This is a genomic window from Streptomyces sp. NBC_01498 (assembly GCF_036327775.1).
GTDB lineage: Bacteria > Actinomycetota > Actinomycetes > Streptomycetales > Streptomycetaceae > Streptomyces.
In genome coordinates this window covers 807,400-1,038,085 of the sequence record NZ_CP109598.1, presented here as the reverse complement: position 1 = coordinate 1,038,085, position 230,686 = coordinate 807,400, and the positions used below count along the sequence as shown (strand labels likewise).

Below are 230,686 nucleotides of genomic sequence, written 5' to 3'. Positions count from 1 at the left end.
AGATCAAGGAAGTGCTGATCCAGACGGCCGTCCACTGCGGCTTCCCGGCCGTGACCGCCGCCTTCCGGGTCGTCGCGGCCGTCGTCCAGGAGGAGACCACCCCCGATCCCTGACCGACCCGGGCCTTCCGGCGCTCCCGCCCTGCCCCCGTTTGCCGTCCTCACCGAGGATGTCGACCATGGGGGTGGGGTGCCGGAGCCGTACCCCCACGTCTCCGTAAGGAGGCGGAGGCGCGTACGCACGGCCCACGCACGACGCCCTCCTACGGAACCGAACGCAGAACTCCGTACTCCGAACTCCGCACTCCGACCAGGAACCCGTCACACGAGGTGGTCACGGTGAAGCTCACCAAGAAGTCCCACGCCTGCGTCCGGCTGGAGAAGGACGGGCGGACACTCGTCGTCGACCCCGGCGTCTTCAGTGAGGAGGACGCGGCGCTCGGCGCCGAGGCCGTACTCGTCACGCACGAGCACCCCGACCACTTCGAGGAGGGCCGGCTGCGCGCCGCACTCGAATCGGACCCGGCCACCGAGATCTGGACCCTGCGCAGCGTCGCGGACCAGCTCTCGGCGGCTTTTCCGGGCCGGGTGCGCACGGTGGGCCACGGCGACACCTTCACCGCGGCCGGCTTCGACATCCAGGTGCACGGCGAACTCCACGCGGTGATCCATCCCGACCTGCCGAGGGTCACCAACGTCGGCTATCTGGTGGACGGTTCGCTCTTCCACCCCGGCGACGCCCTGACCGTCCCCGGCACTCCCGTCGACACCCTGCTGCTCCCGGTGCACGCCCCGTGGAACAAGATTTCCGAAGTGGTCGACTACGTACGCGAGGTGGCGCCGCGCCGCAGCTTCGACATCCACGACGCGCTGCTCACCGACCTGGCGCTGCCCATGTACGACGGCCATGTCGGCCGGCTCGGCGGCTCCGACCACGCCAGGCTGGCACCCGGCGAGTCCACCCGGCTGTGACCGTCGCGACGGCCACTGTCGGACCGCGCGGATAGGCTGTCGCCCATGCGCATCGCCACCTGGAACGTCAATTCGATCACCGCCCGGCTGCCCCGGCTGCTGGCCTGGCTGGAGAGCACGGGCACGGACGTGCTGTGCGTCCAGGAGACCAAGAGCACCCTGGAGCAGTTCCCGTCCGACGCCCTGCGCGAGGCGGGTTACGAGGCGGCGGTCAACGCCACCGGCAGGTGGAACGGCGTGGCGCTGATCTCCCGCGCCGGTCTGGACGACGTGGTCCTGGGCCTGCCCGGCGGCCCGGAGTACGAGGGCGTCGAGGAGCCCCGCGCCGTCTCCGCGACCTGCGGCGGCGTCCGGGTCTGGTCGGTGTACGTGCCCAACGGCCGGGAGGTCGCGCACGACCACTACGCGTACAAGCTGCGCTGGCTGGAGGCGCTGCGCGCCGCCGTGGCCGAGGACAGCGCGGGACAGCGGCCGTTCGCCGTCCTCGGTGACTTCAACGTGGCGCCGACGGACGACGACGTCTGGGACCCGGCGCTCTTCGAGGGCGCCACCCATGTCACCCCCGCCGAGCGCGAGGCCCTGGCCGCGCTCCGTGAGGGCGGTCTGTCCGACGTGGTCCCACGACCGCTCAAGTACGACCGGCCGTACACTTTCTGGGACTACCGCGAGCTCCGGTTCCCGAAGAACCGGGGCATGCGGATCGACCTGGTCTACGGGAACGGGCCCTTCACGGCGGCCGTCAAGGACAGTTACGTCGACCGTGAGGAGCGCAAGGGCAAGGGCGCCTCCGACCATGCCCCGGTCGTTGTCGATCTCGACCTCTGACGTGCCGGGGCCGGTGGCGTCGGCGGGTCCGGCCACGGGCGTTCCGCCTCTGACACCGCCCGCGTGCCCTCGGGCACGCGACTACGGGGAAATGGCAGGCTGAGTGGTATGAACATCCCTTTCTTGGACAACTGGCGCAAACGAAACAGGCCCGACGAGGGTGCTTCGTCGGCGTCCGTCGTGGGGGATGACGCGGAGGGCGTGGCCGAACTGCTCTCCGAGTGCGAGCTGCTGCGTGTCCGGGCCGCGCAGTTCGGTCTGGAACTGGACGATTCCCCGGACTCGTTGGAGGCCCTGGACCAACTGCCCCCGAACTGGCGCGACGACCCGGAGGAGCTGCCCTGGCTGGGCAACGACGCGGGCCTGTATCTCGGTACGGTCATCGTCCGCACGGTCCAGGGCGCCGTCTGGCACGTCTGGCCCGGCGGGCATCCCGTCGTGCGTCTCACCTCCGGCCGGGAGATCCAGGTGGTGGAGGCCGGGCTCGACTGGGCCGTCAGCGGCGCGCCCGAGCTGTCCCAGGTGTACGCGGAGGCGGCCGAGACTTAGGCCCTGTCCGGCGGGAGGTGTGGGCTCTCTCCGCCGCGATCCTGGGCTTTAATACGGCTTATGCCCCTTTTATGCGTGTCGGGTGCGAAGTCCCTTGATGCGCTGGATAGTTTGCGCTGACCTCGACAGCCGAGAACGGGGAGGGCAGCGCATGGCCGTCGACCACGGTCCGACGGGCGTTCCGCGGCGGGAGCCGCGGCCGGTCGCCCGACGGGGCCGCACACCTCCGGCCGGAATGCCCGGTCCGGGAGTCCGGGTACGCGGACGCGTCGGCCGCGCCGAATCTGGACTACGCTTTGCCGTTCATCCCCATGGTGACGGTGGTCCTGCCGGCAGAGGCCACGGATGCCGCGCCGGCCTCGGGCACCACCCGGGCGTCCGTCCGCGACCGCCGTGCTCCGCGCACGCGGGGATGGTCCCGCCGCCGCCCGAGGCGCGGTAGCTCAAAGGGACATGGCCCGCCTCCCGCTTCCCGCGGGAGGACCCTCTGGCAGCAGCCGGAGATCACTTCTCGCGCCGCGGGACCCGACAGACAGCTCGGGTCGGGCGTGGCCGGGGAGAAGGTCAGCTGCGCGCCGGGAGGGCCGTGTCCGCCACGGAGCGGGCCCGCGTCGTCGCGAGTACGACGAGGGTGCCGCTCTTCATTCTTTCCCCGGTCCTCTCTCCCCGGTCGTTCTCCGGGGCCGGCCCGCGTCACCGCGGGCCCCGCCGGGTGCCGGTCAGCTCTTCGCCCGGTGGGAGGTGGGCGCGGCCGGTACGGGCTCGTGTGCCGCCTTCGTGACATCGGCGACCAGTTCGACCACATCGGGGCCGTACGCCTGCGAGTTGACCACCTTCAGCAGCAGACAGAACGAGTCGCGGCCGTGTTTGCGCGCCAGTCTCTCGTGGTGCCGGGCCAGATAGCGGGAGGCCGCCTGGTTGGTGATGGCCCGCTGCCCGCAGAACAGGAAGACCGGCCGGGCCTCCTGGCCGGCCGTCAGCCGCGCCAGGACGACGTACTCCGCCACGCCCGGCTCCACGCGGTAGCGCTCGGACCCGATCTGGAAGGCGCCCCGGTCCGGGCCGGGGTCCGGGTCCGTGTTGATTTTGACGCCGGGCAGCAGCGAGGACAGGTGGGCCGCCATCCGGCGATTGGACGCGGGACCGCCGAGGCAGAACTCCGTACGCTCACCGAATCCCTGCTGCGCCGAGTCGTGCTGGACTATCTGCGCGTGCGCGCCGCAGTCCTTGACCAGCGCGGACATCTCCAGCAGCGCGAAGACGTCGTGCCGGTGCACGGCACCGTCGCCTCCCGCCTCGCGGTTGACGACCAGCAGGCACTCGGAGTTGCCGGGCAGGCCGAAGAACGCCTGCTTCCTGCGCAGTTTGCGGCGCCACAGATAGGTCCGGGCGATCCACCCGAGGACGGCACCGACACCGGCGGCGAGCACCCCGAGAACGATGTTGCGTACGTCGTCAGTCATGGGCGCGCACTTTATCGGGACCGCGCCCTCCGGGACATCCCGTGCCCCGCCCGGCATCCCGCGCGCGGTTCGGGGCATGTGCGTCCCGACCGTGTCCGGCACCTGCCGCCGTCCGCCCGAAGGCACCGGCCGTCCGCCCGAAGGGCACCATGCGGGACGTCTCGGACACGGCCTGGCGGGGCGCCGGTGGTGAAGTTACGCTCCGCGAACCGACGTCCACCGGAGGTACGACATGCGCCGCCCCGCCCCACGCACGCTCTCGATCGTGGCCCTCGCCGCCACCATGCTCTCGGTCGGTGCCGCGGCCCCACCGTCCGTCGCCTCCCCGCCCGCGAAGACCCCCGCGAAGGGCCACCCGCACACTCCGGCCAAGTCGCCGGTCGCCGTCGGCCACGGCGGCGCGGTCGCCAGCGTCGACCGGGACGCCTCGGCCGCCGGGATCGAGGTGCTGCGGCGCGGCGGCAACGCCGTGGACGCGGCCGTGGCGACCGCCGCCGCGCTCGGCGTCACCGAGCCCTACTCGGCCGGTATCGGCGGGGGCGGCTACTTCGTCTACTACGACGCCAGGTCCCGTACCGTCCACACCGTCGACGGCCGGGAGACCGCCCCCAAGTCGGCCGACGCGACCCTCTTCCAGGAGGACGGCAAGCCGATCCCCTTCGCCGAGGGGCAGACGAGCGGCCTCGGCGTCGGGACGCCCGGCACTCCGGCGACCTGGGACCGGGCTCTCGACTCCTGGGGAAGCATGCCGCTGAAGCGGCTGCTGGAGCCCGCGCAGCGGCTGGCGAAGGACGGTTTCACCGTCGACGAGACCTTCCGTACCCAGACCGCCTCGAACGAGGCCCGGTTCGCCGACTTCCCCGCCACCGCCGATCTCTTCCTGCCCGGCGGTGAACTCCCGGTCGTCGGTTCGGTGTTCAAGAACCCCGACCTGGCGCGTACGTACGCGGAACTGGGCCGGCACGGCACCGAGGCGCTCTACCGGGGCGACCTGGCCCGCGACATCGTGCGCACCGTCCGCAAGCCGCCCGTCGGCCCGGACGCCACCCGGAAGGTCCGGCCGGGCGATCTGACGACCGGCGATCTGGCCGCGTACCGGACGAAGCGCCAGGAGCCCACGAAGGTCTCCTACCGGGGGCTCGACGTGTACGGCATGGCGCCCTCGTCCTCCGGCGGTACGAGCGTCGGCGAGGCGCTCAACATCCTGGAACGCACCGATCTCTCCCGTGCCTCGCAGGAGAAGTATCTGCACCGCTTCATCGAGGCGAGCCGGATCGCCTTCGCCGACCGGGGACGGTGGGTCGGCGACCCCGCCTTCGAGGACGTTCCCACCAAGGGCCTGCTGTCGCAGCGCTTCGCCGACTCGCGCGAGTGCCTCATCAAGGACGACGTGGCGCTGAAGAGTCCGCTGGCGCCCGGTGACCCGTCGGACCCGACGGCGTGCGCGGCGGGCGGTACGGCGGCGCCGACGACGTACGAGGGGGAGAACACCACCCATCTGACGGCCGCCGACAAGTGGGGCAACGTCGTCGCGTACACGCTGACGATCGAGTCGACGGGCGGCAGCGGCATCACCGTTCCCGGCCGGGGCTTCCTGCTCAACAACGAACTGACGGACTTCTCGTTCGCCGCGGCCAACCCGGCCGTCCACGACCCGAACCTGCCCGGCCCCGGCAAGCGACCCCGGTCGTCCATCTCCCCGACGATCGTCCTCGACGACCGTGACCGGCCGGTCCTGGCGCTCGGCTCGCCCGGTGGCGCGACCATCATCACGACCGTCCTCCAGACGCTCACCGGTCATCTGGACCGGGGGCTGCCGCTGGTCGACGCGATCGCCGCGCCGCGCGCGAGCCAGCGCAACTCCGCGACGACGGAACTGGAACCGGGGCTCTACGACAGCCCGGTGCGCGCCGAACTCGAAGCACTGGGGCACGCGTTCACCCGGAACCCGGAGATCGGCGCCGCGACGGGCGTGCAGCGGCTGCCCGACGGCCGCTGGGTGGCGGCGGCGGAGAAGGTCCGCAGGGGCGGCGGCTCGGCGATGGTGGTGCACCCGGCGGGACGGCCGTAGCCGTGTAGTCCGTACCCCCGTGGTCCGGGATCCGTGACGGTGTTTCCGTGATGTCGGGCGCCGCTCCCGCGCGGGAGCGGCGCCCGACGCGCGTCCGCACGGTCCGGCCCGCCCGGCGCCCGAGCGGGGCGCCGGCCGGAGCCGAGCCGTGGCGGGCGTCAGAGCGCGGTCAGGATGCGCGGGCCCTCGTGCGTGATCGCCACCGTGTGCTCGGCGTGGGCCGCGCGGCTCCCGTCGGACGTACGGATCGACCAGCCGTCGCTCGCCGTGTAGTGGTCGTCGGTGCCGCCCGCGATCAGCATCGGCTCGATCGCGATCACCATGCCGTGCCGCAGCGGTACGCCCCGCCCCGGCCTGCCCTCGTTCGGCACACCCGGGTCCTCGTGCATGGCGCGGCCGACACCGTGGCCGCCGAAGCCGTCCGGGATGCCGTACCCGGCCGCCCGGCAGACGCGGCCGATCGCGTGCGCGATGTCCCCGACGCGGTTGCCGACGAGGGCCGCCGCGATGCCCGCGTCCAGCGCCTCGAAGGCCGTACCGACGAGCCGGGCGTCGGCGGGGCTGCCCCGGCCGACGGTGAAGCTGACCGCCGAGTCGCCGGCCCAGCCGCCCGCCGTCGCGCCGCAGTCGATGCTCACGAGATCGCCGTCGCGGAGCGCGTAGTCGTCGGGGATGCCGTGCACGATCGTGTCGTTGACCGACGCGCAGATGACGGCGGGGAAGGGCACCGGCGCCCAGGCGGGGTGATAGTCCAGGAACGGCGAGCCCGCGCCCGCCTCGGCCAGCACCGCGCGGGCCACGGCGTCCAGTTCGCGCAGCGTCACGCCGACGGAGGCGGCCTCCCGCACCGCGGTGAGCGCGCGGGCGACGATCCGCCCCGTGACGCGCATGGCGGCCAGGGACTCGTCCGTCTTGATCTCTACCATGTCAGCTCCACCATGCCCGTCATTGTAATACCGGTTGATGGCGGTATTACAATGACGGGCATGGTACGGAATCCCTTGACCCCGGAGGAGCGCGAGCGCGGCGAGCGGCTCGGTCTGCTGCTCCGCGAGGCGCGCGGCGCACGCAGCATGGTCGAGATCGCGGCCGTCGCCGGCATCTCGCCCGAGACCCTGCGCAAGATCGAGACCGGCCGCGCCCCGACACCCGCCTTCTTCACGGTCGCCGCGCTGGCCGGAGCGCTGGGCCTGTCCATGGACACGATCGCGGTGACCTGCTCGCCACTGCCCGCCTAGCCGCTCCCCGCACAACCGCCTCCCTCGGCTTCTCCCTTCTCGTCTTCCCTCGGCTCCCTCTCCGACGGGCTCCCGGGAGACGGGCCCGGCGCCCCGTCCGTCCGGTGACGGGGCGCTCCCGGCCGAACAGGTCGATTTCAGCCACCCGGCACCGCGTACGCTCGGGGGCGTGACCCTCGACGCGCTCGGCCGCAGCCGCTATGTCAGCCTCACCACCTACCGCAAGGACGGCACCGGGGTGGACACCCCGGTGTGGCACGCCGTGGACGACGGCGCGCTGTACATCTGGACCCGCAGCGACTCGTGGAAGGTCAAACGCCTCCGCGCCGACAACCGGGTCGTCGTGACCGCCTGCGACGTACGCGGCCGGATCGCGCCCGGCGCGGCGACCGCCGAGGGGACGGCCCGCCTCCTGGAGGGCGACGAGGTCCGCCGGATCAACAAGCTGCTGGCCCGCAAGTACACCTGGCAGTTCTGGCTGGTCGAGAAGCCCGCCGCCCTCGTACGGCGCGGAAAAGCCGTGCACACCGGGATCGTGGTGACGTTCTGACGCCCCGTCATTGTGCGGACTTGTGGAGCGACGCCAACCTTTAGCCATATTTTTTTCGGGGAAACGTGACGTCGGCCACTCCCTGAAGCCATACTTGGGCGATCGCACCGCACCGTGCGCGACAATCCCGCGTAGCCGTCACGTAACACGGCTGCGGTTTCATGCCGGCGGGCCGGACGGTTCCCTCACGGCAGTGCGCGGCAGGGCAGGGGCGGGGAAAGACAGCGATGAGCAGGCATGAACTTCCGGCGGAGATCGGGGCCTTCGCGGGGTACTTCCGCGGTATTACGGCACTTCTCGACCCCGACAGCGGGTGGTACGCGGTGTTCCGGCAGCGCGACCCCGAGGGGCTGAAAGCCTGTCTCGACGGCACCGAGGTACCCCCGTGGGACGTGGTCGAGTCGCTGCTCCACGACCTCGCCGCCGGTCACGAGAACCGGCCGGTCGACCGCGAGACACCACGAGCGAGCAGACTGCACGCCGCGTCCGCCGCCGCCCACGACCGGCTCCCGGGCGGCGTCGACGCGCTCCGCGAACGGCTGCGCCTGATGCGTCAGGAACAAGCCACGGCGGCCGGCCGCGCCGACGAGGTGGTGGGCCGGCTGCGCCGGGTCCCCGGGGGTTCGCCCGAGGCGGACCAGCTCGAATACGACCTCGCCTGGGTCCGCGACGACTACGCGCGCGCCACCGCCCGCTTCGCGGAGCTGGGCGACCGCCTCGCCGCCGCCGAGTCCGCGAGCACGCGCGCCGCGCAGCCCGCCCCCACGCACGCCCCGCGCGCCCCCTCACCGGCGCACGCCGCGCCGGCCGGCCCGGAGTACGGCTCGCCGGAGGCGAGACCCACGGCCGCCGACGGGTGGTACCGGGCCGAGGAGACAACGGCGGACGAGCCGTCGGTCTTCGGCCGGCCCGACGGCGGCCGTCCCACCCCGCCCGACGACTGGTTCCGCCCCGAGCCCGACCGCGCCGGCGACCCCGGGGCCGACCCCGGGATCGGGCCCGACGACTCGCAGGAGATCGCGCAGGTGCCCGGCCCGCGCCGCAAGCCGCGCAAACAGCGCGGCGCGCGCTTCGCCTTCAGCGACGGCAACGGCCCGGCCGCCGGGCCGATCGTGCCGCCCGCCGCCACCGCCCCGCCCCGGGGAGCCCGCTTCGGCGGCGGCTCCGGTTCCGGCCCCGACCGGGCCCGCGACGAGACCTCCAGCACCGGAATGACCCGCCGGCAGTCCGAGGCACGCCGGGCCGCCCTCGACACGGTGGCCGTCCTCGTACGACTGCGCGCGGCCGGCCGCAGCGGGGAGGCACACGTGGTCCTCTACGAGGCGGCGGCCGGCCCCGCCGAGCAACTCCCCTTCCTCGCCGCCGAACTGCACCGCGCCGAACTCGGCGCCGACTGGGCGTCGGTGCTCTGGGAGGTGTCCTCGCAGCCGCCCGACAAGTTCGCGGCGGCGGCCGGGGCGCTCGCCACGGCCGGCCGTGACGCGGACTGCGGCACCCTGCTGCGGCAGGGCGTCTCCCGGTCCGCCGACGACATCGCGCAGGTCGTCCTCGCCCTCGGCGACGCGGGCCGCGTCCCGGAGGTCCAGGCGCTGCTCGGGGCCTTCGTCCGGGCCCGTACGCCCGAGGAGACGGCGCGGATCGCCGCCACCGACCCGGGGCGGCTGGTCCCGTGGCTGCTCGAAGCGGCACGCGGGGTCTCCTCCACCCATGAGCGCGACCTGGCCCGCGCGCTGCGCAGCGCCGGGACGACCGGCTCCTGACCGGCCGCGCGCCCCGCGCGGTGAGGGCCGCCCGACCGGTGCCCGACCGGTGCCCGACCGGTACGCGGGCGGCCCCCGTACGCCCGGTGGACCGGCCGGGTGCGAAACATGATCGACTCGGCGGCTTGACAGCGATGGTCTTGCCCCCGTGGGACGGCGGGCTTAGGTTCTCCTCCTACGCCCCGTGTCTACGGGCGTAGAAAAGCCCTCGCGCCCTACGTGCGAAGTACGCGCGACACGCGTGCGACGTACGCGGGTGAGGCACTCGCGACGTGCGCGCGACGCGCTCCCCGGAGCACGCGGCACGCGCGCGCGGGAACGCTGTGCACCACGCTCGGAGCACGCTCGACCTTCCGCCGAAGGAGCATCTCGTGGCCAGAGTCGTACGCGCCGCACTCGTCCAGGCGACCTGGACCGGCGACACCGAATCCATGATCGCCAAGCATGAGGAGCACGCCCGCGAGGCGGCCCGGCAGGGCGCCCAGGTGATCGGCTTCCAGGAGGTGTTCAACGCCCCCTACTTCTGCCAGGTGCAGGAGCCCGAGCACTACCGGTGGGCCGAGGCGGTCCCCGACGGCCCGACCGTGAGCCGGATGCGGGACCTCGCGCGCGAGACCGGCATGGTCGTCGTCGTCCCGGTCTTCGAGGTCGAGCAGTCCGGGTTCTACTACAACACCGCCGCCGTGATCGACGCCGACGGCTCGTACCTCGGCAAGTACCGCAAGCACCACATCCCGCAGGTCAAGGGCTTCTGGGAGAAGTACTACTTCAAACCGGGCAACGCGGGCTGGCCCGTCTTCGACACCGCCGTCGGCAAGATCGGCGTCTACATCTGCTACGACCGGCACTTCCCGGAGGGCTGGCGCCAACTCGGCCTGAACGGCGCCGAACTGGTCTACAACCCGTCGGCCACCTCCCGCGGACTCTCCAGCTATCTGTGGCAGCTGGAACAGCCCGCCGCCGCCGTCGCCAACGAGTACTTCATCGCCGCGATCAACCGGGTCGGCCAGGAGGAGTACGGCGACAACGACTTCTACGGCACGTCGTACTTCGTCGACCCGCGCGGTCAGCTCGTCGGCGAGGCCGCGAGCGACAAGGCGGAGGAACTGGTCGTCAGGGACCTGGACTTCGGGGTCATCGAAGAGGTGCGCCAGCAGTGGGCGTTCTACCGGGACCGCCGCCCCGACGCGTACGAGGGGCTGACGCAGCCGTGACCGAGGCCCCCGCGAACCCCTCCACCGCCCGGCCCGCGGCCTCTTCCGCCGGCGCGTCCGGCCGGACCCCCGCCGGACCGCCGTACCCCGCCCCGCCCGGTCTGCCCGCCACCGACCTGCACGACCGGCACCGCGCCGTCCTGCCCGACTGGCTGGCCCTCTACTACCGCCGCCCCATCGAACTCACCCACGGCGAGGGCCGCCACGTCTGGGACGCCGACGGCAACCGCTACCTCGACTTCTTCGGCGGCATCCTCACCACCATGACCGCCCACGCCCTCCCCGAGGTCACCAAGGCGGTCGCCGAACAGGCCGGGCGGATCATCCACTCGTCCACGCTCTATCTCAACCGCCCCATGGTGGAGTTCGCCGAACGCGTCGCGCATCTCTCCGGCATCCCGGACGCGCGGGTCTTCGTCACCACCTCCGGCACCGAGGCCAACGACACGGCCCTGCTGCTCGCCACCGCGTACCGCCGCTCCAACCAGATCCTGGCGATGCGCAACAGCTACCACGGCCGGTCCTTCTCCGCCGTCTCCATCACCGGCAACAGCGGCTGGTCACCGACCAGTCTCTCGCCGCTCCAGACCCTGTACGTGCACGGCGGCGTGCGCAGCCGGGGCCCGTACGCGCACCTGTCCGACGGCGAGTTCGTCGCGGCCTGCGTCGCCGATCTGGAGGACCTGCTCGGGCACACGCGTACGCCCGCCGCGCTGATCGCCGAACCGGTGCAGGGCGTCGGCGGTTTCACCTCACCGCCGGACGGGCTGTACGCCGCGTTCCGCGAAGTCCTCGACCGGCACGGCATCCTGTGGATCAGCGACGAGGTGCAGACCGGCTGGGGCCGTACCGGCGACCACTTCTGGGGCTGGCAGGCGCACGCCGAGAACGGCCCGCCGGACATCCTCACCTTCGCCAAGGGCATCGGCAACGGCATGTCCATCGGCGGTGTCGTCGCCCGCGCCGAGATCATGAACTGCCTCGACACCAACTCCATCTCGACCTTCGGCGGCAGCCCGGTCACGATGGCGGCGGGTGTCGCCAACCTCGCGTACCTCCTGGAGCACGACCTCCAGGGCAACGCGCGCCGTGTCGGCGGCCTGCTCATCGAGCGGCTGCGTGCCGTGGGGGCCGCCGTACCCGCCGTACGGGAGGTGCGCGGGCGCGGGCTGATGATCGGCGTCGAACTGGTCAGGCCCGGCACCGACGAGGCGAGTCCGGAAGCCGCGGCGGCGGTGACGGAGGCGGCCCGCGAGGGCGGCCTGCTCATCGGCAAGGGCGGCGGGCACGACAGCAGTGTGCTGCGTATCGCCCCGCCGCTCTCCCTCACGGTCGCCGAGGCCGAGGAGGGCGCGGCCATCCTCGAACGCGCCCTGCGCACCCTCTAGTTCACGACCGCCGGGACAGGACCTGTTTCACGCTCGCCGGGACAGGCACCGAGGTTCCCGTCCCGCCGGGACAGGCACCGAGGTTCCCGTCCCGCCGGGACAGGCACCGAGGTTCCCGTCCCGGCGGGTGTCACCGCCACCACTCCACGCACACTCCGTCACGGAGGCCAAGTCATGAGTACACGCACGCTCGTCCGGGGCGGTCTGGTCATCACCGCCGCCGACGAGGTCCACGCCGACGTGCTGACGGAGGACGGCCGGATCGTCGCACTGGCCGCCAACGGCAGCGACGTCGCCGCGGGTTGGACCGCCGACCGGGTCATCGACGCCACCGGGAAGTACGTCGTGCCGGGCGGGGTCGACGGTCATACGCACATGGAGATGCCCTTCGGCGGGACATACGCCGCCGACACTTTCGAGACCGGCACCCGCGCCGCCGCCTGGGGCGGCACCACCACCATCGTCGACTTCGCCATCCAGTCGCCCGGCCAGTCGCTGCGCGAAGGGCTCGACGCCTGGTTCGCGAAGGCCGACGGCAAGTGCGCGGTGGACTACGGCTTCCACATGATCCTCGCCGACGTCAACGAGGACTCCCTGAAGGAGATGGACCTCCTCGTCCAGGAAGGCGTCACGTCCTTCAAGCTGTTCATGGCCTACCCCGGTGTGTTCTACAGCGACGACGGCAAGATCCTGCGGGCCATGCAACGGGCCTCCCACAACGGGGGGTTGATCATGATGCACGCCGAGAACGGCATCGCCATCGACGTCCTGGTGGAACAGGCCCTGGCCGCCGGGCGCACCGATCCCCGCTACCACGGGGAGGTCCGCAAGGCCCTGCTGGAGGCCGAGGCGACGCACCGCGCGATCCAGCTGGCCCGCGTCGCGGACGCGCCCCTGTACGTGGTGCACGTCTCCGCCGAGGAGGCCGTCGCCGAACTCGCCCAGGCCCGCGACCTGGGGCTGCCGGTCTTCGGCGAGACCTGCCCGCAGTACCTCTTCCTGTCCGCCGACAACCTCGCCGAGCCGGACTTCGAGGGCGCCAAGTACGTCTGCTCCACACCGCTGCGGCCCCGCGAGCACCAGGCCGCCCTCTGGCGCGGACTGCGCACCAACGACCTCCAGGTGGTCTCCACCGACCACTGCCCGTTCTGCTTCACCGGGCAGAAGGAGATGGGCCGGGGCGACTTCTCCAAGATCCCCAACGGGCTGCCGGGCGTCGAGCACCGTATGGACCTGCTCCACCAGGCCGTCGTGGAGGGCCGCATCAGCCGGCGCCGCTGGATCGAGATCGCCTGCGCCACCCCGGCCCGGATGTTCGGCCTCTACCCCAAGAAGGGCACCATCGCGCCGGGCGCCGACGCCGACATCGTCATCTACGACCCGCACGCGGAGCAGACCCTGTCCGCCGAGACGCACCACATGGACGTCGACTACTCGGTGTACGAGGGGAAGCGGATCACCGGACAGGTGGAGACCGTGCTCTCGCGCGGCGAGGTGATCATCGACGGCCGGAAGTACACCGGGCGCCCGGGACACGGCAGTTACACCCCGCGCGCCACCTGTCAGTACCTCACCTGAAAGTTGGGAGTGGCCCGGCCATGGATTTCGGACTTGTCCTCCAGACCGACCCGCCCGCGTCGGCGGTCGTCGGCCTGATGCGGCGCGCCGAGCGCAACGGCTTCCGTTACGGGTGGACCTTCGACTCCGCCGTGCTCTGGCAGGAGCCGTTTGTCATCTACAGCCGCATCCTCGAACACACCACCGAGCTGATCGTCGGCCCGATGGTCACCAACCCCGGCACCCGCACCTGGGAGGTGACCGCGTCCACCTTCGCCACGCTCAACGAGATGTACGGCAACCGCACCGTCTGCGGCATCGGCCGGGGCGACTCCGCGATGCGCGTCGCCGGCCGGGCGCCCAACACCCTCGCCCGGCTCGGTGAGGCGATCGACGTCATCCGTGAACTCGCCGAAGGGCGCGAGGCGTTGGTGGACGGCAAGCCGATCCGGCTGCCGTGGGTGCGGGACGGGAAACTGCCGGTGTGGATGGCGGCGTACGGGCCGAAGGCCCTGGCCATGGCCGGTGCGAAGGCGGACGGTTTCATCCTCCAGCTCGCCGACCCGTATCTCACCGAGACGATGGTGAAGGCGGTCCGCACGGCCGCGTCGGACGCCGGGCGCGACCCGGACTCCGTCACGATCTGCGTCGCGGCCCCCGCGTACGTCGGCGACGACCTCGCGCACGCCCGCGACCAGTGCCGGTGGTTCGGCGGGATGGTCGGCAACCACGTCGCCGACCTGGTCAGCCGCTACGGCGAACACTCCGGCCTGGTGCCCGAGGCCCTCACCTCGTACATCAAACAGCGCGAGGGCTACGACTACAGCCACCACGGCCGCGCCGGGAACCCGTCCACGGACTTCGTGCCGGACGAGATCGTGGACCGCTTCTGCCTCCTGGGCCCGGCGGAGGCGCACATCGAGAAGCTGCGGACGCTGAAGGAACTGGGCGTCGACCAGTTCGCGGTCTACAACATGCACGACGCGAAGGAGTCGACGATCGACACGTACGGCTCCGAGATCATCCCGGCGCTCAACTCGTAGGCCGGGGGCGGGTGATCGGGCCGTGCCCCTGGCCTTCGGGGGTACGGCTCAGGCGACGGGAAGCCGGGCGCAGCGGCGGCAGGCTCGGGCGGAGGAGGCCACCGCGCCGTGCGCGGCGGCGGTGACCAGGGCCGCGAGGGTGAGCAGCGGCCAGTTCACGGCCGGTGGTGACACCACGGCGAGGGCGAGTGTGGCCACGACCATGGCCACGCCCGCCGTCGTGCCCGCCCAGGCGACGGCGAGGGGCAGCCGTTCCGGCGTGGGCAGCCTCCGGGCGAGCACGCCGGTGGCGGCGAGGGCCGCCGCGGCGAACAGGGCCGCGACGGCTGCGACGGCCGCCAGTTGGACGGCGAACAGCTGCCCCGTCCGCTGGAGTTGCCAGCCCGGACCCGATGCCCCGATCAGCTGCCAGCAGACGATCAGGAACGGGACGGTGAGGGTGACGGACAGGGCCGTCCGGCGGGTCTGCGCGAGGGTCAACTCCCGCTGACAGCTGGGGACCAGCTCGTCCGGACTGCCGAACTCCCTTACGGCGAGGCGTACGGCCCGTTCGTACGGCACACCCTCGCGGGTGTGCGCCTCGACGGTGTCGGTGAGGCCGTCCCGTATCTCCCGCACCATCCGGGACTTGGCGCGGGCCGGGCCGTGGAGGGCGGCGGCCAGGGTCGCGGCGTACGCGACGACGGGGTCGGAGCCGGCCCGCGCGTCCGTGTGTGTGCCGGTCATGTGGCGGGCCGGGGCGCCGGGGCGGCGGCGGGGTTCAGGACCGAGCCGATCGCCGTCGTGAACTCGTGCCACGCGGTCCGCTCGCTCGCCAGGCTGCCGCGTCCCGCGTCGGTCAGCCGGTAGCAGCGCCGCCGGCGCTCGCCGACCGACTCCCAGCTGCTGCCGAGCAGTCCGAGCCGCTCAAGCCGGTTCAGGGCCGGATAGATCGTGCCCGTGCGGAGCTGGAGCACGCCCTCGCTCCGCTGCTGGACCGCCGCGATGATCGCGTAGCCGTGCAGCGGGCCGGGTTCGAGCACGGCCAGCAACAGTCCGTCCAGGTGCCCGCGCACCGCGTCTGCCTTCATGGGTAGGCAGCCTACCTAAGGAATATCTTGGCGTGGTACCTATTGGCAGCCAACATATTCGTCCGCGTCTCTCCGAAGGGCCCCGCGGTGACCAAGCTGCTGCTGTCCATCCACGTCCTCGCCTCGATCCTGCTGATCGGCCCGATCGCCGTGGCGGCGTCGCTGTTCCCCCGCTACGCGCGCCGCGCCGACGCGGGTTCCGCCGGTGCCGTGGCCCTGCTGCACCGGATATGCGTCGGCTACGCGGTCGTCGGGGTCACCGTCCCGGTCTTCGGGATCGCGACCGGCGCGCGGTTGGGCGTCCTCACCGACGCCTGGCTGATCACGTCGATCGTGCTGACGGCGGTCGCGGCGGCGATCCTGGCGCTGGCGATCCTGCCCGGCCAGGCCCGCATGATGGAGCCGGCCGGGGGCGACGCCGAGGCCGGCACCGGGGCCGAAACCACCACCACGGCGCGCGCCGCCGCCCGTCTGGCGGGCCTCACCGGTGTCTTCAACCTGCTCTGGGCGGCGGTGGTGGTCCTGATGATCGTCCGCCCGGGGTCCACGACGGGGGCGTGACGGCTTCGGGCACCGTCGTCGTGGTGACGGCACTCGCTGACGACCCGTCATGAACTCCTTCATGAAGCGCAGTTGAAGGCGCGCCCCGTCGACCCGGTGGCAGTGACGCAGAGCACGCGCGCTCCGTGTCCCGTTGAGCGTCCGCTCCGTAGGCATCCGGCCGGGTGAGCACGGCTGCGTGGGCACCGCTACGGTTCGATTTGGCCCATCCGCACACAACGAGGTGAGAGACCCGCATGTTCACCACCCGGCCCACCCTTCAGGGCACCTTCGGCATGGTGTCGTCCACGCACTGGCTCGCCTCGCAGTCCGCGATGGCCGTGCTGGAGGACGACGGGAACGCCTACGACGCCGCCGTGGCCGCCGGGTTCGTGCTGCATGTCGTGGAGCCGCACCTCAACGGGCCCGCCGGGGACCTGCCCGCCGTCGTCGCGCCGGCCGGCGGGGAGGTGAAGGTGCTGTGCGGTCAGGGCCCCGCGCCCGCCGGGGCCACCGTCGCGCACTACCGGTCCCTCGGTCTCGACCTCGTCCCCGGCACCGGGCCGCTCGCCGCCCCGGTGCCCGGCGCCTTCGACGCCTGGATGCTGTTGCTCCGCGACCACGGCACCAAGTCCCTCGCGCAGGTGCTGCGTTACGCCATCGGCTACGCGGAGGACGGTCACCCGCCCGTCGAGCGGGTCGGCCAGACCGTGGAGAGCGTGCGCGAGCTGTTCGAGACCGAGTGGACCTCGTCCGCCGACGTCTACCTCCCCGGCGGGCGGGCCCCCGCGCCCGGCGAGTTGTTCCGCAACCCCGCCCTGGCCGCCACCTGGCGGCGTCTGGTCGCCGAGGCCGAGGCGGCCGGCGGGGACGACCGTGTCGCGCAGATCGAGGCCGCCCGTGACCTCTGGCGCACCGGGTTCATCGCCGAGGCCCTGATACGCCAGTCCGGCCGCCCCACCCTCGACACCAGCGGCTCCCGCCACACCGGCACCCTCGCCGCCGCCGACCTGGCCGGCTGGTCCGCGACGTACGAGCGGCCCGCCACGTACGACTGGAACGGCTGGACCCTCTGCAAGGCCGCCGCCTGGAGCCAGGGACCCGCCTTCCTCCAGCAGCTGGCCCTGCTGCCGCCCGTGCCCGAACTCCCCGCGTACGGCTCCGCCGCGTACGTCCACCTCCTTACGGAGGGCTGCAAGCTGGCCATGGCCGACCGGGAAGCCTGGTACGGCGACGCCGCCGACGTACCGCTCGCCGGGCTCCTCTCGGAGCCGTACAACACCGCCCGCCGCGCCCTGATCGGCGACACGGCCTCCTTCGAACTGCGCCCCGGCAGCCCCGACGGCCAGGTCCCCGTCCTCAGCGCGCACGCGACCGCCGTCGCCGCCGGCGAACCCGGCTTCGACGCGCTCGCCGTCCCGGCGGCGGGCGCGGGCGAACCCACCGTCGCCCGCGACGGCGCGACGGCCGGCGACACCTGCCACCTCGATGTCGTGGACCGCTGGGGCAACATGATCTCCGCGACGCCGAGCGGCGGCTGGCTCCAGTCCAACCCGGTCGTCCCCGAACTCGGCTTCCCGCTCGGCACCCGCCTCCAGATGACCTGGCTGGACCACGGCCTGCCCAACTCGCTCACCCCCGGCCGCAGGCCCCGCACCACGCTCACGCCGTCCGTCGCCCTGCGCGACGGCGTGCCCGTCCTGGCGTTCGGCACGCCCGGGGGCGACCAGCAGGACCAGTGGCAGCTGCACTTCTTCCTGGCCGTCGCGCTGCGCCCGCGCGTACGCGGCGGGCTCGACCTCCAGGGCGCGATCGACGCGCCCAACTGGCACACCGACTCCTTCCCCAGCTCCTTCTATCCGCGCGGGATGCGGCCCGGCGGCCTCACCGTGGAACCGTCCATGGACGCGGCCGTGGTGGACGGACTGCGCCGCCGGGGCCACGACGTCACCGTCGGCGAGCCCTGGTCGGAGGGGCGGCTGTGCGCGGTGGCCAGGGATCCGCGCACGGGTGTCCTGTCCGCCGGGGCCAACCCGCGCGGCATGCAGGGGTACGCGGTCGGACGCTGACACCGGGCCCCGCCGGTGGCGGGTACGGGGATCGTCACCCGGCCGCCATCGAGCCGTCATCTCCGCCCCCACCTGCGTTGTCACACCCCTGTGGTTCTCTTGACACATGATCGATGACTTTCTGAACGGTGACCTTTCCGCTGTCGAGGCGGCGCTGCGCGACGCCGCCGCCGCGGAGATCATGCCGCGCTTCCGGCAGCTCGCCGCCCACGAGATCGTCGAGAAGTCCGGCCCGCACGACCTGGTGACCAGCGCCGACCGGGGCGCCGAGGAGTACCTGACGCCCGTGCTCACCACGCTGCTGCCCGGCTCGGTCGTGGTGGGCGAGGAGGCGGTCCACGCCGACCCGGCGGTCTACGAGGCGCTGCGCGGCGACGCGCCCGTGTGGATCGTCGACCCCGTCGACGGGACCCGCCAGTTCGTGCGGGGCGAGCCCGGTTTCTGCATGCTCGTGGCGCTCGCCCTGCGCGGCGAGGTGCTGGCCTCGTGGACGTACGCGCCCGCGCGTGACGAACTGGCCACGGCGATACGCGGGCGGGGCGCCCTGCTGGACGGTGTCCCACTGCGCAGCGGCACACCGGAGCCGGACTCCGTGCTGACGGTCGCCATGTCGCACCCGGACTTCACCACGCCCGAGGAGAAGCGGGCCCTGCTGGGGGTCAAGGACGCGGCGGACATCGACGCGCGGCCGTGCGGTTCGGCGGGGCTGGAGTATCTGGACATCGCGCGCGGCGCGCTCGACGCGGTGGCTTTCAGCTGGGAACTGGCGTGGGACCACGCGGCCGGACTGCTGCTGGTGACGGAGGCGGGCGGCGACGTCCGCACCCTCTCGGGAGAGCCCTTCCGCATCACGGGCGGCAACGCCCTGCCCTTCACGGCGGGCCGGGACGCCGCCACCGTAAGCCGTGTGCGCGAGCGCCTGATGCCGGTCGCGGGGCTCGCGGAGGTCGCGCCGGGAAACGACGCGGCGGCGGGGGCCGGGGCGGGCACCGGAGTCTGAGTGCCCCGCCGAGGGTCCCGGGCAGCCCGGCAGGTGGAGGGAACATCCGTCGTATCGGCCGACCCGCCGACAGAGTGTCAGGCGCCGGGAATATCCTTGTCGCTCTGCCCGTCGGCTGACGAAGGAGTCCGAAGGTGCCGTCGATGCTCGATGCCGTCGTCGTGGGGGCGGGGCCCAACGGCCTGACCGCCGCTGTCGAGCTGGCCCGCCGTGGATTCTCCGTCGCCGTGTTCGAGGCCCGGGACACCGTGGGCGGGGGAGCGCGCACCGAGGAGCTGACGCTGCCCGGCTTCCGGCACGACCCCTGCTCGGCCGTCCACCCGTTGGGCGTCGGATCGCCGGCGTTCAACGACATGCCGCTGGACCGATTCGGTCTGGAGTGGCTGCACCCCGAGCTGCCGATGGCGCACCCCTGGGACGACGGCACGGCCGCCGTGCTCTCCCGGTCGGTCGCCGAGACCGCCGCGTCCTTCGGGCCGCGCGACGCCGGGGCGTACCGCAGGCTCGTCGCCCCCTTCCTGGGCAAGTGGGACGCCTTCGCGCGGGACTTCATGACGCTGCCCCCCAGGGGTCTGCCGCACGACGCCCTCACCCTCGCCCGCTTCGGGCTCGCCGGCCTCCCGTCGGCGAACGTGCTGATGAGACGCTTCCACGACGAGAAGGCCAAGGGCCTGTTCGCCGGTCTCGTCGCCCATGTCATCGCGCCCCTCAGCGGTGTCGCGACCGCCGGGGTGGGCCTGATGTTCGCGATCGCCGCGCACGAGAACGGCTGGCCGCTGCCGCGCGGCGGCTCCCAGTCCATCTCGGACGCGCTCGCCGCGTATCTGCGTGATCTCGGCGGCACCGTCCACACCGGTTACGAGGTCAAGAGGCTCGACGATCTGCCGCCGGCCCGCGCGTACGTCTTCGACACCTCGCCGACCGCCCTCGCCCGGATCGCCGGGCTGGGCCGCGCGTACGACGGGTACCGCTACGGCCCCGGCGTCTTCAAGATCGACTACGCGCTGGACGGCCCCGTCCCGTGGACGGCCGACGCCGCCCGCCGGGCCGGGACCGTGCAGGTGGGCCCCACCCGGGGCGAGATCAGTACGGCGCTGGACCAGGCGTACGGCGGCAGCGCCCCCGCCGTCCCGTTCCTGATCACCGCCCAGCCGAGCCTGGTCGACCCGTCGCGCGCCCCGGAGGGCAAGCACGTCTTCTGGGCCTACGGCCATGTGCCCAACGGCTGGGACGGCGATCTGACCGACGCGGTCGAGCGGCAGATCGAGCGCTTCGCGCCCGGCTTCCGGGACCGCGTCCTGGCCCGCGCCACCGCGGGCCCGCCGGAGCTGGCGGCCCGTAACGCCAACTACGTGGGCGGCGACATCGCCACCGGCTCCGTCGCCGGACTGCGGCTGCTGGTACGGCCCAAGCTGTCGCTGTCGCCGTACAGCACCCCGCACCCGGCGGTCTTCCTCTGCTCGTCCGCCACCCCGCCGGGGCCCGGTGTGCACGGCATGTCGGGGCAGAACGCGGCCAAGGCGGTCTGGCGCAAGCTCCGCGCGGCGGGCTGAGGCTCCTCCTGAGCCCACCGGACCGGGCCGGAGAGGGCCACGACCGGGACCGGCCGGGTACGCAGGCAGCGGAAGCTTGATGTCGGATTTCCGCCAGCCCCGCCACCCCCAGTGACGGATGCTGGACACATGCACACCGACACCGAGCGCTGCGTGCGTGCCGTCCGGTCCAAGGACGCGCGCTTCGACGGATGGTTCTTCACCGCCGTCCTGACCACCGGCATCTACTGCCGTCCGAGCTGCCCGGTGGTGCCCCCCAAGGCCGAGAACATGGTCTTCCATCCCAGTGCGGCCTCCTGCCAGCAGGCCGGATTCCGCGCCTGCAAACGCTGCCGCCCCGACACCAGCCCCGGCTCACCCGAATGGAACGCCCGCGCCGACTCCGTCGCCCGCGCCATGCGGCTCATCCAGGACGGCGTCGTCGACCGCGACGGCGTCACCGGACTCGCCCGGCGGCTCGGCTACTCCGCCCGGCAGATCGAACGGCAGCTCCTCGCCGAGCTCGGCGCCGGACCCCTCGCGCTGGCCCGCGCCCAGCGCGCCCAGACGGCGCGGCTGCTCATCGAGACGACCGCGCTCCCGATGGCGGAGGTGGCCTTCGCGGCCGGTTTCTCCTCCGTACGCGCCTTCAACGACACCGTCCGCGAGGTCTTCGCGCTCGCGCCCACCGAACTGCGGGCACGCGCCACCCGCCGCCCGGACACCGCGGCCGGGCCGCCGACTCCCGGCGTGATCTGCCTGCGGCTGCCGTTCCGGGCCCCGCTCACCCCGGACAACCTCTTCGGGCACCTGGCGGCGACCGCCGTACCGGGCGTCGAGGAGTGGCGCGACGGCGCGTACCGGCGCACGCTCCGTCTTCCGTACGGGCACGGCATCGTGGCCCTCGCGCCCCGCCCCGACCACATCCGCTGCCGGCTCGCGCTGACCGACCCGCGCGATCTCACCGTCGCCATCAGCCGCTGCCGCCGCATGCTCGACCTGGACGCCGACCCGGTCGCCGTGGACGAACAGCTCCGCACCGACCCGCTGCTGGCGCCGCTGGTCGACAAGGCGCCCGGCCGCCGGGTGCCGGGGACCGTCGACGCGGCCGAGTTCGCCGTACGCGCGGTCCTGGGCCAGCAGGTCTCGACGGCCGCCGCCCGCACCCATGCCGCCCGGCTCGTCACCGCGTACGGCACCCCCGTGGACGACCCGGAGGGCGGCCTGACCCATCTCTTCCCCACCCCCGGCGCGCTGGCCGCGCTCGACCCCGAATCCCTCGCGCTGCCGCGCAGCCGCCGCACCACCCTCACGACCCTGGTCGCCGCGCTCGCCGACGGCACGCTGCCGCTCGGCACCGACAGCGACTGGGACGAGGCACGGGCCCGGCTGCACGCGCTGCCCGGATTCGGCCCGTGGACCGTCGAGGCGATCGCGATGCGCGCGCTCGGCGACCCGGACGCCTTCCTGCCCACCGACCTCGGTGTACGCCGTGCCGCGCAGGGACTCGGCCTGCCGTCGACCCCCGCCGCGCTGACGGCGCGCGCCGCGGGCTGGCGGCCGTGGCGCGCGTACGCCGTGCAGTACCTCTGGGCCACCGAGGACCACGCCATCAACGTCCTCCCCGCATAACATCCTTTCCGCCTCGGGTTGTTCACGCACCAAGGAGTTCACCGCATGACCGGCAAGACGCACACCGTGATCGACAGCCCCTTCGGGCCGCTGACACTCGTCGCCACCGACGGGGTCCTGAGCGCCCTCTACATGACCGAGCACCGTCACCGACCGCCGCAGGACACCTTCGGCGTGGTGGACGCCCGCGCGTTCGGCGCCGTGACCGAACAGCTCGGCGAGTACTTCGCGGGCGAGCGCACCGAGTTCGACCTGCCGCTGCGGATGGCGGGCACCCCGTTCCAGCTGTCCGTCTGGGAACAGCTGATGGCGATCCCGTACGGCGAGACCCGCTCGTACGGTCAACTGGCCGACGCCCTCGGCAAGTCGGGCGCCTCGCGCGCCGTCGGGCTGGCCAACGGCAAGAACCCGGTGAGCATCATCGTGCCGTGCCACCGGGTCATCGGATCGACCGGCGGGCTCACCGGATACGGCGGCGGGCTGGACCGCAAGCGGCGGCTGCTGGCGTTGGAGGGCGCGGCGACGACGGGGGAGCGGCGGGCGGACAGCGGGGCGCCGGTGGCCACGCTGTTCTGAAGGCTGACGGCTGACGGCTGACGACTGACGACTGAAAGCTGAAAGCTGAAAGGTGTCGGACCGTCAGCCCTCGTGGAAGCGTTCCAGCAGCGTGGGCAGCGCGGTGCCGATCGGTTCCCGGACGATCTCGTCGGCCTGTTCGTCGTACGGTGTCGGCTCGGCGTTCACGATGATCAGCCGCGCTCCGTGCTCCGCCGCGATCCCGGCCAGCGAGGCGGCGGGCCGCACCTGCAACGTCGTACCGACCGCGATGAAGACCTCGCACGCCTTGGCGATCGACAGGGCCTGACCGAGGACCTGCGGGTCGAGCCGTTCGCCGAACATCACCGTCGCCGACTTGAGCACCGCGCCGCACCCGGTGCACGGCGGGTCGGCCTCACCCGCCTCGACCCGGGCCATCGCCTCCGCCATGGAGGAGCGCGCCCCGCACCCGGTGCAGACCACCTCCCGCGCGGTGCCGTGCAGTTCGAGGACCTTGCGGGCGGGCATGCCGCCGAGCTGGTGGAGCCCGTCCACGTTCTGCGTGATCACCCGGACCGCGCCGCCGCCCGCCCGGTCGAGCGCGGCGACGGCGCGGTGCGCGACGTTCGGCTCGGCGCGGAAGGCGGGGCTGGACCGGCGCATCTGCCAGGACCGGCGGCGGATCTCCGGGTCGTTCATGTACAGGTCGTACGTGACGAGCTTCTCGGCCTCGGGGTCACGCCGCCATACGCCGTTGGGGCCTCGGTAGTCGGGAATGCCGGAGTCCGTGGAGATCCCGGCGCCGCTGAGGATCGCGACGAGAGTCATGCCGCGAGGGTACGCAGCGGGGCCGGGGCCGGGCGAGCCGATAAACGGCGCGGGCGGTTAACGGGAACGGAGGTCACCGGCGTGACGTATGGGGTCCGGGTGAGTCGGGCGAGTGGGGTGGTCCGGGCCGTCCAGGTGTCCGGCACGCTCGGCGGGGTCGGCACGCTCGGCGGGACTGGTGTGACCGGTGTGACCGGTGTGCGCCGTCTGACCGTTGTGGCCGTTGCGGACGGGGTGGGGCGGGTGGCCGGGGTAGTCGGACGGCTCGGTGCCGATCTCGGCCGGGACGGCGGGCACCGGGGTGAACGGGGTCGGCACCTCGCCCGTCCACCGGTTCAGCACCGCCCGGCCGGTCCGCAGGGTGACGCCGTCCTCCACGACCGTGCCCGCCTCGGCCAGGTAGTAGCGGCCGTCGTCGAGCGACACCAGCCCGTACTGGCCGGTCGACTCCCACCCGTACGTCCCGGACGCGGAGTCGTGCAGGCCCCGCGCCAGGAGCGGCAGCAGCCGTCCGCGCTCGGGCGACGGCTGGCCGGTGACCGGCCCGGAGACCGGGTGCTTGGAGCCGTCGAGCACGAAGAGCGAGTAGTTCGGGAACTGCGGCTTGGTGCCCTTGTACACGGCCAGCAGCCAGTTGCCGGTGTGTCCGTCGTACTCCAGGTTCTGCACACCGTAGGTGGTGTTGCCGGTGCGGCTGAAGTACTTGCCGTCGGGCGAACCGGGCCCGCTGGTGTGCGGGTCGGCCTCGGTCAGCGGGCGCTCGTACTTCTTCCAGCGGCGGATGTCGTACTGGAGCAGTACCTGGTGGTCGTTGTCCTGCCGGGTGGTGTTGGCGTAGACGCCGTACGCGACGGTGAGCAGCCGCGTACGGGCTTCCGCCGGCCGCCCGGTGCCGCGCTTGTCGTCGAAGGCGGGGCCGAACGCGACACCGTCGATGCCGCTGCATCCGTAGCGGTGGTCGGCGGTCCGCGCGGTGTCGCCGTCGAAGACGCCGTCACCGTCCATGTCGGCGGTGTAGTCGTCCGCGACCTCCTGGAGATGGACGGTGGAGACGACACCGGTCGTCTCCGGGTCCATGTTCATCCGGGTGATGCGGTCACCGTCGAAGATCGCGACATAGAAGGCCCTGGCCGCCTTGTACTCCAGGGAGCCGTAGACCCTGCCGTCGTCGGTGTTGAGGTCCAGATCGCCGAGGTGTCCGGTGAAGCCGGTGACGGAGCCGACGGGCCTGCCGGTGAGGTCGGTCTTGACGAGGAGGTTGGTGAACGAGAAGTACATGAAGCCCTTGCGGCGGTCGACGGCCATGCCCTGGACATGGCCCGACCGCCAGGCGCCGGCGTCGACGGTGGCGGGGAGCGCGGGGCTCCGGCCGGTGTCCGTGGCTCCACCCGTCCCGGCTGTCCCGCCCGTCTCCGCTGTCCCGCCGGTGCCGGCTCGCCCGCCGGTGTCCGCCGAGGCCGTGGCCACGTTTGTGCCGGCGCTCACCGCGACGACGACCACCGTCGTGAGCAGGGCGGTCAGCAGGCCGCGATGCCGACGCCGCCGCTTCCCTCCGGGGGTGTTCCCTCGGGGCGTGCTCCTACTGGGCATGTTCCCTCCGGGCGTCGTTCCTGCGGGCGTCGTTCCTCCGGTCGTCCGGGCCGTCGTCGTCACCGCGCGCGCACGGCTCACCCGGCTCACCCGACCCTGATGCCGTTCTCCAACTCCACGGGTCCGGAGCCGGTTTCGAGCGCGTCGAGCCCCGCCAGTACACGGCCGCCGAGCGACCCGATCACCAGGTCGCGGATCTTCTCCCGGCCCACCAGCCGCCAGGAGAGCAACTCCTCCTGCTGGAGGCGGATCTCGCCCAGCCGGTCGTCGTCCAGGACGCCGCCGTCGTACAGATACGCCACGACGGCCGGCCGGTCCGGCGCCTGCGACCAGTCGACCGCGAGGAGCGGTCCGACCTCGACGTCCAGCCCGATCTCTTCGAGCGTCTCGCGCCGGGCCGCCTGACGGGGCGTCTCACCCTGGTCGGACTCGACCGTTCCGCCGGGCAGCGTCCAGCCCGGCCGGTAGTTCGGTTCCACGATCAGGACCCGGCCCCCCTGGTCCCGGACGAGCAGGGCGGCGCCGGACAGGACGCGTGGCAGCCCGGCGATGTAGGTCACGTAGTCGGCGTCGCGAATGGTCACGGCGAAAGCCTAGATCAGGGGCCCTGTCGGAGCACTGGGATACGCTCGGAGCGGCGCGACTGCCTGTTCGAAAACAAAAGGATGACAAGGTGACGAACGGAGCAGTATCCAAGGCCGCGCACGTACTTGTCGCGGCGGACAAGTTCAAGGGCTCACTCACGGCCGTACAGGTTGCGGAGCGCGTCACGGCGGGGCTGCGGCTGGCCGCCCCGGGGGTCACGGTCGAGGCCCTGCCCGTCGCCGACGGCGGGGACGGCACGGTCGCGGCGGCGGTGGCGGCGGGCTTCGAACGGCGGGAGGTCCGGGTCTCCGGGCCGCTCGGGGACCCGCTGACGGCGGCGTACGCGCTCCGCGACGGCACGGCCGTCGTGGAGATGGCCGAGGCGTCCGGTCTCCAGCACCTGCCCGCCGGGGCCTTCGCACCCCTCACGGCCGGCACCCACGGCTCCGGTGAACTGCTGCGCGCCGCACTCGACGCGGGCGCGCGCACCATCGTCTTCGGGGTCGGCGGCAGCGCCACGACCGACGGCGGCGCGGGCATGCTGGCCGCGCTGGGCGGACGTTTCCTGGACGCGGCGGGGGAACCGGTGGGGCCCGGCGGCGGCGGGCTGCGGCAGCTCGCGACCGTCGACCTGTCCGGGCTCGACCCGCGTATCGCCGGGACGGAGATCGTCCTGGCCAGCGACGTCGACAACCCACTGACCGGCCCGAAGGGCGCGGCGGCGGTCTACGGGCCGCAGAAGGGGGCCTCGCCGGAGGACGTCAGCACGCTCGACGAGGCGCTCACGCACTACGCGCGCGTCCTGGAGAGGGCCCTCGGCGCCTCGGCGGCCGAGGCCGCGCTCTCACCGGGCGCCGGCGCGGCGGGCGGGATCGGCTACGGCGCGCTCGTCGGGCTCGCCGCGACGTTCCGGCCCGGCATCGAGGTCATGCTGGACGTCCTCGGCTTCGCCCCGGCGCTGGGCCGGGCCACGCTCGTCATCACCGGTGAGGGCTCCCTGGACGAACAGACACTGCACGGCAAGGCCCCGGCGGGCGTCGCGGCGGCGGCCCGCGCCCGCGACATCGACGTGGTCGCGGTCTGTGGCCGCCTGACGCTGGCCCCGGCGGCCCTGGGCCGGGCGGGCATCCGCCGCGCGTACGCCCTGACGGACCTGCAACCGGACCCGGCCCGCTGCATGGCGGACGCGGGCCCCTTGCTGGAACGCCTGTCGGCGACGATCGCGCGGGACTTTCTGACCTGACCTGACCTGACCTGACCTGACCTGACGTCACGGCGGCCCGGCCCGTGCGGCGGACCCTTGGCGGGTGCCCTCCGGGTAGGGCCGGGCTCGCCGTCCGGGCCGGGCCGGGGCTCCCGTATATGGGGCCCCGCGCCGGACGACCCGGTCCCGGCGCTCCGGGCCGTCACCGTTGCCGTCACCACCGACGCCGGGTACCGGGCACCGGCTGCCGTACGCGCGCCGCCCTGCGCTTGGGGGTGGTACGGGCCGCGCCCGCTGCATGGCGGACGCGGGCCCCTTGCTGGAACGCCTGTCGGCGACGATCGCGCGGGACTTCCTGACCTGACCTGACGTCACGGCGGCCCGGCCCGTGCGGCGGACCCTTGGCGGGTGCCCTCCGGGTACGGGCCGCGCTCGCCGTCCGGGCCGGGGCGGGGCTCCCGTATATGGGGTCCCGCGCCGGACGACCCGGTCCCGGCGCTCCGGGCCGTCACCGTTGCCGTCACCACCGACGCCGGGTACCGGGCACCGGCTGCCGTACGCGCGCCGCCCTGCGCTTGGGGGTGGTACGGGCCGCGCCCGCTGCCTGGTGGGCAGGTGCGCCGGTCCGGTGCGCCCACGGGGGGCTCCTCCCCGGTCCGGGCGCGGCACCGGAGTCGGCGGAGGGGGGCACCTCCGGGAGACGGCCGAGCCACCGCCGGGCCGCGACCGATCGTCGACAACCGACCGCAGCCGTCCGGTGGTTGAACCCGAGGCCCGTCCGCCGGGGCCTCGGCCTGCCCCGGTTGCGTCCTCCGCATCCGCAGCCGCACCCACCCCCGGTCGGCCCGTCCCCTCCCCCTGCGGTGCCGCCGGGGCCCAGGCGTTCGCCGTCGGCGTGCGCCCCGTGCGGACTCCGCCCCTACAGGGCGCGCTCCGGTCGGCCGGAATCCTCCCCTGACCGGTGTTGCGCCGGGTCCCCCGGGAGACGTGCGCCCCGGCCCGGAGGCCCCGCCCCCGACCCCCCGCAGCAGCGGTCTTGTGCGCGTGCACAGTCACCCCGCCGCCGCGCTGGTCGGGGGCAGCGATTCGGGGGTGGGGCGTGGACGGTGTCGCGGGCCGGTGCTGAGGTGTGGCACCACGGCATGTCAGGACAACCGGAATGACGCAGAGGAGAATGCATGGCCGCGCTCGAAGTGCGTGCCCTGTCCGTCGGTTACGGGCCGGTGCGCGCTCTGCACGAGGTGTCGCTCGACGTACCGTCAGGCGGGATCACCGCGGTCCTCGGCGGCAACGGCGCCGGCAAGTCCACACTCCTCAGGGCCATTTCGCGCACCCTCGGCTTTCACCGGGGCACGGTGGGCGGTGGCGGTGTGCACTTCGACGGCCGCCCCCTCGACGGGCTGGACGCCGCCGGGGTCGTGGCCGCCGGGGTGGTCCAAGTACCCGAGGGGCGGCAGGTGTTCGCCCGGATGACGGTCGCCGACAATCTCCGGGCGGGCGGCCTCGGCGCGCGCGGCGGGCGCAAGCGGTACGCGGCGGCCCTCGCCGAGGTCTACGACCTGTTCCCGGTGCTCGCCGACCGCGCGGGCCAGCGCGCCGGACTGCTCTCCGGCGGCGAGCAGCAGATGCTCGCGCTCGGCCGGGGCATGATGGCCCGTCCCCGGCTCCTCCTCCTCGACGAACCGTCCCTCGGGCTCGCCCCCCTGATGGCCGCCCGGATCGGCGAGACGATCCGGCGGATCAACGCCGCCGGTACCTCGGTCCTGCTGGTCGAGCAGAACGCGGCCATGGCGCTGCGGCTCGCCTCGCGCGCGTACGTCCTGGAGGTCGGCGAGGTCACGCTCGAAGGGGACGCCGCCGAACTGGCCGCCTCCGACGAGGTCCGGCGCCGCTATCTCGGGGTCGTGGACGAGACCGCCGCCGAGGACGCGGGCCGGGCGCAGGAGTCCGCGCCGGTGCTCCGGAGGTGGAGCGCGTGACGGACGACGAGCAGCGCCCGGCCGGCGGCGAGATTCACCCGCCGCCCGGACCTCCCGGACCTCCCGGACACCTGCGGCACCCCAGTCACCCGGAGCATCCCGGGCATCCCGAACGGACGGTCGGCCGACCCGGGATCGGCGATGCCCCGCATCCCCTCACCGTCACCGACGTCACCGTCCGCTTCGCCGGGCTCACCGCCCTCGACTCCGTCTCCTTCACCGTCGAACCCGGCAGCGTCCACGCCGTCATCGGCCCCAACGGCGCGGGCAAGTCCACCTGCTTCAACGTCCTGTCCGGCGTCTACCGGGCCACCTCCGGCAGTGTCCGCCTCGGCGCGGCCGAACTCACCGGCCTCGCCCCGCACCGCATCGCCGCGCTCGGCGTCGCCCGCACTTTCCAGAACCTCGCGCTCCCGCCGCACGCCACCGTCGCCGACAGCATGCTCCTCGGCCGCCATCGCCTCACCCGCGCCGGTTTCCTCGCCACCGGGCTCCGTCTCCCCTCCGCCGCCCGCGAGGAACGCCGGCATCGCGACAGGGTCCGCGAGATAGCCGAGTTCGTGGGGCTGGCCGACGACCTCGACCATCCGGCGGGAGCCCTCCCGTACGGCAAGCAGAAGCTCGTCGAGCTGGGCCGCGCCCTGTGCATGGAGCCCACCGTGCTCCTCCTGGACGAACCCGTCGCCGGGATGACGGCCGACGAGCGACGCCGTACGGCGGCCGTCGTGGCGGGCGTACGCGACAGCCTCGGCATCTCGATCGTGCTGGTCGAACACGACATGGGGGTGGTGATGCGGCTCGCCGACGCCGTGACCGTACTCGATTTCGGACGCCGCATCGCCGCCGGTACACCCGCCCAGGTGCAGAACGATCCGGCTGTCGTCCGCGCCTACCTCGGCGAGAGCACCGACAGCACCAGCAGTACCGACGGCGCCGAGAACACCAGCAGAGCCGAGAGCACCAACAGCACCGAGAACATCAGCAGCACCGAAAGCACCAGCACCCCCCACGAGGAGGCCGCACCGTGACCACCTTCGTCGAACTCCTCCTCGGCGGACTCTCGATGGGCTCCGTCTACGCGCTCATCGCCCTCGGCTTCGTCGTCATCTTCAAGGCCACCGAGGTCGTCAACTTCGCCCACGCCTCGCTGCTTCTCGCCGGCGGCTACGTCACCGCCGTCCTCCACGACGACATCGGCTTCTGGCCCGCGCTCGCCGTCGGCATCGCGGGCGCCGCCGTCGTCGGGTCGGCCGTCGAGTACACCGTCATGCGGCGCTACCGGGGGTCCGACCACAGCGTCCTCGCCATCGTCACCATCGGCGTGGACATCCTCCTCACCACCGAACTCACCCGCCGCATCGGCACCGACGTCCTCGCGCTCGGCGACCCGTGGGGCGACAAGCTCCTCACCGTCGGGGACATCACCCTCGCCCAGACCCGGGTCGCGGCCTTCGTCGCGGCGGCGCTCCTGATCACCGCGTTCCTGCTCGCCTTCCGCTACACCACCTGGGGTGTCGCGATGCGCGCGGCGGCGGAGAACCCGCAGACCGCCGCGCTCATGGGCGTACGCCTCGGCCGGGTCTCGCTCTCCGCCTGGGCGGTCGCGGGCTCGCTGGCCGCCGTCGCCGCGCTCTTCCTCACCGTCTTCCCGACCCCCGGCCTGGAACGCGCCACCTCCCTCGCCGCCCTCAAGGCCTTCCCCGCCGCGATCCTCGGCGGTCTCGACTCCACCACCGGCGCGCTCGCCGGAGGGCTCATCGTCGGGGTCACGGAGTCCCTCGCCACCGGCTACCAGAGCGATCTGACCTTCCTCGGGCGCGGCTTCGGCGATCTCGCGCCGTACCTCGTGATGGTCGTGGTCCTGCTGATCAGGCCCGCCGGGCTGTTCGGTACGAAGGAGCTGGCCCGTGTCTGAGACGACCGCCCCCGCACCGGCCGCACGCACGGCCCCGCCCCGTCCGCCCACCCGCCGCCCCCGCCCCACCCCCCGGGCGTACGCCTGGCTCGCCGGTTCCCTCCTGCTCCTCGCCCTCCCCTTCTACCTCGACCGTTTCTGGCTCCAGGCCGGGCTCTTCGCCATGGCCGCCGCCATCGGCGCCATCGGCCTCAACCTCCTCACCGGCGCCACCGGCCAGCTCTCCATGGGCCACTCCTTCTTCCTCGCCGTCGGTGCCTACGGCTACTGCGTCCTGGCGGGCGACAGCGGTGAGGAGAACGGCCACCGGCTCACCGGACTCGGCCTGCCCACCTGGCTCGCCGTCGTCCTCGCCGTCCTCCTCGCGGGCGCGGCGGGCGGCCTCTTCAGCCCCATCGCCGGACGGCTGCACGGCGCGTATCTGGGCATCGCGACCCTGGCGCTGATCTTCATCGGCCAGCACGTCCTGTTCAACGCCGGGGGACTGACCGGCGGCTTCAACGGCCGTGACGTGCCCGTCCTTTCCCTCTTCGGCATCGACTTCGACGACACCGAGGTGGTGATCGCCGCCGTCCCGTTCGGGGCGTCGGAGAAGCTCTGGTACGCGGGCCTCGCCGCCCTCCTCGTCGGCGCTCTCTTCGCCCGCGGCGTACTGCGCGGCAGGCCCGGCCGGGCCATGAACGCGATCCGCGACCACCGCATCGCCGCCGGGGTCATGGGCGTGCCGGTCGCCCGCTACCGGGCCGCCGTGTTCGTGCTGTCCTCCATGTACGCGGGGCTGGCCGGCGTACTGATCGCGCTGATCTTCCAGCGCACCGTCCCCGACTACTTCGGCATGATCCTGGCCCTCGAATACCTCGCCATGATCGTCATCGGCGGTCTGGGCACGGTGGGCGGAGCCGTCGTCGGCGCGGCCTTCGTCGCCCTGCTGCCCCAGCTCCTCACCCACTACAGCGACACGCTGCCCCTGGTCGCCGACCCCGGCGCGGGCGGCGTCACGCCCGGCGAGGCGTCCCGCTATCTGTACGGCGCCGCGATCGTCGCGGTGGTGCTCTTCCTGCCCGGCGGACTCACCCGCCTGTCAGTTCCCACGGTTCGACGGTTCTCACGGGAGAAGTCATGAAGCGACGCGCACGTCCCACCCACGCACCGAGAAGCGGCGCGGCGCTGCTGGTCGTCCTGGCCCTCGCGCTCGCCGGGTGCAGCGGCAAGGCCACCGAGGGCGACGACAAGGGAGAGGACGCCGGGGGAGTGAAGACCGGGCAGGGCGTCACCGACAAGACGATCTCGCTCGGCGTGCTCACGGACATGACCGGCGTCTACGCCTCGCTCGGCAAGAGCGTCACCCAGTCCCAGCAGCTGTGGGCGGAGCAGACGAACAAGGCGGGCGGCATCTGCGGGCGGCAGATCGAGCTGACCGTACGCGACCACGGCTACGACCCGCAGAAGGCCGTCGCCGCCTACACGGAGCTGGAGCCGGACGTCCTCGGCTTCGCCCAGTTCATCGGCTCCCCGTTCGTCGCCGCCGTCGAGAAGCGCATCGACGGCCAGGACAAGGGGCTGGTCCTGCCCCAGGCGTGGTCGGCCAATCTGCTCGGCAGCCCGTCCATCCGGGTCGTCGGCGCCACGTACGACATCGAGACCGTCAACGCGATCGACTACCTGCTCTCCCACGACCGCATCGCCAAGGGCGACAAGATCGGTCACGTCTACTTCGAGGGCGACTACGGCGAGAACGCCCTCGTCGGCTCGAAGTACGCGGCCGGAAAGGCCGGTCTCACGGTCGTGGAGCAGAAGATCAAGCCCACCGACAACGACATGTCGGCGCAGGTCGCCGCGCTGAAGAAGGCGCAGGTCAAGGCGATCGTCCTCAGCGCCGGACCGCGCCAGGCCGCCTCGCTGGTCGGGGTCGCCGCGGCAGGCGGGTTCAACGTGCCGATCGTCGGCAACAACTCCGCGTTCGCCCCGCAGCTCCTCGCCACGGCGGCGGGCCCGGCGCTGATGAAGGACTACTACATCGCCTCCTCCACGCTGCCCATCGGCTCGGACGAGCCGGCGCCGAAGAAGCTCGCCACCGAGTACGCGGCGGCCTACCCGGACGACGGACTCGACAACGGCGTCGTCTCGGGCTTCACGGCCGCCTCCCTGTACGGCGAACTGCTGAAGACGGCGTGCGAGAAGAAGGACCTCACCAGGGAGGGCATCGGCAAGGCGCTGCTGGGCCTGAACGAGTTCTCCACCGGCTTCGGCATCACCCACGACTTCTCCGACCCGGCGGCCCCCTCCACCCGCGAATCGGTGATCATGAAGCCGGACTCGACGGTGCCGGGCGGTCTGAAGGTCGTCCAGGAGGCGACGGTGGCCGCCCCCGCCGAGTCGTTCACCTTCGGCGGCTGACCCGGTCGCCCCACCACGTGCGAGGGCCCGGACGCCTGAGAAGCGTCCGGGCCCTCGCACGTGGTGCGCGTACGGCTACGAGTGCTGCGCCGCCCGTGCCTCACGGCGGTTGTCACGGAAGGTGTTCACGCGCCGTGCCGTGGCGAAGAGCGGAATCACCGCGCCCGTCACCACCTGGAGCGCGCAGCCCGTCTGGAGCAGCAGCTGTCCGCCCGGCGCGTCGAACGCCCAGGCCGCCAGCAGCCCCATCGCGGCCACGATCCAGCTGAGCATCGCCACCGCGAGGACTCCCCGCGGCTTCGGATACTCGACCCGGCTCACCATCAGCCACGCCACACCCACGATGGCGAGCAGCGTCGGTACGAAGGGCAGCTCCAGCAGCACGATCGAGACGACCGTGAGCGCGCCGAACGGGCTCGGCATGCCCTGGAACATGCCGTCCTTCAGCGTCACACAGGAGAATCTGGCGAGCCGCAGCACGACCGCCAGCAGCACCACGACCGCCGCCAGCGCGGAGACCCGCTGATGCGCGTCGTCGGCGACCATGCCGTAGACGAGGACGAAGTAGGCGGGCGCCAGTCCGAAGCTGATCAGGTCGGAGAGGTTGTCCAGCTCGGCGCCCATCGGCGAGCTGCGCAGCTTGCGCGCCACGAGCCCGTCGAAGAGGTCGAAGACGGCCGCGCAGAGCATGAGGATCACGGCGGTGGCGGCGGAGTGCCGTGCCATACCGGTCTCCTCGCTCCCCGTGAGATGCGGGATCAGGATGCCGGTGGTGGTGAAGTAGACGGCCATGAAGCCGCACGTGGCATTGCCGAGGGTGAGGGTGTCCGCTATCGACAGCCGCATGGAAAGCGGCATGTCTTCGGCGTCGTCCTCCTCCTCGTCGGCCTCGGCGGCCCAGCCGGACTGTGTGTCGGGATCAATCACGGTCAATTCGAGTCACCCCTGCGGTCGTGGTCTGACCGACCTCGACAGCGACGTCCACACCTTCCGGAAGGTAGATGTCGACGCGCGAGCCGAAACGGATCAGGCCGATGCGCTCGCCTTGCTCCAGCTTGGTCCCCTGCGGTACGTACGGCACGATCCGCCGGGCCACGGCACCGGCGATCTGCACCATCTCGATATCGCCGAGTTCGGTGTCGAAGTGCCAGACAACGCGCTCGTTGTTCTCGCTCTCCTTGTTGAACGCGGGAACGAAACCGCCGGGGATGTGCTCCACGGACGTCACCGTGCCCGCGAGGGGGGCGCGGTTGACGTGGACGTTCAGCGGGCTCATGAAGATCGCGACGCGGGTGCGCCCGTCCTTCCACGGCATGATGCTCTGCACCACTCCGTCAGCCGGTGAGATGACCCGGCCCTGCGTGATCTCTCGCTCGGGGTCGCGGAAGAACCACAGCATGCCCGCGGCGAGAGCGGTGGCGGGCACAGCGAGGGTGGCGGCACGCTTCGAGCGGCGCGCGCGCACCAGGCTGAGTGCTGCGGTGGCGACGGTCGGCAGAAGCCACGGCGATGCTCCGCGCGCGAGGCGGACACTGCCGCGAGGTACGGAGGTTTGGCTGTGGGGCATGAATGACCTTCGTAGCGGATGATGCCGCTCGGGCAACGGGGACGGCGGCTTTCCGTCGATGGTATCGGTTGCCGGACGCAACTGGGCAATGGAGAAGCCGAGTCGGCGGCCGGAAGCCGATGACGCGGTGTGATGTGCGGGACGGTCAAAGCGGACCATAGGCCGCGATCAACCCTGCATTCGGTACTCCTCGAGCAGTCGGCGGCCAATGATCATTTTCTGGATCTCGGCGGTCCCCTCGCCGATCAGCAGCATGGGGGCCTCCCGGTAGAGACGCTCGATCTCGTACTCCTTGGAGAAGCCGTAACCACCGTGGATACGGAAGGCGTCCTCGACGACTTCCTTGCAGTATTCGGCGGCGAGGTACTTCGCCATCCCCGCCTCCAGGTCGTTTCGCTCCCCTGAATCCTTTTTGCGTGCCGCGTTCACCATCATCGCATGAGCGGCTTCCACCTTGGTCGCCATTTCGGCCAGCTTGAACTGGATTGCCTGGTGTTGTGCGATCGGTTTACCGAACGTGTGGCGCTGCTGTGCGTACGCGACTCCGAGTTCGAATGCCCGCTGTGCGACGCCGCAACCACGTGCCGCGACATTGACCCGGCCGACCTCGACACCGTCCATCATTTGGTAAAACCCTCGGCCGGTGGCGCCGCCGAGGACCCGATTGGCCGGAATGCGCAGTCCGTCCATGATCAACTCGGTGGTGTCGACGCCCTTGTAGCCCATCTTGTCGATCTTGCCGGGAATGGTGAGACCGGGTCGCACCTCACCGAACCCGGGCTCCTTCTCGACCAGGAACGTGGTCATCGACCGGTGCGCGGCCGTCCCTTCCGGGTGGCCTTCGTCACTGCGGCACAACACCGCGACGAGCGAGGACGTCCCGCCGTTCGTCAGCCACATCTTCTGGCCGTCCAGCACGTACGCGTCGCCGTCCCGCACCCCCTTCGAGGTGATGGCCGACACGTCCGAGCCGAGCCCCGGCTCCGACATGGAGAACGCGCCGGTCACCTCACCGGTCGCCATGCGCGGCAGGAAGGTGTCCCGCTGCTCCTGGGTGCCGTGCTGCTTGAGCAGGTACGCCACGATGAAATGCGTGTTGACGATGCCCGACACGGACATCCAGCCGCGCGCGATCTCCTCCACGCAGAGCGCGTACGTGAGCAGGGACTCACCCAGACCGCCGTACTCCTCGGGGATCATCAGCCCGAACAGGCCGAGTTCCCGCAGCCCTTCGACGATCCGGGCCGGGTACTCGTCGCGGTGCTCCAACCCGGTGGCGACCGGCAGGATCTCCTTGTCGACGAAGTCCCGGACGGTGGCGAGGATCTCCCGCTGGACGTCGGTCAGGTCCGCGGTCTGGGCGAGACGGCTCATGGGTCAGCTCTCCTGGATCGTCGGCTCGGGGCGGCCGGGCTGTTCGCCGCCGCGCCGCTCGATGTACGTCGCGGTCGGCACCAGCACCTTGCGGCGGAAGACGCACACGACCGTGCCGTTCTGCGTGTAGCCCCTGGTCTCGACGTGCACGACCCCGCGGTCGCTCTTGGACCGGGACGGCGTCTTGCCGAGGACGGTCGTCTCCCCGTACAGCGTGTCGCCGTGGAACGTCGGCGCGACGTGCCGCAGCGACTCGACCTCCAGATTGGCGAGCGCCTTGCCGGAGACGTCGGGGACGGACATCCCGAGCAGCAGCGAGTAGACGTAGTTGCCGACGACGACGTTCCTGCCGAAGTCGGTGGTCTTCTCCGCGTAGTTGCTGTCGAGATGGAGCGGATGGTGATTCATGGTGAGCAGACAGAACAGATGGTCGTCGTACTCGGTGACGGTCTTGCCCGGCCAGTGCTTGTACACGGCGCCGGCCTCGAACTCCTCAAAGGTGCGTCCGAATCGCATCTCTCACGCCTCCGGGGCTTCGAACACCGAGGTCCGCCGCAGCCCGGCGGCCCGTCCCTTGCCGGAGATCACCAGCGCCATCTTGCGGCTCGCCTCGTCGATCATCTCGTCGCCGAGCATCGCCGACCCCTTCTTGCCGCCCGCCTCGGACGTCGCGTGGTCGTACGCGTCCAGGATCAGCTCCGCGTGGTCGTAGTCCTCCTGCGACGGCGAGAAGATCTCGTTCGCGGCGTCGATCTGGCCCGGGTGCAGCACCCACTTGCCGTCGAAGCCCAGCGCGGCGGACCTGCCGGCGACCTCCCGGAACGCGTCCACGTCCCGGATCTGGAGGAACGGCCCGTCGATCGCCTGGAGATCGTGCGTACGGGCCGCCATCAGGATCCGCATCAGGATGTAGTGGTAGGCGTCCGCGCCGTAGCCGGGCGGCTGCTGACCGACCACCAGGGTCTTCATGCTGATCGACGCCATGAAGTCGGCGGGGCCGAACACGATCGTCTCCAGCCGGGGCGACGCCGCGGCGATGCCGTCCACGTTCACCAGGCCCCGGGCGTTCTCGATCTGCGCCTCGATACCGATCCGGCCGACCTCGAAGCCCATCGTCTTCTCGATCTGGGTGAGCAGCAGATCGAGCGCCACCACCTGCTCGGCGTCCTGGACCTTGGGCAGCATGACGCAGTCGAGGTTGTGCCCCGCGCCCTCCACGACGGTGATCACGTCGCGGTAGGTCCAGTGCGTGGTCCAGTCGTTGACCCGGACGACCCTCGTCCTGCCCGTCCAGTCGCCCTTGTTGAGCGCGTCGACGACGGTGTGCCGGGCGCCCTCCTTGGCGAGCGGCGCGCAGGCGTCCTCCAGGTCGAGGAAGACCTGGTCGGCGGGGAGGCCCTGGGCCTTCTCCAGGAAACGCGGGTTGGAGCCGGGGACGGCCAGGCACGAGCGGCGCGGCCGGAGCCGGTCCGCGGGCCTGTCCGACGCGGTCGGCGCGGGGGACACGGGCGGCGTGGGCGACGTGGTCATGTGCGGGCCTCCAGGGGGTCGAGCTTGTTCGCGTGACGGATCTCGTCGACGATACGGCCGATGATCTCGGTGATTCCGAAGTCCTTCGGGGTGAAGACGGCGGCCACTCCGGCGGCCCGCAGCGCGGTGGCGTCGGCGCCCGGGATGATCCCGCCGACGATCACCGGGACGTCCCCGGCCCCCGCCTCCCGCAGCCGCTCCAGCACGTCCGGCACCAGCGCGGCGTGCGACCCGGAGAGGATCGACAGCCCCACGCAGTGCACGTCCTCGGCGACGGCCGCGTCCACGATCTGCGCGGGCGTCAGCCGGATGCCCTGGTAGACCACCTCGAACCCGGCGTCCCGCGCCCGTACGGCGATCTGCTCGGCCCCGTTGGAGTGCCCGTCCAGACCCGGCTTGCCCACCAGCAGCCGCAGCCGCCCCGAGCCCAGTTCGGCGGCGGTACGCGCCACCCGGTCCCGTACGGCGGCGAGCGGCGAGCCCGCCTCGGCGGTGACCGCGACCGGCGCCCCGCCCACCCCGGTCGGCGCCCGGAACTCGCCGAAGACCTCCCGCAGCGCCCCGGCCCACTCGCCGGTCGTCACCCCGGCCCGCGCGCACTCCACGGTCGCCGCCATCAGATCGCCGTCGCCCGCCGCGTCCTTCCTCAGCGCGGCCAGCGACGCCTCGGCGCGCGCCCGGTCCCGGCCGCTCCGCCACTCGTGCAGGGCGGCGACCACCCGTGCCTCGTTCGCCGGGTCGATCGTCATCACGGCGGTGTCCAGATCGGCGGTGAGCGGGCTCGGCTCGGTCGTCTCGTAGCAGTTGACGCCGACGATCTTCTCCTCGCCCGACTCGATGCGGGCCCGCCGCTCGGCGTGCGACGAGACGAGGCGCGACTTGAGATAGCCGGACTCGACGGCCGCCATCACCCCGCCCATCTCCTCGATCCGCTCCATCTCGGCGAGCGAGTCCGCCACCAGCCCGGCCACCTTCGCCTCGACGACGTGCGACCCGGCGAAGATGTCCTCGTACTCCAACAGGTCGCTCTCCAGGGCGAGTACCTGCTGGATCCGCAGCGACCACTGCTGGTCCCACGGCCGGGGCAGCCCCAACGCCTCGTTCCAGGCGGGGAGTTGTACGGCGCGGGCGCGGGCGTCCCGGGAGAGGGTCACGCCCAGGGTCTCCAGCACGATCCGCTGCACGTTGTTCTCCGGCTGGGCCTCCGTCAGGCCGAGGGAGTTGACCTGCACGCCGTACCGGAATCGCCGCCGCTTCTCGTCCGTCACGCCGTACCGCTCGCGGGTGACCCCGTCCCAGATCCGGCCGAAGGCGCGCATCTTGCACATCTCCTCGACGAAGCGCACCCCGGAGTTGACGAAGAACGAGATCCGTCCGACGACGTCGCCGAACCGCTCGGCCGGCACCTGCCCGCCGTCCCGCACCGCGTCCAGCACGGCGATCGCCGTGGACATCGCGTAGGCGATCTCCTGGACGGGGGTCGCCCCCGCCTCCTGGAGGTGATAGCTACAGATGTTGATCGGGTTCCACCGGGGGATGTGCGCCACCGTGTACGTGATCATGTCGGTGGTCAGCCGCAGCGAGGGCACCGGCGGGAAGACATGCGTCCCGCGCGACAGGTACTCCTTGACGATGTCGTTCTGCGTCGTCCCCTGGAGCCGCGCGGGGTCGGCGCCCTGCTCCTCGGCGACCACCTGGTAGAGCGCCAGCAGCCACATGGCGGTGGCGTTGATGGTCATCGAGGTGTTCGTCCGGTCGAGCGGGATGTCCCGGAACAGCCGCCGCATGTCGCCGAGATGGGAGACGGGCACACCGACCCGGCCGACCTCGCCGCGCGCCAGCACATGGTCGGGGTCGTAACCCGTCTGCGTCGGCAGGTCGAAGGCGACCGAGAGTCCGGTCTGGCCCTTGGCGAGGTTGCTCCGGTACAGCGCGTTGGACGCCTCGGCGGTCGAATGGCCCGCGTACGTACGCATCAGCCACGGCCGGTCCCCGGGGCGCGGCGGGTCCTTCGGGCGCGTGCCGCCGGACGGTTCCGGTTCCGGGCCCGGTCCGGGCTCCGACGCCATGTCACACGTCCCGGAAGCGGTTGATGGCGTCGAGGTGGAGCGCGCGGGTCTCCGGGTCGGTGACGCCGAGGCCCTCGCGGGGGGCCAGCGCGAGTACGCCGACCTTGCCCTGGTGCCGGTTGCGGTGCACGTCGTACGCCGCCTGCCCGGTCTCCTCCAGCGGGTACACCTTCGACAGCGTCGGGTGGATCCGCCCCTTGCCGACGAGCCGGTTGGCCTCCCACGCCTCCCGGTAGTTGGCGAAGTGCGAGCCCACGATCCGCTTCAGCGACATCCACAGATAGCGGTTGTCGTACTCGTGGGTGTAGCCGGACGTCGAGGCGCAGGTGACGATCGTGCCGCCCTTGCGGGTGACGTACACACTGGCGCCGAAGGTCTCCCGGCCCGGGTGCTCGAAGACGATGTCGACGTCCTCGCCCCCGGTCAGCTCCCGGATGCGCTTGCCGAACCGCTTCCACTCGCGCGGGTCCTGGTGGTGCTCGTCCCGCCAGAACCGGTAGTCCTCGGACGTGCGGTCGATGATCGCCTCGGCGCCCATGCGCCGGCAGAGGTCCGCCTTGTGGTCGCTGGAGACCACACAGACCGGGTTGGCGCCGCCGGCGAGCGCGAACTGGGTGGCGTACGAGCCGAGTCCGCCGCTCGCCCCCCAGATCAGCACGTTGTCGCCCTGCTTCATCCCGGCGCCGTTGCGGGACACCAGCTGCCGGTACGCGGTGGAGTTGACCAGGCCGGGCGCCGCCGCCTCCTCCCAGCTCAGGTGCGGGGCCTTGGGCATCAGCTGGTTGGACTTGACGAGCGCGATCTCGGCGAGACCGCCGAAGTTGGTCTCGAAGCCCCAGATGCGCTGTTCGGGGTCGAGCATCGTGTCGTTGTGCCCGTCGGAACTCTCCAGTTCGACGGAGAGGCAGTGCGCGACGACCTCGTCGCCCGGCTGCCAGGAGTTGACGCCGGGTCCGGTGCGCAGCACCACCCCCGCCAGGTCGGAGCCGATGACGTGGTACGGCAGGTCGTGCCGTTTGGACAGGTCGCTGAGCCTGCCGTAGCGCTCCAGGAAGCCGAAGGTCGACATCGGCTCGAAGATCGAGGTCCAGACGGAGTTGTAGTTGACGGAGCTGGCCATGACGGCCACCAGGGCCTCGCCGGGGCCGAGTTCGGGCACCGGCACGTCGTCGACGTGGAGCGACTTGCGCGGGTCCTTGTCGCGGGATTCGAGACCGGTGAACATCTCGGTCTCGTCCTTGTGCACGGTCACCGCCCGGTACGTCTCGGGCAGCGGGAGTGCGGCGAAGTCGGCGGGCGTGCTGTCCGGCGACTGGATGGCGTCCAGGATGTCCTTCACGGTGTGGCCTCCGGCGAAGCGTGGTGCGGGAACGCTGAACAGTTCCCCGGGGACGGGGACGGGGACGGGGACAGGTACGGGGGTGCGGGGCGGCGCTGGGCGCGTGGTGCGGTGGAGGTGTGCCGTCGGTTCGGCGGGTGCGGCGCGGGGTGGTGCGTGGCGACGCCGGGTGGGCGTGCGGATTGCCTGTGACGCAGGCGTCCGGGCACGCGGGCCGGGTGGTGGTCCGCGGGGACAGCCGGCGAGGGGGAGAACCCGGTACGCCGACCGCCCGGACACCTCCAACGTATGGCACGCCGTGTCAGGTGACAAGGCACTGCGTGCCAAGAATTCGTCTCAGTTGTCAGCCGTGAGGCACGCATGAGCACGAGCAGTCCACTCTGTGAGGTGAAATGTCACCTTAGGTGGCTGTTTGACGGCGTGGCGTCCCGGTGAAGGCGTGTCTCACGCGAGGCGTGTCCCGGCGGCGGAGTGTCCCGGCGGGAGTCGGCGGGCGTGGCGTCGAGGGCACGGCACCGAGGCATGACACCGAGGCATGGCATCGGGGCGTGGCATCGGGGGCACGGCACGGCGGGCGTGACACCCACGGGCCGGCCGGTGCGGGGCGATGGGTGCGGGGTGGCGCGTTGCCGGTCGGTGCGGGGGCCGGTCGGTGTGCGGGCCGGTCGTCCGGACGGGCGCGCTCAGGCGTTCTTGAGCGCCTGCTTGATCGTGCGCATGACCTCGTCCAGCGGCGCGTCGGTACGGGCCACCGCGACCAGCACCTCACCGGCGCCGCTCACCGTCGCCGCCGGCGCCGTACCGCGCCCCATGGTCCGGCCCGCGCCGATGCCCGAACCGAACGTGTCGCGGACGATCGCGAAGGCGTGGTCGAGCTGGGTCTCCACGTCGCCCTGCCCGTCGGCCCGCAGCCAGCGGCGCAGCACGTGATTGTGCGCGGTGACGACGGCGGACGCGGCCACCTCGGCGAGCAGCGGGTCGTCGTTGCCGTCCGGGTGGTCGGCCTCGTCGAAGTGGCCGAGCAGATAACGGGTGAACAGCCGTTCGTAGCGCGCCACCGAGGCGATCTCGGCCTCGCGCAGGGTGGGTACCTCGCGGGTCAGCTGATAGCGCGCCACGGACAGGGTCGGCGACGCCGCGTACATCCGCATGACTTCCTTGATGCCCCGGCACACGGTGTCGAGCGGGTGCTCGTGCGCGGGCGCCGCGTTCAGCACCGCCTCGGCGCGGACGAGGGTGTCGTCGTGGTCCGGGAAGATCGCCTCTTCCTTCGAACGGAAGTGCCGGAAGAACGTCCGCCGGGCCACCCCGGCCGCCGCGGCGATCTCGTCGACGGTCGTCGCCTCGTACCCCTTGGTCGAGAACAGCTCCATGGCCGCCGCCGACAACTCCCGGCGCATCTTGAGCCGTTGGGCCGCCGCGCGGCTGCCCGCCGCACTCTCCGGCGCGTCGGCCGTCGGGTTGGTACGGGAGGGTCGGCGGGCGGAGTCAGCGGGCGGAGCCATGACCCGAACGTACTGCATCGACGCAGGAGAGCGCGCCTGTGGGGGGCGTCCGGGGGGCGTTCGCGGGCCCGCGCGGCGGCCGGGGGGACCGGGCCGCGCACGGGTCGCGAAGGGGCCCGCGCGCGACCCGCGCGGCGGGCGGTCCGGCCCCGTCCGCCGGGCGGACCGCACGCGCGGGCCGCCCGGCGCACGGGGCGTCGGCGGGACACCGCCGGGGGCCGGGCGCCGGTACGCGGGTGTCAGCGGCCGGTGGCGTACTCGCGGAAGCCGCGCCCCGTCTTGCGGCCCAGACAGCCCGCCGCCACCAGATGTTCCAGCAGCGGCGCCGGGGCCAGCCCCGGATCGCGGAACTCGCGGTGCAGGCCCCGTTCGATGGCCAGTGAGACGTCCAGTCCGACCACGTCCAGCAGTTCGAACGGCCCCATCGGATACCCGCCGCCGAGCTTCATCGCGGCGTCGATGTCGTCGGGGGAGGCGTAGTGCTCCTGGACCATCTTCACCGCGTTGTTCAGATACGGGAACAGCAGCGCGTTCACGATGAATCCGGCCCGGTCGCCGCAGTCCACCGGGTGTTTGCCGATCGCCTCGCACACCTCGCGGACCGTCGCGCGGGTCTCGTCCGACGTGAGGACGGTACGGACCACCTCGACCAGCTTCATGGCGGGAGCCGGGTTGAAGAAGTGCATCCCCACGACGGCCGACGGGCGCGTGGTGGCGCGGGCACAGGCGATCACCGGCAGAGACGAGGTCGTGGTGGCCAGCACGGCGCCCGGCCGGCAGACCTTGTCGAGCGCCGCGAACACCTGGCGCTTGACCTCCAGGTCCTCGGCCACCGCCTCCACGGCGAGATCCACGTCCTCGAACGCGTCGAGCGAACCGGCGGGCGTGATCCGCGCCAGCGCGTCGTCGCGCGCCCGCCCGCTCAGCCGCCCCTTCTCCACGGACCGGCCCAGGGACCGGGCGACACGCGCCTTGGCCGCGTCCGCCTTCTCCTGGCTGCGGGCCGCCAGCACCACGACGTAACCGGCCTTGGCGAAGACCTCCGCGATCCCGCTCGCCATCGTCCCCGAACCGGCGACACCCACCGTGCGCACGGCCCGCCGCGCGTCCTCGCCGCCCCCGCCCGCGTCGGCGCGCGGGCCGTCCAGCGGGGTCAGCGCGTCGCGCACCACCGTGCCGCTGCCCGCCGCCTCGTACGTGTAGAAACCCCGCCCCGCCTTCCGGCCGGTCAGCCCGGCCTCGCTGAGCTGGCGCAGGACCGGCGCCGGGGCGTGCAGCCGGTCGCGCGACGCGGCGTACATGGCCTCCAGGACCGTACGGGCGGTGTCGACGCCGATCAGGTCGAGCAGCGCCAGCGGCCCCATCGGCAGACCGCAGCCGAGCCGCATCGCCGCGTCGATGTCCTCGCGGGAGGCGTACTTGGCCTCGTACATCGCGGCGGCCTGGTTGAGATAGCCGAAGAGCAGTCCGTCGGCGACGAAGCCGGGCCGGTCGCCCACCGCGACCGGCTCCTTGCCCAGCTCGCGTGCCAGGGCGGTGACGGCGGTGACGGCCGCCGGGGCGGTCAGCACCGACGAGACGACCTCGACCAGTCTCATGGCGGGGGCCGGGTTGAAGAAGTGCAGGCCGAGGACCCGTTCGGGGCGGGCGGAATCGGCGGCGAGCCGGGTCACCGACAGCGCGTTCGTGCCGGTCGCCAGAACGGTGTCCGGCCGGACGATCCCGTCCAGCGCGCGGAAGACCTGCTGCTTGAGCTCGTACGACTCCGGGACGACCTCGATGACGAGATCGGCGTCCGCGGCGGCCCGGAGGTCGGTGAAGGGGCGGAACCGGGCGAGCATGCCGCGCCGCTCGCCCTCGGTGATCCGCCCGCGCTCCACGGCGCGGGCGGTGGACGCTTCGAGCGCGGCGACCGCCTGGGCGGTGGCGCTCTCGTCGATGTCGATGCCGACCACCTCGCGGCCGGCGCGGGTGAGGACCTCGGCGATACCGGTCCCCATCGTGCCGAGACCGACGACGGCGATGGTGGAGAGAGGGATGTCCATCACGGGACTCCAGGGGTGAGTGACGACTGAAGAGGAAGGCGGGGACGGGCGCATGGCCGCCGCGTACCTGTGCGGGGCGTGCGTCGACGGCAGTGGGCGGACACGAACCGGCGGACCCTGTCCCGGAGTCACGCCGTGCGGCCGGTGCTGCGGAGGCCGCGATGATGCCGAACCGACGGGCACTCACGGTGGCTGCGTCACCAGGCCACCGGGAGTCGCGGGGGTTTCCCGCTCACTTGAGAGTAACCGGTGGGTAATGAGCGCGCCAGCCCTGGCGAGTTGTGCGGTGCGTCACCGGCGGAATCAAGCCGTCCCACGGGCGGTCGTCACGGAGAGCGTTCTGCCGGACACGGAACGCGGATTACCCTGCCGGGCATGAGCGAGCTGGAACAGCGGACCGGACCGGCCGCGTCGGCGGAGACCAGCGGGCGGCGGGCACCCCTCCCCGCCGCCCGGCCCGCCGCCGCCCAACAGGCGGTCACCGACGAGGACTTGCGCGCACTCGCCGACCGGGTACGGGACGAGTCGGGCGACTCCGACGCGTACCGGCGGCTGATCGCCACCGACGACCACGAGGAACTCGCCCGCGTCCTCGTCGCCCCCGGGCATCCCCTCTGGGCACGCGAGATCGCCGCCTTCCGGCTCGGCGGAGCGGGCGACCGGCGGGCCTTCGAGACGCTGGTGCTGCTGCTCAACCACCGCGACCCCGAACGCTGCGCGTCCGCCGCCCGCGCGCTGGCCCGGCTGCGCGACCCCCGGACGCCGCGCGCCGCCGCCGCGCTGGCCACCAACGTGTTACGGACCGCGTACGCGCTCCACCCCGTGCGGCTGCTCGCGGAACTGCGCGCGCCCGAGTCCGTACCGGCGCTGATCGCCACCCTGGAACGGCTCCTCGCGCCCGGCGAGACCCACTGGCGGGTGGCGCTCGCGTGTGTGGAGGGCCTGGGGCGGCTCGGCGACCGGCGCGCGCTTCCGCTGCTGCGGGAGGCGCGGGCGCACCCGCGACTGGCGGGCGCGGCGGCGGAGGCGCTCAGCCGCCTCGGCTGACCGGGCGCGCGTAGCGCACCTCGGGCACGGACACGCCGCCGACCTCGAACGGCTCCTCGGCGCCGTCGGGTGTGAAACCGGCCTTTTCGTAGAAGCGGCGGGCGCGGGTGTTCTCCTTCAGCACCCAGAGCACCAGCGGGGAGAGACCGTCCGACCCGGCGCGCTCCAGCAGGGCGGTCAGCAGGGCGCGCCCGACGCCGGTCGAGACGTGCTCGGGCCGGACGTACAGCGCGTACACCTCCCCGGCGCCGGCGCCCACGTCGCTGTCCCGGCACGGGCCGACGCATCCCCAGCCGACCACGGCACCGTCGCGCTCCGCGACGAGGTTCCGTACGGCCCCGGGCCCGGCCCCGCCGCTGTCGCTGTCACCGTCACCGTTGCCGCCGGTCAGCAGGGCACGCCGTCGCGCCGCGTCCTTCTCCACGCTCATCGCGTCGAGATACGCGCCCGGCATGAGCCCGTCGTACGCCCACCGCCAGCCGGCGACCCGCACGGCGGCGACGGCCTCGCAGTCGTCGGCCGTCATGGGGCGCAGGAGCGGGTCCACGCTCAGACGTCCCCGGGAACGATCGCGAACGCCTCGATCTCGACGAGCAGTTCGGGCCGGAACAGGGCGGCCACCTGGACGGCCGAGCTGGCCGGGGGCCGCGCGGTGTCGATCACCTCGTCGCGGGCGACGCGTACGGCGGGCAGGTGCGCGACATCCGTCACGAAGTACGTGAGCTTCACGACGTCCGCGAACGTGGCACCGGCCTCGGCGAGACAGCGCCGCAGATTCTCGAACACCTGCCGGGCCTGCGCCCCGGCGTCGCCCTCGCCGACGACCAGCCCGTCGGCATCGAAGGCACACTGCCCGGACACGGCGACGAACCGCCCGGTGCCCCAGACGACATGGCTGTACCCGCTGCCTGGGGCGACACCGGCGGGGGCCTGAACATGGGTGAGTCGTGTCATGCGCCCATCCTCACGGACGGCCCCGGCCTCCGACGAGGGCTTTTCGGGCGGCGAGCCGCCGGTCGGCGGTCGCGGGTCCGGGTCGTACGCGGCGGGGCGGACCGCGACCGGATCGGCGGTGGGGTCGGCGGCTGTGTCGGCGGCCTCTACGCCTCCGCCTCCGCCAGCGCACCCGTCAGCAGGCGCTCCGACGTGGAGTCGAACGCCATCAGGCGGATCAGCGTCACCGCCGTCGGGGTCGCCCGCAGTGCGGTGACCGCGATCCGGGCCGCGAGGTCCGGCGGGAAGCCGAAGATGCCCGTCGAGATCGCCGGGAACGCCACGCTCCGGGCGCCCAGTTCGTCCGCTACCTCCAGGCAGCGGCGGTAGCAGGAGGCCAGGGTGTCGGGCTCGCCCCGGTCGCCGCCCTTCCAGACCGGGCCCACCGTGTGGATCACATGCAGGACCGGCGGGGAGAGGTCGAAACCCGGTGTCGCCTTCGCGTCGCCCCGCCGGCACGGCGCGATCGCGGCGCCCGCCTCGGCCAGCCGGGGCCCGGCGGCCCAGTGGATCGCCCCGTCCACGCCGCCCCCGCCGCGCAGCGACTCGTTGGCCGCGTTGACGACGGCGTCCGTGTCCTGGCGGGTGATGTCGCCCCGTACGACCTCGATCACTGTCATGCCCGCATGATCCCACCGGGGGAGCCGCCGCGCGTAGCGGATCACAGCAGCGTCAGCTGCGTAGGACCCGGCCCGGGTTCCGGCTCCGGATCCGGCGCGCGGATGCCCCGGCGCGCCGCCCGTCCCGCCGGGCCGATGCCGAACTCGTCCGCCAGTTCGTGGACCTGGCGCGTGATACGGCGCTGGTACCACTTCGGCGCGTACGCCCCCTCCGCGTACAGCCGCTCGTACCGGGGCACCAGATACGCGTGGTGCTCCCGCAGCCACCGCATGAACCACTCCCGGGCGCCCGGCCGCAGATGCAGGACCAGCGGTGTCACCGAGGTCGCCCCGGACGCGGCGATCGCCCGCACCGTGGCCCGGAGTTGGTCCGCGCCGTCGCCCAGGAAGGGGATGACGGGCGCCATCAGGACCCCGCAGCCGATGCCGCTGTCCGTCAGCGTCCGTACGGCGTCCAGCCGGCGCTCGGGCGACGGCGTGCCCGGCTCCACGGTGCGCCACAGTTCCCTGTCGGTGAAGCCGACGGAGACCGACACCCCGACGTCGGTGACCTCGGCCGCCTGCTGGAGCAGTTCGAGGTCGCGCAGGATCAGCGTGCCCTTGGTGAGGATGGAGAACGGGTTCGCGTGGTCGCGCAGCGCCGAGATGATGCCCGGCATCAGCCGGTAGCGGCCCTCGGCCCGCTGGTAGCAGTCGACGTTCGTACCCATGGCGATGTGCGCGCCCTGCCAGCGGCGCGAGGCGAGCTGGCGGCGCAGCAGTTCGGGCGCGTTGACCTTGACGACGATCTGCGAGTCGAAGCCGAGACCCGTGTCGAGGTCGAGATAGCTGTGGGTCTTGCGCGCGAAGCAGTACACGCAGGCGTGACTGCATCCCCGGTACGGGTTGACCGTCCACTCGAACGGCATCCGCGACGCGCCCGGCACCCGGTTCACGATCGACCGCGCGCGGATCTCGTGGAAGGTGATGCCCCGGAATTCCGGGGTGTCGAAGGTCCGGGTGACGACCGCGTCCGTACCGAAGAGCGCGGCGTCGCGGGGCGACGCGGGGTTCTCGGCCAGATTGTCCCAGCGCATGTGCGCCTCCTCAGGTGTACGGACCACTTAATAGAACACGTGTTCCCATGATCGAAGCAACCCCGGATTTGGGCGGGCCCCGCCGAGGTGGTTGGCTGGCCGCCCGGAGAACCGAATGCTGGAGGAAGCCATGGCGCAGGTCGAAGCCACGACGGAGCGGATCATCGCGGCGGACCCGGAGACGGTGTTCGACGCGCTGGCGGACTACCAGGAGGTCCGCCCGAAGGTGCTGACCGCTCACTTCAGCGAGTACGAGGTCCGCGAGGGCGGCGACGGCGAGGGCAGCCTCGTCCACTGGAAGCTCCAGGCGACCAGCAAGCGCGTCCGTGACTGTCTGCTGGAGGTCACCGAGCCCACCGACGGCCAGCTCGTGGAGAAGGACCGCAACTCCTCGATGGTGACCACCTGGGTCGTCACCCCGTCCGGCGAGGGCCGTTCGAAGGTCGTCGTCACCACCGTCTGGAACGGCGCGGGCGGCATCGGCGGCTTCTTCGAGCGGACCTTCGCGCCCAAGGGCCTCGCCCGGATCTACGACGAACTGCTGGTGAAGCTCGCGGCCGAGACGGAGAAGCCGGCCGACGCCGCCTGAGGGCTTGGCCGGACTCCGGCGGGCCACCGAACCGTCCCGGCGCCCCCGGCGCCCCCGGTGCCGCACCCCGGCAAAGCCCCGACGCCGGGAACCCGCCCCCGAGCCGGTGCCCCGGCAAAGCCCCGACGGCCCGCCTCCATCCGCCCGACGACCCGCCCGGTCGGAGCGCCCCGGCAGCCCGCCCGGCCGACCCGACGACCCGCCCCACCCGTCAAGTCCCCCTGAAAACGGGCGTCTTCATCACCCGGGAGCCCGCCCTCCCGGGTCACCGGTTCGAGTGGTCTTCCCCGCGACACGTGACGCGCGCCCGCGCATCACGTGTCGCGGGAAACCGCAGATGGGCGCCGTTCGTCCGCCCCTCACCACCCCGTGCCTCCGTGCGCCTCGGCCACTTCGGTGAAGCGCGCGCGTCGCTCCCGCCCTGCGTGCACTGTCGAGAATGGCGCCGCGCAGACGCGACGAAGGGGAGCAACTCGTGGGTGGGATCACACTGGTGAAGGACGACGAGCGGGCCACCGTGCCCTCTCCGGCCGCGATCGGGCCGCCCCCGCCCGTTCCCGGCGCCGCCCTTCCGGGGGGTGAACTCTCCCCGCGCCGCGTGCGCCTGGTCTTCTTCGGGCTGATGCTCGCCCTGCTGCTGGCCGCGCTGGAGCAGATGATCGTCGCCACGGCCCTGCCGAAGATCGTCGGCGAGCTCCAGGGCCTGGACCGGATGCCCTGGGCGATCACCGCGTACCTGCTGACCTCCACCATCGGCCTGCCGATCTACGGCAAGCTCGGCGACCTCTTCGGCCGCAAGGGCGTCTTCCAGTTCGCGATCGTCGTGTTCGTCGTCGGCTCGGCGCTGGCCGGCTGGTCCCGCACCATGAACGAACTCATCGCCTTCCGCGCCCTCCAGGGCGTCGGCGCCGGCGGACTCATGATCGGCGTGCAGGCGATCATCGCCGACATCGTGCCGCCCCGCCAACGCGCCCGCTACATGGGCCTGATCGGCGGCGCCTTCGGCCTCGCGTCGGTCGCCGGACCGCTGCTCGGCGGCTTCTTCACCGACCATGTCTCCTGGCGCTGGTGCTTCTACTTCAACGTCCCGTTCGGCCTCGTCACGCTCGCCGTCGTCAGCTCCGTACTGAAGCTCCCCAAGCCCCGGGGCAGGGCCCGGCTCGACATCATGGGCGCCGTCCTGCTCGCCGCCGCCTCGACCTGCCTGGTGCTGCTGACCAGTTGGGGCGGTACGCAGTACGCGTGGGGCTCCCGCGTCATCCTCGGCCTCGCCGCCGGGGCCGCGGTGACCGCCGCGCTGTTCGTGGTGGTCGAGCGCTTCGCGCCCGAACCGATCATCCCGCTGCGGCTGTTCCGCGACCCGGTCTTCACCCTCACCGGTCTCGTCGGCGCGGTCGTCGGCGTCGCCCTCTTCGGCGCGGCCAGCTATCTGCCGACGTATCTCCAGATGGTCGACGGCGCCACGGCCACCGAGTCCGGTCTGCTGATGCTCCCGATGATGGGCGGCGTCGTCGGCGCCTCGGTCGTCTGCGGCCAGCTCATCAGCCGTACCGGCCGCTACCGCGTCTATCCCGTCCTCGGCTGCGCGCTCTCCGTCGTCGGCATGTGGCTGCTCTCCCGGCTGGAGACCGGCGCCTCCCGGCTCGAATACGGCCTGGGCCAGGCCGTGCTCGGCATCGGCATCGGCCTCGTCATGCCCGTGCTGATCCTCGCCGTGCAGAACTCGGTCCCGCCCGCCGACCTCGGCACCGCCACCAGCGCCAACAACTACTTCCGGCAGATCGGCGGCAGCGTCGGCGCCGCCGTCTTCGGCACCCTCTTCGCGGACCGGCTCACCGACTCGCTCGCCGACCGCGTCCCGTCCGGCGCCGGGCTGCCCGACCCCGAGTCCCTCACCCCGCAGATGGTGCACGCGATGCCGCCCGCCCTGCGGGACGGCTACATCCAGGCGTACGCGGACGCGATGCCGCGCATCTTCCTCTATCTCGTGCCGGTGCTCCTGCTCGGCCTCCTCATCGCCTGCTTCCTCAAGGAGAAACCGCTGGTGTCCCAGAACACCCCCCTCGCCTCCGCCGCCGTGGCCCCCGCCGTGTCCGCCGTCCCCGGTGCCGTACCCGCCGCCGTTCCGGCCGCCCGCGCCGCCGCCCCCGCCCCGGCGCCGTACCCGCCGGGCGTGCCCGTCCGCGGTGTCGTCCAGCACCACGACGGCAGCACCGTGCCCCGCGCCGCCCTCACCCTCATCGACGGGCGCGGCACCCAGATCGGGCGCGGGGCCAGCGACGAGGACGGGCGGTACGCGCTGAGCGTGCCGGGCGCCGGGTCGTACGTGATGATCGCCGCGGCGGGCGGACACCAGCCCCGGGCCGTGACCGTCACCGTCGGCGAGCGCCCCGTCGAACTCGACGTGGTCCTCGGGGGCGCCGGCCGGCTCGCCGGGGCCGTACTGACCGCGGACGGCACCCCCGTGCGCGACGCCGCCGTCACCCTCACCGACGTACGCGGCGACGTGGTCGCCTCCACCCGCAGCGGTCACGAGGGCGGCTACGTCATCTCCGAACTGGTGGCGGGGGAGTACACCCTGGCGGCGGGCGCCCCCGCCTTCCGGCCCGCCGCGCTCCCGGTCAGCGTCCAGGCGTCGCGCGAGACCCGCCAGGACATCGAACTGGCAGGCGGCGCCGTGCTGCGCGGCACCGTACGGGGCGGGGCCGGGCGGCCGGTCGAGGACGCCCGGGTCAGTCTGCTCGACGCGACCGGCACCGTGGTCGACACCCTCACGACAGGTGCCGACGGCACATTCCGCTTCGTGGACCTGTCGTCCGGCGAGTACACCGTGATCGCCGCGGGCTACCCGCCCGTCGCGACGGTCCTGCGGATGGCGGGCGGTGGACGCACCGAGCGCGACCTGCGGCTCGGCCACGCCGACTGACCGGGCCCTGTTGACTGAATTTCAGTCAACTTATGGGGCGTACGCGGGCGCACAACTGAAAAGTTCAATGCCCCGCGCATTGCGTGTTCGGACCCGTACCGTGGGTGCACAGCCGCAGATCCCGGCGGCGGGGAAGGAGCCTCCCACCCATGGACAGTGGCACTCCGCCGCTCCGCGCACGGCCGCGCGGCGCCGTGGCCGGCCGGATTCCGCTTGCCGTGGTCGTCGTGGACGCCGACGGCCTCGTGTCCCACTGGTCGAGCGGCGCACGGCGTCTTTTCGGCCATTCCAGGGAGGACGCGGTCGGTCGCCCCGCGGACGATCTGATGCCGGTCTCCGGGGCGCTCGACGAGGGCCGCGGCGGCCGGGCCGACGCCGACGACATGTACGACGGCGACGACGACCTGGGACCGGAGCTGCACGGCCGCAGTTCCTACCCCACCTCCGGGCGGGCCCGGCTCACCGACGCGGGCCGCCCCCGGCTCGACGTGCTGTGGTGGGCGTATCCGCTGGCCGGACCGGGACCCGGCCGGCATCTCGTCCTCGCCGCGGACATCGACCGGTTCCGGGTGGACGCCGGGGTCGACCGGGAACGGATCGCGCCCAGCTTCTCGCTGTACACCGAGTTCCCCGACGCCGAGTCGCTGGCCGGCCAGCTGCCGCACATCCTGCCGAACATGAGCGTCGCGGATTCCGGGCGCATCGTCGCCCAGGTTCTCGAACTGGGCTACCCCGTGCTGGAGTTCAGCCATCTCGACCGGGTCCCGGTCACCCCCGACTGGGGTGTGCCGCGCCGCCAGTCGCGGCGCCCGGCGTCCGTCCACGGCTCGGCGGAGCCCGCCGGAACGGCCCCGTACGCCACCGGCCACACCCCGTACACCACCGATCGTGACGCCCCGGATCGGGCGGCGCGCCACGCCGAGCACGCCCCGGTGCCCGTGCCCCGGCCCGAACTCGACCTCGAATACGCGGCGGTGCGCGAGCGCCTGGAGTTCCTGAACGAGGTGAGCGGTCTCATCGGCTCCTCCCTCGATCTCTCCCGCACCATCCGCGAGGTCACCAGCGCCGCCGTCCCCCGCTTCGCCGACTTCGCGGGCACCCATCTGCGCGCCGCCGTGCTGGCCGGCGAGGGCTTCCCCACCGGGCGGCCCGACGTGAGCACCGTCTGGCACCGGGTCTGGGTCGAGCACAACGACGAGCCGGGCCGCTGGGACGACACGGTGCCGGTCGGCGAGGCCATCGCCTTCCCCGAACACACCCCGTTCTTCCAGTGCATGGTCACCGGTGAGCCCGTTCTCATCCCGAGGCTCAGCGAGGAGGACGGCGACCGGATCTCCGGCCAGTTCGAGAAGCGCGATCTGCGACCGCTGATCAACAACCGTTCCATGCTGCTCGTCCCGCTCAAGGCGCGCGACGTGGTGCTGGGCTTCATGGTGCTGATGCGCCGTCAGGACCGGGCGCCCTTCGACGACATGGACCGCACCACCGGCGCCGAACTGGCGGCCAGGGCCGGTCTCGTCCTCGACAACGCCCGGATGTACACGTATCAGGAGAATGTCGCCGAGACGCTCCAGGACAGCATGCTGCCGCAGGTCTCCGCACGGATGGCGGGCTGCGACATCGCCACCCGCTATCTGCCCGGCGCCCGGCTCGGCAGGATCGGCGGCGACTGGTTCGACTCCGTCAAACTGCCCGGCTCCCGCACCGCGCTGGTGGTGGGCGACGTCATGGGCCACGGCCTCAACTCGGCCGCCATGATGGGCCAGTTGCGCACCGCCGTGCAGACGATGGCGACCATGGAGATGCCGCCCGCCCAACTCCTGCGCAATCTGGACGACTTGGCGCAGCGGCTCGGTGAGAACTATCTGGCGACGTGTCTGTACGCGGTGTACGACCCGATCCGCTCCGAGGTGCAGATCGCCAACGCCGGTCACATCCCGCCGGTCCTGGTCCGGGCCGCCGACGGCAGCAGCGAACTGCTCGACCTGCCGACCGGCGCCCCCATCGGCGTCGGCGGGGTGCCGTTCGAGACCGCGACCGTCCGGGTCGGCCCCGGCGACCGGCTGATCCTGTGCACGGACGGCCTGGTCGAGGTGCGCGGGCAGGACATCGGCGCGGGCCTCGCGGCGCTCTGCGAGTCGGCCGCCCACCCCGCCGCCTCCATGGACCGGGCCTGCGACACCATCATCCGCGCCCTCAACACGAAGGGCGGCCGCAAGGACGACGTGGCCCTGCTGATGGCCCGGCTGAACGGCATCCCGGGCGGTGACGTCGCCGAGTGGCAGCTGGCCCTCGACCCGCGCGAGGTGGCGCGGGCCCGGCGGCTGGTGCGCGGCAAGCTGTACGACTGGAATCTGCCGGGCGCCGTGGAGCACGCGGAGCTGATGGTGAGCGAACTGGTCACCAACGCCGTACGCCACGCCAGGATCCGCCATGTCGGGCTGCGGCTGGTCCGTACCGACGCGCTGCTCTGCGAGGTCACCGACGACGAACCGGCCCCGGCGAGCCTGCTCGGCGCGACGTCAGGCGACGAGTTCGGCCGGGGTCTGCGGGTCGTGAGCCGGCTGGCCCGGGGCTGGGGGAGCAACAGCACGGCACAGGGCAAGACCGTGTGGTTCGAACAGGCTCTCGGGGGAAGGGTTTCGCGCGTGGCGTGAAACTGACGCGCCATCAGATCGCCCCCCGGGGCCTTCATCGAGGAGTGCGCGGATGACCCTGTCACAGCGTTACCGGGATTCGTGGGAGAGCTACTGGCGCGACACCTCGGACGCACCGGGCGAGGCGATCTGGGACTCCGACCCGTCCCTGACGGCCGTACCGCACTGCGCGATCCTGCTGCCGCACGCCGACCCGGCGCTGCCCGTGGTCGACCTCGGCTGCGGCAACGGCACCCAGACCCGCCATCTGGCCACCCGGTTCGCCCGCGCGGTGGGCGTCGACCTCTCGCACGCGGCGATCGAGCACGCCCGGCACGCCGACACGGCGAAGGCTGCCGAGTTCGAACAGCTCGATCTGGTGGACCACGAGGCCGTACGGGCCCTGTCGGCGCGGATCGGCGACGCCAATGTCTATATGCGCGCCGTCATCCACCAGAGCGAGCCGCAGGACCGGCCGGCCGTCGCCGGGGCGGTGGCGGCGCTGCTCGGCGAGCGCGGCCGGGCGTTCGTCGTGGAGCTGACCTCGGCGTCGAAGGGCGTGTTCCAGCAGGCCGCCGAGGCGCCCGGCGGCCCGCCCGCGAAGCTGCGGCGGGTCTTCGAGCACGGACTGAAACCGGCCGGGGCCGCCGACGACGAGGTCCCCCGGCTGCTGGGCGGGGCGGGCCTGCGGATCGTGGACAGCGGGGAGACCACGCTGGCGCAGACGGAGTATCTGCCCGACGGCAGCCGGATCGAACTGCCCGCCCGCTGGTTCGTGCTGGCACCCGCCTGACGATTCCCGCCCGGCCCCGGTACCCCTGGCCGGCGGGGCCCCGGCGCCCGCCCGGTCCGCCGCCCGTACGGGCGTTCCCCCGGAACCGGGGAGCGCCGGTACGGGCGGCCCGGGGTGGTCGCCGCGTCCGGCGGGGCGTACGGTTTCGCACCATGAAGATCCTCATCAGCGCCGACATGGAGGGCGCCACGGGTGTCACCTGGCCGGCCGACGTGCTGCCGGGGACACCGCAGTGGGAGCGCTGCCGGACGATGTTCACCTCGGACGTCAACGCCGCCGTCCTCGGCTTCCTGGACGGCGGCGCCGACGAGGTGCTGATCAACGAGGCGCACTGGACCATGCGCAACCTGCTCCTGGAGCGGCTGGACGAGCGGGCGGCGATGATCACCGGCCGCCACAAGTCGCTGAGCATGGTCGAGGGCGTCCAGCACGGTGACGTCGACGGCATCGCCTTCGTCGGCTACCACACGGGCGCCGGCGCGGAGGGCGTCCTCGCCCACACGTATCTCGCCAACTCGGTCACCGGCGTCTGGCTCAACGGGACGCGCGCGAGTGAGGGTCTGCTCAACGCCCATGTCGTCGCCGAGTACGGCGTCCCCGTGGTGCTCGTCACCGGCGACGACCTGACCTGCCGGGACGCCGAGGGGTACGCCCCCGGTGCCCGCACGGTCGCGGTGAAGGATCATGTCTCGCGGTACGCGGCGCTCTGCCGCACCCCCGCGCGCACCGCCGCCGACATCCGGGCGGCGGCGAAGCAGGCGGCGGCCCTGGCCGTACGGTACGAACCGGTCGTGGGCGGCCCGTTCACCGTCGAGCTGGAGTTCGACGCCGAGCATCTCTGCGGGGCGGCCACGGTCGTCCCCGGTGTGGTGCGCAGCGGGGAGCGGCGGGTCGCCTACACCAGCGAGACGATGTACGAGGGCATTCGCACGTTCAAAGCGGTCACCACGATGGTTTCGGCCGCGGTGGAGGAACAGTATGGCTGACAGCACGCCCGACCAGGGGCGCGAGGCAGTGGACGCGGTGGCGCTGGACGAGGTGGTGGCGTTCACCTCCGACCTCATCCGCATCGACACCACCAACCGGGGCGGCGGCGACTGCCGGGAGCGCCCCGCCGCCGAGTACGTCGCCGAGCGGCTGGCCGCCGCCGGTCTCGAACCCGCCCTTCTCGAACGCACACCCGGCCGGACCAACGTGGTCGCCCGGATTCCCGGCACCGACCCCGGCGCGGACGCGCTGCTGGTCCACGGCCATCTGGACGTGGTGCCCGCCGAGCCCGCCGACTGGTCCACGCACCCCTTCTCCGGGGAGGTCCGGGACGGAGTCGTCTGGGGCCGCGGGGCCGTCGACATGAAGAACATGGACGCGATGGTGCTCTCCGTCGTCCGTGCCTGGGCCCGCGCCGGGATCAGGCCGCGCCGGGACATCGTCATCGCGTACACGGCCGACGAGGAGGCCAGCGCGATCGACGGCGCCGGATTCCTCACCGACAGCCACCCGGAACTGTTCGAGGGCTGTACGGAGGGCATCAGCGAATCCGGTGCCTTCAGCTTCCACGCCGGCCCCGGCATGACCCTCTACCCCCTCGGGGCGGGCGAGCGCGGCACCGCCTGGCTCAAGCTCACCGCGCACGGCAGGGCCGGCCACGGCTCCAAGGTCAACCGCGCCAACGCGGTCAGCCGGCTCGCCGCCGCCGTCGCCCGCATCGGCGACCACGAGTGGCCACTGCGGCTGACCCCGACCGTGCGCGCCGCGCTCCGCGAACTCGCCGCGCTGCACGGCATCGACGTGGACACGGACGACCCCGGCTTCGACCCCGACGTGCTGCTCACCAAGCTCGGCCCGGCCGCCGCGCTGGTCGAGGCGACCGTGCGCAACAGCGCCAACCCGACGGTCCTGGAAGCCGGTTACAAGGTCAACGTGATCCCCGGTCAGGCCGTCGCCATGGTCGACGGGCGGATGCTGCCGGGCACCGAGGACGAATTTTGCGCCACCCTCGACGAGTTGACCGGACCCGACGTGGACTGGGAGTTCCACCACCGCGAAGTGGCCCTCCAGGCACCGGTGGACTCCCCGACGTACGCCAAACTCCGCGCCGCCATCGAGCGGTTCGACCCGGCCGGTCATGTCGTGCCCTACTGCATGTCGGGCGGCACGGACGCCAAGCAGTTCTCCCGGCTCGGTGTCACCGGCTACGGCTTCTCCCCGCTGAAGCTGCCGCCGGGCTTCGACTACCAGGCCATGTTCCACGGGGTGGACGAACGCGTCCCGGTGGACGCCCTGCACTTCGGGGTCCGCGTACTCGACCACTATCTGCAACACGCGTAGGGGAGTTGGGCATGGAGCAGCCGACGCCGTACGGCTCCTGGCCGTCACCGATCGACGCCGCGCTGGCCGCCTCGCACGACGGGCGCCCGGAGTACGTGGGCACCGTCGGCGACGAGGTGTGGTGGACGGAGCCGCGCCCCGCCGAGGGCGGCCGGCGCGCCCTGGTGCGCGGGCGTCCCGACGGCGGGGAGGAATCGGTTCTGCCCGCCCCGTGGAACGTCCGCACCCGGGTCATCGAGTACGGCGGCAGGCCCTGGGACGGCGCGGCCGGGCCCGACGGCTCCACCGTCGTCGTCTTCGCGCACCTCCCCGACCAGCGGCTGTACGCGTACGACCCGGACGCCGGCACGCCCCCGCGCCCCCTGACCCCCGCGCCCGCCCCCGGCGGCCGGCAGACCGGCACCCTGCGCTGGGCCGACCCCACGCTGCGCCTCGACACCGGCGAAGTCTGGTGCGTACTGGAGGAGTTCACCGGCGAGTTGCCCACCGACGTACGCCGCCTCGTCGCCGCCGTACCGCTGGACGGCTCGGCCGCCGACGACCGTACGGCCGTCCGGGAACTCTCCGGCGACCGGCACCGCTTCGTCACCGGACCCCGCCTCTCGCCGGACGGCCGGCAGGTCGCGTGGATCGGCTGGGACCATCCCCGGATGCCCTGGGACGGCACGGAACTGCTGCTCGCCGACGTGCCCGCGACCGGCGCCCCCGGGGGCCCCTTCGAGCGGGTGCGGACCGTCGCCGGAGGCCCGTCCGAAGCCGTCGTCCAGACCGACTGGGCGCCCGACGGCTCACTCCTGTACGTCTCCGACCCCGGCGGCTGGTGGCAGCTGAACCGGCTGCGGCCCGACGCCTCGGCACCGTCCGGCGTGGCCGGGCCCGAGCGGCTGAGCCCGGACGTCGAGGAGGAGTTCGGCGGGCCGCTGTGGAAGATCGGCCAGCGGTGGTTCCGGCCGATGGACGACGGCACGATCGCCGTCGTCCACGGCAAGGGCGCCACCACACTCGGCGTACTCGACCCCGCGACCGGCCGGATCGCCGACGTCGCCGGGCCCTGGACCGAATGGGCCCCCACCCTCGCGACCCGGGGCACCCGCGTCATCGGCGTCGCCGCGAGCCCCCGCAGCGCCTACGAGATCGTGGAACTCGACACGGCGACCGGCCGGGCCCGCGTCGTCGGCGCCGCGCACACCGACCCCGTCGACCCCGCCTACTACCCCGAGCCACGCGCCCGGGTGTTCACCGGGCCCGGCGACCGCGAGATCCACGCCCACATCCACCCGCCCCACCACCCCGCCCACCACGCCCCCGACGGCGAACTCCCGCCGTACGTCGTGTGGGCCCACGGCGGTCCGACCAGCCACGCCCCGCTCGTACTCGACCTGGAGATCGCCTACTTCACCTCGCGCGGCATCGGCGTCGCCGAGGTCAACTACGGCGGCTCCACCGGCTACGGCCGCGCCTACCGCGAACGGCTGCGCGAACAATGGGGAGTTGTCGACGTCGAGGACTGCGCGGCCGTCGCCCGCGCCCTCGCCGACGAGGGCACCGCCGACCCCGCGCGCCTCGCGATCCGGGGCGGCAGCGCCGGCGGCTGGACCAGCGCCGCCTCGCTCACCAGCACCGACGTCTACGCGTGCGGCACCGTCATCTACCCCATCCTCGACCTGTCGACCTGGGTCGAGGACGGCACGCACGACTTCGAGTCGCGCTATCTGGAGTCGCTGGTCGGCCCCGTCGCCGACGTACCGGAGCGCTACCGCGACCGCTCCCCGATCAACCACGTCGACCGGATCACCACCCCCTTCCTGCTCCTCCAGGGCCTCGACGACGTGATCTGCCCGCCCGTCCAGTGCGAACGCTTCCTCGCCCGGCTCGCCGGACGGGGCGTCCCGCACGCGTACATCACCTTCGAGGGCGAGGGCCACGGCTTCCGCAAGGCCGACACCATGGTCCGCGCGCTGGAGGCCGAACTGTCGCTGTACGCCCAGACGTTCGGGATCAGCCGCCCCGACGTCCCGCCGCTGGAGCTCACCACATGACGGTCAGGGCCCTGGTGCGCCCGCCCCGGCTGCGGCCCGGCGCCAGGGTCGCCGTCGTCGCGCCCAGCGGCCCGCTGCCCGCCGAGCGCCTCGACGCGGGCCTGGACATCCTGCGCGGCTGGGGCCTCGACCCCGTCGTGGCACCCCATGTCCTCGGCCGGCACCCGGAGTTCGGCTACCTCGCGGCGACCGACCGGGACCGCGCCCGGGACCTCCAGGACGCCTGGTGCGACCCCACCGTCTCCGCCGTCCTGTGCGCACGCGGCGGCTACGGCGTCCAGCGCATGGTCGACCTGCTCGACTGGGACGCCATCCGCGCGGCCGGCCCCAAGGTCTTCGTCGGCTACAGCGACATCACCGCGCTCCACGAGGCGTTCGCCGTCCGCGCGGGCGTCGCCACCCTGCACGGGCCCATGGTCGCCGCCCTCACCTTCCTCAAGGACCCCGCCACCCAGGAATCGCTGCGCGCCACCCTCCTCGACCCCGGCACGGTCCGGAGCGTCGGCTCGGCCACCGCGCGCACCCTGGTCCCCGGGCGGGCCCGGGGGGTCACGCTCGGCGGCTGCGTCAGCCTGCTCGCCGCCGACCTCGGCACCCCGCACGCCCGCCCGTCCGCCGCCGGGGGCCTGCTGCTGATCGAGGACGTCGGGGAGGAGCCGTACCGGCTGGACCGCGTCCTCACCCAACTCCTGCGCTCCGGCTGGCTGGACGGGGTCGCCGGGATCGCCCTCGGCTCCTGGGAGGACTGCGGCCCGTACGACGACGTCCGGCGGCTGATGCGGGACCGGCTCGGCGGACTGGGCGTCCCCGTCGTCGAAGAACTGGGCTTCGGCCACGGCCCGGTCAATCTGACCGTCCCGCTGGGCGTCCCGGCGGTCCTGGAGGCGTCCGACCAGGCGGCGACCCTCACCGTGGACGTACCACCGCCGACCTGAGACCCACCGACCGGCACGGTTAGGCTGGCGCGATGCGCGACATCACCACCCCCACGGGCGAGGGGCCCCGTACCCGCGTCCGCCCCTACCGGTACGAGGACGCCGACGAGTTCGCCTCGCACGCCCGCGCCAGCACCCACCTGCACCACCCCTGGCTCTTCCCGCCCCGCACCCCCGAGGCGTACACCGACTACGCGCGCGGCATCATCGGGGACCCCACCAAGGCCGGATTCCTCGTCTGCGACCTCGCCGACGACCGGATCGCCGGATTCATCAACATCAACAACATCGTCCGGGGCGGCTTCCTCAGCGGGACCCTCGGATACGGCGCCTTCGCCCACGCCGCCGGCCGGGGACTGATGGGCGAAGGGCTCGGCCATGTCCTCGGGCACGCGTTCGGACCGCTCGGCCTGCACCGGCTGGAGGCCAACATCCAGCCCGGCAACGCCGCCTCGATCGCCCTCGTCCGCCGCGCCGGCTTCCGCAACGAGGGCTTCTCGCCGGACTTCCTGCACATCGACGGCGCCTGGCGCGACCACGAACGCTGGGCGCTCACCTCGGACATGGCCGCCCGCACCTGACCGGGACCACTCCGGAGGCGGCCGACCGCACGGGACCGGCCGCGTGGGGAGCGGAGGGCTCAGCGGCGGCCCTTGCGGTTGATCTTCATGGTGTCCATGTCCGTCACCGTCGACCGCAGCTCCCCGAAGCCGATCTCCGTCCCCGCACCGCCGAGTTCCCCCAGCGCTCTCTCCGCCCGGTCCTCGGCCAGCGCCGCCGCCATCTCCTCGCCGTCCGCCGCGTCCGACACGACCACGAACCGGTACGAGAAGTGCTTCAGCACCCGGTCGTAGGTCAGCGACCCCTCCGGCGTGAACCGCATCTGCGTCAGCCCGTGCGCGTCGACCTCACCCAGCAGCCGGGCCCGCGCCTCGTCCGACAGCCCCTGGAAGGTCCCGCGCACGATCACCCGGTACGTGTGCTGCGTGGTCATGACGGCGCCGCCCTCTTCGCGAAGTCCCGGATCAGGATCCTGATTGAAGAACGAGCGTACGACGCCGAGGATGGATCGCATGCGGAATATCGTGGTGATCGACGCCCCCTCCAACCTGGGCCTGCGCCCCCCGGCCCCGGGCACGGTGCCCGGCTGCCACAAACTCGCCGGAGCGATGCGCGAACAGCGCCTCCTCCAGCGGCTCGGGGCGTTCGAGGGCGGCGTCGTCGTCCCGCCCCGCTACGACCGGGGGGACTGGAAGCCGGGCGACGGCGTCTTCAACGCCGCCGCCATCGCCGCGTACACCCCCCGGCTCGCCGACCGGATCGAACACCACGTACGGGCCGGTGACTTCCCCCTCGTCCTCGGCGGCGACTGCTCCATCCAGCTCGGCGCCTCCCTCGCGCTCCGCCGGATCGGGCGTTACGGCATCGCCGCGATCGACGGCTCCGCCGACTTCCGGCACCTCGGCAACTCCCCCTCCGTCGGCGCGGCCGGCGGCGAGGAACTGGCCATCGCCACCGGGCGCGGCCAGAGCGACCTCAGCGACATCGAAGGGCTGCGCCCGTACCTCCGTGACGAGGACGTACGGATCTTCGGCATCCGCGACGACGACGAGGACCGCGAGGAACTGGCCCGGCTGCGGATCCCCACCGTGACCGTCGGCGAGTTCCGCGACCGGGGCACCACCGACCTCGCGAAAGCCGCGCTCCAGACCCTGGAGGCGCCCGTCACCGAAGGCTTCTGGGTGCATCTGGACGCGGACGTGCTCGACCCCGAGGTCATGCCCGCCGTCGACGCCCCGGACCCCGGGGGACTGCTCCCCGGCGAACTGGAGGCACTGCTGCGGATCCTGGTCCGCTCGGACCGCTGCGTGGGACTCAACCTGACCATCTACGACCCCGATCTGGACCCCGACGGCACCGCCGGGGCGCTCCTCGCGGACATCGCGGTCGCGGCGTTCACCGAAGACTGACGCCAGGTCCTCTGTTCGGCGCGCACTCCACCGTGTTCCATGGTCATCGGGTGCGCGCCGGCCAACCGAGCCGCCGGCCCCCGCGAGCGAAGCGAGGTTTGCCTGTGGCCACGAGCGTGCGACGTGCCGTACTGACCCTGCCTGCCGCCCCCCTGGGGCCGGAGAACCCCCTGCCCGCGCTCCGGCCGCTCGGCGAGACCCACTCCGTGAGCGACAGCGTCAAGCGGGAGCTGCCCCGCGACATGGCGCGGCAGATCGGGTACGAGCCGCTGCGCACCGTCCTGCCCGTCCGGGTGCGCGACGGCTACGGACGCGACCGCGAGCCCACCGGCCTCGACACGATCGTCATCGAGAACGACCGGCTGCGGGCCACCGTCCTGCCCGGCCTCGGCGGACGCCTCCACTCCCTGCACCACAAGCCCACCGACCGCGAACTGCTCTACCGCAACCCGGTGTTCCAGCCCGCCGACTTCGCGCTCAACGGCGCCTGGTTCTCCGGCGGAGTCGAGTGGAACATCGGCGCCACCGGACACACCACCCTCTCCTGCGCACCGCTCAACGCCGCGCTGGTCCCCGCGCCCGACGGCGGCGAGATGCTCCGGCTGTGGGAGTGGGAGCCACTGCGCGGCCTGCCGTTCCAGGTCGACCTCTGGCTGCCCGACGCGTCCGACTTCCTGCACGTCGGCGTACGGATACGCAACCCGCACCAGGGCCCGGCCCCCGTCTACTGGTGGTCCAACACCGCCGTCCCCGAGGACGAGCACACCCGGGTCCTCGCCCCCGCCGAGGAGGCGTGGCACTTCGGCTACGAGCGGAGCCTGCGCCGGATCCCGGTGCCCGAGCACGAGGGCGTGGACCGCACCTACCCGCTGCGCGGCGAGTTCCCGGCCGACTACTTCTACGAGGTCCCCCGCGACTTCCGCAAGTGGATCACCTCGCTCGACGGCGACGGCCGGGGGCTCGTCCAGACCTCCACGGACACCCTGGGCGGCCGCAAGCTCTTCGTCTGGGGAGCCGGGCGCGGCGGACGGCGCTGGCAGCGGTGGCTCACCGAACCGGGCACCCCCGGCTACGCCGAGATCCAGGCCGGGCTCGCCCGGACCCAGCTCGAACACGTGAAGCTCGACGGGCACGACGAGGTCAGCTGGCTGGAGTCGTACGGTCCGCTGTCCGCCGACGCCGGTACCGTGCACGGCGCCGACTGGGACGCCGCCCGCGCCGAGGTCGACACCCGGCTGGAGGAGGCCCTGCCGCGCGCGGACGTCGACGCCGCGTACGAGGCGTGGCTGCCGCACGCGGACACCGAGCCCGGCGAACGCCTGGCGACCGGCTCGGGCTGGGGCGCGCTCGAAGTGCTGCGCGGCGCGATGCGCGGCGGGTACCGGCTGCCGGGCACACCCTTCGACGAGACGATGCTCGGCGAGCAACAGGCGCCGTGGGTCGAGCTGTTCACCCAGGGCACCCTGCCGAAGCCGCGCGAGACGGCGCCGCCGGGACCGTCGCTGGTCGCCCCGCACTGGCGCGACATGCTGGAGACCGCGCCCGCAGAGCCGCTGACGGAGTATCACCTGGGCGTGGCCCAGTGGCACGCGGGCGATCGGGCCCAGGCGGTGCGCAGTTGGGAACGCGGCCTGCAACTGGCCACCTCCCGCTGGCCGTTGCTGCGCTGCCTGGCCGTCGCCGACCAGGAGGGCGGCAACCCCGGACGGGCCGCCGACCTGTACGCGGAGTCCTTCGACGACCTCTGCCGGGAGCGCGGCGACCAGGAGGACGGGTCCGAGTCCTGGGACGCGGCCACGGCGGCGCTGGCCCGCGAGGCGATCGCCGCGCTGCTCGCGGGTGACCGCGCGGGCGACGCGCGGGGCGTGTGGGACCGCCTGCCGGACCCGATCCGGAAGCGGGGCGCGTTCCGGCTGATCGAGGCCCGGCTGCTGCTCGCCGAGGGGGACAAGGCGGCGGCCCGCGCCGTGTTCGACGCGGGTTTCGAGGTGGCGGACCTGCGGGAGGGCGCGGAGACCCTGAACGAGGTGTGGGCGTCCCTGACGGACGATCCGCTGCCGGAGGAGTACGACTACCGGATGCGGCCGGGGGACTGAACGGGGCCGGCCGGGGGCGGGCCTCGACGGGTCCGCCCCCGGCCGGGACGGGCGCGGCCCCGACGGGCCGGGCTCGGGTGGTCGGGCTCCGCCGGTGGGGCTCGGGCGGTCTCGTTCCCCGGCCGGGCCCGGCCGCCCCGGTCTGAGCCGGTGGGGCTTACGCCGCCGGGCATAGGCGGCCCGGCTCGGGACAGGGCGGGTCGGACCTGACCGCTCGGGCCCGACCGGCCGGTCTCGTTCGGGCCCGGCCGATCAGGTTCACGCGGCCGGGCTCAGGGACCGGTTCGGGCCTGACCGCTGGGAGCCGGGCTCAGCCGGTCGGGCTGAGACCGGTTGCTCCCGGCCGGTCTCGCTCGTGAGGCCGGCGTCAGGGGCCGGTTCGGGCCTGACCGCTCGGAGCTGGGCTCAGCCGGTCGGGGCCGGGTTGCGGTCCACGTACTCGAAGACGGAGCCGTCCGGGTGGACGGCGATCAGGTTGCGGCCCGCCGGGGTGGGCACCGGGCCCGCGAGGACCTGGGCGCCGACGCCCGTGAGCGCGGCGTACGCCTCGTCCACGTCCTTCACGGCGATCGTCGCGGTGACCTTGCGCAGCACCTCGATCTCCTCCGCCGGACCGCTCATCAACAGGAAGCAACTGACGGCGGCGGCGGAGACCCCGCCGCGCTCGAAACGGAGCGCGGGAGTGCCGGTCAGCCGTTCGTAGAAGGCGACCGAGGTCTCCAGGTCGTCGACGCAGATGCGCAGCGTGGTTCCCAGGATTTCCATACCGGTGAGGGTAGCGAAGCAGTCCCGGTCGCGACCATGAACCTCCGGGAACCAACCCTCATACGCGGCACAGGAGTTCGCCGTGCGGGACCATGAACCACCCGTCGGGGTCGGCGCCCCACGCGCGCCAGGCCGCCGCGATCCCGGACAGCGCCTCCTGGTCCGCGTGGCCGCCCGCCACCGCCAGCTCCGCGTACACCGAGTCGGTGGTCCGCTCCGCCCACAGACCGCTCCACCAGGCGCGCTCCTCCGGGGTGGCGAAACACCAGGTCGCCGCCGTGGACGTGAGGTCGGTGTCCGCGAAGCCCGCGCGGCGGGCCCAGGCGCGCAGGGCGCGGCCCGCGTCGGGCTCCCCGCCGTTGGCGCGGGCCACCCGGCGGTACAGGTCCCGCCAGCCGTCCAGGCCCGGCGACGCCGGGAACCAGGTGAACGCGCCGTAGTCGCTGTCCCGCACCGCGACGGTGCCGCCGGGCCGGCACACCCGGCGCATCTCGCGCAGCGCCCGTACCGGATCCCCGACGTGCTGGAGTACCTGGTGGGCGTGGACGACGTCGAACGAGTCGTCGGGGAAGTCCAGCGCGTGGACGTCGGCGACCGCGAAGCGGACGTTGTCGGCGCCGCGCGCCCCGGCCTCCTCGCGCGCCCCCTCCAGCACGTCCGCCGTCGTGTCGACGGCGGTCACCGTGCCGGGCGCCACCAGCGCGGCCAGATCGGCGGTGACGGTGCCGGGGCCGCAGCCCACGTCCAGTACGTCGAGACCCGAACGGAGCGCGGGGAGCAGATACGCCGCGGAGTTGGCGGCCGTGCGCCAGCGGTGCGAGCGCAGGACCGACTCGTGGTGGCCGTGGGTGTAGACGGCGGTCCCGCTCGTCTCGTCCTTCGTCTCTTCTCTCGTCCCGCGCGCCTCTCGCGGCATGACCGTGGTTCCTTCCGTGACGCCTTCCGGTCCCGGTCACGGTACGCCGCCCACCCGGTATATGAGACCGGCGTCTCAGGATGCGGCTAGGACGCCGGTGTGCACATCCACTCCTCACGGGTGAGCGCGTACTCCACGTCGCCGTGCTCCGACCCCTCGATGACCTCGGGCCACTCCTCGACATACGTACGGATGTGACGCAGCCCGGCCTTCTCCATGACCCGCCGGGACGCCCCGTTGACCGTCATGGTGGTGGCCGTGACCTGCCGGGTGCCGAGTTCGGTGAACGCTTTGCGCACCAGCGCGCGGGCGCCCTCCGTGGCGTAACCCCGTCCCCAGACCGCCCGGTGCAGCCGGTAGCCCAGCTCCACCGCCTCCCAGCCGGTGTCGTTCAGCGGTCGCAGTTCGAACCAGCCGAGGAACGCGCCGGTGGCCCGCTCCTCCGCCGCCCAGAAGCCGCGCCCGAGCAGCCGGGGCAGTGCCTCGGCCCGGAAGGTGTCGGGCGCCGCGGGCATCCCGCCGTCGATGAAGCGCTTCACCCCGGGGTCGTTGTCCAGTGCCAGCAGCCGGTCCAGATCGGCCTCGGCGCAGTCGCGGAGCCGCAGACGCGCGGTGAGCAGGAAGGGATCGGTCGCGGGAGGGGGTGCGGGTGCGGGATCGGGCCCGCGGCCGGGGGTCACTGGAACGTGCGCGGACGGTAGACCGTCAGCGCCTCCTCGCCCTTGTCGATGATCAACTCGCGCGGCGATTCGGCGACTTCGCCGTCGAAGGCCAGCGGCGTACCGGGCGCGATCCCGGTGATCCGTACCCGCCGCATCCGCTCCGCCGCGTGCACCGGCGACCGGCTCAGCGGACCGGCCGCCGCCGCTGCCAGCAGCCGCAGACTCGGGTAGCTGCCGCCGTGCACGATCCGTACGTCCAGCAGCCCGTCCGCCAGGTCGAGCCGGTGGCCGGGGGTGAACCCGAAGCGCTGGTAGATGCCGTTCCCGGCGAACAGCATCCACAGCGACCGCCGCCGGCCGTCGAACCCCGCCTCCAGCTGGTGCTCGCCGCGCAGCACCTTCGCGGCGGCCACCACCCCGGCGGGCCAGCCGCCGATCCGGGGCGCCCAGTGCTCGCGCACCCGCACCAGCTCCGGATAGACGCCCAGGCTGAAGGTGTTGAGGAAGTGACCGCTCACCCCGTCGGGCCCGGTGAACCGCCCCAGGTCGACGCGGACCGCGTCGCCCGCCGCCAGCGCGCGGCAGGTGTCCTGGCCGTTCTCGATGCCGAGGTCGTACGCGAAGTGGTTCAGCGTGCCGCCGGGGAACACCGCCAGCGGCAGCCGGTGCCGGGCCGCCACCACCGCGGCCCGGTTGACGGTCCCGTCGCCGCCGACGATGCCGAGCGCCTCGCACCGCCCCGCCGCCTTCTCCAGCTCCGTGTTCACCTCGTCGGGTTCGCACTCCACGAACTCCGCGAGCGGCAGCGTGGCGCGCAGCCCGTTCGCCATGTCCGACGATCCCGAGGCCCGGTTGACGATCACCACCAGGCCCTCGCCGTCCGGCGTCTCCGGTGCCTGCGCGTGCGGCCGGCCCGGCGAGGGCAGCTGGGAGCGGGTCGGCACGATGCCCCGGACCGCGTACGCCGCGCCCACCCCCAGCGCGGCGCCCACCAGCACATCACTCGGATAGTGCACACCCGTGTAGACGCGGGACGCCGCCACGGAGAACGCGATCGGCGCCACCACCGCGCCCCAGCCCTTCGACTCCAGCGCGACACCCGTGGCGAACGCGGCGGCCGACGCGGCGTGCCCGGACGGGAATGACGTGGTGAAGGGCTGCCGCTTCAGCTGCCGTATGACCGGCACGGCGTCCAGGACGGGCCTGCGGCGCTGCACCGACCGCTTGCCGACGGTGTTGATGGCGGCCGAGGCCACGGCCAGCGAGGCGACCCCGCGCAGGGCGGCCCGCCGGGAGCGCTGGCCGCGCCCGAGGAGGGCGATGCCGGCGGCGGCGCCGAACCAGAGGAGGCCGTGGTTGGCGGAGCGGCTGAGCCGGGGCAGTACGGGTTCGGCGCCCGGCCAGTGACGGTTCGCCGCCGACCGGAAGACGCTCTGGTCCCAGCCGGTGAGCAGCGCGGCGACCCGGGCCCGGGTGCCGGGATCGACCGGGGTACGGCGGCCCGCGTGGATGTCAGACATGGAACGCGAGTACCCCGTACGGCGCGGCCCCAAGCAGTCTCCGCAGGAGGCCGGGCCCGGGGCGGAAACAGGCCCTGACCGGCCCCGCTCGCGTCCTCCCCGGCGTCCGGGGAGAGTGGGGACATGGACGACTCACTGCTCGACCGGCACGCCGAGGCGCTCGACCTCTTCACCGACCGGGTGCACGCGGTCGGCGCGGACCGGTGGGCCGCGCGGACGCCCTGCGAGGGGTGGTCCGTACGCGACCTGGTGAACCATCTGACCGTCGAACAGCTGTGGGTGCCCCCGCTGGTGAGCGAGGGCCGGACCATGGCCGAGGTGGGCGACGCCTTCGACGGCGACGTCCTCGGCGACGACCCGGTCGGTGTCTGGGACCGCGCCGCGGCGGCGGCCCGCGCGGCGTTCGGCGAACGGGGCGCGATGGACCGGGCGGTGCCGCTCTCGTACGGGGAGACCGGCGCCGGCGCCTACTGCTCGCAGATGGTGCTCGACGCGGTGGTGCACGCCTGGGACCTGTCGCGCGGGATCGGCGCCGACGACCGGCTGCCCCGGGACCTGGTGGACTTCGCGCTCGGCGAGGTCGAGCCGTACGCGGACAGCCTCTCCGGGAGCGGCCTGTTCGACCCGCCCCTGGACCCGCCGCGGGGCGCCGACGACCAGACGCGCCTGCTGGCGATGGTGGGGCGCCGGGCGTAGGCCGGGGCCGACCAGCGGCGCCGCGGCGCCGTCCGCGAACGCCGGGGGCCGGGAGGTGGCGGGCATGGGGACGACGGGTTCGGCGGGCGGCGGCCACGAGGGTCACGGCCCCGTACGGTACGGGCCGTTCGCCCCGGACACGGGCCTGCCCGCGCTGCCGGAACTGGTCGAGGTGCTCGCCGGGGCCGCCGCCCGTACGCTGCCCGAACCGCCCGGCGGCGGACCGGTGCTGCGCGAGGCGGCCTGCGGCTACTGGTCGCGGCGCGGACTGCTCACCCACCCTCCGGAGGTCGCTGTCGCGGCCGGTGCCCGGCCGCTGCTCCTCTCGGTGCTCGCCGCGCACGGCGGCGACATCCTCATGCCGCGCCCGCACCCGGCGTCCTGGGGGCCGCTGGCCCGGCTGCTGGGCCGCCCGGTCTTCCCGGTGCCCGTCCCGGCGGAGTGCGGCGGCATACCCGATCCGTACGCCCTCCTGGAGACGGTGCGCCGGGTACGGGCCGAGGGCGGCACACCCCGGCTGCTGCTGCTCTCCCTCGCCGACGACCCCACCGGCACCGTCGCCCCGCCCGAACTGCTCCGGGAGGCGTGCGAGGCGGCCGTCGGCGAGGGCCTGCACATCGTCAGCGACGAGACGTGGCGCGACACCCTGCACCCACCCCGGGAGACGGTGCCGCTCAGCCCCGCCGAGATGTGGCCCGACGACGTCACGGTCCTCTTCGACCTGGCGGGCGCGCTCACCCCCGCGTCCTGGCCCGCCGCCGTCGCGCGCTTCCCCGCCACACCCGCCGGGGCCGCCCACCGGGCCCGGACGGTGGACCGTCTCACGGCGCTGGGCGCGCTCGTCGCCGGGCCGGTCGCCGCCGCCGCGAGCCGCGCGCTGGACGAACCGGAGGCCGTGACCGCGCGGACCGCCGCCACCGCCGCGCTGCACGCGCGCGTGGCGGACGCCGCCCACCGGGCCGTCCTCGCCGCCGGGGCGCTCGCCCGGCCGCCCCGCGCGGGGCGCCATCTGTACGCGGACCTCGGACCGCTGCGGCGCGGCCTGGGTGCCCGGGGGGTGGGCGACTCGACAGAACTGGAGGAGTACCTGGGCGAACGGCTCGGCACACCCGTGCCCGGTGGGCACCGGTTCGGGGACGAACCGGGCGCCCTGCGGGTGCGGCTCGCCACCGCCCCGCTGCTCGGGCCGAACCCGGAGGGGCGGATGGAGGCACTCACCGCAGTGGATCCCCTGGAATTGCCCCAGGTCGCCGAAGCGCTGAGCATTTTGACGGCGGCCCTGGGGGAACCGCGCTGAGCCCCGCCCGCCACCCCGTACCACCGTCCGGGGCGGACAGCCCGTACCACCGCCCCCACGTGTCGTACCGCGCCGAACGGAGCCCCGATGACGGATCAGACCGATCGGACGGACGACACCGGCCCCGGCACGACCCCCGCCCCCGCCGGGCCCGCTCCCGCCGGGGCGCCACAGGCCGACGACCCTGGTCCTGCCGGGGCCCCGCGCGCCGGCAACCCGGCTCCCGCTGGGGCCGCCCCCGCCGGGCCCGCCCCGGCCGACAACCCTGGTCCTGCCGGGGCGGCGCAGGCCGACCAACCCACTCCTGCCGGGGCGGCGCGCGCCGAGAATCCTGGTCCTGCCGGGGCCGTGCGCGCCGGCAACCCCGCCCCCGCCGGGCCCGCGCACACCGCCCGCCCCGGCGGCGTACTCCGCCCGGTCGGTGAGATCCGCGGGCCCTGGCCCCGTTCCTTCGCCGACCGGCTGACCGCCCCGCTTCCCGGTGTCCGGGCCATGGCGCGGCTCGCCCGCGAGGGTGCCGCACGGCCCGGCCGGGGCGCCCTCGACGCCGTACCGCTGCTGCCGTTCGCGCCGGCGCCGCTGCCCGCCGCGGACACCCGGACCGTGGCCGTCACCTGGGCGGGGCACGCGAGTTGGGTGATCCGTATCGGCGGGCTGACCGTCCTGACCGACCCGGTGTGGTCGCGGCGCATCCTGGGCACGCCCGCGCGGATCACCCCCGTCGGGGTCCGCTGGGAGGACCTGCCGCCCGTCGACGCGGTCGTCATCAGCCACAACCACTACGACCATCTCGACGCGCCCACCCTGCGGAGGCTGCCGGGGAACACCCCGCTGTTCGTGCCCGCCGGGCTCGCCCGCTGGTGCCGGCGGCGCGGCTTCACCCGGGTCACCGAACTCGACTGGTGGGAGGCGGCCGAACTGCCGGCGGGCGAGGGCGCCGCCGTACGGTTCGACTTCGTCCCCGCCCACCACTGGTCGAAACGGACCCTCACCGACACCTGCCGCTCCCTGTGGGGCGGCTGGGTCCTCACGGACGGCGCGACCGGCGGGCGCGTCTACTTCGCCGGGGACTCCGGCTACGGGCACTGGTTCCGGGAGATCGGCCGCCGGTACCCCGGCGTCGACCTCGCGCTGCTGCCCGTCGGGGCGTACGACCCGCGCTGGTGGCTGCGCGACGTCCACACCGACCCGGAGGAGGCCGTACGGGCCTGCCAGGACGTGGGCGCGCGGCACATGGCCCCCATGCACTGGGCGACGTTCGTGCTGTCGGCCGAGCCGGTCCTGGAGCCGCTGACGCGGGTCAGGGCCGCGTGGGAGCGCACCGGGCGACCGCGCGAGCAGCTCTGGGACCTGCCCGTCGGCGGCTCACGCGTCCTGACGGTCCCGCACACCCGCTGACCGCTGACCGCCGACCGCCGGGCCGCGCCGATGCCCTCACACCCCCGCCGACCGGCGGGCCGCGCCGATGCCCTCAGGCCCGCTGACCGTCCGGCTCCGCCGGCCCCTCCGGGCCGCCGTTGCCCCCGCCCTCCGCCGCGTCCGCCGCCCGGCCGGTCCGCAGTCTGCGCCATGCCGCCGGGGCGCCGCTGATCAGTACCGTCAGCGCCACCGCCGCCAGCACGCCCTCCCACGGCTCGTCGAACAGCGACCCGCCGAGGATGCCGATCAGCTGGTACGTCGCCGCCCACGCCAGACACGCGGGCAGCGCGCCCTTGACGAACCTCGGCGTCGGCCACCGGGCGAGCAGACAAGCCAGCATCACCGGTATCCGCCCGGCGGGCACCAGCCGCGACAGCACCAGCACCGTCACGCCGTGCTCCCGCAGCTTGCGCTGCGTCTGTTCGAGCGTCTCGTCGGAGACCCGCCGCTCCAGGGCCGCCAGCCACCGTGAGCCGTTCTTCGAGTTGACCCCCCGCCGCCCCAGCCAGTACAGCGCGATGTCCCCCAGGAACGCCGCGAACGACGCCACGACGAAGATGAGCAGCAGCGCGAGCGGCGACGTCTGATGGAACGCGACGACCGCCGCCGAACTCACCAGGGCCCCCGTCGGCACCACCGGCACCAGGGCGCCCAGCGCCACGAGCAGGAACAGCGACGGATACGTGACGGCCTGCTGCGCGGACTCCGACGGGAACTGGCTCATGAGCTGGTCGATCACCGGCCGGCCCCCGGCCGGACGCTCTCGCCGTGCGCCAGCCGGTGCACCGCGACCCCGGGCGCGCACCGGGCCGCCAGGCGGACGAACTCGTCGCCCGGCGAATGGAATTCGTGCGGTCTCACCCCGTCCAGACCGATCGGCCAGTACGTGCCGTAGTGCACCGGCACGGCGGCGTCCGGCGCGAGCCGGGCCAGCGCCTCCGCCGCGCGGCCGGCGTTCAGATGACCGTGGCCCAGATGCGGCCCCCAGCCGCCCACCGGCAGCAGCGCCACGTCGACCGGGCCCACCACGTCCGCCATCTCGTCGAACAGCCCGGTGTCGCCCGCGAAGTAGGTGCGGCGCTCACCGGTGATGACGTAGCCGAGCGCGGGTGCGCGCTGCGGTCCGACCGGCAGCCGCCGCCCGTCGTGGGAGGCGGGCACCGCCCGCACCCACAGCGGACCGATCTCCACCTCGTCACCCGCGTCGACCTCGGTGATCCGCAGCCCGCCCCGGCGGCACGCGGCGTCGAGCCGCCGCAGGCCGTGCACCGCCCGCCGCGCGCCGCGCGGCACGATCAGCCGCGTGCCGGGGGCGAGCCTGGCCAGCGACGGCAGATGCAGATGGTCGGAGTGCAGATGCGAGACCAGCACGGCGTCCGCGACGGCGGCCTCCGGCGGTGGCACCTCACCGCGCCGGCGCCGCAGATGGGCGAGCCGCCGGGCGAACAGCGGGTCGGTCAGTACCCGGACACCGGAGTCCTCGACCGTGCAGGTGGCATGCCCCCACCAGGTGATGACGTTTCCCACAGCGGGACCTCAACTCCGTCCGTATCGACTCTCAGCGTACGGCGGGCGCCCGGCGGCCGGGACTCCACCGGCCCGTCCCGTCCGCGCCCCGCGCTCCGGAGGGCGTACGCCCACGGCATCTCCGTGCGCCCGCATCTGCCCGGTACGCGCCTCCTTAAGACGGCCCGACCGGAGTAGGGTCGTCGAACACCGGGGAACAGGGGGCGACTTCGGGGCAGCGGTCGGGTGCGGCGGAACGGGGGGCCTTCCGGATGGGCGACTTACGCGTGGCGGCCATAGCCAGCCTCACCCCGCTCGAAGAACTCGACCGCGAGCCGTTCCTGGTGGACGTCCGGGGCCAGCAGGCCATGTGCGCGCGGTGGGCCGCCGACAAGGGCCATGTCGTCACCCGCCAGTTGCTCCTCTACCGGACCCGCTCCGACCACTGCGGCCTCTGGGTCGACGTGGAGGCCGGCGCGATCGACGCCTTCGTCGTCCCCAACGACCGCGTGCTCGGCCGGGCGATGGCCTCGGTGCCCGCCTTCCTCGCCGAATGCGAGCGCCGGGGCGTCCCCGTGGAGACCGCGGACCTGGACGAACCGTCGTACGACGCGACGTCCAAGGCCCGGGTCCACCGCAGGTACTCCATGCCGACCGCGGGCTACGACGGCTGCTGAATGCCGACCGCGGGCTACGACGGCTGCTGAACGGCCCGCCCCGGGGCCCGCCCGGGGATCCGCCGGAACGGCCCGTCCCCCGGACGGCGACCGGGCCCGCCGCGCGCTGTGTCAGGCTGTCACCGAGCCCGTGGAGGTGTGCGGGCCCTGGACGTGAGGTGACAACGCGGTGTTCGAGGGGCGAGGGCGGACGGCGGGCAGAGCCCTGGTACGGGTGGCCGTCGTGTGGGCGGTCTCCGCCCTGACCATGCTGGCGCTCGCCGGGATCCTCCCCGACTTCCAGCTCCAGGGCGACGACGACAGCCTCACCAGGACCGCCATCACCGCCGCCTGGGGCGCGGGCGCCTTCGGCCTCCTCAGCGCCCTGGTCTGGCCCTTCCTGGTCCGCGCGCTGCTGCTCGTGCCCGCCGTGCTGCTCGGTCTGCTGGTCTTCTTCCTCAACGGCTCGCTGCTGCTCGTCGCGCTCAAGGTCACCCCCGACGGCGGTGGCGCCGCCGACCCCGAGAACGCGATCGTCGTCGCCGCCGTCATGTCCGCCGTCGCCTCCGCGACCTCCACCGCGCTCGCCGTGCGCGACGACGACGCCTACCGGCGCAGGCTCTCGCGCCTGGCCGGCCGCCGCAGACGCCGGGGCGGCGAGGACGGCCCCGGCCCGGCGGTCTCGCCCGGCATGCTCTTCCTCCAGCTCGACGGCGTCGGACACCAGGTGCTCCTCGACGCCGTCGCCGACGGCCACATGCCCACCGTCGCCGGCTGGCTCGGCGAACGCCCCACCCACCGGCTCACCCCCTGGCGCACCGACTGGTCCAGCCAGACCGGCGCCAGCCAGCTCGGCATCCTTCACGGCACCAACCACGACGTCCCCGCCTTCCGCTGGTACGAGAAGGACAGCGGACGGCTCATGGTCAGCAACCGGCCCGCCAGCGCGGCCGAACTCCAGCGCCGCGCCGTCGAGCGCACCCGCGACGCCGGGCTGCTCACCCTCGACGGCGCCAGCCGGGGCAACCTCTTCAGCGGCGGCGCCGACCAGCTCGCCCTCGTCCTGTCGATGGCCGCCCGGCGCGGCCGGGCCACCCGCTCCCGGGCCGGGTACCGGGCGTACTTCACCGACCCGGCCAACGCCGTCCGTACGGCCGTCTCCTTCGTCGCCGAGGTCGGCCGCGAGATCGGCCAGTCGACGCGCGCCCGGGTCCGGGGCGACCGGCCCCGGGTGCGCCGGGGCGGGCTCTACCCGCTGATCCGGGCCTTCGCGACCGTCGTGGAACGGGACGTCGTCGTCGCCGCGGTGATCGGCGACATGCTGGCCGGACGCGCCGCCGTCTACGCCGACCTCGTCGCCTACGACGAGGTCGCCCACCACTCCGGACCCCACAGCCGCGACGCCACCCGCGTCCTGGAGCGGCTGGACCGGTCGATCGCCCTGCTGGCCAAGGTCGCGGAACACGCGCCCCGCTCGTACCGGCTGGTCCTCCTCTCCGACCACGGCCAGAGCCCCGGCGAGACCTTCCGGGGCGCCTACGGGCTCACCCTCCGGGACCTGGTGCGGGCGGGCTGCGGACTGCCCGTACCGCGCCGCGCGGGCCACACCCGCAGTGGCGCCGAGGCACGCTACGCGGCCTGGGACGCCGTACGGACGGCCCTGCACCGCCCCGTCGAGGACGAGCTGACCGAGGGCGGCGGCGACCGGCGTCCGGCCCGGGACTCCGACCCGATCGTGCTGGCCTCCGGGAATCTGGGGCTGATCTCCTTCCCCGACGTCCCCGAGCGGATGAGCCGCGAGCAGATCGACCGGCGCCACCCCTCGCTGCTGCGCACCCTCGCCAACCATCCGGGCATCGGCTTCCTGCTCGTACGCGGCGAGGCGGGCGGTTCCGTGGTGCTCGGCCCCGGCGGGGCCGAGGTCCCCGTCGCCGAACTGGACGACGACTCCGGCCCGCTCGCCACCATGGGGCCGGGCGCCGCCGACGCGGTCCGGCGCACCGACACCTTCCCGCATGTCGCGGATATCATGGTCAACTCGGTCCACGACCCGGCGACGGGCGGGGTGCACGCCTTCGAGGAGCAGATCGGCTCCCACGGAGGGCTCGGCGGCGAGCAGTCGAACGCCTTCCTGCTGTCGCCCCTGACGCTGCCCGCGCCGGTCCCCGGCGGTGGCCCGCTGGCGGGCGCGGAGCAGGTCCACGCGGTGCTCAAGCGCTGGCTGTACGACGGCCTGGGGCCGCAGATCCCGCTCGGGACGACCCCGGTGACGGGCACCGAGACCCGGCGGGAGCCGGCGCCGGACGCCGGCTGAGCCCCCGGCCCGGTCGCCGCTCCGTCCGCCCGACCTCCGCTCCCCTGCGCCCGACCTCCGCTCCCCTGCGCGGGCCTCCGCTCCGTCCGCCCCGTCACCGTTCTGCGCGGTTCCCTCAGGTGGGGCAGTCTTGGACAAAAGGGGCGGGACGGGTATGTCCGTGGTGTGCCGCCGTCACCCTCGGGCACCCGGAGAGCCGGTCCACCGCCCGTCCGGCCGCCGCACCGGCCGCACCACGTGAGGACGAGGAGTGACATGCGTAAGGAACTACTGACCGAACTGGCGCAGCAGCTCAGGGTCGACTCGGTCCGCGTCGCCGACATCGCGGGCTCGGGCCATCCGACGTCCTCGATGTCCGCCGCCGACCTCGGCGCCGTGCTGCTGGCCAACCACCTCACGTACGACTTCGACCGGCCCGAACATCCGGGGAACGACCGGCTGATCTTCTCCAAGGGCCACGCCTCGCCGCTGCTGTACTCCATGTACCTGGCGGCCGGCGCCATCGACGAGTCGGAGTTCCGCACCTACCGCCGCGAGGGCAGCCGTCTGGAGGGCCACCCCACGCCCCGGCTCCCCTGGGTGGACGTCGCCACCGGATCGCTCGGCCAGGGCCTGCCCGTGGGCGTCGGGATGGCGCTCGCCGGGCAGCGGCTCGGCCGGGTCCCCAACCGGGTGTGGGTGCTGTGCGGCGACAGCGAGATGGCCGAGGGGTCGATCTGGGAGGCCGCCGAGCACGCCGGGTACCAGCACCTCGACTCACTGACGCTGATCGTCGACGTCAACCGGCTCGGCCAGCGCGGCCCCACCCGCCACGGCCGGGACATCGGCGCGTACGCCCGCAGGCTGCACGCCTTCGGCTGGCACACCATCGAGGTCGACGGCCACGACATCGAGGCTGTCGAGGCGGCCTACGACGAGGCGGCGTCCACGGTCGGCGAGCCGACCGCGATCATCGCCGCCACGAAGAAGGGCCGGGGCGTCGCCGCCGTCGAGGACAAGGAGGGCATGCACGGCAAGCCCCTCCCCGACGCCGCGCGCGCCATCGAGGAACTGGGCGGGCGGCGGTCCATGCGGGTCGACGTGCGCAAGCCCTCGTCGGGCGGCACCGAACCCCGCCCCGAGATCGGCCATCTGAACCTGCCGCGCTTCGACGTGGGCGACGAGATCGCCACCCGTGACGCGTACGGGCAGGCCCTCACCGCCCTCGGCTCCGCGCGCGGAGACATCGTGGCGCTCGACGGCGAGGTCGGCGACTCGACCCGTACCCAGTACTTCTCCAAGGAGCACCCCGAGCGCTACTTCGAGCTCTACATCGCCGAGCAGCAGCTGGTGGCGGCGGCCGTCGGCATGGGGGCCTGCGGGCAGATCCCGTACGCCTCCACCTTCGCGGCCTTCCTGACCCGGGCGCACGACTTCCTGCGGATGGCCACCGTCAGCCGGGCGTCGATCAGCGTCGTCGGCTCGCACGCCGGTGTCTCCATCGGCCAGGACGGGCCCTCCCAGATGGGGCTCGAAGACCTCGCCATGTTCCGCGCGCTGCACGGCAGTACGGTCCTCCAGCCGTGCGACGCCAACCAGACGACCCGGCTCGTCGCCGCCATGGCCGAGCTGGAGGGCGTCAGCTATCTGCGGACCCTGCGGGGCAAGTCGCCGGTGATCTACGGCGCCGACGAGCAGTTCCCGGTCGGCGGCAGCAAGATCCTCCGGCACACCGTGGACGACCGGATGACCCTCGTCGGCACCGGGGTCACCGTCCACGAGTGCCTCAAGGCAGCCGATCTGCTGGCCGCCGACGGCATCACCGTGCGGGTGATCGACATGTACTCGATCAAGCCCGCCGACGAGGTGACCCTCCAGGCCGCCGCCGCCGACACCGGGTGCCTGATCAGCGTCGAGGACCACCACCCGCAGGGCGGGCTGGGCGACGCCGTCGCCGAGGTCTTCTCGGACGGCCGCCCCGCGCCCCGGCTGGTACGGCTCGGCGTCCGGAACATGCCGGGCTCGGCGACCCCCGACGAGCAGCTGCGCGCGGCGGGCATCGACGCCGAGTCGATCGCCGCCGCCGTGAAGCTGCTCACCGGGACGGCGATGGTGCGCTGAGAGCGGCGCGGACGGAGGCGTGCGAACGCCGTCGGGCGAGCACACGCAAGGACGGAAGGAAACAAGGACGGAAGGACACAAGGACGGAAGACCGGCAGGACGTACGGACAGACGGAACCAGACGCGGACAGAAGGGCGTGAGTGGCATGCGCGTGGCATTTCTCGTGGCACCCGAAGGCATCGAGCAGGTCGAACTGACCGAGCCCTGGCAGGCGGTCGTCGACGCGGGCGGCGAGCCCGTCCTCGTCTCCACCGAGGCCGGCGAGGTGCAGGCGCTCAACCATCTCGACAAGGGCGACACCTTCCCGGTGGACGCCACGGTCGCCGACAGCACCGTCGACGGCTTCGACGGGCTCGTCCTGCCCGGCGGGGTGGCCAACCCGGACGCCCTGCGGCTGGACAAGGACGCCGTCGCCTTCACGAAGGGCTTCTTCGACGCGGGCAAGCCGGTGGCGGCGATCTGCCACGCCCCCTGGACCCTGGTCGAGGCGGACGTCGTACGGGGCAGGACGCTGACCTCCTGGCCGAGCCTGCGGACCGACATCGGCAACGCGGGAGGTACCTGGGTGGACGAACAGGTCCAGATCTGTACGGACGGGCCGAACACCCTGGTCACCAGCCGCAGGCCCGACGATCTCAAGGCGTTCAACTCCGCTTTCCTCGACGTCTTCGGCGGCTGACAGGACCGGTCGCGGAAGGTGTCCGCTTGCGGACACCCCGTGACCGGCGCAGTGTGGACGAGCCGGACGACTTCGTTTCCGTCGCCCGGTCCGCCGGGCCGACCTGGGGAATCGGGAGAAGAGCATGCTTCTGCCGGACAAGGCCGGGCTCGCCCAGCTGCTGCGCCGCTACCGGACCTGGGAGCGGCTGGTGCTGCGGGAACCGCACGATCCCGTACGACGGCGACGGCTCGACGACGTCGCGTACACCCTGTGCGTGCTGATGGGGCACCGCACCGTCGCCGAGGCGGTGCGGGCGGCCGAGTCGTATCTCGGCGCGGTCGCGCGCGGCGACCGGAGGGCTCCGGCCGGGCGGCGGGCGCGGGGCCGGGCGGTGTCGCGGATCCGTCGCCACGGCAGCGACAGCAAGGAAAGGGCGTAGCCCACGGCCGAACGACCCGGCCGTCCCGGAGCGCCTCCCGGCCATGACGGCGTCACCCGGCGCGCCGTCGCCGCCGTCACCGCCCTCCCGTGGGAACGACACCGCCGCCGGGCGGCGAGCACTCGTGTGCCCGTCGCCCGGCGGCGGTCCTGCGTCCGTCGGCGGTCGTGCCGGCCGTCCGTCGGCAGGGGTCGGCGATGGTCGCGTGGTGGGTCAGTTCTCCACGGTGCGGCGCTTGCGCGCGGCCCAGGTGATGCCAGCGCCGGCCACGAGTATGACGGCGGCGGCGCCCGCGATCAGCGGTGTGGTGCTGGACGAACCCGTCTCGGCGAGGTCGTCACCGGCCGGGCTCGGCTGGGACGAGGGAACCTCGGCCGCCTCGGTCGTCTTGCTGGGCTCCGGCTCGGGAGTGGGCTCCTCCGCCGGCGGGGTGGCGGGCGGCGTCGTGGACGGCTCGGTCCCGGGCTCGGTGCCCTCGCAGACCGGAGCGGTCTTCTCCTGGTCCAGCGAACCGTCGTTGCCCGAACCGTCCTTCACCACGAGGTGAAGCGTCAGATCCTTGTCGTGCTTGGGCAGTTCGATCTTCTTGTGGAACTCGCCACCGAACTTCTCGGTGGGCAGCAGGTCCTTGCCGTCGACGCTCAGGGTCACCGTGTTCTCGGCGCCGGCGGTGTAGTTGACGAGATCGACGCTCACCTCCGAGCAGGTCACGGTCCACGCCGGGGTGTGCGCCACCGCCGGGGCGGCGAAGAGGCCGGCGCCGAGCGCACCCGCCGCCGCGACCGTCACGAGCGCCCCGGGGCGCCGCCACGATCTGTTGAATACAGTCACGTAATCCTCCGCGTATGAAACCGCGCCGCCCAGGATGACGGCGCGCGCGCACAGTACCGCCATCCGGGGCCCGTTCCGGACGCGCCCCTACCGATTTGACCGTCCCATGGGGTCGTTGGACTTCAAACCTGTTCCCGGTCCCCCTGTCCGCCACCGACCCCTTGCCGCCCTCCCGGCGCGTTTGTAACGTGGCGCGAATGCCCCGCCGGAAGCGCGTTCCGTGTGGTCGGGGCCGTGTCCGAGCCGCACCGTCCGAGCCGATGAGGTGAGCGGGATGCCCAAGCCCGGAACAACGGGACGAACCGTGCGCGCACAACTGGCCGTCGCGGCGGCGACGTTGCTGTTGGCGCTTTTCGTACCACCGGCCGCCGCGCGCGAGGACGGTCCGGTCGCCGATCCGCTGCCCGATCCGACGCTCTCCGAAATTGGCCTGGTACTTGACGAATTCTCGACGCTTCCGAGGTCGGAGCCGGTGCCGCCGCCGACCGACGACCGGCTGAACCGCTGGGCCCGGATCAACTACGCCGGTGAAGTCCCCGACGGCTCGGGCCGGTTGTACGTCCCCGACCTCAACGGGCCGCTGTATCTGCTGGACGGCTCCGGCACCCCCACCGAGTACCTGGACGTCGGCGCGGCCGTCGGACCCGACTTCTGGTCCCACCAGGGGCTCGGCAGCGGCTTCGGATTCGTCGCGTTCCACCCGGAGTTCGCCGGCAACGGCCGGTTCTACACCGTCCACACCGAGGCCCGCTCCGCCCTCACCACCAAGCGCCCCGACCTGCCGTCCGGCGGGGTCACCGCCGTCCACAGCGTGATCACGGAGTGGACGGCCGACGACCCGGCCGCCGGGGAGTTCACCGGAGCGCGCCGCGAGGTGATGCGCCTCGGCTTCCAGGGCACGGTCCACGACATCCAGGAGATCAACTTCAACCCCCGCTCCCGTCCGGGCGACGAGGACTACGGGCTGCTGTACATCGCGGCGGGCGACGGCGGCGCGGGCTGGCGCAGCTCCGTCCCGCAGGACCTGTACGTCCCCCAGGGCAAGATCCTGCGCATCGACCCGGACGGCGACGACGGCCCCGGCGGCCGGTACGGCATCCCGGCGACCAACCCGTTCGTCCACCGGCAGTACGTGCTCGGCGAGATCTACGCGTACGGGCTCCGCGACCCGCACCGCTTCAGCTGGGACGCGGGCACCGGCCGAATGTTCGTCGGGAACATCGGGGAGCACCGGGTGGAGTCCGTGTACGAGGTCCGGGCCGGGGACAATCTCGGCTGGAGCGACCGGGAGGGGCCCTTCGAGTACCGCAAGGAGGGCAACCCGACCTGCGGCGTCTACCCACTCCCCGACAACGACGGGCAGTACGGCTACACGTATCCGGTCGCCGCCTTCGACCACGTCCCGCCGCCGGACGCGCCCTGCGCCGACAGCGGCAACGCGCTGATCGGCGGCTTCGTCTACCGGGGCACGGAGATCCCCGGACTGCGGGGCAAGTACGTGTACGGCGAGGGCGTCGGCGGCCGGATCTTCTACTCCGAGGTCGCGGAGATGCGGCGCGGCGGGCCGCTCGCCGAGGTCCACCAGTTCCGGATCCTCGACGCGGCCGGCACCCCGACCTCGATGGCGGAGCTGGCCGGGGACGACCGGGTCGACCTGCGGTTCGGCACGGACGCCGCGGGCGAGCTGTACGTCCTCGCGAAGGCCGACGGCACGATCTGGAAGGTGACCGACGCACGCTGAGCGGGGCCCGCCCACCGCTCCCGGGACCGCGCGGAGATCGTCTCGCGGTCCCGGCCGGGCGCGAGGACAATGGGCGAGGGGGACAGTGGGCCGACGGGTGGCACGAGGACGCGAGAAGCAGAGTGATCGTCGTTGTCCCGGTCACGGTCGGGCACGCGCACTGCCGTCCGTACGACCCGAAACGCCACAGTCCGGAGTCGAACGTGAGCCGTTCCCGCATTGTCGTCGTCGGAGCCGGGTTCGCCGGCTTCGAGGCCGCCCGTACGCTGTCGCGGCGCGTACGGGACGAGGCCGAAGTCGTCCTGCTCAACCCGACCGACTACTTCCTGTATCTGCCCCTGCTGCCCCAGGTGGCCGCCGGAATCCTCGAACCGCGCCGGGTGGCCGTCCCGCTGCCCGGCTCGCTGCCGCGCGTCCGCCTCGTCCTCGGCGAGGCCCGGCACATCGACCTGGACAACCGGCTGGTGCGCTACAGCGGCCCCGAGGGCGAACGCGGCGAGCTGACGTACGACCGGCTGGTCCTCGCCGTCGGCAGCGTCAACAAGCTGCTGCCCATCCCCGGCGTCGCCGAGTTCGCCCACGGCTTCCGGGGCCTGCCCGAAGCCCTGTACCTGCGCGACCACGTCACCCGCCAGATCGAGCTGGCCGCCGCCGGCGACCCCGCCGAGAGCGCCGCGCGCACCACCTTCGTGGTCGTCGGGGCGGGCTACACCGGCACCGAGGTCGCCGCCCAGGGCAAGCTTTTCACCGACGCCCTGATCCGCAGGCAGCCCGGCTGGGGGCGGAAGCCGGCCCCGCGCTGGCTGCTGGCCGACATCGCGCCCCGGGTCCTGCCCGAGCTGGACCACCGGCTGTCCGGCACCGCCGACCGGGTGCTGCGCGGGCGCGGCGTCGACGTGCGCACCGGCACCTCCGTCAGGGAGGCCACCCGCCGGGGCGTCCAGCTGGACAACGGGGAGTTCGTGGAGACCCGGACCCTCGTCTGGTGCGTCGGCGTACGACCGGACCCGCTGGTCGCCGATGTCGGCCTGCCCGTCGAGCACGGGCGGCTGCTGGTCGACCCGCGGCTCGGTGTCCCCGGCCACCCGGAGGTGTTCGCCTGCGGCGACGCCGCCGCCGTCCCCGACCTGACCCGGCCGGGCTCGTACACGCCCATGACCGCGCAGCACGCCTCCCGCCAGGGCAAGGTGGCCGGCCGCAACGTGGCCGCGTCCCTCGGGTACGGGGAGCGCCAGACGTACCTCCACCACGACCTCGGGTTCCTGGTGGACCTCGGCGGGGTCAAGGCCGCGGCCAACCCGCTGGGGGTTCCCCTCTCCGGGCCGCTCGCCGGGGCCGTCACCCGCGGCTACCACCTGGCGGCCATGCGCGGGAACCGGGTGCGGGTCGCCGCGGACTGGATGCTCGACGCGGTGCTGCCCCGGCAGTCCGTCCAGCTCGGGCTCGTACGCTCCTACACGGTGCCGCTCGACACCGCGTCCCCCGAACTGGCGAGGGTCCCCGGCGGGCCCGGGAAGGATGAGCCATGACGAAGGAATCGCTGACGGCGCGCGAGGTCGAGGACCGGCTGCCCGCGCTGCCCGAGTGGACCGTGGAGTACGGGAAGCTCACCCGCACCTACCGGCTCGCCGACCACTTCGCCGCGGCGGCCATGGTCCTCCATGTGGCGCGTATCCAGGAGGAGTTGAACCACCACTCCGACCTGACGCTCGGCTACAACACCGTCGACGTGGCGGTGAACTCGCACGACGTCGGCGGGATCACCGACCGGGACTTCGACCTGGCCGCCCGCGTCGAGGAGATCGCCCCCGCCCACGGCGCCGAGTGAGGCCGCCCCCGCGCGGCCGGCCTGGCAACCTGGTCCCATGGACGCACTCGCCGGACTTCTCGACGGGCCCCGCGCCCGTGGCGCCTTCCTGCTGCGGATGGTCATGGAACCGCCGTGGTCCGTACGGATCGAGGACCGCGCGCCGCTCTGCCTGATGTCAGTCACCCACGGCGAGGCGTGGATCGTCCACGACACGGCGCCCGGGCCGGTCCCGGTGCGCCCCGGCGACATCGTGGTCGTTCGGGGCCCGGAGGGGTACACCGTCAGCGACACCCCCGGCCGCGCCCCGCACGCCGTCATCGGCCCCGGCGGCATCTGCCGCACCCTGCGCGGCGAACCGCTCGAAGAGACCATGCGGCTCGGCGTACGGACCTGGGGCAACGCCCTCGACGGCGCGTCGGAGACGCTCGTCGGCACCTACCTGATGGACGGCGAGGTCAGCCGGCGGCTGCTGGACGCGCTGCCCGACGTCCTGCGGCTGCCCGCCGGCGACTGGGACTCCCCGCTGCCGGCGATCCTGGACGACGAGATCTCCCGCGACGACCCGGGCCAGAGCGTCGTCCTCGACCGGCTGCTGGACCTGCTGCTCATCGCCGTGCTGCGGGCCTGGTTCTCCCGCCCCGGCGCGGCGGCGCCCGGCTGGTACCTGGCCCTGGGCGACCCGGTGGTGGGCCCGGCCCTGCGGCTGCTCCAGGACGGACCGGCCCACCCCTGGACCGTCGCGTCGCTCGCCGCCCGCTGCGGGGTCTCCCGCGCCTCGCTCGCCCGCCGCTTCACCGCCCTGGTGGGGCGGTCGCCGATGGCCCACCTCGCCGACCTGCGGCTCTCCCTCGCCGCCGACCTGCTGCTGCGCACCGACGCCACCGTCGACGCGATCGCCCGGAAGGTCGGCTACGCCAACTCGTTCGCGCTGAGCACGGCGTTCAAGCGGGTACGGGGCGTCAGCCCGCAGGAACACCGGTCGGGCGGCCAGGAGCCGGGGCCCGCCGCCACGCCCCCGGACCCGGCACCCCCGGTCCCGCCCGTCCCCGCCGCCCCGGCCCCGGTCAGCGGTAGAGCGCGTCCACCTCGACCGCGTACGCCGTCTCGATCGCCTTCCGCCTGAGCTTCATGGACGGCGTCAGCAGCCCGCGTTCCTCGGTGAAGGGCTGCGCCAGGATGCGGAACGTACGGATCGACCCGGCCCGCGACACGGCGGTGTTGGCCGCCACCACCGCGCGCCGCAGCTCCCGTTCCAGATCGGGGTCCCGCACCAGGTCCGCCGGCCGCAGCGGACCCCTGCCGCGCATCGCGAGCCAGTGGTCCACCGCCTCCTGGTCCAGGGTGACCAGCGCGGCGATGTACGGCCGGTCGTCCCCGACCACCAGGCACTGGGCGACCAGCGGATGGGCCCGTACGCGCTCCTCCAGCGCGGTCGGCGACACGCGCTGGCCGCCCGACGTCACCAGGATCTCCTTCTTCCGCCCGGTGAGGGTCAGATAACCGTCCGCGTCGAGCGAGCCGAGGTCGCCGGTGGCGAGCCAGCCGTCGCGCAGGACCGCGTCGGTCGCCTTCGGGTCGTTCAGATAGCCGCCGAAGACATGCGGGCCGTTCAGCCACACCTCGCCGTCCCGCGCGATGCGCACACCGGTGCCGGGCAGGGGCTGCCCCACCGTCCCGTGGCGGGTGCGCTCCGGCGGGTTGGCCGTCGCCGCCGCGCTCGACTCCGTCAGGCCGTACCCCTCGCAGACGGTGACCCCGGCGCCCGCGAAGAACAGGCCGAGCCGCCGGTCCATGCCCGAGCCGCCGGACATCGCGTGCCGCACCCGGCCGCCCATGGTCTCGCGCACCTTCGCGTACACGGTCCTGTCGAAGAACTGGTGCTGGAGCCGCAGCCCCGCCGGCGGTCCCGGACCGAGCCCGAACGCCTTGTGCTCCATCGCCTCCGCGTGGGTGACCGCCACGTCCACCGCCTTGTCGAAGGCCGCCGCCCGGCCTTCGCGCTCCGCCTTGCGGCGCGCGGCGTGGAAGATCCGCTCGAAGATGTACGGCACGGCCAGCACGAAGCTCGGCCGGAACGCGGCGAGGTCCGGCAGCAGTTCGGCGGCCCGCGTCACCGGCTGGTGGCCGAGCTTGACCCGGCCCCGGACGGCCGCGACCTCCAACGTCCGGCCGAAGATGTGCGCGAGCGGCAGGAACAGCAGCGTCGACGGCTCGTCACCGCGCCGCGAGCGGAAGACCGGCTCCCAGCGGGCGATCAGCGTGTCCGTCTCGAACATCAGGTTGGCGTGGCTGATCAGGCACCCCTTGGGGCGGCCGGTGGTGCCCGGGGTGTACACGACCGTGGCGGTGGAGTCGGGTGTCACGGCCCGGCAGTGCCGGTGCACCACCTCGTCCTCGATCCCGGCGCCCGCGCCGGTCAGCTCCGCGACGGCCCCGGCGTCCAGCTGCCACAGCCGTTTCAGACCGGGGAGCCGGTCGATCACCGAGCCGACGGTCATCGCGTGGTCCTCGTGCTCCACCACGCACGCCGACACGTCGGCGTCGTACAGGATCCAGAGGACCTGCTCGGCGGACGACGTGGGGTAGACCGGCACCGGCTGGGCGCCGATCGACCAGAGCGCGAAGTCGAAGAGCGTCCACTCGTACCGGGTACGGCTCATCAGCGCGACCCGGTCGCCGAACCGGATGCCCTGCGCCAGCAGCCCCTTCGCCAGGGCCAGTACCTCGTCCCGGAACCCGGCCGCGCTCACGTCCCGCCAGACGCCGTCCGCGCCCTTGCGGCCGAGGGCGACCCGGTCGGGATCGTCCATCGCATGATCGAACACCGCGTCCGCCAGCCCGCCAGCCCGGGGCGCGGACGCGATGGGTCGGACAGTGAACTCGCGCAATGACCTGCTCCTCGTGGCGCTCCGTACGGCGCCGTGACGCTACCCCACGGGGCAGCCCGGCGGCAGGGGGCGGAGATAAGTGGAGCAGTTCCGTATCGTTCCAGGTCAGAGGGGGCTCACCGGACCCGCGTCGGGGGCGGGCGCGGACGCCCGGCGGGGGAGCGCTCTCAGGCGGCGGGAATCTCCACCGAATCTGTACGACGGCCTTACGGTGCCTGCCTCTGGCCAGGCCGGAAGGGCGCACGCGGAGCCCCGAGGGCGAGCGAGCCGATGGTGTGCGCGGGGCCCGCTCGGCGAGTGAGCCGACGGTGTGCGCGGGGCCCGCTCGGCGAGTGAGCCGAAAGGGCGCGTCGGTGTCGAAGGGGAGAGCGCGCGGAGCCCGCGAGGAACGAGTGGGTGAGCACGGTCGACCGTCGACACCGCTTGGGCGTCCCGGAGGGGGACCGAGCTTCCGGAAAGGCGAGTGGGTGCGCACGGTCGACCGTCGACGCCGGCTCAGGCGCCCCGGAGGGGGACCGAGCCTCCGGAGAAAGGGGGCCGGGACCCGGCCGGCGCAGGGGGCGCTCCCCGCCGGCCGGGCCCGTATCCCGTGCAGCCGTGCAGCGGTCGCGTGTCACACCTCGCTGTGGAGGGCGATGCGGTCGTCGCCGGCGTACACGTTCATGGAGGGGCCGCGCAGGAAGCCGACCAGGGTGAGTCCGGTTTCGGCGGCGAGGTCGACGGCGAGTGACGACGGCGCGGAGACCGCCGCGAGGACGGGGATGCCGGCCATGACGGCTTTCTGGGCGAGTTCGAAGGAGGCCCGGCCGGACACCAGCAGGATGACCCGGGAGAGGGGCAGCAGTCCTTGCTGGAGTGCCCGGCCCACGAGTTTGTCGACGGTGTTGTGGCGGCCGACGTCTTCGCGTACGTCGAGGAGGTCGCCTTCTTCGGAGAAGAGCGCCGCGGCGTGGAGACCCCCGGTCCGGTCGAATACCCGCTGTGCTGCCCGCAACCGGTCGGGGAGGGCGGAGAGCAGGGCGGGTTCGACGCGGACCGGGGGAGTGTCGGTGAGGGGGAAGCGGGTCGTGGTGCGTACGGCGTCGAGGCTGGCTTTGCCGCACAGTCCGCAGGAGGAGGTGGTGTAGACGTTGCGTTCCAGGGTGATGTCGGGGAGTTCGACGCCTGGTGCGAGCTGGACGTCCACGACGTTGTAGGAGTTGCGGCCGTCGTCGGTGGTTCCGCCGCAGTACACGATGGAGCGGATGTCGTCGGCGGAGCCGAGGACGCCTTCGCTGACGAGGAATCCGGCGGCGAGGGCGAAGTCGTCGCCGGGGGTGCGCATGGTGATGGCGAGGGGTTTGCCGTTCAGCCGGATTTCCATGGGTTCTTCGGCGACGAGGGTGTCGGGGCGGCTGGTGACCGCTCCGTCTCTGATGCGGAGGGTGCGGCGGCGCTCGGTGACCCGTCCCATGGTGTTCTTCCCCTCGGTGCTGCTGTGTGTGCTGCTTCCGGTAATGGCTCTGCGTGTGCGGGGTGGCGTGGGTTCCCGGGGTGCTGGTGCGGCCGGGTGACCTCGGCGGTTTCATTGTCCTGCACGTGCGGGGCGACGTGCGTCGTCGCTGTGCGTTCCCGCCCGCGTGTGCCGCGTTCCACGTTTCGCTCCCCGGTGGTCATGGATGGTGACCGAGCCATTGCATACAGTATCCCGTCGAGTCGCGGGGAGGGGAAGTCTCCCGTACGGATTTTGTGCGGAGCGTGTGGAGCCGGGGAGGCGCACGGGGCGCTGGGGACCACGTCGTAGGCCGCAGGTCGTAAGCCTTCGACCCGGAACTTCGAGTCCCGGCCACCGACCCCCGCCCCCCGGCCACCGCCCCCCGGCCGCCGACCCCCGCCCCCCGGCCCCGAGCCCTGCCCCCGCGCCGGGCGCCGGACGGCCCGTTCCGTCCGGCGCCCGGCGGCCGTCCCTACGCGGCGGCGCCCCGCGCCAGCAGGTCCGAGATGGCGTCGACCGTACGGAGCGTCGGCACCTCGACGCCGCACATGGCGGCGAGTTCGACGACGGCGGCGAGCAGCACGTCCAGCTCCATCGGCTTCCCCTTCTCCAGGTCCTGGAGTGTGGAGGTCCGGTGGTCCCCGACCCGTTCCGCGCCGGCCAGCCGGCGTTCGACGGAGATGTCGGGGTGGGAGCCGAGTGCCTCGGCGACCCGGAGCGTCTCGTTCATCATCTGTTCGATGACCGCGCGGGTGCCGCCGTGCACGCACATCTCCCGCATCGTCGCGCGGGTCAGCGCGCTGATCGGGTTGAAGGAGATGTTGCCGAGGAGCTTGATCCAGATCTCGTCGCGCAGTTCGGCCTCGACCGGGCACTTGAGGCCGCCCGCCCGCATGGCCTCGCCGAACTCCTTGGTGCGCGGCGAGAGCGACCGGTCCGGCTCGCCGATGGAGAACCGGGTGCCTTCCAGGTGCCGGACGACTCCCGGCCCCTCCAGCTCCGTCGCCGCGTAGACGACGCAGCCGATCGCCCGGTCCGGCGGGAGTACGGCGCTGACCGAGCCGCCGGGGTCGACGCTCTCGATCCGGCGGCCGTCGTGCGCGCCGCCGTGCCGGTGGAAGTACCACCAGGGGATGCCGTTCTGGGCGGCGATGACCGCCGTGTGGTCCTGGAGCAGGGGCGTCACGAGCGGCCCGCACGCCGCGTACGAGTTCGCCTTGAGGCCCAGGAACACGTAGTCGACCGGACCGATGTCGGCCGGCTTGTCGGTGGCGTGCACCCGCGCGGTCCAGTCCCCGCGTGGGCTGTGCACCCGGACTCCGTGCTCGCGCATGGCCGCCAGGTGCGGTCCACGGGCGATGAGATGGACTTCGGCGCCTGCGCGATCGAGCGCGGCTCCGACATAGGCGCCGATCGCTCCGGCGCCGACGACTGCGACTTTCACCGTGGGGCTCTCCGTTCGCTCTGAGGGTGGTGGGAGAAGCGCGGAATCAGCGAAAGAGACATACTTTGCCGACGATATATTGTCTACAGTATGGAATAACTGCCGACAAGACGTCCGGCAACGGCAACGGCACCCCGCCGACCGGGACCGGTCCGTGGCGAGCCGGGGATCTTCCCGAAGATGCCGGGGATCTTCCCAACGCAACGAAGCGTTCCTAGAGTTCGCGACCATGACCCCACCACTCGCCCCGGTCGGCTGGAGCCGCTGGCTGGTACCCCCCGCGGCGCTCTCGGTGCACCTGTCGATCGGTCAGGCGTACGCCTGGAGCGTGTTCAAGCCCCCACTGGAGTCCGCCCTCGGCCTCTCCGGCACCCAGAGCGCCCTCCCCTTCCAGCTGGGCATCGTCATGCTCGGCCTGTCCGCCGCCTTCGGCGGCACCCTCGTCGAACGCAACGGACCGCGCTGGGCGATGACCGTCGCCCTCGTCTGCTTCTCGTCCGGCTTCCTGCTCTCCGCGCTCGGCGCCGCCACGGAACAGTTCTGGCTGATCGTCCTCGGCTACGGCTTCGTCGGCGGCATCGGACTGGGCATCGGCTACATATCGCCCGTCTCGACGCTGATCAAGTGGTTCCCCGACCGGCCCGGCATGGCCACCGGCATCGCGATCATGGGCTTCGGCGGCGGCGCGCTCATCGCCTCGCCGTGGTCCGCGCAGATGCTGGAGTCGTTCGGCGCCACCAACGAGGGCATCGCCAAGGCGTTCCTCGTGCACGGACTGGTCTACGCGGTCTTCATGCTGCTCGGTGTCCTGCTGATCCGCGTACCGCGCCCGGACGCGGCGCCGAAGGCGGCGCCCCCGCCCGCGTCGGCCCTGATCACCACCGCGCAGGTGTCCGCCAGGTCGGCAGTCCGGACGCCGCAGTTCTGGCTGCTGTGGGTCGTCCTCTGTATGAACGTCACCGCGGGCATCGGCATCCTGGAGAAGGCCGCGCCGATGATCACCGACTTCTTCGCGGGCACCGGCACCCCCGTCTCCGTGTCGGCGGCGGCCGGTTTCGTCGCCCTGCTGTCGGCGGCCAACATGGCGGGCCGTATCGGCTGGTCGTCCACCTCCGACGTGATCGGCCGGAAGAACACCTACCGCCTCTACCTGGGCGCCGGCGCCCTGATGTATCTGCTGATCGCGCGGTTCGGCGACGAGTCCAAGCCCCTGTTCATCATCTGCGCGCTGGTGATCCTCTCCTTCTACGGAGGCGGCTTCGCCACCGTCCCCGCCTATCTCAAGGACCTGTTCGGCACCCACCAGGTGGGCGCCATCCACGGACGGCTGCTCACCGCCTGGTCGGTGGCGGGCGTCCTCGGCCCGCTCATCGTGAACCGGGTCGCCGACAGCCAGGAGGCGGCGGGCCGCAGCGGCCCCGGACTGTACGGGCTCTCGCTGACCGTCATGATCGGGCTGCTCCTCGTCGGCTTCGCCGCCAACGAACTGATCCGCCCCGTGCACCCCCGCCACCATCTGCCCGAGACCACCCCCGGCGGCACGTCCGCACGACCGAAGGAGACCACCGATGGCCACAGCACCGGAGAGCGGGAGCGCGCCGCCTGAGTCCCGGCGGACGGCGCTGACCGTCTTCGCCTGGTTCTGGGTGGGCCTTCCCCTCGCGTACGGTCTGTACGAACTGGTCCGCAAGGCCACCCAGCTGTTCACCGGCTGACCCGGGCCCCGGGCGCGGGCGGATGATCCGGAGTCTCCAAGTGGAGGCGGAGAATCCTGTCGGGTCGGCTGCACCGTTACCGGCCGGTCGCTGACAAGACTGGGGACCTCCTGACGTCGAACGAAGAGGAGGTCCCGGGCATGACCGGCACTCGTATCGCCGCGCTCGGGCACTACCAGCCCGCCAAGGTGCTCACCAACGACGACCTGGCGGCGATGGTCGACACCAGTGACGAATGGATCAGGAGCCGGGTCGGCATCAGGACCCGGCATGTGGCCGGGCCCGACGAGCCGGTGGACGAACTGGCCGCGCACGCGGCGGCGAAGGCCCTCGCCGCCGCGGGCCTGACCCCCGCCGACATCGATCTCGTGCTGGTCGCCACCTCCACGGCGATCGACCGGTCGCCCAACATGGCCGCGCGCGTCGCCGCCCGGCTCTCCATGGGCTCACCGGCCGTGATGGACCTCAACGTGGTGTGCGCCGGCTTCACCCACGCCCTCGCCACCGCCGACCACGCCGTACGGGCGGGCGCGGCCACCCGCGCGCTGGTCATCGGCGCCGACAAGATGGCCGACATCGCCGACTGGACCGACCGCTCGACCTGTGTCCTGGTCGGCGACGGCGCGGGCGCGGCGGTCGTCGAGGCGGTCCGGCCCGGCGAGGAGCCCGGTATCGGCCCGGTGCTGTGGGGCTCGGTGCCCGAGATGGGCAACGCCGTACGGATCGAGGGAACCCCGCCCCGCTTCGCCCAGGAGGGCCAGTCCGTCTACCGCTGGGCCACCACCCGGCTGCCCCCGATCGCCCGCCAGGTCTGCGAGCGCGCGGGCATCACCCCCGAGGACCTGGCCGCCGTCGTGCTGCACCAGGCCAATCTGCGGATCATCGAGCCCGTCGCCCAGAAGATCGGCGCCGTCAACGCGGTGATCGCGCGCGATGTCGTGGACTCCGGCAACACCTCGGCCGCCTCGATCCCGATGGCGCTCTCCAAGCTCGTGGAGCGCGGGGAGGTCGCCTCGGGCGCCCCGGCGCTGCTCTTCGGCTTCGGCGGAAACCTGTCGTACGCCGGTCAGGTCGTTCGCTGCCCCTGAGGGGGGCGGTTTTCGGTAGACTGTAGACGATAGCCAATTGACCGGTGGTCAATCACCCGGCCGTCACGCACGTGTCACTGTCGTCGTCAGCGCCGCAGCCGTCGCCATGCCAGGAGGGGTACCGCATGTTGTCCGCAGGACTGCCACAGGGCTCCGTGCCCAAACTCGAACGTCCCGGCCCGCTGCGCGAGCGCGTCTACGAGGCCCTGCTCGAACTGATCACGGTCCGTTCGCTGCGTCCCGGACAGCATCTCGTGGAAAGCGAACTCGCGGGCCATCTCGGGGTCTCCCGGCAGCCCGTGCGCGAGGCGCTCCAGCGGCTGAACAACGAGGGGTGGGTCGATCTGCGGCCCGCCCAGGGCGCGTTCGTGCACGAGCCGACCGAGGCGGAGGCGGACCAGCTGCTCTCCGTCCGTACGCTCCTGGAGGCGGAGGCCGCGAGGCTTGCGGCAGCGAATTCCGGCTCGGCCGGGATCGCCGCGCTGGAGGCGCTCTGCGCCAAGGGCGAGCAGTCGGTGGCCGACGACGACGTGGAGCTGACGGTCGCGACGAACGCCGCCTTCCACGCGAAGGTGATGGAACTGGCGGGCAACGTCGTCCTGGCGGAACTGGCGGCCCGGGTGGACCGCCGGGTGCGCTGGTACTACGCGCCGGTGGCCCGGCAGCGGGGCACCCGGTCCTGGATCGAGCACCGGGCGCTGATCGCGGCGATCTCCGCGCGCGACGAGGCGGCGGCGACGGAGGTCATGCGCTCCCACACGGAGCAGACCCGCACCGCGTACCACCACCGCGGGGAGACCCAGGTATGACCGATTCGCACATGTGCGAGTGAAGCGCGAGTGAACAACGAGGCGCCTCCGGCGAGTTGCGGGGGGCGCCTCTCGCGTACGCCGTGATCCCCCCGCGCCGGAGGCGCCGCGCGGCACCCGTCCGCACGCCCCGGCCCGCCCGCCGCCCCGTCGGCGTCGGTCCGCCGACTCCCGCGCGGGCCGGGCGCGCTGGCCCGCTCGGGCGCCGGTCCCGCCGAACGCCTCTCCTCGCCTTTGTCCTCAGTGTGGAGAAAGTTGAGGAGGATTCCCGCTCAACTTCTTCCCACTCGGGGAAAGCGCTGCTACGTTCCCCTCGAAAGCCCGTCGAAACGACAACCGACGCAGGCACACATCACACAGCCGAGAGGCGGGGAGGGGCGCGTGAGACGTATGACCGCACGACCCGCGAACGCTCATCAGGCGCGACTGCTCCGGCTCCTGCGTGATGGCGGCCCCAACTCCCGCGCCCAGCTCGGCGATCAGGTCGACCTCTCGCGCTCCAAGCTCGCCGTCGAGGTCGACCGGCTGCTGGAGACCGGACTGGTCGTCGCGGACGGACTCGCCGCCTCGCGCGGCGGCCGGCGCTCCCACAACATCCGCCTCGCCCCCGCCCTGCGCTTCCTCGGTGTGGACATCGGCGCCACCTCCATCGATGTCGCCGTCACCAACGCCGAACTCGAAGTGCTCGGCCATGTCAACCACCCCATGGACGTCCGCGAGGGCCCCGTCGCCGTCTTCGAGCAGGTGCTCGCGATGGCCGCCAAGCTCAAGGCGTCCGGACTCGCCGACGGTTACGACGGCGCCGGCATCGGCGTCCCCGGCCCGGTCCGCTTCCCCGAGGGTGTCCCCGTCGCCCCGCCGATCATGCCCGGCTGGGACGGCTTCCCCGTACGGGAGGCGCTCAGCCAGGACCTCGGCTGCCCGGTCATGGTCGACAACGACGTGAACCTGATGGCGATGGGCGAGCAGCACGCGGGCGTCGCCCGCTCCGTGGGCGACTTCCTCTGCGTCAAGATCGGCACCGGCATCGGCTGCGGCATCGTGGTCGGCGGCGAGGTCTACCGGGGAACGACCGGCAGCGCGGGCGACATCGGCCACATCCGGGTCGAACCCGACGGCCGCGCCTGTGTCTGCGGCAACAGGGGCTGTCTGGAAGCCCACTTCAGCGGCGCGGCACTGGCCAGGGACGCCGAGGACGCCGCCCGTACGGGCCGTTCCGCCGAACTCGCCGCCCGTCTCGAAGCGTCCGGCCGGCTCACCGCCGCCGATGTCGCCGTGGCCGCCGCCGCGGGCGACCCCACCTCCCTCCACCTCATCCGTGAGGGCGGCAACCGCGTCGGCCAGGTCATCGCCGGGCTCGTCAGCTTCTTCAACCCCGGCCTCGTCGTGATCGGCGGCGGCGTCACCGGACTCGGCCACACCCTGCTGGCCAGCGTCCGCACCCAGGTCTACCGCCAGTCGCTCCCCCTGGCGACCGGCAACCTCCCCATCGTGCTGGGGGAGTTGGGTCCCACCGCCGGAGTCACCGGCGCGGCCCGCCTCATCAGCGACCACCTCTTCTCCCCGGCCTGACACCGGCACCCCCGACGTCGGGCCGACGGCACCCGCTTCACCTCGTTCCACCGAAATAACAGCAAAATACGCAACAAAAGCACCAGTCGCACGAGCCGCACCACCACGGGCAAGAACCGCACCGCCCGCGACACGGCACCACCCACCGCACACGGCACCACCGCCCGTTCGAGCCGCACCGCCCCGCCTGTTCCGCACGCCCGTACGCCCGTACGCACACCCGCTCACCGGCCGCATCCGCCGAGGGGATACGCCATGGCACCAGCACCACCCGAAGGCCACCTGCTCACCATGACCGGCATCACCAAGCTGTTCCCGGGCGTCCGCGCCCTGGACGGCGTGGACCTGGCGGTCCAGGCGGGCGAAGTCCACTGCCTGCTCGGCCAGAACGGGGCCGGCAAGTCCACACTCATCAAGGTGCTCGCCGGCGCGCACCAGCCCGACGACGGTGTCATCACCTGGCGCGGCGAAGAGGTCCGGCTGAACTCGCCCATCGCGGCGATGAAGCTCGGCATCGCGACCATCTACCAGGAACTCGACCTGGTCGAGGGCCTGTCGGTCGCCGAGAACATCTTCCTCGGCCACGAACCGACCTCCGCCGGCTTCATCGTCAAGGGCGGCGAGGCCAGGGCCGCGGCCACCGCGCTGCTCGCCCGGCTCGGCCACCCCGAGATCCCGGCCGGCCGGGCCGTCGGCGAACTCTCCGCCGCCCACCAGCAGATCGTCTCGATGGCCCGCGCGCTCTCCCACGACGTACGGCTCATCGTGATGGACGAGCCGTCGGCGGCGCTCGACCCGGACGAGGTCGACAACCTCTTCCGTATCGTCGAGACGCTCACCGCCGACGGGGTCGCGGTCATCTACATCTCCCACCGGCTGGAGGAGATCCGCCGCATCGGCGACCGCGTCACCGTCATCAAGGACGGCCGCACCGTCGCCGTGGGCCTGCCCGCCAAGGAGACCCCCACCAGCGAGGTCGTCTCCCTGATGACCGGCCGCAAGGTGGAGTACGTCTTCCCGGACCGCCCCGCGGTCGCCGACGCCCCGCGCGGCGAGCCCGTGCTGCGGACCGAAGGACTCACCAGGGACGGGGAGTTCGCACCGGTCGACCTCGAACTGCGGCCCGGCGAGATCGTCGGCCTCGCGGGGCTCGTCGGCTCCGGGCGCTCCGAGATCCTGGAGACCATCTTCGGCGCCCGCAAGGCCACCGCCGGCCGGGTCCTGGTCGACGGCCGGGAGCTGAAGCCCGGCAGCGTCCGCGCCGCCGTCCGCGCCGGACTCGGCCTCGCCCCCGAGGAGCGCAAGGCCCAGGGCCTGCTGCTCATCCAGTCGGTCACCCGCAACGTGTCGATCTCCTCGCTGGCCCGGTTCTCCCGGGGCGGCTGGATCGACAGGGGCGCCGAGCGCAAGGCCGCCCAGGGCGCCACCCGGGAACTCTCGCTGCGCCCCGACAACCCGGACGCGATCATCCGCACCCTGTCCGGCGGCAACCAGCAGAAGGCCGTCCTGGCCCGCTGGCTGCTGCGCGGCTGCCGGGTGCTGCTGCTCGACGAACCCACCCGGGGCGTGGACGTCGGCGCCCGCGCCGAGCTGTACTCCGTGATCCGCCGGCTGGCCGACGAGGGCCTCGCCGTACTGCTCGTCTCCAGCGAGGTCCCCGAGGTCCTGGGCCTCGCCGACCGGGTGCTGGTGCTCCGGGAGGGCCGTGTCGTCCACACGTCACCGGCCCAGGAGCTGGACGAACACCGTGTACTCGATCTTGTGATGGAAGGGAGTCCGACGCCATGACACAGCCTGCCTCTGAGGCGCGGCAGGGCGGGCCCGACGCCGCACCCGCCGCGGCACCGGCCGACGCCGTGCCGCTGACCAAGCCCGCCGGGAAGACACCGGGAGGCTCCGGGGGCCGGCCGCCGCTCGGGCTGCGTCTCGATTTCCGGACGCTCTCGCTGCTCGGGGTGCTCGCGGCCCTGATGGTCGTCGGCGGCATCACCAAGCCCGACAGCTTCCTGGACACCAACAACCTCCAACTGGTCCTGACGCAGGCGTCGATCATCGGTGTCGTCACCGTCGGCATGACGTTCGTCATCACCAGCGGCGGCATCGACCTGTCGGTCGGCGCGATCGTGGCCCTGGCCTCGGTGTGGGCGACGACGCTGGCCACCCAGGAGTACGGCTTCGCGGGCATCCTGTTCACCGCGATCGTCGTGGGTCTGGCCTGCGGTCTGGTCAACGGTGTGCTGATCGCGTACGGCCGGATGGCACCGTTCATCGCGACCCTCGCGATCATGGCGTCCGCCCGCGGCCTGGCGCTGCTGATCACCGACGGCAACACGCAGATCGTCACCCTGCGGTCGGTGCTCGACCTCCATGCCCGGGACTCGTACATCTTCGGCATCCCGCCGCTGGTCATCATCTTCGCGGTCGTGACGGTCATCGGCTGGCTGCTGCTGAACCGTACGACCTTCGGCCGCCGCACCATCGCCGTCGGCGGCAACGCGGAGGCGACCCGACTCGCCGGTATCGACGTCCGCCGCCACCGGCTCTATCTGTACCTGTTCTCCGGTCTGTGCTGCGGCATCGCGGCCTTCATGCTGATCGTGCTCTCCGGCTCCGGACAGAACACCAACGGAAACCTCTACGAACTCGACGCCATCGCCGCGGCGATCATCGGCGGCACCCTGCTCAGCGGCGGTCGCGGCACGATCGTCGGCTCCGTGCTCGGTGTCCTCATCTTCACCACCATCACCAACATCTTCGCGCTCAACAACCTGCAGAGCGACGTCCAGCAGATCGCCAAGGGCGCGATCATCATCGCCGCCGTGCTGATCCAGAACCGCACGGTGCGCAACGGCGACACCTGATCCCGGGCACCACCCGAGCCCACCGCGCACCGCCAACCCGCCGCACCGCTTCGTACACACGCTCACACAGCTCCACTGAAGGGGACGAACCGCCATGCCAGAGACGAGCCGCAGAAACCTGTTGTTCGGCACCGCCGCGATCTCCGCGGGTGCCTTCCTCACCGGCTGCACCAGCAACGAGAAGGACGAGCCCAAGGCGGCCGACACCCAGCCCGTCGCCGACGACAAGCCCGGCAAGCCCGTCACCATCGGCTTCGCCGGCCCCCAGGCCGACCACGGCTGGCTGAACGCCATCAACGACAACGCCCGTGCCCAGGCGAAGAAGTACTCGGACGTCACGCTCGACATCACCGAGGGCTCGAACGACACCGCCGCCCAGATCGGCCAGATCGACGCGCTGATCAACAAGAAGGTCGACGTCCTGGTGATCCTGCCGGCCGACGGCAAGGCCCTCACCCAGGCCGGTCTCAAGGCGATGCGCGCGGGCATCCCCGTCATCAACCTGGACCGCATCTTCGCCGACCCGCAGGCCTTCCGCTGCTACGTCGGCGGCGACAACTACGGCATGGGCGTCAACGCGGGCAACTACATCGGCGAGAAGCTGAAGGACAAGCCCAACGCCACGGTCATCGAACTGTCGGGCCCCGACAGCCTGGAGCTGACCAAGCAGCGCACCCAGGGCTTCGACGACGCGCTGAAGAACTACCCGAACATCAAGAAGGTCGCCCGCCAGGCGGCCGACTTCACCGTCGAGTCCGGCCAGGCCAAGATGGCGCAGCTGCTCCAGGCCCAGTCGAAGTTCGACGCCCTGTGGAACCACGACGACGACCAGGGTGTCGGCGCGCTCCGCGCGATCGACCAGGCGGGCCGTGACGACTTCCTGATGGTCGGCGGCGCGGGCGCCAAGTCGGCGATGGACGCCATCAAGGCCGACAACAGCGTCCTGAAGGCGACCGTGCTGTACCCGCCGATCATGGCCTCGTCGGCGATCGACCTCGCCCGCGCGCTGGGCCAGGGCAAGGGCGTCAGCGGGATGGCCGGACTGGAGATCCCGGCCCAGGTGACCCTGTTCTCCGCGGTTGTCGACAAGAACAACATCGACGAGTACCTGCCGCAGGGATTCAGCTGACCGGCTCCGCCCTGTCGACCCCCACACACGTGCGAGAGACGAGGAGTACTCCCTTATGACCAGCAGGGAAGCGTCGGAGAAGGAAGCCGGCGCACCGCCGCCACTCGGTATCGGCATGATCGGATACTCGTTCATGGGTGCCGCCCACTCACAGGGCTGGCGCACGGCGGGACATGTCTTCGATCTGCCGATGCGGCCGCGTCTCGCCGCGATCTGCGGGCGGGACGAGACCGCCGTCGCCGCGGCGGCCGGGAAACTCGGCTGGGCCGCCGCCGAGACCGACTGGCGGGCCCTCATCGCACGTGACGACGTGCAGCTGGTCGACATCTGCACGCCGGGGGACAGCCACGCGGAGATAGCGATCGCCGCGCTGGAAGCGGGCAAGCACGTGCTGTGCGAGAAGCCGCTGGCCAACTCGGTCGCCGAGGCCGAGGCCATGGTCCGGGCCGCCGAGGCGGCCCGGACCCGGGGCCAACTGGCCATGGTGGGCTTCAACTACCGGCGGGTGCCCGCGATCGCGTACGCCCGCAGGCTGGTCGAGGAGGGGAGGCTCGGCGCGCTGCGGCACGTCCGGGTCACCTACCTCCAGGACTGGCTGGTCGACCCCGGGTTCCCCCTCACCTGGCGGCTCAAGCGGGAGCACGCCGGGTCGGGGGCGCTCGGCGACCTGGGCGCGCACATCGTGGACCTCGCGCAGTTCCTGACGGGGGAGCCACTGGTCGGGGTCTCGGCGATGACCGAGACCTTCGTCCGGGAACGGCCGCTGCTGTCCGGCGCTTCGGCGGGCCTCTCGGCGACCGGCGGGGCCGAGACCGGCCCCGTCACGGTGGACGACGCCGCGCTGTTCACCGGACGGTTCGCCTCGGGGGCGCTGGCGTCCTTCGAGGCCACCCGGATGGCATCCGGCCGCAAGAACGCGCTGCGGCTGGAGATCAACGGCGAGCGCGGTTCGCTCGCCTTCGACCTGGAGCGGCTCAACGAGCTGTCGTTCCACGACCAGTCGGAGCCCGCGGTGACCGCCGGCTTCCGGCGGATCCTGGTCACCGAGTCGGAACACCCGTACCTGGACGCGTGGTGGCCGCCGGGCCACGGGCTCGGCTACGAGCACACGTTCGTGCACCAGGCCAAGGATCTGGTCGAGGCGATCGCCGCCGGGACCGACCCGAGGCCGTCCTTCGCCGACGGTCTCCAGGTGCAGCGGGTCCTCGCCGCCGTGGAGGACAGCGCGGAGAAGAACGCCATCTACACACCCGTGCCGGCCCCGTCCGGAACCGAGTCCTAGGAAGGTCCGTATGCCACGCCCGTTCACGCTGTTCACCGGTCAGTGGGCCGATCTGCCCCTGGAAGAGGTCTGCCGGCTCGCCCGTGACTTCGGTTACGACGGTCTGGAACTGGCCTGCTGGGGCGACCACTTCGAGGTCGACAAGGCACTCGCCGACCCGGGCTATCTGGAGAGCCGCCACCAGCTGCTCGACAAGTACGGCCTCAAGTGCTGGGCGATCTCGAACCACTTGGTCAGCCAGGCCGTCTGCGACAGCATCATCGACGAGCGCCACCAGGGCATCCTGCCCGGCCGCATCTGGGGCGACGGCGAGCCCGAGGGCGTACGGCAGCGGGCCGCCGCCGAGATCAAGGACACCGCCCGCGCCGCCGCCGCCTTCGGCGTCAACACCGTCATCGGCTTCACCGGTTCGTCCATCTGGCATCTGCTGGCGATGTTCCCGCCGGTGCCGCCCGCCATGATCGAGCGCGGCTACGAGGACTTCGCGGAGCGGTTCAACCCGATCCTCGACGTCTTCGACACCGAAGGGGTGCGCTACGCCCACGAGGTGCACCCGGGCGAGATCGCGTACGACTACTGGACGACGAAGCGCGCGCTCGAAGCGGTCGACCACCGGCCCGCGTTCGGGCTGAACTTCGACCCGAGCCACTTCGTCTGGCAGGACCTGGACCCGACCGGCTTCCTGTACGACTTCAAGGACCGGATCTACCACGTCGACTGCAAGGAGGCGCGCAAGCGTCTCGACGGCCGCAACGGCCGGCTGGGTTCGCACCTGCCCTGGGGCGACCCGCGGCGCGGCTGGGACTTCGTCTCCGCCGGGCACGGTGACGTGCCGTGGGAGGACGTCTTCCGCATGCTGGGGGCCATCAACTACGAGGGCCCGATCTCGGTCGAGTGGGAGGACGCCGGGATGGACCGGCTGGCCGGCGCGCCCGAGGCCCTGGCGGACCTGAAGCGGTTCGACTTCGACCGTCCCACCGCGTCCTTCGACGCGGCGTTCGGCGGCGGGGAGTAGCCGCGCAGCCGTAGCAGCCCGGCGGTGGAACCCTCATCGCCGGGCCGTCCGGCATGTCCACGTCCCCCTTTGTCCTGAACCGGGGAAAAGATGAACTTCATTGCCGCGCAAGGGCTTTTCGTCCCGGACGAACAGGACTACGGTCGCTGAGGTGTACAGGACACATTGACTTCCGGTACGACGGTGCCCTCCGGCGGGAGGACCCTCCGGGCCGGCGTCGACCGGGGAGGTCCCGCTGAGACGACGTCAACTCGCCTGCGGGCAGGGTCCCGTGTGCACCGCGCCGTGGCGAAGGAGCGAGCCCGTCGAAGGCCGAAAGCCGACGACGGGCCCTTCGGCCTGCCCTTTTTCTCTTTGTCCTCAGGGTGGAAAAAGTTGAACCCAATTGCTGCGCAAGGTCTTTCCGGCTCGGACCAACCCGGCTAACGTCCACCGACATGTAGGGGGCACGTTGCTCGTACAGAACGTCCCCCGACCCGTCGGGGCAGGGCGCTCCACGTCCGCCCGACACCCGCACGTACGAACAGCCCCACCCTGGAGGACTTTCGTGCCCAGAAGACGTCATAGATCCAAATCCCTCCTCGCACTCGTGGCCGGCGCTCTGATCGCCGGCACCATCTCCGCCATCCCGGCCAGCGCCCACCCGGACGACCCGCACCCGGCGGACGGCGCCTTCCAGCAGGTCGCCCTCGCCAAGGGCGCCGACGAGGTGGGCGAGCCCATGTCGCTCGCCGTGCTGCCGGACCGTCAGGTCCTGCACACCTCGCGCGACGGCACGCTCCGCATCACCAACGCCGCCGGCGACACCAAGGTCGCGGGCAAGCTCGACGTGTACACGCACGACGAGGAAGGTCTCCAAGGCGTCGGTATCGACCCCGGCTTCGCCGAGAACCGCGCGATCTACCTCTACTACTCCCCGGTGCTCGACACCCCCGCCGGTGACGCACCCGAGACGGGCACGGCTGCCGACTTCGCCGCCTTCGACGGGTACAACCGGCTCTCCCGCTTCACGCTGAACGAGGACGGCACCCTCGACAAGGCCAGCGAGAAGAAGGTCCTCGACATCGAGACCAACCGCGGTCTGTGCTGTCACGTCGGCGGCGACATCGCCTTCGACGCGGACGGCAACCTCTACCTGTCGACGGGTGACGACTCCAACCCCTTCGCTTCCGACGGCTACACGCCGATCGACGAACGCTCGAACCGCAACCCGGCCTTCGACGCCCGTCGTTCCTCCGGCAACACCAACGACCTGCGCGGCAAGGTCCTGCGGATCAAGGTCGCCGAGGACGGTTCGTACACCGTCCCCGAGGGCAACCTCTTCGCCCCCGGCACCGCCAAGACCCGCCCCGAGATCTACGGCATGGGTTTCCGCAACCCCTTCCGTATCAACGTGGACCAGAAGACCGGCATCGTCTACGTCGGTGAGTACGGCCCCGACGCCGGCTCGGCGTCCGACGCCCGCGGCCCCGCCGGCCAGGTCGAGTTCGCCCGCATGACGGAAGCCGGCAACTTCGGCTGGCCCTTCTGCACCGGGAACAACGACGCCTACCGCGACTACGACTTCGCGACCGGCGTCTCCGGCCCGGCCTTCGACTGCGCGGCGCCCAAGAACGACTCGCCGCACAACACCGGTCTCACCGACCTCCCGCCGGCCCAGGCCGCCTGGATCCCCTACAACGGCAGCAACGTCCCGGAGTTCGGCGACGGCTCCGAGTCCCCGATGGGCGGCCCGGTCTACAACTTCGACCCGGAGCTGGACTCCGCGGCGAAGTTCCCCGCGGAGTACGACGGCGACTTCTTCGCCGGCGAGTTCGGCCGTGAGTGGATCAAGCGCATCGAGAAGGAGGACGACGGCACCGTCACCGCCATCCACGACTTCCCGTGGACCGGCACCCAGGTCATGGACATGGAGTTCGGCCCCGACGGCGCCCTCTACGTCCTGGACTACGGCCGCGCCTGGTTCGGCGGCGACGAGAACTCGGCCGTCTACCGGATCGAGAACATAGCCGACGGCCGGGCCCCGGTCGCCGTGGCCGCCGCCAACAAGACCTCCGGCAAGGCGCCGCTGCGGGTCACCTTCTCCTCCGCGGGCACCGTGGACGGGGACGGCGACGAGATCACCTACGCCTGGGACTTCGGTGACGGCGGCACGTCCACCGAGCCCAACCCCTCCTACGCGTACAAGAAGAACGGCACCTACACCGCGACGCTGACCGCCACCGACCCCAAGGGGCACACCGGCAGCGCCTCCGTCCGGGTCGTGGTCGGCAACACCGCGCCCAAGGTGACGCTCACCGTGCCCGCCGACGGCGCCCTCTTCAAGTTCGGCGACACGCTGCCCTTCAAGGTCACCGTCACCGACCCCGAAGACGGTCCGATCGACTGCGCCAAGGTCACCGTCAACTACATTCTCGGCCATGACAGCCACGGCCACCCGATCACCTCGGCCAAGGGCTGCGAAGGCACCATCACCGCCCCGGCGGACGGCGAGCACGACCCCAACGCCGACATCTTCGGAGTCCTCGACGCCGAGTACACCGACGGCGGAGGCGGCGGCCAGGCCGCGCTCACCACGCACGACCAGGTCCAGCTCCAGCCCCGCCACCGGCAGGCCGAGCACTTCACCGGCCAGTCGGGCATCAAGACGTACGACAAGGCTCCCGCCAACGGCGGCAAGACCGTCGGCGACATCAGCAACGACGACTGGATCTCCTTCAAGCCGTACAACCTGACCGGGTCCAAGACCCTGACCGCCCGGATCTCCTCCGGCGGCTCGGGCGGATTCCTCGAAGTACGTACGGGCTCCGCGACCGGCACCCTCCTCGGCTCCGCGCCGATCCCGGTGACCGGTGGCTGGGAGACCTTCCAGGACATCGACGTACCGCTGCGCTCGGTGCCCAAGACCACCACGGAGCTGTTCCTCGTCTTCAAGGGCGGCCAGGGCGACCTGTACGACCTCGACGACTTCGAGATCAGCGACAAGGCCGTCGGCAAGACCGAGAAGCGGGTCCTCGTCTTCTCCAAGACCGCCGGCTTCCGCCACGACGCCATCCCGGCGGGCATCGCGGCCCTGAAGGAACTGGGCGCGAGCAGCAACATCACCGTCGACGCCACCGAGACCGCGGCGCAGTTCACCACCAACAACCTCGCCCGGTACGACGCGGTGGTCTTCCTCTCCACCACCGGTGACGTCCTCAACCCCGAGCAGCAGAAGGCGTTCGAGTACTACATCTCCACCGGCGGCGCCTACATGGGCGTCCACGCCGCCTCGGACACCGAGTACGACTGGGCCTACTACGGCAAGCTGGTCGGCGCGTACTTCTCCGGCCACCCGCAGATCCAGCAGGCCACCGTGCGGGTCGAGGACCACGACCACCCGTCGACCGGCCACCTGGCCGACGAGTGGCAGCGCACCGACGAGTGGTACAACTACCGCGACAACCCCCGCTCCGACGTGCGGGTCCTCGCCACCCTGGACGAGACCACCTACCAGGGCGGCACCATGAAGGGCGATCACCCGATCGCCTGGTGCCAGAGCTACGAGGGCGGCCGGTCCTTCTACACCGGAGGCGGCCACACCAAGGAGTCGTACACCGAGGCGGCCTTCCGCGAGCACCTGCTCGGCGGGCTGCGCTACGCCGCCGGCCAGGTCAAGTCCGACTGCAAGCCCAACACCGGCTACCGGGACCTGTTCAACGGCAAGACGCTGAACGGCTGGAAGCAGGCGGGCCCCGGCAAGTTCAACGTGGGCGGCGGCGAGCTGCACACCGAGGGCGGCATGGGCATGCTCTGGTACCAGGCCAAGCAGCTGGGCTCGTACTCCCTGAAGATGGACTGGAAGATGGACGGGGACGACAACTCCGGTGTCTTCATCGGCTTCCCGGCCTCCGACGACCCCTGGTCGGCCGTCAACAACGGCTATGAGATCCAGATCGACGCCACCGACGCGGCCGACCGCACCACCGGCTCCGTCTACACCTTCAAATCGGCCAACATCAAGGCCAGGGACCAGGTCCTGCGGCCCCCCGGCCAGTGGAACAGCTACGAGATCAAGGTCCAGGGTGAGCGGGTCCAGGTCATCCTGAACGGAGTCAAGATCAACGACTTCACCAACACCGACCCGGCACGCAGCCTGAAGGACGGCTACATCGGCATCCAGAACCACGGTGCCGACGACCAGGTCGCGTTCCGCAACATCCAACTGAAGGAACTGGCCTCCTAGCTCCGGCCGGGAGAGCCACCGGCCTCCTGGTTCCGACCAGGAGGCCGGCCGCCAGCCGGCGGCGGGCGGGGAGGCGCCGTACCCCCCGCCCGCCGCCGCCCACCACCACACCCACCCGGCAGGGAGGCAGCCCGTGACCACCAACGATTCGACTGCAGGACGTACCGGAGTCTGGTTCGTCGGAGCACGCGGCTCCGTCGCCACCACCGCCGTCGCGGGATGCGCGGCCGTCAACGCCGGGCTCCACCCCGCGACCGGCATGCTCGCCGAGACCCCGCCCTTCGCGGAGTCCGGACTCCCGGCCCTGTCCGCACTGGTCTTCGGCGGCCACGACACCGCGAGCTGCCCCCTGCCCAAGCGGGCCGAGGCACTCACCGCGGCCGGCGTCCTGCCGCACGGCCTGCCCAACGCCGTCGCCGCCGACCTCGAAGCCGCCGACGCCGAGATCCGCCTCGGCGGACCGATGCCCGGCGACAACCGCGACGACGACGAACTGATCGCCGCCTTCGCCGACGACATCACCGCCTTCGTCCGCCGCACCGGCGTCGACCGCGCGGTCGTCGTCAACGTCTCCTCCACCGAGCCCGAGCCCGCCGCGGACGACCCCCGGCTGCCGGCCAGCTCCCTCTACGCGGCAGCCGCCCTCAAGGCCGGCTGCTCCTACGTGAACTTCACCCCGTCGACCGGGCTGCGCAGCGCGGCCCTCGCGGACGCCGTCGAGGCGAGCGGACTTCCCCACGCGGGCCGTGACGGCAAGACAGGCCAGACGCTGCTCCGTTCCGTGCTCGCCCCGATGTTCGTCCAGCGCGCCCTGCACGTACGCGCCTGGTCGGGCACCAACCTGCTGGGCGGCGGGGACGGAGCGGCGCTGGCCGACCCGGCGGCGGCCGCCGCCAAGAACGCCGGCAAGGAACGCGTCCTCGCCGACACCCTCGGGATCGCCCCGGAGGGCGAGGTGCACATCGACGACGTGCCCGCCCTCGGCGAGTGGAAGACCGCCTGGGACCACATCGCCTTCGACGGGTTCCTCGGCTCCCGCATGATCCTCCAGACCATCTGGCAGGGCTGCGACTCGGCGCTCGCCGCGCCCCTCGTCCTGGACCTGGCCCGCCTCGTCTCCCGTGCCCACGAGGCCGGACTGAGTGGCCCGCTCCCCGAGCTGGGCTTCTACTTCAAGGACCCGGACGGCGGCCCCGCCGCCCTGGCGGAGCAGTTCGACGCGCTCCTCGCCTTCGCCGACCGCCTGAAGGAGAGCAAGTGACCTTGCGCGCCTGGGCCGAACTCCTGCGGGTCTCCGCGCTGTTCACCGTGCCGGGCGACGCCCTGGCCGGCGCGGCGTCCGCCGGGGTCCGGCCCAATCGCGGCACCGCGCTCGCCGTCGGCGCCTCCCTGTGCCTGTACGAGGCGGGGATGGCGCTCAACGACTGGGCCGACCGCGAGGAGGACGCCCGGGAGCGCCCGCACCGCCCGATCCCCTCGGGCCGTATCAGCCCGAACGCGGCGCTCACGGCGGCGGGCGGCCTCACGGCCGCCGGCCTCTTCCTCGCGTCCCGCGCCGGGCGCCCCGCCCTGGCCCTGACCGGCGCCCTGACGGTCGCGGTCTGGGCGTACGACCTCAAGCTCAAGCACACGGCGGCGGGCCCGGTGGCGATGGGCGCCGCCCGCGCGCTGGACGTACTCCTGGGCGCCGCCGCGACGACGACGGCGGCCTCCCGCGCCGCGTCCGCCGGGACCCGGGAGACCGGTCCGGCGCGGAACCCGGCGTCCCGCCCGCTGCCCCGGACCGGCGGTGCGCCGGACCGTACGGCGGCGGGTCCGGCACCGGGGAGCACCCGGCCGGAATCTTCGGCGACCCGGTGGGCCGCCCCCGTGCTCAAGCTGCTCGGCCGCTCCCCGCAGCCGCCGGCCCCGACGGGGGCCCCCACCGGTCTGTCCGGCCGGCTGCCGGCCTGGGCGGGCGGATCGTCCGCCCAGGCACGCACGGCGGTCTGCGGACCGACCGAGCCGCTGGCCTCACGGCCCGCCGGCCCCGCGCACGGGACCGGCTCCACCCCGTGCCCGCCCCCGTTCCGCACGGACGCCGCGCCGTCCCCCGCCGGGCTGTCGGCCTGGACCGAGGCGTGCGCGCAGGTCGGCCGGGCGGTCGCGGCCACCGGCCTCCCGGCGCCCGGCGCCCCGGAACTCCTCGACTGTGCCGGTCCGGCCGGTGCCCCCGCCCGTCCGGCCGACCGGTCGTCCGGGCTGCTCGCCCTGCTGTCGGCCTGGGCCGACGCCTCGTCCCCCAACGGCCGTTCCGCGCCGCTCGGTCCGGCGGAGCCGCTGGCCTCCCACCGCGCCGGTCCGGGACGCCACGGCCGTACGGTGCACGCCGCCGCGCGGCCGGGCGACCCGGCCGTCACCGGGGCCGGACTGCCGGCCCTGCTGTCCGCCTGGGCCGCCGGTCTGTCGGCCGACCGCCGTGCGGGGCCCCCGCCCGGCCGCCTCCCGTCGGCGCTCCCCGCGTGGTTCCCCGGTTCCTCGCACCGGACCCCGGCCGCGGCGGCGGGACCGCTCGCCCGACTGCTCGCCGGGCTCCACCGGACGCACACCGCGGGCCGCGCGGTCCCGCCCGCCCCGGGAACCGGCCCGTGGGAGGCACTGACCGCCCTCGCCGCCGGTTCGGCCGCCCACGCGGCCCACGCGGCCCGCCGGTCCGCCGCACGGCCCGGCGGCACGCTCCCGGCGGCCGGGGGCACCCGCCGCGCCCTCGTCCCCGCAGCCCTCCTCGGCGCGCACACCGTCGCCGTCACCGCCGTCTCCCGGCGCGAGGTGTACGGCGGGTCCACCGCCGCCCCGCTCGCCGCGCTCGCCCTCACCGGGGTCCTCGGCGGGCTCGTCGGGCGCCCCCGTACGGCGGACGCCGCCGCGCTGGTGACCGCCGGCCTCGCCGCCGTGTACGTCACCACCGCCGGACGGCCCTACCTGCACGCCGCCCTCAACCCGTCCCCGCAGCTCACCCAGCGCTCCGTCGGCGGCGGAATCCGGGCCATGATCCCGTTCCAGGCCGCCCTCGCCGCGCGCGGCGGCGCCCCCGGGCTCGGCCTCGCCGTCATCGGACTCGTCCCGCTGGCCAGGAAGTTCGCGAAAAAGGTGAGTGTGACATGACCCTCCGCTACGGATACGGCACCAACGGGCTCACCGACCTGCGGCTGGACGACGCCCTCGGGCTGCTCGCCGACCTCGGGTACGACGGCGTCGGACTGACCCTCGACCACATGCACCTCGACCCGACGGCCCCCGAACTCGCCGCCCGCACCGCGAAGGTGGGCGCGCGGCTCGCCGGACTCGGCCTGTCCGTCACCGTCGAGACCGGCGCCCGCTACGTCCTCGACCCCCGCCGCAAGCACGGACCCACCCTGCTCGACGCCGACCCCGAGGCCCGCGCCGCCCGCACCGGACTGCTCGTCACCGCCGTCCGGGTCGCCGCCGACCTCGGCGCGCACGCCGTGCACTGCTTCAGCGGCATCACCCCCGACGGCACCGACCCCGACACCGCCTGGAAACGGCTGGAGGAATCGATCACCCCGGTGATCGAGGCCGCACAGGCAGCCGGTGTCCCCGTCGCCATCGAGCCCGAACCCGGCCATCTCCTCGCCGACATCGCCGGCTTCCACCACCTCCGCACCCTCCTCGGCGACCCCGAACCCCTCGGCCTCACCCTGGACATCGGCCACTGCCAGTGCCTGGAGCCCGCCCCGCCCGAGGACTGCGTACGCGACGCCGGGCCCTGGCTGCGGCACGTACAGATCGAGGACATGCGGCGCGGCGTCCACGAGCATCTGCCGTTCGGGGACGGCGAGATCGACTTCCCGCCCGTGCTGGCCGCGCTCGACGCCACCGGCTACCAGGGCCTCACCGTCGTGGAGCTGCCCCGGCACTCGCACGCCGGCCCCGAGATGGCCCGCACCTCCCTGGAATTCCTGCGCTCGAAGGGAGCATCGGCATGAACCGCGAGGAGATCGACAGCCGGCTCGACGCCAAGGCCGTCGCCTGGCTCGACCAGGCGCTCGCCGAGGCGGCGGAAGCGGCCGGGGCACCCGACAACGTTGCCGCACCGACGTGGGAGCTGCGCTTCGCCGCCGCCGGCCGGCACGTCGGCCAACAGAACGCCGACGCCGTCCGGGCCCTGCTGCTCCGGCACGCCGCCGCCGACGTCGCCACCCTCACCCGCCTCTACCAGCGGGGCGCCGCCGCCGAACGCCGCGCCGTCCTCCTCGCCCTGCCGGACCGCGTCCCCGGCCCCGGGGCCCTGCCCCTGATCGAGGACGCGCTGCGCACCAACGACACCACCCTGGTCGAGGCGGCCGTCGGCCCGTACGCCGCCGGCCATCTCGACCCGCACGCCTGGCGGCACGCCGTACTCAAGTGCCTCTTCACCGGCGTGCCCGTCGCCGCCGTCGCGGACGCCGAACGGCGCGCCCGCGGCGACCTGGAACTCGCCCGGATGCTCGCCGACTACGCGTCCGAGCGCACCGCGGCGGGCCGGTCGGTCCCCGACGACCTGCACCGCGTAATGAACATGACCGGCGAGGAGTCCTGATGCGTATCTTCGACCCCCACATCCACATGACCTCCCGCACCACGGACGACTACCAGGCCATGTACGCCTCCGGAGTCCGTGCGCTCGTCGAGCCGTCCTTCTGGCTCGGCCAGCCCCGCACCTCGCCCGAGAGCTTCTACGACTACTTCGACGCGCTGCTCGGCTGGGAGCCGTTCCGCGCCGCGCAGTACGGCATCGCGCACCACTGCACGCTCGCCCTCAACCCCAAGGAGGCGAACGACCCGAGGTGCACCCCCGTCCTGGACGAACTGCCGCGCTATCTCGTCAAGGACGGCGTCGTCGCCGTCGGCGAGATCGGCTACGACTCCATGACCCCCGCCGAGGACGTCGCGCTCGCCGCCCAGCTCCAGCTCGCCGCCGAGTACGCGCTGCCCGCCATGGTCCACACCCCGCACCGCGACAAACTGACCGGACTGCGCCGGACCATCGACGTCGTCCGCGAGTCGAACCTCGACCCCGAGCACGTGCTGCTCGACCACCTCAACGAGACGACCGTCAAGGACGCCGCGGACAGCGGCAGCTGGCTCGGCTTCTCCATCTACCCCGACACCAAGATGGACGAGGACCGGATGGTCGCCGTCCTGCGCTCCCACGGCACCGACCGCGTCCTCGTCAACTCCGCCGCCGACTGGGGCAAGAGCGACCCGCTGAAGACCCGCAAGGTCGCCGACGCGATGCTCGCCGCCGGCTTCTCCGACGACGACGTCGACAAGGTCCTGTGGCGCAACCCCGTCGCGTTCTACGGCCTCAGCGGCAGACTCCAGCTCGACGTCCCCGCACCGGAAGCCCTGCACGAGGGGAACTCCATCCTCCGCGGCGGTGAGTGACCCGTGCGCTTCCGCCACCCCGACGGCTCCACCGTCCACCTCTCCTACTGCACCAACGTCCACCCCGCCGAGACCCTCGAAGGCGTCCTGGCCCAACTGCGCGACCACTGCGAGCCGGTACGCAAACGCCTGAGCCGCGACCGGCTCGGCATCGGCCTCTGGCTGGCCCGCGACGCCGCCCGCTCCCTGATCAACGACCCCGCCCAACTGCGCGGTCTGAAAAGCGAGTTGGACCGACGCGGGCTGGAGGTCGTCACCCTCAACGGCTTCCCCTACGAGGGCTTCGGCGCCGAGGAGGTCAAGTACCGCGTCTACAAACCGGACTGGGCCGACCCCGAACGCCTGGAACACACCACCGACCTCGCCCGCCTGCTCGCCGCGCTGCTCCCCGACGACGTCACCGAGGGCTCCGTCTCCACCCTCCCGCTCGCCTGGCGCACCGCCTTCGACGACGCCGCGGCCCGCACCGCGCACGCCGCCCTCACCACCCTCGCCGAACGGCTCGACGCGCTGGAGGAACTGACCGGCAAATCCATCCGGATCGCACTGGAACCCGAGCCCGGCTGCACCGTCGAGACCACCGCCGACGCGATCGGCCCGCTCACCGACGTCGCCAGCGCCCGCGTCGGCATCTGCGTCGACACCTGCCACCTCGCCACCTCCTTCGAGGACCCGGCCACCGCCCTCAAGGCCCTCACCGAGGCCGGCGTCACCATCCCCAAGGCCCAGCTGTCCGCCGCCCTGCACGCCGAACACCCGCATCTGCCCGAGGTGCGCGAGGCGCTCGCCGCGTTCGCCGAGCCGCGCTTCCTGCACCAGACCCGCACCCGCACGGCGGCGGGCCTGCGCGGCACCGACGACCTCGAAGAGGCCCTGGCCGGCGAGACACTGCCCGACGGCGCCCCCTGGCGCTCGCACTTCCACGTACCGCTGCACGCCCCGCCCGCCCCGCCCCTGACCTCCACCCTCCCGGTACTCCAGGACACCCTGGCCCGGCTCGTCGGCGGCCCCGTGCCGCTGACCCGCCACCTGGAGGTCGAGACGTACACCTGGCAGGCGCTCCCGCCCGAGCTGCGGCCCCGCTCACGCGGCCGGCTCGCCGAGGGCATCGCCGCCGAACTGACGCTGGCCCGCGACCTCCTGGTCGACCTGGGCCTCAAGGAGCTGCCATGACCGCCGACCCCACCCCCGAGCAGTCCGCCGCGCCGGACACCACCCGCCCCACACCCCTGCTGGTCCTGGACGTCGTCGGCCTCACCCCCCAGCTCCTGGCCCACATGCCGAATCTCAAGAAGCTGGCGGCGGACGGCTCGCACGCCCCGCTGACCACCGTGCTGCCCGCCGTCACGTGCAGCGCGCAGTCCACCTTCCTCACCGGCACCCTGCCCTCCGAGCACGGCATCGTCGGCAACGGCTGGTACTTCCGGGAACTCGGCGACGTCCTGCTGTGGCGCCAGCACAACGGACTGGTCTCCGGCGACAAACTCTGGGACGCCGCCCGGCGCCTCCACCCCGGCTACACCGTCGCCAACATCTGCTGGTGGTACGCCATGGGCGCGGACACCGACTGGACCGTCACCCCCCGCCCCGTGTACTACGCCGACGGCCGCAAGGAACCCGACTGCTACACCCGGCCGCCCGCCCTGCACGACGAACTGCACGACAAACTCGGCACGTTCCCCCTCTTCCACTTCTGGGGCCCCGGCGCCGACCTCGTCTCCTCGCAGTGGATCATCGACGCCACCCGCCACATCATCGACACCCGCCGCCCCGACCTCGCCCTGTGCTACCTCCCGCACCTGGACTACGACCTCCAGCGCTTCGGCCCCGACGACCCCCGCTCGCACCGGGCGGCCCGCGAACTCGACGCGGCCATGGGCCCGTTGCTGGACGACGCGCGCGCCGAGGGCCGCACCGTCGTCGCCCTCTCCGAGTACGGCATCACCAACGTCTCCCGGCCCGTCGACATCAACCGGGCCCTGCGCCGCGCCGGACTGCTGGAGGTCCACACCCAGGACGGCATGGAGTACCTGGACCCGATGGCCTCCCGCGCCTTCGCCGTCTCCGACCACCAGATCGCCCACATCTACGTGCGCCGCCCGGAGGACCTGGACGCGACCCGCGAGGCGCTGAAGGACCTCGCGGGCATCGAGGAGATCCTGGACGACGAGGGCAAGAAGAACCACGGCCTGGACCACCCGCGCTCCGGCGAACTGGTCGCCGTCGCCGAACCCGACGCCTGGTTCACGTACTACTACTGGCTCGACGACGCCAGGGCGCCCGACTTCGCCCAGCTGGTCGAGATCCACCGCAAGCCGGGCTACGACCCCGTCGAGCTGTTCATGGACCCCCAGGATCCGTACGTGAAGGTCAAGGCGGCCAAGGCCATCGCCCGCAAGAAGCTCGGCATGCGCTACCGCCTCGCCGTGGTCCCCCTGGACCCCTCACCCATCCGCGGCAGCCACGGCCGCCTCCCCACGAGCGACGACGAAGGTCCGCTCATCGTCTGCTCCACCCCCGAAGCCGTCGCGGGCCGGACCCGGGCCACCGACGTGAAGTCCCTGCTCCTCACTCTCGCCGGACTGCACTGAACTAAGGAGTTCCACGCATGAGCCGCAAGAAGTCAGTCGACCCCGAGCTCGCCGCCACACTCAGCCGGCGCAACATGCTGGGCGTGGCCGCGGGCACCGGAGCCGCGGCCGTCCTCGGCCTCGCGGCGGCCACCCCCGCCGCCGCGGGCGACCACGGCCGGGGTCACGGCCACGGACACGGCCACGGACACGGGCGCACCGAGCCGGTCCTCACCCCGGGCCACCTCGGCATCCAGCTCTACTCCCTCCGGGACAAGGTCAACACGCTCGGCTTCGCCAAGGTCTTCGAGGAACTGGAGCGCTTCGGCTACGACGAGATCGAGTACGCGGGCTACACCCAGGGCAGCGCCGGCGCCCTCACCCTCCCGCAGCTGCGCAAGCTCGCCCGCGACCACGGCCTGCGCCCCATCGGCAGCCACGTCAACTACTACGACGACAACAACCCCGCCGCGTACAGCTTCGCCCAGAACCTGGACAAGGTGCTGGACGACGCCCAGGCGCTGGGCCTCGACCACATCGGCACCGCCTCCGGCCCCTGGCGCTACGGCGACACCGTCGACGGATGGAAGCGCGCCGCCGAGGACTTCAACACCTACGGCGCCGCCGCCCGCAGGCGCGGCATGAAGTTCTACCAGCACAACCACGCCGAGGAGTTCTCCTTCGCCAGCGACCAGCCGGGCGTCCGCCTCTACGACGTGCTGCTCGCGGAGACCGACCCCAAGCTGGTCTACCTGGAGATGGACATCTACTGGGCCTTCGCCGCCAAGCACCGCTTCAGCCAGACCGGTGACGGCCGGCCCGCGCCCCTCGACCCGCTGCGCTACGTCCTCAAGCAGCCCGACCGCTACCCGCTCTTCCACGTCAAGGACGGCGTGAAGAACGAGGAGGCGCGCGACGGTTACGACATGGTCGACGTCGGCGACGGCGACATCGACTACAAGACGTTCATCTCCGCCGTGAACAAGACCCACAACGGCCGCCGGGACCACCACTGGCAGGCGGAGCACGACAACCCGGTCGACTCCTTCCTGTTCGCGCAGAAGTCCGCCGACCACCTGCACTCGCTGCGCCAGAAGCGCCGCTGACGACCCGGGTCGCCCGTCCCGGCGCGTCACGCCGGGACGTACGGCCGAGGCCCCCTGTACGACTCCTTTCCGGAGCCGTACAGGGGGCGTCGTATGTGGCGCTTCACGATCCCGTCAGCGGGGACCGCTCAGGCGTCCTCCCGGCCGATCGGGTTCGGATTGGCCTGGATCTTCCTGATGTCGGGCCTGCCGGGGGCCTTCAGGAAGATGGCGAGGCAGGCCGAGAACAGTCCGACACCGCCCGCGATGACGAACGCGGTCTCGTAGCCCCAGTTGGCCACCACGACACCACCCACACCGGCACCGACGAGACCGGAGATGAGCTTGGAGCTGTAGACCATGCCGTAGTTGGACGCGTTGTTGTTCTCCCCGAAGTAGTCCGCCGTCATGGCCGCGAACAGCGGGAAGATAGCGCCGCCGCCGAAGCCGGAGATCATCGAGCAGACCAGGAACAGCGGCATGCTGCCCGCGGATCCGGAGAGCAGCACACCGAACTGCGACATGCCCAGGACCACACAGACGAAGATCAGCGTCTGACGCCGTCCGTACTTGTCGGAGATCCAGCCGATGACACCGCGTCCCGTGCCGTTCACGATGGCCTTCAGCGACATCGCCGTGGCCACGATCCCGCCCGCGAAGCCCATCTCCTTGCCGAACGGCACCTGCATCGCGATACCGAAGATGTTGATGCCCGCCGTGCAGAGCAGACAGAACCACATCATCCACAGGACCGGGACGCGCGCCGCTTCCTTCGGGGTGTACTGCCGGACGGCCGGCGGGTTCTTCTCCAGCGCGCGACGGATCCTCGGGTCGTCCGAGACCTTCAGCGGGTCCGCGCCCTCGGGCCACCAGAACTTCGGCGGGTCCTTGAAGAACCAGCCCGAGATCGCCACCATCGCGCAGCAGATGACGCCCACCATGACCAGGACGCCCTGGTAGTTGCTCAGATCCATGTACGAGGTGAAGAGGAAGACGAAGGGCACCGAGCCGTAGGCGAAACCGCCGTTGACGAGGCCGGTCTTGCCTCCCTTGCGCTCCGGATACCACTTGCCGACCATGTTGACGCAGGTCGCGTAGACCAGACCCGCGCCGATACCGCTGAACATTCCGAAGCCGATGTACGCCACGATCACGTGCGGCGCGTAGGCCAGGGACAGATAGCCCAGCAGCGTGCCGAGCGCGCCGAGCATCATCGCGTAGCGGGCGGGCAGCTTGCCGCTCTCACGGAGCTGCCCCGCGGGGAAGGCCACGGCCGCCTGGAAGAAGATCCAGACACCCATCAGCCAGAAGATGTGCCCGCTGCTCCACGCGTGCGCCGTGTGGAGCGTGTCCTCCGCCGCGGTGAACGCGTACTCCGATGAGCTGATGCCCATCATCCCGATCCACGGGAAGAGCACCATCGTCCAGCGCGGCCGGCCCATGATCTGCCGGTCGGACTGCCCGATCCGGTAGATACGGCCGTTCCGGTCCGCCACCTCCTGGTAGGGGACAGAAGCGGAGATGTCAGTTGTCGCCATTGTCGATCGAACCCCTTGCGTCGAAGAAGTCAGGCCAGCGCCCCCTGTCCGTTCTCTTCGTGCGGGGGGCCTGCGATGAGCGGTATCCACAGGCCCCCTGGGTCGAGCCGTCAGCTCATCGGCCGCCTCCCCATAACTCCGTACCGGTCGTGGCGGGGCCGGTACTCGCCCGCGAGCAGATGCTCGCGGCGGCCCCGCCGCCCGCGCCCGGCGGACGGTGTCGCTCCGGGGGACAACCCCCGGACGCCCGGCCGGTGTTCGGCCGCGGACCGCTCCTCACAGCAGCCCCGCCGCCCGCGCCCAGCGATATTTCGCGCCGAGCACTTCGACGGGCCTCTCCGTGGTGTACGGGTACGCCACGACGCCCCGCTCGTAGAGGTACTGGCACGCTTCCTCCACCTCCACGTCGCCCGCCAGGGACGCCACCACCGGCTTCTCGATGCCGCGCTCCCGGAACTCGGCCACCACTCGCGCCGTCAGCTCCGCGAAGACCATCGGCGGGGTGACGATCGTGTGCCAGTAGCCGAGGACCAGCGAGTGGATCCGGGGGTCCTCAAGACCGAGCCGGATCGTGGCCTCGTACGTCGACGGCGGTTCGCCGCCGGTGATGTCCACCGGGTTGCCCGCCGCCCCGAAGGGCGGGATGAAGGCGCGGAACGCCTCGTCCAGGTCCGGCGGGATCTCCATCAGCGACAGGCCGTTGTCGACGATCGCGTCGGACAGCAGCACCCCCGACCCGCCGGCGCCCGTGATGATCACCACGTTGTCGCCCTTGGGGGTCGGCAGCACGGGCAGCCCCCGCGCGTACTCCAGCATCTCGCTCAGCCCCGGCGCCCTGATGACACCGGACTGCCGCAGGATGTCCTCGTACACCGCGTCGTCGCCCGCCAGGGCCCCGGTGTGCGAGCCCGCCGCCTTCGCGCCGGCCGCCGTACGCCCGGCCTTGAGGACCACCACCGGCTTCTTCGGTACGGTCGCCCGCGCCGCCTCCACGAAGGCCCGGCCGTCCTTGAGGTCCTCCAGGTGCATCGCGATGCAGTCGGTGTTGTCGTCCTCACCGAACCAGGTCAGCAGGTCGTCCTCGTCGAGGTCCGACTTGTTGCCGAGCCCGACGATGGCCGACACACCCGTCCTGGTGGTCCGCGCGAAGCCGAGGATCGCCATCCCGATGCCGCCGGACTGCGAGGTCAGCGCCACGCCGCCCTTGACGTCGTACGGGGTGCAGAACGTCGCGCAGAGGTCCTGCCAGGTGGAGTAGTAGCCGTAGATGTTCGGGCCGAGCAGCCGGATCCCGTTCTCCTCGGCGATCGTCACGATCTTCTGCTGGAGCTCGTGCTCACCGGTCTCCGCGAAACCGGACGGGATCAGCACGGCGTTGGGGATGTTCTTGCGTCCGACCTCTTCGAGGGCGCCGGCGACGAACTTCGCGGGGATCGCGAAAATCGCCACGTCCGGCTCACCGGGAACATCCACCACGCTCTTGTACGCCTTGCGGCCGAGAATGTCATCGGCCTTGGGGTTGACCGGGAAGATCTCGCCCGCGAAACCTCCGTCGATCAGGTTCCGCATGACCGAATTGCCGATCTTGCCCTCCTCGTTGGAGGCACCGATGACCGCCACCGAGCGGGGCTCCATCAGCCGCCGCATCGAGGTCAGGATCTCCTCGCGCCCGTACGTGGTCCGGGCCGGCGGTATCTCGTCGGTGAGCAGGATGCGGACGTCCGCCGCCATGACCCCGTTCTCGGAGGCGAAGACCGGATTGAGGTCCACCTCCGCGATGTTGGGGAAGTCGGCGGCCAACTGCGAGACCCGCACCACGAGATCGGCGAGCGCGTCCCGGTCGACCGCCGCCCCGCCCCGTACGCCCCGCAGGATCTCGGCGGCCCGGATGCCGTCCAGCATCGACAGCGCGTCGTCCTTGGTGGCCGGCGCGAGCCGGAAGGTGACGTCCTTCAGCACCTCCACCAGGACACCGCCGAGCCCGAAGGCCACGACCTTGCCGAAGGTGGGGTCGGTGACGGTGCCGATCAGGATCTCGGTGCCCGCGGGCACCATCTGCTGCACCTGTACGCCGAGGATCGTGGCGTTCGCGTCGTACTTCCGCGCGTTGGAGACGATCGTCGTGAACGCGGAGCGCACCTCGGCCACCGAGTTGACGCCGATGCGCACACCGCCCGCGTCCGTCTTGTGCAGGATCTCCGGCGACACGATCTTCATCGCCACCGGGAAGCCGAGCCGTGCCGCCACGGCCACGGCGTCGTCGGCCGACTCCGCGAGCGACTCACCGGGCGTCGGGATGCCGTACGCGTCGGTGACCGCCTTGCCCTCGGGCGCCGTCAGCGAGGTGCGCCCCTGGGCCAGCGCGTCCTCGACGATCGCCGCGACGGCGTCCTTGTCGGGCGTGAACTGATGGCTGTCCGCCACTAGATGACTCCGTTCGTCTTCAGCAGGCGCAGCTCCTCGGGGCCGAGCCCCAGCTCGCCGACGTACACGTCGGCGTTGTGCTCGCCGAGCAGCGGTGAGGAGGTGATGCGCACGGGGGAGTCGGAGAGCTTCAGCGGGCTTCCGACCGTGGTGAACGAACCGCGCTGCGGGTGCGCGACCTTGACGACCATGTCGTTCGCCGCGAGGGACGGGTCCTCGATGATCTCCTTGGTGGAGAGGATCGGCCCGCACGGGATGTTGTGCGCGTTGAGCTTCTCCAGCACCTCCCACTTGGGGAGGGTCGCGGTCCACTCCTCGATCAGCTGGAACATCTTGCCCAGCTTGGTGAGGCGGGCCTCGGGGGTCGCCCAGTCGGGGTCGTCGGTCAGTTCGGGCCGCCCGATCAGCGCGCTGATGGGTTTCCAGCCGACGGGCTGCACGATCACGTAGACGTAGTCGTTGGGCCCGCCCGGCGCGCACTTGACCGCCCAGCCGGGCTGCCCGCCGCCGCTCGCGTTGCCGGAGCGGGGCACCTCGTCGCCGAAGTCCTCGTTCGGGTACTCGGCCAACGGCCCGTTCGCCAGGCGCTGTTGGTCGCGGAGCTTGACCCGGCAGAGGTTGAGCACGGCGTGCTGCATCGCGACGTTCACGCGCTGCCCGCGCCCGGTGGCGGTCCGCTGGAAGAGCGCGGCCAGGATGGCGGCCACCGCGTGCATACCGGTGCCGGAGTCGCCGATCTGCGAGCCGGTCGCCATCGGCGGGCCGTCCTCGAAGCCGGTGGTCGACATCGAGCCGCCCATCGCCTGGGCGACGACCTCGTACGCCTTGAAGTTGGTGTACGGGCCCTCGCCGAAGCCCTTGATGGAGGCGTAGACGATCTCCGGGTTGATCTCCTGGATCTTCTCCCAGGTGAACCCCATCCGGTCGACGGCGCCGGGGCCGAAGTTCTCCACCATGACGTCGGAGCGGCGGATCAGTTCGGTCAGCAGTTCCTTGCCGCGCTCGGTCTTGGTGTTGAGCGTGACGCTGCGCTTGTTGCAGTTGAGCATCGTGAAGTACAGCGAGTCGACATCGGGGATGTCGCGCAGCTGCTTGCGGGTGATGTCGCCCGTCGGCGCCTCCACCTTCACCACGTCGGCACCGAGCCAGGCGAGGATCTGGGTGGCCGAGGGGCCGGACTGCACATGCGTCATGTCGAGGACACGGACGCCGGACAGTGCCTGGTTGCCGAGGGTGTCGGGGGAGTTCTCCGGGGCTTCGAGAGCCTGGGTCATCATGGCCTCCCTTACTTGTACATGGTCTGGTTCATGGTTCCGGGGGCGTACGCGTCGGGGTCGACCCAGACGTTGATCAGCGAGGGCAGCCCGGACTCGCGGGCCCGCTGGAGCGCGGGCGCGATGTCGGCCGGGTCCCGGACCTCTTCGCCGTAACCGCCCAGCATCTGGGCGAACTTGTCGTAGTGGACGTCGCCGAGGGTGTTGCCGATCCGCTCCCGCTCGTCGCCGTACTTGGCCTTCTGGCCGTAACGGATCTGGTTCATCGACGAGTTGTTGCCGACGATCCCGACGAACGGCAGGTTGTAGCGGACGAGCGTCTCGAAGTCCCAGCCGGTCAGCGAGAAGGCGCCGTCGCCGAACAGCGCCACGACCTCCTTGTCGGGCCGGGCCTGCTTCGCCGCGAGGACGAAGGGGACACCGACACCGAGCGTGCCGAGCGGGCCCGGGTCCATCCAGTGACCCGGCGACTTGGGCTGGACGACCTGCCCGGAGAAGGTGACGATGTCGCCGCCGTCGCCGATGTAGATCGAGTCCTCGGTCAGGAAGTCGTTGATCTCGCTCACCAGGCGGTACGGGTGGATCGGCGAGCTGTCCTTACGCAGGCTCGGCAGCCGCTTCTCGATCGCCGTCTGCTCGGCGGCGCGCAACTCGTCCAGCCATGCCTTGCGCTTGGCGGAGCCGCCGTTGATCCGGCCACTGGCCGCCTCGGTGACCGACTTCAGGATCAGGCCGGCGTCGCCGACGATGCCGAGGTCGATGTCCCGGTTCTTGCCGACGGTCCGGTAGTCGAGGTCGATCTGCACGACCGTCGCGTCGGGCGAGAGCCGCTTGCCGTACCCCATCCGGAAGTCGAAGGGGGTGCCGACGATGATGATGAGGTCGGCGTTGGTGAAGGCGTAGCGGCGCGAGAGCTGGAAGTGGTGCGGGTCGCCGGGCGGCAGCGTGCCACGGCCCGCGCCGTTCATGTAGGCGGGGACGTTCAGCGTCCGCACCAGCTCGATGGCGTCGTCCGTGGCCCGTGTCGTCCACACCTGGCTGCCGAGCAGGATCGCCGGCTTCTCGGCGTGCACGATGAGATCGGCGAGCTTCTCGATGGCCGCGGGGTCGCCGGCCGAACGGGTCGAGGCGCGGTACTGGCCCTGGTTGGGCACGCGCGCCTTGTCGGCCGGCACCTTGGCGTCGAGGACGTCACGCGGAATCTCCAGGAACGACGGTCCGGGAGCGCCGTGGTAGCACTCGCGGAACGCCATGGAGACCATGTCGGCGGCGCGCGCCGTGTCCGGGACGGTCGCCGCGAACTTGGTGATCGGCGTCATCATGTCCACGTGCGGCAGGTCCTGGAGCGACCCCATCTTGTGCTGGGTGAGCGCGCCCTGACCGCCGATCAGCAGCATGGGTGACTCGGCGCGGAACGCGTTGGCGACACCGGTGACGGCGTCGGTCGTGCCCGGTCCGGCGGTGACGACGGCGCACCCGGGCTTGCCGGTGATGCGCGCGTAGCCGTCGGCGGCGTGCGCGGCGACCTGCTCGTGACGTACGTCGACGACTTCGATGCCCTCGTCGACGCAGCCGTCGTAGATGTCGATGATGTGGCCGCCACAGAGGGTGTAGATGACCTCGACACCTTCTGCCTTGAGGGCCTTGGCGACCAGATGACCACCGGAGATGAGTTCCTGGCTGTCGTCGGGCATGAGGTTGTCCTGTCCCTTCGTAGAGGAGCCGGGAGGGCTCTTGGGGGTGCTTCCCGGTGCTCCCGCGATGGATTGCATACAGTCGACGAATACTGTATGAAACTTGTTATCCCCCATCCAGTGGGGTGGTGTCCAGGGGGCGCGGCACTTTCATTCGTTTTCTTGAAGCGGGAGCCGGCATGGATCTGTACGAGCACCAAGCCCGAGACCTGTTCGCGGAGTACGGCATCGCCGTGCCGGAGGCCGAGACCGTCGAGTTCGCCCGGGAGGCCGCGTTCGCGGCCGACCGGCTCGGCGGCCGGGTCGTCGTCAAGGCACAGGTGAAGACCGGAGGCCGGGGCAAGGCCGGCGGGGTGAAGTTCGCGGCCGACCCGGCCGCGGCGGAACTGACCGCTCGTCAGATACTCGGGATGGACATCAAGGGCCACACCGTCCGCACGGTGATGCTGGCCCAACCGGTCGACATCGAGAGCGAGTTCTACGTCAGTTACGTGCTCGACCGGGCCGCGGGCACGTTCCTCGCGATCGCGTCGGCCGAGGGCGGCATGGAGATCGAGGAAGTGGCCGAGACCCGCCCCGAGGCCGTCGCCCGGATTCCCGTCGACCCGGCCGAGGGCGTCACGGCGGCGAAGGCGATGGAGATCGCCGTGGCGGCCTCGCTGCCGCCCGAGGCCGCCCCCGTACTCGAAGCGCTCTGGCAGGTACTGATCCGCGAGGACGCCCTGCTGGTCGAGGTCAACCCGCTCGTCAGGACCACGGACGGGCGCATCCTGGCACTCGACGGCAAGGTCACCCTGGACGACAACGCCCGCTTCCGCCAGAGCCGTTGGGGCGACGACCAGGAGGACCCGGGCGCCGACCCGCTGGAGGCCGCCGCCGCAGCCAAGGGCCTCAACTACGTGAAACTGGACGGCGAGGTCGGCATCATCGGCAACGGCGCCGGGCTCGTCATGTCGACCCTCGACGTCGTCGCCGGCTGCGGCGCCCGCCCCGCCAACTTCCTGGACATCGGCGGCGGCGCCTCCGCCCAGGTCATGGCGGACGGGCTGTCCGTCATCCTCTCCGACCCCGACGTGAAGTCCGTGTTCGTCAACGTCTTCGGCGGGATCACCGCCTGCGACGCCGTCGCCGACGGCATCGTGCAGGCCCTGGAATCCGTCCGGCTGACCAAACCGCTGGTGGTACGTCTCGACGGCAACAACGCCGCCCGGGGCCGCGCCATCCTCGACACCCGCGCACATCCCCTCGTGGAACAGGTCACGACGATGGACGGCGCCGCGCGCCAGGCCGCCGTCCTCGCCAACGCCGGATAAGGCCGGTCAACGCAGGACCACCGGAAGATCCACCGAAGATCCACCGGAAGAGGAGACACAGACCATGGCGATTTTCCTGACCAAGGAGAGCAAGGTCCTCGTCCAGGGCATGACCGGCGCCGAGGGCATGAAGCACACCCGCCGGATGCTGGAGGCCGGCACGAACGTCGTCGGCGGGGTCAACCCGCGCAAGGCCGGCAAGAGCGTCGACTTCGACGGCCGGGCCGTCCCCGTCTTCGGCTCCGTCGCCGACGGCATCGCGGCGACCGGCGCGGACGTCACCGTCGTCTTCGTGCCGCCGCCGTTCGCGAAGGCGGCGGTCACCGAGGCCGTCGACGCGGGCATCGGCCTCGCCGTCGTCATCACCGAGGGCATCCCCGTGCACGACGCGGTCGCCTTCCAGGCGCACGCGCGCGGCAGCTCCACCCGCATCATCGGACCCAACTGTCCCGGGCTGATCAGCCCCGGCCAGTCCAACGCCGGCATCATCCCGGCGGACATCGCGACCAAGCCCGGCCGGATCGGGCTGGTCTCCAAGTCGGGGACGCTGACCTACCAGCTCATGTACGAGCTGCGCGAGATCGGCTTCTCGTCGGCGGTCGGCATCGGCGGCGATCCCGTCGTCGGCACCACGCACATCGACGCCCTGGCCGCCTTCGAGGCCGACCCGGACACCGAACTCATCGTGCTCATCGGCGAGATCGGCGGCGACGCGGAGGAGCGGGCGGCGGCGTACATCGCCTCGCACGTGACCAAGCCGGTGATCGGCTACATCGCCGGCTTCACCGCGCCCGAGGGCAAGACGATGGGCCACGCGGGGGCCATCGTCTCCGGCTCGTCGGGCACGGCCGAGGCGAAGAAGCAGGCGCTCGAAGCGGCGGGGGTACGGGTCGGCTCGACGCCCTCGGAGACGGCACGCCTGGTCCTCGACCGGATCGCCGTCGGCGCCTGACCCCGCCCGCCCCGCGGTGACCGGACCGGGGAACGCCCCGGCGCCCGGTCGCCGACGGGGCGCCACGCGTGTCGATGACCGCACCCGGCCGGGGCCGGGCGAAGAATTTCCGTACCCGGCCCCCGAACGGGGCCCGGGTTCGAACCCCCCCCGGAACACCCGGCCCACGCGGCACCGGACGGCACCCCGTCCTGTACGGCCTGGCGGTGCGGAGCAGGGCTCGACCGTTCGACTGTCCGGTACGCGGTCCGGACCGGACTCAGGGACGGCACCCTGTCCTGTACGGCCTGGTGGTGCCGGGTAGGGCTCGACCGTTCGACTGTCCGGTACGCGGTCCGGACCGGACTCAGGGACGGCACCCTGTCCTGTACGGCCTGGTGGTGCCGGGTAGGGCTCGACCGTTCGACTGTCCGGTACGCGGTCCGGACCGGACTCAGGGACGGCACCCTGTCCTGTACGGCCTGGTGGTGCCGGGTAGGGCTCGACCGTTCGACTGTCCGGTACGCGGTCCGGACCGGACTCAGGGACGGCACCCTGTCCTGTACGGCCTGGTGGTGCCGGGTAGGGCTCGACCGTTCGACTGTCCGGTACGCGGTCCGGACCGGACTCAGGGACGGCACCCTGTCCTGTACGGCCCGGTGGTGCCGGGTAGGGCTCGACCGTTCGACTGTCCGGTACGCGGTCCGGACCGGACTCAGGGACGGCACCCCGTCCTGCACGGCCCGGTGGTGCCGGTTAGGGCTCGACCGCTCGACCGTCCGGTACGCGACCCGCACCGGACGGCAAAGCCACACCGCACACCCGGCAGGCGATCCCGTCGCCGGACGCCCCGACGACAGCCGGGCACCGCGCTCGACCGGGCACGGCACCACCCGGTCGACCTGACCGACTCGACCGGACCCGGTATCACCCGTACCACCTGTACGGCACGACCGATCCGCCCTGTCCGACCTCCACGCCCCGCACCATCCGCCCCGGCGTCAACCATCCGATCGAACACCCCGACGTCACCAACCCCGACCCGAGCACCCCGGCGTCACCCATCCCGACGTCACACGCCCCGATCCGGGACGTCCGATCCGAGCACCCGATCCCAACCCCGACCGGACGCCCGACCGAACATCCCGATCCGGACGACCCGTGCATCCCGTCCGGCGACCACGCGACCACGCGACCACGCGCTCACGCGCTCACGCGTTTCGCGCGCCACGCACCTCCCGCCCCCTTTCGAGCGGAGATCACCATGGCACCCACCCTCATCCTCAAGCCGGGCACCGCCTGGTCCGACGCCTGGCGGCAGTGCCTCGCCGTCGCGCCCGAAGCCTTCCGGGACGACCACGTCCTCAACCTGTGGTCGGGGTCCTGGCAGACCGGTGGCCGTACCCTCCCCGCCACCAGCCCGGTCGACGGAAGCCCCGTCGCCGGACCGCCCCGGCTCGACGCCGAGGCCGCGCAGCAGGCCGTACGCGCCTCGCTCGACCAGCACCGCGCCTGGCGGCACGTCCCGCTCGCCGAGCGCCGCGCCCGTGTCGGCGCCACCCTCGACGCCCTCACCGAACACCGCGAACTGCTCGCCCTCCTCCTCGTCTGGGAGATCGGCAAGCCCTGGCGGCTCGCCCAGGCCGACGTCGACCGCGCGATCGACGGCGTGCGCTGGTACGTGGACGGCATCGAGCCCATGCTGGCGGGCCGCCACCCGCTGCCCGGCCCGGTTTCCAACATCGCCAGCTGGAACTACCCGATGTCCGTCCTGGTCCACGCCATGCTCGTGCAGGCGCTGGCCGGCAACGCGGTGATCGCCAAAGCGCCCACCGACGGCGGCGTCGCCTGCCTCACCCTGGCCTCCGCCCTCGCCGCCCGCGAGGGACTGCCGCTCACCCTGGTCAGCGGCAGCGGCGGAGAGCTGTCCGAGGCGCTCGTCCGCTCCCCGGAGATCGGCTGCGTCTCCTTCGTCGGAGGCCGCGACACCGGCGCGCGGATCGCCACCACCGTGGCCGACCTCGGCAAGCGCCACATCCTCGAACAGGAGGGACTCAACACCTGGGGCGTCTGGAACCACAGCGACTGGGACGCGCTCACCGCCGTCATCCCCAAGCTGTTCGACTACGGCAAGCAGCGCTGCACCGCCTATCCCCGCTTTGTTGTCCAGCGCTCGCTGTTCTCCGACTTCCTCGGGGCCTATCTGCCCGCCGTACGGTCCATCCGGATCGGCCACCCGCTGACCGTCGAGCACCCCGACGACCCGCTGCCCGAGCTGGATTTCGGACCGCTCATCAACGCGGCCAAGGCCAAGGAACTGGACGACCAGGTGACCGAGGCCATCGACCGGGGCGCGGTCCCGCTGCACCACGGATCACTCGCGGACGGGCGCTTCCTGCCCGGCCAGGACACCTCCGCCTATCTGGCGCCCGTCACCCTGCTCAACCCGCCCCCGTCCTCGCCGCTGCACCACGCGGAGCCCTTCGGCCCGGTCGACACGATCGTCCTGGTCGACACCGAGGCGGAACTCCTCGCCGCGATGAACGCCTCCAACGGGGCGCTGGTCGCCACCCTCGCGACCGACGACCCCCGGACGTACGCCCGGCTGGCCCCGCAGATCCGCGCGTTCAAGGTCGGCCACGGCCGGCCGCGCTCACGCGGTGACCGCGACGAACTGTTCGGCGGCTTCGGCTCGTCCTGGCGGGGCGCGTTCGTCGGCGGCGACCTGCTGGTCAAGGCGGTCACCGACGGCCCGGACGGCGAACGGCCGCCGGGGAACTTCCCCGACTACCACCTGATGCCGTGACCACCTGATGCCGTGACGCCTGATGCCGTGACCGCCCGGCGGGCCCGGTCCTGAACCGGAATCGGCTGAGGCCGTACGAACCCCTCCTCAGCCGATTCCCCGCAGGTCAGGTGGGTTGTCAGCGGCCAGGTGTAGCCTCGGCGGCATGGACGCGAACGAGCTCGCCAACCTCGCGCACCTGCGCCGGGCGCGCGATCTCATCGATCGTGAGTACGCGCGCCCGCTGGACGTGCCCACGATGGCGCGGCACGCGCTGATGTCACCGGCGCACTTCTCCCGGCGGTTCCGGGCGGCGTACGGCGAGACGCCGTACAGCTACCTCATGACCCGCCGCATCGAGCGGGCGATGGCCCTGCTGCGCGCGGGCACGAGCGTCACCGACGCGTGCATGTCGGTGGGCTGTACGTCGCTCGGGTCGTTCAGCTCCCGCTTCACCGAGATCGTGGGGCAGACCCCGAGCGCGTACGCCGCCCGCGAGCACGGCGCCGTCACCGCGATGCCTCCCTGCATCTCGAAGATCCTCACCCGCCCGGCCCGCGGCGCCCCGGCCCCGCCCCGGCAAGCGAGCAGGATCCGAGAAGCGGGCCCCGGGGCCGCCGCCTAGCGTGGACGGCATGACCATCGCACTCCAGTACTCGCACATCACCGTCAACGACCCCGACGAGGCGCTCACCTTCTACCGGGACGCGCTCGGCCTCGAAGTCCGCAACGACGTCGCCTCGGGCGAATTCCGCTGGATCACCCTCGGCAGCCCGACCCAGCCCGGCCTGGAACTCGTCCTCTCCCAGCCGCACGCCGGCCGCTCCCAGGCCGACGGGGACGCCATCCAGGAACTGCTCACCAAGGGCGTCCTCACCCAGGTCGTCTTCCGCACCGACGACGTCGACGCGACCTTCGAGAAGGTCCGCACGGCGGGCGCCGAGGTCCTCCAGGAACCGATCGACCAGCCCTGGGGCCCGCGCGACTGCGCGTTCCGCGACCCCTCGGGCAACACGGTCCGCATCTCCCAGGAGCCCGAGGCGTAACTCCGAGACCGCCCGCCCATGCCCCGGACCACGGGATATACGGGTGAGGAGCACCCTCGGGCCCTGGTATCGTTCACTCTGTCGCCCGGCGGAAACGCCGAGGTTCGACCACTCGTCCGGGTGGCGGAATGGCAGACGCGCTAGCTTGAGGTGCTAGTGCCCTTTATCGGGCGTGGGGGTTCAAGTCCCCCCTCGGACACCACGGGTAATTCACACGGAATTACCTGGGTTGGCTTCACAGAACTCCCAGCACGGATTCGTCCGGGCTGGGAGTTCTTCGTGTGTCTGGGATCTTGTTCGGCGGGGGCCCGTCGACGGGGACCGCCGGCGATGTCTGACCGGTTCAGCCCATTGGCGTGTGCAGTTGTCGCCACCACCAGGCGACGGAGGGGCAGGCCAGGGGTTCGGTGCTGGGGTCGCCGGGGTGGTCGGTGAGTGCCAGGGAGGTGGGGGAGGGGTTCGTCGGTGGGAGTTGGGTGCGGGGGGTCACCGCGGTGTAGCGGGCGGAGTTCGAGCCCGGTCGAGGTTGGAGCGGATCGCGTGGGCGAGGTCTGCGACGTAGGCCCTTCCGGGTGCGCTCAACTTGGGCAGTTCCCGCTCGCGCAGTCTGAGGAAGCGCGTCGTCAGGCGGTCGCGCAGGGCCACCGCCTGGTGGAGGGCCTGCTCCGGCGGGCAGTCGTTCAGCCTGGCGAGGTGGTGACGCGCGTCGGTGCGCACGGTCCGTTCCAGGTGTGAGGGAAAGGGTGTGCGGCACGGGAGCCCGGCGCGCCACCGGGGCGCCGGATCAGTCGAGGTGGAAGATCTCCTCGGCGCCCGCCCAGAGTTGGCCGTCGGTCGCGGTGTCCAGCGGCTGCTGGCAGGGGTCGGTGAGTGCCCACCACCGCTGTGTGGTCGGGTCGTTGGCGATCGCCGCGGTGTCGGTGGCGTAGTCGTCTCCGGTGTATTCGAGGTAGCTGAACAGCAGTCCGTCGCGCAGGAAGATCGAGTAGTTGCCGATGTTGGCGCGCTTGAGGGCTGCCAGGACGCCGGGCCAGGCGGCGGCGTGCAGAGCGCGGTACTCGGCTTCTTTCTCCGGGCGCAGCCTGACCACGGCGGCGTAACGTTCCATCTCTCACTCCTCGTTTCGCGGCCGCGGTCCGTCCACGATCCGGTTCGCCTGTGCGAGTCGCCATCCCACGGGTCTACTCGCCCTGCGGAACTCGGACGAAGCCCTCGGTCCAACTGTCCTCGTCCAGCTCGCAGGTGTCGAAATAGAAGCACTCCGGTTCGTCACGGAAGCCCGGGAGCAGTCGAGCCTGACGCACACGCTCCTCTGCCCGTTCACGCGTCGAGTAGATACCGAGCAGCTTCACGTCGTCGCCGTCCGACTCGTCGCAGAACACCCCGCTCTCGTCGACGTGCACGGTCGCACCGTCGTCACCGGCTTCGTTCTGGTGGCCGACGTGCCACAGCGGATACACGATCACGGGCGCGAAGCTATCAGCACCGGAGGCGTGGGACGTGCCGGTGGGTGAGGAGCGGGCCCGGTTCCCGCCGCGCCGACGCCGGGCCGGCCGGCGTGAGGTCGCCCGTCATGGTGGTCCGTCATGGTGGTCCGGAGGGGATCATGTGCCCATGGCTCCCACTTCCCGGCGCGGTCTGCTGGCCACGCTCGCCGCTTCCGCCGCCTCCGTCCCCCTCGGCGGTCTGGTCGCCACGCCCGCGCGGGCCGCCGGCCCGGCAGTGTCCGTGCGGCCGTTCGCCGGTTCGACCGGTCTCGCCCCGACGCCCTTCTCCGTGACGCTGCCCCCGCTGGACGCGTCCTACTTCACGCCGGTAACCCTCAACACCCCGCTCACCGCGACCGTCCTGCCGGGGACCCCCGCCCGTACCGAGGTCACCTCCGGCGGCGCGCGCGTCGCGCTGCTGACCCACGGCGCGCGGACCGTCGTACTGCCGGGCCCGCGGCGTACGTTCGCCGAGAACAAGCGGCCCTTCGCGGACGACTTCGCGCGCACGCTGCCCGACCTGTCCCTGCCGGTCTCGCAGCGGCAGTACTGGGGCGCCTCCCCGGGCGGCGGCACCTGGTCCACCCTCGGACCGGTCGACGCCGACTTCTCGGTGCTGCCGGGGACCGGCGTCATCACCCTCAGCACCGACAACGCCAGCCGTCACGCGAGTCTGCGGGACGACGAGATCGCCGACGTCGACGTGCGTTCCGTGGCGAGATTCGACAAGGTGCCCACCGGTCAGGCGTGTTCGTACGCGCTGGCCTTCGGCTACCAGGACACCCGCAACAGTTACCGGGCCCGGCTGTCCTTCCTCACCACGGGCGCGGTCGAACTGCGCGTCGAGAAGGAAGTCGCCGACACGGTGACCCAGTTGGCCACGCCCCAGACCCTCGCCACGGGCGTGCCCGCGGGCACCGACTGGACGGTCCGGGTGCGGCGAGAGGGCTCCCGTATCCGGGCCAAGGCGTGGCGTTCGGCGTCGGCGGAGCCGTCCGCGTGGGCCGTCGACATCGCCGACTCCACCTTCACGAAGGGCCGGGTGGGCCTGCGCGCCCTGGCCAACAGCGGGTGCGCCAATCTGCCGATCAGGCTCACCGTCGGCCGCTTCCAGGTCGACGCCGCGACCTGGGACGTCCCGCCGAGTGTCACCCACGCCGACTGGGTACGGGTGCTGCCCCAACCGTTCGACGGCACATGGACCGACGAGGTGGACGGGACCGTACGCGGCTGGGCCGGGTCCACGGCCCCGGACGTGCTCGCGTACGCCGCGATGTTCCTCGCCGGAGCGCCGACGGTGACGGCCGGGGCGGGGCCGGCGCAGGGCAGGCGGGTGCTGGGCGAGGCCGGGTACGGCTATCCGGATCCCCGGGGATTCCGGGTGGAAGGAGCCGACTTCCACGAGTACATGGGAATCGGCTGGACCTTCGACGACGGCGCCCACACCGGCCCGTCGAGCGGGCAGCTCGGCAATCTCGACTGCTCGGGCTACACGCGCATGGTGTACGGCCACCACATGGGCGTGCCGCTGGCCGCCGGCCAGGACACCTCCGGGCTGCGCATTCCGCGCCAGTCCCGGCACATGGCCGACCACACGCCGGGCGTGCGCGTCGACCGGACCGACGGCGCCGGTCCGCCCGTCGCCGCACTGCTCCAGCCCGGCGACCTGGTGCTGTTCAACGCCGATTCGGGGGACGACACTTCGACGGTCACCGTCGATCACGTCGGCATCCACCTGGGCGAGGACGCGGCCGGCAGGCGCCGTTTTCTCTCCAGCCGCAAGACCGTCAACGGGCCCACCATGGCCGACCTCGGCGGCGCCTCCCTCCTGGACGGCACGGGCACCTACGCCCGGACGCTGCACACGGTGCACCGCGTCTGAGCCGCGCCGCGCCACGGCGGAGTCGCGCGCAAGGGCAGCACCCTGGTGTCGTTCCACCCGATGTCCCTGAGCGGCGCTGCGGAACAGCCGAAGGAAACGGTCGACGCGCGGCTCGCCAAGCTCGGCTGACACGCGGCGCGTTCGGCGGCGCGTCCGTACGTGGCGGACGTGGGCGGGTCCCGGTGCGAGAGCGGAACTCCCGCACCGGGACCCGCTCTTCTCGGGAACGGGTGCGGACCGGAAACGTCGTTCCCGGTCCGCGCCTTCGTGCCTACGGTGTCGTCAGCGTCGGCCACCGCCCGTCAGCTTGCCCGGCAGGCGGGCCGCCGGGGCGCCCGTGATCACGAACTGGGAGCCCGGCTGGGTCACGACGTGACCGTCCGCCGAGTTCGTGATCGTCACGCCGGACAGGGTCGCGCTGCCCCGGGCACCGCTCATGGCCAGGATGCCGGCGCCGTTGTTGGACTTGTCGATCTTGACGTTGCTGATCACGACGCCCGGCATCGTGCCGCCGCCGGTCTTGAACTGGATGCCGTCGTAGGTCGAGTCGTAGATGTCGGTGTCCCTGATCGTCACGCCCGTGATGTCCCGGCTGGCCGCGAACAGGGTGATGGCACCGAACTCCTGGTCCTCGTTCCAGAAGGCACCGCCCGTGCGGTGCAGGGCGTTGTTGGCGATCAGGGTCTGACCCGAGAAGGGCAGCGGGTCGTGGTCGGTCGCCAGCATGATGCCCGGGTAGTTCGCCGTGTCGGAGACGATGTTGTTCTCGATCTTGTTGCCGTAGCCGCCGTAGACCGCGATGCCTGTCGCGCGCCAGGGCAGTTGGATGGTGTTGTTGGTGAACGAGTTGTCGTGCGCGACGTCCACCGACTGGTCCTTGACGTACCGGTTGGCCCAGACCGCCAGTGAGTCGTCCCCGGTGGTGCGGAACGAGGAGTTGAACACCTTCGAATTGCGGGTGCCGTTGGTGAAGTTGATGCCGTCGGCGTACGTGTTGCGAACCCGCATGCCGGTGAATTCGAGGCCCTCGCCGGGACCCCAGAGGGACGGGATGTTGTCGTAGTCGCGGCCGACCCAGGCACCCACGTTGGCGTGCTCGATCCACACGTTGGTGATCTTGGTGTTCTTGCCGAAGCGGCCGTTGAGGCCCACCCCGCCCTCGGCGTTGCCGTCGCCGCCCCGGATCCTGCCCGAGCCGAAGATGGCGATGTCCGAGATCTTGGTGTTGTCGTCGATGTCGAAGCCGAAGTTGCCCTCGTGCGGGTGGTTGATGCCGCCCGCGTTCTGCGGCTCGGTCAGCGTGTAGAGCTGGGAGTGCCACATGCCCGCGCCGCGGATGGTGACGTTCTTGATGCCGATCTGGTTGAACTGCCCCTGGTTCAGCGGGTCGTCGGTCAGGATCTTCTTCTCCTGACGCCACTGGCCCGCCGGGATCCAGACGCACTCGATGGTGCCGTTCTGGTCGGCGGTGACCGCCGCCTGGATGGCGGTCGTGTCGTCGATCCCGTCGCCCGGCACCGCGCCGTAGTCCGTGATCGAGGTGCACTCGGCGGGCTTGGACGCCGGGGGCGCGACCTGCTCCAGGTCGACCAGGTCGATGTAGTAGAACGACGCGTTGTCACCGGCGTCGCGCTGGAGCTTGAACGTGGTGCCCGCCGGATACGTCGTGGACAGCAGCGAGTTGGCCTCGTCGAACAGCCTGCGGGCGTCCGCCTGGGGCGTGTTCGTCAGGGCCTCGGGGCCGTCCGTGTTGCCGTACAGCCAGCTGTGCTTCGAGGAGAGGGTGAGCTTCTTCACGAAGGTGTTGTTGGCGTACAGGCTGATCGTGGCCTCGGTGCCGCCGCCGCCCGGGGCGTCGGGGATCGAGTTGCGCACCACGATCGAGTTGGCCGGGTTGGTGGAGGTGAACTCCACGAACTGGCCCTGTCCGGTGAGCCGTACGGACTTGCGGCCCGAGGACTCGGAGCCGAAGTTGGTGTGCCCGAAGGTGCGTACGGCGTCGGCCTCCACCAGCGTGCCGGTGTACCGGCCCGCCTCCGCCTCGTACTCGACGTACGGGACCGCCGCGCCGCGCCCGACCACGATCGAGCGGGAGAACGCGTTGTTGGTCTCGTTGGTCTCCGTCACGACGTTGGTCGCGTCGGCGGTGGCCACGATGGTGGCGCCACCGCTGGTGGCGGTCCAACTGCCGCTGACGCTCACGTTCGCCGTCGCCCCGGCCGCGATCGACGGGGTGTTGGTGTTGAGCGTCGTACCGCCCACCGCGACACGGGTGACCGTGGTGGCACCGCTCGCCGTGGTTCCGCGGTTCTGCACCGCCACGCTGAACTGGACCTGTGCGCCGACGGCCGGGTTCTGCGGTGTCGAACTCACGCTCAGCACCTGGAGGTCGGGTCCGGGAGCCTGACCCACGACCAGTGAACCGGTCGCGGTGAAGCTGTTGTTGTCGTTGTCCTGCTCGACGACGGTGTCGGTCGGGTCCACCACCCCGGTCACCCGGTACGTGCCCTCGGCACGCTTTCCGGCGGCGACCTGGACGGTCGCGGAGGCACCCGCCGCGAGCGCGCCCACGGCGGCGCTTCCGGCGACCGTGCTGCCGATGCTGACGTTGACCGTCGTCGCCGGGGACGCGGCCGTGCCGATGTTGCGCACCGTCGCGCTCACGGTCGTCGCGTCGGTCTCCACCGGGGAGGCGGGCGACCACGAGAGCGCGGTGACGGTGAGGTCCGGGTTGGGCGCGGGCTTCCCGATGACCTGGAGTTCGGCGACCTGGCCGCCCTGCGCCCCGGTGTTGGAGAAGATCTGGAGCCGCAGGTCGGCGACGCGTCCGGTGACGGGGATACGTACCGCGTTCTGGTTCGTCGCCGGGTTGAAGGAGTAGTCCGCGCGCGCCTTGAGGGAGGTGAAGGCCGTCGTGCCCTGGGCGCGGCCGAGCACCTGGATGTTCTGCGTGCGCGGGCCCCACGCGCTGTCGGGGTTGAGCTTGACCACCACGGAGGTCAGGTCGGCCTCGGCCCCGAGCTTGACCGTCAGGGTCGACGGGTGACCGGTGGACTCCCAGTAGGAGTTCAGGCTGCCGTCGTTGGCGTTGGCGGCGACGAAGGTGTGGATCGTCGAGGACGCCTCGATGGCCTTGCCACGCGCCAGGTCGGTGCCGTCGTCACCGGGGTCGGGGTCCCCGCCGCCCGGTTCGCCCGCGGGGCCGTAGATCCCGAACTCGGAGATCTGCGCCGCCGGCCAGCCCGTGTTGCCGGTGATGTTCAGCCGTACGTGACGGACGCTGCTGGAGGGGAAGTCGATGGTGACCGTGTTCCCCGAGGACGGGTTGAACTGCCGTCCCTGCGAGGCGGACAGGGTGTTCCAGGTGCTGCCGTCGGTGCTGCCCTGGACGCTCAGGGCCTGGGTGCGGGCCTCCCAGGTGGTCGGGAGCTTGAGCACCACCTGGTCGACGGCGACGTTCTGGCCGAGGTCGATCCGGAGGGTCTGGGGGAACGCGTTGTTCGGCCCTTCCCAGTACGACGCCTGATCGCCGTCGTTGACGTGGGACGCGGGGTGGGCCCCCTCGGACCCGCTGGCCGACACGCTCTTGCCGAGCGACTGGTTGGGGCGCTCGGCCGCGCCGGCCGAGAGGGGGGTGAGCCCGACGGCTATCAGGCCGGCCATGAGCATGCCGGTGATCAGCCGCCAGCTGAGCTGTGTGGGTCTGAGCTGCTTCCGTCTCATATGGTCCTCTGTTCGGTTGGAACGAGGGGGCAGGCGGGGCGCTGCCATGAAGTTGCGAAAAGAGCCTCAAGAAATTGAGTCACTTGTTTACTTTTTTGCGATTCTCAGGTTGCAATCGTGTCACGTACTTGTCAACGGTTTTCGCAGAGGTAACACGGGAGGGGCCCGGGGCTGTCGACCGTCCCCGCCGCGCACGACCAGTACCCCCACCGGTCACGGCGGGGGTACTGGTCGTGCGCGGCGGGTGGCCGGGGGCCTGACAGGCGCGGCGGGTCGGCCCGTACGCCCCGGCGGTGGTTCCTGACGTACCGGCGGGTCAGCCGGAGTGGCCGGTGCGCTTTCCGGACGCGGACGCGGACGCGGCGGTCGGCGATGGGCTCGCCCCGGACGCGGGGCCCGGTCCGAGCGCCATGCGCTCCTGCTCCTCCGCGACGATCTGCCGGGCCAGCGACTGCTCCGAGATGTCGACCGCGTCCGGCGTGGACTCCGCGACGTCGCTGTGCCGGGCGTACGCGTCGAACAACCGCTGCTTCGCCCCCAGCAGGTCCAGCAGGCGCTGGTCGACACTGTCGGCGGTCAGCAGCCGGTGGACCCGCACATGACGTATCTGCCCCATGCGGTGGGCGCGCGCCACGGCCTGCGCCTCCAGCGTGGGCTTGACCTGCGGCTCGCACAGGATGACCACGGACGCCGCCTGGAGATTGAGCCCCGTGCCGCCCGACTGGATCTGGCTGAGCAGGACCGCGTGCCCGGACGCGCCCGCGAATCCGTCCACCCATTCCTGCCGCCGGGCGGCGGGCACCCGGCCGGTGAGCGGGCCGAACACGGTGGTCGCCCCGGACACGGCGGGCGGGCCGAGTGCGACGGGCGCGCCGGAGACCCCGGACGCCGGAGCCACGGGGGACGGACGCGCGGAGCCCGGCCCCGCGCCCAGGGCCTCCTCCGCGGCCGTCAGCACATCGCGGAAGAAGGAGAAGACGACGACCTTCAGCCCGTTCGACGCGGCCTCGGCCACCAGTTCGCGCAGCCTCCGGAGCTTGGCCGACGTGGCGGGATCGGCGTACGCGGCCCGGCGCATGGCCATGAAGTTCCCCGCGGCGACCGCCTGCCGGTACGCGGCGCGCCCCGCCGGGCTGAACTCCTCCCACTCGTCGGTCTGTTGCAGCTCGGGCAGCTCCGTCAGGACATCCTGCTGGTTACGGCGCAGATACGCGGGCGCCACCGCCCGGCGGAACGCCTCGGACCCGAGGGACGCGGCCCCGTCCCGTATCCCGGGCAGCAGGCCCGGCTGGAGATGGCCGACCAGACTGCGGAACTCCTCCACCCGGTTCTCCATGGGCGTCCCCGTCAGGTACAGCACATGGTCCGTACGCCCGGCCCAGGCCCGGACGGTCCGCGAGCGCCGCGTCTCGGGATTCTTCACATAGTGCGCCTCGTCCACCACCAGCATGCCGACCGTCACCCCGGCGGGAACGTTGAGCGAGCCGAGGATGTCGTACGTGGTCACCGCGACGTCCCCGTGCCGCGTCCACTGCCCCAGGGCCACCGACCGGTCCTGGCCGTGCACCCGGTACGCGCGCAGGGTGCTGCGGGACTCGATCTCCCGGATCCAGTTGATGACGACACTGGCCGGGCAGACCACCAGGAAGTGCGTACGGCCCTCGGCCCTGAGGTGCGCGAGGGCGGCGATGGCCTGGATGGTCTTGCCCAGCCCCATCTCGTCACCCAGGATCACCCGGCGCTGGGCCAGCGCGAACCGGGCACCGAACGCCTGATAGCCGCGCAGCGACACCCTGCGGTGGGTGTCGTCCAGCCGCTGCCCGCGCACCCGTTCGGAGACGTCGCCCGGCAGGAAACCCTCGGCGGCGTCGGCGTCCGGCGAGAGGTCGGAGAACTCGGCGAGGAGCACCAGATAGTCGGCGGCCCGGACATGGAAGTCCAGCCACGCCTCGTCCGCCGGGACGGCCGGCCGCAGCAGATCCGTGGCCGCCTGGGTCAGGAGCAGCGGGACCTCACGTCCGGCGGCGTCGGCCAGGAAGGCGTCCACCGATCGGAGCGCCCGCTGGGCCTGTTGTCTGCGCCGCTTTCCGGAGAGCAGCATGCGCAGCCGGTCGCCGGCCGGGCGCGCCGGGGGCAGCAGCGGGGCGAGCGCGGTCTCGATCCGCTTCGCCGCGACGACGGCGCGCGGGATGTCCGGCCCGGCGTTCACCACCCGGTGCAGCGCGACGACCAGGGCCGTGGCCCGCGGGTCGTCGGTGTCGTCGGCGTCCAGCCGGACCGCGACGTGTTCCTCCATCGCCTCCGCGAGCTGGCGGGCGGCGGCGATGGCGTGACCGGCGCTCTGCGCCCCGATTCCGGGGATACGGCGCAGGTCGTACGCCGTCGCGTCCAGCACCTTCGCGACGTCGCCGTACCCGGCCGTCTCCAGCGTGCCCAGCCGCAGCCTGCCCTCGGTGACATCGGCGAGGCGCGACACGGGGATGTCCGCCAGCTCACGGCGGACCAGCGCGTCGCGCAGCGGGGTGACGGCGTCCAGGACGGCGCGCCGCACATCCGCGTGGTCGGCGGTCACGCGACGCGCGGCGGCGAGCAGCCGGTCGGCCCGGCCGAGCACGGCCCGCGCACCGGCCCCCACCGGCACCGGCCTGCTCCCGGGCCCCGCTCCGTCGCTCATGACACCCCTCGTGGTCCACCGCATCGGTCGGTCGACATGATTCCACGGGGGTATGACAACGCCGGGCGGCCGAATCCGGCGCGCCCGGCGACATCATGATCGTTCGTGTGTGCGGTGCCGATCGTCAGGAAGCGGTCGCCAGTTCGGCGGGGGCGGAGGAGCGCTCGTCGTCGGGCGTGTCCTGGGCGGGGGCCGCGAGCGGCACGAGGCTGGCGGGCACCGAGCGCAGGGCGTTGTACCAGACGCCCGCCATCTTGGCGTAGCCGCCGGCGTTGGGGTGGACGCCGTCGGCCAGGTCGGCGACCGTCAGCGCGCTGTACATGTCGACCAGATGAACCTGCGGACCCTTGCTGTTGACGATGCCGGGCAGCGCCGCGTTGAACGTCCTGACGCGGGCTTCGAGGTCGGGGCTGGACTCCGGGGTGATGGTCGCGACGAACAGCTGGACCTGCGGCTTCTGTTGGAGGATACGGTCGATGAGGCCGGACAGCCGGGCCGGGGCGTTCGCCACGTCGTAGTTCTGGTTGACGTCGTTCGTACCGATCTGGAGCATGATCGTGCGCGGGTCACTGGCGGCCAGCCAGCCGTCGATGTTCGAACGGAGCTGGTCGATGCGCCAGCCGGAGTGACCCTGGTGGTCGTGGTCGCCCAGCTCGGGCGGGCCGTTGAACTGCGAGCCGACGAAGTCGACCGCGTAGCCGCCCGAGGCGAGGTGCTGCCAGAGGTTGACGCGGTAGCCGCCGGGCACGTTGAACCCGTCGGTGATCGAGTCGCCGAGCGGCATGATCCGGACCCCGCCGTTGGACTCGGCGGGCGCGGCGGCGGCGGGGGACTGGAAGAGGGCCATGAGTGCCGCCGTGAGGGCGAACAGCACGAAACCGAGGAGGGCTTGCGCGCGGCGTGGGGCGTTGTTTCGCACAACGGATCCTTCCGACGGGCCGCCGGGGATGGGGGTGCGCGAGGTGCGTCCGTGGGGGTCTGCGCGTGGGGGGAGGGGCGGGGGGAGTGTGGCGGCCACGTTGTAGATACCACCGGTCGGCCCCCTCGGCGAGGGATCGCGCAACGGTGGCGGTGAATTGACCTGTTCCGGCCACGGATTCGACGGCTTCCCGGCGGCCGGCGTCGGTGGCGGCACGGCGTCAGTCCTCGTACAGCAGCCGGTGCAGAAAGGCGTTGGTGAACGTGCCCGCCGGGTCCAGGGACGCGCGCAGCGCCAGGAAGTCCGCCATCCGCGGATAGCGGGCGCGCAGCACGGCCGGGGCCGTCGTGAACACCTTGCCCCAGTGCGGTCGCGCGTCGAACCCCTCCAGTGCCGCCTCCAGACGCGCGATCACCGGCAGCACCGACGCGGTGTCCCTGACCCAGGTGAAGTGCAGCGCGACGGTCTCCCGGCCTTCGGCGGGGCTCAGCCACAGCCCGTCGCCAGCCACCGTGCGCACCTCGCAGACCTGGAGCACCGGCGCCATCACCGGTCCGAGCGCGGCCACCGCCCGCAGCGCGGCGACGGCGTGCCGACGCGGGACGAGGTACTCGGACTGCAACTCCTCCCCGTTGCTGGGGGTGAACTCGGCGCGGAAGTGTGGCAGTCGGGCATGCCAGGGACCCGGCACCCCGAACTGCCCGGTGCAGTGGGCGGCCGGCATGCCGGGCACGGGGTGCAGGGCCTCGGTGGCCGGCGCCGCCCACGGGAAGTCCGGCCCGTCGTCGCCGCCGACCGCGTCGGCGTCGGCGAGGCACTTCAGCCAGACCTGCCCGAAGCCCGGCGTGCTCCAGTCGGTGAACAGGCTCACGCTGTACGCGGCCGAGGTGATCGCGTCGAAGTGCTCCTCCAGCACGGCCAACGGCAGCCCGGTGAAGACGAACTGCCGTACGTCGAAGGCCGGGACGAGGTCCAGCGTCAGCGCGGTGACCACACCGAGCGCGCCGAGCGACACGACGGCGCCGGGGAAACGCTCCGCGTCCCGCTCCCGGTCCAGGGTCAGCCGTCCGCCGTCCGCCGTGATCAGCTCCACCGCGCGTACGGCGGTCGCGAGCGAACCGGTCGTATCACCGGATCCGTGCGTGCCGGTGGCGACCGATCCGGCGACCGAGATGTGCGGCAGGGACGCCATGGTGCGCAGGGCGAGCCCCTGGTCGTGCACCGTACGGGCCAGTTCCGCGTACCGCACGCCGGCCGCGACCCGTACCGTACGGGCCGCCGTGTCGACGTCCATGGTCCGGGGCAGCTCCGCGAGCGACACCAGGGCGCCGTCGGTGTCGGCGAGGCGGTTGAACGAGTGTCCGCTGCCCAGCGCGCGCACGCGGGAGTGGCCCGCGACGAGCGCGCGCAGCTCGTCGAGTGTCGTGGGGCGGTGCACCCGGCCGGCGGAGAAGACGATGTTCCCCGCCCAGTTGGTCCCCGCGCGCCCGGCCGCCTCCGTCACGTGTCCGTCTTCCTTCCTCCGGTCGACCGCACCCACCCCGAGCCTGGAGTATGGGCCCGCGCACGGTGATCCTCAACAGCCCGCCCCGCCCGGGGCCGGCTCACTGCCGGCTGACGGCGCGCGTCACACCGGCGGCGACGGTCGTGGCCAGGATCCAGCCGGTGATGATCAGGACGTACGCGAGCCACTGGAGCCCGCCGCCCTCCGGGGTGAACGCCCGCTCCTGGCCGAAGTCGATGATCGGCAGCAGCAGATCGAGGCTGTAGAAGACCGGATTGAAATCGGGGGCCTCGTCCGCCTTCAGCGGGCGCGGCGGGCGCAGGCCGTACGCGACCGAGGCCACCGTCAGCAGCGACAGCATCCAGGTCACGGCGCGCATGGGCCGGAAGCCGTATCCGACGGTGAGGTCCTGGACGTGCCCCCAGAGCCGCGCGTACCGGGCGAGTCCCCGGCGCTGCCGCCGCTGCTTGGCGAGCTGTACGGTCCGGGCCGCCGCGTCGTCGCCGATCCTCCGGTACGAGGCGGCCAACTGCTCGTACGAGTACGGCACATAGCCGTCGCCGTCCCGTTCGAGAACGGCCAGCCGCCGTTCGGCGGGCTCGTGCGGGGCGAGCGTCCCGTAGGTCAGCCCGTCGAGCCGGACGTTGTCCGGCCAGATGTCCGGTGCCACATGGAGCAGTTCGACCTGGGAGCGGCGCAGATTGACCGCTCCCTCGACGGGCGCCGCCCGGCGCAGCCAGAGTTCGCCGATCACACAGCTGCTGGCGCGCAGCGCCACGCCGCCGGGCTCCGACAACCGGGCGTGGGCGAGGTTCAGTTGACCGGGTATCCGGGCGCCGCGCAGATTGAACCGCCCCCGCACCCGCAGCCGCATCCCGCGCAGGTCGGCCCCGACGGTGAGCGTCTCCGCGTCCAGGGCGGTGCCGCCGGGGGCGGTCAGGACGGCGTCGTCCAGATTGACGCTCCCCCGGACGGAGCCCCCGTCGAGCCGCAGCCCTCCGTCGACCCGCAGTCCGGGCGCCCAGAGGTCGTCGCCGACGGAGGCGTGGTTGAGCGCGAGGAGCGCCTCCGGCGCCGGGGCGCCGCCGTCGGCGGGCCCGGAAGCCGCCCCGGTGAACCGCGCCCGGTCCAGGAACACCGCCCCGGCGATCTGAACACCCCCGAGCCGGACCGGCCCCCGGACGAGGCAGTCGGTCATCCGCAGGACACCGTCGACCCGCAGTGTGGCCGCGTTCAGTCCGGGCAGCACGGACCCGCTGAGATTGAGCTGCCGGACCTGCGCCCCGTACAGATTGGGCACCTCGTCGAAGAAGCAGCCGATGAGACTGACCGGGCAATCGGCGTTCCCGTACCGCAGGTTGAGCGCACCGGTGATCCGCGCCCCGATCATCCGCAGCGCGGCCACCTCCCCGTCCGGCCGCTCCCCACCGAGCAGCACGGCCCGCACGACCTCGGCCCGCACACTCCGCCGCGGCCCCCACCGCGCACCCTCGTCGGGACCGGCGTCCGCGTCACCGGCGTCACCGAAGTTCACGGGCTCGCCCGTCGGAAAGGCATCCCACAGACGCCGCTCGGCCGCGGTCAGCGTGTTGATCTCCATCGCGGCGACTCTGACGCGGGGGCCGCGGGGGTGTCAACACCGTTACGGGCGGCGGGCGTTCATGGTGTGATCCTGCGATGAGCGCCTCCGACCTCCCCCTCGAAGCCGTCACCGGCGCACGCCAGACCCTCACCGTCGTCCTCCCGGTCCGGCTGCGCCGCACACCCGACGCCCGCTCCGGCTGGGCCGCGGGCCCGTACCCGTTCGCACTCGGCACCCGCCGCACAGACACCGCCACCCGGTCCGGATACTTCGCCCCGGCCTGTGCCCGGGTCCTCTACGGGACGCCGGAGCGGCCCTGCCGCTGGCACCGGCCGTTCGCCGTTACCCACGAGGGGCTGCGCCTCGTCGCCATGGAGATCCTGCGCACCGCCACCGCCCGCACCGCCACCACCCCGGGGAACGCCCAACACGCGCTCCTCGTCATGCACTTCACCCCCGTCGGGCCCCTCCTTCCGCTCCTGCGGGCCATCGGCCACCGCCCCACCGCCGGACCCGACCCCCTCACCGGCCCGCTCGACCCCGCGGCGCTCCTCGACGGCCTCGCCGACGTACGGGACCACGCGGGCACCTTCGCCCTCGCCCGCCCCTACACCGTCGCCTTCCTGACCCCCGGTGCCGAGCACACGCCCGCGCTGCGGGCCGGACCCGGGGCGGTGCTGCCGGACGGGGCCGATCGCTGGCTGTGGCAGCTCGCCTCCCGGTCCGCGCCCGTGGACTTTCCGGTCGCCCCCGAGAGCGCGCCCCACCACGACTCCTCCGTCGTGCGCGTCTCGGCCGACTGGAGCGCGCTCGTGCTGCGGCACGGGGCCGCGTTCCTCGGGCACCGGGTGGACGGCGGGGACGGGGACTTCTACGAGTTCGGGGCGCTGCACGCGCGCACCGTGTACCTCGACGCGCTGCTGCTCGGGTCGCTCCAGCGCGACCACATCGACGAGTTGACCGAGGAACTGTCCGAGGTCTTCGACTCCGAACGGCTGACCCGCCGGGTGACCGCGCTGGAGAAGAACATCGCCCGCTTCCGCAGCACCTACTGGCGTCAGCACCTCACCGCCCACGGCCCCGCCAACGGACTGCTGCGCGCCTTCCAGCACCAGCACCGGCTGCCCGAGAGGTTCGCCGAGATCCTCGCCGAGGCCGCCGACTACAGCCGGCTCACCCAGACCCTGGAGAGCCAGCAGATCAGCGGCGCGCTGGGAGTTCTCACCATCCTCGGGCTGCCGCTCGGTACGGCGCTCGGGGTCCTTCAGGTGCTGGGCGACGAGTCGGTCTCCCATCTGCTCGTCGCCCTCGCCCTGTCGGTCGCCGCGACGGCCGGCGCGCTCACCACCCGCTACGGCCGTCTCGTCCTCTCCTCGCTGCGAGGCGGCGCGCCGGACGACGGCGGCGGGCGGCGCTAGGCCGTGTGTGACACACGGTGTCGTCCGCCCTCAGGGCGACGCACGCCAGGCAGTATGCGTCGGACACGGCCTAGGAACGCGCCCCGTACCGCTCCGCCACCGCGCGGAACGACTCCTTCGGCTCCCAGCCGCCGTCGACCGACTTCAGCAGACCGAAGCTCGCCATGTCCAAGTCGCGTGCCGGGACGGGGGAGTACGGCTTCGCGGCGGCGAACTCGTAGACGTACGCGCCGTGGACGCCGTGCGTCTCGTACAGGTCGAGCAACTCCGTGAGGCAGTCGGCCTGTTCACGCTCCGAGCGGACGTAGTCGCCGTTCAGGACCGGCGGGTCCGCCGACCGGTCGACGATGTCGTAGCCCGTCGGGCCGGCCGCCGCCGCGCCCTCGAAGGTGCAGCAGCCGAACTCGGTGATCAGAAGAGGCTTTCCGTGGTCCAGATGGGCGCGCAGACCGTCCACATAGTGCTCGGAGTTGTACGCCATCCGGTAGTAGTTCTGGCCGACGAAGTCGAAGCCCGACCAGTCCACCCGCTCCCACAGCGCCCCGCCGTACGTCAGCCGGCCGCCGAACCGCGCGCGTGCCACCTCCACCGCGCGCGCCAGGAGCACGTCCAGCCGCTCGCTGAACTCCGGCAGCCGGGGCCACCACTCCGGGAGCGCCAGCTTCGCCGAGCGTTCGACGAAGGTGTCGCCGGGCACCATGCCCGACCCGAAGATCGTCAGCTCGCACCCCACGTTCAGATCGACCTCCCCGTGACGCTGCCTCAGCCGCTCCGCCGCCTCGGCCGCCGCCCCCAGCTGCGCCACCGTCGCCTCCGGGTCGCCCTCGATGAGGCGGGGCTGCAACCAGACATGCAGCCCCGCCTCCGCGGCGAAGCCCGCGTACGCCGCCAGCCGGTCGATGTCGGTGCCCAGCACCGTGACCGAGTTCGCGTGCAACTCGTCGCGGATCAGGGCCATATGACTTCGCACCACGTCGTCGGGGTACGGCGGTGGGGGCGCGGCGCCGCCCGAGTAGTTGGTTCCCGTGTCGTAGTCGACGCCCTTCCAGACCAGCGGCGTCGCGCCCTCCGTGGATTCTTCTCGCATGCTGTGACCATAGAGACACCCGGCGCGTATCCGCGATCGATCAGCACCGGCCGAATTCGTCCAGATCCGTGCGGATCCCTGCCCCGTCCCGGTACCGGAGGACTAGGGTCGTGGTCCGACCTGCACACCCGTTCAGCCAAGGAGGGTCATGGCGCCCCCGTCGGAGGACCCGGCCGGCCTCCGCCTCCTCGAACGCGAGCCGGAGATCGCCGCCGCCGCGCACGCCGTCGAAGGACTCTTCGGGGACACGCCCTGCGGCAGCCTCCTCGTCTACCGGGGCGCGGCCGGCCTCGGCAAGACCGCGCTGCTCTCCGAGGTCCGGCGCATGGCGGCCGGGCGCTGCACGGTCTGGTCGGCGCGCGGCGGCGAGACCGTGACATCCGTGCCGTTCCACGTCGTACGGCAGCTGCTGCGGCCCGCGCTGGCCGAGCGCGGCCCCGGCGTACGGGCCCTGCTCGGTGACGGGTACGACATCGTCGGCCCCGCCCTCGGCGTGGCGCCGCCCCGGGACCACCCCGCCGACCCGCAGGGCGTACGGGACGGCCTGGAGGCCCTCTTCCGCAGGCTCGCCGAGGACCGGCCCCCGCTCGTCGTGCTCGTGGACGACGCGCACTGGTCGGACCTGGAGTCCCTCGCCTGGCTGGCGTCCTTCGCCCGGCGCCGGGGCGGCCCGCCGATCCTCGTCGTCGTCGCGTACCGCAGCGAGGAGGCCATCGGCGAGTGCGCGCACCTCCTGCGGGCCGTCGGCGACAGCGCCCGGCTGGTCGTCACCCTGAAGGCCCTCACCTCCGAGGCCACCGCCCGGCTCGCCCGCGCCGCCCTCGGCGACCACGCCGACGACCCGTTCTGCCGCGAGGTGTGGGAAGTCACCGGCGGCAACGCCTACGAGACCGTCGAACTCCTCGCCAAGGCACGGGACGAGGCCCTCGACCCCGTCGCCACGTCGGCCGACACCCTCAGCGCGCTCGGCGCCACGACACGCGGCACCGGACTGATCACCCGACTGGAGGAACTGGGCACCACCACGACCCGCTTCGCCTGGGCGGCCGCGATACTCGGCACCGACATCTCCCTCGAACTCGTCGTCGCCCTCGCCGGGATGGGCCCCGACGAGGCCGCACACTGCGCCGAACGGCTCAGGGCGGCCCGCATCCTCGTCGGCACCGACCCGCTGGAATTCGTCCACCCCCTCATCGCGACCGCCGTCTACCGCGCCATCCCCGGCGCCACCCGGACCGCCTTCCACGGCCGCGCCGCCTGGCTCGTCACCCGCAGCGGCCGGGGCGCCGCCCTCGCCGCCCGGCACCTGCTCCAGGTCCACCCCGACAACGACTCCGAACTCGTCGCGCAGTTGCGCGAGGCCGCCGCCGAACACCTCGCCGTCGGCGCCCCCGACGCCGCCCGCCGCTGCCTCGAACGCGCCCTGACCGAACCGCCGTTGCCCCCGGTACGCGCCCAGGTGCTGTACGAACTGGGCTGCGCCACGCTGCTGTCGTCCCCCGCGACCACCGTCCGCCATCTGCGCGACGCCATCGACACACGGCTCCTCGACGACACCACACGCGTCGACGCCGTCTTCCGTCTCTCCCAGGCACTGACACACAACGACCAGACCTCCGAGGCGGCCGACGTCGTCGCCGCCGAGGCCGCCCGCACCCCGCCGGGACCCGCGCAGATGCGCCTGAAGACCGCGCACTTCCTGTGGGAGGGCGTGCAGGACAACGAGGACGACGGCCGGCAGCGTTCCCACCGGCTCGCCGTGACCGCCGCCGGACTCACCGGCCGCGACAACACCGAACGCGTCCTGCTCATGCTGCGCGCCTTCGACGCCACGGCACGCGGCGAGAGCGCCGAGGAGATCGTCCGGATCGCCCACAGCGCCCTGATCGACGGGGCGCTCGCCCCCGGCACCGGCTGGACCGGCACGTCCTGGGGTTTCGAACCACCCGCCCTGCTCGCGCTCTCCCTCGCGTTCGCCGACCAACTCGACCACGCCGAGCGGCTGTTCGACGAAGGCATGCGCGCCTTCGAGATCTCCGGCTGGTCCGGCGGCCATCTCGCCTTCGCCCACACGCTCGTCGGCTATGCCCACCGCCGGCGCGGGCGCCTCGCCGAGGCGGAGACATACCTGCGGGAGAGCCTGCGCCTGGCCGACCGGGTCGGCGACCGCCTGCCGATTCACTGGAACGGCATCTGCATGCTGGTCGACACCCTGCTCGCGCGCGGCCGGGTCGACGAGGCACGGGAGGCGGCCGGACGCTACGCCTTCGCCCCGCCGTACGCCTCGTCCATCGCCATCCCGGACGCCCGCTCCGTCCGGGGCCGGCTGCTGCTGGCCCTCGGCCGTACGGAGGAGGCGGTCGCCGAACTGGAGGCAACGGGGCGGGCGTTGACCGTACGGGGCCGGCACAACGGCATCATGGCGGGCTGGGCCCTCGACCTGGCGCGGGCGCTGCGCGACGTGGATCCCGTACGCGCCGCCGAACTCGCCGCGTACGCCCGCGACCGCGCCGAGCGCTTCGGCACCCGCACCGCGATCGGGGTCGCGCTCTGCTGCTCGGCGTCCCTGACCGACGGACCGGCCGCCGCGAACCTGCTCGCGGAGGCCGTCACCCACCTCGAAGAGTCCCCCTGCATGTACGAACTGGCCGTCGCCCGCGTCGAGTACGGCATCGCCGCCCGGTCGGCCGCCGACCTCGTACGGGGCCGCGCGCTCGCCCTCGAATGCGGCGCGGACGGCCTCGCGGAACGGGCCCGCCTCGCCCGGGAAGGCGTCTCCGCGGCGGGGGACGCCGGGGACTGGCGCTAGACCCGGTCCGGCGGATCCTCGCGGGCCCGGAACGCCTGGCACGGCACCGCCCGTCGTTGCCCGGGTCGTGCGGGTACACCCGGTACGCGCATGATCCCGCGCGTGGCGACGCACCGCGCCGGTCGCCCCCGGGCCGATGCGCGAAGACCCGCCGGACAGGACCCGGGCCCTGTCCGGCGATTCCGTCGGTCCCCCTCCGGCGGATCCTCACCGGGTCCGGGAGGCCATGTCCGTGCCGGGCCGGCCGCCGGGCGGGGCCCTAGGAGTAGCCCTTCGTCCCGTCGAGCAGTTCCCGCACGATGTCCGCGTGGCCCGCGTGACGGCCGGTCTCCTCGACCAGATGGATGAGCATCCAGCGGAGGTTGGCGCCGCCGGAGCGGTAGTCGGGGTGGCGGCCGACGTCGTCCAGGGACGCGTCGGCCACGATCTCGTCGCTGCGGGCGCACTGGGCCTCGTACTCCGCGAGCAACCGCGTCAGCGGGACGCCCTCGGCCCGCCAGTCGGCGTCCTCGTCCGTCTCGTCGAAGGACGGGTTCGAGGTCTGGTCGCCGCCGAGGAACAGCACCTCCAGCCAGCAGTGCTCCACCCACCGCATATGGCTGAGCAGCCCGGCCATCGTCATCGCCGGCGAGGTGGGGACGACGGCGCGGTGCGCGTCCTCCTCGCTCAGGCCGTCACATTTCCAGCGCAGGATCTCCCGCTGAAGGTTCAGCCAGCCGAGGAGCGCGGTGCGTTCGTCGGCCCGCAAGGGGGGACGTTCGAGTGAAGGTGCCATGTCTGCGGACCCTAGGTGCCCGGCCCCCGCCTGTCGTGCGGTTTTCGAGCGGGTCGGCGGCCGGATGTCCGCCGGTTCTCCGCCGGACCCCAGGCGCCGCCGCTGCTCACGGCAGCGGGTGCAGCCGCCACGGGTCCGCCGACGCGTCCCGGCGGCGGCGGGCCGCGCGGCGTACGAGGAGGACCGCCGACGCCACGAGACAGGCGGTCCCGGCGAGTACGGCGGGCAGCAAGGACGCCGAGGGCCCGGGGGCGGGCTCGGCGCGCACCGTGACCGAGGCCGCTTCCGTCGCCCGCGCGGGTTCCGCCCCCGGACCGGGCCGCCCCGGGGCCGCCCCCGGAGTCGCCGCCCGCCCGGCACGTGCGACCGGGCCCGGTTCCTCCGCCTCGGTCGCGCGGCGCGGCGGAGCCGGGGGGCGGGGCGGTTCCAGCGACCCCACCGGAGTCACGGCGGGCGCGGCCTCGAAGCCCCAGTCCAGCAGGGTGCGTGCCTCCTCGTAGACCGCCTGCGGGATTCCGGACGTCGGGTTCATCACCGTCGCCAGCAGCGTGCGGTCCCCGCGCCGGGCCGCGACGACAAGCGTGTTGCCCGCCTGGGTGGTGTAGCCGTTCTTGACGCCGATCAGCCCCGGATAGCGCCGTACGCCGTCGGCCCCCGTCAGCAGCTTGTTGGTGTTCCGGATGCCGAACGTCGAGCCGTCCCGGCCCGGGAACCGGGCGTCGACGGTCGCGCAGTACTCCGCGAAGGCGGGCATCCGCAGCCCGGCGCGGCCGAACACCGCCAGGTCGTACGCCGACGACACCTGGCCCGGCGCGTCATAACCGTCCGGGGACACCACATGGGTGTCGTACGCGCCCAACATCCGCGCGGTGGAGCGCATCTGACGGATCGTCGACTCCCAGCCCCCGTTCATCCCGGCCAGCACCCGCACCGCGTCGTTGCCCGAGTTGAGGAACACACCGCGCCACAGATCGGGCACGTCGTACGTCTCACCGGGCGCGACACCGACCATGCTGCTGCCGGAACCGATCCCCGCCAGGTCCGTCTCGGTGACGCTGTGCCGCGCGTCGGCGGGGACCCGGGGCAGGACGGTGACCGCGAAGAGGGTCTTGAGCGTGCTGGCGGGCGGCAGCGCCCGGTGGGCGTTGTGGGCCGCCAGGACCGCGCCCGTGTCCGCGTCGGCGACCACCCAGGAGAGGGCGGAGACGTCCCGGGGCGGCGCGGGCGCCCCGGACGCCGCGCGCACCTGGGTGCCGGGCCGGTACAGCAGGGAAGGGTCCGGCGGGCGTGTGAGCTCTCTGCCGGGGCCGGTCCGTGAGCCCGCCGCCACGTCCGAGGCCGTGGCGGGCGACACGAGGGTGGCGGCCGTGGCCGTGGGGGTGGTCGGCGCCGCCACCGGGAGGAGGGCCAGGAGCCCGGTCAGTCCGGTGGTCAGGGCCACCGAACCGGCGAACGGAGGACGCGGGAGCAATCTGATGACCATTCAGTCACCGTAGGAACGGACCCGGCCCCCCGCACGGCTGCCTGAGCCGACCGGAGGTATCCCCGTCCCGAGGCCCGGAGACATCCCCGTCCCGCCGCACCGGACCATTCCTCCGGCCGCCGGGACGGGGGTCCGGCGTTCAGCGCTCCCGTACGACGAGCGGCATGCCGTGGGCGCCCAGGATCGTCAGGGCCCGGACCGTGGCGTACCCGCGCCACTCCACGGCCGCCGCGGCGGAGTACGCCGTCCAGTCGACGGTCCAGCCGCCGTCCTCGCGCTGGCCGGCCGCGAGCCGGTCGAGTTCGGCGTCGATCGCCGCGCCGTCGAGGAGTGCCCGCAGCGGCCGGCCGGGCCGGGGCGAGAAGTCCAGCAGCCGCAGTGCCTCACCCTCGGCGCCTCCCTCGACGGTCATCGGGGCGCCGTTACGGGGCAGGAACGCGGCGTACCGCGCCAGCTCGGCGGGGGCCCACGGGTGGCTGTCGTGGACGGTGTCGAGGAAGTCAAGGAGGAACCGCAGCACCATCACCTCCGGCGGGTCCACGAGAGCGGTGACCCGGTCCCGGCAGAAGCCGACGGCCCGCGCGAGCCACGGGTGGTCGCGGACGTCCGGGTCGTGACGGCCCACCCGGTGCGCCGCCGCCGCGAGCTGCGAGGTCATCTGGAGCGAGGAGACGTCCGGGTCGGCCCCGGTCCAGAAGGGCGCCGACCCGGCCGCGTCGGGGCCGGTCGTCGGCAGCGCGAACGGCAGGCCCCCGTCCGGGCGGGTGACCGACTCCAGCCAGTCGCACAACTGGGCCGCCCGCGCGAACACGGCGGGGCCGCACTCCTCGAACACCTCGAACGCGGGCAGCGCGCCGACCGGCTGGCTCACGGCGGACCGCAGGTCCGGCTCCAGGGCCCACCCGTAGCCGCCGTCGCTGTTCCGGTAGCCGTCCAGCGCCGTGACGACGGCGGCGGGGGTGCCGCTCCCGCGCAGCAGGTCGAAGCGCCGCCGGTCCAGCAGCCGCCCGTGGGTGGTCAGGAAAGCGGCGGCGGCGTCGAGGTCAGGGGTGTGGGTGAGATGCATGGGACGAGTCTGCGCGGTCCGGCCCCCGCCCGTCTTGAACGAAACGGCGCCCGGAAGGGGCACCGGGCCGACGCCCCTTCATGGAATCCGGCTGTCGGCGACCGACGGGGTGGCTGTCCGTCGCTGTGGCACGGCGACGGCGCGGCGGGACAGAACCCGAACATTCACGCGATCGTTTCAGGACGACGCGACTCTAACTTTGGCGAGGTCAGCAGGTCAGAGCAGGACCCCAAGTCGATGGAGAGCCCGATGAGTTCGCGCCTTGCCACCCGTTCAGCACGCTCCGGCCGCCTCGCCCTCACCGCCGTCGCCCTGGTCGCCGTCACAGCCGCGCTCACCGCGTGCGGCCCGGAGGAGAACGGTGCCGACGCCGGTTCGTCGTCGGCGGGCAAGGAGGCGGGCAGCGGGTCGGACGCCAAGGAGCGGGGCACCGGCACCGGCGGCAAGGACAACGACGTCGACGGGGCGAAGGACGAGTACTACGGGGACGACAGCGGCTCGGCCGGCAAGGACAAGGGCAACGGCAAGAACAAGGGCAACGGCAAGAACAACGACGTCGACGGCGCCAAGCAGGACCACTACGCCAAGAAGTGCGACAACGGCGACCTGAACTTCACGGTCGAGACGTTCTCCGAGGGCCACGGCTACTACCTCGTCACCGCCAAGGCCAAGTCCGGTGTCACCTGCTTCCTCCAAGGTCCGCCCCAGCAGGTCATGTTCGGCTCCGACCCCGACACCGTGGCGAGCAACGCCGATCAGGGGGTCGGCGAGCAGATCACGCTCAAGGGGGCCACCGCCGCCTACCTCGCGGTCAAGCCCGACAGCGCCGACACCAACGACGGCAAGATGTTCGAGTCGCTCATCGTCTCGGTCTCCGACGACGGCGGCGAGGCGGGGCTGCTCACGCTCTCCGAGCCCGAGGGCCTTCCGGTGAACAAGCCGCTCGTCACCCACTGGCAGGTCAGCGCCGACGACGCCGCCCACCCGTTTGCGTAGACCCACCCGTTCACGTGAGCCCACCCGTTCGGGTGAGTCCGCTCCGGAAGCCCGGTCTCCGTCCGGCCCGTACCGGGCTCCGGCGGCCTCAGCGCGCGGTGCCGTGGGGGAGAGGCTCCCGGCGGCGCGGGCGTGGGGCGGTGACGGGCACCGCCGTGGACGCGGCGGGGCCGCGCGTCCGGCGGGTGGTGTCCAACTGCTCCCACCACCAGGAGATCGTCGGGATCGGCAGCGGTTCCGTACCGGCGTCGGAGGGGTGCCGCTTCCACCAGCCGCCCGGCCGCGCCGCCGGTCCCGCGCCCGCCGAGTAGCGGGGGCAGGCCGAGGCCCAGTCCAGATGGCCCCGGACGAACTGCCCCAACCCCTCGACGTACGCGCGCAGTTCGTCCCCGGCGTCGGCGAGTACCTGCGCGCGGAGCCGACTGTGCAGCACCATCACGCGGTCCCGCATCGCCACCGCGCGGACCTGCGCCTCGCGCGGCTCGCAGCCCAGCTCCTGGCAGAGCACGTCGATCAGGTTGAGGTCGTCGCCCGCCCGCAGCAGCTCCTTGTTGCGGGAGTACAGGTCGTTGTCCCAACCGACCAGTGTCCAGGCGGTCTCGGTGAGCGCCTGGACGCGCGGGTCGGACAACTCCTCGTCCCGTACGGTGAATCCGCCGACGATCTCGATCATCGCCGTGGACGGTGCCATCCCTATCGCCCGCATCCACAGGGTGACGTAGTCGTCGAGCGAGGGCAGCCCGGCGCTCCGGCGCCAGGACGCCTCCCACACCAGACCGGACGTGTAGACCCGCAGCGACTCCGTCCAGCGGCGGATCTGCTGGGGAGAGGCGTACCGCTCCAGTTCGGTCCGCAGGGCGCGCAGCGAGGCGGTGTGCGGGGAGTCGGCTCCGGAGTGGGCGGCCGGGGCCTCGACGGCGCGGAGGATACGGGAGGTCTCCTGGGCCATCAGGTCCGCCGAGGCGCCGGTCTCGTCGCACAGGCCGTCGTCGAGCGAGAAGAGCACGGCGTGGAACTTGGCCATGAGGGTGAGGGGTTCGAGCGTCCCGTACGGCATGGTCGCGGCGGTCAGTCCGCCGAAGTCGCAGAGGGTCAGCCGGCTGCGCTGCCGCTCGTCGGTGTCGAGGTTCTGGCGCAGCATCCAGGCGACGGTGCGGTCGTTGAGGACGCCGGCGCCGGGATGTGCGGCCGGTGCCAGCGGACAGTAGAAGGGCACGGCCGGTAACTGCCGGGCGGCCAGGGCCTGTTCCTCGGCGCACATCATGACCGGCCTCCCGGGCGCTGGTTCGGCGGATGTCCGGTACGGAGGGTACGGGGCGGTGCGGGGTCAGACCGTCGCCCCCCTCGCCCCCTCGTACCGGTGCCGTCAGCTTCGCGCGCCGAACGCCTGGGTCCACCACGGTCCGCCGGAGGCGTCGTGGATGCCCACACCGAGCTCCTTGAACGCGCAGTTGAGGATGTTGGCGCGGTGCCCGGGGCTGTTCATCCAGCCCTCCATCACCTGCGCGGGGGTCTGCTGGCCCCGCGCGATGTTCTCGCCGTAGGTGGTCCACCGGTAGCCCGCCGCCGTGATGCGGTCGCCGGGGTCGGTGCCGTCCGGGCTGGTGTGGTCGAAGTAGTCCCTGGCCGCCATGTCCTGGGAGTGCCGCGACGCGGCCGTCTGGAGCTGCGCGTTGGCGCTCACCGGGTCGCAACCCGCCTCGGCGCGCTCGGAGTTGACCAGGGCGGTGACCTGTTCCGCGAAGCCGCCGCCCCCGCCGCCGGGCTGGGGGTCGTCCGCGGGCGGGGTGGGATCGGGCTTCGGGTCGGGGTCGGCGGTGGAGGGGCGCGGGGCGGACGCGGCCTTGGTGGGCTTGGCCGACGCCTTCTTGGACGGCGAGGGGCTCTTCGAGGGTGACGGGCTCGCGCCGCTCGGCGAGGGGGAGGGGCTCGTGGACTTCGACGGCCGGTCCGCCGCCGACTTGGGCTCCAGTGTCTCCGGTTCGACAGAGGCGGAGGAGGAGGCACGGGACTCGTCCTCGTCGCGGTCGCCGGCCACGTACTGGGTGGCGCCGGCGGCGGCGAGCAGCGCGGCGACCGCGGCTGTCACGGTGATGGCGCGCCGCCGTCCCGCCCGCCGTTCCCGGCGCCGTCCGTCCCGGGCCCGCGTGCGGTCCCCGCCGCCGGCGTCCGCGGACGCGTAGGCCGCCGGGGCCGGGGCCCGCCGGTCGCCGACCGGCACCAGCGGCAGACCGGCGACGAGAACGTCCGCGTGTTCGAGCCCTGTCGCGCGCCCGGGGCAGACCGTGCAGTCGTAGATGTGCCCGGCTATTCGCTCCCGCCAGAGCGGGGAAGGACCGCCGTCCCAGCCGCCCACCAACTGCTCCAGGAGGACACAGGGCGGATCGGCCACCAGGGCGCGGACCACCAGGCGGGCGGTGTCCAGTTCGAACTCCAGCCGCTCGACACGCGCCGCCACCTGCGCGGAGTTGGCGGCCAGGGCGGTGGCGACCTCGGGCCGGGTGAGTTCCCCGGCGGCCTCCAGCCACCACAGCGGCACCAGGATCTGGTGTTCCCGGTCGACCCAGCGGGTGGCCTCGGCGACCTCCCGGTGCTGGCCGGTGAGCCCCAGACGGCTGATCATCACATCGACGAAGTCGACGTCGGGGCGGGCGAGGAGGGGGTCGTACACGTAGTCGGCGTGCTCACGGATCCGGGCGACCGCGGTGGTCACCAGATACGTACGGAAGTCGGCCGGGCGGCGCAGCGTGCCGAGCCCGTCGAGGGCGTCGCGCACCGCCTGCCGCGCCAGGGCGGGCGCCTGGGGGTGGCCGTACAGCGCGTGGCCGACGAGCTGCTGGACCAGCGGCAGGCATTCGCGGCCGAGTTGGTCCCTGGCCCGCTCGTCCCCGGTCTGCGCCGCCTTGACCACTGCGGCCTTGAACGGACTGCTCACGCTGATTCACTCCCACTCGTGCGCCGGCGGTGGCCACCGCATCGTAAGGGGAAGAACGCTGCCCCACCCCCCGGACGGCCCACCTGGCACCGTACACGTGGGCTAATTCATATCCGGCCGTGTGTCTGATTCTGTGCGGCGTGAAGCTCCGCTGTCGACCCGCTTAAGAAAACCTCGATGGACCGCGCGGTCGCGTCGGCGGCAGATTGGTGCCGCTGTCGCTCAGCATCATCTGAACCGCCCCGCACCACCCGCACCACCTGGAGCCGCCCCGATGAAGGCACTTGTGAAACTGACGGCAGAGCCGGGGCTCCGGCTCACCGACGTGCCCGAGCCGGAGACCGGCCCCGGAGACGTCCTCATCAAGGTGCTTCGTACCGGTATCTGCGGTACCGACCTGCACATCCGCGCCTGGGACGGCTGGGCCCAACAGGCGGTCCAGGCCCCGCGCGTGCTGGGCCACGAGTTCGTCGGCGAGGTCGCGTCCGTCGGCGCCGATGTCCAGGACATCGCCGTCGGCGACCTCGTCAGCGGCGAAGGCCATCTGGTCTGCGGCAAATGTCGCAACTGTCTTGCCGGGCGCAGGCACCTGTGCCGCAGCACCGTCGGCCTCGGTGTCGGCCGGGACGGTGCCTTCGCCGAGTACGTCGCGCTGCCCGCGTCCAACGTCTGGGTCCACCGCTCGCCCGTGGACCTCGACATCGCGGCCATCTTCGACCCGTTCGGCAACGCCGTGCACACCGCGCTCACCTTCCCCCTCGTCGGCGAGGACGTACTGATCACCGGCGCGGGCCCGATCGGCATCATGGCGGCGGCCGTCGCCCGGCACGCCGGCGCCCGCAGCGTCGCCATCACGGACGTCAGCCCCGAACGCCTCGCGATCGCCCGCAAGGTCGGCGCCACACTCGCGCTCGACGTCTCGGCCCCCGGCACCGGCATCGCCGAGGCACAGCGGCGGCTCGGCCTCAAGGAGGGCTTCGACATCGGGCTGGAGATGTCCGGCCGCCCGGAGGCGATGCGCGACATGGTCGACAACATGACGCACGGCGGCCGGATCGCCATGCTGGGACTGCCCGCCGCCGAGTTCGCCGTCGACTGGGCGAAGATCGTGACCTCGATGATCACGGTGAAGGGCATCTACGGCCGGGAGATGTACGAGACCTGGTACGCGATGACCGTGCTGCTCGAAGGCGGTCTCGACCTCTCGCCCGTCATCACCGGCAGCTACGGCTACGAGGACTTCGACGCCGCCTTCGACGAGGCGGCCACGGCCACCGGCGGCAAGGTCATCCTCAACTGGGCCTGACCCCGGCGACCGGGCCCGGCCCCGGACCCGCCGGGGACCCCGGCCCGCTCGCGCATCCCCTCGCCCGCACCGCCCACTTCCGATCGGGAGCCCCGCATGTACGCGTCCGTCCGCGACGACCTCCGCGCCACCCTCGACGAGATCCGTGACGCCGGCCTCTTCAAGCCGGAGCGCGTCATCTCCACCCCGCAGAACGCCTCCGTCTCCGTACCCGCCGGTGACGTCCTCAACTTCTGCGCGAACAACTACCTCGGCCTCGCCGACCACCCCGACGTCGTCGCCTCCGCCAAGGACGCCCTCGACCGCTGGGGCTACGGCATGGCCTCCGTGCGCTTCATCTGCGGCACCCAGGAGATCCACAAGGAGCTGGAGCGGCGTCTCTCCTCGTTCCTCGGCCAGGAGGACACGATCCTCTACTCCTCCTGCTTCGACGCCAACGGCGGCGTGTTCGAGACCCTCCTCGGCCCCGAGGACGCGGTCATCTCCGACGCGCTCAACCACGCCAGCATCATCGACGGCATCCGGCTCTCCAAGGCCCGCCGGCTGCGCTACGCCAACCGCGACCTCGCCGAGCTGGAGACCCGCCTCAAGGAGTCCCAGGACGCGCGCTGCCGCCTCGTCGTCACCGACGGCGTGTTCTCCATGGACGGATACGTCGCGCCCCTCGCCGAGATCTGCGACCTCGCCGACCGCTACGACGCCCTGGTGATGGTCGACGACTCGCACGCCGTCGGCTTCATCGGCCCCGGCGGCCGGGGCACCCCCGAACTGCACGGCGTGATGGACCGCGTCGACATCATCACCGGCACACTGGGCAAGGCGCTCGGCGGCGCGTCCGGCGGCTATGTCGCCGCCCGCGCGGAGATCGTCGCGCTGCTGCGCCAGCGCTCCCGCCCGTACCTCTTCTCGAACTCCCTGGCCCCGGTCATCGCCGCCGCCTCGATCACCGTCCTCGACCTGCTGGAGGGCGCCGGCGAACTGCGCGAGCGGCTGCACGCCAACACGGCGCTCTTCCGTACGGAGATGACGGCGGCCGGGTTCGACGTCCTGCCCGGCGACCACCCCATCGCGCCCGTCATGATCGGCGACGCCGCCGAGGCGGGACGGATGGCGGAGCTGCTGCTGGAGCGCGGGGTGTACGTGATCGGCTTCTCGTACCCGGTCGTGCCCATGGGACAGGCCCGGATCCGGGTCCAGCTGTCGGCCGCGCACTCGACGCAGGACGTCCGCCGGGCGGTGGCGGCGTTCGTGGACGCGCGTGAGGCGCTGCGGGGCTGACCGGGCGGGCCTCGACGGGGCCGGGCGTCCAGGTTCGGGGCCGGGGCCCGGCGTCGGGGTTCGGGGCCGCGGCCGGGGCCCGGCGTCGGCGGCAGGGGACGGGTCGCGGCCGGGGAGCGGGCGCCGGATCATCCGGGCCGGGGCCGTGACCAGGGACGGGCGCCACGCCCGGAGCCGTCGTGACCTGGCACCATGGGCGGATGATCGACCCCCGGCGGCTGCGTGTCCTGCGAGCCGTGGCGGACCACCGTACGGTGACCGCCGCGGCGGCGGCCCTGTATCTCACCCCGTCCGCCGTCTCCCAGCAGCTCGCCGCGCTGGAGCAGGAGACCGGGCACACCCTGCTGACCCGCAGCGGCAGGGGCGTACGGCTGACGGCCGCCGGGGAGATCCTGCTCACACACGCCCACGAGGTGCTCGCCCAGCTCGAACGGGCCGAGGCGGAGCTGGCGGCGTACGCGGGCGGGACGGCCGGTGAGGTGACGGTAGCCGCGTTCGCCACCGGGATCGCCGAGGTGCTGGCCCCGGCCATCGCGGAGCTGGCCCGGCGGCACCCGGGCATCCGGGTCCGCGTCCGGGACTCCGAGGGCGACGCGAGCCTGCCCCTGCTGCTGGACGGGCGGGCGGACGTCGCGCTGGCCGTCGAGTACCGGGGCGCGCCCACCGAGGACGACCCGCGCCTGTCGCGCGTCCCGCTGTACGCCGAGCCCTTCGACGCGGTCCTGCCCGAGGGCCACCGGCTCTGCCACGCGACCGAGGTGCCCCTCGCGGAGCTGGCGGACAGCGACTGGATCAGCCCCTACCCGGGCAACCCGTGCCACGAGGTGATGCGGCTGGCCTGCGAGACGGCGGGCTTCGAACCGCGCCTGGCGCACTCCTCGGACGACTTCCGCGCGGTGGTCGCGCTGGCGGGCGCCGGCGCGGGGGTGGCCCTCGTACCGCGCTCCGCGCTGCGCGGGATGGAACTGAAGGGCACGGTGGTACGCCCGGTGTCCGGGCCGCCCGCCACCCGCCGGGTCTTCGCGGCGGTCCGCCGGGGCGCGGACCGCCACCCGCTGATCCGTCCGGTGCTGGACGCGCTGACGGAGTCGGCGTCGGGGCTGACGACGGGCTGAGCGGTCGCCCGGATCGTCGAGAGGCGGGCGGGGGCGGGGCGCCGTATCGGCGAGGCCCGGACCCCGGGTCCGCGCGTCTGCGGTTCGGCGGGTCGGGTTCCGCCGCTCCGTGAAGAGGTCGGCCTCGCCGCGGACCAGGGGCAGCCGCCGCACGTCCTCGCCGCGTCGGACAGTGCCCCGGCGAGCGCGTCGTCGTACGTGCGCCGGACACGGGGTGTCGCGTCCCGACTCCGCCGCGACGGACCGCGCGAACCGGAGGAGCGAGGCCCGCTGACGGATCGTCAAGAGGCGGGCGGGTCAACGCGTCGGCGCCTCGGGGGGTGTGCCCCGGGGCGGCCGGGCGCGGGCCCGGCGTGTGCGTACGCCCGGGTCCACCCGTCCCCGCCGCCCCAACAGCCGCCGTGCGGAAGGCGGTTACGAGAGCAGGCTCGGCGCCGCCCGGTCCAGCGTGCCGCCGATCCGCTCCCAGGTCTCCATGTCCCGTGCGACGGGCGGGAGTTCGGGCCCGTCGCCGGTCTTCCAGGACGCGGCGACCGCCACCGGGTCCTCTCCGGTCGCGGCCGAGGCCGCGAGAGCCGCCGCGCCCAGCGCGACCAGTTCGCCGCTCTCCGGCACGATCACCGGCCGCCCCGACAGCCGCTGTACGGTCTCCACCCACGTACGGCCCTGGGCGCCGCCGCCCACCAGCCGCAGCGGCCGGTCCGCCACCGCCGGGTCCGCCGGGTCGAGGCCGCAGGCGCGCAGGACCTCGTCGAGGGCGCGCAGGACCGTGTACGCGGCCCCCTCGTACGCCGCCCCGAGCAACTGCTGGGGCGTCGTGTCGTGCCGCAGGCCCGTCAGCAGACCGGCGGCGGTCGGCAGGTCCGGGGTGCGCTCGCCGTCCAGGTACGGCAGCAGCACCGCCTCGCCGCCGGGCGCCGTGTCCTCCCGGTCGAGCCCCAGCAGCTGGGCGACCTTGTCGACGGCCAGCGTGCAGTTCAGGGTGCAGCCGAGCGGCAGGAACGTGCCGTCGGCCGCCGCGAAACCGGACAGCGCCGGCGACGCGGGCCGGGTGCGGGTGGCGGCGAAGACCGTGCCCGACGTGCCGAGGCTCAGCACGGGGTGGTCCAGCAGCCCGGCCCCGCCGAGGCCGAGACCGACGGCGGCGCTCATGTTGTCGCCGGTCCCGGCGGCCACCGCGATACCGGCGGGCAGCCCGAGCTGTTCGGCCGCCGCGGCGGTGAGCGAGCCGACGCGCGCCCCGCCGGTCGGGGCGACGGCGGGCAGCAGCGACGCGTCGAGGCCGACGAGCGCGAGGAGTTCGGGGTCGTACGCGCCGGTCGCGGTGGAGTACCAGCAGGTGCCGGAGGCGTCGCCGGGGTCGGTCGCGGCCGTGCCCGCGAGACGTTCGGTGAGGAAGTCGTGGGGCAGCCGGACGGCCGCCGCCGCGTCGGCGGAGGCGGGGTCGTTCTCACGGAGCCACTGCCACTTCGCCGCCGTCATCGACGCGACGGGCACCGAACCCGTCCGGGCGAGCCACGCGCCGGGCCCGCCGAGCGCCTCCGTGAGCGCGGCGGCCTGCGGCGCGGAGCGGGTGTCGTTCCACAGCAGGGCGGGCCGCAGCGGCTTCCCGGCGGCGTCGAGCACCACCAGGCCGTGCTGCTGCCCGGCGACCGCGATGCCGGTGACGGCGGACGCCGGCACACCGGACTCCTTGAGCCCCTGGGCGACGGCCTCGCGCAGCGCCTGCCACCACACCTCGGGGTCGGTCTCCCGCGCCCCGGCCTCACCCGTCACCCGGTGCGGGGCGCGCCCGACGGCGAGCAGCCGTCCGGTCGCCGCGTCCGTGAACGCGGCTTTGGTCGACTGCGTGGAGCTGTCGACGCCGATGACCACCTGGCTGTGCGGCACGCTCGTACCTCTTCCTGGTTTCCGGGGCTCGCGGCGGCATTTGGACCGCAAGCCAACAAATTACGTGATGTTGTCGTGCATCCGGCAGTGCCTGACGTCATTTGCTTGCTCTGGGCGGTGTTTGTGACTCCGGGCGCTGTTCGGCGAACGCGGGGTCTTTTCCGTGCCCACCCTGAGGTGCATTATTAGTCATGTCAGGAAACAAAAAGGTCTGCACCTGCCGGACCTGAGGTATCGAAGGCGGCCAGAGATTATGACGGAACGCTTCACTCCCACCCCCGAGGACAAGTTCAGCTTCGGTCTGTGGACGGTCGGCTGGCAAGGCAGGGACCCCTTCGGGGACGCGACGCGCCCGGCGCTCGACCCCACCGAGTCCGTGCAGCACCTCGCCGAACTGGGCGCGTACGGAGTGACCTTCCACGACGACGACCTGATCCCGTTCGGGTCGTCCGACGCCGAGCGCGAGGCGCACATCAAGCGCTTCCGGCAGGCGCTGGACGCCACCGGGCTCGTCGTGCCGATGGTGACCACCAACCTCTTCACCCACCCCGTCTTCAAGGATGGCGGCTTCACCGCGAACGACCGCGACGTGCGCCGCTTCGCCCTGCGCAAGACGCTGCGCAACCTGGACCTGGCCGCCGAACTGGGCGCCAAGAAGTTCGTCGCCTGGGGCGGCCGGGAGGGCGCCGAGTCCGGCGGGGCGAAGGACGTGCGCCTCGCGCTGGACCGGATGAAGGAGGGCTTCGACCTGCTCGGCCAGTACGTCGTGGAGCAGGGCTACGACATCAAGTTCGCCATCGAGCCCAAGCCGAACGAGCCGCGCGGCGACATCCTGCTGCCGACCGTCGGCCACGCGCTCGCCTTCATCGAGCGCCTGGAGCGGCCCGAGCTGTACGGGGTCAACCCCGAGACCGGGCACGAGCAGATGGCCGGGCTGAACTTCCCGCACGCCATCGCGCAGGCCCTGTGGGCGGGCAAGCTCTACCACATCGACCTCAACGGCCAGCACGGCACGCGCTACGACCAGGACCTGCGCTTCGGCGCCGGCGACCTGCGCGCCGCGTTCTGGCTGGTGGACCTGCTGGAGACGGCGGGCTGGGACGGTTCGCGGCACTTCGACTTCAAGCCGCCGCGCACCGAGGACTTCGACGGGGTGTGGGCGTCCGCCGCGGGCTGCATGCGCAACTACCTGATCCTCAAGGAGCGGGCCGCGTCGTTCCGCGCGGACCCGCTGGTCCAGGAGGCGCTGCGCGCCGCACGCCTGGACGAGCTGGCGCTCCCGACCGCCGCCGACGGGGTGGCCGGTCTGCTGGCCGACCGGGGCGCGTACGAGGACTTCGACGTGGCCGCGGCGGCGAGCCGGGGCATGGCCTTCGAGCAGCTCGACCAGCTCGCCATGGACCACCTCCTGGGCGCCCGCTGACCCGGCGGCCGACCCTCGTGTCCTGACACCGCCGCGTACGCGGGGCGAACCGGCCGCCGGTCCGCCCCGCGTACGTGCGCCGGTCGCGGCGTGACCGCCGCCGGGTTCCTTGCGTCCGGACCGCGTGCCTGTGTGTTGGCCGACGTGACCACCGGACCCCCGCACGCCCCGCGTACGTGCGCCCGTCCCGGCGTGACCGCCGGGAGCACGGGATCTCCCTGCGCCCGCGCCGCGTACCTGTGGTTGGCCGGTGTGACCGCCGAGCGCCTGCGTCGCCCCGCGTACGCGCGCTTGACCCCGTCGACGGCCGATCGTGCGGGGCTGCGCGGGTCGCCGGGGACTTGCCCACCGGTGACGGTCACCACCCCGACTCCGTTTGCCCGCCCGGGAGTTGCCCTCTCCTACGGAGCCTGCACAGGCACCCGGCCGACCCGCCGTATGCGCGGGCCCGCCGCTCGCGTGGAGCCCGGCCCGCGCCGTAATCCAGCCCCCGGCGCACCAGGTGCGCTCGCGCGGTCCGCGCCCGCCACCGGGCCCGCCCCTCCTGCGGGGATCGGCCCGGTCCGCGCCGTAACCCTGCGCCCTCACCCGGCCCCCGCCGCGCCCCGCGCGCTACGCGCTCGCGCGGTCCGCGTACGCCACCGGGTCCGCCAGGACCGCGCGGACCACCAGGGCCGCCGCGCCGCGGGCCGCGTCTCCCGCCGAGGAGGACGCGCGTAGCCTGCCACTGTCGTGCGGCCAGAGGCCGGACACCACCCGGCCGGTCAGCTCGCCGTCGGCGGGCGGTGACAGCCACGGCATCAGGCTCCGGTAGATCCCGCCGAGCACGACCGCGTCCGGGTCGAAGAGGTTCACCGCGCCCGACAGGACCCGGCCCAGCATCCGGCCGGCCTCGCCGATCGCGGCGATCGCCCGCGGGTCGCCGCCCCGGGCCAGCGCCTCCAGCTCCGCGACCCCCGGCACCCCGGCGTTCTCGTCGAGCCCGGCGCCCCGCAGGAGCGCCGACTGGCCCGCGTACTGCTCCAGGCAGCCCCGGGAGCCGCACCGGCACAGCGGCCCGTCGGCGTCCACGACCACATGGCCGATCTCACCGGCGAACCCGTTGGCCCCGCGCAGCAGTTCGCCGTCGAGTACCAGCGCCCCGCCGACACCGATCTCGCCCGACAGATAGAGGAAGCTGCGGATTCCCCCCAGGCCGCCGAACCACAGCTCGGCGAGGGCCGCGAGATTGGCCTCGTTCTCCGAGTGCACCGGCAGCGGCGGTACGGCGGGCTGCGCCCCGGCGAGGGCCCGTGCGAACAACTCCTCGGCAGGTACCCGGTTCCAGCCCAGATTCGGTGCCTGCCGGACCGTGCCCCCGGAGACCAGACCGGGCAGCGCGAGCTGCACACCGACCGGCGACAGGTCCTGCTCGGCGGCCGAGGCGAGGGTGCGCGCCGCGATGCGGGCGCCCCGGGCCAGGACTTCGTCCGGCGCGGCGCCCCGGTTGTCGAGGTGTTCGGTCAGCCGTACGCGGTCGGTGCCCGACAGGTCGACCACGCACACCGACACGTAGTCGATGTTGATCTCGACGCCGATCCCGGCCGGACCGGAGCGCGTCACCTTCAGTACGGTGCCCGGCCGCCCGGCCTGTCCGCTGAACGTCTTGCCGGACTCGGAGAGGAAGCCGCTGTCCAGCAACTGCTCGACCAGGGAGGACACCGCGGCCCGGGTCAGCCCGACCCGCGCCGCCACACCGGCCCTGGTCGCCTCGCCCTCGTCCCGCACGGCGCGCAGCACCAGGCTCAGATTGTGCCGACGCACCGTCTCTTTGTCGGCCTTGGGACCGAGCGATGTGGGATTGGTCTTCATGGTGCGGTCGAGCCTATGTGATCGGTATCGGGGAGACCCGCCGGTCCCGGCAGGTCGATGCCCCGTCCAGCCACTTGTTCAATTCGACGAGTGGCAATCGTTGACGAACCGGTCGGGGCGGGCGACGCGTTCGCCACCGGTTTCCTGGCGGGTCCGCTGGGGGACGGGGACCCCGTACGGGCGCTGCGCCCCGGGCATCTCACGGCGGCCTCCGCCCTGCGGGTCGCGGCCGACCACGGGCCGCCGCCCTCGCCGGAGCGGATCCGGGAGCTGCCGGCGTCCGACGAGACGGACTGGAACGCGCTCTCCCTCTGAGGAACGCCCGCCTGTCCCCAGGGGGATGCGCTCCGGCCGGGACCACCGGGTCCTGGGGGACACTTCCTGCCGGGTCAGCCGCGCTGCCGTACCGGGATCTCTCCGCGCGGTTCGACTTCCCACGCGGGAGTCGTCCCCGCGAGCTGGCAGACCATCAGATAGAACGGGATCGGCGGGGTGTACGGCGTGGGCGCGTCCGGCCAGTGGATCAGCCGGGGGCGCGCGGCCGGGACCAGCGTCCCGGAGACGTAGCGCGCGGGCCGGGGCCAGTCCAGTTCGAGATCCGAGCCGGCGGGCACGATCCACCACCACCACTCGGTGTCCGCGAAGACACAACCGGTGCTGGGCAGCCTGCCCATCAGCCGGAAACCGTGCCGCGCGGGGACACCCACCGCGTCACAGCCGAGCGCGGCCGGCAGGGTCGGCGGCAGCGGCAGCCGCGCCAGACCGCTCCGCTCGTCGCGCAGCCCACGGGTGAACCGGCGCACCGCACCCATCAGCACGGTCGGCCCCGACCCGCCTCGTGCGGCAGCTCCGCCCAGACGACACGGCCGGCGCCGTAACCGGACGTGTCATGCGTTCCCCAGCTGCTGCACATCGCGTCCACCAGGAACAGCCCCCGGCCGCCCTCGCCGTCGGAGGCGCGGCGCAGCTGCGGGCCCGCGGGGCCGCAGCCCTGGTCCTCGACCGCTATGCGGAGCCGGCCGTTTCCTTCGCGCAGTTCGCAGATGACATGGTTGCCGGGTGCGTGCACCACCGCGTTCGTGACCAGCTCGGACACGACCAGGATCGCTGTCTCGACGGTCTCTTCCCTGGTGCCCCAACGGTCGAGGCGGGTCCGGGTGAGCCGTCTGGCACGGCAGACCGACTCGGCGTGGGCGGGCAGTGCGAAGCCGTATCGGCGGACAACGTTGCCAGGGCACACGGTCATCAGCGGGGGGGTGAGCGCGTTACCAGGTGCCACGACCGATTCCTAACGGGTGGGGGAGCAGCACCGTGCGGGACCTCCGGGGGAGCACGACATCTGCATGAGCTGGTTCACCGAACCACTCTCCACCCGTGCGGGACACTTGGCAAGTAGCACTGTGAAATTTTCAGAGTGCCGTGTTCTTCGTGGCAAGGGCATGGCACACTGCTGGGAACCGTGCATGGGGAGGTTCCAAAGTGAGTGAACCGCGGTCTGCCCCGACCGTGGGACAGGTCGTACTCGGCAAGCGGCTGATGGACCTGCGCGAGAGGGCCGGCCTGAAACGCGAGGAAGCCGCGAGGCTTCTCCGGGTGGCGGCGGCCACCGTCCGCAGGATGGAAACCGCCGAGGTCACGCTCAAAGTCCCCTACGTGCAAGTACTTCTCCGGGCCTACGGGGTCGGCGAGGCGGAAGCGGCGGCCTTCGTCGAACTGACGGAGGAGGCCAACAAGCCGGGCTGGTGGCAGCGGTTCCACGACATCCTGCCCGACTGGTTCAGCATGTACGTCAGCCTGGAAGGCGCCGCGTCGCTGATCAGGCAGTACGAACCGCATTTCGTGCCGGGACTGCTCCAGACGGAGGGCTACGCCCTGTCGGTCATGCACGCCGGCGCCGTGGGCAAGGTCCAGCCGGAGGCCATCGAACGGCATGTGGCGCTGCGGATGCGGCGCCAGTCCCTGCTCACGCGGTCGGACGCGCCCAGATTGTGGGTGATCATGGACGAGACGGTGCTTCGCCGGCCCGTCGGTACCCCGGAGATCATGCGCGCGCAGGTCGACCGGCTCATCGACGCAGCGGAGATGACCAATGTGACTCTTCAGATCGCGGAATTCTCCTCCGGGCACCACCCGGGGACCTACGGGCCGTTCGTCCTCTTCCGATTCGCCATGCCCGAACTGCCCGACATGATCTACAGCGAGTACCTGACCGGCGCCGTCTATCTCGACGCGCGCCCGGAGGTGGCGACCCATCTCGAAGTCATGGACCGCATGGCGGCTCAGGCCGCGACTGCACAACGCACGAAGGAGATCCTCAAGGATGTCCGCAAGGAGCTGTGAATGGATCCGATATACAACGGCATGCCCGCCACCGACCTCGGCGCCGAAGGCTGGCACAAGCCGTGGAGCGGTGGCAACGGCGGCAACTGCGTCGAGGCCATGAAGCTGGCCGACGGCAGGATCGCCGTTCGTCAGTCCAACGACCCCGGCGGCCCCGCGCTGATCTACACCTCCGGCGAGATCGCCGCCTTCATCCAGGGCGCCAAGTCCGGCAAGGCCGACTTCCTGCTGACCTGACCCGGCCGGGCCGACCGGGCTGATCCGGCCGGCCGACCTGTTCGACCCGTCGAACCGACCGACGGGGTCACCGTGACCCGAGGTGACGGAGCCCGACGCGATGTGACGTGAACCCCGCGCTCCATCGGCCGGATCCCGCCTGGTAAGAGCCGATCGATCCTGATCGGATCTGAACTCACCTGTTCCTTGTCCTCAGTTCGTGCCAGCAGTTCTTGCCGGCGACGTGAAAACTCATGGAGTGCGCATGACCGGGCATGACCCCATCGACACCAGCAGACCGCATCCCGCCCGGATGTACGACTGGTTCCTCGGCGGCAAGGACAACTATCCGGTCGACGAGGACATGGCCCGGCAGCTCCTCGAACTCAACCCGCTCGGCCGGGAGATGGCCAAGTGCAACCGCGCGTTCATGCACCGGGCCATCCGCTGGCTCGGCGCCAACGCCGGTATCCACCAGTACCTCGACATCGGCACGGGCATCCCGACCGAGCCCAACCTGCACCAGATAGCCCAGGAGGTCTCCCCGGAGGCCCGCGTCGTCTACACGGACAACGACCCCATCGTGCTCCGGCACGCCGAGGCACTGCTCCGCAGCAGCCCCGAGGGCCTCACCGAGTACATCCAGGCCGACGCGCGCGAACCCGACCGGATCGTCGAACAGGCCGGCAAGATCCTGGACTTCGACAAGCCGGTGGCCCTCTCGCTCATCGCGCTGCTGCACTTCGTCCCGGACGAGGACGGCGCGTACGAACTGGTCCGCAAGCTGCTGGAACCGCTGGCGCCCGGCAGTTACGTGGTCGTCTCCCACGTCACGGGCGACTACGACCCGGCCGGTTCGGACAAGGCGTCGGAGCTCTACAAGTCCAAGGGCGTGCCGCTCGCGCTGCGTTCCCGCGAGGAGGTCGCCCGCTTCTTCGACGGCCTCGAACTGGTCGAGCCCGGTGTCTCCCTGGTCGCCGAGTGGCGGCCGGAGCTGGGCGAGGTCGTACCCGTCCCGGGCGACGGGCTCATCCCCGGTTACGTGGGCGTGGCCCGCAAGCCCTGACCGGGGCACCCGCCGTGACCGCCGGCCACGGCGGCCGGGCGGGACACGGAACCGACACGGTCCGGATCTGCGGGGGTCCGGACAGGCAGGTGCTTCGGCGCCGCGGCGCTCGGGGGAGCGCGGCGGCGCCGAGGCGTTCTACGGCACGCTCCGGCGTTGCGCCGTGTACGCGGCCCGCGCGGGGTGTGCACGGCGCGCGTACGACTCCCGGGGGCCGGCACGCTCGGACCCAGCCCCCTGTCGTGTGCCGTGGACGCGCCGCGAACCCCGCCCGCGCGGGGTGCGTGCGGCGCGCGTACCTGCCCAGCCCGGCACGCTCCCGCTCCGTGCCGTGCACGCCGCCCGCGTACGACTTCCCGGTCCCGGCGCGCGCGGGAATCGGGCGGACCCCGACCGGTGTCCGTACAGCCGCCCGCCGGGACGCCTTCGGGGCCGCCGGACGGACGGCGCCCGTCGCCGGGAGGGGCACAATGTGCGGATGGTCCGACGCCCCGCACGCCCCACGCGCCCCTCCGCCGGCCCGCGCACGTCGGCGACCCCGCCCGCCTCGCGTGACGCCTCGCCCTGTCTGTGCGGACTGCCCGCCTCCTACGGAGAGTGCTGCGGCCGGTTCCACTCCGCGCTCGCCGCCGCCCCCACCGCCGAGCGCCTGATGCGCGCCCGCTACAGCGCCTTCGCGGTGGGCGACGAGCCGTACCTGATACGCAGCTGGCACCCCGTCACCCGGCCCTCCCGGGTCGACCTCGACGCGGCCATGCGCTGGGCGGGCCTGGAGATCCTGGCCACCACGGACGGCAGCGCCTTCCACACCACCGGCACCGTCACCTTCCGCGCCCGCTACACCCGGCGCGGCGAGCGGGGAACACTGCACGAGCGGAGCCGCTTCGAGCGCCACGACGGAGCCTGGGTCTATGTCGAGGGCACCTTCGTCGACGACTGACCCCGGCCGCGCGTGAACCGGAGACGAGCACCTCCGACTCCCGCGCGTCAGCCGGAGGCGAGCACCTCCGCCAGGTCGTACCGCACCGGCTCCTCCAACTGCGCGTACGTGCAGTCCCCGGGCGCCCGGTCCGGGCGCCACCGCCGGAACTGGGCCGTGTGGCGGAACCGGTCGCCCTCCATGTGGTCGTACGCCACCTCGCACACCCGCTCCGGCCGCACCGCCACCCAGGACAGGTCCTTCTTGCCCGTCCAGCGGCTCGGCGCCCCCGGCAGCCGGGCGCCCTCGTGGGCCGACTCCCGCGCCCACGCGGCCCACGGGTGCCCCTCGGCGGACTCCATCAGCAGCGGTGCCAGCTCCTCCACCAGCTCCGCCCGGCGCTTCATCGGGAACGCGGCGCACACCCCCACGTGCTGGAGCGTCCCCGCCGTGTCGTGCAGGCCCAGCAGCAGCGAGCCGACGACCGGACCGCTCTTGTGGAGGCGATATCCGGCCACCACCACGTCAGCCGTCCGCTCGTGCTTGATCTTGTACATCACCCGGACGTCCGGCCGGTACGGCAGATCCAGCGGTTTGGCGACCACCCCGTCCAGCCCGGCACCCTCGTAGCGCCGGAACCACTCCTCCGCCAGCTCCACGTCCGTCGTCGCCGGTGCCAGATGGACCGGGGCCCCGGCCCCCTCCAGCGCGTCGGCCAGGGCGGCCCGGCGCTCGGACTGCGCGGTGGACAGCAGCGACCGGTCACCGAGGGCGAGCAGGTCGAAGGCGACGAAGCTCGCCGGGGTCCGCTCGGCCAGCGTCCGCACCCGGGAGTCCGCCGGATGGATGCGCTCGCTGAGCCGGTCGAAGTCCAGCCGGCCCTCGTACGCGATCACGATCTCGCCGTCGACCACGCACCGCTCCGGCAGCTCCCGCAGGAACGCGGTGACCAGCTCCGGGAAGTACCGGGTCAGCGGCTTGCCGTTGCGGCTGCCGATCACCACCTCGTCCCCGTCCCGGTGCACGACGGCACGGAAGCCGTCCCACTTGGCCTCGTACTGCATACCGGGCGGGATACGCGCCACGGACTTGGCCAGCATCGGTTTCATCGGAGGCATCACCGGCAGATCCATGCCCCCGATTGTGCGCGGCGGACGTCCGGTCCGCCCGATGTGCGGGCCGGGGGAGCCCGGCCTACCGTGACGCGTATGGCGAGCAAGGGCGCGGCGACGGAGCTGGAGGTGGGCGGGCGGACCGTACGGCTGTCCAGCCCGGACAAGATCTACTTCCCCGACCGGGGGTTCACCAAGCTGGACGTCGCCCGGTACTACATCGCGGTGGGGGAGGGGATCACCCGCGCCCTGCGGAACCGGCCGACCACCCTGGAACGCTGGATCGAGGGCATCGCCGGCGAGTCCTTCTACCAGAAGCGGGTGCCCAAGAACCTCCCCGACTGGATCCCCACCGCCCGGATCGCCTTCCCCAGCGGACGCACCGCCGACGAGATGTGCCCCACCGAACCCGCCGCCGTGCTCTGGGCGGCCAACCTCGGCACCCTCACCTTCCACCCCTGGCCGGTACGGCGCGACGACACCGAGCACCCCGACGAACTGCGCATCGACCTGGACCCGCAGCCCGGCACCGACTTCGGGGACGCGGTCCGGGCCGCCCACGAGCTGCACGCGCTCCTGGACGAACAGGGCCTGAACGGCAGGCCCAAGACCTCCGGCGGACGCGGACTGCACGTGTTCGTGGCCATCGAACCCCGCTGGACCTTCACCCAGGTACGGCGCTGCGCCATCGCCGTCGGCCGGGAACTGGAACGGCGCATGCCGGGCCGGGTCACCACCGCGTGGTGGAAGGAGGAGCGCGGCGAGAAGATCTTCGTGGACTACAACCAGACCGCGCGCGACCGCACCATCGCCTCGGCCTACTCGGTGCGCCCCAACCCGTACGCCACGGTCTCCGCGCCGCTGCGCTGGGACGAACTGGACGACATCTCCCCGCGTGACTTCGACATCGCGACGATGCCCGCCCGCTTCGCCGAACTCGGCGACCTGCACGCGGACATGGACGCGGAGGCGTACGGCCTGGAGGGCCTGCTGGAGCTGGCCGCGCGGGACGAGCGCGACCACGGCCACGGCGACCTGCCCTACCCGCCGGACTACCCGAAGATGCCCGGCGAACCCCTGCGCGTCCAGCCGAGCCGGGCCCGTAAGCAGCCGGGGAAGCCGCCGCCCGACCCGGCGTGAGCGGTCCCCGTACGTCCGTCTCCTTGCCGCCGATGCCGGCGCCCACGCGCGCGTGGCCGCCGGGAACGGCGAAGTGCCCCTCCCCGCAGGGGAAGGGGCACTTCTGCGGCACGTCCGCGGCACCTCTGTCGGATCAGTTCTCCTCAGGAGGTGTCACTCGCGTGACGCCCGGTCAGAGCTCCTGGATCCGGATGTCGCGGTACGAGATGACATCCGTCGTGCCGTGGACCTGGAGACCGACATAGCCGGAGGCGTACCGCCGGCCGTCGGTGCCCGGGTCTCCGTCACGCGGCGGGGTGAACTGCTGACCGCCGATGTTGTCGAACTCGTTGATGACGACACCGTTGCGCAGGATCGTGTAGTGCTGGTCGACCACCCGGATCTCGTAGTCGTTCCAGCTGCCCTTCGGGGTGACGCCCGCGCCGGCCAGGCCGACCCGGTCGAAGCCGTAGAGCGACCCGGTCTTGTACATGTCGCCGTCCGGGCGGTCCAGGATCTGGACCTCGTGCCCGTAGTTGATGGCGACCCATTCCGGCCGGCTCTCCTGCGGGTGACCGTTGACGTCCGGGAAGCGCACGAAGACACCGCCGTTGGCGTTGCCCGTGCCCGGGGCGTCGTCACGGAACTGGAGCTTCAGCGAGAAGTCGTCGTACTTCCGCTCCGGGAACCACAGCATGCCCATGCCCGCGACGGTGGTGCTGCTCGTCATCGCGCCGTCGGCGGTCAGCGAGAACTTGCCGCCGCCGACCTGGGCCCACTTGGAGAAGGTCGACTGGGTGCCGTCGAAGATCGTGCGGTAGCCGGTCGTCTGACCCGGCTTGCCGATCTTCGACTGCTTGGCGGCCTTCGTGATCTTCGTGTGCTCGCGCTGGTCGATCACACCGTCCGCCTGGAGCTTGTCGAGCACGGTGGCGACATGCTTCAGGAACAGCGCGTGCGAGGACCAGTCCTTCTCGTCCTCGATCAGCTCGTTGACCGTGCAGCGGCGGGTGGTCAGACGGTTCGGCACACCGGTGTCGACGGCGCCGACGATGACCGTCAGACGGACGTCGTACTCGGGGCAGTTGGGGGCCGGAACGCCACCGCCCTGGGCGATGGTGAACGTCACCTCCTTGGCCACCGAGGTGTTGCCCGCCTTGTCCGTCGCCCGGTGCGCCAGCTTGTGGTAGCCCACCGCGTCGACGATCACGGGCGTGGTGTACGCCAGATACGGACCGCCGTCCAGCGAGTACTCGATCTTCTCGACCCCCGACTCGCCGTCGGTCGCCTTGACCGTCGCCGTGGCGCTGGTGATGTACGCGCCGTCGGAGTTCTTGTCACCGCTCACCGCGACCGTCGACACCGGGGCGGTGGTGTCCGCCACCGGAGGTTCGACGACGGTGAAGTCGACGGCCTTCTCGGCGGCGGCGTTGCCCGCCTTGTCGGTGGCGCGGTAGCGGATCTTGTGCGTGCCGAGCTCGTGGACCATCACCGGCGCCTCGTACGTCTGCCAGGCACCGCTCGCCCCGACCGCGTACTGGATGGTGTTGACGCCCGAACCGGTGTCCGACGCGGTCACGGTGACCGTGGCCATGCTCAGGTACGCGCCGTTGTCGTCCTGCTCACCGGTGACGGTCGCCGAGGTCTCCGGCGCGGTCGTGTCGTCCGAGGGGATCGGCGCGACGGTGAACGCGGCCGTCTTCTCGGCGGCGGCGTTGCCCGCCTTGTCGGTCGCCCGGTATCTGATGGCGTGTTCGCCGACCGTGTCGACCACCACGGGAGTGGTGTACGGCTGCCACTCGCCGTCGGCCCCGACCGCGTACTCGATCGTGTCGACACCCGAACCGGCGTCGGTGGCGGAGAGCGTCACCGTGGCCTGGCCGACGTACGCGCCGTCGCCGTTCTGGTCGCCGTCGATCGCGGCGGCCGTCTCGGGCGCGGTGGTGTCCTCGCCGCCGCCCCCCTCGGTGACGGTGAAGGTGCCGGTCATCATGCCGTGACCGGGGATGGTGCAGAAGTAGCGGTAGGTGCCCGGGGTCAGTACGACCTCGGCCGTCTGCACGCCGCCCTGCGCGTCCTCGGGACTGGCCATCAGATTGAGCGTCACGTCGTTGTTGTACTCGGGGTTCGAGGTGTCGAACGTGACCGTGTGCGGCATCGACGTGGTGTTGCCGGTCGACGTGTTGTTCGTGAAGACGATCGTCGCGGGACCCGCGACGGCCGTCGTCGGGAACGTCAGGTACTCCGTGGTGGAGTTCCCGGCCGTCCAGTTGAGCACCTGGGCCGCCGCGATCGGCGACTTCCCGTTGTCGCTACGTCCGTATGCCTGTGTCGAGGTCAGCCCCAGCACCAGCATCAACGAGCCCAGCAGGGCCGTCCACAGGCGTAGAGGTCGCTGTCTCAGTGCGCCGCCTTGCCTCACTGCGCCGCCTTCCTGGCCAGATCCGCGGCGGCGGGTGTGGCCTCGCCGCCCTTGTACGTCACGCGCCACAGCGCGGACTTCGCGTCGGAGGTGAAGAAGCCACGTCCGTAGTCGAGCACGTACAGCGAGCCGTCCGGGGCGAACTTCCAGTCCATGAGGTTGCGGATGCCGCTCTCACCGACCGGGATGATCTCCTTCAACGACTCGGCGTGCACGGGCAGTCCGCCCTTGCCCGCCGTCGCGGGGTCGAGCTCCACGGCGTGCCGCGGCTGGGTCTGGTCGTAGAAGTCGCCCACGAACCACTTGCCGTCCCAGTACGACGGCCATGCCTCGGCGCCCGCGGTGGCCGCGTCGAACCGGTAGAGCGGGCCGTTCATCGTCGCCTGGCCGCCGCCCTTGAGCCACGGCAGCAGGTACTTCGCCTCGGCCTGCTTGTAGCTCGGGATGCCGTTGGCGTCCCGCGGGTAGTCCGGCGCGCCGCCCTGCGGCGAGTACCAGATGGTGTTGCCGGTGACCGGCGGGATGTTCACGAGGCCGTCGTTGTTCGGCGACTCGTTCTTCGGCGCGTCGCAGTTGTACCAGCCCAGCGGCTTCGTCGGGTCCGGCAGATTGCGGTCGCGGTACGGCTGCTTGTTGCCCATGCAGTAGGGCCAGCCCTGGTTGCCCGCCTTGGTGATGGCGGCGAACGTGTCGTACTTCGCCGGGCCCCAGGTGGTGCTCGGGGCGCCCGCGTCGGGGCCGACCCAGCCCGCGTACAGGGTGTCCGTCTTCTTGTCGACCGAGATGCGTGCCGGGTTGCGCACACCCATCACATAGATCTCACCGCGGGTCTTGTCGCCGCCCTCGGCGGTCTCCTCGCCCGTGAAGAGGTTGCCGTCGGGCAGCGTGTACGTGCCGTTGGCCTCGGGGTGGATCCGCAGGATCTTCCCGTTGAGGTTGTTGGTGTTGCCGGCCGTACGGCGCGCGTCCGCGAAGGAGACGCCCTTGAAGTTCGGCTGCGGGTTGTTGCCGGAGTAACCGTCACTGAAACCAGAGGAGTTGTTGTCCCCGGTCGCGATGTAGAGGTTGCCCTTCGAGTCCCACGCCATACCGCCGCCCGAGTGGCAGCAGCTGTGGATCTGGACCGGCCACTTCAGCAGCGCCTTCTCGGACGCCAGGTCGAGCTTGTTGGTCGCGAGGTCGAGGGTGAACCGGGAGACCCGGCGCTCGGCCATATGGGTGTCACGGTTGATCCCGGAGTGCGGGGTGTAGTGCAGATACACCCAGCCGTTGGTCATGAAGCCGGGGTCCAGCTCGATACCGAGCAACCCCTCCTCGTTCTTGACCAGTTCGTCGCCGCCGCCCTTGTTGCCGAAGATGGTCAGGCCGCCGGCCTTGGTGACCGTCCCGGTCTTCGGGTCGTAGACGTGGATCTGGCCCTCGCCCTTGCCGATCTCCGGGTTCGCCCAGTCGGTCACCACGGGCTGGGTGTTGTCGCCGCCGCCGCGGCCGATGTAGAAGACCCGGCCGTCGGGCGCCACGACGGTGCCGTGCGGCTCGCCGATCTGGTCCGACTGACCCGGCTTGTTGGGCTGGGTGACCCGCTGCGCCGTGTAGTTGGAGGTGATCGACGCCTTGCAGTCGGCGCGCGAGATACGCGTGGTCCACAGCAGCGCGCCACGCAGGTGGTCGCGGAAGTCGGCCTCGGCGTACGAGTCGACGGTGCCGCCCATGCCGGTGTAGAAGGAGCGTCCGCCGTCGTAGTCGCGGCACCAGGAGATCGGGTGGTCCGCGCCGTTGGCGCCCGTACCCGGGTTGTAGGTGCTCTCCCGCAGACGGGCCACGGTGTGCACGTCACCGGTCGGGTTGGTCTCCCAGTTGAACCACTTGTCGGAGCGCTTCCACTCCCGAGGGAGGTTCTTGGTCGCGGGGTGCTGACGGTCCCCCACCTCGACGGTCGCGCGCTGCACGGTGTCGGGGCTGGTCCCGGCGGGCCGGGCGCCGATCAGTCCGGTGAACCACTCCGAGTACGGCTCGGTGCGCGCCGCGTCCCGGATGCCGACGAAGCCTCCGCCGGCCTCGACGAAGGCTTCGAGCCCCGCCTCCTGCTCGGGATCCAGCACGTCGCCGCCGCCCGTCAGGAAGACGACCGCGTTGAACGTGCCGAGCTTCGTGGCGTTGGTGAAGACCGAACCGTCGCCGTTGGTCACGGTCGTGAAGCGCTGTCCGGTCTGGCCCGACTGGCCGATCTTCTCGATCGCCTCGATACCGGCGTTGACGGTCGGGGACTCCTCCGACGCCGAGCCGTGGAAGACCAGGACCTTGACGTTCTTCCCGCCGGGAGGCGACGGAAGGGACAACGTTGTCGCCCGCGGCTCCGGGTACGGACCCGCCACGGCGTTCCCACCGAGCAGAGTCGCGGCCATCGTTCCGGCCACCACGGCCGCTGCCATTGCGCGCCGGGATCTTGACCGGCGGCGTGGTACGCGCTGCATGTGTTCACCCACCCATCTTTGGTCACAGCAACAGGCGTGAAGCTAGACCTCTTTGGGCGGTGAGCCAAGAGGTATCACCGGAATGGAACGAACTTTGTCCTGAGTGTGGATAAACGAAGATCCCCGAGCTACCGTGTGGCCGTTCCTGGGGCCTCACTGTGTCCCGACAGTCTCAGCACCGCATGTGGGGAGATCGGCATGGCGATGGACCGAAGGAGTTTCAACCGGCGCCTGATGGCCGGCGGCGCGGTCGCGGCAACAGGCGTGACATCGTTGTCCGTTGCCTCGGCCTCCTCGGCCGCCCCCGCGCCCATGGCCGCCGCGGCGGGCCCGCGGCGGGCACCGGCCGGCGGCACGGTGCACCATCTGACCATGGTGGCCGAGCGGTTGGGCACGGGGAAGATCGGCTACGGCTTCGAGCAGGGCAAGGCGACCGTCCCGGGCCCGCTGATCGACATCGTCGAGGGCGACACCGTCCACATCGAGTTCACCAATCTGACGGACGTCGACGCCAGCCTCCATGTCCACGGGGTCGACTACGACATCGCCAACGACGGCACCCGTATGAACAAGAGCCATGTACCGCCCGGCGGAAAGCGCACCTACACCTGGCGCACCCACAAGCCCGGCAAGCGCGCCGACGGCACGTACCGCGAGGGCAGCGCGGGCTACTGGCACTACCACGACCACGTCGTGGGCACCGACCACGGCACGGGCGGCATCAGGCAGGGCCTCTACGGCGGTCTGGTGGTCCGCCGGGAGGGCGACATCCTCCCCGACAAGCAGTTCACGATCGTCTTCAACGACATGCAGATCAACAATCTGCCGGGCAATCAGAGCCCCAACTTCGAGGCCACGGTGGGCGAGCGCCTCGAAGTCGTCATGATCACGCACGGCGAGTTCTACCACACGTTCCACATCCACGGTCACCGCTGGGCCGACAACCGGACCGGCCTGCTCAGCGGCGCCGGCGACACCAGCCGGATCATCGACAACAAGATCACCGGACCCGCCGACTCCTTCGGACTCCAGATCATCGCGGGCGAGGGCGTCGGCGCGGGCGCGTGGATGTACCACTGCCATGTGCAGAGCCACTCCGACCAGGGCATGGCGGGCCTGTTCCTGATCGCCAAGCCGGACGGGACGATCCCGGGGTACGAGCCGCACCACCCGGCACCCGCGAAGAAGGACGCGAAGGGCGCGGCCAGGGGCGCGAGCGCGCAGGGCGGCCACACGGGTCACTGACGGGGCGCCGGGAGCCCGGCGTCGCACCCGGCGCCGGGCTACCCCGTGCCCGCCCTCGGCGGCCCCGCATCGCGTCCGCGCGGTCGTGGGCCCTGGTCCCTGGCGCCGCGCCCTCGCCCGGCGGGCCGGGCCCGCACCGCGTCCAGCCCCTACCGTGCCCGTGTCTGCCTTGGCCCTCGCTGCCGCGCCCTCGCCCGCGGGCCGGGCCCGCGTCGCCCCCGTGGTCCCCGGGCGTTCGCTCCGTTGATCCGTCGGTGTGACGGCTCCGCCGGTCCGACCGCCCGGTCCGCCCGCTGATCCGGATCGCCTCCCGGCCGCGGTAGCGGGTCCGGTGGCCGGTCGCGTCGGCGCCGAACGGGAGCCACCGACGCCGGGGCCTCCACGCACCCCGGCATGATCGTGCGCACAGGCGTGGTGCTGTGCCCGCGTCATATGGCCGGGGGCGCCGACGCGCCACGCCGTACACGTGCGTCCGGCCCCGATCGGTAGCAGACTCGGGAGTGTCAGCCACGGGGGTCTCCTGAAGGAGCCACGATGCTCACCACTCGCTTCGTCCCGGGTTCACCGAACTGGACGGATCTCGCCACACCCGACATCGAAGGCGCGAAGACCTTCTATCAAGGCGTCCTCGGCTGGAACCATGTGTCGGCGGGCCCCCAGTTCGGCGGCTACGGGATGTTCCAGTCCGACGGCAAGACTGTCGCGGGGGCGATGCAGCTCCCCGCCGACCAGGCCCCGCCGTCCTGGACCCTGTACTTCCAGACAGCCGATTCCGAGGCCACCTCCGCCGCCGTGAAGGACCACGGCGGCAGGGTCGTGGCCGAGCCGATGGACGTCGAGGACCTCGGCCGAATGACGCTCTGCGCCGACCCGTCCGGGGCCGGGTTCGCCACCTGGCAGCCGGGCACCAACACCGGCCTGGAGGCCACCGACGACCCCGGCGCACTCTGCTGGGCCGAGCTGACCAGCCCGGACACCGGCGCGGCGGTCACCTTCTACGGCTCCGTCTTCGACTGGGGGACCACCTCCATGCCGATGCCGGGAGGCGGCGGCGACTACGTCATGGTCCACCCCACCGAGAAGGGCCCGGACGGCATGTTCGCCGGGATCGTCCCCGCGTCGGACGCCTCCGCCGCCGCGCCGACGGGGCCGGGCTGGCTCCTGTACTTCGGCACGGCCGACTGCGATGCTGCCGTGGCGAAGGCGGACCAGCTGGGCGGCACGATCGTCCAGGAGCCCACCGACATCGAGGGCGTCGGCCGCTTCGCCGTACTGGCGGACCCGTACGGGGCGCGTTTCGCGCTCATGCAGGGTGCGTCGCAGGACGGCTGACCGAGGGCCCCGGCCCGGAAACGATCCGGGGAGCGGCGGGACGGTCCGGAGCACGGGGCCGTGTCCGGGCACGGCCCCGCGGGCGTTGTCGCGGCCGGGGCATCCGTCCGGCAGCGCGGCCGGGGGCGACTTTCGGACGGTCGCCGAGCGGCGCGTTGATCGAATGTTTATCGGCAACGGGCAGCGTGTGTCCCATGCCGATCAATCGCATGGACACCGTCACCAGCATCACGGGACACGCCGGCCAGGAGCTGGCCTGGCAGGAGAACGCGCTCTGCGCGCAGACCGGGCCCGAGTTCTTCTTCCCGGCCCCCGGCTCGTCCACCCGCGAGGCCAAGCTCCTCTGCGGCGCCTGCGAGGGGCGCCGCGAGTGCCTCGCCTACGCCCTGGACAACGACGAGCGGTTCGGGGTGTGGGGCGGGATGTCGGAGAAGGAGCGCGAGCGCCTGCGCCGGGGCGGCCCGGCGAGCACGGGGACGGGATCGGTGGCCCCGGCCGTCACCGGGAGCGCCTTCCCGCACGCCCGGGTCGCCTGAGCCTGTCGTTCCCCGCCAGGTTCGGCTCAGGACCGGTCAGGAAGCGGGAAGCCGGAACGGTTCTCCGTACACCTTCCATCGCAGGGGCAGCTTCAGGTCCAGGTTGCCCTCCTTGAGGAAGACCCGCTGTGCCGTGTCGATGCGTGAGGTGTCCCGCTGCGTCTCGGTGACCTTCGTCCGGATCACCGCCCGGCTCCGGTCGAGGAACGCGTTCAGGTACTTCTTCTCCGAACCGCCCTCGGCCGCCGTCTTCGCCTGCTTCATCGCCGCGTGCCGGATGCCGTAGAAGCCGCCCGCCTCAAGGCCGGGCCCGTGCAGCAGCATCGCGTCGTAGTAGATGAACTGGCCGAGCGTGCCGAGGCCGTCCATCTTCGCCAGCCGCACCGCCGGGTCGAAGTAGACCCGGTCCCGGGTCCTGTCCTGGGCCTCGCGGAAGGCGGGCTCCTCGGCGGCCTTCTCCCACGCCTCGGGGAATCCCGGATCCAGGCCCTCGTGCGAGTCGGTGCCGTCGACCTCGCGCAGCGCGGGCAGATACGGCTCCAGCGGATTGCCGGGATGGTCCTTGGTGTATTCCTCGACCAGCTGGAGCATGTCGTTGGTCCCCGAGCAGAAGCCGATGACCCCGGCCGTGTAGCCGTTGCCGTCGTCCATGTCCTCGATCACGTCGTACTGGCTGCGCCAGTCGAGCGTGGAGTACTCCGCGCTCGCCACGATCCGCGAGGCGATCTCCTTCTTGCCGGGTTCGGCGAGCCCCGGCGGCATCTTCCCGATCCGCGCCTCCAGCTCCGCCTTCTCGTCGTCACTCGCGGACGCCAGCGGATTGGGCGCGGCACTCGCCGCGCGCTCCGGCGGGTGGTCGGCCAGGACCTCGGAGTCGTCGCCGTCCCCGCCGAAGAAGACGGAGACGGCGACCAGCACGGGCGCGCCGATGAGGAAAAGACGGGTGACAGGCTTCACGCCCGACAGCGTACGGCCCCCGATTCGAACAGGTGTGGGGAACTCCCTTTCGGAATCAGCACACTCCGAGGGGACACCCGGTGAACCCGTGGTGACCTGCGGCCGAGCGGGGCCGACGGGTCTGCCAGGGCCGGGCCGGGGGCCGGCCGTACGAACGGATCGCGGACGTACGGACCGGGGAAGCCGCGATCACGAACACACGGTCGTGGACCGACCGTCGCGGAGGAGCGGTTCCCCGGACGAACGGTGCCGGACGACCGTCGCGGACACACGGTCGCGAACGGCCGGTCCCGGACGAGCCGTCGCTGACGGAAAACTCCGGACGAGCCGTCAGCGACCGGCGCGCGCGGCCATCCGTGCCTTGCGGGCGGCGAGCTTCTCGTCGAACTTGGACGCCTCCGAGTCGAGCCCGCCCATGTACAGGCCCAGCTCCTCCTGCGCCTTGAGTCCCTCCGGGCCGAGCCCGTCGATGTCGAGGACCTTCAGATAGCGCAGCACCGGCTGGAGCACGTCGTCGTGGTGGATGCGCATGTTGTAGATCTCGCCGATCGCCATCTGCGCGGCGGCGCGCTCGAAGCCCGGCATGCCGTGCCCCGGCATGCGGAAGTCCACGACCACGTCGCGGACCGACTGCATGGTCAGATCCGGGGCGATCTCGAAGGCCGCGCCCAGCAGGTTGCGGTAGAAGACCATGTGCAGGTTCTCGTCGGTGGCGATACGCGCCAGCATCCGGTCGCAGACGGGGTCGCCCGACTGGTGGCCGGTGTTGCGGTGCGAGACGCGGGTCGCCAGCTCCTGGAAGGCGACGTACGCGACGGAGTGCAGCATCGAGTGGCGGTTGTCGGACTCGAAGCCCTCCGCCATGTGCGTCATCCGGAACTGCTCCAGCTTGTCCGGGTCGACCGCGCGCGAAGCGAGCAGATAGTCGCGCATCACGATGCCGTGGCGGCCCTCCTCGGCGGTCCAGCGGTGCACCCAGGTGCCCCAGGCGCCGTCGCGGCCGAAGAGGCTGGCGATCTCGTGGTGGTAGCTGGGGAGGTTGTCCTCGGTCAGCAGGTTCACCACGAGGGCGATCTTGCCGATGTCGGTCACCTTGGACTGCTGGGGCTCCCAGGCCGTGCCGTCCTCGAAGAAACCGGGAAAGTTGCGGGCGTCGGACCAGGGCACGTACTCGTGCGGCATCCAGTCCTTGGCGACCTTGAGATGGCGGTTGAGTTCTTTCTCCACCACCTCTTCCAGTGCGTACAGCAGCCGGGCGTCGGTCCACGCCTCCGAACTGCCGAGAGGGGGAGAGGTGAGTGTCACGGGTGCTCCTGGGGACGGGAGTAGTACCTACGGGTTCGTAGGTTACGTGACCGTAGGTTAAGGGCGCTGTAAGGCGAGAGCCAACCCCGGATCCGTGATGCCCGGTTACATGTGGTTATGCGCGCAGGTCGCGCGGGAGTCGCGTGAGGTGGGCCACGTACCTTTTCGCCTCCCGGCGATTCGACCCCAGATCGCCGAGAGCCGGGCCCCACGAGCCGGTCCCTGCGAGCCGGTCCCCACGAGCCGGGCCCCACGAGCCGGTCCCCACGAGCCGGTCCCTGCGCCCCCTGCGCGAGAAGGTGCGGAACCGCGGGGGTGCCCGCCGGTACGGCACGCGCGCCGTACCGGCGGAGCCCCCGTCGGGCGTCAGGCTCCCGGCTCGCGCCGGAGGTGTTCGGCGGTGAACGACTTCGGATGGCCGAGCAGCTCGGCCGGCGTCCCCTCGAAGAGGATCTCGCCGCCGTGCTTCCCCCCGTCCGGGCCGAGATCGATCACCCAGTCCGCCCGCTTGACCACGTCCAGGTTGTGCTCGACGCAGATCACCGAGTTCCCCGCGTCCACCAGCCGGTCGAGCAGCGCCAGCAGCGTGCCCACGTCCGCCATGTGCAGCCCGGTGGTCGGCTCGTCCAGGACGTACACGCTGCCCGTGCGGTGCAGCTTCGTCGCCAGTTTGATGCGCTGCCGCTCGCCGCCCGACAGCGAACTGAGCGGCTGACCGAGCGTCAGATAGGTGAGCCCCACGTCGTTCAGCGTGCCCAGCCTGCGCGCCATCGTCCGGTCGCCGCCGAACTCCCCGAAGAACGGGATCGCCTGAGCGGCCGTCATCTCCAGGACGTCGACGATCGACCGGCCGCCCACCCGCAGCGCCAGGACGTCGTCGTTGAACCGCCGCCCCTCGCAGGCGTGGCAGACCGTCGTCACCGGGTCCATGAACGCCAGATCGGTGTGGATGACGCCGCGCCCCGCGCACACCGGGCAGGCGCCGGACGAGTTGAAGCTGAAGAGACCCGGCTCGACACCGTTCTCCTTCGCGTACACCTTGCGGACGATGTCCATGACGCCGAGGTAGGACGCCGGGGTGGAGCGCGACGAGGCCGTGATCGCGCCCTGGTCGATGACGATCGCGTCCGGGTACGCGGCCGTGAACACCTCGGAGACCAAGGTCGACTTGCCCGATCCGGCCACTCCCGTCACCGCCGTCAGCACACCGGTCGGGAAGTCCACGTCGACGCCCTTGAGGTTGTGCAACGTGGCGTTTCGCAAGGGGAGTTGGCCGGTCGGCGTGCGGAAGGACGTCTTGACGGACGTACGGCTCAGCAGATGCCGTCCGGTGAGGGTGCCGGACTCCCGCAGCCGCTCCACCGTCCCCTCGAACACGACGTGCCCGCCGTCGGCGCCCGCGCCGGGCCCCATGTCGACCACATGGTCCGCGATCGCCACCACGTCCGGGTCGTGCTCCACCACCAGCACCGTGTTGCCCCGGTCGCGCAGCCGCCGCAGCAGATCGTTGAGCCGCCCCACGTCGCGCGGGTGCAGACCCACGCTCGGCTCGTCGAAGATGAAGGTCAGCCCGGTCAGTGAACTCCCCAGGTGGCGCACCATCTTGAGCCGCTGGCCCTCACCGCCGGAGAGCGTGGTCGTCTCCCGGTCCAGGCTCAGATAGCCGAGCCCGATCCCCACCAGCCGGTCGAGCCTCTCGCGCGCGGCGGCGGCGATCGGCGTCGCCACCGGGTCGTCGATCCGCGCCAGCACCTCGGCCAGATCGGCGACCTCCATCCGCGTGTATTCGGCGATGCCCAGGCCGTCGATACGGGTGGCCAGCGCGGCCTCGTTGAGCCGCGCCCCGTCGCACGCCTCGCAGACCCGCTCCACCGTGAACCGGCTCGCGGCCTCCCGGCGCTTCTCGGACATCGTGGCCGTGTCCCGGTTGAGGAAGAGCCGGGTGAAGCGGCCCACGATGCCCTCGAACCGTACGTCGGCCGGTCCCGTCCGCATCTCCAGCCGGACGGTGAAGTCGCCGCCGTGCAGCAGCAGTTCGCGCTCCTCGGCGGTGTACCGGTCGACCGGCTTGTCCGGGTCGAAGTGCCCCGACCCGGCGTACAGGTTCCACTCCCAGCCGCCCACCGTGAGTCCGGGTAACAGCAGCGCGCCCTCGTTGAGGGACTTCGACCAGTCCACGGCGCGGTCCAGGTCGAGCCGCACGACCCGGCCGATGCCGTCGCACTCCGGGCACATGCCGGAGGGGTCGTTGAAGGAGTACGCGGTGGCCGGTCCGGCGCTCGGTGTGCCGTACCGGGAGAACAGCACGCGGATCACCGAGTAGATGTCGGTCATCGTGCCGACGGTGGAGCGGACGTTGCCGCCGAGCGGCTTCTGGTCCACGACGATCGCCACGGACAGGTCGTCGATCGCCTCGACGTGCGGGCGCTCGTGCTTGGGCATCCGGCTTCTGAGGAACGCCGTGAAGGTCTCGTTGAGCTGCCGCTGCGACTCCACGGCGATGGTGTCGAAGACGATCGATGACTTGCCGGACCCGGAGACCCCGGTGAAGACGGTGATCCGGTCCTTCGGGACGGTCAGCGAGACGTCCTTCAGGTTGTTCTCGCGGGCGCCCACGATGGTGATGTTCTGAGGCATGGCCCGAAGCTAACGGGGAAATCAGACAGCTTCTGTCCGACTTTCCGTACGGCGTCGCCCCGGCTTCTCCCCGGGTGGGGTCGGGGTTCCCCACGGCACGGAGAAGGGGCGGCGGCGCGGCGCGGCGGGGGAGGGGCCCGGCGGGTCTCAGCAGGCGTCACGCAGCAGTTCGGCCACGTCGTGGTCCAGGTCGAGGAGCAGATGCTCACAGCCGACGGGCACGACCCCGAGGGAGCGGTCGAGGAACGCCCGTACCTCCGAGGTGCGCACATGGACCATCGCGACGCCCTCGGGGGCGTGGAACTCCAGGACCGTACGGTCGTAGCCGAACGGCCGCACCCGTACGTCGCCGAGCCCGGCCGGCTCGTCCACACCGACGGTCAGCAACTCGCGCGAGAACGCCCAGGACACCTCCATGCCCTCCAGCGACGCCGTGGCCGGAAACGCCATGCGGACGGCGAACGGATCGTCGCCGTCGTAGCGCAGGGTCGCGGGAACGTTCTCCTGCCGGGGCGCCGAGGCGACCAGCCGGGCTTGCAGTGCCTGCTCGATGACGGTGGACAAAGCCAGCTCCCCTTCGCACGGCTCGGGCGGACAACAGTCGTCCGCGTACAGGGGAGGACGACGCGGCGGGCGGAAGAGTGCTGGCAGATCGTTGTGACCTGCGTCACCATTTTTCCTACTCGCGGGTCGGTTCGCGGCGGCCACCGGTTCGAGCGGCGCGGGTCGGTTCCCCTGTCCACCTGATCGCCAGGCTGCGGGGAGCGCTCGGGCCTACGCTGGCCGGATCATGACGACGCCCAGAACGCCCGCCGTACCCGCCACAACCGCAGTACCCGTTACGCCGGCCGACGAGGCCGAGGCGCGGGCGATCCAGGACGAGTTGCGCGAGCGCGTCGTGCTCGACGAGGCGGGACCGGCGGCCGGGACCGGTCTGGTGACCGGGGTCGACGTGGCGTACGACGACGAACGGGACGTCGTCGCCGCGGCGGCCGTCGTCCTGGACGCCGCCACCCTCGCCGTCGTGGACCGGGCGACCGCCGTCGGCCGGGTCGCCTTCCCCTACGTACCCGGGCTGCTCGCCTTCCGTGAGATCCCCACCGTCCTCGCCGCTCTCGCCGCCCTGACATCCGCGCCGGGGCTGGTCGTCTGCGACGGATACGGCCGGGCCCACCCGCGCCGGTTCGGACTCGCGAGCCATCTCGGGGTGCTGACCGGGCTGCCGGTGATCGGCGTCGCGAAGAACCCGTTCACCTTCTCGTACGAGCAACCCGGCCCCCGGCGCGGCGACTTCACGCCGCTGCTCGCCGACGACGGCGAGGAGGTGGGCCGGGCGCTGCGGACCCGGGACGGGGTGAAGCCGGTCTTCGTCTCCGTCGGTCACCGCACCGACCTCGACACGGCCTGCGCGCACACCCTGCGCCTCACCACCGGCTTCCGCCTCCCGGAGACCACCCGGCAGGCCGACAGCGTCTGCCGCAGGGCGCTGCGCGAGGCCCTGGCCACGGCGGATCCGGCGGCGGACGGTCACTGACCGCGATTCCGGCGGTCGGACAGACGACCACCCGCGCCGAATCCGGCCCGCGCCGAATCCGACACGCACCGAATCCGACACGCACCGAGACCGACCCAAACAGAAACCGGCCCGCACCGAAACCGGCCCGCACCGAAACCGGCCCGCACCGAAACCGGCCCGCACCGAAACCGGCCCGCACCGAAACCGGCCCGCACCGAAACCGGCTCGCACCGAAACTGACACGCCGTCGAGCGATGAGTTCCGCCCGCCGTCCGAGTCCGTCTCCACGGGAGCCCGGCGGCCCGTGCTGGGGGCGGGCCGCCGGGTTCCCGCCCCGCCGCCAAGCATCACGGTGCCCGGCCGCGCCCGTCTCAGCGCGCGTGCGCCACCCGGAACGTCATTCCGGCCGCCCGCAGCCGCTCCAGCAGCGCGTCGCCCATCGCGGTCACCGGCGTGACCTGGCCCGCCGTCCTCGGAAGGTCGTCGAAGGCCAGGCTCAGCGCCGACTCGGCCAGGATCTTCGCCGTCTCGTCGTACCCCGGATCGCCGCCCGAGACCTCCGTGAACACCCGGCGCCCACCGCCCTCGCCCACGAACCGCACGGTGAACCAACTCGACCTCCGGCGCGCCTCGCTGGGCCCGCTGCCCGGCCCGTACCACCGCGTCAGCGCCCGCCGTACCGCCCCCACCTGCGCCAGCGCCGCGCCCGCGCCCGCCGCCACGGTGCCGCCCAGGGCCATCGGCAGCGACGTCACGGCGGCGTAGTGCCGGTAGCGGAAGTCGGGGCCGTAGCGCGGTACGGCCGCCGCCGAGCGCGCCACCACCCGCGCGTCCAGGGTGGGCAGCGGCAGCGCCCAGGCGCCGGTCTCCGTGCTGAAGTGCGGTGCTCCCAGCGGCCCGACGGCCCGCCGCCCGACCAGCCGGGGCTCGTGCAGCCGCCGCTGCTTCGCGGCCTCCAGGGCCGGCCGGGCCCGGCTCACCGCGTTCAGCGCCGAGGCGAGCGTCCCGCCGGAGAAGGACGCGTGGGCGCGGACGAACCCGTCGATGCGCAGTGGCACGTCCGGCGGCAGCTGCCGCACCGTGAAGTACGCGCCCAGATCGTGCGGTACGGAGTCGAACCCGCAGGCGTGCACCAGCCGCGCCCCGGTCTGGTGCGCCCGGTCCTCGTACTTCAGATACATCCGGTCGACGAACTCCGCCTCGCCGCAGAGGTCGGCGTAGTCCGTCCCGGCCTCGGCGCAGGCGGCGACCACGTGTTCGCCGTGCGTGACGTACGGGCCGACGGTCGTGGCGAGCACCCGGGTCGACCCGGCGAGGGCGCGCAGCGCGTCGGGGTCGGCGGAGTCCGCGACCAGCAGCGGCAGTTCCGCGCAGCGCGGGTCGATACGGGCGAGCCGGGTCCGCAGCCGCTCCAGTCTGCGCCGGTCGCGTCCCGCCATCGCCCACCGGCAGTCCTCGGGCGCGTTCCGGGCGAGATACTCGGCCGTGAGGCGTCCGACAAAGCCGGTCGCCCCGAAGAGCACCACGTGGTACGGGCGTTCCGCCCCGTTCTGCCTGTTCATCGAGTCTCCGCCGTTCCGGCCGCGCGACTGCGGGTGCCGTTGTCGTGAAGCTGTCGAGGGGCGAGGTTAGCGCTCCCGGCGGGGGCTCCGGGGCCCGGGTGACCAGCATCGGACGCGCGGGAACCGGAGACGCGCGCCGGCGCGGGCGCCGCCTCACCGGGTGTCTGCGACCATCGGGACGGACGGCGGGCGGAACAAGCGCTTGCTCGGGCGTGGTCGGCGGGGCTTGGGCGGGTCGGCGTGCGCGCCCCGGCGGGGCTTGTGCCTGCCGACCGGCATTCCTAACATCATTGCTGTTACATCGTTGGTGTCACACTGCGGGGAGCTCACCATGACAGCGACAGCGCACGACCCGGGCACCGGCGGCCCGGCCGCCGCGCACGGCCCCCTGACGGGGGTTCGGGTGGTGGAGCTGGCCGGCATCGGCCCCGGCCCCTTCGCCGCCATGCATCTCGCCGACCTCGGCGCCGACGTCGTACGGGTCGACCGGCCGGGCGGCGCCGGGCTCGGGATCGACCCGCGCCACGACCTGACGAACCGCAACAAGCGGTCCGTGCTCCTCGACCTCAAGGCCGACGACGGCCCCGCCCGCCTGCTCGACCTGGTCGAACGCGCCGACATCCTGATCGAGGGCTACCGGCCCGGCGTCGCCGAACGCCTCGGCGTCGGCCCGGCGGAGTGCCTGGCCCGCAACCCCCGTCTGGTGTACGGGCGGATGACCGGCTGGGGCCAGGACGGCCCGCTGGCCCCGTACGCCGGACACGACATCGACTACATCGCCGTCGCCGGGACGCTCTCCATGGTCGGCGAGAGCGACCGGCCGCCGGTCGTGCCCGCCAACCTGCTCGGCGACTACGCGGGCGGCGCGCTCTACCTCGTCGTCGGTGTCCTCGCCGCCCTCCAGCACGCCCGCACCCCCGGCGGCGCCGGACAGGTCGTGGACGCGGCGATCGTGGACGGCGCCGCCCATCTCACCACCATGATCCACGCCATGTCGGCGGCGGGCGGCTGGCAGGACCGGCGCGGGGCGAACCTGCTGGACGGCGGCGCTCCCTTCTACGGGACGTACGAGACCGCCGACGGCGGGTACATGGCCGTCGGGGCGCTGGAGCAGCGGTTCTACCGGGAGTTCGCCGACCTGCTCGGTCTCGCCGACGACGTCCCCGCCCGCAAGGACTTCGACCGCTGGGACACCCTGCGGGCCGCGATCAGCGCCCGCTTCAAGGAGAAGACCCGCGCCGAGTGGACGGCCGTCTTCGAGGAGTCCGACGCGTGCGTGGCGCCCGTGCTGTCGCTGCGCGAGGCCCCCGCCCATCCGCACCTCGTGGCGCGCGGCACCTTCACCGACCACGCGGGCATCACCCAGCCCGCGCCCGCGCCGCGCTTCTCGGCGACCCCCGCCTCCGTACGGAGCGCGCCCGCGCTGCCCGGCGCGGACACCGCGCGGATCGCCCACGACTGGGACGTACCGAGCCTCCACGGGACCGCCGTCACCACCGAAACCGCCGCCGTCACCGACAGCGGCCCCGTCACCGACAGCGCCACCGCCGACTCCGACACGACTCCGAAAGGCCGCTGACGTGAGCACCGAAGCGTATGTGTACGACGCGATCCGCACCCCGCGCGGTCGCGGCAAGGCCAACGGCGCCCTGCACGGCACCAAGCCGGTCGATCTCGTCGTCGGTCTGATCCACGAGATGCGCGACCGGTTCCCCGGCCTCGACCCGGCGGCCATCGACGATGTCGTCCTCGGCGTCGTCAGCCCCCTCGGCGACCAGGGCTCCGACATCGCCCGGATCGCCGCCGTCGCCGCCGGACTGCCCGACAGCGTCGCCGGCGTTCAGGAGAACCGCTTCTGCGCCTCCGGTCTCGAAGCCGTCAACCTGGCCGCGGCGAAGATCCGTTCGGGCTGGGAGGACCTGGTCCTGGCCGGCGGTGTCGAGTCCATGTCGCGGGTGCCGATGGGCTCCGACGGCGGCGCCTGGGCGATGGACCCGATGACCAGCATCCGTACGGGCTTCGCCCCCCAGGGGATCGGCGCCGACCTGATCGCCACCCTCGGCGGCTTCACCCGGCGTGACGTCGACACGTACGCGGCCCTGTCCCAGGAACGCGCGGCGGCGGCCTGGAAGGACGGCCGGTTCGCCCGCTCCGTCGTCCCCGTCCGCGACATGAACGGACTCACCGTCCTCGACCACGACGAGCACCTGCGGCCCGGCACCACCGCCGACTCGCTGGCCGCGCTCAAGCCGTCGTTCGCGCAGATCGGCGAACGCGGCGGCTTCGACGCGGTGGCGCTCCAGAAGTACCACTGGGTCGAGAAGATCGACCACGTCCACCACGCGGGCAACTCCTCCGGCATCGTGGACGGCGCCTCCCTCGTCGCGATCGGCTCCCGCGAGACCGGCGAGCGGTACGGCATGACACCCCGTGCCCGGATCGTCTCGGCCGCCGTCTCCGGCTCCGAACCCACCATCATGCTCACCGGCCCCGCGCCCGCCAGCCGCAAGGCCCTCGCCAAGGCCGGACTGACCGTCGACGACATCGATCTCGTGGAGATCAACGAGGCGTTCGCCGCCGTCGTCCTGCGCTACGTCGCCGAGATGGGCCTGCCCCTCGACAAGGTCAACGTCAACGGCGGCGCCATCGCGCTCGGCCACCCGCTCGGCGCCACCGGCGCGATGATCCTCGGCACCCTCGTGGACGAACTGGAGCGCCAGGACAAGCGGTACGGCCTCGTCACGCTCTGCGTCGGCGGCGGCATGGGCGTCGCCACGATCGTCGAACGCGTCTGACCCGTCCCGTCCGCCAAGCAACTCGTCGCTACGGAGCAGCAGCATGAGCGAGTCCACCACCATCCGCTGGGAACAGGACGGAACGGGCGTCGTCACCCTCGTCCTTGACGACCCCGCCCAGTCGGCCAACACGATGAACCAGGGCTTCCGGACCTCCCTCGCCGCGGTCGCCGAACGCGCGCTCGCCGAGAAGGACACCCTCCGCGGCATCATCGTCACCTCCGCCAAGAAGTCCTTCTTCGCGGGCGGGGACCTCAAGGACATGATCAAGCTCGGACCGGACGACGCCCAGCAGGCGTTCGACGCCGGGACGGCCGTCAAACGCGCCCTGCGCGTCATCGAGACCCTCGGCAAACCCGTCGTCGCCGCCATCAACGGCGCGGCCCTCGGCGGCGGTTACGAGATCGCGCTCGCCTGCCACCACCGCGTCGCCCTCGACACGCCCGGCTCCAGGATCGGCCTGCCCGAGGTCACCCTCGGCCTGCTCCCCGCGGGCGGCGGCGTCACCCGTACCGTACGGCTCCTCGGTATCTCCGACGCGCTGACCAAGGTGCTGCTCCAGGGCACCCGTTACTCACCCCGCCGCGCCCTGGAGAACGGCCTCGTCCACGAAGTCGCCGCCACCACCGAGGAGATGCTCGACCGGGCCCGCGCCTTCATCGACGCCCACCCCGAGTCCTGGCAGCCGTGGGACGTCAAGGGCTACCGCATCCCCGGCGGCACCCCCTCCCACCCGCGCTTCGCCGCCAACCTCCCCGCGTTCCCGGCCAACCTCGTCAAGCAGACCGGCGGCGCGCCCTACCCGGCGCCGCGCAACATCCTGGCGACCGCAGTCGAGGGCTCCCAGGTCGACTTCGAGACCGCGCAGACCATCGAGGCCCGGTACTTCACCGAACTGGTCACCGGGCAGACCGCGAAGAACATGATCCAGGCGTTCTTCTTCGACCTCCAGGCGGTCAACTCGGGCGCGAGCCGCCCGGCGGGCGTCCCCGAACTCCCCGTCCGCAGGGTCGCCGTCCTCGGCGCCGGGATGATGGGGGCGGGCATCGCGTACGCCTGCGCCCGCGCCGGGCTCGACGTCGTCCTCAAGGACGTGACCCCGGAGGCGGCGGCCAGCGGCAAGGGGTACGCGGAGAAACTGCTGGCCAAGGCCGTCGCCCGGGGCCGTACCACCGGGGCCGAACGGGACGCGCTGCTGGCGCGGATCACCCCCACCGCCGAGGTGGCCGACCTCGCCGGGTGCGACACCGTGATCGAGGCGGTCTTCGAGGACACCGCCCTCAAGCACCGGGTGTTCGGGGAGATCCAGGACGTGGTCGAACCCGACGCGCTCCTGTGCTCCAACACCTCGACCCTGCCCATCGGCACCCTCGCCGAGGGCGTCGCCCGGCCCGCCGACTTCATCGGTCTGCACTTCTTCTCACCCGTCGACAAGATGCCGCTCGTGGAGATCATCAAGGGCGCGAAGACCGGCGACGAGGCACTCGCGCGCGCCTTCGACCTGGTACGGCTCATCGGGAAGACACCGATCGTCGTCAACGACTCACGGGGCTTCTTCACCTCGCGCGTCATCGGCCGCTTCATCAACGAGGGGGTCGCGATGGTCGGCGAGGGCGTCGAGCCCGCCACCGTCGAACAGGCGGCGGCGCAGGCCGGCTACCCCGCCAAGGTCCTGTCCCTGATGGACGAACTGACCCTCACCCTGCCGCGCCGCATCCGCGACGAGACCCGGCGCGCCGTCGAGGAGGCGGGCGGCACCTGGACCCCGCACCCGGCCGACGCGGTCGTCGACCGCATGGTGGACGACTTCGGCCGCACCGGCCGGGGCGGCGGCGCCGGCTTCTACGACTACGCCGAGGACGGGACCCGGACCGGCCTCTGGCCCGGTCTGCGCGAGCACTTCACCCGGGCGGACACGGACGTGCCGTTCACCGACCTCAAGGAGCGCATGCTGTTCTCCGAGGCCCTGGACTCGGTGCGCTGTCTGGACGAGAACGTCCTGACGACCGTCGCGGACGCCAACATCGGCTCCCTGATGGGCATCGGCTTCCCGGCCTGGACGGGCGGCGTACTCCAGTACATCAACGGCTACGAGGGCGGCCTGCCCGGCTTCGTCGCACGGGCACGCGAACTGGCCGCCGCGTACGGGGAGCGGTTCGAGCCGCCCGCGTCCCTGGTGGCCAGGGCCCAGCGGGGCGAAACGTTCCACGACGCCCGGTAGTCCTCGCGCGTACGGGGCACGCGGGCCGGGTTCACCCGTCGGTGAACGCGGCCCGCAGCTCCTCCTTCAGCGAGCGCTGGAACGCCGTCACCAGCGCCTGCACGACCATCGGCCGCATGTGCGCCGAGAGCGACCGCATCGCCGCCACCCGCTCCGGGTCCGGCTCGCCCTCCTCGTACGGATTGCCCACCTCGTCCCGGAACAGCCGCGACAGGGCGTGCGCCGCCGAGCGGGTGTGCTCCAGCAGGACCGTACGGGCCGCGAGGATCGTCTCCTGCGCGATCGGCACGTCCAGCAGCTCCACGCCCAGCCGCAGCAGCCCCGGGTCCAGCCGGTAGTGACCGGGGGACCCGGCCCGCGCCAGCACGCCCATCGCCGCCAGCCGGTCCACGTCGCCCTCGGACAGGGCCCGCCCCGCCCGCCGCTCCAGCTCCGCCCTGGTCGCGTCCTCCGCCGGGTCCGGCGCCCAGGCCGCCACCAGCGCCCGGTGGATCGCCAGATCCCGGGCGCTCAGATCCGCCGGCAGCCGCTCCAGGTAGCGCTCGATCGCCGCCAGGGTCATGCCCTGGCACTGGAGCTCCTCGATGAGCGCCAGCCGCGAGAGATGGCCGTCCCCGTAGAGACCGACCCGGCGCGGGCCGATCACCGGGGGCGGCAGCAGGCCGCGGGTGCTGTAGAAACGCACGGTGCGCACGGTGACACCCGCGCGGGCGGCCAGCTCGTCCACGGTCAGCGTCGGCCCCGGGCGCGCCCCGGCGGCGCCGTCCGTTCCGGCCTCGGTGTCCATGCCGACAGTATTGCTGTCTCACCACTACTGCGAAAGGGAGGCGAGCACCGCGCCCCGTCCGCCCCGGCCCTCGCGGCCACTGCCCTGCCCGCCCGCTACGCCCCGGCCACGGGGCGGCGCGCGGGGCGGTGGGGCACGGCGGGAGCCGGGGTGTCCGCCCCGCACCCGTGGGGTAGTGTGACCCGACCAACGAGAGCACGGACCGAGGAGGTGGCCCCCATTACCGCAGTGTCAGGCCGGGTGCTCCCCCTCCACGGCCGGGCGGTCCGACCGACCGACTGAGACCGCCGGAGCGCCCGCGAGCGCCCCGAAAGGTTCCCATGTCGGCTGCATCCGCCTCCTCGTCCTCCCCCTCCCCGTCGTCCGCCACCGCCGGACACACCCCGTTCTCCCCCTCCGCCCTGCCCTCCCTCCCCGCCGTCGTCAGCAGGCTCCGCGCCGCCGGCTGCGTCTTCGCCGAGGACGAGGCACGGCTCCTGGTCTCCGCCGCCCGCACCCCCGACGACCTCGCCCGCCTGGTGGGCCGCCGCGTCGCCGGGCTGCCACTGGAGCACGTCGTCGGCTGGGCCGAGTTCCACGGTCTGCGGATCGCCGTCGGCGCCGGGGTCTTCGTCCCCCGGCGCCGCACCGAATTCCTCGTGCGCCGGGCTGCGGCCCTGCTGAACCAGCTCCCCACCGGCCGGCCCGCCGTGGTCGTCGACCTGTGCTGCGGGTCCGGCGCGCTCGGCGCCGCGCTGCTCGCGACGGCGGGCACCCCCGTCGAGCTGTACGCCTCCGACATCGACCCGGCGGCCGTCGCCTGCGCCCGGCGCAACCTCGCCGGTGGCGGCACGGTCCTCGAAGGGGACCTCTTCGACCCGCTGCCGGACGACCTTCGGAGCCGTATCGACATCCTTCTCGCCAATGTGCCCTACGTGCCGACGCACGAGGTCGGGCTGCTGCCGCCCGAGGCGCGCGACCACGAGCCGCTGGTCGCGCTCGACGGCGGGGCCGACGGGCTCGACGTGCTGCGGCGCGTGACGGCGGAGGCCACCCGGTGGCTGGCGCCCGGCGGCCATCTGCTGTTCGAGACGAGCGAACGCCAGGTGCCGGACGCCGTCGGCACGGTGCGCGCCGACGGGCTCGCCCCACGGGTCGTCACCTCCGAGGAGTGGGACGCGACGGTCGTCGTCGCCCAGTTCCGGGGCCGGGCCGGGTCCGGCACGTAGCGCCCGGCGGGCGACGCCCGGCACGCATCCTCGCGGCGCGGCCGGCGGCGGGCCGCGTACGGCCGGCGGGAGCCCGGTCCTCCGCCGGGCGCGCGCACGCGCCGACCGCCACACCGCGCCCACGGGCGGACGCCGTCACGTGCCGGACACGACCCGGGCCCCGTCCGGCTGATCCACGGGGATCCGCCGGACGGGCCCGTGGTCCCTCCCGGTCACTCCGTCAAGACTCGAACGCACGACGGGGCTGATGGGTCGTCAACCGGCTTCTGTGTCAACTCTATTGACACTCAGGTTTCAGGAGTTTTACGTTCCTTGACATCTGAGAGCGCTCTCGGACTTCCTTCCCCCCATGACTTCGAGGTGCCGTCCATGCCCACCTCCCGCTCCAGACCCGCCTCGGTGCTGGTCCTGGTCACCGCCATGGCCGCCGTCGGACTGGGACCCGCAGCCGGTCCCGCCGCCGCGGCGAACATCCCCGTCGGATCCGGCAGTTACTCCGACACCCGCCCCGCCGGCGCGTCCGGACCGACCAACAACGTCGGCGCCCCGGTCACGCCCAAGCTCACCGAGTCCGCCAAGGACCGGCCGGTCCCCACCAACGACTGGTGGACCTCGCTGGCCTACCAGCGCTACGGCGACAACCCGTACTCCACACCGATGTACGGCCACCCCCTCACCTACCAGGCCACCTCCGGCGGACTGGAGGTCGGCCACCCCACCACGCCCGCGATCGTCGGTGACGGACGGCAGTACGAGTACGCCCACAAGGCCGACCTCACCCTGGGCCTGACCGGCCTCAACTCCCCGGACACCAAGGCCGACGACTGGTCCGACTGGACGGTCACGCCCTACTGGTCCGACGGCGCCCGCACGCTGCGCGCCACCATCGGCCACGGCATGCCCTACGTGTACGCGAAGGGCTCCGGCGGCGACGCCCGCATCACCACCGCCTCCGCGCCGGCCGTCTTCGCCGACGACGGCAACGTCCTCGGCATCACCGTCGCCGGACACCACTACGCCCTCTTCGCGCCGACCGGCAGCGACTGGTCCGTCTCCGGCTCCACCGTGACCGCCGGACTCGGTTCCAAGGACTACTTCTCGCTCGCCCTGCTGCCGTCCGAGGACGCGCTCGCCACCTACCGCAAGTACGCGTTCAGCTTCGTCACCGGCTCCACGACGGACTGGAACGCCGGGGGCGGCGAGGTCGAGGCGACGTACACCCTGACCACCGAGCCGCAGGAGGGCACCGAGACGGGCACCCTCCAGGCCCTCTACCGGCACCAGTGGCTGCACACCAGCGACCCGCTCACCCCGTACACCTACGTGTCGCCGCGCGGCACGATGAAGGTGCGCGAGTCCACCACCTTCACCACCCGCCAGAAGGCGTCCGGTGTGCTGCCCGCGCTGCCCGAGTCCGGCGGCGTCGACACGGCCGCGCTCAAGGCGCAGCTGGACGAAGTGGTGAACGCCGCCGACCCGTTCTCGGGCGCGACCGACACCTACTGGACCGGCAAGGCCCTCGGCCGGCTCGCCCAACTGGCCCCGATCGCCGACCAGATCGGCGAGACCGCGACCCGCGAGAAGATCGTGGACCTGCTCAAGGGCCGACTTGAGGAGTGGTTCACGGCGGGCGGCGCGGGCCAGTTCAGCTACGACAGCGACTGGAAGACGCTGACCGGCTACCCGGCGTCGTACGGCAGCGACACCGAACTCAACGACCACCACTTCCACTACAGCTACTACGTCTACGCGGCGGCGATCGTCGCCCAGTACGACCAGGCGTGGGCCGCCGAGTCCGCCTGGGGCGGCATGGTCGAGACGCTGGTGCGCGACGCGGCCAACCCGAGCCGTACGGACAGCGACTTCCCGTTCCTGCGCGGCTTCGACGTGTACGCGGGCCACAGCTGGGCCTCCGGACACCAGGGCTTCGCCGCGGGCAACAACCAGGAGTCGTCCTCGGAGTCCGTCAACCTGAGCGCCGGACTCATCCTGTGGGGCTCGGCGACCGGCGACGACGAACTGCGCGACCTGGGCTCGTACTTGCTGGCCACCGAGTCCGAGGCGATCGCCCAGTACTGGTTCGACGCCGACCAGGAGGTCTTCCCGGCGTCGTTCCAGCGCGGCACCGTCGGCATGGTCTGGGGCAGCGGCGGCGCGTACTCCACCTGGTGGACCGCGAACCCCGAGGAGATCCACGGCATCAACGTCCTCCCGGTGACGGGTGGTTCACTCCACCTGGCCCGTGAGAAGGAGGCCATCGGCCGCAACATCGACGAGATGGAGCAGCAGAACGGCGGCCCGGCCGTCGAATGGCGCGACATCCTCTGGGAGTTCGAGGCGCTCTCCGACCCGGCGGCGGCCAAGGCCAAGTGGGACGCGGGCCAGGCGGCGCTCGCCCCGGAGGCGGGCGAGTCCAAGGCCCACGTCCACCACTGGATCGGCACGCTCGACGCGGTCGGCGCCCCCGACGCGTCGATCACCGGATCGGTCCCGACCTCGGCCGTCTTCACGAAGGGCGGCACCCGGACCTACGCGGCGCACAACTACGCGTCGACACAGACCACCGTCACCTTCTCGGACGGTACGACGCTCACCGTGCCCGCCCGCTCGACGGCGAGCACCACCGGCTGACGGACCGGCCGCCGGGGGAACTCCGGCCCGGCGGCCCCTCGAAGAACCACCGTCACCCCCCACACGCGGCGGGTCTCCGGCCTCAGGCCGAGGCCCGCCGCACCAGCGTGGTCGGGGTGATCACGGACGCCGGTGCCCGCGTCTCCCCGCCGTCCTTGTCGTCCAGACCGCGCAGCAGCAGCCGTGCCATCAACCGGCCCTGGCCCTCGACGTCCTGACGGATCGTCGTCAGCGGGGGATCGGTGGACTCGGCGACCGACTCCATGTCGTCGAACCCGACCAGCGCCACCTCGCCGGGCACCGAGATCCCGCGCTCGCGCAGCACCCGCAGCGCGCCGGACGCCATCAGGTCGTTGGCCGCGAACACCGCGTCCAGGTCCGGGCGCCGGTCCAGCAGGTCCCGCATCGCCCGCGCGCCGCTCTCCACCGTGAACCCGCCCTCGGTGATCAGCGTCGGGTCCGCGTCGAGCAGCACGTCGCGGTAGCCGTCCAGCCGGTCCGTGGCGGAGGTCTGGTCGGGCGGGCCCGCGATGTGCGCGATCCGCTCCCGCCCGAGGTCGCGCAGATACTGCACGGCGGCGCGCGCCCCGCCCCGGTTGTCGGCGTCCACGTACGGCACACCCTGGTCGCCCGGCGCGGACGTCCAGCTCGGCCGGCCGCCGTACACCGTCGGGGTCCCCGACCGGCGCACGATCGCCGGCAACGGGTCGTCCACGTGCAGCGAGAAAGCGAGGGCGCCGTCGACGTGCCCGCCCGCCAGATACCGGGCGATCCGCCCGAAATCACCGGGACCTTCGAGCAGGAGCAGCACCAACTGGGTGTCGTGGGCGGTGAGTTCCTTGCTGATGCCGCGGATCTGCTGCGAGAAGAACGGGTCCGAGAAGATCCGGATCTCCGGCTCGGCGATGATCACGGCGACCGCGCCGGTCCGCCGGGTGACCAGCGTGCGTGCCGCGTGGTTGGGCACGTACCCCAGGTCCTCCACGGCCCGCAGCACCTTGTCGACCAGCGGCTGCCGCACCCCCGCGCCGCCGTTGACCACCCGGGACGCGGTGGCGCGGGAGACACCGGCACGTGCCGCGACGGCTTCCAGCGTGGGCCGGGACCCCGGGGACTGCTCGGGCACGGCGGGCGCTCCTCTGACATGGTGCGGGACGGATGGCACGGGCCGACGCGGACCACACGGCCGGGATGCCTGTTCGACACGGACCGTACGGGCGCGGCGGACGACCGTACGGGCGGCACGGACGACCGTACGGGCGGCCGGACCGGTACAGGGTATCCGCTGCTCGCGACACCGAGAGAGCGCTCCCAACCACCCGCGCACCGGCCTCATCAGGGACGCCGCCCGATCCCCCGCCGGTCTTGACGGGGACCGTGTGCGACCCCCGCCCCTGCCTCACGGCTGACGGAGCGCGCTCCCCGCGCCGGACTCGCCGGGGACGGCGCGCGATCCCCGGGCCCACGATCGATCGCCGACGGCCCCCTGTCGCACCGTTGTTCACCGGAGTACGTTTCCGCCCCATGGAAATCAGTTCACGGGGCATGTGTTCCCCGGACTGTCCCGCCCACCCCCGGAGACCGCACTGATGACGTCACGGATCCGCACGCTCGTCCTGTCGGTGGCCACCGCCGCCCTCGTCGTCCCCCTCACCGCTCTCCCCTCCTCGGCGGCCCCCTCCGCCCCCCAGCAGACCCCGCCGCGCACCCCCTTCGAGAAGAGCGACGGCGCCGACTGGACGACCCTCGCGGAGGAACAGCGGTTCCTCGCCGCCGTCGACCGGGGCGGCGACCGGGTCTCGGTCGGCACCATCGGCGCCACCAAGCAGGGCCGTCCGCTCAACCTCGTCGAACTCGGCAACAAGCACGCCGTGACCAGCCTCCTGCTGATCTGCAGCCAGCACGGCGACGAACCCTCCGGCCGCGAAGCCTGCCTCACCACCGTCCGCGACCTCGCCTATCCCGAGGACCCCGCCACCAAGCGCTTCCTGGACCGTACGAGCGTCCTGGTCGTCCCGACCGCCAACCCCGACGGCCGCGCCGCCGACACCCGCGGCAACTCCGACGGCGTCGACATCAACCGCGACCACATCGCCCTGGAGACGGCCGAGGCCCGCGCCTTCGCCGCCCTCACCCGCGACCGGCGGCCGGACGTCATCTACGACCTCCACGAGTACGGGGCCACCCCGCCGTACTACGACGAGGACCTCTTCGACCTCTGGCCGCGCAACCTCAACACCTCCTCCCGCGTGCACGACGAGGCCAAGACCCTCTCCGAGGCGTACGTCCGCCCGGCCGCCCGCGCGGGCGACCACACCATCGGCACGTACGGCATCTGGACCGACCCGGTCACCGGCGAGCCCATCCGGCAGACCGCCGGCGACGGCCAGGAGCGCATCCTGCGCAACGCCTCCGGTGTCAAGCACTCCGTCGGACTGCTCATCGAGAGCCGGGTCGACCCCCGCTCCGAGGCCGAGGAGAACGACCCCTCCCTCAACCACCGGCGCCGGGTCGACAGCCAACTCGACTCCCTGAAGGGCCTGTTCGGCTACGCCGACAAGCGCCGGGTCCAGCTCTCCACCGCCACCGCCCTCTCCCGCGCCGCCGGCCTCCTCGACCGCGGCACGGTCTACTTCGGCGGCGGCGACAACGAACCCGCCACCCCCGAGGACACCGTCGAGAACCCGCCGTGCGCCTACCGGCTCGACGCCACCCAGTACGGCGAGTTCAAGGACGAACTGGCCCTGCACGGGGTCAAGGCCCTGCCCCAGCGCGGTGACGGAGCCCTCGTCCCGCTGCGCCAGTCGCAGCGCAAGCTGATCCCGCTCCTGCTGGACGAACGCGCCACCTACCACCTCACCGTCGGTCGCCCGGTGGAGGCCTGCTGACAGAACGGGACCCACGTCACACGCGCGAGGAGCCGGGGAGCACCGCCCGGCGGGCGGACGGCGTTACCTTTCCGCGCACGGCCCGGTTCCTTTCCGTGCACGGCCCGGTTCCATTCCGCGCACGGCCCGGTCCGGCTGATCCTCGGGCCCGAGAGGATCAGCCGGACAGACCCTAGAATCGGCGGTCTGATGACTGCCACTCTCGTCGCCAAGAATCTCGCCGCCGGCCACGGCGACCGCTCGCTCTTCGCCGGGCTCGACCTCGTCGTCGCGCCCGGCGACGTGATCGGGCTCGTCGGAGTCAACGGAGCCGGGAAGTCGACCCTGCTGCGCCTGCTGGCCGGGCTCGACACGCCCGAGGACGGCGCGCTGAGCCTGTCCCCGCCCACCGCGACCGTGGGCCATCTCCCGCAGGAGCCCGAGCGCCGGGCGGGCGAGTCCGTACGGGACTTCCTCGCCCGGCGCACCGGAGTCGCCGACGCCCAGACCGCCCTCGACGCCGCCACCCAGGCGCTGGTCGACAGCGCCCCCGGCGCCGACGACGCGTACGCCGCCGGGCTGGAGCGCTGGCTCGCGCTCGGCGGCGCCGACCTGGACGAACGCGCCGAGGAGGTCGCCGCGTCCCTCGGGCTGACCGTCGGACTCGACCGGCCGATGACCGCGCTCTCCGGTGGCGAGGCGGCCCGCGCCGGCCTCGCGTCCCTGCTGCTCTCCCGCTACGACGTCTTCCTGCTGGACGAGCCGACCAACGACCTCGACCTCGAAGGACTCGAACGCCTCGAATCCTTCGTCACCGGCCTCCGCACCGGCACCGTCCTCGTCAGCCACGACCGCGAGTTCCTCACCCGCACGGTCACCAAGGTCCTCGAACTCGACCTGGCGCAGCAGCGGGTCAACCTCTTCGGCGGCGGCTACACCGCCTATCTGGAGGAGCGCGAACGGGCCCGGGAGCACGCCCGCGAGGAGTACGAGGAGTACGCCGACAAGCGCTCCGCCCTCCAGGGACGCGCCCAGACGCAGCGCTCCTGGATGGAGAAGGGCGTCAAGAACGCCCGCCGCAAGGCCACCGACAACGACAAGATCGGCCGCAAGTTCCGCTCCGAGTCAACCGAGAAGCAGGCGGCGAAGGCCCGCCAGACCCAGCGCCTGATCGAGCGCCTGGACGCCGACGCCGTCGACGAACCCCGCAAGGAGTGGGAACTGCGGATGGAGATCGCGTCCGCCCCGCGCTCCGGCTCGGTCGTCGCCACGCTGAACGGCGCCGAAGTGCGGCGCGGCGACTTCCACTTCGGGCCCGCCTCGCTCCAGATCGACTGGGCCGACCGGGTCGCCATCACCGGGGCGAACGGCGCGGGCAAGTCCACCCTCCTGGCCCTCCTCCTGGGACGGCTGTCACCCGACACGGGAGCCGCCTCGCTCGGCTCGGGCGTGGTCGTCGGCGAGGTCGACCAGGCCCGCGCGCTGTTCCACGGGACGGAGACCCTGCTCGACGCGTTCTGCGCCGCCGTGCCCGACACCGAACCGGCCGAAGTCCGCACCCTGCTCGCCAAGTTCGGTCTCAAGGCGGCGCACGTGCTGCGCCCGGCGACGACGCTCTCCCCGGGCGAGCGCACCCGCGCCGCCCTGGCGCTGCTCCAGGGCAGGGGGGTGAATCTGCTGGTCCTGGACGAGCCGACGAACCACCTCGACCTGGTGGCCATCGAGCAACTGGAGTCGGCGCTCGACTCGTACGAGGGAACACTGCTGCTGGTCACGCACGACCGCCGGATGCTCCGGTCGGTCCGCACGGGACGGCGTATCGAGGTCGCGGGGGGCAAGGTCACCGAGGTCACGCTGTGACGGCCTGACGGGCCAGGCGCGGGTACGGACGCTCCCGCGGGGCCTTCCCGGACGGCCCGCTCCCGCGCGGAGAGGCGCTCCCCGATGGTCCCGGGCTTCTCGCCGGTCACTCCCCGGCAGGTCGGTACGCCGTACGGCGGGAGCCCCGGCCCGCCCGGGGCGTACCCGGCCGGGGCCGCCACCGGCCGCGCGGGCGCCGTGCCCGGAGCCCGGGTCAGGCGCCTCGCCGGATGAAGCGCCCGGACACAGCCCGGCGCGGCCCCCGGAACAGGAGCCGCGCCCCGTACTCAGCCTCCGAGCCCCGCCCGCCGGAGCGCGTCGGCCATCGCGCTGTTCGCGGGGGCCGGCTTCGCCGACCTCGCCGGGGCCTGTCCCCGCGCGCCGCCGCGATCGCCGCCGCCCGACCCACCGGAACCGCCCGAACCGCGCTGCTTGCCGCCACCGCCACCGCCACGGCCTCCGCCGCGCCGCTGCTGCGGTGCCCGGTCGTCGCCGCCGGAGTCCGCGCCGCCGCCCGCCTCCGCCTCGTCGTCCAGCCGCAGCGTGAGCGAGATCCGCTTGCGCGGGATGTCGACCTCCCGCACCTTCACCCGCACCACGTCACCCGGCTTGACCACGTCACGCGGGTCCTTGACGAACGTCCGCGACATCGCCGACACATGCACCAGCCCGTCCTGGTGCACCCCGACGTCCACGAACGCCCCGAAGGCCGCGACGTTCGTCACCACACCCTCCAGGATCATCCCGGCGGTCAGGTCGCCGATCTTCTCGACGCCGTCCTTGAACGTCGCCGTCTTGAACGCCGGCCGCGGGTCCCGCCCCGGCTTCTCCAGCTCGCGCAGGATGTCCGTGACCGTCGGCAGCCCGAAGGTGTCGCTGACGAAGTCGGCGGGCCGCAGCGACCGCAGCGCCGTCGAGTCGCCGATCAGCGCCGCCACCTCGCCGCCCGTCGCCTTCACCATCGACCGGACCACCGGATACGCCTCCGGGTGCACCGACGACGCGTCCAGCGGATCGTCCCCGTCCCGGATGCGCAGGAAGCCCGCGCACTGCTCGTACGCCTTCGGCCCCAGCCGGGCCACATCCTTCAGCGCCCGCCGTGAGCGGAACGGACCGTTCGAGTCGCGGTGCGCGACGATGTTCTCCGCGAGGCCCGCACCGATGCCCGACACCCGCGAAAGCAGCGGCGCGGACGCCGTGTTGACGTCGACACCGACGCCGTTCACACAGTCCTCCACGACCGCGTCGAGCGACCGGGAGAGCTTCACCTCGGACAGGTCGTGCTGGTACTGGCCGACCCCGATGGACTTCGGGTCGATCTTCACCAGTTCGGCGAGCGGGTCCTGGAGGCGCCGGGCGATCGAGACGGCGCCCCGGATCGACACGTCCAGGTCGGGCAACTCCTGGGAGGCGAACGCCGAGGCGGAGTACACCGAGGCGCCGGCCTCCGAGACCATCACCTTGGTGAGCTTCAACTCCGGGTGCCTGGTGATCAGTTCACCCGCCAGCTTGTCCGTCTCACGGGACGCCGTGCCGTTGCCGACGGCGATCAGATCCACGGAGTGCTCCGCGCAGAGCCGCGCGAGCCGCGCCAGCGACTCGTCCCACCGGTTCGCCGGAACATGGGGATGGATCGTGTCCGTCCCCACGACCTTGCCGGTCGCGTCCACGACGGCGACCTTCACGCCCGTACGGAAACCCGGGTCGAGCCCGAGGGTCGCGCGGGTCCCGGCCGGCGCGGCCAGCAGCAGATCCCGCAGGTTCGCCGCGAAGACCCGGACCGCCTCGTCCTCGGCCGCCGTCCGCAGCCGCAGCCGCAGATCGATCCCGAGATGGACCAGGATCCGGGTGCGCCAGGCCCAGCGGACCGTGTCCGCGAGCCACTTGTCGCCGGGCCGGCCCCGGTCGGCGACACCGAAACGGCGGGCCACCAGGGACTCGTACGCGCTGGGGCCCGGCTGCTCGGTGTCGTCCGACTCCGGCTCCAGGCTGAGGTCCAGCACGTCCTCCTTCTCGCCGCGCAGCAGCGCCAGCACACGGTGCGAGGGGAGCGCGGTGAAGGCTTCGGCGAAGTCGAAGTAGTCCGCGAACTTCGCAGCCGGGCCCTCGGTGGCGCTGCCCTTGCCGTCGCGGACCTTCGCCGTGAGCCGGCCGCGCGTCCACATGCGCTCACGCAGCTCACCGATGAGGTCGGCGTCCTCCGAGAAGCGCTCGGTCAGGACGGCGCGGGCGCCCTCCAGCGCGGCTGCGGCGTCCGCGACACCCTTCTCGGCGTCGGCGAACGCCGCCGCGGCCGTCAGGGGATCCACCGACGGGTCGGCCAGCAGGCGCTCGGCGAGAGGTTCGAGCCCCGCCTCACGGGCGATCTGTGCCTTCGTGCGCCGCTTGGGCTTGAACGGCAGATAGATGTCCTCCAGCCGCGACTTGGTGTCGGCTGTCCGGATCCGCGCCTCCAGCGCCTCGTCCAGCTTGCCCTGCTCGCGTACGGACTCCAGGATCGCCGTACGGCGCTCCTCCAGCTCACGCAGATAGCGCAACCGCTCCTCGAGCGTGCGCAGCTGCGCGTCGTCGAGCATCTCGGTCGCTTCCTTGCGGTAGCGGGCGATGAACGGCACGGTCGACCCGCCGTCCAGCAGCTCGACGGCCGCCCTCACCTGCCGCTCGCGTACGCCGAGTTCCCCGGCGATCCTGCCTTCGATGGACGTCGTCACGTTCTCCCCGACCCGGCTCTCGTGCTGGCTGTGCGTGTGCCTGCATTGTGCCGGGTGGCCGGGGCCCGTGTCGCGCGCCCTCCCGGACAGCCGCGCGCCCTCCCGGAGTGGGAGGGCGCGGCGGGAGGGCGCGACGGAAGGGGCGCGGACCGCTCCCCGCCGCCACCTTGAGGTACGACAACACACACGTGCTTGCGACTACTTATGGCCATCGATGGCCGATTTATTTACATGGATATTCACACCACAGTTATATAGCGTGCACGCACAGTCCCTTCAAGGGATCTTCATGTTCGTGCGCGGATGGGGTGGGCTATGCGGAGGTTCGCGCGGAAGCGCAGGGGCAGAGGGCTCCTTGCAGGGGCCTTGAGTATCGCGATTGTCATGGGTGCGGCACCCGGTGCCTTGGCGTCGCCCGCCGCACCGGCGGCGCCGGCGGCAGTGGCCGACGTCGAGGACGGCGCCGGCGCGGAGGAGAGCGCTCTGGCTGCTGCCAAGCGCACCGGTGAGCCGGTGGAGGTCGTCGAGAAGCGTTCCGAACGGTCAACGGTGTTCGCGAATCCTGACGGCATGTCGTTCACACTTGAGGAGTCGAATGTCCCGGTTCGCGTGGCGAAGGACGGTGGCTGGGAGCCGCCCGATGCCACGCTGGAGAAGCGTGGCGACGGCACCGTAGGGGCGAAGGCCGCGACCGCCGACATGACTCTCTCCGGGGGCGGCGCCGCCGAACCGCTCGCGTCGGTGACCGACCGAGGGAGGGCACTGGCGCTGCGCTGGCCGGGCCACCTGCCGGAGCCGGAACTGAACGGAGCCTCCGCGCTCTACGCCGAGGTGCTGCCGGGAGTCGACCTCCAGGTCAATGTCACAGCAGAAAGCTTTCGCCACGTTCTCGTGGTCAAGACCCCCGAAGCCGCCGAGAACCCGAAGCTCAGGGAGTTGACCTTCGGACTCACGACCAAGGGACTGACAGTCCGTGAGGCCACCGCGGGCAGCCTCACCGCGACGGACTCGGACGGCCGGACCGTCTTCCGCGCACCGCCCGCCCAGATGTGGGACTCCGCGGGAAAGGCCGACGCCGCCCGCCCGAAGGCCGCGCCGGCTCCACCCGCGTTCATGTCGCCGCCCACGACGGGACCGGTGGCCTCGGGCCCCCGGGACACATCGGAAGCCAGTCCTTCGGGTACGGGACTTGAGCCCGGCCAGGGGGACAACGTTGCCCGGCTGGACGTGGAGGTCTCCGACGACGCTCTGTCGGTGGTTCCGGACGCAGCCATGCTCGCCGGGGCCCAGGCGTCGGAGTTCCCGATCTTCATCGACCCGAACGTCTCCTGGGGCGAGTCCGAGCGCACACTGCTGCGTTCGGACGGCTACGAGTCGTACGGCTGGTCCAACGGTGACGACGGCCTCGGCAAGGGCGCCGGAAAGTGCGGCAACTGGAGCGGTTACTACTGCGGTCCCGGCTATGTACAGCGTCTCTACTTCGAATTCTCTCCCGCGAGCCTCAAGGGGAAGCACGTCCTCGACGCGACGTTCCGGGTGACCGAGCCGTGGGCGTTCCAGTGCGAGCCGCGCTGGGTGGATCTCGTTCGCACGAACAACATCTCGTCGTCCACCACATGGTCCTCGCGCCCGAAGGAACTGGACTGGATGGGCGACCGGCATGTGTCGGCGGGCCGGGGCTCACTGTGTGATCCGGATTCGCCCGACGCTCCCATCGAATTCAACGACAATCCCGAGGAGTCCAACGAGAACCTCACCCCGACGGTCCGCGACTTCGCCGCCGGGAAGTTCTCCCGGTTCACCCTGGAGATCCGGGCCAACGACGAGTCGGACACCGCTGCCTGGAAGCGTTTCAAGAATGATGCCGTCCTCGCCGTCAAGTACGTGGCGAAGCCGGCACTGCCCGTCGAAGTCGGCCTGACATCGGGATCGGGCGTCGTGTGTTCGACGAATTCGGCCGATCCGGACGTGATCAGTGACCCGACACCGCTCGTGACCGCGAAGCCGAAGACAGCGGCAGGCGGCGAGTCCGGCGCGAGCCTGCGAGTCCGGTGGCGGACCGAGCGCCTGGACGGCACCACGTGGGTAACCGCGCACACCGATGTCGACAGCCCCACCTCGGGCTATGCCGGAAACGCGGTCAAGCAGTCGAAGAGCCTGCCGACCCTGGTGGAGGGAAAGCGTTACCGGCTTCTCGCCCTGACCCTCTCGTACTACGAAAGCGGCTCGGACCGGCTCAACACGGGCTACACCAAGGCATGCTATTTCGGGATCGACACCACGGCGCCCAAGGCCCCCACGATCGCGGTCGGCGGTCCGTACTCGCTCTGTCAGCCGAACGCGTGCGTCGCGGGCGGCGGCCCCGGAACGGCGGCGACCTTCACGTTCACCCCGGCCGCCGGTGACACGAACAGCACGGCGTACCAGTACAAACTGTCGTCGGCGGACTCCTGGAAGACCGCGGTGAAACGACCTGCCGGCGGCGGTGCGACCGCGCTCGTCAACCCGGCCCGGTCGGGAACACACCGGGTGTACGCGCGGGTGCAGGACTCCGTGGGGCGCTGGGGCGCGCAGAACGTGGTGGACTTCCTCGTCGCCGCGGGTGAAGGACCCACAGCGCGTTGGCGATTCGACGAGGCCACCGGAGTGGCCGTCGACTCCGCCAACACCGGCACCGCCCGGCACGACGCCACGCTCGGGGGGACAGCCGCCCGTGATGACCGGGGGCGCCGTGGCGTACTGACGCACGACGCCGACGGGGTCCCGCTTGAGACGCCGGTGACCGACAGGGGTCTGTCCCTGGACGGGAGCGGCGGATACGCGGCGACCGGCGGCCAGGTGCTGGAAACCCGGTCCGCCTACACGGTCTCTTCCTGGGCACGGCTCGACAGCACCGACACCCGCGCGGCGATCCTTTCCCAAGGGGGCGCGGAAGGAGTCCCGTTCGGCTTCTGGTACTCGGATACCCAGAAGAAGTGGTTCTTCGGCATCCTCAGGAGTGACAAACAGTCCTACACGGGCCGTTACTCCAACGAGCTCGCGCAGACCGGGGTGTGGACGCATCTGGCCGGAACGTTCGATCCGGTGAAGAAGGAGATGAGCTTCTACGTCAACGGAAAGCGCCAAGGCGTTCCCATCGCGGCGGAGACGACGTGGCAGTCGACCTTCCCCCTTCAGATCGGTCGTACGCAGTCGAGTTCCCTGACCTACTCGAACCACTTCCCGGGTTCGCTGGACGAGATCGCGGTCTGGCAGCGCGAGCTGTCCCCGGCGGAGATCGCGGACGAGGCACGGCTGCTGACCTCGGAGAGTTTCGCCGGTGTCGAGCTGGTCGCCGACTGGAAGGCCGAACTGGGCAGCGGCAGCACCGTTCCCGACGTTTCCGGTTATGGCAGGGCCCTCACCCTCCAGGGCGGGGCGGCCGTCACCGAGGGCGCGATCGTGCTGGACGGGGTGGACGACATGGCCGGCTCGGCCGCTCCGCTCGCGTACGACCACGGCTCGTTCACGGCGTCGACGGTTGTTCAGCTCGACCGGACGGCGCTCATGACCAAGGACATCGGATACACCGGGCAGGTCCTGGGACAGCGCACGGCTGACGGGTCCGCCTGGGGTCTTTGGTATCAACTGTCCGGCAAGGATGTCGTGCTGGACATGGAGACCGGGCTGGAGACGGTCGTACCTGTCGGCAAGTGGCATTTCGGCCGGCTGAACAACGACGGCTCTTTCGACTCCGTTGTCTCCGACGAGCTTGCGGTGCTCGACAGCGAGGTGCGGCTGACGGGTACGTACGACGTCGTGGCCAACACGATCAGCCTGTATCTGGGGCGCAATCAGAACGGTGACGACACGGCGTACACCGCGCCGATCGGCAGCGGTGAGTTCGCGGTCGGAGCGGGCCTCACTTCGGGTGCGTGGAAGCATCACGTGCCCGCGCGGATCTCCGAAGTCCGCCTCTGGGCGGGCGCGATGGCGAGCTCCGCGCAGATCGACGCCCACGTGGGCGACTGACCGGCGACACCACCCAAGGACGGCGCCGTGTACGCACGGCGCCGTCCGCCCTGTCACGCGGCTGTGGAGCCGCGTTTCCGAACATCTGACATCACTCAAAAAATCGTGGTGGGGGACAATTGATGTTGTTTGGTAGAGGCACCGCATCCCGTCGAAGAAAAGGCCACTGGCGTCGCCCGCGTCTCTTGTCGAGCGTGCTGGCGCTGGGCGTGGTGGCTCCCCTCGCCTTCGCGTCCGGCGCCAGCGCCGGCGAAGTGGGCCTCGGCCGTCCCGATGTCCAGGAGCAGCGGGTCAGCAAGGTCGGAGAAATCAAGGGTCCCGGCGCTCGGAAGGCACGCGACCAGGTCACCAAGGACCGTAAGACCAACGCCGGGCAGGCGCGGAGAGCCCGTGCCGAGCAGACGAGTACGGCCTGGCCCCGGCCGGGCACCGCGCGGGTCAGACTCGCGGGCGACACGGTGAAGACCACCGCCGGTGGACTCCCGCTGACGCTGAAGTCCGCCTCCGCCGCGGAGAGTGGCGCGGGCACCCCGGTCGGCGTCAGTGTCCTGGACCAGAAGGTGGCCGGCCAACTCGGCATCACCGGCGTGGTGTTGACCGCCACGGCGGAGGACCCGGGAAAGTCGCGCATCAGCGTCGGATACGGCGGTTTCGCGTCGGCCGTCGGCGGGGGCTGGGCCGGCCGGCTGGCACTGGTACGGCTGCCCTCCTGCGCCCTGACCACCCCGGAAAAAGCCGAATGCCGCACCCGTACCCGGCTCGACTCCACCAACGACATCCGTACCCGGACCGTGTCCGCCACCGTGAGCCTGACGGCGCCCTCCGACGGCCCCGCGACACCGAAGAGGTCCTCCTCCGAAGCCGCGGTCCTTGCCCTGACCGCCGCGAGCTCCGGATCCGGCCAGTCCCCCTCGGGCAGTGGCGACTACTCGGCGACCGCGCTTTCCGAATCGTCGACCTGGTCCGCCGGCGGCAACTCCGGCTCGTTCACCTGGTCGCACGACTTCAAACCGCCGGCCCCCGCTGCCGGGCCCGTGCCGACCGTGTCGCTGACGTACGACTCCGGCAGCGTCGACGGACGGACAGCCTCCACGAACAACCAGGGAACCACGGTCGGTGAAGGGTTCGGTATGACCGAGTCCTACGTCGAGCGTACCTACGGTGGTTGCGACGACGACGGCCACGACGAGGTCCACGACCTCTGCTGGAAGTACGACAACGCACGCCTGGTACTCAACGGAAAATCCAACGCGCTGGTGAAGGACACGGATTCCGGCGAGTGGAGGCTGGAGGGCGACGACGCCTCGAAGGTGACCCGCTCCACCGGTGCGGACAACAACGACGACAACGGTGAGTACTGGACGGTGGTGACCGGCGACGGCGCCACATACGTCTTCGGCCTCAACAAGCTCCCCGGCGCGACCGATCAGCGCACCAACTCCGTCTGGACCGCACCTGTCTTCGGCGACGACTCCGGCGAGCCCGGCTACAGCAAGGGCTCCTCGTTCGCGGACCGCTCGTCGACCCAGGCATGGCGCTGGAACCTCGACTACGTCCATGACACCCGCGGCAACGCGGCCACCTACTGGTACGCCTCCGAGAGCAACCACTACCGCAAGAACAAGGCAGAGAAGGCGGAGGCTTCCTACGTTCGCGGCGGCTATCTCAAAGAGATCAAGTACGGGCTTCGCAAGGACGCGTTGTTCACCGGAAACGCCGAGGCGAAGGTCAACTTCAGCTACGCGGAGCGGTGCACGGCGTCGGACTGCTCGGAACTCGACGAGGACACCGCCGACAACTGGCCGGACGTTCCCTTCGACACCATCTGCTCCTCCGGCGACACCGAATGTGACGCCCTGGCCCCCGCGTTCTTCACCCGTAAGCGGCTGACCGGCATCGACACCTTCACCTGGGCGGCAGCGACGACGTCGTACGAAGCCGTCGACTCCTGGACGCTCACTCAGCAGTACCTGGACGGCGGCGACATCGGAGACACGTCCGACCACGTCCTGACGCTCAAGTCCATCAAGCGGACCGCCAAGGCCGGCACGGACATCGTCCTGAATCCGATCTCCTTCACCTACCACATGCGACCCAACCGTGTGGACGGCACGGACGACATCCTGCCGCTGACCCGGCCCCGCATGTCCACGGTGACCTCGGAGACCGGTGCCATCACCACGGTGACCATGTCGGCGCCCGAGTGCGTACGCGGTGACGTCCTCGGCGCGGCCGAGGACACCAACACCCGCAGCTGCTATCCGCAGTACTGGAACATCAACGGCGCCGAGAACGCCTCCGTGGACTGGTTCCACAAGTACCGGGTGCTGGCCGTCACGAACAGTGATCCGGCCGGACACAACGACGGTGTCGAGCAGGAGTACGGCTACAGCGGGGCCGCATGGCACTACAGCGACTCGCCTTTCACTCCCAAGGACGAGCGCACCTGGTCCGACTGGCGCGGCTACCGCCAGGTGACGGTCCAGAAGGGCGCCAAGGACACCACTCGCTCGAAGACAGTCGCCCTCTATCTCCAGGGTATGGACGGAGACGCGAGGAAAGACGGGACCAGCAAGTCCGTGAGCGTCCCGGCTCTGCCCATCAGCGGCCTCACGATCCCCGCCCTGACGGACGGCGCCGCCTACAGCGGCCATCTCCGTCAACAGGTCACCTACTCCGGCGCCACCGCGATCAGCGTCGCCGTCCACGATCCGTGGTCCGAGGAAACAGCACGGCAGGACGTGCCCGACGCCGGTGATCTCGTCGCCCGCTACGTACGCACCCGAAAGTCGACGACGCACACCTACCTGACCGCTCCCCAGACCTGGCGTTCCCACACGGTCACCACCGACCACGACACGTACGGCATCCCGTACCAGGTCCAGGACGGCGGGGACGACGCCAAGTCCGGCGACGAGACGTGCACACGTACCTGGTACGCCCGCAACACCCAGGCCGGCCTCACCAAACTGCCGTCACGCACCAGGGTCGTCGGCAAAGCGTGCGGCGTGACCGACGCGCTGCTGGATCTGCCCGCCGACTCGACCCGGCCCGGCGATGTCCTCTCCGACAGTGCCGTCGCCTACGACGGAGCCACCTGGTCCGCCACACAGGAACCCACCAAGGGCCTGGCGACCTGGACGGGGCGGGCCGCCTCCTACAACGCGGCGGACCAGCCCGCCTGGCAGAAGCAGTCCACCACGGACTACGACGCTCTTGGCCGCCCCGTCACTGTCACGGACGTGGACAACAAGGCCGTCAACACCGTGTACACACCGGCGGGCGCCGGCCCCCTGACCCGGACCGATGTCACCAACGCCAAGTCCCACAGGGTCATCACCTTCTTCGACCCCAGGCGGGGCGTCCCGGTGCGGACGTTCGACGCCAACGGCAGGAAGACCGAGGCGGCGCACGACGCCCTCGGCCGGATCACAGAGGTCTGGCTGCCGAATCGCAATCGGGCGGCGGAGTACAGCCCCAGCCAGAAGTTCGGCTATCAGATCAGCAGCACCAGGCCTTCCGCAGTTTCCACCTCGATCCTCAAGAAGGACGGCACCACCTACAACACCAGCTACACGATCTACGACTCCATGCTGCGGCCGTTGCAGACACAGTCACCGAGTCCTCAGGGGGGCCGGGTACTCACCGACACCCGATACGACTCCCGCGGACTCGCCTACGAGACCCACGCCGACATCTTCGACAGCACCACCGGGCCGGACGCCCTCTACACCCGGGCGGAGTACGGCGAGTCGCCCACCCAGACGGAGATCACCTTCGACGGCGCGGGCCGCGAAACGGCACGCTCGGTGTTCTTCTTCGGCGACAAGCGCTGGACGACCTCCACCGAACACACGGGGGACTCCACCGCCTCGACAGCTCTCGACGGCGGCAGCGCCCAACGGACGATCGCCGATGTCCGGGGCAGGACTGTGGAAACGCGCTCCTACGCGGGCACTCAGCCCACCGACACCCAGTACGGCGGTTCCCTCGGCGTCCCCTACACCACCGTCCGGACCAGCTATACGCTGGACGGCAAAGAGGCCTCGCTCACCGGCCCGGACGGAGCCGCGTGGTCCTACACGTACGATCTGTTCGGCCGTAGAACGTCCGCTACGGACCCGGACAAGGGCGAAGCCACGACCGTCTACAACGCGCTGGACCAGGTGACCAAGGTCACCGACGCCCGTGGAGAATCGGTGCTCACCTCGTACGACGAGATCGGCCGTATGACCGGCACCTGGGCCGGCAGCAAGACCGACGCCAACCAGCTCACGTCCCACACGTACGACGGCCTGGTCAAAGGCAAACCGCAGGCTTCCACCCGCTACGTCGGCGGCAAGTCGGGACAGGCGTACACGCGCGAGGCCACGGCTTTCGACACCCTGGACCGAGCGACGGGCACCCGGCTCACACTGCCGGCCAACGACCCGCTGGTCGTGGCGGGCGCCCCTGCCACGGTCGACTTCACGACCGCGTTCAACAACGACGGCACCAAGCTCAACGCCACCGAACCCGCGCTCGGCGGATTGCCGTCCGAGACCGTCGAGTACGGCTACACCTCACTCGGCCAGGTCAAGTCGATCATGGGTAGCACCGGGTACCTCCTGACCACCGACTACTCGGCACTCGGACAACCGCAGCAACTGGTCCTCGGCACCGCCAACACCGAGGCGCACAAGAAGGCGTACATCAACCACACCTACGAGGAGGGCACCGGCCGCCTGAAGCGCAGTCATGTCACGGACCAGACACACCCGTACATGCTCCAGGATCTCAACTACGAGTTCGACAAGGCCGGCAATGTGACCGCGATCTCGGACCCGACCCTGCTCGGCGGGGGCGGCAAGTCCGAGACGCAGTGCTTCACCTACGACGGATTCCGCCGCCTCACCGAGGCATGGACTCCCACCTCCCAGAAGTGCGCCGACGAACGCGGTGCGAACAGCCTCTCCGGGCCGGCGCCCTATTGGACCGGCTACACCTACGACACCGCCGGCCGGCGGAAGACGGAGACCCAGCACAAAGCCGCCGGCGCCGCCACAACCACCTACTGCTACAGGTCCGACCAGCCCCACGTGCTGACCGGAACCAGCACCGACAACGACTGCGTCGCACCGGACCGCTCCTACACCGCCGACGAGGCCGGCAACACGCTCAATCGGCCCGGCAGCACCGGAACGCAGAGCCTGGACTGGAACGCGGAAGGAAAGCTGGGCAAGGTCACCGAAGGGGCCAAGGAAACGGGCTATCTGTACGACGCCGACGGCAGCCTGCTCATCCGCAGCGAGAAGAACGGTGAGCGGGTCCTCTACGCCGGAGGAACGGAATTGCACCTCAAGGCCGACGGAAAGTTCTGGGCTCAGCGCTTCTACGGCACCCAGAACTTGACCGTGGCCGTTCGCTCCAACCAGTCGGGCGCCAACAAGCTTCAGTACCTGGCGGGAGACCACCACGGCACCTCCAGCCTCGCCATCGCATCCGACACCCAGGCGATCACCAAGCGATACATGACCGTATTCGGAGCGGAACGGGCGGGCGCCATCGGCGAATGGGGCAACGATCGGGGTTTCCTCGGCAAGACGCACGACAAAGCCACGGGGCTGACGCACGTCGACGCTCGTGAATACGATGCGGCACTCGGCCGGTTCATCAGTGTCGATCCACTGTTGGAACCGGCGAAACACCAATCGCTCAATGGCTTCAGCTACGCGGAGAACAATCCCGCCACCCTGTCCGACCCGTCCGGCATGGCCTCGTTCACCTGCCAGAAGGCGGACTGCTCTCCCGATGTCATCGCGTCGGATGCCAACGTTTCGCCACCGCGTCTGACCGGCGGCGGCGCCACGGGCTCCGCGGGGAACAGCCCGCTGGGCATCACGTCATCCTTGGGCTCTCCCGTTCTGCAGCCGCGCCCGCTCCTCCTGGGGCCCGACCCTCTCCCGCCTCTGTACGCCGGCGGGCAGTATCCGCTCCTGACATTGCTCGATGAGTGGTACAAAGTCATCTCGCCGAAGTCAGGAGATCTCGCCAACAACAAACATGGCGGTGACGGTAAAGTCCAGGGCGACGGCCCCTGGACCCTGGCGTTCCGCTGGCTTTTGGGCAGCTCCGAGGGGAAGGCGACCATCCCGGACAGGTCCTACGACGGCGACGACGAGATAACCAAGGCATTGATCAAAAGTTCGAGCATGAAGGACGTCAGAGATTCAGTGGTGACCCAGTTCATTGTGAACGGAACAAAGGGCGAGGACGAGCGGTACAGCGTCACAAAGAATCGCGCAGGTGAAGACCTCACCTTGGGTCAGATGGGCAATGTGTACCTCTCCGACCTGGGCGGACTTGCCATCGGAAAGGACGACAGAGAAGCGCAAGGTGTTCTGGGTTCGTACGACGTGAGATACGAGATCACCAAGAGCAAGGGAAACACGCTTACGGTCAAATATCACGCGCGGACGGACATCAACAATGAATCCTTCGTGCCGGGGCACGGCAAATGGCAGGAGGCATTCAATGGCGTGGGAGACCACTTCTTCGGGCTCTTTGCCGGGTACCGGGTCGACATCCGATGGACCGAAACCATCTACAAATAGGGTGGGTCGAGTGAAATTCGTGAACGTTAGAAACGCTGTGGCGCTCGCCCTGGCAGCGGCCTTCATGTTCGGCGCCACCGGCTGTGCCGGCGAGACCGAACGAATCGAATCAGTACAGATACCCGGTGTCTGGACGGGCGCCGGCGGTGGACGGGTCGAGTTCGGGGACGACGGCCGGTTCGAACTGTCAGGCATCCCGAGCGATGCTGTCGTATTCAGCTTCATCGACCCGCCGCCCAAAGGAGAGAAGGTCTCCGGCCAGGGCACGTGGTCGGTGAAGAGAAAGGGATCAATCGTCGGGCTCATCTATGACTCGACAGGTTCCTTCGCCGAAGGGGGAGAAGCCGGTACGCTCGGCGTGGCCGACGGTGGGGATTCCCCGAAGCTGTACTTCTCGACCAGCTCCGACAGGGAGTACGGATACGAGATCCACAAGTCCGGCTAGGACGTGAAGCTGTCCGGGGGCGTGTGCGATCCACGCACGCCCCCGGATCGCCTCGGGGCCGCCACAGCAGTGTCGGCGCCTTGGGCTCCGGACATCAGGCGCGGCGCGGGCGGCCGCCGCCGCGGCTGCCGCGCGAGGCGCCGCCGAAAAGCTTGGCGACCAGCCGGAACGGCAGGGTGACCACGGTGGCGATCGCTCCACCGACGGCGCGAAGTGCATCTGCGATGGCGCGCATGACGAAACCTCCTGTATCGGTGCGGATCTGCCTTGCTGACCCGCACTCTCCGGTTTGCCGCTCAGCGCGATCGCAAACGTCGGCCATGTAGGCAGGCGGACATCCGCGCGGCACCTGCGCGGGCGTCAGCCCTTCCCGATCAGGTCCTCCGGGAACGCGCCGGCGACCGCCGCCGTCAGCAGGAATCCGCGGCCCAGTTCGGTGAGCCGCTCCACCCCGGCGGCGCCCAGGTGCTCGTACGGCGCGGCGTCCAGCCGGTCCGTGTGCTCCTCCAGCTCGGCCCGCATCGCCGTCCCCGCCTCGGTCAGTTCGCCCGCGTCGTCCAGCAGCCCGCGCGCCGTGAGCCGCCCGGCCGCCGCCTCCCAGTCCGTACGGCGCCAGCCCCGGCTGCCGAGTACCCAGCGCGGGGACATGCCCTTGCCCGTCGCCGTGTGGCTGACCAGCGCCTCCACCGGGTCGAGCCCGGCAGCGAGCAGCGCCGTCAGATGGCCGTCGCCCCGGTGCTCCCGCAGCAGGGTCGCCGCGTGCCAGAACGCGAGGTGCGGCTGGTCGGGAACGGGCAGATCCGCGTGCGCGGCGTACAGCGGGCGGGCGTGCCGGGTGCACGCCTCGGTGGCGCGCAGTGCGAGCCGCGCGGCCTCGGCCATCTCGTCGGACCCGACGACGTCCTCGCCGAGGACCCGCCGCAGGGTGGAGTCGGCGGCGCGCAGCCGGGCGTCGAGGACGGCCTCGGGCGAGGTGGTTCGCCACACGGCGGGCAGGTGCCGGGAGACCAGGTCGAAGCTGAAGTTGTAGAAGGTGGCGGCGATCACGCCGGGTCCGACCGCGCCCATCGCGGCGCCGCGACTGGCGAAGTACGCGGCCCGCTCCTCCTCGACGCCGACGGCGGCCAGTTCCTTGTGGAGGTCCGGGGAGAAGTAGACCGTCGAGTGGAGCGGATTGACGGAGTTGTGGCAGCGGCGGGCGGCGCGCGGGGCGAGAGTGGTCATGCCGGTTACGTTACCGACTGGTCGGTACGCCGGGAAGCCCAGGGTTCCCGGGTGATATCGGGGGCGGGGCTCAGTCCCGCACCGTCCAGCCGAACCGGGGTGTCCTGCGCTCCAGGAACGCCGCGACCCCCTCCGCCCGGTCCCCGCTGTCGCGCGCCTGGGCGTCCCAGTACGCGTCCCGGTCGGTGCGGCCGTTCGCGTACTCCTTGACCGCCGCCTGGGTCAGCCGGGAGCGTGAGGCCAGGACGCGGGTGAACTCGGCTACCCGCGCGGCCAGTTCGCCGGGGGCGAGTACCTCGTCCACCAGGCCGACCCGGAGGGCGTGTTCCGTGCCGATCAACTCGCCCGAGAACAGCAGGTACTTGGCGGTGGACGGGCCGACCAGCGAGACCAGCCTTCGGGTCGAGGAGGAGCGGTAGACGACGCCGAGCTTCGCGGGCGTGATCCCGAACCGGGCGCCCTCCGCCGCGAACCGCAGGTCGCACGCCACCGCCAACTGGGCGCCGCCGCCCACGCAGTAGCCGCGTACGGCCGCCAGCGTCGGCTTCGGGAAGGCGGCGAGCGCCTCCTCCGCGCGCACGCTGAGGTCCTGTGTGGTGTCGCCGGGTTCGCGCAGCCCTCCGATGTCGGCGCCCGCGCTGAAGGAGTCGCCGGCGCCGGTCAGCACCAGGGCGTGGACGGCGGGGTCGGTCGCCATGCCGGCCAGCAGTTCGGGCAGTCGCCGCCACATGCCTGCGGTGAGCGCGTTGTGTTTGGCCGGATTCGCGAGGGTCACGGTGGCGACCCCGTCGGCGACGGCGGCGGTCAGCCGCGGCGGCGCGGGCGCGGTGGGCTCCATGGGCCGGATGCTATCCGGCACCGCGCCGCCCCGACCGCCCGAGCCCCGACCGCCCGAGCCCCGGCCGCCGGTGCCGTGACCGCAGGAGACCGCCCGGCCGCCGGAGCCGTACTACCCGAGCCCCGACCGCCCGACCGCCCGACCGCGTGATCGTGACAGGGCGGGAACCTCGCACGGTCGGTCAGCCGGGCAACAGGGTCGGACGTATCCGGACACAATCCGTCGATACCCGCTGACTTCTGTTCAGTTCCCGGTCCGGCCGGGCCGGTTCCCAAGACTCGACGCCTGTGACAGCGCGCCCGGAGCGCTGGGGAAACCGAGGGTGGGGGCCGTGGTGAGGGAGAGCCTCGGAAGTGTTCCGGCGCGACCGGAGCCGTACGAGGGGGTGTGGCGGTTCACGGTGCCCGCCGTCGAGGTCTCCGTACCGCGTATGCGCCGGGCCGTACGGGATCTGCTGAACCGGCAGAAGGCCCCGGTGTCCGACGACATCCTCCAGGGGCTGCTGCTGATCGTCTCCGAGCTGGTGACCAACGTCGTGTGCCACGCGGCCCTGCTCTCGCCCGAACTGGGCGTGGAGATCACCCTCGCCGCCGGGTGGGTCCGGGTGGCGGTGGAGGACGGTCACCCGTACCGGCCCAAGCCGCTGGAGCTGGACCACGGACAGACCGGTGGGCGCGGTCTGCTGCTCGTACGGGAGACCGCCCTGGAGGCGGGCGGCACCTGCGACGTCGAGCGCACGGCGAGCGGCGGGAAGATCGTCTGGGCGCTGCTCCCGCTGTCGCAAGGCGCCGGCGCGGTGCCCGGCCGGTCCGGGACCGGCCGGCCGGAGGGAGAGGGCGCGGCCGGTCCGGCTACCAGCCCCCGGCCGTCCCCGTCAGCTCCCTGACCGCCGGGCGCGCCGCGTCCAGCACCGTCATGAACCACGCCGAGAATTCCGCCGACCGGTGCCGCTCGTCCAGCTCGTCCGGGGTGACGAAGGCCGTGTCGGCGATCTCCGTCGGGTCCGGCCGCAGGGCGCCCTGGGCGAGCCCCACGAAGAGGTGGTTGTACTCGTGCTCGACGAGCCCGGACCCCGGGTCCGGGTGGTGGTAGCTGACGGTCCCCGCCTCGGCGAGCAGCGTGGGCGAGATGCCCAGCTCCTCGTGTGTGCGCCGGGCGGCGGCGGCGAAGGGCGCCTCGCCCGGGAACGGGTGCCCGCAGCAGGTGTTCGACCAGACACCGGGGGAGTGGTACTTGCCGAGCGCGCGGCGCTGGAGCAGCAGCCGGCCCCGCTCGTCGAAGAGGAAGACGGAGAACGCCCGGTGCAGCCGGCCCGGTGGCTGGTGGGCCGAGAGCTTCTCGGCCGTACCGATCGTGGTGCCGTTCTCGTCGACCAGTTCCAGCATGATCGATTCTTGAACGCCGCTCGGCGAGCCGCCCGTGACAGTGACAGGTGTGGTCGTCATAGCCATCCTTCGCTTCGGTCCTCGGCCCTCAAGTCTGCCGTACAGGAGCGCGTTGTCCGCACTTCCGCGAAACGGGCATGTCCGTTCCCGCGATGTGCTTCACGGAGGAGATTCGGCCGTTATGTCCGGCGCGCCCCGTCCCGGACCCGGACCCGCGCCCTGTCCCGCACCCGGTGTCGGCGCGGCGCGCGGGCGGGCGGTCAGTGGCAGAGGTTCGCCTCGTGCTCGGCGTGACCCGCCGGTTCGAGCTGGAACGTGCAGTGCTCCACGTCGAAATGGTCACCGAGACAGCCCTGGAGGTCGTGGAGCATCCGCTCGTGCCCGACGCTGTCCAGCACGGACGGGCTCACCACCACGTGCGCCGACAGCACCGGCATCCCCGAGGTGATCGTCCAGGCGTGCAGGTCGTGCACGTCCTCCACCCCCGACAGCGCCAGTATGTGCGCCCTCACCTCTTCCATGTCCACGCCCTTGGGCGCCGCCTCCAGCAGCACGTTCAGCGTCTCGCGCAGCAGCTTCACCGTCCTCGGGACGATCATCAGCCCGATGACCAGCGACGCGATCGGGTCGGCCGCCTGCCAGCCGGTGGTCAGGATGACCGTCGCGGCGATCAGCACGGCGACCGAGCCCAGCGTGTCGGCCAGCACCTCCAGATAGGCGCCGCGCACGTTCAGGCTCTCCTTCTGCCCGCGCATCAACAGGGACAGGGAGATCAGATTGGCGACCATGCCGACCGCCGCGAACACGATCGTGAGCCCCCCCTTCGTGTCGGCGGGCGTGATGAACCGCTCGACCGCCTCGAAGAGCAGGAAACCGCCGACACCGAGCAGCAGCAGACAGTTGGCCAGCGCGGCCAGGATCTCCGCGCGGGCCAGTCCGAACGTGCGGTTGCCCGTCGGCGGCCGGTTCGCGAAGTGCACGGCGAGCAGCGCCAGGGCGAGACCGACCGCGTCCGTCGCCATGTGCGCGGCGTCGGCGATCAGCGCCAGGGAGTCGGCCGCGATCCCGCCGACGATCTCCATGACCATGACGGACAGGGTGATCCCCAGCGCGATCCGCAGCCGGCCCCGGTACGCGGCGGTCGCGGTCCCCGGCGGCGGCGCGCCGCCGTGCGCGTGCCCGTGGTCGTGCCCTGCCCCCATGGGGTCGCCTCCCGGTCGGTTCCAGCCGTCGCGGCCAGTGAACTACGGGTGGGGGGTATCGGGCAACACGGCACTGAACACCGTTGTCATTCCCTCTGACCTGCGGGAACGCCCGCAGGTCAGAGGAACGGCCCGCCTTTCGGCGGCTCAGTCGGCAGCCACCGCGGGGTGGCGCAGCCGCCACCCCTCCCACGCCGATTCGACCATCTCGCGTACCCCGCGCCGGGCCGTCCAGCCCAGCTCAGCCGTGATCGCCTCGACCGACGCGACGGCCCTCGCCGCGTCGCCCGCCCGGCGCGGCCCGACCACCGGGGGAGTGGGATCGCCGGTGATCTCGCCCACCAGCTCCGCCAGTTCCCGCACCGACACACCCTCGCCGCGCCCGATGTTGTACGTCAGGTCCCCCGGCCCGGTCCGCCCGGCCAGCCGGCGGGCCACCGCGAGATGCGCCTCGGCGAGGTCCGCCACATGGATGTAGTCGCGTACGCAGGTGCCGTCCGGTGTCGCGTAGTCGTCGCCGAAGATCCGCATCGGCTCGCCGCGGGTGACCCGGTCGAAGAACATCGGGATGATGTTGAACACCCCGGTGTCGGACAGCTCCGGGCGCGCCGCCCCCGCCACGTTGAAGTAGCGCAGACACGCGGTGGACAGCCCGTGCGCCCGGCCGGTGGCGCGGACCAGCCATTCACCCGTGAGCTTGGTCTCGCCGTACGGACTGATGGGTACGGCCGGGGTCTCCTCGGTGATCAGCTCCACGTCCGGTACGCCGTACACGGCCGCCGACGACGAGAACAGGAACCGCTCCACCCCGGCGGCCACCACGGCCTCCAGCAGCACGGTCAGACCGTGCACGTTCTCCCGGTAGTAGGCGAGCGGACGCTCGACCGATTCACCGACCTGCTTCTTCGCCGCGAGGTGCACCACGCCGGTCACGGCGTGCCCGGCCAGCGCCCGGTCCACCGTCTCCCGGTCCAGCAACGAGCCGCGTACCAGGGGGATGTCGGCGGGCAGCCGCTCCGGGACACCGGACGACACGTCGTCGAGGACGACGACCCGTTCACCCGCCTCCGTCATGGAGCGCGCCACATGCGCCCCGATGTACCCCGCTCCACCTGTGATCAGCCATGTCATGCCGCCAGCGTAGGGGCTCTCGTACGGCGCCGTCCGCGCGCGGGGCGCCGGGCGGGGCGGCTGCGGACGCGACCCGGGGGCGGTGTCCCGTACGGTCCCCGCAGACGTACGGTCACCCGACGTTCATCCGCCGGTCGCGGCGTCGGCGGCGCGAACCGTACGGAGTCGGATATGTCTTACCGGAGTCGCGCGGGCCCCCGCCGGCCACGGTTTGTGGGGCGGGGCACCGATCGACAATGATGATCTCCCGACGGGCCGGAATTGGCCCGGCTCATGGCGTCCGGGGCGTGAACGGGCGGTGAACTCGGTCTGTGGTTCATCCGATAGCCTCTGCCGACATGCCGCCGCCCCCGATTTTCCAGGCAGAGGCGCCGCGCGTCCGCCCCGCAGTGTCAAGGAGTGAATTCGTCTGTCGACCGCCATCCTCACCGGTACGCCGGTACCCGGATCGCCGCTCGAAGGCGATCTGCGGTCGCTGGGATTCGACGTGCGCACCGCCGCCGACCCGGCGGCGGCCCTCGCGCTGCTCGCGTCGGCGCCCGCCGGCCACCGGGTCGCCCTGGTCGACCAGCGGTTCGTCGGCCATCTCCACACGCTCCGCCTCGCGTTGACCGACCCGCGCTTCCCCGCGGCGTCCGTCACCGGCGCGCTGACCGCGCGACCGGAGGCGCGCGCCGCCCTGTCGGCGGCGCTCACCACCGTGACCGACGGCCCGCCGCCGCCCCGTGACGACATCACCGGGGACGGCGCGGCGGTCCGGACCGGCGGCACCGGCCTGGTCACCGACGCCGTGCCGCCGCTGACCCGCACCACGCCCGGCGCCCCCGAACTCCCGCTCACCGACCGGGTGACCGCCGCCCTCGAAGCGGCCGGCAACGCCGTGCACCACCCCGAACTCGGTTCCCTCGTCGCCGCCGTCCCCGGCGGACCGGCCGCCCGCGAACAGGCGCTCACCGCCGTCGCCGCCGTGGACGACGAGGCGGTACGGCTGCGTTCCGCCGTCAAGGCCCGCGACGGCTTCTTCACCACCTTCTGCATCAGCCCCTACTCCCGTCACCTCGCCCGCTGGTGCGCCCGGCGCGGGCTGACCCCCAACCAGGTCACCACCGCCTCGCTGATCACCGCCCTGATCGCGGCGGGCTGCGCGGCCACCGGCACCCGGGGCGGCTACGTCGCCGCCGGACTGCTGCTGCTGTTCTCCTTCGTCCTCGACTGCGCCGACGGACAGCTCGCCCGCTACTCCTTGCAGTACTCCACGCTGGGCGCCTGGCTCGACGCGACCTTCGACCGGGCCAAGGAGTACGCGTACTACGCGGGCCTGGCCCTCGGCGCGGCACGCGGCGGTGACGACGTATGGGCGCTCGCGCTGGCCGCGATGGTTCTCCAGACGGTCCGGCACGTCGTGGACTTCTCCTTCAACGAGGCCAACCACGACGCCACCGCCGTGACCGCGCCGGCCACCGCCGCCGGGGGCGAGCAGACCAAGGCCGTCGTCGGCACCCCCACCACCGCGCTCTCCACCCGGCTCGACAGCGTCGGCTGGACCGTGTGGGTACGCCGCATGATCGTCCTGCCGATCGGTGAGCGCTGGGCGATGATCGCCGTCCTCACCGCACTGACCACCCCCCGGATCGTCTTCTACGCGCTGCTCGCCGGCTGCGCCTTCGCCGGCTGCTACACCACCGCCGGCCGGGTCCTGCGCTCGGTCACCCGCCGGGCCGTACGCACCGACCGCGCCGTCCGGGCGCTCGCCGACCTCGCCGACACCGGGCCGCTCGCCGAACTCGTCGCCCGCGCGGCCCGCCGCCCGGCCCGCGCGCTGCCCGGCGTACTCCCGCTGCTGATCGCCGTCGCGGGCGGTGCCTCGCTCGTCGCCACGGCCGCGTTCGGCCCGGTCGGCAGCCCCGTCCTGATCCTCGGCGCCCTGCTGTACGCCGTCACCTCGGGCATCGCCGTCGCCCACCGCATGGGCGGCGCCCTGGACTGGCTGATCCCGCCGGTCTTCCGGGCCGCCGAGTACGGCTTCCTCCTGGTCCTCGCGGCCCGCGCCGACGTCCCCGGCGCCCTGCCCGCGGCGTTCGGGCTGGTCGCGGCGGTCGCCTACCATCACTACGACACGGTGTACCGGATCCGGGGCGGCGCCGGAGCCCCGCCCCGCGGACTGGTCCGGTCACTCGGCGGACACGAGGGCCGCACGCTCCTCGTCGCCGTCGCCGCCGCCCTCACCACGGCCGGACCCGACCTTCCGCCGGCCCTGACGGTGCTCGCCGTCGTCGTCGCCGTGATCGCGCTCACGGAGTCCATCCGCTTCTGGGTGTCCTCCGGAGCCCCCGCCGTACACGACGAAGGAGAAACCGCATGATCGGCCTCGTACTGGCAGCCGGTGCCGGCAGGCGCCTGCGCCCCTACACCGACACGCTGCCCAAGGCCCTCGTACCGGTGGACGGCGACACCACCGTCCTCGATCTGACCCTGGGCAACTTCGCGCGGATCGGACTCACCGAGGCCGCGATCGTCGTCGGCTACCGCAAAGAGGCCGTCTACGCGCGCAAGGCGGACCTGGAGGCCACGTACGGCCTCACCCTCACCCTCATCGACAACGACAAGGCCGAGGAGTGGAACAACGCCTACTCCCTCTGGTGCGCCCGTGACGTCCTCAAGCGCGGGGTGATCCTCGCCAACGGCGACACCGTCCACCCCGACTCCGTCGAGCGCACCCTGCTCGCCGCCCGCGGCGAGGGCCGGCGGATCATCCTCGCCCTGGACGCGGTGAAGGACCTCGCCGACGAGGAGATGAAGGTCATCACCGACCCGGACAAGGGCGTGCGGCGCATCACCAAGCTGATGGACCCCGCCACCGCCACCGGCGAGTACATCGGCGTCACCCTCATCGAGGCCGAGGCCGCCGACGACCTGGCCGACGCGCTGAAGGCGACCTTCGAGCGCGACCCCGACCTCTACTACGAGGACGGCTACCAGGAACTCGTGAACCGGGGCTTCACCATCGACGTCGCCCCCATCGGCGACGTCCCCTGGGTGGAGATCGACAACCACGACGACCTCGCGAAGGGCCGTGTCGTCGCGTGCCAGTACTGACCCGACTCATCCCGTCCCCGGTCGTCGTGGACATCACCCGCGGCGCCCTGGACGACCTCGCCGGCCTCCTCGCCGACCAGCGCATCTCCGCGTCCGGCAAGCTCGCGATCGCGATCAGCCGCGGCTCGGGGCAGGCCCTGCGCGAGAAACTGGCCCCCGTGCTGCCCGACGCCGACTGGTTCCTCGTCGCCGACGGCACGATCGACTGCGCGGTCAAGCTCGCCGACGACATAAAGGGCAAGCGGTACGACGCGGTCGTGGGCCTCGGCGGCGGCAAGATCATCGACGTGGCGAAGTACGCGGCGGCCCGGGTGGGCCTGCCGATGGTGGCCGTCGCCACCAACCTCTCGCACGACGGCATGTGCTCGCCGATCGCCACCCTCGACAACGACAACGGCCGCGGCTCGTACGGGGTCCCCACCCCCATCGCGATCGTGGTCGACCTCGACGTCATCCGGCATGCCCCGGACCGCTTCGTCCGCTCCGGCATCGGCGACGCGCTCTCCAACCTCTCCGCCATCGCCGACTGGGAGCTGTCCCACGAGATCAACGGCGAACCCGTCGACGGCCTCGCCGCCGCCATGGCCCGCACCGCCGGTGAAGCCGTGCTGCGCCACCCCGGCACCGTCGGCGACGACGAGTTCCTCACCGTCCTCGCCGAGGCGCTCGTCCTCACCGGCATCGCCATGTCGATCAGCGGCGACTCCCGCCCCTCGTCCGGCGCCTGCCACGAGATCAGCCACGCCTTCGACCTGCTGCACCCCAGGCGCTGCGCGCTCCACGGCGAGCAGGTCGGGATCGGCGCCGCCTTCGCGATGCACCTGCGCGGCGCGCACGAGCAGTCCCGGCTCATCGCCGAGGTCCTGCGCCGCCACGGCATGCCCGTACTGCCCGAGCAGATCGGCTTCACCGCCGACGAGTTCACGCAGGCCGTCGCCTACGCGCCGCAGACCAGACCGGGCCGCTTCACGATCCTGGAGCACCTCGACCTCTCCACCGACCAGATCAGGGACGCGTACGCCGACTATGCCAAGACCATCAGTAGCTGAACTCCGTCCGGTCGTTCACCCCCCGGGCGTCAAGGACCGGCGGAGCGGCGAGCACTGGGGGGGCCGGCTCTACATGCGCGAGGTCTCCCTGCGCGTCGACCGGTACCTGGTCAACACGAAGGTCACGCCCAACCAGCTGACCTATGTGATGACCGTCGCCGGCGCCCTCGCCGCCCCCGCCCTCCTGGTCCCCGGGATCACGGGCGCGGTCCTCGGTGTGCTGATGGTCCAGCTCTATCTGCTGCTGGACTGCGTGGACGGCGAGATCGCCCGCTGGAAGAAGCAGTACTCGATGACCGGGGTCTATCTGGACCGGGTCGCCGCCTACCTGTGCGACGCCGCCGTCCTCGTCGGCTTCGGGCTGCGCGCCGCCGACCTGTGGGGCACCGGGCGGATCGACTGGCTGTGGGCCTTCCTCGGGACGCTCGCCGCCCTCGGCGCCATCGTGATCAAGGCCGAGACCGACCTGGTCGGTGTCGCCCGCCACCAGCAGGGCCTGCCGCCGGTCAAGGAGTCGGCGTCCGAGCCGCGCTCGTCCGGCATGGCGCTGGCCCGCCGGGCCGCCGGGGCGCTCAAGTTCCACCGGCTCATCCTCGGCATCGAGGCGTCCCTGCTGATCCTTCTCCTGGCGATCCTCGACGCGGTCCGCGGCGACCTGTTCTTCTCCCGCCTCGGCGTCGCCGTGCTGGCCGGTATCGCGCTCCTCCAGGCCGTTCTGCACCTGGTGTCGATCCTCGCCTCCAGCAGGCTGAGGTGAGTGACATGCGGCTCGGTGCGGTGATCATCACCATGGGCAACCGCCCGGACGACCTGCGCGCCCTCATCGACTCCGTCGCCAAGCAGGACGGCGACCCGATCGACGTCGTGGTCGTCGGCAACGGCGCCCCCGTCGGCGACGTGCCCGACGGCGTACGGACGGTGGAGCTGCCCGAGAACCTCGGCATCCCCGGCGGCCGTAACGTCGGCATCGAGGCGTTCGGCCCCTCCGGCGGTGACATGGACGTCCTGCTCTTCCTGGACGACGACGGACTGCTGCCCGGCACCGACACCGCCGAACTGATCCGGGAGGCGTTCTCCGCCGACCCGGTCCTCGGCATCGTCAGCTTCCGGATCGCCGACCCCGACACCGGCCTCACCCAGCGCCGCCACGTCCCCCGGCTGCGCGCCTCCGACCCGCTGCGCTCGTCGCGTGTGACGACCTTCCTGGGCGGCGCCAACGCCGTCCGTACGAAGGTCCTCGCCGAGGTCGGTCCGCTGCCCGGCGACTTCTTCTACGCCCACGAGGAGACGGACCTCGCCTGGCGGGCGCTGGACGCCGGCTGGATGATCGACTACCGCGCGGACATGGTGCTCCTCCACCCGACCATGCCGCCTTCGCGGCACGCGGTCTACCACCGCATGGTGGCCCGCAACCGGGTCTGGCTGGCGCGCCGCAACCTGCCCGCGCCCCTCGTCCCCGCGTATCTCGGGGTCTGGATCCTGCTCACCCTGGCCCGCCGGCCCACCGTCCCGGCCCTGCGGGCGTGGTTCGGCGGCTTCCGGGAGGGCTGGAGCTCTCCGTGCGGTCCCCGCAGACCCATGAAGTGGCGTACGGTGTGGCGGCTGACCCGACTGGGCCGACCGCCTGTCGTCTGACGGGCTCGGTTCTGAGAGCATCGGGGTTTACTCCCGGGTCCCGGCCGTCCGCGCCAGTGCCCGACCGGCTGCGCATCGTGAACACGAAAGTTTCCACTTGTGAGTGACACAACCCATGACGGCGCCATCGCCATGAGCGCGCCGCCGTCTCCCGACGACGGTCTGTCCACGGCCGAACTGGCCGCCAAGTACGGCCTGTCGGTGAGCGGTGCCCGTCCGGGACTGGCCCAGTACCTCCGTGAGCTGTGGGGCCGGCGCCATTTCATCCTCGCCTTCTCGCAGGCGAAGCTGACGGCCCAGTACAGCCAGGCGAAGCTCGGCCAGCTCTGGCAGGTCGCGACCCCCCTGCTCAACGCGTTCGTCTTCTTCCTGATCTTCGGCCTGATCCTGGACGCCGGACGGGGCATGGAGATCAACGTCTACATCCCGTTCCTGGTGACGGGCGTGTTCGTGTTCGCCTTCACCCAGACCTCCGTGATGGCGGGCGTGAAGGCGATCTCGGGCAACCTCGGGCTGGTGCGGGCCCTGCACTTCCCGCGCGCCTCGCTGCCCATCTCGTTCGCGCTCCAGCAGCTCCAGCAGCTGCTGTTCTCCATGATCGTGCTGCTGGTCGTGGTGGTCGGCTTCGGCAGCCTCCCGTCACTGTCCTGGGTGCTGGTGCTGCCGGTCCTGGTGCTCCAGTTCTTCTTCAACACCGGTCTGGCGCTGATGATGGCGCGGCTGGGCAGCAAGACCCCCGACCTCGCCCAGCTCATGCCGTTCATCATGCGCACCTGGATGTACGCGTCCGGCGTGATGTTCTCCATCCCGCTGATGCTGGCCGGCAAGGACTGGCCGAGCTGGATCGTGGACGTCCTCCAGTACAACCCCGTCGCCATCTACATGGACCTCATCCGCTTCGCGCTGATCGACGGCTACGGCTCCGAGAACCTGCCCCAGCACGTGTGGGCCGCGGGCCTCGCCTGGTCGCTCCTCGTCGGCGTCGTGGGCTTCGTGTACTTCTGGAAGGCTGAGGAACGATACGGCCGTGGCTGACCTCAACGAGCAGGGACGCGTCCCCACCGTCATCGCCGACGACGTGCACATCGTGTACCGCGTCCACGGCGGCGGCGGTGGCAAGGGCAGCGCGACCGCGGCACTGAGCCGCATACTCAGGCGCGACAAGGGCGAGTCGCGCGGAGTCCGCAAGGTCCACGCCGTCCGGGGCGTCACCTTCACCGCGTACCGCGGCGAGGCGATCGGCCTGATCGGCACCAACGGCTCCGGCAAGTCGACCCTGCTGCGCGCCATCGCGGGGCTGCTGCCCACGGAGCACGGCAAGGTGTACACCGACGGCCAGCCCTCGCTGCTCGGTGTCAACGCCGCGCTGATGAACGACCTCACCGGCGAGCGCAACGTCATTCTCGGCGGTCTCGCCATGGGGATGACCCGCGAGCAGGTGCGCGAGCGCTACCAGTCGATCGTCGACTTCTCCGGCATAAACGAGAAGGGCGACTTCATCACCCTGCCGATGCGGACGTACTCCTCCGGCATGGCGGCCCGGCTCCGCTTCTCCATCGCGGCGGCCAAGGACCACGACGTCCTGATGATCGACGAGGCGCTGGCCACCGGTGACCGCAAGTTCCAGATCCGCTCGGAGGCCCGGATCCGCGAACTGCGCAAGGAGGCGGGCACCGTCTTCCTGGTCAGCCACAGCAACAAGTCGATCAGGGACACCTGCGACCGGGTGCTGTGGCTGGAGAAGGGCGAGCTGCTGATGGACGGCCCGACGGACGAGGTGCTCAAGGCGTACGAGAAGGAGACCGGCAAGTAGCCGGACCCTCCGGGGAGTTCGAGCCCCTTACGCGCATGGCAGCGGCCCCGCCGGACCTGATCCGGCGGGGCCGCTGTCCTGTGCGTACGGGGGAGGTCAGACGGCGACCGGCGCGCGTTCCTTCTTTTCGGCGGCGGGTTCCTCGGCGAGACCGACCCTCCTGTGCAGCCGGCGCAGCGCGGCCGGCGCGTACCAGGCGCTCCGGCCCAGCAGCCGCATCGCCGCCGGTACGAGCACCCCGCGCACGGCCACCGCGTCGATGACGATCGCCAGTCCGGTCCCGAGGCCGAACATCTGGAGGAAGCTGATCCCGCTCGTCCCGAAGGCGAAGAAGCTCACGGCCAGCAGCCCGGCCGCCGTGCTGACGATCCGCCCGGTCCGGGCCAGCCCCTGAGTGACGACCGTCGTCCGGTCCGCGCCCGCGTCGTGCGACTCCTTCATCCGGCTGGTCACGAACACCTCGTAGTCCATGGACAGTCCGAAGGCCACGCAGAACAGCAGCACGGTCATCGAGGTGTCCATCGGCTGCGGCGTGAAGCCCAGCCACGACGACAGATGACCGTCCTGGAAGATCCACACCATCGCGCCGACCGCCGCCGACAGGCTGATCGCGTTGAGCAGCAGCGCGCGCAGCGGCTGGACGACGCTGCCGGTGAACAGGAACAGCAGGAGGAAGGTCGTCACGACGACCAGCCCGGCCGCCAGCGGCAGCCGGTCACCGATGGACCGCTTGGAGTCCACCAGCGTCGCGTCCGCCCCGCCGACCAGCATCTCCGTGCCGCCGGGCCGCTCCAGCGCCCGGATGTCCGCCACCAGGTCCTGGGCGGCGCCGGAGGTCGGCGCGGAGTCGGTGACGACCACCAGATGCTGCGCGTCCGGCCGCCCCAGGGCCGTGTGCGCCGGGCCGGGCCGCTCCGTCCGACCGTCGGTGTACGTGCCGGTGGAGGCGTCCACGCGGACGACTCCGTCCAGCCGGGACACCTCGCCCGCGTACCGCCCCAGCGGGACCGCGCCCACGGCCGAGGCGCTGACGATCTGCACCGCCCGCGCCTCGTCGGCCGGGAAGTCGTCCTGGACGGCGGTCGCGACCTGGCGGCCCCCGGCGTCCTCGGGCAGCACCCGCTCGTCGGGAGTGCCGAAGGCGACCCCGAGCAGCGGGCTCGCGACGAGCAGCAGCACCGCGACGACCGGCAGGGCGGTGAGGGCGGGGCGCCGCATCACGAGGGCGGCGAGCCGGCCCCAGAAGGGGGCCTCCGGGCGCCCCGCCGCCGTCGCCCACGGCACCCGGCCCGCGTTGACCCGGTGGCCGAGCACGGCGAGCAGTGGTGGCACCACGAGCAGCGCCGCGACCACCGCGATCGCGACCACGCCGATCCCCGCGTAGGCGAAGGACCGCAGGAAGTACTGCGGGAAGACGAGCAGCGCGGCCAGCGCGGCGGCGACGGTCGCGGCCGAGAAGAGGACGGTGCGCCCGGCGGTGCGGACCGTGGTGCGCAGCGCCTCGGGCACCTCGTCACCGGCGCCGAGCTGCTCGCGGAAGCGGCTGACGAGCAGCAGCGCGTAGTCGATGCCGAGGCCCAGGCCGAGCGCCGTCGTCAGATTGACGGCGAAGACCGACACCTCGGTCGCGCTGCCGAGGACGAAGAGCAGCGCGAACGTGCCGGCGATCGCGACGAGCCCGATGACCAGGGGCAGCGTCGCGGCGACCAGACTGCCGAAGGCGAGCACCAGCAGCAGGAGCGTGACGGGTACGGCGATCGCCTCGGCGAGGGCGAGGTCGCGCGAGACCTGGGTGCTGATGTCGATGCCGAGGGCGGTCGCGCCGCCGGCCCGTACCCGTATCCCGTCGCGGTCGCCCGTGTACCGGTCGATGAGGGCCTCGGCGCGTTCGGTGCGCCGGGTCTCGTCACCCTTCACATGCAGGGCGACCAGGGCCTGGCCGCCGTCCTCGGAGAGCAGGCCGGGGCTCCCGGTGTCCCAGTACGAGGCCACGTTGCTCACGGCGGGGTCGTTCCTGAGCCCGTCGGTGAGGGCTCGGCCGCGTGCGTCGAAGGCGGCTGAGCCGGGTCCGGGTCCGCCGGCCTCTCGTGGGCCGACCAGGAACAGCAGATTGGTCTCGCCCCCGAAGGTCTTGTCGATGTGGACGGCGGCGCGCGAGGACGGCGCGTCCGGGTCCTGGAAGCCGCCGCTCAGCAGGGTGCCGAAGGCGCCGGCGCCGAGCGTGCCGAGGGCGACCACGGCGACGGTGGTCAGTACGAGCAGGAGCCGGGCCCTCTTCAGGGCCAGTTCGGCGATCGCGGACAGCACGGGTCCCCCGTCTCCAGATGTTAACGGTGTCAACACGGACTGTCCCAGGGGATGTTAATGCTGTCAACATCGGGCAGGATGACGGCATGGCGAACAACGGCGGCGCGACCCGGGGGGCCAAGGCCGGCTACCACCACGGCGACCTGCGCAACGCGCTCATCGCCGCCGGGGTGGAACTCGCCACCGACGGCGGACCCGGCAAGGTGGTGCTGCGCGAGGTCGCCCGGCGGGCGGGCGTCTCCGCCACCGCCGCCTACCGCCACTTCGGCGGCCAGGGCGACCTGCTCCTCGCGGTCAAGACGCGGGCCCAGCGGCTGCTGGCCGACGTCATGGAGCGGGTCGCCGCGACCGTCCCCGGCGCGGACGACCCCGGCGAGGCGGCGGAACGGCGGCTGGCGGCCATCGGCCGGGGCTACATCGACTTCGCCCTGGAGCAGCCCGGCCTCTTCCGTACCGCCTTCCACCACGCGCCCTCGGACGACGACGGCGTGGAGTGGGCCGGTGCGGGGCCGCCCGTCGAGGACCCGCAGTACCGCTCGTACGGCCTGCTCACCCGGGCGCTCGACGACCTGGCCGCCACCGGCCGGATGCCCGCGCCCAACCGTCCCGGCGCCGAGGCCGCCGCCTGGTCGGTGGCCCACGGCCTCGCGATGCTCATCCTCGACGGCCCGATGGGGCGGCTTCCGGCCGCCGACCGGGACGCCATGATCGAACGTGCGATCGACACCGTCGTCGCCGGGCTCGTGGTGCCCCGGCGAGGCCCCGACGGCGCGTGAACGGGCCCCGCGCGGCACCTCCGGCTGGGCTCCCCGACCCGCCCTCGTGGGCCTCCCGCACTCGCCCGTTCGTCAAATCTTCGTCAAGTCGCTTGCCATATGGGAGAGTTGGCGCGGTGTCCCGCGTTGTCGTGGCGTCCGAGGTGCCCCGGCGCGGCCGGGCCGACCGTACAACGTAAGCTGTAGCGGTTGCTGATTCACGGCAAGAGCGGCGATACGTCCGCACACCCCGG

General features: G+C 72.2%; 176 protein-coding genes, 1 tRNA gene and 3 pseudogenes (1 of these 180 cut by a window edge). 110 read left to right on the top strand and 70 right to left on the bottom strand.

Features of this window, described 5'->3' with window-relative positions; genetic code table 11:
- The 4 genes from pcaDC to OG875_RS03945 all read left to right on the top strand — a co-directional run.
- Window positions 1-113, top strand: the end of a protein-coding gene (pcaDC, locus tag OG875_RS03960) for a bifunctional 3-oxoadipate enol-lactonase/4-carboxymuconolactone decarboxylase PcaDC (RefSeq protein WP_330172813.1). 1,207 nt of this gene lie to the left of the window's left edge; 113 of the gene's 1,320 nt are visible here — the last part of the coding sequence; the start codon falls outside the window, past its left edge; its stop codon occupies window positions 111-113.
- A 225-nt stretch (window positions 114-338) separates the two neighbouring features.
- Window positions 339-971 carry an MBL fold metallo-hydrolase gene (locus OG875_RS03955; RefSeq protein ID WP_330172812.1) on the top strand — a complete coding sequence of 211 codons (633 nt, stop codon included), beginning with the start codon at window positions 339-341 and terminating at the stop codon, window positions 969-971.
- A 45-nt stretch (window positions 972-1,016) separates the two neighbouring features.
- On the top strand, window positions 1,017-1,796 hold the full coding sequence (locus OG875_RS03950; protein WP_330172811.1) for an exodeoxyribonuclease III: 780 nt from the start codon (window positions 1,017-1,019) through the stop codon (window positions 1,794-1,796).
- A 108-nt stretch (window positions 1,797-1,904) separates the two neighbouring features.
- On the top strand, window positions 1,905-2,345 hold the full coding sequence (locus OG875_RS03945) for a DUF6278 family protein (RefSeq protein ID WP_330172810.1): 441 nt from the start codon (window positions 1,905-1,907) through the stop codon (window positions 2,343-2,345).
- A gap of 719 nt (window positions 2,346-3,064) precedes the next feature.
- Here the strand turns inward: OG875_RS03945 and OG875_RS03940 are convergent.
- Window positions 3,065-3,808: a hypothetical protein gene (locus OG875_RS03940; protein ID WP_330172809.1), complete on the bottom strand. Its 744-nt coding sequence runs from the start codon at window positions 3,806-3,808 to the stop codon at window positions 3,065-3,067.
- Window positions 3,809-4,040: 232 nt separating this feature from the next.
- Between OG875_RS03940 and ggt the strand changes: the two genes are divergently transcribed.
- Window positions 4,041-5,879 (top strand): gamma-glutamyltransferase, encoded by a 1,839-nt coding sequence (gene ggt / locus OG875_RS03935; protein ID WP_330172808.1) that lies wholly within the window; start codon window positions 4,041-4,043, stop codon window positions 5,877-5,879.
- A 158-nt stretch (window positions 5,880-6,037) separates the two neighbouring features.
- On the opposite strand, the gene map is transcribed toward ggt, so the two are convergent.
- Window positions 6,038-6,805: a type I methionyl aminopeptidase gene (gene map / locus OG875_RS03930; protein WP_330172807.1), complete on the bottom strand. Its 768-nt coding sequence runs from the start codon at window positions 6,803-6,805 to the stop codon at window positions 6,038-6,040.
- A gap of 60 nt (window positions 6,806-6,865) precedes the next feature.
- Between map and OG875_RS03925 the strand changes: the two genes are divergently transcribed.
- The 7 genes from OG875_RS03925 (at window position 6,866) to OG875_RS03895 (ending at window position 14,629) form a co-directional block, all read left to right on the top strand.
- Window positions 6,866-7,117, top strand: coding sequence for a helix-turn-helix domain-containing protein (locus tag OG875_RS03925; RefSeq protein WP_330172806.1), 252 nt, complete (start codon window positions 6,866-6,868; stop codon window positions 7,115-7,117).
- A gap of 169 nt (window positions 7,118-7,286) precedes the next feature.
- Window positions 7,287-7,667: a PPOX class F420-dependent oxidoreductase gene (locus OG875_RS03920; protein WP_330172805.1), complete on the top strand. Its 381-nt coding sequence runs from the start codon at window positions 7,287-7,289 to the stop codon at window positions 7,665-7,667.
- 227 nt (window positions 7,668-7,894) lie between these two features.
- Entirely contained in the window at window positions 7,895-9,427 is a 1,533-nt protein-coding gene (locus OG875_RS03915; RefSeq protein WP_330172804.1) for a hypothetical protein, read from the top strand.
- A 371-nt stretch (window positions 9,428-9,798) separates the two neighbouring features.
- Complete coding sequence (locus OG875_RS03910; protein ID WP_330172803.1) at window positions 9,799-10,641, top strand: nitrilase-related carbon-nitrogen hydrolase; 843 nt, start codon at window positions 9,799-9,801, stop codon at window positions 10,639-10,641.
- Window positions 10,642-10,742: 101 nt separating this feature from the next.
- Window positions 10,743-12,029 (top strand): aspartate aminotransferase family protein, encoded by a 1,287-nt coding sequence (locus OG875_RS03905; protein ID WP_330177597.1) that lies wholly within the window; start codon window positions 10,743-10,745, stop codon window positions 12,027-12,029.
- A gap of 174 nt (window positions 12,030-12,203) precedes the next feature.
- On the top strand, window positions 12,204-13,607 hold the full coding sequence (hydA, locus tag OG875_RS03900) for a dihydropyrimidinase (protein WP_330172802.1): 1,404 nt from the start codon (window positions 12,204-12,206) through the stop codon (window positions 13,605-13,607).
- Window positions 13,608-13,627: 20 nt separating this feature from the next.
- Window positions 13,628-14,629, top strand: coding sequence for a TIGR03842 family LLM class F420-dependent oxidoreductase (locus OG875_RS03895; protein WP_330172801.1), 1,002 nt, complete (start codon window positions 13,628-13,630; stop codon window positions 14,627-14,629).
- Between the two features lie 48 nt (window positions 14,630-14,677).
- On the opposite strand, the gene OG875_RS03890 is transcribed toward OG875_RS03895, so the two are convergent.
- Window positions 14,678-15,355: a permease prefix domain 1-containing protein gene (locus OG875_RS03890; RefSeq protein ID WP_330172800.1), complete on the bottom strand. Its 678-nt coding sequence runs from the start codon at window positions 15,353-15,355 to the stop codon at window positions 14,678-14,680.
- Window positions 15,352-15,699, bottom strand: coding sequence for a helix-turn-helix transcriptional regulator (locus tag OG875_RS03885; RefSeq protein ID WP_330172799.1), 348 nt, complete (start codon window positions 15,697-15,699; stop codon window positions 15,352-15,354). The genes OG875_RS03890 and OG875_RS03885 overlap by 4 nt, the downstream gene beginning before the upstream one ends.
- A gap of 87 nt (window positions 15,700-15,786) precedes the next feature.
- Here OG875_RS03885 and OG875_RS03880 point away from each other — a divergent pair, with 87 nt between their 5' ends.
- The 6 genes from OG875_RS03880 (at window position 15,787) to OG875_RS03855 (ending at window position 23,048) form a co-directional block, all read left to right on the top strand.
- A complete protein-coding gene (locus OG875_RS03880; RefSeq protein ID WP_330172798.1) occupies window positions 15,787-16,260 on the top strand; it encodes a DUF2269 family protein in 474 nt (157 codons plus the stop codon).
- A gap of 236 nt (window positions 16,261-16,496) precedes the next feature.
- The gene (locus OG875_RS03875; RefSeq protein ID WP_330172797.1) at window positions 16,497-18,308 is read left to right on the top strand and encodes a gamma-glutamyltransferase family protein; all 1,812 of its coding nucleotides are present in this window, start codon (window positions 16,497-16,499) and stop codon (window positions 18,306-18,308) included.
- Window positions 18,309-18,414: 106 nt separating this feature from the next.
- A complete protein-coding gene (locus OG875_RS03870; protein ID WP_330172796.1) occupies window positions 18,415-19,308 on the top strand; it encodes an inositol monophosphatase family protein in 894 nt (297 codons plus the stop codon).
- Between the two features lie 134 nt (window positions 19,309-19,442).
- Window positions 19,443-20,861: a phytoene desaturase family protein gene (locus OG875_RS03865; protein ID WP_330172795.1), complete on the top strand. Its 1,419-nt coding sequence runs from the start codon at window positions 19,443-19,445 to the stop codon at window positions 20,859-20,861.
- A 129-nt stretch (window positions 20,862-20,990) separates the two neighbouring features.
- Window positions 20,991-22,472, top strand: coding sequence for an AlkA N-terminal domain-containing protein (locus OG875_RS03860; RefSeq protein WP_330172794.1), 1,482 nt, complete (start codon window positions 20,991-20,993; stop codon window positions 22,470-22,472).
- Window positions 22,473-22,517: 45 nt separating this feature from the next.
- Window positions 22,518-23,048: a methylated-DNA--[protein]-cysteine S-methyltransferase gene (locus OG875_RS03855; protein WP_330172793.1), complete on the top strand. Its 531-nt coding sequence runs from the start codon at window positions 22,518-22,520 to the stop codon at window positions 23,046-23,048.
- Window positions 23,049-23,111: 63 nt separating this feature from the next.
- On the opposite strand, the gene OG875_RS03850 is transcribed toward OG875_RS03855, so the two are convergent.
- The 3 genes and pseudogenes from OG875_RS03850 to OG875_RS03840 all read right to left on the bottom strand — a co-directional run bounded on the left by OG875_RS03850 (window position 23,112) and on the right by OG875_RS03840 (window position 26,005).
- Complete coding sequence (locus OG875_RS03850) at window positions 23,112-23,837, bottom strand: Sir2 family NAD-dependent protein deacetylase (RefSeq protein WP_330172792.1); 726 nt, start codon at window positions 23,835-23,837, stop codon at window positions 23,112-23,114.
- A gap of 294 nt (window positions 23,838-24,131) precedes the next feature.
- Window positions 24,132-25,358 (bottom strand): annotated as a pseudogene (locus OG875_RS03845) (hypothetical protein); the annotation flags it as partial.
- 155 nt (window positions 25,359-25,513) lie between these two features.
- On the bottom strand, window positions 25,514-26,005 hold the full coding sequence (locus OG875_RS03840; RefSeq protein ID WP_330177596.1) for an NUDIX hydrolase: 492 nt from the start codon (window positions 26,003-26,005) through the stop codon (window positions 25,514-25,516).
- 95 nt (window positions 26,006-26,100) lie between these two features.
- On the opposite strand from OG875_RS03840, the gene OG875_RS03835 reads away from it, so the two are divergent.
- The 6 genes from OG875_RS03835 (at window position 26,101) to OG875_RS03810 (ending at window position 33,507) form a co-directional block, all read left to right on the top strand.
- A complete protein-coding gene (locus OG875_RS03835) occupies window positions 26,101-27,255 on the top strand; it encodes a glycerate kinase (protein WP_330172791.1) in 1,155 nt (384 codons plus the stop codon).
- 1,139 nt (window positions 27,256-28,394) lie between these two features.
- Window positions 28,395-29,195 carry an ABC transporter ATP-binding protein gene (locus OG875_RS03830; protein WP_330172790.1) on the top strand — a complete coding sequence of 267 codons (801 nt, stop codon included), beginning with the start codon at window positions 28,395-28,397 and terminating at the stop codon, window positions 29,193-29,195.
- Window positions 29,196-29,329: 134 nt separating this feature from the next.
- On the top strand, window positions 29,330-30,223 hold the full coding sequence (locus tag OG875_RS03825; protein ID WP_330177595.1) for an ABC transporter ATP-binding protein: 894 nt from the start codon (window positions 29,330-29,332) through the stop codon (window positions 30,221-30,223).
- On the top strand, window positions 30,220-31,110 hold the full coding sequence (locus OG875_RS03820) for a branched-chain amino acid ABC transporter permease (protein ID WP_330172789.1): 891 nt from the start codon (window positions 30,220-30,222) through the stop codon (window positions 31,108-31,110). Before OG875_RS03825 ends, OG875_RS03820 begins: the two co-directional genes overlap by 4 nt.
- A complete protein-coding gene (locus tag OG875_RS03815) occupies window positions 31,103-32,233 on the top strand; it encodes a branched-chain amino acid ABC transporter permease (RefSeq protein WP_330172788.1) in 1,131 nt (376 codons plus the stop codon). Before OG875_RS03820 ends, OG875_RS03815 begins: the two co-directional genes overlap by 8 nt.
- A complete protein-coding gene (locus OG875_RS03810; RefSeq protein WP_330172787.1) occupies window positions 32,230-33,507 on the top strand; it encodes an ABC transporter substrate-binding protein in 1,278 nt (425 codons plus the stop codon). Before OG875_RS03815 ends, OG875_RS03810 begins: the two co-directional genes overlap by 4 nt.
- A 75-nt stretch (window positions 33,508-33,582) precedes the next feature.
- On the opposite strand, the gene pssA is transcribed toward OG875_RS03810, so the two are convergent.
- The 9 genes from pssA to OG875_RS03765 form a co-directional block, all read right to left on the bottom strand.
- Entirely contained in the window at window positions 33,583-34,440 is an 858-nt protein-coding gene (pssA, locus tag OG875_RS03805; RefSeq protein WP_330172786.1) for a CDP-diacylglycerol--serine O-phosphatidyltransferase, read from the bottom strand.
- Window positions 34,427-35,074 carry a phosphatidylserine decarboxylase gene (locus OG875_RS03800; RefSeq protein ID WP_330177594.1) on the bottom strand — a complete coding sequence of 216 codons (648 nt, stop codon included), beginning with the start codon at window positions 35,072-35,074 and terminating at the stop codon, window positions 34,427-34,429. Before OG875_RS03800 ends, pssA begins: the two co-directional genes overlap by 14 nt.
- Before the next feature lie 168 nt (window positions 35,075-35,242).
- A complete protein-coding gene (locus OG875_RS03795) occupies window positions 35,243-36,448 on the bottom strand; it encodes an acyl-CoA dehydrogenase family protein (protein ID WP_330172785.1) in 1,206 nt (401 codons plus the stop codon).
- Window positions 36,449-36,451: 3 nt separating this feature from the next.
- A complete protein-coding gene (locus tag OG875_RS03790) occupies window positions 36,452-36,964 on the bottom strand; it encodes a MaoC family dehydratase (RefSeq protein WP_330172784.1) in 513 nt (170 codons plus the stop codon).
- A gap of 3 nt (window positions 36,965-36,967) precedes the next feature.
- Window positions 36,968-37,978, bottom strand: a complete 1,011-nt coding sequence (locus OG875_RS03785; RefSeq protein ID WP_330172783.1) for an HpcH/HpaI aldolase/citrate lyase family protein — start codon at window positions 37,976-37,978, stop codon at window positions 36,968-36,970.
- Window positions 37,975-40,047: a protein meaA gene (locus OG875_RS03780; RefSeq protein ID WP_330172782.1), complete on the bottom strand. Its 2,073-nt coding sequence runs from the start codon at window positions 40,045-40,047 to the stop codon at window positions 37,975-37,977. The genes OG875_RS03785 and OG875_RS03780 overlap by 4 nt, the downstream gene beginning before the upstream one ends.
- A 1-nt stretch (window position 40,048) precedes the next feature.
- Entirely contained in the window at window positions 40,049-41,386 is a 1,338-nt protein-coding gene (gene ccrA / locus OG875_RS03775) for a crotonyl-CoA carboxylase/reductase (protein ID WP_330172781.1), read from the bottom strand.
- Window positions 41,387-42,069: 683 nt separating this feature from the next.
- A complete protein-coding gene (locus tag OG875_RS03770) occupies window positions 42,070-42,909 on the bottom strand; it encodes a TetR family transcriptional regulator (protein WP_330172780.1) in 840 nt (279 codons plus the stop codon).
- Between the two features lie 221 nt (window positions 42,910-43,130).
- Complete coding sequence (locus OG875_RS03765; protein WP_330172779.1) at window positions 43,131-44,936, bottom strand: 3-hydroxyacyl-CoA dehydrogenase family protein; 1,806 nt, start codon at window positions 44,934-44,936, stop codon at window positions 43,131-43,133.
- 375 nt (window positions 44,937-45,311) lie between these two features.
- Here OG875_RS03765 and OG875_RS03760 point away from each other — a divergent pair, with 375 nt between their 5' ends.
- Window positions 45,312-45,983 (top strand): HEAT repeat domain-containing protein, encoded by a 672-nt coding sequence (locus OG875_RS03760; protein WP_443079057.1) that lies wholly within the window; start codon window positions 45,312-45,314, stop codon window positions 45,981-45,983.
- Here OG875_RS03760 and OG875_RS03755 read toward each other — a convergent pair.
- The 4 genes from OG875_RS03755 to OG875_RS03740 form a co-directional block, all read right to left on the bottom strand.
- Window positions 45,967-46,530, bottom strand: a complete 564-nt coding sequence (locus OG875_RS03755) for a GNAT family N-acetyltransferase (protein ID WP_330172778.1) — start codon at window positions 46,528-46,530, stop codon at window positions 45,967-45,969. The two genes, OG875_RS03760 and OG875_RS03755, sit on opposite strands and share 17 nt — an antisense overlap.
- 2 nt (window positions 46,531-46,532) lie before the next feature.
- Window positions 46,533-46,937: a RidA family protein gene (locus OG875_RS03750; protein WP_330172777.1), complete on the bottom strand. Its 405-nt coding sequence runs from the start codon at window positions 46,935-46,937 to the stop codon at window positions 46,533-46,535.
- Between the two features lie 146 nt (window positions 46,938-47,083).
- On the bottom strand, window positions 47,084-47,596 hold the full coding sequence (locus OG875_RS03745; protein ID WP_330172776.1) for a macro domain-containing protein: 513 nt from the start codon (window positions 47,594-47,596) through the stop codon (window positions 47,084-47,086).
- A gap of 41 nt (window positions 47,597-47,637) precedes the next feature.
- The gene (locus tag OG875_RS03740; RefSeq protein ID WP_330172775.1) at window positions 47,638-48,672 is read right to left on the bottom strand and encodes an Rv2578c family radical SAM protein; all 1,035 of its coding nucleotides are present in this window, start codon (window positions 48,670-48,672) and stop codon (window positions 47,638-47,640) included.
- A gap of 130 nt (window positions 48,673-48,802) precedes the next feature.
- Between OG875_RS03740 and OG875_RS03735 the strand changes: the two genes are divergently transcribed.
- The 9 genes from OG875_RS03735 (at window position 48,803) to OG875_RS03695 (ending at window position 61,499) form a co-directional block, all read left to right on the top strand.
- Entirely contained in the window at window positions 48,803-49,261 is a 459-nt protein-coding gene (locus tag OG875_RS03735; RefSeq protein ID WP_330177592.1) for an SRPBCC family protein, read from the top strand.
- 475 nt (window positions 49,262-49,736) lie between these two features.
- Window positions 49,737-52,187 (top strand): MFS transporter, encoded by a 2,451-nt coding sequence (locus tag OG875_RS03730; protein WP_330172774.1) that lies wholly within the window; start codon window positions 49,737-49,739, stop codon window positions 52,185-52,187.
- Between the two features lie 149 nt (window positions 52,188-52,336).
- Window positions 52,337-54,844, top strand: a complete 2,508-nt coding sequence (locus tag OG875_RS03725; protein WP_330172773.1) for an ATP-binding SpoIIE family protein phosphatase — start codon at window positions 52,337-52,339, stop codon at window positions 54,842-54,844.
- 52 nt (window positions 54,845-54,896) lie between these two features.
- Entirely contained in the window at window positions 54,897-55,616 is a 720-nt protein-coding gene (locus OG875_RS03720; RefSeq protein ID WP_330172772.1) for a class I SAM-dependent methyltransferase, read from the top strand.
- Window positions 55,617-55,768: 152 nt separating this feature from the next.
- Complete coding sequence (locus OG875_RS03715; RefSeq protein WP_330172771.1) at window positions 55,769-56,602, top strand: M55 family metallopeptidase; 834 nt, start codon at window positions 55,769-55,771, stop codon at window positions 56,600-56,602.
- Window positions 56,595-57,944: a M20/M25/M40 family metallo-hydrolase gene (locus OG875_RS03710; protein ID WP_330172770.1), complete on the top strand. Its 1,350-nt coding sequence runs from the start codon at window positions 56,595-56,597 to the stop codon at window positions 57,942-57,944. The genes OG875_RS03715 and OG875_RS03710 overlap by 8 nt, the downstream gene beginning before the upstream one ends.
- A gap of 11 nt (window positions 57,945-57,955) precedes the next feature.
- Window positions 57,956-59,983 carry a S9 family peptidase gene (locus tag OG875_RS03705; RefSeq protein ID WP_330172769.1) on the top strand — a complete coding sequence of 676 codons (2,028 nt, stop codon included), beginning with the start codon at window positions 57,956-57,958 and terminating at the stop codon, window positions 59,981-59,983.
- On the top strand, window positions 59,980-60,918 hold the full coding sequence (locus OG875_RS03700; protein ID WP_330172768.1) for a S66 peptidase family protein: 939 nt from the start codon (window positions 59,980-59,982) through the stop codon (window positions 60,916-60,918). Before OG875_RS03705 ends, OG875_RS03700 begins: the two co-directional genes overlap by 4 nt.
- A gap of 32 nt (window positions 60,919-60,950) precedes the next feature.
- Window positions 60,951-61,499, top strand: coding sequence for a GNAT family N-acetyltransferase (locus tag OG875_RS03695; RefSeq protein WP_330172767.1), 549 nt, complete (start codon window positions 60,951-60,953; stop codon window positions 61,497-61,499).
- A gap of 59 nt (window positions 61,500-61,558) precedes the next feature.
- Here the strand turns inward: OG875_RS03695 and OG875_RS03690 are convergent, their stop codons facing one another.
- Window positions 61,559-61,912: a DUF6204 family protein gene (locus OG875_RS03690; protein WP_330177591.1), complete on the bottom strand. Its 354-nt coding sequence runs from the start codon at window positions 61,910-61,912 to the stop codon at window positions 61,559-61,561.
- A gap of 79 nt (window positions 61,913-61,991) precedes the next feature.
- Between OG875_RS03690 and OG875_RS03685 the strand changes: the two genes are divergently transcribed.
- The gene (locus OG875_RS03685) at window positions 61,992-62,888 is read left to right on the top strand and encodes an arginase family protein (protein ID WP_330172766.1); all 897 of its coding nucleotides are present in this window, start codon (window positions 61,992-61,994) and stop codon (window positions 62,886-62,888) included.
- Between the two features lie 104 nt (window positions 62,889-62,992).
- The gene (locus tag OG875_RS03680; protein WP_330172765.1) at window positions 62,993-64,984 is read left to right on the top strand and encodes a DUF5107 domain-containing protein; all 1,992 of its coding nucleotides are present in this window, start codon (window positions 62,993-62,995) and stop codon (window positions 64,982-64,984) included.
- Window positions 64,985-65,389: 405 nt separating this feature from the next.
- Here the strand turns inward: OG875_RS03680 and OG875_RS03675 are convergent, their stop codons facing one another.
- The 4 genes from OG875_RS03675 to OG875_RS03660 form a co-directional block, all read right to left on the bottom strand.
- Window positions 65,390-65,749 (bottom strand): VOC family protein, encoded by a 360-nt coding sequence (locus OG875_RS03675; RefSeq protein ID WP_330172764.1) that lies wholly within the window; start codon window positions 65,747-65,749, stop codon window positions 65,390-65,392.
- 58 nt (window positions 65,750-65,807) lie between these two features.
- The gene (locus tag OG875_RS03670; protein ID WP_330172763.1) at window positions 65,808-66,665 is read right to left on the bottom strand and encodes a class I SAM-dependent methyltransferase; all 858 of its coding nucleotides are present in this window, start codon (window positions 66,663-66,665) and stop codon (window positions 65,808-65,810) included.
- 86 nt (window positions 66,666-66,751) lie between these two features.
- On the bottom strand, window positions 66,752-67,345 hold the full coding sequence (locus tag OG875_RS03665; protein WP_330172762.1) for a GNAT family N-acetyltransferase: 594 nt from the start codon (window positions 67,343-67,345) through the stop codon (window positions 66,752-66,754).
- Complete coding sequence (locus tag OG875_RS03660) at window positions 67,342-68,847, bottom strand: bifunctional phosphatase PAP2/diacylglycerol kinase family protein (protein ID WP_330172761.1); 1,506 nt, start codon at window positions 68,845-68,847, stop codon at window positions 67,342-67,344. The genes OG875_RS03665 and OG875_RS03660 overlap by 4 nt, the downstream gene beginning before the upstream one ends.
- A gap of 123 nt (window positions 68,848-68,970) precedes the next feature.
- On the opposite strand from OG875_RS03660, the gene OG875_RS03655 reads away from it, so the two are divergent.
- The 3 genes from OG875_RS03655 (at window position 68,971) to OG875_RS03645 (ending at window position 72,238) form a co-directional block, all read left to right on the top strand.
- A complete protein-coding gene (locus OG875_RS03655; RefSeq protein WP_330172760.1) occupies window positions 68,971-69,543 on the top strand; it encodes a TIGR03086 family metal-binding protein in 573 nt (190 codons plus the stop codon).
- A gap of 64 nt (window positions 69,544-69,607) precedes the next feature.
- Window positions 69,608-70,840 (top strand): aminotransferase class I/II-fold pyridoxal phosphate-dependent enzyme, encoded by a 1,233-nt coding sequence (locus OG875_RS03650; RefSeq protein WP_330172759.1) that lies wholly within the window; start codon window positions 69,608-69,610, stop codon window positions 70,838-70,840.
- An 87-nt stretch (window positions 70,841-70,927) separates the two neighbouring features.
- Window positions 70,928-72,238 carry an MBL fold metallo-hydrolase gene (locus OG875_RS03645; RefSeq protein WP_330172758.1) on the top strand — a complete coding sequence of 437 codons (1,311 nt, stop codon included), beginning with the start codon at window positions 70,928-70,930 and terminating at the stop codon, window positions 72,236-72,238.
- 73 nt (window positions 72,239-72,311) lie between these two features.
- Here OG875_RS03645 and OG875_RS03640 read toward each other — a convergent pair whose 3' ends face one another.
- Together OG875_RS03640 and OG875_RS03635 are read right to left on the bottom strand one after the other, a co-directional pair.
- Entirely contained in the window at window positions 72,312-72,983 is a 672-nt protein-coding gene (locus OG875_RS03640; protein ID WP_330172757.1) for a DedA family protein, read from the bottom strand.
- Window positions 72,984-72,994: 11 nt separating this feature from the next.
- Window positions 72,995-73,786, bottom strand: coding sequence for an MBL fold metallo-hydrolase (locus tag OG875_RS03635; RefSeq protein ID WP_330172756.1), 792 nt, complete (start codon window positions 73,784-73,786; stop codon window positions 72,995-72,997).
- Between the two features lie 251 nt (window positions 73,787-74,037).
- Between OG875_RS03635 and OG875_RS03630 the strand changes: the two genes are divergently transcribed.
- From OG875_RS03630 to OG875_RS03610, 5 genes are all read left to right on the top strand, one after another.
- The gene (locus tag OG875_RS03630) at window positions 74,038-74,442 is read left to right on the top strand and encodes a hypothetical protein (protein WP_330172755.1); all 405 of its coding nucleotides are present in this window, start codon (window positions 74,038-74,040) and stop codon (window positions 74,440-74,442) included.
- 169 nt (window positions 74,443-74,611) lie between these two features.
- Window positions 74,612-76,735: a phage holin family protein gene (locus OG875_RS03625; RefSeq protein ID WP_330172754.1), complete on the top strand. Its 2,124-nt coding sequence runs from the start codon at window positions 74,612-74,614 to the stop codon at window positions 76,733-76,735.
- Between the two features lie 255 nt (window positions 76,736-76,990).
- A complete protein-coding gene (locus OG875_RS03620; RefSeq protein ID WP_443079056.1) occupies window positions 76,991-78,835 on the top strand; it encodes a transketolase in 1,845 nt (614 codons plus the stop codon).
- Window positions 78,836-78,981: 146 nt separating this feature from the next.
- Complete coding sequence (locus OG875_RS03615) at window positions 78,982-79,515, top strand: type 1 glutamine amidotransferase domain-containing protein (RefSeq protein WP_330172752.1); 534 nt, start codon at window positions 78,982-78,984, stop codon at window positions 79,513-79,515.
- A 124-nt stretch (window positions 79,516-79,639) separates the two neighbouring features.
- Complete coding sequence (locus OG875_RS03610; RefSeq protein ID WP_330172751.1) at window positions 79,640-79,936, top strand: DUF5133 domain-containing protein; 297 nt, start codon at window positions 79,640-79,642, stop codon at window positions 79,934-79,936.
- 213 nt (window positions 79,937-80,149) lie between these two features.
- On the opposite strand, the gene OG875_RS03605 is transcribed toward OG875_RS03610, so the two are convergent.
- Entirely contained in the window at window positions 80,150-80,767 is a 618-nt protein-coding gene (locus OG875_RS03605; RefSeq protein WP_330172750.1) for an LAETG motif-containing sortase-dependent surface protein, read from the bottom strand.
- A gap of 304 nt (window positions 80,768-81,071) precedes the next feature.
- Between OG875_RS03605 and OG875_RS03600 the strand changes: the two genes are divergently transcribed.
- From OG875_RS03600 to OG875_RS03585, 4 genes are all read left to right on the top strand, one after another.
- Entirely contained in the window at window positions 81,072-82,508 is a 1,437-nt protein-coding gene (locus OG875_RS03600) for a PQQ-dependent sugar dehydrogenase (RefSeq protein ID WP_330172749.1), read from the top strand.
- Window positions 82,509-82,711: 203 nt separating this feature from the next.
- Window positions 82,712-84,037: an NAD(P)/FAD-dependent oxidoreductase gene (locus tag OG875_RS03595; protein ID WP_330172748.1), complete on the top strand. Its 1,326-nt coding sequence runs from the start codon at window positions 82,712-82,714 to the stop codon at window positions 84,035-84,037.
- Window positions 84,034-84,336 carry a 4a-hydroxytetrahydrobiopterin dehydratase gene (locus tag OG875_RS03590; RefSeq protein WP_330172747.1) on the top strand — a complete coding sequence of 101 codons (303 nt, stop codon included), beginning with the start codon at window positions 84,034-84,036 and terminating at the stop codon, window positions 84,334-84,336. Before OG875_RS03595 ends, OG875_RS03590 begins: the two co-directional genes overlap by 4 nt.
- Before the next feature lie 37 nt (window positions 84,337-84,373).
- Window positions 84,374-85,441, top strand: a complete 1,068-nt coding sequence (locus tag OG875_RS03585; protein ID WP_330172746.1) for an AraC family transcriptional regulator — start codon at window positions 84,374-84,376, stop codon at window positions 85,439-85,441.
- Here the strand turns inward: OG875_RS03585 and OG875_RS03580 are convergent.
- The 3 genes from OG875_RS03580 to OG875_RS03570 form a co-directional block, all read right to left on the bottom strand.
- The gene (locus tag OG875_RS03580) at window positions 85,383-87,206 is read right to left on the bottom strand and encodes an AMP-dependent synthetase/ligase (protein ID WP_443079055.1); all 1,824 of its coding nucleotides are present in this window, start codon (window positions 87,204-87,206) and stop codon (window positions 85,383-85,385) included. The two genes, OG875_RS03585 and OG875_RS03580, sit on opposite strands and share 59 nt — an antisense overlap.
- 613 nt (window positions 87,207-87,819) lie before the next feature.
- Window positions 87,820-88,659 (bottom strand): formate dehydrogenase accessory sulfurtransferase FdhD, encoded by an 840-nt coding sequence (gene fdhD, locus OG875_RS03575; RefSeq protein ID WP_330172745.1) that lies wholly within the window; start codon window positions 88,657-88,659, stop codon window positions 87,820-87,822.
- A gap of 493 nt (window positions 88,660-89,152) precedes the next feature.
- Window positions 89,153-90,124, bottom strand: coding sequence for a 2-dehydropantoate 2-reductase (locus OG875_RS03570; RefSeq protein WP_330172744.1), 972 nt, complete (start codon window positions 90,122-90,124; stop codon window positions 89,153-89,155).
- Between the two features lie 229 nt (window positions 90,125-90,353).
- Between OG875_RS03570 and OG875_RS03565 the strand changes: the two genes are divergently transcribed.
- From OG875_RS03565 to OG875_RS03475, 19 genes are all read left to right on the top strand, one after another.
- Entirely contained in the window at window positions 90,354-91,730 is a 1,377-nt protein-coding gene (locus tag OG875_RS03565; protein ID WP_330172743.1) for an L-lactate MFS transporter, read from the top strand.
- Entirely contained in the window at window positions 91,693-91,839 is a 147-nt protein-coding gene (locus tag OG875_RS03560) for an MFS transporter small subunit (RefSeq protein WP_330172742.1), read from the top strand. The genes OG875_RS03565 and OG875_RS03560 overlap by 38 nt, the downstream gene beginning before the upstream one ends.
- A 140-nt stretch (window positions 91,840-91,979) precedes the next feature.
- A complete protein-coding gene (locus OG875_RS03555; RefSeq protein WP_330172741.1) occupies window positions 91,980-92,927 on the top strand; it encodes a beta-ketoacyl-ACP synthase III in 948 nt (315 codons plus the stop codon).
- Window positions 92,928-93,052: 125 nt separating this feature from the next.
- The gene (locus tag OG875_RS03550; protein WP_330172740.1) at window positions 93,053-93,736 is read left to right on the top strand and encodes a GntR family transcriptional regulator; all 684 of its coding nucleotides are present in this window, start codon (window positions 93,053-93,055) and stop codon (window positions 93,734-93,736) included.
- Window positions 93,737-94,126: 390 nt separating this feature from the next.
- Window positions 94,127-95,308 carry an ROK family transcriptional regulator gene (locus OG875_RS03545; protein WP_330172739.1) on the top strand — a complete coding sequence of 394 codons (1,182 nt, stop codon included), beginning with the start codon at window positions 94,127-94,129 and terminating at the stop codon, window positions 95,306-95,308.
- A gap of 255 nt (window positions 95,309-95,563) precedes the next feature.
- A complete protein-coding gene (locus OG875_RS03540; protein ID WP_330172738.1) occupies window positions 95,564-97,096 on the top strand; it encodes a sugar ABC transporter ATP-binding protein in 1,533 nt (510 codons plus the stop codon).
- Window positions 97,093-98,169 carry an ABC transporter permease gene (locus tag OG875_RS03535; protein WP_330172737.1) on the top strand — a complete coding sequence of 359 codons (1,077 nt, stop codon included), beginning with the start codon at window positions 97,093-97,095 and terminating at the stop codon, window positions 98,167-98,169. Before OG875_RS03540 ends, OG875_RS03535 begins: the two co-directional genes overlap by 4 nt.
- A gap of 94 nt (window positions 98,170-98,263) precedes the next feature.
- Complete coding sequence (locus tag OG875_RS03530; protein WP_330172736.1) at window positions 98,264-99,298, top strand: substrate-binding domain-containing protein; 1,035 nt, start codon at window positions 98,264-98,266, stop codon at window positions 99,296-99,298.
- Window positions 99,299-99,353: 55 nt separating this feature from the next.
- Window positions 99,354-100,580, top strand: coding sequence for a Gfo/Idh/MocA family protein (locus OG875_RS03525; protein WP_330172735.1), 1,227 nt, complete (start codon window positions 99,354-99,356; stop codon window positions 100,578-100,580).
- 10 nt (window positions 100,581-100,590) lie between these two features.
- Window positions 100,591-101,595: a sugar phosphate isomerase/epimerase family protein gene (locus tag OG875_RS03520; RefSeq protein ID WP_330172734.1), complete on the top strand. Its 1,005-nt coding sequence runs from the start codon at window positions 100,591-100,593 to the stop codon at window positions 101,593-101,595.
- Between the two features lie 547 nt (window positions 101,596-102,142).
- Window positions 102,143-105,820, top strand: coding sequence for a ThuA domain-containing protein (locus OG875_RS03515; RefSeq protein ID WP_443079054.1), 3,678 nt, complete (start codon window positions 102,143-102,145; stop codon window positions 105,818-105,820).
- Window positions 105,821-105,953: 133 nt separating this feature from the next.
- Window positions 105,954-107,081, top strand: coding sequence for an inositol-3-phosphate synthase (locus OG875_RS03510; protein WP_330172732.1), 1,128 nt, complete (start codon window positions 105,954-105,956; stop codon window positions 107,079-107,081).
- The gene (locus tag OG875_RS30945; protein WP_443079053.1) at window positions 107,078-108,964 is read left to right on the top strand and encodes a UbiA family prenyltransferase; all 1,887 of its coding nucleotides are present in this window, start codon (window positions 107,078-107,080) and stop codon (window positions 108,962-108,964) included. Before OG875_RS03510 ends, OG875_RS30945 begins: the two co-directional genes overlap by 4 nt.
- On the top strand, window positions 108,961-109,806 hold the full coding sequence (locus tag OG875_RS03500; protein WP_330172731.1) for a sugar phosphate isomerase/epimerase family protein: 846 nt from the start codon (window positions 108,961-108,963) through the stop codon (window positions 109,804-109,806). The genes OG875_RS30945 and OG875_RS03500 overlap by 4 nt, the downstream gene beginning before the upstream one ends.
- Window positions 109,803-110,399: an EboA domain-containing protein gene (locus tag OG875_RS03495; protein ID WP_330172730.1), complete on the top strand. Its 597-nt coding sequence runs from the start codon at window positions 109,803-109,805 to the stop codon at window positions 110,397-110,399. The genes OG875_RS03500 and OG875_RS03495 overlap by 4 nt, the downstream gene beginning before the upstream one ends.
- Window positions 110,399-111,247, top strand: coding sequence for a TatD family hydrolase (locus OG875_RS03490; protein WP_330172729.1), 849 nt, complete (start codon window positions 110,399-110,401; stop codon window positions 111,245-111,247). The genes OG875_RS03495 and OG875_RS03490 overlap by 1 nt, the downstream gene beginning before the upstream one ends.
- A 3-nt stretch (window positions 111,248-111,250) precedes the next feature.
- The gene (gene eboE / locus OG875_RS03485) at window positions 111,251-112,420 is read left to right on the top strand and encodes a metabolite traffic protein EboE (RefSeq protein WP_330172728.1); all 1,170 of its coding nucleotides are present in this window, start codon (window positions 111,251-111,253) and stop codon (window positions 112,418-112,420) included.
- Window positions 112,417-113,838 (top strand): alkaline phosphatase family protein, encoded by a 1,422-nt coding sequence (locus OG875_RS03480; protein WP_330172727.1) that lies wholly within the window; start codon window positions 112,417-112,419, stop codon window positions 113,836-113,838. Before eboE ends, OG875_RS03480 begins: the two co-directional genes overlap by 4 nt.
- 17 nt (window positions 113,839-113,855) lie before the next feature.
- Complete coding sequence (locus tag OG875_RS03475; protein WP_330172726.1) at window positions 113,856-114,923, top strand: sugar phosphate isomerase/epimerase family protein; 1,068 nt, start codon at window positions 113,856-113,858, stop codon at window positions 114,921-114,923.
- Between the two features lie 128 nt (window positions 114,924-115,051).
- Here the strand turns inward: OG875_RS03475 and OG875_RS03470 are convergent, their stop codons facing one another.
- The 4 genes from OG875_RS03470 to OG875_RS03455 all read right to left on the bottom strand — a co-directional run bounded on the left by OG875_RS03470 (window position 115,052) and on the right by OG875_RS03455 (window position 121,832).
- Complete coding sequence (locus OG875_RS03470) at window positions 115,052-116,440, bottom strand: OFA family MFS transporter (RefSeq protein ID WP_330172725.1); 1,389 nt, start codon at window positions 116,438-116,440, stop codon at window positions 115,052-115,054.
- Between the two features lie 276 nt (window positions 116,441-116,716).
- Window positions 116,717-118,816 carry an acetate--CoA ligase family protein gene (locus OG875_RS03465; protein WP_443079241.1) on the bottom strand — a complete coding sequence of 700 codons (2,100 nt, stop codon included), beginning with the start codon at window positions 118,814-118,816 and terminating at the stop codon, window positions 116,717-116,719.
- A gap of 47 nt (window positions 118,817-118,863) precedes the next feature.
- Entirely contained in the window at window positions 118,864-120,138 is a 1,275-nt protein-coding gene (frc, locus tag OG875_RS03460) for a formyl-CoA transferase (protein WP_330177589.1), read from the bottom strand.
- Window positions 120,139-120,149: 11 nt separating this feature from the next.
- Window positions 120,150-121,832 carry a thiamine pyrophosphate-binding protein gene (locus OG875_RS03455; protein ID WP_330172723.1) on the bottom strand — a complete coding sequence of 561 codons (1,683 nt, stop codon included), beginning with the start codon at window positions 121,830-121,832 and terminating at the stop codon, window positions 120,150-120,152.
- Between the two features lie 179 nt (window positions 121,833-122,011).
- On the opposite strand from OG875_RS03455, the gene sucC reads away from it, so the two are divergent.
- From sucC to OG875_RS03425, 6 genes are all read left to right on the top strand, one after another.
- Entirely contained in the window at window positions 122,012-123,145 is a 1,134-nt protein-coding gene (gene sucC / locus OG875_RS03450) for an ADP-forming succinate--CoA ligase subunit beta (protein WP_330172722.1), read from the top strand.
- A 64-nt stretch (window positions 123,146-123,209) separates the two neighbouring features.
- A complete protein-coding gene (sucD, locus tag OG875_RS03445) occupies window positions 123,210-124,097 on the top strand; it encodes a succinate--CoA ligase subunit alpha (RefSeq protein WP_330172721.1) in 888 nt (295 codons plus the stop codon).
- A 1,243-nt stretch (window positions 124,098-125,340) separates the two neighbouring features.
- Window positions 125,341-126,882 carry an aldehyde dehydrogenase family protein gene (locus OG875_RS03440; RefSeq protein ID WP_330172720.1) on the top strand — a complete coding sequence of 514 codons (1,542 nt, stop codon included), beginning with the start codon at window positions 125,341-125,343 and terminating at the stop codon, window positions 126,880-126,882.
- 145 nt (window positions 126,883-127,027) lie between these two features.
- On the top strand, window positions 127,028-127,486 hold the full coding sequence (locus tag OG875_RS03435; RefSeq protein WP_330172719.1) for a helix-turn-helix transcriptional regulator: 459 nt from the start codon (window positions 127,028-127,030) through the stop codon (window positions 127,484-127,486).
- A 10-nt stretch (window positions 127,487-127,496) separates the two neighbouring features.
- The gene (locus tag OG875_RS03430; protein ID WP_330172718.1) at window positions 127,497-127,907 is read left to right on the top strand and encodes a VOC family protein; all 411 of its coding nucleotides are present in this window, start codon (window positions 127,497-127,499) and stop codon (window positions 127,905-127,907) included.
- Between the two features lie 114 nt (window positions 127,908-128,021).
- Window positions 128,022-128,109, top strand: a tRNA-Leu gene (locus OG875_RS03425).
- A 582-nt stretch (window positions 128,110-128,691) separates the two neighbouring features.
- On the opposite strand, the gene OG875_RS03420 is transcribed toward OG875_RS03425, so the two are convergent.
- Both OG875_RS03420 and OG875_RS03415 read right to left on the bottom strand, forming a co-directional pair.
- Window positions 128,692-129,015 (bottom strand): L-rhamnose mutarotase, encoded by a 324-nt coding sequence (locus tag OG875_RS03420; protein WP_330172717.1) that lies wholly within the window; start codon window positions 129,013-129,015, stop codon window positions 128,692-128,694.
- Between the two features lie 73 nt (window positions 129,016-129,088).
- Window positions 129,089-129,373, bottom strand: coding sequence for a DUF7336 domain-containing protein (locus OG875_RS03415; protein WP_330172716.1), 285 nt, complete (start codon window positions 129,371-129,373; stop codon window positions 129,089-129,091).
- Window positions 129,374-129,521: 148 nt separating this feature from the next.
- Here OG875_RS03415 and OG875_RS03410 point away from each other — a divergent pair, with 148 nt between their 5' ends.
- On the top strand, window positions 129,522-131,276 hold the full coding sequence (locus OG875_RS03410) for a hypothetical protein (protein WP_330172715.1): 1,755 nt from the start codon (window positions 129,522-129,524) through the stop codon (window positions 131,274-131,276).
- A 282-nt stretch (window positions 131,277-131,558) separates the two neighbouring features.
- On the opposite strand, the gene OG875_RS03405 is transcribed toward OG875_RS03410, so the two are convergent.
- The 5 genes from OG875_RS03405 to OG875_RS03385 form a co-directional block, all read right to left on the bottom strand.
- Window positions 131,559-134,999, bottom strand: coding sequence for a CARDB domain-containing protein (locus tag OG875_RS03405; protein ID WP_330172714.1), 3,441 nt, complete (start codon window positions 134,997-134,999; stop codon window positions 131,559-131,561).
- A gap of 316 nt (window positions 135,000-135,315) precedes the next feature.
- Window positions 135,316-137,673: a DEAD/DEAH box helicase gene (locus OG875_RS03400; RefSeq protein WP_330172713.1), complete on the bottom strand. Its 2,358-nt coding sequence runs from the start codon at window positions 137,671-137,673 to the stop codon at window positions 135,316-135,318.
- 124 nt (window positions 137,674-137,797) lie between these two features.
- A complete protein-coding gene (locus OG875_RS03395; RefSeq protein WP_330172712.1) occupies window positions 137,798-138,592 on the bottom strand; it encodes an SGNH/GDSL hydrolase family protein in 795 nt (264 codons plus the stop codon).
- Between the two features lie 220 nt (window positions 138,593-138,812).
- A complete protein-coding gene (locus tag OG875_RS03390) occupies window positions 138,813-140,096 on the bottom strand; it encodes a D-arabinono-1,4-lactone oxidase (RefSeq protein WP_330172711.1) in 1,284 nt (427 codons plus the stop codon).
- A 100-nt stretch (window positions 140,097-140,196) separates the two neighbouring features.
- Window positions 140,197-141,696, bottom strand: a complete 1,500-nt coding sequence (locus tag OG875_RS03385; protein WP_330172710.1) for a membrane-associated oxidoreductase — start codon at window positions 141,694-141,696, stop codon at window positions 140,197-140,199.
- Between the two features lie 77 nt (window positions 141,697-141,773).
- Here OG875_RS03385 and OG875_RS03380 point away from each other — a divergent pair, with 77 nt between their 5' ends.
- On the top strand, window positions 141,774-143,096 hold the full coding sequence (locus OG875_RS03380; RefSeq protein ID WP_330172709.1) for a hypothetical protein: 1,323 nt from the start codon (window positions 141,774-141,776) through the stop codon (window positions 143,094-143,096).
- A 70-nt stretch (window positions 143,097-143,166) separates the two neighbouring features.
- Here the strand turns inward: OG875_RS03380 and OG875_RS03375 are convergent, their stop codons facing one another.
- Window positions 143,167-144,183: an abortive infection protein gene (locus OG875_RS03375; RefSeq protein ID WP_330172708.1), complete on the bottom strand. Its 1,017-nt coding sequence runs from the start codon at window positions 144,181-144,183 to the stop codon at window positions 143,167-143,169.
- A 148-nt stretch (window positions 144,184-144,331) separates the two neighbouring features.
- Here OG875_RS03375 and OG875_RS03370 point away from each other — a divergent pair, with 148 nt between their 5' ends.
- Window positions 144,332-146,992 (top strand): ATP-binding protein, encoded by a 2,661-nt coding sequence (locus OG875_RS03370; protein ID WP_330172707.1) that lies wholly within the window; start codon window positions 144,332-144,334, stop codon window positions 146,990-146,992.
- A gap of 259 nt (window positions 146,993-147,251) precedes the next feature.
- Here the strand turns inward: OG875_RS03370 and OG875_RS03365 are convergent, their stop codons facing one another.
- From OG875_RS03365 to OG875_RS03355, 3 genes are all read right to left on the bottom strand, one after another.
- On the bottom strand, window positions 147,252-147,767 hold the full coding sequence (locus tag OG875_RS03365) for a DinB family protein (RefSeq protein ID WP_330172706.1): 516 nt from the start codon (window positions 147,765-147,767) through the stop codon (window positions 147,252-147,254).
- A gap of 106 nt (window positions 147,768-147,873) precedes the next feature.
- Window positions 147,874-149,250, bottom strand: coding sequence for a D-alanyl-D-alanine carboxypeptidase family protein (locus OG875_RS03360; protein ID WP_330172705.1), 1,377 nt, complete (start codon window positions 149,248-149,250; stop codon window positions 147,874-147,876).
- 139 nt (window positions 149,251-149,389) lie between these two features.
- Window positions 149,390-150,316, bottom strand: coding sequence for a hypothetical protein (locus tag OG875_RS03355; protein WP_330172704.1), 927 nt, complete (start codon window positions 150,314-150,316; stop codon window positions 149,390-149,392).
- A gap of 249 nt (window positions 150,317-150,565) precedes the next feature.
- On the opposite strand from OG875_RS03355, the gene OG875_RS03350 reads away from it, so the two are divergent.
- Window positions 150,566-151,312 (top strand): DUF4232 domain-containing protein, encoded by a 747-nt coding sequence (locus tag OG875_RS03350; RefSeq protein WP_330172703.1) that lies wholly within the window; start codon window positions 150,566-150,568, stop codon window positions 151,310-151,312.
- 88 nt (window positions 151,313-151,400) lie between these two features.
- On the opposite strand, the gene OG875_RS03345 is transcribed toward OG875_RS03350, so the two are convergent.
- Window positions 151,401-152,576, bottom strand: a complete 1,176-nt coding sequence (locus tag OG875_RS03345) for a terpene synthase family protein (RefSeq protein WP_330172702.1) — start codon at window positions 152,574-152,576, stop codon at window positions 151,401-151,403.
- A 102-nt stretch (window positions 152,577-152,678) separates the two neighbouring features.
- Window positions 152,679-154,247 (bottom strand): CAP domain-containing protein, encoded by a 1,569-nt coding sequence (locus tag OG875_RS03340; RefSeq protein ID WP_330172701.1) that lies wholly within the window; start codon window positions 154,245-154,247, stop codon window positions 152,679-152,681.
- Window positions 154,248-154,521: 274 nt separating this feature from the next.
- Between OG875_RS03340 and tdh the strand changes: the two genes are divergently transcribed.
- From tdh to OG875_RS03325, 3 genes are all read left to right on the top strand, one after another.
- Window positions 154,522-155,553 (top strand): L-threonine 3-dehydrogenase, encoded by a 1,032-nt coding sequence (gene tdh / locus OG875_RS03335; protein WP_330172700.1) that lies wholly within the window; start codon window positions 154,522-154,524, stop codon window positions 155,551-155,553.
- Window positions 155,554-155,649: 96 nt separating this feature from the next.
- Entirely contained in the window at window positions 155,650-156,831 is a 1,182-nt protein-coding gene (locus OG875_RS03330; protein ID WP_330172699.1) for a glycine C-acetyltransferase, read from the top strand.
- A gap of 200 nt (window positions 156,832-157,031) precedes the next feature.
- Window positions 157,032-157,946, top strand: a complete 915-nt coding sequence (locus tag OG875_RS03325; protein ID WP_330172698.1) for a LysR family transcriptional regulator — start codon at window positions 157,032-157,034, stop codon at window positions 157,944-157,946.
- Window positions 157,947-158,360: 414 nt separating this feature from the next.
- Here the strand turns inward: OG875_RS03325 and xylB are convergent, their stop codons facing one another.
- Window positions 158,361-159,836, bottom strand: a complete 1,476-nt coding sequence (gene xylB, locus OG875_RS03320; protein ID WP_330172697.1) for a xylulokinase — start codon at window positions 159,834-159,836, stop codon at window positions 158,361-158,363.
- A 253-nt stretch (window positions 159,837-160,089) separates the two neighbouring features.
- On the opposite strand from xylB, the gene xylA reads away from it, so the two are divergent.
- On the top strand, window positions 160,090-161,259 hold the full coding sequence (xylA, locus tag OG875_RS03315; protein WP_330172696.1) for a xylose isomerase: 1,170 nt from the start codon (window positions 160,090-160,092) through the stop codon (window positions 161,257-161,259).
- Between the two features lie 612 nt (window positions 161,260-161,871).
- Here xylA and OG875_RS03310 read toward each other — a convergent pair.
- Entirely contained in the window at window positions 161,872-163,110 is a 1,239-nt protein-coding gene (locus tag OG875_RS03310; RefSeq protein WP_330172695.1) for an ROK family transcriptional regulator, read from the bottom strand.
- Window positions 163,111-163,200: 90 nt separating this feature from the next.
- On the opposite strand from OG875_RS03310, the gene OG875_RS03305 reads away from it, so the two are divergent.
- Window positions 163,201-163,425 (top strand): hypothetical protein, encoded by a 225-nt coding sequence (locus OG875_RS03305; protein ID WP_443079052.1) that lies wholly within the window; start codon window positions 163,201-163,203, stop codon window positions 163,423-163,425.
- Window positions 163,426-163,499: 74 nt separating this feature from the next.
- Here the strand turns inward: OG875_RS03305 and OG875_RS03300 are convergent, their stop codons facing one another.
- Together OG875_RS03300 and OG875_RS03295 are read right to left on the bottom strand one after the other, a co-directional pair.
- Window positions 163,500-163,922 carry a hypothetical protein gene (locus OG875_RS03300; protein ID WP_330177588.1) on the bottom strand — a complete coding sequence of 141 codons (423 nt, stop codon included), beginning with the start codon at window positions 163,920-163,922 and terminating at the stop codon, window positions 163,500-163,502.
- Window positions 163,922-164,389 (bottom strand): ATP-binding protein, encoded by a 468-nt coding sequence (locus OG875_RS03295; RefSeq protein WP_330172694.1) that lies wholly within the window; start codon window positions 164,387-164,389, stop codon window positions 163,922-163,924. The genes OG875_RS03300 and OG875_RS03295 overlap by 1 nt, the downstream gene beginning before the upstream one ends.
- A 200-nt stretch (window positions 164,390-164,589) precedes the next feature.
- Between OG875_RS03295 and OG875_RS03290 the strand changes: the two genes are divergently transcribed.
- From OG875_RS03290 to OG875_RS03275, 4 genes are all read left to right on the top strand, one after another.
- The gene (locus tag OG875_RS03290; protein ID WP_330172693.1) at window positions 164,590-165,450 is read left to right on the top strand and encodes a helix-turn-helix domain-containing protein; all 861 of its coding nucleotides are present in this window, start codon (window positions 164,590-164,592) and stop codon (window positions 165,448-165,450) included.
- Window positions 165,451-165,687 carry a DUF397 domain-containing protein gene (locus OG875_RS03285; protein WP_330172692.1) on the top strand — a complete coding sequence of 79 codons (237 nt, stop codon included), beginning with the start codon at window positions 165,451-165,453 and terminating at the stop codon, window positions 165,685-165,687.
- A 244-nt stretch (window positions 165,688-165,931) separates the two neighbouring features.
- Window positions 165,932-166,732 (top strand): SAM-dependent methyltransferase, encoded by an 801-nt coding sequence (locus tag OG875_RS03280; RefSeq protein ID WP_330172691.1) that lies wholly within the window; start codon window positions 165,932-165,934, stop codon window positions 166,730-166,732.
- 478 nt (window positions 166,733-167,210) lie between these two features.
- Window positions 167,211-167,672, top strand: a complete 462-nt coding sequence (locus OG875_RS03275; RefSeq protein ID WP_330172690.1) for a YchJ family protein — start codon at window positions 167,211-167,213, stop codon at window positions 167,670-167,672.
- A gap of 47 nt (window positions 167,673-167,719) precedes the next feature.
- On the opposite strand, the gene OG875_RS03270 is transcribed toward OG875_RS03275, so the two are convergent.
- Window positions 167,720-168,784 carry an ATP-dependent DNA ligase gene (locus tag OG875_RS03270; protein ID WP_330172689.1) on the bottom strand — a complete coding sequence of 355 codons (1,065 nt, stop codon included), beginning with the start codon at window positions 168,782-168,784 and terminating at the stop codon, window positions 167,720-167,722.
- Window positions 168,785-168,859: 75 nt separating this feature from the next.
- On the opposite strand from OG875_RS03270, the gene ligD reads away from it, so the two are divergent.
- Window positions 168,860-169,903, top strand: a complete 1,044-nt coding sequence (gene ligD / locus OG875_RS03265; protein ID WP_330172688.1) for a non-homologous end-joining DNA ligase — start codon at window positions 168,860-168,862, stop codon at window positions 169,901-169,903.
- A gap of 172 nt (window positions 169,904-170,075) precedes the next feature.
- On the opposite strand, the gene OG875_RS03260 is transcribed toward ligD, so the two are convergent.
- Together OG875_RS03260 and OG875_RS03255 are read right to left on the bottom strand one after the other, a co-directional pair.
- On the bottom strand, window positions 170,076-172,238 hold the full coding sequence (locus OG875_RS03260; protein WP_330177587.1) for an OmpL47-type beta-barrel domain-containing protein: 2,163 nt from the start codon (window positions 172,236-172,238) through the stop codon (window positions 170,076-170,078).
- Between the two features lie 62 nt (window positions 172,239-172,300).
- Entirely contained in the window at window positions 172,301-174,778 is a 2,478-nt protein-coding gene (locus OG875_RS03255) for a ThuA domain-containing protein (protein WP_330177586.1), read from the bottom strand.
- A 204-nt stretch (window positions 174,779-174,982) separates the two neighbouring features.
- On the opposite strand from OG875_RS03255, the gene OG875_RS03250 reads away from it, so the two are divergent.
- From OG875_RS03250 to OG875_RS03240, 3 genes and pseudogenes are all read left to right on the top strand, one after another.
- Complete coding sequence (locus OG875_RS03250; RefSeq protein ID WP_330177585.1) at window positions 174,983-176,023, top strand: multicopper oxidase domain-containing protein; 1,041 nt, start codon at window positions 174,983-174,985, stop codon at window positions 176,021-176,023.
- A 534-nt stretch (window positions 176,024-176,557) separates the two neighbouring features.
- Complete coding sequence (locus OG875_RS03245) at window positions 176,558-177,355, top strand: VOC family protein (protein ID WP_330172687.1); 798 nt, start codon at window positions 176,558-176,560, stop codon at window positions 177,353-177,355.
- 194 nt (window positions 177,356-177,549) lie between these two features.
- A pseudogene (locus OG875_RS03240) lies at window positions 177,550-177,816 on the top strand (WhiB family transcriptional regulator); the annotation flags it as partial.
- A 111-nt stretch (window positions 177,817-177,927) separates the two neighbouring features.
- Here the strand turns inward: OG875_RS03240 and OG875_RS03235 are convergent.
- The 4 genes from OG875_RS03235 to OG875_RS03220 all read right to left on the bottom strand — a co-directional run bounded on the left by OG875_RS03235 (window position 177,928) and on the right by OG875_RS03220 (window position 183,354).
- Complete coding sequence (locus OG875_RS03235; protein WP_330172686.1) at window positions 177,928-178,848, bottom strand: chitosanase; 921 nt, start codon at window positions 178,846-178,848, stop codon at window positions 177,928-177,930.
- A gap of 330 nt (window positions 178,849-179,178) precedes the next feature.
- A complete protein-coding gene (locus OG875_RS03230) occupies window positions 179,179-180,153 on the bottom strand; it encodes an acyl-ACP desaturase (RefSeq protein WP_330172685.1) in 975 nt (324 codons plus the stop codon).
- Between the two features lie 366 nt (window positions 180,154-180,519).
- The gene (locus OG875_RS03225) at window positions 180,520-182,790 is read right to left on the bottom strand and encodes an excinuclease ABC subunit UvrA (RefSeq protein ID WP_330172684.1); all 2,271 of its coding nucleotides are present in this window, start codon (window positions 182,788-182,790) and stop codon (window positions 180,520-180,522) included.
- Between the two features lie 147 nt (window positions 182,791-182,937).
- Window positions 182,938-183,354, bottom strand: coding sequence for an SsgA family sporulation/cell division regulator (locus OG875_RS03220; RefSeq protein ID WP_330172683.1), 417 nt, complete (start codon window positions 183,352-183,354; stop codon window positions 182,938-182,940).
- Window positions 183,355-183,580: 226 nt separating this feature from the next.
- Here OG875_RS03220 and OG875_RS03215 point away from each other — a divergent pair, with 226 nt between their 5' ends.
- Window positions 183,581-184,324: an endonuclease V gene (locus tag OG875_RS03215; RefSeq protein WP_330172682.1), complete on the top strand. Its 744-nt coding sequence runs from the start codon at window positions 183,581-183,583 to the stop codon at window positions 184,322-184,324.
- A 353-nt stretch (window positions 184,325-184,677) separates the two neighbouring features.
- On the opposite strand, the gene OG875_RS03210 is transcribed toward OG875_RS03215, so the two are convergent.
- Complete coding sequence (locus OG875_RS03210; protein ID WP_330172681.1) at window positions 184,678-185,868, bottom strand: saccharopine dehydrogenase family protein; 1,191 nt, start codon at window positions 185,866-185,868, stop codon at window positions 184,678-184,680.
- Window positions 185,869-186,199: 331 nt separating this feature from the next.
- On the opposite strand from OG875_RS03210, the gene OG875_RS03205 reads away from it, so the two are divergent.
- From OG875_RS03205 to OG875_RS03195, 3 genes are read left to right on the top strand one after another with little or no spacing between them, the layout of a single operon-like run.
- Window positions 186,200-187,447 (top strand): CaiB/BaiF CoA transferase family protein, encoded by a 1,248-nt coding sequence (locus tag OG875_RS03205; RefSeq protein WP_330172680.1) that lies wholly within the window; start codon window positions 186,200-186,202, stop codon window positions 187,445-187,447.
- A 1-nt stretch (window position 187,448) separates the two neighbouring features.
- The gene (locus OG875_RS03200; protein WP_330172679.1) at window positions 187,449-188,663 is read left to right on the top strand and encodes an acetyl-CoA C-acetyltransferase; all 1,215 of its coding nucleotides are present in this window, start codon (window positions 187,449-187,451) and stop codon (window positions 188,661-188,663) included.
- A 43-nt stretch (window positions 188,664-188,706) separates the two neighbouring features.
- The gene (locus OG875_RS03195; RefSeq protein ID WP_330172678.1) at window positions 188,707-190,884 is read left to right on the top strand and encodes a 3-hydroxyacyl-CoA dehydrogenase NAD-binding domain-containing protein; all 2,178 of its coding nucleotides are present in this window, start codon (window positions 188,707-188,709) and stop codon (window positions 190,882-190,884) included.
- A gap of 31 nt (window positions 190,885-190,915) precedes the next feature.
- On the opposite strand, the gene OG875_RS03190 is transcribed toward OG875_RS03195, so the two are convergent.
- Window positions 190,916-191,671 carry a MerR family transcriptional regulator gene (locus OG875_RS03190; protein ID WP_330172677.1) on the bottom strand — a complete coding sequence of 252 codons (756 nt, stop codon included), beginning with the start codon at window positions 191,669-191,671 and terminating at the stop codon, window positions 190,916-190,918.
- A gap of 320 nt (window positions 191,672-191,991) precedes the next feature.
- Between OG875_RS03190 and OG875_RS03185 the strand changes: the two genes are divergently transcribed.
- Window positions 191,992-192,879, top strand: coding sequence for a putative protein N(5)-glutamine methyltransferase (locus tag OG875_RS03185; protein WP_330172676.1), 888 nt, complete (start codon window positions 191,992-191,994; stop codon window positions 192,877-192,879).
- 369 nt (window positions 192,880-193,248) lie between these two features.
- Window positions 193,249-195,510, top strand: coding sequence for a glycosyl hydrolase (locus tag OG875_RS03180; RefSeq protein WP_330172675.1), 2,262 nt, complete (start codon window positions 193,249-193,251; stop codon window positions 195,508-195,510).
- 82 nt (window positions 195,511-195,592) lie between these two features.
- Here the strand turns inward: OG875_RS03180 and OG875_RS03175 are convergent, their stop codons facing one another.
- The gene (locus OG875_RS03175) at window positions 195,593-196,636 is read right to left on the bottom strand and encodes a LacI family DNA-binding transcriptional regulator (protein ID WP_330172674.1); all 1,044 of its coding nucleotides are present in this window, start codon (window positions 196,634-196,636) and stop codon (window positions 195,593-195,595) included.
- A 463-nt stretch (window positions 196,637-197,099) separates the two neighbouring features.
- Between OG875_RS03175 and OG875_RS03170 the strand changes: the two genes are divergently transcribed.
- A complete protein-coding gene (locus OG875_RS03170) occupies window positions 197,100-198,398 on the top strand; it encodes a M14 family metallopeptidase (RefSeq protein WP_330172673.1) in 1,299 nt (432 codons plus the stop codon).
- A gap of 189 nt (window positions 198,399-198,587) precedes the next feature.
- Window positions 198,588-200,237: an ABC-F family ATP-binding cassette domain-containing protein gene (locus OG875_RS03165; protein ID WP_330172672.1), complete on the top strand. Its 1,650-nt coding sequence runs from the start codon at window positions 198,588-198,590 to the stop codon at window positions 200,235-200,237.
- A gap of 287 nt (window positions 200,238-200,524) precedes the next feature.
- Here the strand turns inward: OG875_RS03165 and OG875_RS03160 are convergent, their stop codons facing one another.
- Entirely contained in the window at window positions 200,525-202,948 is a 2,424-nt protein-coding gene (locus OG875_RS03160) for a Tex family protein (RefSeq protein ID WP_330172671.1), read from the bottom strand.
- Window positions 202,949-203,332: 384 nt separating this feature from the next.
- On the opposite strand from OG875_RS03160, the gene OG875_RS03155 reads away from it, so the two are divergent.
- From OG875_RS03155 to OG875_RS03145, 3 genes are all read left to right on the top strand, one after another.
- Entirely contained in the window at window positions 203,333-206,959 is a 3,627-nt protein-coding gene (locus tag OG875_RS03155; RefSeq protein ID WP_330172670.1) for a LamG domain-containing protein, read from the top strand.
- A gap of 122 nt (window positions 206,960-207,081) precedes the next feature.
- Window positions 207,082-213,552 carry an RHS repeat domain-containing protein gene (locus tag OG875_RS03150; protein ID WP_330172669.1) on the top strand — a complete coding sequence of 2,157 codons (6,471 nt, stop codon included), beginning with the start codon at window positions 207,082-207,084 and terminating at the stop codon, window positions 213,550-213,552.
- A gap of 10 nt (window positions 213,553-213,562) precedes the next feature.
- Entirely contained in the window at window positions 213,563-213,997 is a 435-nt protein-coding gene (locus OG875_RS03145; protein ID WP_330172668.1) for a hypothetical protein, read from the top strand.
- Between the two features lie 94 nt (window positions 213,998-214,091).
- Here OG875_RS03145 and OG875_RS03140 read toward each other — a convergent pair whose 3' ends face one another.
- From OG875_RS03140 to OG875_RS03130, 3 genes are all read right to left on the bottom strand, one after another.
- On the bottom strand, window positions 214,092-214,232 hold the full coding sequence (locus OG875_RS03140; RefSeq protein WP_330172667.1) for an LPFR motif small protein: 141 nt from the start codon (window positions 214,230-214,232) through the stop codon (window positions 214,092-214,094).
- A 125-nt stretch (window positions 214,233-214,357) separates the two neighbouring features.
- Window positions 214,358-215,221: an SCO6745 family protein gene (locus OG875_RS03135; RefSeq protein WP_330172666.1), complete on the bottom strand. Its 864-nt coding sequence runs from the start codon at window positions 215,219-215,221 to the stop codon at window positions 214,358-214,360.
- 70 nt (window positions 215,222-215,291) lie between these two features.
- Window positions 215,292-216,059: an enoyl-CoA hydratase/isomerase family protein gene (locus OG875_RS03130; protein ID WP_330172665.1), complete on the bottom strand. Its 768-nt coding sequence runs from the start codon at window positions 216,057-216,059 to the stop codon at window positions 215,292-215,294.
- A gap of 334 nt (window positions 216,060-216,393) precedes the next feature.
- Between OG875_RS03130 and OG875_RS03125 the strand changes: the two are divergent.
- Window positions 216,394-216,837: pseudogene (locus OG875_RS03125) on the top strand (ATP-binding protein); the annotation flags it as partial.
- Between the two features lie 73 nt (window positions 216,838-216,910).
- On the opposite strand, the gene idi reads toward OG875_RS03125, so the two are convergent.
- From idi to galE, 3 genes are all read right to left on the bottom strand, one after another.
- Window positions 216,911-217,504 carry an isopentenyl-diphosphate Delta-isomerase gene (gene idi, locus OG875_RS03120; protein WP_330172663.1) on the bottom strand — a complete coding sequence of 198 codons (594 nt, stop codon included), beginning with the start codon at window positions 217,502-217,504 and terminating at the stop codon, window positions 216,911-216,913.
- 200 nt (window positions 217,505-217,704) lie between these two features.
- A complete protein-coding gene (locus OG875_RS03115) occupies window positions 217,705-218,646 on the bottom strand; it encodes a cation diffusion facilitator family transporter (RefSeq protein WP_330172662.1) in 942 nt (313 codons plus the stop codon).
- A gap of 147 nt (window positions 218,647-218,793) precedes the next feature.
- Window positions 218,794-219,777, bottom strand: coding sequence for a UDP-glucose 4-epimerase GalE (galE, locus tag OG875_RS03110; protein WP_330172661.1), 984 nt, complete (start codon window positions 219,775-219,777; stop codon window positions 218,794-218,796).
- 409 nt (window positions 219,778-220,186) lie between these two features.
- On the opposite strand from galE, the gene OG875_RS03105 reads away from it, so the two are divergent.
- The 7 genes from OG875_RS03105 to OG875_RS03075 all read left to right on the top strand — a co-directional run bounded on the left by OG875_RS03105 (window position 220,187) and on the right by OG875_RS03075 (window position 227,370).
- Window positions 220,187-222,139 carry a DUF5941 domain-containing protein gene (locus tag OG875_RS03105; protein ID WP_330177584.1) on the top strand — a complete coding sequence of 651 codons (1,953 nt, stop codon included), beginning with the start codon at window positions 220,187-220,189 and terminating at the stop codon, window positions 222,137-222,139.
- Entirely contained in the window at window positions 222,136-222,873 is a 738-nt protein-coding gene (locus OG875_RS03100) for a phosphocholine cytidylyltransferase family protein (protein ID WP_330172660.1), read from the top strand. The genes OG875_RS03105 and OG875_RS03100 overlap by 4 nt, the downstream gene beginning before the upstream one ends.
- The gene (locus OG875_RS03095; RefSeq protein ID WP_330172659.1) at window positions 222,861-223,922 is read left to right on the top strand and encodes an iron-containing alcohol dehydrogenase family protein; all 1,062 of its coding nucleotides are present in this window, start codon (window positions 222,861-222,863) and stop codon (window positions 223,920-223,922) included. Before OG875_RS03100 ends, OG875_RS03095 begins: the two co-directional genes overlap by 13 nt.
- Window positions 223,900-224,679, top strand: a complete 780-nt coding sequence (locus OG875_RS03090) for a CDP-alcohol phosphatidyltransferase family protein (protein ID WP_330172658.1) — start codon at window positions 223,900-223,902, stop codon at window positions 224,677-224,679. The genes OG875_RS03095 and OG875_RS03090 overlap by 23 nt, the downstream gene beginning before the upstream one ends.
- A gap of 5 nt (window positions 224,680-224,684) precedes the next feature.
- Window positions 224,685-225,557, top strand: coding sequence for a glycosyltransferase family 2 protein (locus OG875_RS03085; RefSeq protein WP_330172657.1), 873 nt, complete (start codon window positions 224,685-224,687; stop codon window positions 225,555-225,557).
- Between the two features lie 99 nt (window positions 225,558-225,656).
- Entirely contained in the window at window positions 225,657-226,592 is a 936-nt protein-coding gene (locus OG875_RS03080; protein WP_330172656.1) for an ABC transporter permease, read from the top strand.
- Window positions 226,585-227,370 (top strand): ABC transporter ATP-binding protein, encoded by a 786-nt coding sequence (locus tag OG875_RS03075; protein ID WP_330172655.1) that lies wholly within the window; start codon window positions 226,585-226,587, stop codon window positions 227,368-227,370. Before OG875_RS03080 ends, OG875_RS03075 begins: the two co-directional genes overlap by 8 nt.
- Window positions 227,371-227,466: 96 nt before the next feature.
- Here the strand turns inward: OG875_RS03075 and OG875_RS03070 are convergent, their stop codons facing one another.
- Window positions 227,467-229,677 carry an MMPL family transporter gene (locus tag OG875_RS03070; protein ID WP_330172654.1) on the bottom strand — a complete coding sequence of 737 codons (2,211 nt, stop codon included), beginning with the start codon at window positions 229,675-229,677 and terminating at the stop codon, window positions 227,467-227,469.
- 86 nt (window positions 229,678-229,763) lie between these two features.
- Here OG875_RS03070 and OG875_RS03065 point away from each other — a divergent pair, with 86 nt between their 5' ends.
- Window positions 229,764-230,453, top strand: a complete 690-nt coding sequence (locus tag OG875_RS03065) for a TetR/AcrR family transcriptional regulator (protein ID WP_330172653.1) — start codon at window positions 229,764-229,766, stop codon at window positions 230,451-230,453.
- Window positions 230,454-230,686 lie beyond the last annotated feature (233 nt).

Excerpts from the sequence above, each read along its gene's own strand:
- OG875_RS03950 (WP_330172811.1), top strand. The coding sequence starts at position 1,017 with ATGCGCATCGCCACCTGGAACGTCAATTCGATCACCGCCCGGCTGCCC.
- OG875_RS03945 (WP_330172810.1), top strand. The coding sequence starts at position 1,905 with ATGAACATCCCTTTCTTGGACAACTGGCGCAAACGAAACAGGCCCGAC.
- OG875_RS03940 (WP_330172809.1), bottom strand. The coding sequence starts at position 3,808 with ATGACTGACGACGTACGCAACATCGTTCTCGGGGTGCTCGCCGCCGGT.
- ggt (WP_330172808.1), top strand. The coding sequence starts at position 4,041 with ATGCGCCGCCCCGCCCCACGCACGCTCTCGATCGTGGCCCTCGCCGCC.
- map (WP_330172807.1), bottom strand. The coding sequence starts at position 6,805 with ATGGTAGAGATCAAGACGGACGAGTCCCTGGCCGCCATGCGCGTCACG.
- OG875_RS03925 (WP_330172806.1), top strand. The coding sequence starts at position 6,866 with ATGGTACGGAATCCCTTGACCCCGGAGGAGCGCGAGCGCGGCGAGCGG.
- OG875_RS03915 (WP_330172804.1), top strand. The coding sequence starts at position 7,895 with ATGAGCAGGCATGAACTTCCGGCGGAGATCGGGGCCTTCGCGGGGTAC.
- hydA (WP_330172802.1), top strand. The coding sequence starts at position 12,204 with ATGAGTACACGCACGCTCGTCCGGGGCGGTCTGGTCATCACCGCCGCC.
- OG875_RS03895 (WP_330172801.1), top strand. The coding sequence starts at position 13,628 with ATGGATTTCGGACTTGTCCTCCAGACCGACCCGCCCGCGTCGGCGGTC.
- OG875_RS03890 (WP_330172800.1), bottom strand. The coding sequence starts at position 15,355 with ATGACCGGCACACACACGGACGCGCGGGCCGGCTCCGACCCCGTCGTC.
- OG875_RS03885 (WP_330172799.1), bottom strand. The coding sequence starts at position 15,699 with ATGAAGGCAGACGCGGTGCGCGGGCACCTGGACGGACTGTTGCTGGCC.
- OG875_RS03875 (WP_330172797.1), top strand. The coding sequence starts at position 16,497 with ATGTTCACCACCCGGCCCACCCTTCAGGGCACCTTCGGCATGGTGTCG.
- OG875_RS03870 (WP_330172796.1), top strand. The coding sequence starts at position 18,415 with ATGATCGATGACTTTCTGAACGGTGACCTTTCCGCTGTCGAGGCGGCG.
- OG875_RS03860 (WP_330172794.1), top strand. The coding sequence starts at position 20,991 with ATGCACACCGACACCGAGCGCTGCGTGCGTGCCGTCCGGTCCAAGGAC.
- OG875_RS03855 (WP_330172793.1), top strand. The coding sequence starts at position 22,518 with ATGACCGGCAAGACGCACACCGTGATCGACAGCCCCTTCGGGCCGCTG.
- OG875_RS03850 (WP_330172792.1), bottom strand. The coding sequence starts at position 23,837 with ATGACTCTCGTCGCGATCCTCAGCGGCGCCGGGATCTCCACGGACTCC.
- OG875_RS03830 (WP_330172790.1), top strand. The coding sequence starts at position 28,395 with ATGGCCGCGCTCGAAGTGCGTGCCCTGTCCGTCGGTTACGGGCCGGTG.
- OG875_RS03810 (WP_330172787.1), top strand. The coding sequence starts at position 32,230 with ATGAAGCGACGCGCACGTCCCACCCACGCACCGAGAAGCGGCGCGGCG.
- OG875_RS03800 (WP_330177594.1), bottom strand. The coding sequence starts at position 35,074 with ATGCCCCACAGCCAAACCTCCGTACCTCGCGGCAGTGTCCGCCTCGCG.
- OG875_RS03795 (WP_330172785.1), bottom strand. The coding sequence starts at position 36,448 with ATGAGCCGTCTCGCCCAGACCGCGGACCTGACCGACGTCCAGCGGGAG.
- OG875_RS03790 (WP_330172784.1), bottom strand. The coding sequence starts at position 36,964 with ATGCGATTCGGACGCACCTTTGAGGAGTTCGAGGCCGGCGCCGTGTAC.
- OG875_RS03785 (WP_330172783.1), bottom strand. The coding sequence starts at position 37,978 with ATGACCACGTCGCCCACGCCGCCCGTGTCCCCCGCGCCGACCGCGTCG.
- OG875_RS03780 (WP_330172782.1), bottom strand. The coding sequence starts at position 40,047 with ATGGCGTCGGAGCCCGGACCGGGCCCGGAACCGGAACCGTCCGGCGGC.
- OG875_RS03770 (WP_330172780.1), bottom strand. The coding sequence starts at position 42,909 with ATGCAGTACGTTCGGGTCATGGCTCCGCCCGCTGACTCCGCCCGCCGA.
- OG875_RS03765 (WP_330172779.1), bottom strand. The coding sequence starts at position 44,936 with ATGGACATCCCTCTCTCCACCATCGCCGTCGTCGGTCTCGGCACGATG.
- OG875_RS03760 (WP_443079057.1), top strand. The coding sequence starts at position 45,312 with ATGAGCGAGCTGGAACAGCGGACCGGACCGGCCGCGTCGGCGGAGACC.
- OG875_RS03750 (WP_330172777.1), bottom strand. The coding sequence starts at position 46,937 with ATGACACGACTCACCCATGTTCAGGCCCCCGCCGGTGTCGCCCCAGGC.
- OG875_RS03745 (WP_330172776.1), bottom strand. The coding sequence starts at position 47,596 with ATGACAGTGATCGAGGTCGTACGGGGCGACATCACCCGCCAGGACACG.
- OG875_RS03740 (WP_330172775.1), bottom strand. The coding sequence starts at position 48,672 with ATGCGCTGGGACAATCTGGCCGAGAACCCCGCGTCGCCCCGCGACGCC.
- OG875_RS03735 (WP_330177592.1), top strand. The coding sequence starts at position 48,803 with ATGGCGCAGGTCGAAGCCACGACGGAGCGGATCATCGCGGCGGACCCG.
- OG875_RS03725 (WP_330172773.1), top strand. The coding sequence starts at position 52,337 with ATGGACAGTGGCACTCCGCCGCTCCGCGCACGGCCGCGCGGCGCCGTG.
- OG875_RS03720 (WP_330172772.1), top strand. The coding sequence starts at position 54,897 with ATGACCCTGTCACAGCGTTACCGGGATTCGTGGGAGAGCTACTGGCGC.
- OG875_RS03715 (WP_330172771.1), top strand. The coding sequence starts at position 55,769 with ATGAAGATCCTCATCAGCGCCGACATGGAGGGCGCCACGGGTGTCACC.
- OG875_RS03710 (WP_330172770.1), top strand. The coding sequence starts at position 56,595 with ATGGCTGACAGCACGCCCGACCAGGGGCGCGAGGCAGTGGACGCGGTG.
- OG875_RS03705 (WP_330172769.1), top strand. The coding sequence starts at position 57,956 with ATGGAGCAGCCGACGCCGTACGGCTCCTGGCCGTCACCGATCGACGCC.
- OG875_RS03700 (WP_330172768.1), top strand. The coding sequence starts at position 59,980 with ATGACGGTCAGGGCCCTGGTGCGCCCGCCCCGGCTGCGGCCCGGCGCC.
- OG875_RS03695 (WP_330172767.1), top strand. The coding sequence starts at position 60,951 with ATGCGCGACATCACCACCCCCACGGGCGAGGGGCCCCGTACCCGCGTC.
- OG875_RS03690 (WP_330177591.1), bottom strand. The coding sequence starts at position 61,912 with ATGACCACGCAGCACACGTACCGGGTGATCGTGCGCGGGACCTTCCAG.
- OG875_RS03685 (WP_330172766.1), top strand. The coding sequence starts at position 61,992 with ATGCGGAATATCGTGGTGATCGACGCCCCCTCCAACCTGGGCCTGCGC.
- OG875_RS03675 (WP_330172764.1), bottom strand. The coding sequence starts at position 65,749 with ATGGAAATCCTGGGAACCACGCTGCGCATCTGCGTCGACGACCTGGAG.
- OG875_RS03670 (WP_330172763.1), bottom strand. The coding sequence starts at position 66,665 with ATGCCGCGAGAGGCGCGCGGGACGAGAGAAGAGACGAAGGACGAGACG.
- OG875_RS03660 (WP_330172761.1), bottom strand. The coding sequence starts at position 68,847 with ATGTCTGACATCCACGCGGGCCGCCGTACCCCGGTCGATCCCGGCACC.
- OG875_RS03655 (WP_330172760.1), top strand. The coding sequence starts at position 68,971 with ATGGACGACTCACTGCTCGACCGGCACGCCGAGGCGCTCGACCTCTTC.
- OG875_RS03650 (WP_330172759.1), top strand. The coding sequence starts at position 69,608 with ATGGGGACGACGGGTTCGGCGGGCGGCGGCCACGAGGGTCACGGCCCC.
- OG875_RS03645 (WP_330172758.1), top strand. The coding sequence starts at position 70,928 with ATGACGGATCAGACCGATCGGACGGACGACACCGGCCCCGGCACGACC.
- OG875_RS03640 (WP_330172757.1), bottom strand. The coding sequence starts at position 72,983 with ATGAGCCAGTTCCCGTCGGAGTCCGCGCAGCAGGCCGTCACGTATCCG.
- OG875_RS03630 (WP_330172755.1), top strand. The coding sequence starts at position 74,038 with ATGGGCGACTTACGCGTGGCGGCCATAGCCAGCCTCACCCCGCTCGAA.
- OG875_RS03620 (WP_443079056.1), top strand. The coding sequence starts at position 76,991 with ATGCGTAAGGAACTACTGACCGAACTGGCGCAGCAGCTCAGGGTCGAC.
- OG875_RS03615 (WP_330172752.1), top strand. The coding sequence starts at position 78,982 with ATGCGCGTGGCATTTCTCGTGGCACCCGAAGGCATCGAGCAGGTCGAA.
- OG875_RS03610 (WP_330172751.1), top strand. The coding sequence starts at position 79,640 with ATGCTTCTGCCGGACAAGGCCGGGCTCGCCCAGCTGCTGCGCCGCTAC.
- OG875_RS03590 (WP_330172747.1), top strand. The coding sequence starts at position 84,034 with ATGACGAAGGAATCGCTGACGGCGCGCGAGGTCGAGGACCGGCTGCCC.
- OG875_RS03585 (WP_330172746.1), top strand. The coding sequence starts at position 84,374 with ATGGACGCACTCGCCGGACTTCTCGACGGGCCCCGCGCCCGTGGCGCC.
- fdhD (WP_330172745.1), bottom strand. The coding sequence starts at position 88,659 with ATGGGACGGGTCACCGAGCGCCGCCGCACCCTCCGCATCAGAGACGGA.
- OG875_RS03565 (WP_330172743.1), top strand. The coding sequence starts at position 90,354 with ATGACCCCACCACTCGCCCCGGTCGGCTGGAGCCGCTGGCTGGTACCC.
- OG875_RS03560 (WP_330172742.1), top strand. The coding sequence starts at position 91,693 with ATGGCCACAGCACCGGAGAGCGGGAGCGCGCCGCCTGAGTCCCGGCGG.
- OG875_RS03555 (WP_330172741.1), top strand. The coding sequence starts at position 91,980 with ATGACCGGCACTCGTATCGCCGCGCTCGGGCACTACCAGCCCGCCAAG.
- OG875_RS03550 (WP_330172740.1), top strand. The coding sequence starts at position 93,053 with ATGTTGTCCGCAGGACTGCCACAGGGCTCCGTGCCCAAACTCGAACGT.
- OG875_RS03545 (WP_330172739.1), top strand. The coding sequence starts at position 94,127 with ATGACCGCACGACCCGCGAACGCTCATCAGGCGCGACTGCTCCGGCTC.
- OG875_RS03540 (WP_330172738.1), top strand. The coding sequence starts at position 95,564 with ATGGCACCAGCACCACCCGAAGGCCACCTGCTCACCATGACCGGCATC.
- OG875_RS03535 (WP_330172737.1), top strand. The coding sequence starts at position 97,093 with ATGACACAGCCTGCCTCTGAGGCGCGGCAGGGCGGGCCCGACGCCGCA.
- OG875_RS03530 (WP_330172736.1), top strand. The coding sequence starts at position 98,264 with ATGCCAGAGACGAGCCGCAGAAACCTGTTGTTCGGCACCGCCGCGATC.
- OG875_RS03525 (WP_330172735.1), top strand. The coding sequence starts at position 99,354 with ATGACCAGCAGGGAAGCGTCGGAGAAGGAAGCCGGCGCACCGCCGCCA.
- OG875_RS03520 (WP_330172734.1), top strand. The coding sequence starts at position 100,591 with ATGCCACGCCCGTTCACGCTGTTCACCGGTCAGTGGGCCGATCTGCCC.
- OG875_RS03500 (WP_330172731.1), top strand. The coding sequence starts at position 108,961 with ATGACCCTCCGCTACGGATACGGCACCAACGGGCTCACCGACCTGCGG.
- OG875_RS03495 (WP_330172730.1), top strand. The coding sequence starts at position 109,803 with ATGAACCGCGAGGAGATCGACAGCCGGCTCGACGCCAAGGCCGTCGCC.
- OG875_RS03490 (WP_330172729.1), top strand. The coding sequence starts at position 110,399 with ATGCGTATCTTCGACCCCCACATCCACATGACCTCCCGCACCACGGAC.
- OG875_RS03480 (WP_330172727.1), top strand. The coding sequence starts at position 112,417 with ATGACCGCCGACCCCACCCCCGAGCAGTCCGCCGCGCCGGACACCACC.
- OG875_RS03475 (WP_330172726.1), top strand. The coding sequence starts at position 113,856 with ATGAGCCGCAAGAAGTCAGTCGACCCCGAGCTCGCCGCCACACTCAGC.
- OG875_RS03470 (WP_330172725.1), bottom strand. The coding sequence starts at position 116,440 with ATGGCGACAACTGACATCTCCGCTTCTGTCCCCTACCAGGAGGTGGCG.
- frc (WP_330177589.1), bottom strand. The coding sequence starts at position 120,138 with ATGACCCAGGCTCTCGAAGCCCCGGAGAACTCCCCCGACACCCTCGGC.
- OG875_RS03455 (WP_330172723.1), bottom strand. The coding sequence starts at position 121,832 with ATGCCCGACGACAGCCAGGAACTCATCTCCGGTGGTCATCTGGTCGCC.
- sucC (WP_330172722.1), top strand. The coding sequence starts at position 122,012 with ATGGATCTGTACGAGCACCAAGCCCGAGACCTGTTCGCGGAGTACGGC.
- sucD (WP_330172721.1), top strand. The coding sequence starts at position 123,210 with ATGGCGATTTTCCTGACCAAGGAGAGCAAGGTCCTCGTCCAGGGCATG.
- OG875_RS03440 (WP_330172720.1), top strand. The coding sequence starts at position 125,341 with ATGGCACCCACCCTCATCCTCAAGCCGGGCACCGCCTGGTCCGACGCC.
- OG875_RS03435 (WP_330172719.1), top strand. The coding sequence starts at position 127,028 with ATGGACGCGAACGAGCTCGCCAACCTCGCGCACCTGCGCCGGGCGCGC.
- OG875_RS03430 (WP_330172718.1), top strand. The coding sequence starts at position 127,497 with ATGACCATCGCACTCCAGTACTCGCACATCACCGTCAACGACCCCGAC.
- OG875_RS03420 (WP_330172717.1), bottom strand. The coding sequence starts at position 129,015 with ATGGAACGTTACGCCGCCGTGGTCAGGCTGCGCCCGGAGAAAGAAGCC.
- OG875_RS03410 (WP_330172715.1), top strand. The coding sequence starts at position 129,522 with ATGGCTCCCACTTCCCGGCGCGGTCTGCTGGCCACGCTCGCCGCTTCC.
- OG875_RS03405 (WP_330172714.1), bottom strand. The coding sequence starts at position 134,999 with ATGAGACGGAAGCAGCTCAGACCCACACAGCTCAGCTGGCGGCTGATC.
- OG875_RS03400 (WP_330172713.1), bottom strand. The coding sequence starts at position 137,673 with ATGAGCGACGGAGCGGGGCCCGGGAGCAGGCCGGTGCCGGTGGGGGCC.
- OG875_RS03385 (WP_330172710.1), bottom strand. The coding sequence starts at position 141,696 with ATGGAGATCAACACGCTGACCGCGGCCGAGCGGCGTCTGTGGGATGCC.
- OG875_RS03380 (WP_330172709.1), top strand. The coding sequence starts at position 141,774 with ATGAGCGCCTCCGACCTCCCCCTCGAAGCCGTCACCGGCGCACGCCAG.
- OG875_RS03375 (WP_330172708.1), bottom strand. The coding sequence starts at position 144,183 with ATGCGAGAAGAATCCACGGAGGGCGCGACGCCGCTGGTCTGGAAGGGC.
- OG875_RS03370 (WP_330172707.1), top strand. The coding sequence starts at position 144,332 with ATGGCGCCCCCGTCGGAGGACCCGGCCGGCCTCCGCCTCCTCGAACGC.
- OG875_RS03365 (WP_330172706.1), bottom strand. The coding sequence starts at position 147,767 with ATGGCACCTTCACTCGAACGTCCCCCCTTGCGGGCCGACGAACGCACC.
- OG875_RS03360 (WP_330172705.1), bottom strand. The coding sequence starts at position 149,250 with ATGGTCATCAGATTGCTCCCGCGTCCTCCGTTCGCCGGTTCGGTGGCC.
- OG875_RS03355 (WP_330172704.1), bottom strand. The coding sequence starts at position 150,316 with ATGCATCTCACCCACACCCCTGACCTCGACGCCGCCGCCGCTTTCCTG.
- OG875_RS03350 (WP_330172703.1), top strand. The coding sequence starts at position 150,566 with ATGAGTTCGCGCCTTGCCACCCGTTCAGCACGCTCCGGCCGCCTCGCC.
- OG875_RS03345 (WP_330172702.1), bottom strand. The coding sequence starts at position 152,576 with ATGATGTGCGCCGAGGAACAGGCCCTGGCCGCCCGGCAGTTACCGGCC.
- tdh (WP_330172700.1), top strand. The coding sequence starts at position 154,522 with ATGAAGGCACTTGTGAAACTGACGGCAGAGCCGGGGCTCCGGCTCACC.
- OG875_RS03330 (WP_330172699.1), top strand. The coding sequence starts at position 155,650 with ATGTACGCGTCCGTCCGCGACGACCTCCGCGCCACCCTCGACGAGATC.
- OG875_RS03325 (WP_330172698.1), top strand. The coding sequence starts at position 157,032 with ATGATCGACCCCCGGCGGCTGCGTGTCCTGCGAGCCGTGGCGGACCAC.
- xylA (WP_330172696.1), top strand. The coding sequence starts at position 160,090 with ATGACGGAACGCTTCACTCCCACCCCCGAGGACAAGTTCAGCTTCGGT.
- OG875_RS03310 (WP_330172695.1), bottom strand. The coding sequence starts at position 163,110 with ATGAAGACCAATCCCACATCGCTCGGTCCCAAGGCCGACAAAGAGACG.
- OG875_RS03300 (WP_330177588.1), bottom strand. The coding sequence starts at position 163,922 with ATGGGTGCGGTGCGCCGGTTCACCCGTGGGCTGCGCGACGAGCGGAGC.
- OG875_RS03285 (WP_330172692.1), top strand. The coding sequence starts at position 165,451 with ATGGATCCGATATACAACGGCATGCCCGCCACCGACCTCGGCGCCGAA.
- OG875_RS03280 (WP_330172691.1), top strand. The coding sequence starts at position 165,932 with ATGACCGGGCATGACCCCATCGACACCAGCAGACCGCATCCCGCCCGG.
- OG875_RS03275 (WP_330172690.1), top strand. The coding sequence starts at position 167,211 with ATGGTCCGACGCCCCGCACGCCCCACGCGCCCCTCCGCCGGCCCGCGC.
- OG875_RS03270 (WP_330172689.1), bottom strand. The coding sequence starts at position 168,784 with ATGGATCTGCCGGTGATGCCTCCGATGAAACCGATGCTGGCCAAGTCC.
- ligD (WP_330172688.1), top strand. The coding sequence starts at position 168,860 with ATGGCGAGCAAGGGCGCGGCGACGGAGCTGGAGGTGGGCGGGCGGACC.
- OG875_RS03260 (WP_330177587.1), bottom strand. The coding sequence starts at position 172,238 with ATGCTGGTGCTGGGGCTGACCTCGACACAGGCATACGGACGTAGCGAC.
- OG875_RS03255 (WP_330177586.1), bottom strand. The coding sequence starts at position 174,778 with ATGCAGCGCGTACCACGCCGCCGGTCAAGATCCCGGCGCGCAATGGCA.
- OG875_RS03250 (WP_330177585.1), top strand. The coding sequence starts at position 174,983 with ATGGACCGAAGGAGTTTCAACCGGCGCCTGATGGCCGGCGGCGCGGTC.
- OG875_RS03245 (WP_330172687.1), top strand. The coding sequence starts at position 176,558 with ATGCTCACCACTCGCTTCGTCCCGGGTTCACCGAACTGGACGGATCTC.
- OG875_RS03225 (WP_330172684.1), bottom strand. The coding sequence starts at position 182,790 with ATGCCTCAGAACATCACCATCGTGGGCGCCCGCGAGAACAACCTGAAG.
- OG875_RS03215 (WP_330172682.1), top strand. The coding sequence starts at position 183,581 with ATGACGACGCCCAGAACGCCCGCCGTACCCGCCACAACCGCAGTACCC.
- OG875_RS03210 (WP_330172681.1), bottom strand. The coding sequence starts at position 185,868 with ATGAACAGGCAGAACGGGGCGGAACGCCCGTACCACGTGGTGCTCTTC.
- OG875_RS03205 (WP_330172680.1), top strand. The coding sequence starts at position 186,200 with ATGACAGCGACAGCGCACGACCCGGGCACCGGCGGCCCGGCCGCCGCG.
- OG875_RS03195 (WP_330172678.1), top strand. The coding sequence starts at position 188,707 with ATGAGCGAGTCCACCACCATCCGCTGGGAACAGGACGGAACGGGCGTC.
- OG875_RS03190 (WP_330172677.1), bottom strand. The coding sequence starts at position 191,671 with ATGGACACCGAGGCCGGAACGGACGGCGCCGCCGGGGCGCGCCCGGGG.
- OG875_RS03185 (WP_330172676.1), top strand. The coding sequence starts at position 191,992 with ATGTCGGCTGCATCCGCCTCCTCGTCCTCCCCCTCCCCGTCGTCCGCC.
- OG875_RS03180 (WP_330172675.1), top strand. The coding sequence starts at position 193,249 with ATGCCCACCTCCCGCTCCAGACCCGCCTCGGTGCTGGTCCTGGTCACC.
- OG875_RS03170 (WP_330172673.1), top strand. The coding sequence starts at position 197,100 with ATGACGTCACGGATCCGCACGCTCGTCCTGTCGGTGGCCACCGCCGCC.
- OG875_RS03165 (WP_330172672.1), top strand. The coding sequence starts at position 198,588 with ATGACTGCCACTCTCGTCGCCAAGAATCTCGCCGCCGGCCACGGCGAC.
- OG875_RS03155 (WP_330172670.1), top strand. The coding sequence starts at position 203,333 with ATGGGTGCGGCACCCGGTGCCTTGGCGTCGCCCGCCGCACCGGCGGCG.
- OG875_RS03150 (WP_330172669.1), top strand. The coding sequence starts at position 207,082 with ATGTTGTTTGGTAGAGGCACCGCATCCCGTCGAAGAAAAGGCCACTGG.
- OG875_RS03140 (WP_330172667.1), bottom strand. The coding sequence starts at position 214,232 with ATGCGCGCCATCGCAGATGCACTTCGCGCCGTCGGTGGAGCGATCGCC.
- OG875_RS03135 (WP_330172666.1), bottom strand. The coding sequence starts at position 215,221 with ATGACCACTCTCGCCCCGCGCGCCGCCCGCCGCTGCCACAACTCCGTC.
- OG875_RS03130 (WP_330172665.1), bottom strand. The coding sequence starts at position 216,059 with ATGGAGCCCACCGCGCCCGCGCCGCCGCGGCTGACCGCCGCCGTCGCC.
- idi (WP_330172663.1), bottom strand. The coding sequence starts at position 217,504 with ATGACGACCACACCTGTCACTGTCACGGGCGGCTCGCCGAGCGGCGTT.
- OG875_RS03115 (WP_330172662.1), bottom strand. The coding sequence starts at position 218,646 with ATGGGGGCAGGGCACGACCACGGGCACGCGCACGGCGGCGCGCCGCCG.
- galE (WP_330172661.1), bottom strand. The coding sequence starts at position 219,777 with ATGACATGGCTGATCACAGGTGGAGCGGGGTACATCGGGGCGCATGTG.
- OG875_RS03100 (WP_330172660.1), top strand. The coding sequence starts at position 222,136 with ATGATCGGCCTCGTACTGGCAGCCGGTGCCGGCAGGCGCCTGCGCCCC.
- OG875_RS03090 (WP_330172658.1), top strand. The coding sequence starts at position 223,900 with ATGCCAAGACCATCAGTAGCTGAACTCCGTCCGGTCGTTCACCCCCCG.
- OG875_RS03085 (WP_330172657.1), top strand. The coding sequence starts at position 224,685 with ATGCGGCTCGGTGCGGTGATCATCACCATGGGCAACCGCCCGGACGAC.
- OG875_RS03065 (WP_330172653.1), top strand. The coding sequence starts at position 229,764 with ATGGCGAACAACGGCGGCGCGACCCGGGGGGCCAAGGCCGGCTACCAC.